This is a genomic window from Cupriavidus sp. FW306-1B-F12B, assembly GCF_058781795.1.
Map to the genome: position 1 here is coordinate 54,147 of NZ_JBYSXC010000007.1, position 228,689 is coordinate 282,835.

190 protein-coding genes, 2 tRNA genes, 3 pseudogenes and 2 riboswitches (2 of these 197 cut by a window edge) are annotated in these 228,689 nt (G+C 66.5%); of the genes and pseudogenes, 81 read left to right on the forward strand and 114 right to left on the reverse strand.

The features are described from left to right. The 3 genes from AC3WLE_RS13910 to AC3WLE_RS13920 form a co-directional block, all read right to left on the reverse strand. A protein-coding gene (locus AC3WLE_RS13910; protein ID WP_010812154.1) for a hypothetical protein crosses the window boundary here: on the reverse strand, positions 1–6 show its start. It extends 408 nt beyond the left edge of the window; the window shows 6 of its 414 coding nt (coding positions 1–6); the start codon lies at positions 4–6; its stop codon lies beyond the left edge, outside the window. A gap of 281 nt (positions 7–287) precedes the next feature. Beyond that, complete coding sequence (gene rnk / locus AC3WLE_RS13915) at positions 288–707, reverse strand: nucleoside diphosphate kinase regulator (protein WP_492320047.1); 420 nt, start codon at positions 705–707, stop codon at positions 288–290. A 537-nt stretch (positions 708–1,244) separates the two neighbouring features. Then, positions 1,245–1,700: a Cd(II)/Pb(II)-responsive transcriptional regulator gene (locus AC3WLE_RS13920; RefSeq protein WP_492357119.1), complete on the reverse strand. Its 456-nt coding sequence runs from the start codon at positions 1,698–1,700 to the stop codon at positions 1,245–1,247. 254 nt (positions 1,701–1,954) lie between these two features. On the opposite strand from AC3WLE_RS13920, the gene AC3WLE_RS13925 reads away from it, so the two are divergent. The 3 genes from AC3WLE_RS13925 (at position 1,955) to AC3WLE_RS13935 (ending at position 4,436) form a co-directional block, all read left to right on the forward strand. Beyond that, positions 1,955–2,269, forward strand: coding sequence for a hypothetical protein (locus AC3WLE_RS13925; protein WP_492320048.1), 315 nt, complete (start codon positions 1,955–1,957; stop codon positions 2,267–2,269). 114 nt (positions 2,270–2,383) lie between these two features. Beyond that, complete coding sequence (htpX, locus tag AC3WLE_RS13930) at positions 2,384–3,262, forward strand: protease HtpX (RefSeq protein WP_492320049.1); 879 nt, start codon at positions 2,384–2,386, stop codon at positions 3,260–3,262. Between the two features lie 88 nt (positions 3,263–3,350). Continuing rightward, on the forward strand, positions 3,351–4,436 hold the full coding sequence (locus tag AC3WLE_RS13935; RefSeq protein ID WP_492320050.1) for a GNAT family N-acetyltransferase: 1,086 nt from the start codon (positions 3,351–3,353) through the stop codon (positions 4,434–4,436). Positions 4,437–4,454: 18 nt separating this feature from the next. Here AC3WLE_RS13935 and arfB read toward each other — a convergent pair whose 3' ends face one another. The 3 genes from arfB to AC3WLE_RS13950 are packed head-to-tail and all read right to left on the reverse strand — an operon-like array spanning position 4,455 to position 5,540. Then, positions 4,455–4,859 (reverse strand): alternative ribosome rescue aminoacyl-tRNA hydrolase ArfB, encoded by a 405-nt coding sequence (gene arfB, locus AC3WLE_RS13940; RefSeq protein WP_492320051.1) that lies wholly within the window; start codon positions 4,857–4,859, stop codon positions 4,455–4,457. A gap of 28 nt (positions 4,860–4,887) precedes the next feature. After that, positions 4,888–5,001 (reverse strand): MipA/OmpV family protein, encoded by a 114-nt coding sequence (locus AC3WLE_RS13945; protein ID WP_492352497.1) that lies wholly within the window; start codon positions 4,999–5,001, stop codon positions 4,888–4,890. Beyond that, positions 5,001–5,540, reverse strand: coding sequence for a MipA/OmpV family protein (locus tag AC3WLE_RS13950; protein WP_492357118.1), 540 nt, complete (start codon positions 5,538–5,540; stop codon positions 5,001–5,003). Before AC3WLE_RS13950 ends, AC3WLE_RS13945 begins: the two co-directional genes overlap by 1 nt. 346 nt (positions 5,541–5,886) lie before the next feature. Here AC3WLE_RS13950 and AC3WLE_RS13955 point away from each other — a divergent pair, with 346 nt between their 5' ends. After that, complete coding sequence (locus AC3WLE_RS13955) at positions 5,887–7,638, forward strand: diguanylate cyclase (protein ID WP_492357117.1); 1,752 nt, start codon at positions 5,887–5,889, stop codon at positions 7,636–7,638. Positions 7,639–7,699: 61 nt separating this feature from the next. On the opposite strand, the gene AC3WLE_RS13960 is transcribed toward AC3WLE_RS13955, so the two are convergent. Beyond that, positions 7,700–7,775 (reverse strand) — tRNA-Arg (locus tag AC3WLE_RS13960). A 461-nt stretch (positions 7,776–8,236) separates the two neighbouring features. Here AC3WLE_RS13960 and AC3WLE_RS13965 point away from each other — a divergent pair. Continuing rightward, positions 8,237–9,124: a c-type cytochrome gene (locus AC3WLE_RS13965; protein ID WP_492357116.1), complete on the forward strand. Its 888-nt coding sequence runs from the start codon at positions 8,237–8,239 to the stop codon at positions 9,122–9,124. Positions 9,125–9,197: 73 nt separating this feature from the next. On the opposite strand, the gene hemN is transcribed toward AC3WLE_RS13965, so the two are convergent. Then, the gene (gene hemN, locus AC3WLE_RS13970; protein WP_492357115.1) at positions 9,198–10,667 is read right to left on the reverse strand and encodes an oxygen-independent coproporphyrinogen III oxidase; all 1,470 of its coding nucleotides are present in this window, start codon (positions 10,665–10,667) and stop codon (positions 9,198–9,200) included. A gap of 189 nt (positions 10,668–10,856) precedes the next feature. Here hemN and AC3WLE_RS13975 point away from each other — a divergent pair, with 189 nt between their 5' ends. Continuing rightward, complete coding sequence (locus tag AC3WLE_RS13975) at positions 10,857–11,993, forward strand: ABC transporter substrate-binding protein (RefSeq protein WP_492320103.1); 1,137 nt, start codon at positions 10,857–10,859, stop codon at positions 11,991–11,993. Here the strand turns inward: AC3WLE_RS13975 and AC3WLE_RS13980 are convergent. Then, positions 11,979–12,149: pseudogene (locus AC3WLE_RS13980) on the reverse strand (ATP-binding protein); the annotation flags it as partial. The gene AC3WLE_RS13975 and the pseudogene AC3WLE_RS13980 sit on opposite strands and share 15 nt — an antisense overlap. Positions 12,150–12,229: 80 nt before the next feature. Next, complete coding sequence (locus AC3WLE_RS13985; RefSeq protein ID WP_492357114.1) at positions 12,230–14,326, reverse strand: UvrD-helicase domain-containing protein; 2,097 nt, start codon at positions 14,324–14,326, stop codon at positions 12,230–12,232. 282 nt (positions 14,327–14,608) lie between these two features. Between AC3WLE_RS13985 and AC3WLE_RS13990 the strand changes: the two genes are divergently transcribed. From AC3WLE_RS13990 to AC3WLE_RS14030, 9 genes are all read left to right on the forward strand, one after another. Further along, positions 14,609–14,836, forward strand: a complete 228-nt coding sequence (locus tag AC3WLE_RS13990) for a YMGG-like glycine zipper-containing protein (RefSeq protein WP_010812167.1) — start codon at positions 14,609–14,611, stop codon at positions 14,834–14,836. 77 nt (positions 14,837–14,913) lie between these two features. Then, a riboswitch (glycine riboswitch) is annotated at positions 14,914–15,001 on the forward strand. Positions 15,002–15,022: 21 nt separating this feature from the next. After that, positions 15,023–15,148, forward strand: a riboswitch (glycine riboswitch). Between the two features lie 98 nt (positions 15,149–15,246). Continuing rightward, positions 15,247–16,374, forward strand: a complete 1,128-nt coding sequence (gene gcvT / locus AC3WLE_RS13995) for a glycine cleavage system aminomethyltransferase GcvT (RefSeq protein WP_492357113.1) — start codon at positions 15,247–15,249, stop codon at positions 16,372–16,374. Positions 16,375–16,463: 89 nt separating this feature from the next. Next, positions 16,464–16,844, forward strand: a complete 381-nt coding sequence (gene gcvH, locus AC3WLE_RS14000) for a glycine cleavage system protein GcvH (protein WP_010812169.1) — start codon at positions 16,464–16,466, stop codon at positions 16,842–16,844. Positions 16,845–16,944: 100 nt separating this feature from the next. Continuing rightward, positions 16,945–19,875 carry an aminomethyl-transferring glycine dehydrogenase gene (gene gcvP / locus AC3WLE_RS14005; protein WP_492320106.1) on the forward strand — a complete coding sequence of 977 codons (2,931 nt, stop codon included), beginning with the start codon at positions 16,945–16,947 and terminating at the stop codon, positions 19,873–19,875. A gap of 144 nt (positions 19,876–20,019) precedes the next feature. After that, positions 20,020–21,396 carry an L-serine ammonia-lyase gene (locus AC3WLE_RS14010; RefSeq protein ID WP_492320107.1) on the forward strand — a complete coding sequence of 459 codons (1,377 nt, stop codon included), beginning with the start codon at positions 20,020–20,022 and terminating at the stop codon, positions 21,394–21,396. Between the two features lie 62 nt (positions 21,397–21,458). Further along, positions 21,459–22,196, forward strand: a complete 738-nt coding sequence (locus tag AC3WLE_RS14015) for an MBL fold metallo-hydrolase (protein ID WP_316151865.1) — start codon at positions 21,459–21,461, stop codon at positions 22,194–22,196. Between the two features lie 27 nt (positions 22,197–22,223). Further along, positions 22,224–22,697, forward strand: coding sequence for an OsmC family protein (locus AC3WLE_RS14020; RefSeq protein ID WP_492357112.1), 474 nt, complete (start codon positions 22,224–22,226; stop codon positions 22,695–22,697). Positions 22,698–22,707: 10 nt separating this feature from the next. Next, positions 22,708–23,571, forward strand: a complete 864-nt coding sequence (locus tag AC3WLE_RS14025; RefSeq protein WP_492320109.1) for an alpha/beta hydrolase — start codon at positions 22,708–22,710, stop codon at positions 23,569–23,571. Between the two features lie 135 nt (positions 23,572–23,706). Further along, positions 23,707–24,210, forward strand: coding sequence for a glycine zipper domain-containing protein (locus AC3WLE_RS14030; RefSeq protein WP_492320110.1), 504 nt, complete (start codon positions 23,707–23,709; stop codon positions 24,208–24,210). Between the two features lie 24 nt (positions 24,211–24,234). Here AC3WLE_RS14030 and AC3WLE_RS14035 read toward each other — a convergent pair whose 3' ends face one another. The 24 genes from AC3WLE_RS14035 to AC3WLE_RS14150 all read right to left on the reverse strand — a co-directional run bounded on the left by AC3WLE_RS14035 (position 24,235) and on the right by AC3WLE_RS14150 (position 54,881). Next, complete coding sequence (locus tag AC3WLE_RS14035; protein WP_492320111.1) at positions 24,235–25,350, reverse strand: YbdK family carboxylate-amine ligase; 1,116 nt, start codon at positions 25,348–25,350, stop codon at positions 24,235–24,237. Then, positions 25,350–26,576: a cation:proton antiporter gene (locus tag AC3WLE_RS14040; RefSeq protein WP_492357111.1), complete on the reverse strand. Its 1,227-nt coding sequence runs from the start codon at positions 26,574–26,576 to the stop codon at positions 25,350–25,352. The genes AC3WLE_RS14035 and AC3WLE_RS14040 overlap by 1 nt, the downstream gene beginning before the upstream one ends. A gap of 166 nt (positions 26,577–26,742) precedes the next feature. Further along, complete coding sequence (locus AC3WLE_RS14045) at positions 26,743–28,707, reverse strand: tetratricopeptide repeat protein (RefSeq protein ID WP_492357110.1); 1,965 nt, start codon at positions 28,705–28,707, stop codon at positions 26,743–26,745. Positions 28,708–28,861: 154 nt separating this feature from the next. After that, positions 28,862–30,013 carry a branched-chain amino acid ABC transporter substrate-binding protein gene (locus AC3WLE_RS14050; RefSeq protein WP_010812179.1) on the reverse strand — a complete coding sequence of 384 codons (1,152 nt, stop codon included), beginning with the start codon at positions 30,011–30,013 and terminating at the stop codon, positions 28,862–28,864. A gap of 155 nt (positions 30,014–30,168) precedes the next feature. Continuing rightward, positions 30,169–34,134 (reverse strand): trifunctional transcriptional regulator/proline dehydrogenase/L-glutamate gamma-semialdehyde dehydrogenase, encoded by a 3,966-nt coding sequence (gene putA, locus AC3WLE_RS14055; RefSeq protein WP_492320113.1) that lies wholly within the window; start codon positions 34,132–34,134, stop codon positions 30,169–30,171. A 194-nt stretch (positions 34,135–34,328) separates the two neighbouring features. Beyond that, positions 34,329–36,650, reverse strand: coding sequence for a primosomal protein N' (locus tag AC3WLE_RS14060; protein WP_492357109.1), 2,322 nt, complete (start codon positions 36,648–36,650; stop codon positions 34,329–34,331). 524 nt (positions 36,651–37,174) lie between these two features. After that, positions 37,175–38,266: a uroporphyrinogen decarboxylase gene (hemE, locus tag AC3WLE_RS14065; protein WP_492320115.1), complete on the reverse strand. Its 1,092-nt coding sequence runs from the start codon at positions 38,264–38,266 to the stop codon at positions 37,175–37,177. 52 nt (positions 38,267–38,318) lie between these two features. After that, positions 38,319–39,269: an alpha/beta hydrolase gene (locus AC3WLE_RS14070; protein ID WP_492352486.1), complete on the reverse strand. Its 951-nt coding sequence runs from the start codon at positions 39,267–39,269 to the stop codon at positions 38,319–38,321. Positions 39,270–39,319: 50 nt separating this feature from the next. Continuing rightward, the gene (locus tag AC3WLE_RS14075; protein WP_492352485.1) at positions 39,320–39,760 is read right to left on the reverse strand and encodes a CoA-binding protein; all 441 of its coding nucleotides are present in this window, start codon (positions 39,758–39,760) and stop codon (positions 39,320–39,322) included. Positions 39,761–40,460: 700 nt separating this feature from the next. Next, a complete protein-coding gene (locus tag AC3WLE_RS14080) occupies positions 40,461–40,877 on the reverse strand; it encodes a F0F1 ATP synthase subunit epsilon (RefSeq protein WP_010811262.1) in 417 nt (138 codons plus the stop codon). Positions 40,878–40,972: 95 nt separating this feature from the next. Further along, positions 40,973–42,376, reverse strand: coding sequence for a F0F1 ATP synthase subunit beta (gene atpD, locus AC3WLE_RS14085; protein WP_010811263.1), 1,404 nt, complete (start codon positions 42,374–42,376; stop codon positions 40,973–40,975). A 33-nt stretch (positions 42,377–42,409) separates the two neighbouring features. Next, positions 42,410–43,285 carry a F0F1 ATP synthase subunit gamma gene (gene atpG / locus AC3WLE_RS14090; RefSeq protein WP_010811264.1) on the reverse strand — a complete coding sequence of 292 codons (876 nt, stop codon included), beginning with the start codon at positions 43,283–43,285 and terminating at the stop codon, positions 42,410–42,412. Positions 43,286–43,359: 74 nt separating this feature from the next. Continuing rightward, positions 43,360–44,901 (reverse strand): F0F1 ATP synthase subunit alpha, encoded by a 1,542-nt coding sequence (gene atpA / locus AC3WLE_RS14095; protein WP_010811265.1) that lies wholly within the window; start codon positions 44,899–44,901, stop codon positions 43,360–43,362. 39 nt (positions 44,902–44,940) lie between these two features. After that, positions 44,941–45,483 carry a F0F1 ATP synthase subunit delta gene (locus AC3WLE_RS14100; RefSeq protein ID WP_010811266.1) on the reverse strand — a complete coding sequence of 181 codons (543 nt, stop codon included), beginning with the start codon at positions 45,481–45,483 and terminating at the stop codon, positions 44,941–44,943. Positions 45,484–45,485: 2 nt separating this feature from the next. Beyond that, entirely contained in the window at positions 45,486–45,956 is a 471-nt protein-coding gene (locus tag AC3WLE_RS14105) for a F0F1 ATP synthase subunit B (protein ID WP_010811267.1), read from the reverse strand. A gap of 99 nt (positions 45,957–46,055) precedes the next feature. Then, positions 46,056–46,322, reverse strand: a complete 267-nt coding sequence (gene atpE, locus AC3WLE_RS14110; protein ID WP_010811268.1) for a F0F1 ATP synthase subunit C — start codon at positions 46,320–46,322, stop codon at positions 46,056–46,058. A gap of 61 nt (positions 46,323–46,383) precedes the next feature. Continuing rightward, entirely contained in the window at positions 46,384–47,250 is an 867-nt protein-coding gene (gene atpB / locus AC3WLE_RS14115; protein ID WP_492320119.1) for a F0F1 ATP synthase subunit A, read from the reverse strand. 231 nt (positions 47,251–47,481) lie between these two features. Next, the gene (locus AC3WLE_RS14120; RefSeq protein WP_492320120.1) at positions 47,482–47,985 is read right to left on the reverse strand and encodes an ATP synthase subunit I; all 504 of its coding nucleotides are present in this window, start codon (positions 47,983–47,985) and stop codon (positions 47,482–47,484) included. A gap of 356 nt (positions 47,986–48,341) precedes the next feature. Then, entirely contained in the window at positions 48,342–49,244 is a 903-nt protein-coding gene (locus tag AC3WLE_RS14125) for a ParB/RepB/Spo0J family partition protein (RefSeq protein WP_492320121.1), read from the reverse strand. 14 nt (positions 49,245–49,258) lie between these two features. Further along, on the reverse strand, positions 49,259–50,032 hold the full coding sequence (locus AC3WLE_RS14130; protein WP_010811272.1) for a ParA family protein: 774 nt from the start codon (positions 50,030–50,032) through the stop codon (positions 49,259–49,261). Positions 50,033–50,116: 84 nt separating this feature from the next. Continuing rightward, on the reverse strand, positions 50,117–50,818 hold the full coding sequence (gene rsmG / locus AC3WLE_RS14135) for a 16S rRNA (guanine(527)-N(7))-methyltransferase RsmG (RefSeq protein WP_492357108.1): 702 nt from the start codon (positions 50,816–50,818) through the stop codon (positions 50,117–50,119). A 21-nt stretch (positions 50,819–50,839) separates the two neighbouring features. Beyond that, positions 50,840–52,798 (reverse strand): tRNA uridine-5-carboxymethylaminomethyl(34) synthesis enzyme MnmG, encoded by a 1,959-nt coding sequence (gene mnmG / locus AC3WLE_RS14140; protein WP_492357107.1) that lies wholly within the window; start codon positions 52,796–52,798, stop codon positions 50,840–50,842. A 211-nt stretch (positions 52,799–53,009) separates the two neighbouring features. Next, positions 53,010–53,882: an N-formylglutamate amidohydrolase gene (locus AC3WLE_RS14145; protein WP_492357106.1), complete on the reverse strand. Its 873-nt coding sequence runs from the start codon at positions 53,880–53,882 to the stop codon at positions 53,010–53,012. 3 nt (positions 53,883–53,885) lie between these two features. Beyond that, positions 53,886–54,881, reverse strand: coding sequence for a tripartite tricarboxylate transporter substrate binding protein BugE (locus tag AC3WLE_RS14150; protein WP_492320125.1), 996 nt, complete (start codon positions 54,879–54,881; stop codon positions 53,886–53,888). 153 nt (positions 54,882–55,034) lie between these two features. Here AC3WLE_RS14150 and AC3WLE_RS14155 point away from each other — a divergent pair, with 153 nt between their 5' ends. Further along, positions 55,035–55,970: a LysR substrate-binding domain-containing protein gene (locus AC3WLE_RS14155; protein ID WP_492320126.1), complete on the forward strand. Its 936-nt coding sequence runs from the start codon at positions 55,035–55,037 to the stop codon at positions 55,968–55,970. Between the two features lie 259 nt (positions 55,971–56,229). Here the strand turns inward: AC3WLE_RS14155 and AC3WLE_RS14160 are convergent, their stop codons facing one another. The 13 genes from AC3WLE_RS14160 to AC3WLE_RS14220 all read right to left on the reverse strand — a co-directional run bounded on the left by AC3WLE_RS14160 (position 56,230) and on the right by AC3WLE_RS14220 (position 72,093). Beyond that, positions 56,230–56,973, reverse strand: a complete 744-nt coding sequence (locus AC3WLE_RS14160; protein WP_492357058.1) for an ABC transporter ATP-binding protein — start codon at positions 56,971–56,973, stop codon at positions 56,230–56,232. Positions 56,974–56,982: 9 nt separating this feature from the next. Continuing rightward, positions 56,983–58,824 carry a branched-chain amino acid ABC transporter ATP-binding protein/permease gene (locus AC3WLE_RS14165; RefSeq protein ID WP_492352482.1) on the reverse strand — a complete coding sequence of 614 codons (1,842 nt, stop codon included), beginning with the start codon at positions 58,822–58,824 and terminating at the stop codon, positions 56,983–56,985. Positions 58,825–58,827: 3 nt separating this feature from the next. Continuing rightward, complete coding sequence (locus tag AC3WLE_RS14170; RefSeq protein ID WP_058698082.1) at positions 58,828–59,880, reverse strand: branched-chain amino acid ABC transporter permease; 1,053 nt, start codon at positions 59,878–59,880, stop codon at positions 58,828–58,830. 559 nt (positions 59,881–60,439) lie between these two features. Then, the gene (locus AC3WLE_RS14175; protein ID WP_010811281.1) at positions 60,440–61,591 is read right to left on the reverse strand and encodes an ABC transporter substrate-binding protein; all 1,152 of its coding nucleotides are present in this window, start codon (positions 61,589–61,591) and stop codon (positions 60,440–60,442) included. 290 nt (positions 61,592–61,881) lie between these two features. After that, a complete protein-coding gene (locus AC3WLE_RS14180) occupies positions 61,882–62,643 on the reverse strand; it encodes a sulfite exporter TauE/SafE family protein (RefSeq protein WP_492320129.1) in 762 nt (253 codons plus the stop codon). 81 nt (positions 62,644–62,724) lie between these two features. Then, on the reverse strand, positions 62,725–63,189 hold the full coding sequence (locus tag AC3WLE_RS14185) for a hypothetical protein (RefSeq protein ID WP_492357059.1): 465 nt from the start codon (positions 63,187–63,189) through the stop codon (positions 62,725–62,727). 403 nt (positions 63,190–63,592) lie between these two features. Continuing rightward, a complete protein-coding gene (locus AC3WLE_RS14190) occupies positions 63,593–64,648 on the reverse strand; it encodes a branched-chain amino acid ABC transporter permease (protein WP_492320131.1) in 1,056 nt (351 codons plus the stop codon). Continuing rightward, the gene (locus AC3WLE_RS14195; RefSeq protein ID WP_414224838.1) at positions 64,648–65,532 is read right to left on the reverse strand and encodes a branched-chain amino acid ABC transporter permease; all 885 of its coding nucleotides are present in this window, start codon (positions 65,530–65,532) and stop codon (positions 64,648–64,650) included. The genes AC3WLE_RS14190 and AC3WLE_RS14195 overlap by 1 nt, the downstream gene beginning before the upstream one ends. 151 nt (positions 65,533–65,683) lie before the next feature. Continuing rightward, complete coding sequence (locus AC3WLE_RS14200; protein WP_492320132.1) at positions 65,684–66,892, reverse strand: ABC transporter substrate-binding protein; 1,209 nt, start codon at positions 66,890–66,892, stop codon at positions 65,684–65,686. 74 nt (positions 66,893–66,966) lie between these two features. Next, on the reverse strand, positions 66,967–67,692 hold the full coding sequence (locus AC3WLE_RS14205) for an ABC transporter ATP-binding protein (protein ID WP_492357060.1): 726 nt from the start codon (positions 67,690–67,692) through the stop codon (positions 66,967–66,969). 16 nt (positions 67,693–67,708) lie between these two features. Further along, on the reverse strand, positions 67,709–68,485 hold the full coding sequence (locus AC3WLE_RS14210) for an ABC transporter ATP-binding protein (RefSeq protein WP_492340169.1): 777 nt from the start codon (positions 68,483–68,485) through the stop codon (positions 67,709–67,711). Positions 68,486–68,838: 353 nt separating this feature from the next. Further along, a complete protein-coding gene (locus AC3WLE_RS14215) occupies positions 68,839–70,521 on the reverse strand; it encodes a GMC family oxidoreductase (RefSeq protein WP_492357072.1) in 1,683 nt (560 codons plus the stop codon). A 12-nt stretch (positions 70,522–70,533) separates the two neighbouring features. Then, complete coding sequence (locus AC3WLE_RS14220) at positions 70,534–72,093, reverse strand: CoA-acylating methylmalonate-semialdehyde dehydrogenase (RefSeq protein ID WP_492340170.1); 1,560 nt, start codon at positions 72,091–72,093, stop codon at positions 70,534–70,536. A gap of 230 nt (positions 72,094–72,323) precedes the next feature. Here AC3WLE_RS14220 and AC3WLE_RS14225 point away from each other — a divergent pair, with 230 nt between their 5' ends. Further along, a complete protein-coding gene (locus AC3WLE_RS14225) occupies positions 72,324–73,211 on the forward strand; it encodes a LysR family transcriptional regulator (protein ID WP_010811291.1) in 888 nt (295 codons plus the stop codon). Here the strand turns inward: AC3WLE_RS14225 and AC3WLE_RS14230 are convergent. The 3 genes from AC3WLE_RS14230 to AC3WLE_RS14240 form a co-directional block, all read right to left on the reverse strand. Further along, complete coding sequence (locus AC3WLE_RS14230) at positions 73,208–74,140, reverse strand: alpha/beta hydrolase (protein WP_492321544.1); 933 nt, start codon at positions 74,138–74,140, stop codon at positions 73,208–73,210. The genes AC3WLE_RS14225 and AC3WLE_RS14230 overlap by 4 nt on opposite strands. Positions 74,141–74,234: 94 nt before the next feature. Further along, the gene (gene cueR, locus AC3WLE_RS14235; RefSeq protein WP_010811293.1) at positions 74,235–74,654 is read right to left on the reverse strand and encodes a Cu(I)-responsive transcriptional regulator; all 420 of its coding nucleotides are present in this window, start codon (positions 74,652–74,654) and stop codon (positions 74,235–74,237) included. Next, entirely contained in the window at positions 74,654–77,143 is a 2,490-nt protein-coding gene (locus tag AC3WLE_RS14240; RefSeq protein ID WP_492357061.1) for a heavy metal translocating P-type ATPase, read from the reverse strand. The genes cueR and AC3WLE_RS14240 overlap by 1 nt, the downstream gene beginning before the upstream one ends. Before the next feature lie 197 nt (positions 77,144–77,340). Between AC3WLE_RS14240 and AC3WLE_RS14245 the strand changes: the two genes are divergently transcribed. Next, the gene (locus AC3WLE_RS14245) at positions 77,341–77,541 is read left to right on the forward strand and encodes a heavy-metal-associated domain-containing protein (protein WP_492321546.1); all 201 of its coding nucleotides are present in this window, start codon (positions 77,341–77,343) and stop codon (positions 77,539–77,541) included. 72 nt (positions 77,542–77,613) lie between these two features. On the opposite strand, the gene AC3WLE_RS14250 is transcribed toward AC3WLE_RS14245, so the two are convergent. Then, a complete protein-coding gene (locus AC3WLE_RS14250; RefSeq protein WP_492321547.1) occupies positions 77,614–78,336 on the reverse strand; it encodes an OmpW/AlkL family protein in 723 nt (240 codons plus the stop codon). A 270-nt stretch (positions 78,337–78,606) separates the two neighbouring features. Beyond that, positions 78,607–80,595 (reverse strand): alkyl/aryl-sulfatase, encoded by a 1,989-nt coding sequence (locus AC3WLE_RS14255; RefSeq protein ID WP_492352668.1) that lies wholly within the window; start codon positions 80,593–80,595, stop codon positions 78,607–78,609. Between the two features lie 175 nt (positions 80,596–80,770). Between AC3WLE_RS14255 and AC3WLE_RS14260 the strand changes: the two genes are divergently transcribed. Beyond that, entirely contained in the window at positions 80,771–81,403 is a 633-nt protein-coding gene (locus AC3WLE_RS14260; RefSeq protein WP_492321549.1) for a TetR/AcrR family transcriptional regulator, read from the forward strand. On the opposite strand, the gene AC3WLE_RS14265 is transcribed toward AC3WLE_RS14260, so the two are convergent. The 5 genes from AC3WLE_RS14265 to AC3WLE_RS14285 all read right to left on the reverse strand — a co-directional run bounded on the left by AC3WLE_RS14265 (position 81,404) and on the right by AC3WLE_RS14285 (position 92,006). Then, positions 81,404–82,357 (reverse strand): delta(1)-pyrroline-2-carboxylate reductase family protein, encoded by a 954-nt coding sequence (locus AC3WLE_RS14265; RefSeq protein WP_492357062.1) that lies wholly within the window; start codon positions 82,355–82,357, stop codon positions 81,404–81,406. Positions 82,358–82,416: 59 nt separating this feature from the next. Then, on the reverse strand, positions 82,417–84,642 hold the full coding sequence (gene pbpC, locus AC3WLE_RS14270) for a penicillin-binding protein 1C (RefSeq protein ID WP_492352666.1): 2,226 nt from the start codon (positions 84,640–84,642) through the stop codon (positions 82,417–82,419). Beyond that, positions 84,639–85,343, reverse strand: a complete 705-nt coding sequence (locus AC3WLE_RS14275) for a lysoplasmalogenase (RefSeq protein ID WP_492321552.1) — start codon at positions 85,341–85,343, stop codon at positions 84,639–84,641. Before AC3WLE_RS14275 ends, pbpC begins: the two co-directional genes overlap by 4 nt. Next, positions 85,340–91,411: an alpha-2-macroglobulin family protein gene (locus AC3WLE_RS14280; protein ID WP_492357063.1), complete on the reverse strand. Its 6,072-nt coding sequence runs from the start codon at positions 91,409–91,411 to the stop codon at positions 85,340–85,342. The genes AC3WLE_RS14275 and AC3WLE_RS14280 overlap by 4 nt, the downstream gene beginning before the upstream one ends. Before the next feature lie 109 nt (positions 91,412–91,520). Continuing rightward, entirely contained in the window at positions 91,521–92,006 is a 486-nt protein-coding gene (locus tag AC3WLE_RS14285; protein WP_010811303.1) for an Lrp/AsnC family transcriptional regulator, read from the reverse strand. Positions 92,007–92,175: 169 nt separating this feature from the next. Between AC3WLE_RS14285 and phhA the strand changes: the two genes are divergently transcribed. From phhA to AC3WLE_RS14305, 4 genes are all read left to right on the forward strand, one after another. Next, complete coding sequence (gene phhA / locus AC3WLE_RS14290) at positions 92,176–93,105, forward strand: phenylalanine 4-monooxygenase (RefSeq protein ID WP_492321554.1); 930 nt, start codon at positions 92,176–92,178, stop codon at positions 93,103–93,105. A gap of 149 nt (positions 93,106–93,254) precedes the next feature. Continuing rightward, positions 93,255–93,554 (forward strand): 4a-hydroxytetrahydrobiopterin dehydratase, encoded by a 300-nt coding sequence (locus AC3WLE_RS14295; RefSeq protein WP_492321555.1) that lies wholly within the window; start codon positions 93,255–93,257, stop codon positions 93,552–93,554. A 158-nt stretch (positions 93,555–93,712) separates the two neighbouring features. Beyond that, positions 93,713–94,417 carry a response regulator transcription factor gene (locus AC3WLE_RS14300; RefSeq protein ID WP_011616251.1) on the forward strand — a complete coding sequence of 235 codons (705 nt, stop codon included), beginning with the start codon at positions 93,713–93,715 and terminating at the stop codon, positions 94,415–94,417. 128 nt (positions 94,418–94,545) lie between these two features. Continuing rightward, a complete protein-coding gene (locus AC3WLE_RS14305) occupies positions 94,546–96,174 on the forward strand; it encodes a sensor histidine kinase N-terminal domain-containing protein (RefSeq protein WP_492357064.1) in 1,629 nt (542 codons plus the stop codon). 43 nt (positions 96,175–96,217) lie between these two features. Here AC3WLE_RS14305 and AC3WLE_RS14310 read toward each other — a convergent pair whose 3' ends face one another. Then, positions 96,218–96,733, reverse strand: coding sequence for an SET domain-containing protein (locus AC3WLE_RS14310; protein WP_492321557.1), 516 nt, complete (start codon positions 96,731–96,733; stop codon positions 96,218–96,220). 1,186 nt (positions 96,734–97,919) lie between these two features. On the opposite strand from AC3WLE_RS14310, the gene AC3WLE_RS14315 reads away from it, so the two are divergent. Then, complete coding sequence (locus AC3WLE_RS14315) at positions 97,920–98,198, forward strand: HU family DNA-binding protein (protein ID WP_010811309.1); 279 nt, start codon at positions 97,920–97,922, stop codon at positions 98,196–98,198. A 239-nt stretch (positions 98,199–98,437) separates the two neighbouring features. Further along, positions 98,438–99,454, forward strand: coding sequence for a DUF2272 domain-containing protein (locus AC3WLE_RS14320; RefSeq protein ID WP_492357065.1), 1,017 nt, complete (start codon positions 98,438–98,440; stop codon positions 99,452–99,454). Positions 99,455–99,528: 74 nt separating this feature from the next. Here AC3WLE_RS14320 and dinB read toward each other — a convergent pair whose 3' ends face one another. The 3 genes from dinB to AC3WLE_RS14335 all read right to left on the reverse strand — a co-directional run bounded on the left by dinB (position 99,529) and on the right by AC3WLE_RS14335 (position 102,846). After that, positions 99,529–100,608 (reverse strand): DNA polymerase IV, encoded by a 1,080-nt coding sequence (gene dinB, locus AC3WLE_RS14325; protein WP_492352662.1) that lies wholly within the window; start codon positions 100,606–100,608, stop codon positions 99,529–99,531. Between the two features lie 53 nt (positions 100,609–100,661). Further along, positions 100,662–101,567, reverse strand: coding sequence for an EamA family transporter RarD (gene rarD / locus AC3WLE_RS14330; RefSeq protein ID WP_492321560.1), 906 nt, complete (start codon positions 101,565–101,567; stop codon positions 100,662–100,664). 142 nt (positions 101,568–101,709) lie between these two features. Beyond that, complete coding sequence (locus AC3WLE_RS14335; RefSeq protein ID WP_492321561.1) at positions 101,710–102,846, reverse strand: TRAP transporter substrate-binding protein; 1,137 nt, start codon at positions 102,844–102,846, stop codon at positions 101,710–101,712. Positions 102,847–103,195: 349 nt separating this feature from the next. Between AC3WLE_RS14335 and AC3WLE_RS14340 the strand changes: the two genes are divergently transcribed. Then, a complete protein-coding gene (locus AC3WLE_RS14340) occupies positions 103,196–105,013 on the forward strand; it encodes a carbohydrate porin (protein ID WP_492352661.1) in 1,818 nt (605 codons plus the stop codon). On the opposite strand, the gene AC3WLE_RS14345 is transcribed toward AC3WLE_RS14340, so the two are convergent. The 11 genes from AC3WLE_RS14345 to def form a co-directional block, all read right to left on the reverse strand. Then, complete coding sequence (locus tag AC3WLE_RS14345) at positions 104,997–105,722, reverse strand: aquaporin (protein WP_492357066.1); 726 nt, start codon at positions 105,720–105,722, stop codon at positions 104,997–104,999. The two genes, AC3WLE_RS14340 and AC3WLE_RS14345, sit on opposite strands and share 17 nt — an antisense overlap. Before the next feature lie 287 nt (positions 105,723–106,009). Next, a complete protein-coding gene (locus AC3WLE_RS14350; protein ID WP_492357067.1) occupies positions 106,010–106,630 on the reverse strand; it encodes a LysE family translocator in 621 nt (206 codons plus the stop codon). A gap of 107 nt (positions 106,631–106,737) precedes the next feature. Next, positions 106,738–107,229, reverse strand: a complete 492-nt coding sequence (locus AC3WLE_RS14355) for a hypothetical protein (protein WP_492321565.1) — start codon at positions 107,227–107,229, stop codon at positions 106,738–106,740. A 293-nt stretch (positions 107,230–107,522) separates the two neighbouring features. Beyond that, positions 107,523–107,598: transfer RNA gene (locus tag AC3WLE_RS14360), tRNA-Phe, on the reverse strand. 60 nt (positions 107,599–107,658) lie between these two features. Continuing rightward, entirely contained in the window at positions 107,659–108,369 is a 711-nt protein-coding gene (locus AC3WLE_RS14365; protein ID WP_492352659.1) for a response regulator, read from the reverse strand. A gap of 52 nt (positions 108,370–108,421) precedes the next feature. Next, complete coding sequence (locus AC3WLE_RS14370; protein WP_492321567.1) at positions 108,422–110,854, reverse strand: sensor histidine kinase; 2,433 nt, start codon at positions 110,852–110,854, stop codon at positions 108,422–108,424. After that, on the reverse strand, positions 110,851–111,744 hold the full coding sequence (locus AC3WLE_RS14375; protein WP_492352657.1) for a DUF4390 domain-containing protein: 894 nt from the start codon (positions 111,742–111,744) through the stop codon (positions 110,851–110,853). The genes AC3WLE_RS14370 and AC3WLE_RS14375 overlap by 4 nt, the downstream gene beginning before the upstream one ends. A gap of 9 nt (positions 111,745–111,753) precedes the next feature. Next, positions 111,754–113,154: a 16S rRNA (cytosine(967)-C(5))-methyltransferase RsmB gene (gene rsmB, locus AC3WLE_RS14380; RefSeq protein ID WP_492321569.1), complete on the reverse strand. Its 1,401-nt coding sequence runs from the start codon at positions 113,152–113,154 to the stop codon at positions 111,754–111,756. Positions 113,155–113,287: 133 nt separating this feature from the next. Further along, a complete protein-coding gene (gene htpX / locus AC3WLE_RS14385) occupies positions 113,288–114,148 on the reverse strand; it encodes a zinc metalloprotease HtpX (protein WP_010811323.1) in 861 nt (286 codons plus the stop codon). Positions 114,149–114,348: 200 nt separating this feature from the next. Then, positions 114,349–115,362, reverse strand: coding sequence for a methionyl-tRNA formyltransferase (gene fmt, locus AC3WLE_RS14390; RefSeq protein WP_492363580.1), 1,014 nt, complete (start codon positions 115,360–115,362; stop codon positions 114,349–114,351). 152 nt (positions 115,363–115,514) lie between these two features. Further along, positions 115,515–116,021: a peptide deformylase gene (def, locus tag AC3WLE_RS14395; RefSeq protein WP_010811325.1), complete on the reverse strand. Its 507-nt coding sequence runs from the start codon at positions 116,019–116,021 to the stop codon at positions 115,515–115,517. Between the two features lie 160 nt (positions 116,022–116,181). Between def and AC3WLE_RS14400 the strand changes: the two genes are divergently transcribed. The 4 genes from AC3WLE_RS14400 to AC3WLE_RS14415 all read left to right on the forward strand — a co-directional run bounded on the left by AC3WLE_RS14400 (position 116,182) and on the right by AC3WLE_RS14415 (position 121,878). Continuing rightward, positions 116,182–117,363: a LysM peptidoglycan-binding domain-containing protein gene (locus AC3WLE_RS14400; protein WP_492357070.1), complete on the forward strand. Its 1,182-nt coding sequence runs from the start codon at positions 116,182–116,184 to the stop codon at positions 117,361–117,363. 7 nt (positions 117,364–117,370) lie between these two features. Beyond that, positions 117,371–118,570 (forward strand): DNA-processing protein DprA, encoded by a 1,200-nt coding sequence (gene dprA / locus AC3WLE_RS14405; protein WP_492321572.1) that lies wholly within the window; start codon positions 117,371–117,373, stop codon positions 118,568–118,570. 68 nt (positions 118,571–118,638) lie between these two features. Continuing rightward, the gene (locus AC3WLE_RS14410; protein ID WP_011616267.1) at positions 118,639–119,043 is read left to right on the forward strand and encodes a thioredoxin family protein; all 405 of its coding nucleotides are present in this window, start codon (positions 118,639–118,641) and stop codon (positions 119,041–119,043) included. A gap of 147 nt (positions 119,044–119,190) precedes the next feature. Further along, the gene (locus tag AC3WLE_RS14415) at positions 119,191–121,878 is read left to right on the forward strand and encodes a DNA topoisomerase III (protein ID WP_492352653.1); all 2,688 of its coding nucleotides are present in this window, start codon (positions 119,191–119,193) and stop codon (positions 121,876–121,878) included. 73 nt (positions 121,879–121,951) lie between these two features. Here AC3WLE_RS14415 and AC3WLE_RS14420 read toward each other — a convergent pair whose 3' ends face one another. Continuing rightward, positions 121,952–122,899, reverse strand: coding sequence for a LysR family transcriptional regulator (locus AC3WLE_RS14420; RefSeq protein ID WP_010811330.1), 948 nt, complete (start codon positions 122,897–122,899; stop codon positions 121,952–121,954). 200 nt (positions 122,900–123,099) lie between these two features. Between AC3WLE_RS14420 and AC3WLE_RS14425 the strand changes: the two genes are divergently transcribed. Continuing rightward, entirely contained in the window at positions 123,100–123,354 is a 255-nt protein-coding gene (locus tag AC3WLE_RS14425; protein ID WP_492321351.1) for a hypothetical protein, read from the forward strand. Positions 123,355–123,648: 294 nt separating this feature from the next. Here the strand turns inward: AC3WLE_RS14425 and AC3WLE_RS14430 are convergent, their stop codons facing one another. The 3 genes from AC3WLE_RS14430 to AC3WLE_RS14440 all read right to left on the reverse strand — a co-directional run bounded on the left by AC3WLE_RS14430 (position 123,649) and on the right by AC3WLE_RS14440 (position 126,609). Further along, positions 123,649–124,104, reverse strand: a complete 456-nt coding sequence (locus tag AC3WLE_RS14430; RefSeq protein WP_340523080.1) for a YMGG-like glycine zipper-containing protein — start codon at positions 124,102–124,104, stop codon at positions 123,649–123,651. A gap of 223 nt (positions 124,105–124,327) precedes the next feature. Then, positions 124,328–124,522 carry a YbdD/YjiX family protein gene (locus AC3WLE_RS14435; RefSeq protein WP_012354346.1) on the reverse strand — a complete coding sequence of 65 codons (195 nt, stop codon included), beginning with the start codon at positions 124,520–124,522 and terminating at the stop codon, positions 124,328–124,330. A gap of 14 nt (positions 124,523–124,536) precedes the next feature. After that, positions 124,537–126,609, reverse strand: coding sequence for a carbon starvation CstA family protein (locus AC3WLE_RS14440; RefSeq protein ID WP_492352652.1), 2,073 nt, complete (start codon positions 126,607–126,609; stop codon positions 124,537–124,539). 404 nt (positions 126,610–127,013) lie between these two features. On the opposite strand from AC3WLE_RS14440, the gene AC3WLE_RS14445 reads away from it, so the two are divergent. Continuing rightward, the gene (locus tag AC3WLE_RS14445) at positions 127,014–128,420 is read left to right on the forward strand and encodes a cache domain-containing protein (RefSeq protein ID WP_492321349.1); all 1,407 of its coding nucleotides are present in this window, start codon (positions 127,014–127,016) and stop codon (positions 128,418–128,420) included. Then, on the forward strand, positions 128,417–129,094 hold the full coding sequence (locus AC3WLE_RS14450; RefSeq protein WP_492321348.1) for a response regulator: 678 nt from the start codon (positions 128,417–128,419) through the stop codon (positions 129,092–129,094). The genes AC3WLE_RS14445 and AC3WLE_RS14450 overlap by 4 nt, the downstream gene beginning before the upstream one ends. 61 nt (positions 129,095–129,155) lie before the next feature. On the opposite strand, the gene AC3WLE_RS14455 is transcribed toward AC3WLE_RS14450, so the two are convergent. Next, the gene (locus tag AC3WLE_RS14455; protein ID WP_492321347.1) at positions 129,156–131,012 is read right to left on the reverse strand and encodes a phosphoenolpyruvate carboxykinase (GTP); all 1,857 of its coding nucleotides are present in this window, start codon (positions 131,010–131,012) and stop codon (positions 129,156–129,158) included. Between the two features lie 461 nt (positions 131,013–131,473). Between AC3WLE_RS14455 and AC3WLE_RS14460 the strand changes: the two genes are divergently transcribed. From AC3WLE_RS14460 to AC3WLE_RS14480, 5 genes are all read left to right on the forward strand, one after another. After that, the gene (locus tag AC3WLE_RS14460) at positions 131,474–132,499 is read left to right on the forward strand and encodes a D-2-hydroxyacid dehydrogenase family protein (protein WP_492321346.1); all 1,026 of its coding nucleotides are present in this window, start codon (positions 131,474–131,476) and stop codon (positions 132,497–132,499) included. A gap of 222 nt (positions 132,500–132,721) precedes the next feature. Beyond that, positions 132,722–133,894: an MFS transporter gene (locus AC3WLE_RS14465; protein WP_492321345.1), complete on the forward strand. Its 1,173-nt coding sequence runs from the start codon at positions 132,722–132,724 to the stop codon at positions 133,892–133,894. Positions 133,895–134,059: 165 nt separating this feature from the next. Further along, positions 134,060–134,698: an MOSC domain-containing protein gene (locus tag AC3WLE_RS14470; RefSeq protein WP_011616272.1), complete on the forward strand. Its 639-nt coding sequence runs from the start codon at positions 134,060–134,062 to the stop codon at positions 134,696–134,698. 260 nt (positions 134,699–134,958) lie between these two features. After that, the gene (locus tag AC3WLE_RS14475) at positions 134,959–136,197 is read left to right on the forward strand and encodes an efflux RND transporter periplasmic adaptor subunit (RefSeq protein WP_492321344.1); all 1,239 of its coding nucleotides are present in this window, start codon (positions 134,959–134,961) and stop codon (positions 136,195–136,197) included. 3 nt (positions 136,198–136,200) lie between these two features. Further along, positions 136,201–139,407 carry an efflux RND transporter permease subunit gene (locus AC3WLE_RS14480; protein WP_492352291.1) on the forward strand — a complete coding sequence of 1,069 codons (3,207 nt, stop codon included), beginning with the start codon at positions 136,201–136,203 and terminating at the stop codon, positions 139,405–139,407. 27 nt (positions 139,408–139,434) lie between these two features. Here the strand turns inward: AC3WLE_RS14480 and AC3WLE_RS14485 are convergent, their stop codons facing one another. Together AC3WLE_RS14485 and AC3WLE_RS14490 are read right to left on the reverse strand one after the other, a co-directional pair. Further along, entirely contained in the window at positions 139,435–139,815 is a 381-nt protein-coding gene (locus tag AC3WLE_RS14485; RefSeq protein WP_492321342.1) for a helix-turn-helix domain-containing protein, read from the reverse strand. Next, positions 139,812–140,069 carry a type II toxin-antitoxin system RelE family toxin gene (locus AC3WLE_RS14490; RefSeq protein WP_492321341.1) on the reverse strand — a complete coding sequence of 86 codons (258 nt, stop codon included), beginning with the start codon at positions 140,067–140,069 and terminating at the stop codon, positions 139,812–139,814. The genes AC3WLE_RS14485 and AC3WLE_RS14490 overlap by 4 nt, the downstream gene beginning before the upstream one ends. 128 nt (positions 140,070–140,197) lie before the next feature. Between AC3WLE_RS14490 and AC3WLE_RS14495 the strand changes: the two genes are divergently transcribed. The 12 genes from AC3WLE_RS14495 (at position 140,198) to AC3WLE_RS14550 (ending at position 151,063) form a co-directional block, all read left to right on the forward strand. After that, a complete protein-coding gene (locus AC3WLE_RS14495; RefSeq protein WP_492356860.1) occupies positions 140,198–140,839 on the forward strand; it encodes a TonB-dependent receptor domain-containing protein in 642 nt (213 codons plus the stop codon). Then, on the forward strand, positions 140,737–141,591 hold the full coding sequence (locus tag AC3WLE_RS14500) for a cobaltochelatase subunit CobN (RefSeq protein WP_492356861.1): 855 nt from the start codon (positions 140,737–140,739) through the stop codon (positions 141,589–141,591). The genes AC3WLE_RS14495 and AC3WLE_RS14500 overlap by 103 nt, the downstream gene beginning before the upstream one ends. Before the next feature lie 44 nt (positions 141,592–141,635). After that, a complete protein-coding gene (locus AC3WLE_RS14505; protein ID WP_492352295.1) occupies positions 141,636–142,145 on the forward strand; it encodes a MotA/TolQ/ExbB proton channel family protein in 510 nt (169 codons plus the stop codon). Then, on the forward strand, positions 142,142–142,489 hold the full coding sequence (locus AC3WLE_RS14510) for a DUF2149 domain-containing protein (protein WP_492356862.1): 348 nt from the start codon (positions 142,142–142,144) through the stop codon (positions 142,487–142,489). The genes AC3WLE_RS14505 and AC3WLE_RS14510 overlap by 4 nt, the downstream gene beginning before the upstream one ends. 16 nt (positions 142,490–142,505) lie before the next feature. After that, positions 142,506–143,342, forward strand: a complete 837-nt coding sequence (locus AC3WLE_RS14515) for a ChaN family lipoprotein (protein ID WP_492356863.1) — start codon at positions 142,506–142,508, stop codon at positions 143,340–143,342. Positions 143,343–143,722: 380 nt separating this feature from the next. Next, a complete protein-coding gene (locus tag AC3WLE_RS14520) occupies positions 143,723–144,691 on the forward strand; it encodes a Bug family tripartite tricarboxylate transporter substrate binding protein (protein ID WP_492321335.1) in 969 nt (322 codons plus the stop codon). A 230-nt stretch (positions 144,692–144,921) separates the two neighbouring features. Beyond that, positions 144,922–145,395, forward strand: a complete 474-nt coding sequence (locus AC3WLE_RS14525) for a tripartite tricarboxylate transporter TctB family protein (RefSeq protein ID WP_492321334.1) — start codon at positions 144,922–144,924, stop codon at positions 145,393–145,395. Between the two features lie 32 nt (positions 145,396–145,427). Next, a complete protein-coding gene (locus AC3WLE_RS14530; protein WP_010811346.1) occupies positions 145,428–146,942 on the forward strand; it encodes a tripartite tricarboxylate transporter permease in 1,515 nt (504 codons plus the stop codon). A gap of 124 nt (positions 146,943–147,066) precedes the next feature. Beyond that, positions 147,067–148,125 (forward strand): AbrB family transcriptional regulator, encoded by a 1,059-nt coding sequence (locus AC3WLE_RS14535; RefSeq protein ID WP_492352297.1) that lies wholly within the window; start codon positions 147,067–147,069, stop codon positions 148,123–148,125. 50 nt (positions 148,126–148,175) lie between these two features. Further along, a complete protein-coding gene (locus AC3WLE_RS14540) occupies positions 148,176–148,598 on the forward strand; it encodes a PaaI family thioesterase (protein ID WP_010811348.1) in 423 nt (140 codons plus the stop codon). Between the two features lie 22 nt (positions 148,599–148,620). Continuing rightward, positions 148,621–149,517, forward strand: coding sequence for a patatin-like phospholipase family protein (locus AC3WLE_RS14545; RefSeq protein WP_492321331.1), 897 nt, complete (start codon positions 148,621–148,623; stop codon positions 149,515–149,517). Between the two features lie 67 nt (positions 149,518–149,584). Next, a complete protein-coding gene (locus AC3WLE_RS14550) occupies positions 149,585–151,063 on the forward strand; it encodes a dihydrolipoyl dehydrogenase family protein (protein WP_492356864.1) in 1,479 nt (492 codons plus the stop codon). 3 nt (positions 151,064–151,066) lie between these two features. Here the strand turns inward: AC3WLE_RS14550 and AC3WLE_RS14555 are convergent, their stop codons facing one another. Both AC3WLE_RS14555 and AC3WLE_RS14560 read right to left on the reverse strand, forming a co-directional pair. Further along, a complete protein-coding gene (locus AC3WLE_RS14555; RefSeq protein WP_492356865.1) occupies positions 151,067–152,521 on the reverse strand; it encodes a sensor histidine kinase in 1,455 nt (484 codons plus the stop codon). A 2-nt stretch (positions 152,522–152,523) separates the two neighbouring features. After that, entirely contained in the window at positions 152,524–153,198 is a 675-nt protein-coding gene (locus AC3WLE_RS14560) for a response regulator (RefSeq protein ID WP_010811352.1), read from the reverse strand. 296 nt (positions 153,199–153,494) lie between these two features. On the opposite strand from AC3WLE_RS14560, the gene AC3WLE_RS14565 reads away from it, so the two are divergent. Beyond that, positions 153,495–154,589, forward strand: coding sequence for an ABC transporter substrate-binding protein (locus tag AC3WLE_RS14565; RefSeq protein WP_492356897.1), 1,095 nt, complete (start codon positions 153,495–153,497; stop codon positions 154,587–154,589). A gap of 9 nt (positions 154,590–154,598) precedes the next feature. Here the strand turns inward: AC3WLE_RS14565 and AC3WLE_RS14570 are convergent, their stop codons facing one another. Further along, on the reverse strand, positions 154,599–155,342 hold the full coding sequence (locus AC3WLE_RS14570; RefSeq protein WP_492321328.1) for a TetR family transcriptional regulator: 744 nt from the start codon (positions 155,340–155,342) through the stop codon (positions 154,599–154,601). Positions 155,343–155,962: 620 nt separating this feature from the next. On the opposite strand from AC3WLE_RS14570, the gene AC3WLE_RS14575 reads away from it, so the two are divergent. The 3 genes from AC3WLE_RS14575 to AC3WLE_RS14585 all read left to right on the forward strand — a co-directional run bounded on the left by AC3WLE_RS14575 (position 155,963) and on the right by AC3WLE_RS14585 (position 161,919). Continuing rightward, the gene (locus AC3WLE_RS14575) at positions 155,963–157,213 is read left to right on the forward strand and encodes an efflux RND transporter periplasmic adaptor subunit (protein WP_492321327.1); all 1,251 of its coding nucleotides are present in this window, start codon (positions 155,963–155,965) and stop codon (positions 157,211–157,213) included. Positions 157,214–157,276: 63 nt separating this feature from the next. Continuing rightward, positions 157,277–160,429 carry an efflux RND transporter permease subunit gene (locus tag AC3WLE_RS14580; protein WP_492321326.1) on the forward strand — a complete coding sequence of 1,051 codons (3,153 nt, stop codon included), beginning with the start codon at positions 157,277–157,279 and terminating at the stop codon, positions 160,427–160,429. A gap of 2 nt (positions 160,430–160,431) precedes the next feature. Then, positions 160,432–161,919 (forward strand): efflux transporter outer membrane subunit, encoded by a 1,488-nt coding sequence (locus AC3WLE_RS14585; protein WP_492352305.1) that lies wholly within the window; start codon positions 160,432–160,434, stop codon positions 161,917–161,919. Between the two features lie 123 nt (positions 161,920–162,042). Here the strand turns inward: AC3WLE_RS14585 and AC3WLE_RS14590 are convergent, their stop codons facing one another. The 7 genes from AC3WLE_RS14590 to AC3WLE_RS14620 form a co-directional block, all read right to left on the reverse strand. Then, a complete protein-coding gene (locus AC3WLE_RS14590; protein ID WP_492321324.1) occupies positions 162,043–162,882 on the reverse strand; it encodes an OmpW/AlkL family protein in 840 nt (279 codons plus the stop codon). A gap of 87 nt (positions 162,883–162,969) precedes the next feature. Beyond that, the gene (locus AC3WLE_RS14595) at positions 162,970–164,250 is read right to left on the reverse strand and encodes a DUF2957 domain-containing protein (RefSeq protein WP_492356866.1); all 1,281 of its coding nucleotides are present in this window, start codon (positions 164,248–164,250) and stop codon (positions 162,970–162,972) included. A gap of 37 nt (positions 164,251–164,287) precedes the next feature. Continuing rightward, positions 164,288–165,640, reverse strand: a complete 1,353-nt coding sequence (locus AC3WLE_RS14600; protein WP_492356867.1) for a DUF2957 domain-containing protein — start codon at positions 165,638–165,640, stop codon at positions 164,288–164,290. 250 nt (positions 165,641–165,890) lie between these two features. Continuing rightward, entirely contained in the window at positions 165,891–166,787 is an 897-nt protein-coding gene (locus AC3WLE_RS14605) for a DUF1571 domain-containing protein (protein WP_492321321.1), read from the reverse strand. A 206-nt stretch (positions 166,788–166,993) separates the two neighbouring features. Beyond that, a complete protein-coding gene (locus tag AC3WLE_RS14610) occupies positions 166,994–167,968 on the reverse strand; it encodes a TetR/AcrR family transcriptional regulator (protein ID WP_492321320.1) in 975 nt (324 codons plus the stop codon). Positions 167,969–168,236: 268 nt separating this feature from the next. Further along, complete coding sequence (locus AC3WLE_RS14615; RefSeq protein ID WP_492356868.1) at positions 168,237–169,832, reverse strand: GMC family oxidoreductase; 1,596 nt, start codon at positions 169,830–169,832, stop codon at positions 168,237–168,239. 8 nt (positions 169,833–169,840) lie between these two features. Then, positions 169,841–170,446 carry a hypothetical protein gene (locus AC3WLE_RS14620; RefSeq protein ID WP_492352310.1) on the reverse strand — a complete coding sequence of 202 codons (606 nt, stop codon included), beginning with the start codon at positions 170,444–170,446 and terminating at the stop codon, positions 169,841–169,843. A gap of 115 nt (positions 170,447–170,561) precedes the next feature. On the opposite strand from AC3WLE_RS14620, the gene AC3WLE_RS14625 reads away from it, so the two are divergent. From AC3WLE_RS14625 to AC3WLE_RS14650, 6 genes are all read left to right on the forward strand, one after another. Continuing rightward, positions 170,562–171,635: an AraC family transcriptional regulator gene (locus tag AC3WLE_RS14625; RefSeq protein ID WP_492356869.1), complete on the forward strand. Its 1,074-nt coding sequence runs from the start codon at positions 170,562–170,564 to the stop codon at positions 171,633–171,635. Positions 171,636–171,892: 257 nt separating this feature from the next. Continuing rightward, entirely contained in the window at positions 171,893–173,467 is a 1,575-nt protein-coding gene (locus AC3WLE_RS14630) for a flavin-containing monooxygenase (protein ID WP_492356870.1), read from the forward strand. A 61-nt stretch (positions 173,468–173,528) separates the two neighbouring features. Beyond that, positions 173,529–174,419 carry an SDR family NAD(P)-dependent oxidoreductase gene (locus AC3WLE_RS14635; RefSeq protein ID WP_492356871.1) on the forward strand — a complete coding sequence of 297 codons (891 nt, stop codon included), beginning with the start codon at positions 173,529–173,531 and terminating at the stop codon, positions 174,417–174,419. Further along, positions 174,416–175,378, forward strand: a complete 963-nt coding sequence (locus tag AC3WLE_RS14640) for an alpha/beta fold hydrolase (RefSeq protein WP_492356872.1) — start codon at positions 174,416–174,418, stop codon at positions 175,376–175,378. The genes AC3WLE_RS14635 and AC3WLE_RS14640 overlap by 4 nt, the downstream gene beginning before the upstream one ends. A 46-nt stretch (positions 175,379–175,424) precedes the next feature. After that, positions 175,425–176,300: a metal-dependent hydrolase gene (locus AC3WLE_RS14645; protein WP_492356873.1), complete on the forward strand. Its 876-nt coding sequence runs from the start codon at positions 175,425–175,427 to the stop codon at positions 176,298–176,300. Continuing rightward, on the forward strand, positions 176,297–176,461 hold the full coding sequence (locus tag AC3WLE_RS14650) for a rubredoxin (protein ID WP_035817912.1): 165 nt from the start codon (positions 176,297–176,299) through the stop codon (positions 176,459–176,461). Before AC3WLE_RS14645 ends, AC3WLE_RS14650 begins: the two co-directional genes overlap by 4 nt. 106 nt (positions 176,462–176,567) lie before the next feature. Here AC3WLE_RS14650 and yidC read toward each other — a convergent pair whose 3' ends face one another. The 4 genes from yidC to rpmH form a co-directional block, all read right to left on the reverse strand. After that, on the reverse strand, positions 176,568–178,235 hold the full coding sequence (gene yidC, locus AC3WLE_RS14655; RefSeq protein ID WP_492356874.1) for a membrane protein insertase YidC: 1,668 nt from the start codon (positions 178,233–178,235) through the stop codon (positions 176,568–176,570). A gap of 21 nt (positions 178,236–178,256) precedes the next feature. Further along, positions 178,257–178,568 carry a membrane protein insertion efficiency factor YidD gene (yidD, locus tag AC3WLE_RS14660; protein ID WP_492356875.1) on the reverse strand — a complete coding sequence of 104 codons (312 nt, stop codon included), beginning with the start codon at positions 178,566–178,568 and terminating at the stop codon, positions 178,257–178,259. Between the two features lie 10 nt (positions 178,569–178,578). After that, a complete protein-coding gene (gene rnpA, locus AC3WLE_RS14665) occupies positions 178,579–179,043 on the reverse strand; it encodes a ribonuclease P protein component (RefSeq protein ID WP_492321353.1) in 465 nt (154 codons plus the stop codon). Between the two features lie 173 nt (positions 179,044–179,216). Continuing rightward, positions 179,217–179,351: a 50S ribosomal protein L34 gene (gene rpmH / locus AC3WLE_RS14670; protein WP_008650850.1), complete on the reverse strand. Its 135-nt coding sequence runs from the start codon at positions 179,349–179,351 to the stop codon at positions 179,217–179,219. Positions 179,352–180,165: 814 nt separating this feature from the next. Between rpmH and dnaA the strand changes: the two genes are divergently transcribed. The 6 genes and pseudogenes from dnaA (at position 180,166) to AC3WLE_RS14700 (ending at position 191,019) form a co-directional block, all read left to right on the forward strand. Beyond that, positions 180,166–181,923: a chromosomal replication initiator protein DnaA gene (dnaA, locus tag AC3WLE_RS14675; protein ID WP_492356876.1), complete on the forward strand. Its 1,758-nt coding sequence runs from the start codon at positions 180,166–180,168 to the stop codon at positions 181,921–181,923. Between the two features lie 368 nt (positions 181,924–182,291). Beyond that, positions 182,292–183,407, forward strand: a complete 1,116-nt coding sequence (gene dnaN, locus AC3WLE_RS14680) for a DNA polymerase III subunit beta (RefSeq protein WP_492356877.1) — start codon at positions 182,292–182,294, stop codon at positions 183,405–183,407. A 217-nt stretch (positions 183,408–183,624) separates the two neighbouring features. Continuing rightward, positions 183,625–186,150: a DNA topoisomerase (ATP-hydrolyzing) subunit B gene (gene gyrB / locus AC3WLE_RS14685; RefSeq protein ID WP_492356878.1), complete on the forward strand. Its 2,526-nt coding sequence runs from the start codon at positions 183,625–183,627 to the stop codon at positions 186,148–186,150. A gap of 409 nt (positions 186,151–186,559) precedes the next feature. Then, positions 186,560–187,311: pseudogene (locus AC3WLE_RS14690) on the forward strand (IS3 family transposase); the annotation flags it as partial. After that, positions 187,309–188,154 carry a GIY-YIG nuclease family protein gene (locus tag AC3WLE_RS14695; RefSeq protein ID WP_492356898.1) on the forward strand — a complete coding sequence of 282 codons (846 nt, stop codon included), beginning with the start codon at positions 187,309–187,311 and terminating at the stop codon, positions 188,152–188,154. The pseudogene AC3WLE_RS14690 and the gene AC3WLE_RS14695, both read left to right, overlap by 3 nt. A 255-nt stretch (positions 188,155–188,409) precedes the next feature. Further along, entirely contained in the window at positions 188,410–191,019 is a 2,610-nt protein-coding gene (locus AC3WLE_RS14700; protein ID WP_492356879.1) for an AAA family ATPase, read from the forward strand. Positions 191,020–191,029: 10 nt separating this feature from the next. On the opposite strand, the gene AC3WLE_RS14705 is transcribed toward AC3WLE_RS14700, so the two are convergent. Genes AC3WLE_RS14705 through AC3WLE_RS14715 form a run of 3 tightly spaced genes read right to left on the reverse strand, consistent with a single transcriptional unit; the run spans position 191,030 to position 195,985 of the window. Beyond that, positions 191,030–192,193: a restriction endonuclease subunit S gene (locus AC3WLE_RS14705; RefSeq protein ID WP_492356880.1), complete on the reverse strand. Its 1,164-nt coding sequence runs from the start codon at positions 192,191–192,193 to the stop codon at positions 191,030–191,032. Then, positions 192,190–193,815, reverse strand: coding sequence for an HsdM family class I SAM-dependent methyltransferase (locus AC3WLE_RS14710; RefSeq protein ID WP_492356881.1), 1,626 nt, complete (start codon positions 193,813–193,815; stop codon positions 192,190–192,192). Before AC3WLE_RS14710 ends, AC3WLE_RS14705 begins: the two co-directional genes overlap by 4 nt. A gap of 19 nt (positions 193,816–193,834) precedes the next feature. Further along, entirely contained in the window at positions 193,835–195,985 is a 2,151-nt protein-coding gene (locus AC3WLE_RS14715; protein ID WP_492356882.1) for a DEAD/DEAH box helicase family protein, read from the reverse strand. Between the two features lie 402 nt (positions 195,986–196,387). On the opposite strand from AC3WLE_RS14715, the gene AC3WLE_RS14720 reads away from it, so the two are divergent. The 4 genes from AC3WLE_RS14720 (at position 196,388) to AC3WLE_RS14735 (ending at position 200,362) form a co-directional block, all read left to right on the forward strand. Then, positions 196,388–197,125, forward strand: coding sequence for an MFS transporter (locus AC3WLE_RS14720; RefSeq protein ID WP_492356883.1), 738 nt, complete (start codon positions 196,388–196,390; stop codon positions 197,123–197,125). Beyond that, complete coding sequence (locus tag AC3WLE_RS14725) at positions 197,125–197,613, forward strand: PIN domain-containing protein (protein WP_492356884.1); 489 nt, start codon at positions 197,125–197,127, stop codon at positions 197,611–197,613. Before AC3WLE_RS14720 ends, AC3WLE_RS14725 begins: the two co-directional genes overlap by 1 nt. Before the next feature lie 192 nt (positions 197,614–197,805). Further along, positions 197,806–199,554 (forward strand): retron Ec67 family RNA-directed DNA polymerase/endonuclease, encoded by a 1,749-nt coding sequence (locus AC3WLE_RS14730; RefSeq protein ID WP_492356885.1) that lies wholly within the window; start codon positions 197,806–197,808, stop codon positions 199,552–199,554. Positions 199,555–200,032: 478 nt separating this feature from the next. After that, positions 200,033–200,362, forward strand: coding sequence for a DUF1484 domain-containing protein (locus AC3WLE_RS14735; RefSeq protein WP_492356886.1), 330 nt, complete (start codon positions 200,033–200,035; stop codon positions 200,360–200,362). A 149-nt stretch (positions 200,363–200,511) separates the two neighbouring features. On the opposite strand, the gene AC3WLE_RS14740 is transcribed toward AC3WLE_RS14735, so the two are convergent. Next, on the reverse strand, positions 200,512–201,414 hold the full coding sequence (locus tag AC3WLE_RS14740) for an aldo/keto reductase family oxidoreductase (RefSeq protein WP_492356887.1): 903 nt from the start codon (positions 201,412–201,414) through the stop codon (positions 200,512–200,514). Between the two features lie 113 nt (positions 201,415–201,527). On the opposite strand from AC3WLE_RS14740, the gene AC3WLE_RS14745 reads away from it, so the two are divergent. Then, the gene (locus tag AC3WLE_RS14745; RefSeq protein WP_492356888.1) at positions 201,528–202,436 is read left to right on the forward strand and encodes a LysR family transcriptional regulator; all 909 of its coding nucleotides are present in this window, start codon (positions 201,528–201,530) and stop codon (positions 202,434–202,436) included. 152 nt (positions 202,437–202,588) lie between these two features. On the opposite strand, the gene AC3WLE_RS14750 is transcribed toward AC3WLE_RS14745, so the two are convergent. Both AC3WLE_RS14750 and AC3WLE_RS14755 read right to left on the reverse strand, forming a co-directional pair. After that, positions 202,589–205,231 (reverse strand): bifunctional diguanylate cyclase/phosphodiesterase, encoded by a 2,643-nt coding sequence (locus AC3WLE_RS14750; RefSeq protein WP_492356889.1) that lies wholly within the window; start codon positions 205,229–205,231, stop codon positions 202,589–202,591. A 314-nt stretch (positions 205,232–205,545) separates the two neighbouring features. After that, on the reverse strand, positions 205,546–206,352 hold the full coding sequence (locus tag AC3WLE_RS14755) for a YdcF family protein (protein WP_492356890.1): 807 nt from the start codon (positions 206,350–206,352) through the stop codon (positions 205,546–205,548). Between the two features lie 200 nt (positions 206,353–206,552). Between AC3WLE_RS14755 and AC3WLE_RS14760 the strand changes: the two genes are divergently transcribed. The 3 genes from AC3WLE_RS14760 to AC3WLE_RS14770 all read left to right on the forward strand — a co-directional run bounded on the left by AC3WLE_RS14760 (position 206,553) and on the right by AC3WLE_RS14770 (position 207,969). Beyond that, a complete protein-coding gene (locus AC3WLE_RS14760) occupies positions 206,553–206,981 on the forward strand; it encodes a hypothetical protein (RefSeq protein WP_492363581.1) in 429 nt (142 codons plus the stop codon). A gap of 76 nt (positions 206,982–207,057) precedes the next feature. Further along, positions 207,058–207,321 carry a hypothetical protein gene (locus tag AC3WLE_RS14765; protein ID WP_492321535.1) on the forward strand — a complete coding sequence of 88 codons (264 nt, stop codon included), beginning with the start codon at positions 207,058–207,060 and terminating at the stop codon, positions 207,319–207,321. A 93-nt stretch (positions 207,322–207,414) separates the two neighbouring features. Next, a complete protein-coding gene (locus tag AC3WLE_RS14770) occupies positions 207,415–207,969 on the forward strand; it encodes a hypothetical protein (RefSeq protein ID WP_492321534.1) in 555 nt (184 codons plus the stop codon). 170 nt (positions 207,970–208,139) lie between these two features. Here the strand turns inward: AC3WLE_RS14770 and AC3WLE_RS14775 are convergent, their stop codons facing one another. Continuing rightward, entirely contained in the window at positions 208,140–209,084 is a 945-nt protein-coding gene (locus AC3WLE_RS14775) for a LysR family transcriptional regulator (RefSeq protein ID WP_492321533.1), read from the reverse strand. Between the two features lie 118 nt (positions 209,085–209,202). Between AC3WLE_RS14775 and AC3WLE_RS14780 the strand changes: the two genes are divergently transcribed. Both AC3WLE_RS14780 and AC3WLE_RS14785 read left to right on the forward strand, forming a co-directional pair. Further along, complete coding sequence (locus tag AC3WLE_RS14780) at positions 209,203–210,594, forward strand: 2-hydroxycarboxylate transporter family protein (RefSeq protein ID WP_492356892.1); 1,392 nt, start codon at positions 209,203–209,205, stop codon at positions 210,592–210,594. Next, a complete protein-coding gene (locus AC3WLE_RS14785) occupies positions 210,584–211,588 on the forward strand; it encodes an alpha/beta hydrolase family protein (protein ID WP_492356893.1) in 1,005 nt (334 codons plus the stop codon). The genes AC3WLE_RS14780 and AC3WLE_RS14785 overlap by 11 nt, the downstream gene beginning before the upstream one ends. Positions 211,589–212,642: 1,054 nt before the next feature. Here AC3WLE_RS14785 and AC3WLE_RS14790 read toward each other — a convergent pair. From AC3WLE_RS14790 to AC3WLE_RS14800, 3 genes are all read right to left on the reverse strand, one after another. Further along, positions 212,643–213,950, reverse strand: coding sequence for an MFS transporter (locus AC3WLE_RS14790; RefSeq protein ID WP_439668448.1), 1,308 nt, complete (start codon positions 213,948–213,950; stop codon positions 212,643–212,645). 123 nt (positions 213,951–214,073) lie between these two features. Further along, positions 214,074–215,006 carry a 3,5-dioxohexanoate:acetyl-CoA acetone transferase gene (kce, locus tag AC3WLE_RS14795; protein WP_492356894.1) on the reverse strand — a complete coding sequence of 311 codons (933 nt, stop codon included), beginning with the start codon at positions 215,004–215,006 and terminating at the stop codon, positions 214,074–214,076. Positions 215,007–215,080: 74 nt separating this feature from the next. Next, complete coding sequence (locus AC3WLE_RS14800; RefSeq protein WP_492356895.1) at positions 215,081–215,863, reverse strand: SDR family oxidoreductase; 783 nt, start codon at positions 215,861–215,863, stop codon at positions 215,081–215,083. A 96-nt stretch (positions 215,864–215,959) separates the two neighbouring features. On the opposite strand from AC3WLE_RS14800, the gene AC3WLE_RS14805 reads away from it, so the two are divergent. Continuing rightward, entirely contained in the window at positions 215,960–216,742 is a 783-nt protein-coding gene (locus tag AC3WLE_RS14805) for a GntR family transcriptional regulator (protein WP_492356896.1), read from the forward strand. A gap of 196 nt (positions 216,743–216,938) precedes the next feature. Here the strand turns inward: AC3WLE_RS14805 and AC3WLE_RS14810 are convergent, their stop codons facing one another. Then, positions 216,939–217,586 (reverse strand): IclR family transcriptional regulator, encoded by a 648-nt coding sequence (locus AC3WLE_RS14810; RefSeq protein WP_035823737.1) that lies wholly within the window; start codon positions 217,584–217,586, stop codon positions 216,939–216,941. Between the two features lie 97 nt (positions 217,587–217,683). On the opposite strand from AC3WLE_RS14810, the gene AC3WLE_RS14815 reads away from it, so the two are divergent. The 4 genes and pseudogenes from AC3WLE_RS14815 to AC3WLE_RS14830 form a co-directional block, all read left to right on the forward strand. Beyond that, positions 217,684–218,661 carry a Bug family tripartite tricarboxylate transporter substrate binding protein gene (locus AC3WLE_RS14815; RefSeq protein ID WP_492321527.1) on the forward strand — a complete coding sequence of 326 codons (978 nt, stop codon included), beginning with the start codon at positions 217,684–217,686 and terminating at the stop codon, positions 218,659–218,661. A gap of 44 nt (positions 218,662–218,705) precedes the next feature. After that, positions 218,706–219,581 carry a TauD/TfdA dioxygenase family protein gene (locus tag AC3WLE_RS14820; protein ID WP_492321526.1) on the forward strand — a complete coding sequence of 292 codons (876 nt, stop codon included), beginning with the start codon at positions 218,706–218,708 and terminating at the stop codon, positions 219,579–219,581. A gap of 60 nt (positions 219,582–219,641) precedes the next feature. Then, on the forward strand, positions 219,642–220,493 hold the full coding sequence (locus AC3WLE_RS14825; protein ID WP_492353255.1) for a TauD/TfdA dioxygenase family protein: 852 nt from the start codon (positions 219,642–219,644) through the stop codon (positions 220,491–220,493). A gap of 126 nt (positions 220,494–220,619) precedes the next feature. Further along, positions 220,620–220,825: pseudogene (locus AC3WLE_RS14830) on the forward strand (transposase); the annotation flags it as partial. On the opposite strand, the gene AC3WLE_RS14835 reads toward AC3WLE_RS14830, so the two are convergent. From AC3WLE_RS14835 to AC3WLE_RS14880, 10 genes are all read right to left on the reverse strand, one after another. Beyond that, on the reverse strand, positions 220,806–221,390 hold the full coding sequence (locus tag AC3WLE_RS14835) for a GNAT family N-acetyltransferase (protein ID WP_492340221.1): 585 nt from the start codon (positions 221,388–221,390) through the stop codon (positions 220,806–220,808). The pseudogene AC3WLE_RS14830 and the gene AC3WLE_RS14835 sit on opposite strands and share 20 nt — an antisense overlap. Positions 221,391–221,433: 43 nt before the next feature. Next, complete coding sequence (locus AC3WLE_RS14840; RefSeq protein WP_010811407.1) at positions 221,434–221,832, reverse strand: DUF350 domain-containing protein; 399 nt, start codon at positions 221,830–221,832, stop codon at positions 221,434–221,436. A 62-nt stretch (positions 221,833–221,894) separates the two neighbouring features. Continuing rightward, positions 221,895–222,620: a hypothetical protein gene (locus tag AC3WLE_RS14845; RefSeq protein WP_492353367.1), complete on the reverse strand. Its 726-nt coding sequence runs from the start codon at positions 222,618–222,620 to the stop codon at positions 221,895–221,897. 6 nt (positions 222,621–222,626) lie between these two features. Continuing rightward, on the reverse strand, positions 222,627–223,802 hold the full coding sequence (locus tag AC3WLE_RS14850; protein WP_492353368.1) for a glutathionylspermidine synthase family protein: 1,176 nt from the start codon (positions 223,800–223,802) through the stop codon (positions 222,627–222,629). Beyond that, the gene (locus tag AC3WLE_RS14855) at positions 223,802–225,196 is read right to left on the reverse strand and encodes a saccharopine dehydrogenase NADP-binding domain-containing protein (protein ID WP_492357383.1); all 1,395 of its coding nucleotides are present in this window, start codon (positions 225,194–225,196) and stop codon (positions 223,802–223,804) included. The genes AC3WLE_RS14850 and AC3WLE_RS14855 overlap by 1 nt, the downstream gene beginning before the upstream one ends. 188 nt (positions 225,197–225,384) lie before the next feature. Beyond that, entirely contained in the window at positions 225,385–226,329 is a 945-nt protein-coding gene (hutG, locus tag AC3WLE_RS14860) for a formimidoylglutamase (RefSeq protein WP_492357384.1), read from the reverse strand. A gap of 2 nt (positions 226,330–226,331) precedes the next feature. After that, on the reverse strand, positions 226,332–227,093 hold the full coding sequence (locus AC3WLE_RS14865; protein WP_492321519.1) for an amino acid ABC transporter ATP-binding protein: 762 nt from the start codon (positions 227,091–227,093) through the stop codon (positions 226,332–226,334). Continuing rightward, the gene (locus AC3WLE_RS14870; RefSeq protein WP_492321518.1) at positions 227,090–227,758 is read right to left on the reverse strand and encodes an amino acid ABC transporter permease; all 669 of its coding nucleotides are present in this window, start codon (positions 227,756–227,758) and stop codon (positions 227,090–227,092) included. The genes AC3WLE_RS14865 and AC3WLE_RS14870 overlap by 4 nt, the downstream gene beginning before the upstream one ends. 18 nt (positions 227,759–227,776) lie before the next feature. Continuing rightward, positions 227,777–228,532 carry a transporter substrate-binding domain-containing protein gene (locus AC3WLE_RS14875; RefSeq protein ID WP_492321517.1) on the reverse strand — a complete coding sequence of 252 codons (756 nt, stop codon included), beginning with the start codon at positions 228,530–228,532 and terminating at the stop codon, positions 227,777–227,779. 80 nt (positions 228,533–228,612) lie between these two features. After that, on the reverse strand, positions 228,613–228,689 hold the 3' end of the coding sequence (locus tag AC3WLE_RS14880; RefSeq protein ID WP_492357385.1) for an IclR family transcriptional regulator. 718 nt of this gene lie beyond the right edge of the window; 77 of the gene's 795 nt are visible here — the last part of the coding sequence; its start codon lies beyond the right edge, outside the window — the gene reads right to left on this strand; its stop codon occupies positions 228,613–228,615.

Below are 228,689 nucleotides of genomic sequence, written 5' to 3' on the forward strand. Positions count from 1 at the left end.
GATCATTTGGGACTCCTTCAACTGATTTCGTCGTTCTTTCTTTTACGGACCGGGATGAGACTCCGGCCGCTCTGCAATCTATGTTGCGATGCGAGCACGGACTGAAGATTAGTCACAGTCCGCGCAAGCAGAAATACCGCTGCGACGAATGGTGCGTTGCGAGTCGTGAAACGTCTGGCTTGCCGATGAATGGTGTCGATGGATTGCCGGGCACACGCGGCGCGGGACGCGCCTGCGTGGCCCCGGCAGCACGCCTCAGGCCGCTGGGATTTGGCTCGGGATGCGGGTCAAAGCGTGTACTGGCCGCTGGCTTCCGGCTGGAACGCGATCCCGGTGACGCTCACCTGCTGCTCGCGGCCGTCGGGCAGCCGGTAGCTGACGGTCTGGCCGGCGCGCGCGCCCAGCAGCGCCTGGCCCACCGGCGACAGCACCGACAGGCGGCCGGCATCGAAGTCGGCCGCGTCGGGGTACACCAGCGTCCAGTTGCGCGGGGCCTGCTCGCCCGGCAGGTTGCAGACCAGGCGCGTGTTCATGGTGACCACGTCGGTCGGGATCTCTTCGGGCGCGACGATGGTGGCGCGCGCCAGCAGGCTGTCGAGCATGTCCTCAAGCTGCGCCGAGCCGGCGCGGCTGGCGATGCGCTCCAGGCGGGTCACGTCGAGTTCGGTCAGGTACAGGGTGGCGGTATTCGTTTTGGTGGCCGTCATGGCGGGTCCTCCGGCAGTCAGGTGGTTGGCGCGGCCCGGCCAGCATGGCAGGCGGCGGCGGTCAGGTCTTGCAGGTTGGCGTGCCGCGCAGCAGCGCGGACATCAACGGATCGGCGAAAGCCTTGCGGCAATTGCCGGCAACAACGGAAACGCTGGCTCGGGCCCGGTTCGGCCCGGGCCCCGCTTATGGGAGACGAATCAGGCTGGGAACCGGGCGGAATCAGGCGGTGCGCTGATCCGGCGGGGAGAGACCGCGCGCATGGCGCGCTGGGGCAGGATGTTGGCCGTGGCGATCGCGCATGCGTGCGCGCGGCCGGTCCGCATCAGGCGGACAGGCGCATCGGGCATCGGCGTCAGGCGATCAGTCATGGTCATGCAGAAGGTTGGATAAGGGGCAGCGGATGGTCCCCTGAACAGGCGAGCCGCGTAAGTCGTTGCTCACTACATCGCTCACTGGCTGCGCTGCCCCGAACCCGTGCACCGCAGTGGTGCGATCACGGGAACAGCCATCGTAGCACAGCGACGCGCCTGCGCGCGTCACCCGTTGGCAGCAGGCGCGGCCTCGTGCGCGCCCGCATGGCATTCGCAGGCCGCGCCGGCGGCGGCCTGCTGCAGGTTCTGCAGGATGCCGCATTCACTGGCGGGCTGGTGGTGGTGGCAGGTCTCGCGCAGCGCGCGCAACTGCCCTTCCAGCGCCTCCAGCGCCACCCGCTGCGCATGGATCTGCGCGATCTGGCGGTCCAGCAGCGTATTGATGTCGTCGCAGTCCTGCGACGGATTGCGCTCGAACTCGCGCAGCCGCCGCACATCCGACAGGCCCATGCCGAGCGAGCGGCAGTGGCGCACGAAATTCAGCTGGACCAAGTGGCCGTCGTCATAGCGGCGATAGCCGTTGGCCTCGCGCCGGGGCGCGTCGAGCAGCCCTTCGCGCTCGTAGTAGCGGATGGTTTCGACGTCGCAGCCGCTGGTACGGGAGAGTTCGCCAATGCGCATGGTTTGTGATCCTGGGCAGCAAATCCCTGTAACCACTACAGGGTTAGCCCTAGTGTAGGACAGTCTGGCAACGCTTGCACCCAGCATGCTGGCGCACGTTTGCGGCAGGTGGGGAGCCCCACAGGCAATCCGTTGCACATGGTGTGCTATGCCTCACGCGGGGCGCCGGCGCCATCCCGCATCCTGTAGAATTCCTTGAACGTTTACTGACATACTGTCCTCGCGTGCGCTCAATCCGGCTCCTCCTGCTGGTCATGATGCTGGCCTTCCTGCCCCTGCCGGGCTGGACGGCTACGGTCGCGCACGACGTGGCGTCCGCCGCCGATACGCCGGCCGAGCCAACCATCGCCGATGCCGGCAGCCCAGATGCCGCCGCGGGCCAGCCATCACCGTCGTCTGAAACCGCCGAGCCGCAGCTGCAGCCCGGTGCCGATCTCGCCGAGCAGCTCCTGCCGGCGGCTCCATTGCGTCTAGCGGCCTCGTCCGGTCGCGCCGGGCCGCCGCGCTATGCCGGCGCCCCGCTGCCCGACCCGGACCTGCCGCTGCAGCCGCGTCCGCCGCGCGCCTGATGCCCCCGGCGCGGCCTTGCCCGCGCTCGCCCGTTCTTGTGTGCCGTGCCCCACGAGCGGCGCGCGCCTGCGGCTCGTCCGCGTTTTTCCGTCGTACTGCTCCACCACATACTCATGAAACGCGTATTACTTTTCCTGGCGACCAACCTCGCCGTCATGCTCGTCCTCAGCTTCACCGCCAGCGTGCTGGGCGTGAATCGCTACCTGACCGCCAACGGCCTGAACCTGGGCACCCTGCTCGCGTTCGCCGCGCTGATGGGCTTCGGCGGCGCCTTTATCTCGCTGCTGATGTCCAAGACCATCGCCAAGTGGTCCACCGGCGCGCAGGTCATTACCCACCCCAGCACCAGCACCGAGCTGTGGCTGGTGCAGACCGTCGAGAAGCTGGCGCAGCGCTCCGGCCTGCCCATGCCTGAAGTGGCCATCTACGACGGCGAACCCAACGCCTTCGCCACCGGCGCGACCAAGAACAGCTCGTTGGTGGCGGTGTCCACCGGCCTGCTGCAGTCGATGTCGCACGACGAAGTCGAAGCGGTGCTGGCGCACGAGGTGGCGCACGTGGCCAATGGCGACATGGTGACGCTGACGCTGATCCAGGGCGTGGTCAACACGTTCGTGATCTTCCTGGCGCGCGTGGTCGGCTACTTCGTCGACTCGATGTTGCGCAAGAGTGACGAGGAGTCGAGCGGGCCGGGCATCGGCTACATGGTCACGGTGGTCGTCTGCGAAATCGTGTTCGGCATCCTGGCCAGCATCATCGTGGCCTGGTTCTCGCGCCACCGCGAATTCCGCGCCGACGCCGGCGCGGCCGGCCTGATGGGTTCGCCCACGCCGATGGTGTCGGCGCTGCGCCGCCTCGGCGGCCTGGACCCGGACGGCCTGCCGCAGAACATGCAGGCGATGGGCATCGCCGGCGGCAAGTCGTGGCTGGCGCTGTTCTCGAGCCATCCGCCCATTGAGCAGCGCATTGCCGCGCTGCAATCCGCGCGCTGAAGCCCGGGGCAAGCAATGCCCCCGGCGCCGCGGCCTGACACTGGCGCGGCGCCGGCTACCTGACAGGGAGTTTTCGATGCGATCGAGCGTGCTGGAACCGACAAGCCCCGTGTGGCGCGACACGCTGGCGCGATGTCGCCATGATTGCTACCACACGCCTGGCTGGCATACTGCCGCCGAGCGCAGCGACCACGGCAGCGCCGCCGCGGTACTGGTGCGTGACGGCGCCCACGAGTTGCTGGTTCCGCTGGTGCGCCGGCCCATTGCCTGCGGCAGCTGGGATGCCACCTCGGCCTATGGCTACGGCGGCCCGGTGTTGAGCACCGATGTCCCGGCCGGCTTTGCCGAGGAGGCACTGGGCGCGGCGCTCGCGCTGCTGCGCGAGTGCGGCTGCGTGTCGTGGTTTATCCGCCTGCACCCACTGCTCAATGCCGACTGGAACAGCCGCCTCGGGCTGGTGGTGGATCAGGGCGAGACGGTATCCGTCGACCTGACCAAGAGTGCCGAGCAGCTATGGCACGAAACGCAGGCGCGCCACAGGCTGGGCATCAACCGCGCCCGGCGCGCGGGCGTGAGCGCACGCCTGGACCGAGATTTCGCCATGCTGCCGCGCTTTATCGCGCTGTACAACGCGACCATGGCGCGCTTGGGCGCGTTGCCCTACTACTTCTTCGACGCGCAGTACTACCGCACCCTGGTGCGCGCGCTGGGCGACGACCTGCTGCTGTTCGTGGCCGAGGAAGACGGCTGCATGATCGGCGCGGCGCTGTTCACCGTGGCCCGGGGGACGGGCATCATGCAATATCACCTGTCCGCCTGGGACTGGGCGTACCGCCACCTCCAGCCGACCAAGACTGTGATCCATGCCGCGCGCGAATGGGGCCGCACCAACGGCCTGCACTACCTGCACCTGGGCGGCGGGCTGGGTTCGGCCAAAGACTCCCTGTATGAGTTCAAGCGCGGCTTTTCGCACGATACGCATGTGTACCGGACCCAGCGCCTGGTGGTGGACCCCGACCGGTACGTGGCGCTGTCCGGCGGCGACAAAGCCACGCTGGATGACCTGGATGGCTTCTTTCCGGCTTACCGGCGCCCGGGCGCGCGCTTCGAGCCGCCGCAGGCGGATGCCGGCGACAACGTGCCGGCGCTCGCGGCATTCAAGACCGGGACCTGAAGCCGGACTGCTGCGGCGCTAGTCGACCACCCGGCCCCGCAGCACCTTGACCTGACTGCGCTGGCTCTTGGATTCCAGCCGGCGCCGGCGCGAGGCCAGCGTCGGCCGCGTGGGCCGGCGCACGCGCGGCGGCGCGGCCACGCTGCGCACCAGTTCGTGCAGCCGCCGCACCGCTTCGTCGCGGTTCTGGTCGAGGCTGCGGAACTGCTGCGCCTTGATCACCACCACGCCGTCGCGCGTGATGCGGTGGTCGTGCAGCGCCAGCAGGCGTTCCTTGTGGTCAGGCGCGAGCGAGGAGGCATGCACGTCATAGCGCAGGTGCACGGCATTGGACACCTTGTTGATGTTCTGGCCGCCCGCACCCTGCGCCCGGATCGCCGTGATCAGGTATTCGTGATGGGGGATGACGAGGTCGTCGGTCATGGTGGGATCATAGCAAGCGCTGGTGGCACTACCGCCACGCATAGCCGATACCGACCCCGTAAGTGACCTGGTTGCGCGTACCGCGCTGGGTCACGATGGGGCTGTCGGCAGCATCGCTGGTCAGGCGCTGGCCGTAGACCATTACCCCCCGTAGAGCAACGCCAGCCAGCCGGTGAACTGTTCCAGGCCCCCGCCCGGGCTATAGACAGGCAGGCCGCTCGCCGCCGAATCCGATGGGGTGACGCCGAAATAGGTGCAGTTGAAACTGCCGCTGACCCACGCCGCGCCCAGTCCGACCCCCGCATAGACCCGCGGGTGCAGCGGCACCCACAGCGAACCCGTTGCAGCGATATGCATGCCGCCGTAGACGATGCCGGCATTGGTCATCACGTTGACGCCGCCGCCCAAGCGCCAGGGGACGCGGCCCTGGTTCAGGTATTCATAGCCGAGGTAGCCGCCGGCCTCGACCGTGGTGTCGATCTCGTGCAGGCGCGAGACCACCGGATCGTCAACGTCGTTGCGGCCCTTGCCGCCGGCAAACTCTGTGGTGGAGCCGATGCCAAGCCCGGCCATATTGGGGAGCGAGCCCGGCAGGCTCAGCGGTGCGGCGGGCACGGAGCTTGGCGCGCCGGCGAGCAACAGTGCCGCCAGCGCGCTGCGCGGCTTTGTCGAAATTGCCATGGTGGTTTCCGGGAGCGCGGCACACGGCCCGCCGCGCGAGATTGCGTGAATCGAGTGAATCTATCAGCACTGGCGCGCCACACAGCGAGGTGCGTGCAGAAAGTTTTCAGCGCGCGATTTAAGCCGCGCCGCTGTGCTGCCCCGGTGACGTAAATTGCATCCGTGACGGTACTTGCCAGGGCTAGATTATTCCGAACTAAGCAATGGGTAGTCGCCCCGCTTTGTCTTTTGTTTCGGGCGGCGCATGATAAGCCCAGCTTCGCTGATTGCCCTCGCTGTGCGGCACTATCCGTGATTTACGATGCGCAGTGTCCGCGTGCCCGCCGAAGCCTATTGGAACTTCACCATGCGCCCCCGCCTTGCCACTCTGCTCGACCGCCTCTGGGAACAAGCCGTGCGCACGCCGCAGCGCTTTGTGGTGCTGTCGTTTGCAGTTGCCTCGATGTTGCTGGTGATGCTCTCCGTCCATGGCCTCGGGCTGCTGCGCGATCACGAGATCCGGTCGCTGCAGCAGGGCCAGCAACTGCAGGTCGCCGGTATCAGTTCGGTGCTGAATGTCGAAGCCGAGCGGCTGATGAGCGTGCGCAGTTTTGCGCAGCACCTGATCCGCCTGCAGACGGGCCCGCACGCGATCGAGCCTGACCCGCCGCTGAAGGCGGCCTATGAGCACCGTAACGACGACGTCTGGGAACTCCCCGCACCGGAAGGCGATGCGGTCTTGCTCGGCGTCAGCCCCGCCCTGCTGGCGGGCCTGGAAGGCTTCTCCCGCCGCGACGGCGACCTGCTGGCGGGCCTGTACGTGGCCCGTGGCCTCAGCCAGCTCATCAGCGCCGAGCCGGTCAACCCGCTGGTGGCGCGCAAGCTGACGTACGTTTCGAACAATGGCTTCTTCGTCGCCTATCCGCCGGTGCCGCCCGCTGACGCCGCCGCCACGCTGCGGCGCGTCGCCGCCACCGGCTATATCCGCGAGCACCTGCCCGAGGCCAATCCCGACCAGGGCATGCGCTGGAACTTCGGCCCCGTGGCCGACGGCAGCGACGATATGTACTTGTCGCTGAGCGTGCCGGTCTACCTGGACCACCAGTTCCGTGGTGTGGCCATCACCGAGATCTCACAGCACAGCATGGACGCGTACCTGACCCGGACCACACCCGAAGGAGTACAGCGCTTTCTGGTCGATATCGACGGCAACCTGGTCGGTGCCAGCACCCGCGACGTCAGGCGCGGCGAGAAGCTGTCCGCCATCCTGCCTGCCTCCTGGCACGAAGCCACGGCGCGGGAAATGTTCCGGCGCGGTTCGGGCACGCTGCGCGCCGCCGACGGCAGCCGCATCATGTTCCAGCGCATCGGCAGCAGCACCCTGGCGCTGGTCGACTACTTCTCGGCCACCGACCTGCTGCTGCGCACGGCGTCGCACCTGAGCGCCGTGCTGGCCGCCAGCGCGCTGGCGCTGGCGTTGCTGATGTGGGTCACCTTGCAGGGCATCGGCAAGCTGTTCTCGCACTACCAGGCGCGCGGCGAGGCGCTGCGCGAGCTGGCCGAGACCGACGCGCTGACCGGCCTGACCAACCGCCGCGAGTTCGAGGCGCGCTTCGGCATCGAGTACGAGCACTGCCTGCGCGACAAGACGCCGATGTCGATGCTGATGATCGATATCGACCGCTTCAAGCGCATCAACGACAACTGGGGCCACGCCAGCGGCGACCGCGTGCTGCGGAAGCTGGCCGACGTGGTGCGCGCGACCGTGCGCGCCATCGACGTGCCGGCACGCGTCGGCGGCGAGGAATTCGCGCTGCTGCTGCCGCGCACATCGCTGGACGAAGCCACGCAAACCGCCGAGCGCCTGCGCAAGATCCTGGGCCAGACCGTGTGCGAGCCGGCCGCCGATGCCACTGCCAAGGGCAATATCCAGTTCACGGTATCGATCGGCGTGTCCGACATGGGAGTGGACGGCACCGACAACCTCGACACCATGCTGCAGGTGGCGGACCGCCGGCTGTACGCGGCCAAGGCGGCCGGCCGCAACCGGGTGGTCAGCGACGATCGCGTGCCGGAGCCTGCGCCGGGAATCGTCCCGGCTCCCGCCGGCACGAACTGACGGCCGGCGCATGCGCTTGCTTCAGGGCCAGCATCATGGCACGACATATCGGGAGGAAATTTGGCGCGCCCGGCTGGGATCGAACCAGCAACCCCTGCCTTCGGAGGGCAGTACTCTATCCATTGAGCTACGGGCGCACAGGACGGTTTTGCAACCGGTTTGTGGGTACAGCGGTTGCGGCGGGCGAGTGCCGCCGCAGGAAAGTCGCATAGGATACCGCGTTTGCCCCGTGCCGTCCATGCGGGCCCGCCAGGGGCTTCAGGGAACGTCTCGCAACCGCCGCTTTTTGGCACTGGCGGGGGGCCTTTGGCGCTATAATCGCCAGCTATTTGCGTCAAATCGTGCCCGCCACACCGCCGATGCAATGAGTCGACCGGGGTCAAGGCCGCGCGGCTTGTTGTCGGCGACAATCAGGCCCGGTCCGGGAGACAGTCCGCAGCGCGCAAATAGCAACAGACCCAAGTCAGGCAAGGGCCGCAGCCAGCACGGGCGGCCCGGATGGGGCCGGACAGCGGTCAGCGAGTGACCAAGACCGGGCCAGAATAAGCAAGCCGAGCGTAAGCGGCCAGAAGGTTTCCTGCAAAACTGAGAGTTCTGTATGAGCGACGTCCACAACGAACACGACGAACACGAGTCTCCCATCAAAACCCCGAAGCAGCTGATCGCAGTTGTGATCGCGGCTTTCCTGGTGCCGATCATCGTGATCATTCTGCTGGTCAACTTTGTCGGACACGGCTCGACTGAAAGCGCCGGCGCCGCCACCACGGCGGAAGCCGTCAACGACCGCATCAAGCCGGTCGCCTCGCTCGAAATCAAGGATCCCAATGCGCCGCGCGTCTTCAAGACGGGCGAGCAGGTCTACAAGGAAATCTGCGCCGCGTGCCACGCCACCGGCGCAGCGGGTGCACCCAAGTACGCCAACGCTGGCGACTGGACCGCGCGCATCGGCCAGGGCTTTGACGGCCTGATGAAGTCGGTGATAAACGGCAAGGGCGCGATGGCCGCGCGCGCCGGCACCACGCCGGACGACTACGCCGACTACGAACTGGCCCGTGCCGTGGTCTACATGGCCGACGCCGGCGGCGCCAAGTTCCCGGAACCGGCTGCCCCGGCTGCCGCCGCGCTGGCGACCGCCGCAGCCCCTGATGCCGCCGCCGGTCCGGCCGCCGCTGCCGCGCCTGCACCGGCCGCTGCAGCGGCCCCGGCAGCCGCTGCCGCCGCACCTGCTGCTGCGCCGGCCGCCTCGGCCGACGTGGGCAAGAAGGTCTACGAGCAGGTCTGCGCCGCCTGCCACGCCGCCGGCGTGGCAGGTGCGCCCAAGTTCGGCGACAAGGCCGCCTGGGCGCCGCGCCTGAAGGAAGGCATGGACGCGGTCCACAACTTTGCGCTCAAGGGCAAGGGCGTGATGCCGCCCAAGGGTGGCTACGCCGGCCCGGACGCGGACGTGATCGCCGCTTCGGACTACATGGCCAACGCCGCCAAGTAAGTCCGCCTGCTGCAAACGAAAAGCCCGCGCATATTGCGCGGGCTTTTTTTCGTCCGTACCGCCTGCGCGGCCGCTACACCACGCGCGAGTACCGCGCCCGCGGCACGAAGCGCACCGGCTGCGCGCCATCGTTGGCGGCAACGGCCTGGGCACCGGTGTCCGCGGGCCGCGCGGCGTCCTCGCGCAGGTAGTGGTCGAACACCATCGCCACGCGCCGCACCAGCAACCGGCCCAGCGGCGTCACGGTGATGCGTTCCGGCGCGCATTGCACCAGCCCGTCAGCGCCCAGTGCAGCAAGGTCGGCCAGTTCCGGCGCAAAGGCCGTGCCGAAGCGGATGCCGTGGCGCGCTTCCAGCGCCGGGATATCGAGCACCCCATTGCACATCAGGTCGCCGATGATCTCGCGCCGCAGGTGGTCGTCGACGCTCATCGCCACGCCGCGCGCCAGCGGCAGGCGGCCGTGGTCGAGCGCGCCGTAGTACTCGTCCAGCGTGCGCGCATTTTGCACGTAGCGCCCCGCGATCGCGCCGATCGCGGAAATGCCGAGCCCGACCTGGTCGTAGCCGGCGTGCGTTGAGTAACCCTGGAAGTTGCGCTGCAGCCGCCCTTCGCGCTGGGCCACGGCGAGGTCGTCGTCGGGCAGCGCGAAATGGTCCATGCCGATATAAACGTAGCCCTCGGCGGTCAGCCGCTCGATGGTGGAGACCAGGATGTCGAGCTTCTCGCCGGCGGGCGGCAAGGCGTTTTCGTCGATGCGGCGTTGCGGCTTGAACACATGCGGCAGGTGCGCGTAGCTATAGACCGAGAGCCGGTCGGGACGCAGCGCCAGCACCTGCTCGATGGTGCGGCCAAAGCGCGCCGCGGTCTGGTGCGGCAGGCCGTAGATCAGGTCCAGGCTGACCGAGCGGAAACCCAGCGTGCGTGCGGCATCCACCACGGCGCGGGTCTCTTCGAACGGCTGGATGCGATGGATGGCCTGCTGGACCTCGGGATCGAAATCCTGCACGCCCAGGCTGACGCGGTTGAAGCCCAGCTCGGCCAGCAGCGCAATGCGGGCGTGGTCGACGCGGCGCGGATCGATCTCGATCGAATGCTCGCCCTCGGCCGCCAGCTCGAAATGCTCATGCAGCAGCGCCATCACGCGGCGCATCTCGCCGGGGTCGAGGAAGGTCGGCGTGCCCCCGCCCCAGTGCGACTGCAGCACCTGGCGGCGCGGCCCGAGCCGGTCTGCCACCAGCGCCATCTCGCGGCCCAGGTAGTTGACGTAGCGGGCGCTGCGGCCATGGTCGCGCGTGATGATCTTGTTGCAGCCGCAGTAGTAGCAGATGTTCTCGCAGAACGGGATATGCAGGTACAGCGACAGCGGCGCCGGCGCGTCGGCGCGGCAGGCGGCGAGTGCGTCGTGGTACAGCGACAGGTCGGGCCCGTTGCGGAAGCGGTCGGCCGTCGGGTACGAGGTATAGCGCGGGCCGTTGCCGTCGATGCGGCCGGCCAGCGCGCGGAAGTCGGACAGTGCGCGGCGGTCGGGCGCAGGGAAAGTCATGGCAGACGGGATCATGGGGGCGCGGGGGTATGGGTGTATGACGGCCCATCGTAGGGCCGCACCGCCGCTGGCGCGTTGACCGCCGTCAAGCGCGGGCATTGGACCTGCGGGCGGCGGGCGTCACATTGGTGTCATGTGTGGCGGATACGCTGCGCGCCACCGCCGGCCCGCGCGTCACCTGCCCCTGCAATGCCAACTCCCGACCAGACATCAACGCATCCGCCGTACCCACCGCTGCGCAGCCACCTGGCAGCACCGGCCCGGCACCGGCGCCGCCTGCTTGCCGCCGCCGGCGCGGCCCTGGCCCTGCCCGCCTGGCCAGCTCTGTCGCAGACGCAGGCGCGCCGCACGGTCGTGGTCGGCCACCTGCTCGACCGCGGCGGCGCGCAAGCCGACCTTGCGCGCGACTACCTGGCCGGGGCCAAGGTCATGTTCGATGCTGTCAACGCCGGCAACGGCCCGGTGCGCATCGCGCACGTGGTCCGTGACGCCGATCCCGACCCGCGCCGCGCGCTGGCGCAGGCGGTGTCGCTGGCCGATACCGAACGCGCCGAGCTGCTGTTCGGCCCGGGCGACCGGCTGTTGCCGGCGCTGGCGGCATCGGCCGAGCTGGGCCGGCGCGGCGTGCAGATCGTGGCGCCGCTGTCGGGGCTTGCGCTGGCGGCCGACAACGTCTGGTTCACCCGTGCCGACTACCAGGCCGAACTGGACGCGGCGGTACGCCAGCTGCGCAGCTACGGCCTGACCAGCATCGCGCTGGCCCTGGCGCCGGACTTCGCCGCCCCGTCGCTGGCCCGGCTGGAGGCGCAGACCGGGACGCGCGCAGTGCCGCTCGACGCCAATCCCGAGGCCGCCGCCCGGCGCATCGCCGCCACTCGCCCGGGCGCGGTGATCGTGGCGGGCGATACCCTTGCCTACGCCGGGCTGGGCCGCGCGCTGGCGGTGCAGGGCTGGTACGGTTTCCTGGTCGGGCTGTCGTCGGTCAGCGCCACCGCCGCGCGCGAGATCCTGGGCGCTGGCTACAACGGCGGCATGGTGCTGACCCAGGTCGCGCCCGGGCCGCAACAGGCAACGCTGCGGGTGGTGAAGGAACACGTGGCGCGCATGAAGCAATACCTGGATGAGCCGCCGTCGCCGGCCACGCTGGCTGGCTATATCGGCGCGGCATGGCTGGCGCGCGCGCTGGCCGGCCTGCGCGGCAGCGGCGCGGCCGAGATGCGGCGGGCACTGCAGGGGCGCGTGGACGTGGGCGATTTCCCGCTCGACTTCACGCACGGGCAGCGCGGCTCGCAGTACGTCACGCTGGCGGCGTCAGCCGCGCGGTAGGGACAGGCGCGCGCGCAGGCCGCCTTCGGGGCGGTTGCTCAGGGTCAGCTCGCCGCCATGGCGCGCGGCAATGTCGACCGCGATCGACAACCCCATGCCGACCCCGCCGGTGGCGCGGCTGCGCGAGGATTCGACGCGGTCGAACGGCGCGAGCAGCACAGCCGCCATACTAGGCATGCCTGCACCCCGCGTCTTGTCAGCCTGGTAGGCCTTTGTATCGGGACTGTAGCGCCCGTTCAGCCCGGGGCTGTCTTGCCGCCGTTTCCCAGCAGTGCCTTGAGCGCGCCGAGCCGGTCCTTGGGGCTCATCGCCGGGGTTTCATCCACCGGCGCAGGCGCCTCCTCCAGCTTCATCTCGCCGATAAAGCGCGAAGGCTGGCACGAGTAGGTCTCTCGCGCGCGCTTGCGCTTCTTGCACCAGCTGACATGCAGGCTGCGCTGGGCGCGGGTGATGCCGACATACATCAATCGCCGCTCTTCCTCGATCTTCTCGTCGCTCATGTCCTCTTCTTCGCGGCAGTGCGGCAGGATGCCCTCCTCCACGCCGACCAGGAACACGTGCGGATACTCCAGCCCCTTGGACGCATGCAGCGTGGACAGCCGCACCGCGTCGGGATCTTCCTCGCGGCCTTCCAGCATGCTCATCAGCGCCACGGTCTGGGTCAGCTCCAGCAGGTTCTTGCCTTCGCTGCCGAGGCCGTCGGCATTGTCGAAGCCGGTGGCTTCCTCGCCCTCGGCGCCTTCGGGCTTGGTGCCCTTGCGCTTGAGCCAGTCGAGGAATTCCAGCGTATTGGTCCAGCGCGACTGCGCCTGCCGTTCGTCGAAGCTGTCGTACAGGTAGGCCTCGTAGTGGATCCCTTCCATCAGGTCGTCCAGCACCACGGTGGCGGGATCCTTGGCCGCGCGGTCGGCCAGCCGTACCATCGATTCGCAGAACACGCGCAGCGGCTCCAGCTGGCGCGGCTGCAGCTTGCCTTCGATGCCGCCCATCATCGCGGCCTCGAACAGCGACACCTTGGCCTGTCCGGCAAAGGTGCCCAGCGCTTCCAGCGTGGTGTTGCCCACGCCGCGGCGCGGCGTGGTGATGGCGCGGATAAAGGCGGGATCGTCGTCGGGGTTGGCAATCAGGCGCAGATAGGCGCAGATGTCCTTGATCTCGGCCTTGTCGAAGAAGCTCTGGCCGCCCGACAGCACATAGGGAATCCGTTCGCGCCGCAGGATCTGCTCAAACAGCCGCGCCTGGTGGTTGCCGCGATACAGGATGGCGTAGTCGCGGAACTGCGCGCGGCGCTCGAACTTGTGCGCGGACAGGCGGAACACCACCGACTCGGCCTCGTGCTCCTCGTCGTTCATCGGGTGGATGGCGATGGGGTCGCCCATGCCGTGCTCGCTCCACAGCTTCTTGTCGAACAGCTTGGGGTTGTTGGCGATGACCGCGTTGGCGGCTTCCAGGATGCGCACCGTGGAGCGGTAGTTCTGCTCCAGCTTGATCACCTTCAGGTCCGGGAAGTCGGTCTGCAACCCGCGCAGGTTGTCCAGCGTGGCGCCGCGCCAGCCATAGATGGCCTGGTCGTCGTCGCCGACCGCGGTGAAGGCCGGCGCGCGCAGGTGCGAGCCGCCTGCCAGCAGCTTCAGCAACTGGTACTGGCAGGCGTTGGTGTCCTGGTATTCGTCGACCAGGAAGTAGCGCAGGCGGTTCTGCCACTTGAGTTGCACCGTTTCATTGCGCGCGAACAGCTCGGCGGGCAGGCGGATCAGGTCGTCGAAATCCACCGCCTGGTAGGCGTGCAGCGTGGCCACGTAGTTGCGGTAGACCAGCGCGGCCTGGTGCTCGTCGGCATTGGCGGCCTGCGCGATCGCTGCCTCCGGATCGACCATGCCGTTCTTCCATAGCGAGATCGTGCCCTGCACGCCGCGGATCAGCTTCTTGTCGGTGGTGCCCAGCTGCTCCTGGATCAGGCCGAAGCAGTCGTCCGAATCCATGATCGAAAACTGCGGCTTCAGGCCCACGTGCTCGGCCTCCATGCGCAGGATCTGCACCCCGAGCGAGTGGAAGGTACAGACCGTCAGCTGTTTGAGCGGAATGCGCTTGCCCTCGCGTGTGGTCTTGCCCTCCATCAGCTTGCCGATGCGCTCCTGCATCTCCTTGGCGGCCTTGTTGGTAAAGGTGACGGCGGCGATATGGCGCGGCTCGAAGCCCTTGTCCTCGATCAGATGCGCGATCTTCTGCGTGATCACCCGGGTCTTGCCGGAGCCCGCCCCGGCCAGCACCAGGCAAGGGCCGTCCAGGTAGCGGACGGCTTCGGATTGGGCGGAGTTCAGGCCATGGGTCATGCGTGGGATGCGGTTGGAGGCAGGGAAATCGGCAGGAACAGCGGCAGGCCAGGCGGGACACGCCAGCACCCAAAAAACGGGCATGGCAGCAAAGCTGCCGATGTTAACACGCTGGCCGCGGCAGGTCAGTCAGCGCAAACCGCGTTGACACGGCCGGTTGTGTCACCGGCGTAACACTTCGTAAAGGCCGGAGCCAATCGCGCAACCAAACGCTCTAACTAGTATGTCCCCTGGCCTGCGCGGCGGGGTTGACATGCTTGAATCATCACATCGGAGCCAATAATGAAAACCCTGCAGACTTTGACCAAGGTGACCCTGATCGGCGTGACCGTCGCGGCCTTTGCCGGTTGCGCGGATATGACCCCGAAGCAGCGTAATACCGCCATTGGCGCGGGCGCGGGCGCCGTGGGCGGCGCCATCCTCACCGACGGTAGCGCGCTGGGTACGCTGGGTGGCGCGGCCGTGGGCGGCGTGATCGGTAACGTTGTCACCGACGACAAGAAGAAGTAAGCCAGACCACCGCAGCGACAGGTACGGCAGGCTCCCCTGGCCGGTTTGACAAAGGCCGGGGCCTCCCGTACATTGCGCGCATCCGACCGGGAGAGCGCGCATCGCCTGCGCCGCCGAAGGGGTATCACCCGAAAACTCTCAGGCACCACGGACCGATCGGATCGGCATGCAATATGCACACAATGCATGCCGAACTCTGGAGAGCGGCACCCGCCATTCGTGGCGAGCGTGCCCACCGAAGGGGCGCACGAGGAAGGGGTCCGGCAGGATCCGCCTTGTAATCTCTCAGGTATCGAGGACAGAGGGGTCATCCGCCGCAGCGGATTGCCACGCCACATTCAGGCGCGGCGAGCGTTGCGGCGGATGGCCCTTTTTTGTTTTCGCCAACCGAGACTGCCCCAGAGGATTCCATGACGCTCCAGGCCACGCCCCTCAACGCCATCCACCGCGCCCTCGGCGCCCGCATGGTTGATTTCGGCGGCTGGGACATGCCGGTCAACTACGGCTCCCAGATCGAAGAACACAATGCCGTGCGCACCGACGCCGGCATGTTCGACGTGTCGCACATGTGCGTGGTCGACCTCGCCGGCGCCAATACCCGCAGCTTCCTGCGCGGCCTGCTGGCCAACAATGTCGACAAGCTGCGGACCCCGGGCAAGGCGCTCTACTCCTGCATGCTGGATGAGAAAGGCGGCGTCATCGACGACCTGATCGTCTACTTCTTTGCCGAGGACCGCTTCCGCCTGGTCGTCAACGCCAGCACCGCGCTGGGCGACATCGAATGGATCCGCGCGCGCAATGCCGCCACCGGCAGCGATGTGACCATCACGCCGCGCCGCGACGATGTTGCGCCTGCAGGCGCGCAGCCTCTGGCCATCGTCGCCGTGCAGGGGCCCAACGCCCGCGCCAGGGTGTGGAGCACCTTCCCCTCGACCCAGCCTTCGGACACGCTCAAGCCCTTCAACGCCGCCGTGGTCCAGGACCCGGCCATCGGCGAGATCATGGTGGCGCGCACCGGCTACACCGGCGAAGACGGCTTCGAACTGGTGGTGCCGGCCGAGAACGTCGCCGCCGTCTGGGAAAAGCTGAACGCCGCCGGCGTGCGCCCCGCAGGCCTGGGCGCGCGCGACACGCTGCGCCTGGAAGCCGGCATGAACCTGTACGGCCAGGATATGGATATCAACACCTCGCCGCTGGATGCGGGCCTGGCCTGGACGGTGGACCTGCAGAGCGAGCGTGACTTCACCGGCAAGGCGGCACTGGCCGCGGCCGGTTCGCGCCAGCAATTCCTCGGCCTGATCCTGCGTGACAAGGGCGGCGTCCTGCGCGCCCACCAGAAAGTGATCACGCCGGCCGGTGACGGTGAAATCACCAGCGGCACCTTCAGCCCGTCGCTGTCCCAGTCCATCGCCTTTGCCCGCCTGCCCAAGGATGTCGCCGTGGGCGATACCGTGCAGGTGGAGATCCGCGACCGCAAACTCAACGCGACTGTGGTTAAACTGCCGTTTGTGCGTAATGGCAAGGCACTCGTGAGCTGAGGCTCACCCAACGGTCGCCCTCGCCTGCCGGCAGCTTCGCCGGGCAGGCATCACCCAACAAGAAACAAATCTGTATCCGGAGAACCTTCATGAATTTCCCCGCTGACCTCAAGTACACCGAGTCGCATGAGTGGGTACGCGTCGAAGCCGACGGCACGCTCACCATCGGCATCACCGACCACGCGCAGGACGCGCTGGGCGACATCGTCTTCCTGGAACTGCCCGAAGTGGGCAAGTCGGTCGGTGCCGGCGATGCGCTGGCAGTGGTGGAATCGGTAAAGGCCGCTTCCGACATCTACGCCCCCGTGGCCGGCGAAGTGATCGCCGTCAACGAGGCCGCCACGGCTGCCCCGGAGAGCGTCAACGCCGACGCCTTCGACGCGTGGCTGTTCAAGCTCAAGCCGGCCAACGGCGACGACGTCAACGGCCTGATGTCGGCCGACGCCTACAAGGCCAGCGTCGGCGCCTGACGCCGGCCGCGCCGGTCCATGGTTGGACCGGCCACTGCAGACTGACGCGCGCCGTCCCGGCTGACCACCGGCCGGCGCGCACCTCACGAGGTTCTTGCCAATGAACGCCCCGCTTCCCATGAACGCCGCCCAAGTGAACCGGCCCACGCTGGCCGAACTGGAGGCGCGCGACGCCTTCGCCGCCCGCCATATCGGCCCCGATACCCCCGAACAGCAGCACATGCTGAAGGTGCTGGGCTATGACAGCCGCGCCGCGCTGATCGACGCCGTCATCCCCGCCGCCATCCGCCGCCGCGACGGCATGCCGATGGGCGAGTTCACCGAGCCGCTGAGCGAGGAAGCCGCGCTGTCAAGGCTGCGCGGGCTGGCTGGCAAGAACAGGGTGCTGAAGAGCTTTATCGGCCAGGGCTACTACAACACCGTCACGCCCGGCGTCATCCTGCGCAATATCTTCGAGAACCCGGCCTGGTACACCGCCTACACGCCCTACCAGCCGGAGATCTCGCAGGGCCGCCTGGAGGCGATGCTGAACTTCCAGCAGATGGTCACCGACCTGACCGGGCTGGATATCGCCAATGCGTCGATGCTGGATGAAGGCACTGCCGCGGCCGAAGCCATGACGCTGCTGCAGCGCGTGAACAAGCACGATTCGAACACCTTCTACGTGGCCGACGACGTGCTGCCGCAGACGCTGGAAGTGGTACGCACGCGCGCGCTGCCGATGGGCATCGAGGTCAAGGTCGGCCCCGCCGCCGATGCCGCCGCGGCCAACGCCTTCGGCGTGCTGCTGCAGTACCCGGGCGTGAACGGCGACGTCAACGACTACCGCGCCATCGCCGACGCCGTGCACGCCGCCGGCGGCCTGGTGGTGGCTGCCGCCGACCTGCTGGCGCTGACGCTGATCGCCGCGCCGGGCGAATGGGGCGCCGATGTGGCCGTGGGCAACTCGCAGCGCTTCGGCGTGCCGCTGGGCTTCGGCGGCCCGCACGCCGGCTATATGGCGGTGAAGGACGCGTTCAAGCGCTCGATGCCGGGCCGGCTGGTGGGCGTGACCATCGATGCGCAGGGCAACAAGGCCTACCGCCTGGCCCTGCAGACGCGCGAGCAGCATATCCGCCGCGAGAAGGCCACCTCGAATATCTGTACCGCGCAGGTGCTGCTGGCCGTGATGGCGTCGATGTATGCGGTCTACCATGGCCCGCAGGGCCTGAAGCGCATCGCGCAGCGCGTGCATCGCCTGACCGCGACGCTGGCCGCCGGCCTGGAAAAGCTCGGCTTCGCGCGCACCAACGCCAGCTTCTTCGATACGCTGACGCTGGAAACCGGCTTCAACACCGATGCCATCCATGCCGCGGCCACCGCGCGCGGCATCAACCTGCGCCATATCAGCGCCACGCGCGTCGGCATCTCGCTGGACGAGACTGCCACCCGTGCCGACGTGGTCGCGCTGTGGGAAGTCTTCACGCAAGGCAAGCCGCTGCCCGCGGAAGTGGACTTCGACAAGCTCGAAGCTGTCGTGCAGGACGCGTTCCCGGCGGAACTGGCACGCACCAGCGAATACCTGACCCACCCGGTGTTCAACACGCACCACGCCGAACACGAGATGCTGCGCTACCTGCGCATGCTGGCCGACAAGGACCTGGCGCTGGACCGCACCATGATCCCGCTGGGCTCGTGCACGATGAAGCTGAACGCCACCAGCGAGATGATCCCGGTGACCTGGCCCGAATTCAGCCAGATCCACCCGTTCGCGCCGCTGGACCAGACCGTGGGCTACCGCGAGATGATCGACCAGCTCGAGGCCATGCTGTGCGCCGCCACCGGCTACGCCGCGGTCAGCCTGCAGCCCAACGCCGGCTCGCAGGGCGAGTACGCGGGCCTGCTGATCATCCATGCCTACCACGCCAGCCGCGGCGAAAGCCATCGCGACATCTGCCTGATCCCGTCGTCCGCACACGGCACCAACCCGGCTTCGGCGCAGATGGCCGGCATGAAGGTGGTGGTGGTGGCCTGCGACGAGGACGGCAACGTCGACCTGCAAGACCTGGCGAAGAAGGCCGAGCAGCACAGCAAGAACCTGGCGGCGATCATGATCACCTACCCGTCCACGCACGGCGTGTTCGAGCAGGGCGTGCAGCAGATCTGCGAGATCGTGCACCAGCACGGCGGCCAGGTGTACGTGGACGGCGCCAACATGAACGCGATGGTCGGCACCGCCGCGCCGGGCCAGTTCGGCGGCGACGTGTCGCACCTGAACCTGCACAAGACCTTCTGCATCCCGCACGGCGGCGGCGGCCCGGGCGTGGGCCCGGTCGCGGTCGGCGCGCACCTGGCTGACTTCCTGCCCAACCAGGACAGCGTCGGCTATCGCCGCGACGACCGCGGCATCGGCGGCGTTTCGGCGGCGCCGTTCGGCTCGGCCAGCATCCTGCCGATCTCGTGGATGTATATCGCGATGATGGGTTCGGCCGGCCTGACCGCCGCCACCGAGAATGCGATCCTGGCCGCCAACTATGTCGCCAAGCGCCTGGCGCCGTACTACCCGGTGCTGTACACCGGCCAGCACGACCTGGTTGCGCACGAGTGCATCCTGGACCTGCGCCCGCTGCAGAAGGACACCGGCATCAGCAATGAAGACGTGGCCAAGCGCCTGATGGACTACGGCTTCCACGCCCCGACCATGAGCTTCCCGGTGCCGGGCACGCTGATGATCGAGCCGACCGAGAGCGAGGCGCTGCACGAGCTGGACCGCTTTATCGACGCGATGATCGCGATCCGCCAGGAAATCGGCCGCGTCGCCGACGGCACCTTCGACCGCGACGACAACCCGCTCAAGCACGCGCCGCACACGGCCGCGGTGGTGACCGCCGACGAGTGGACCCACAAGTACACGCGCGAGGAAGCCGCGTACCCGGTGGCATCGCTGCGCACGCAGAAGTACTGGCCGCCGGTCGGCCGTGCCGACAACGTGTATGGTGACCGCAACCTGTTCTGCGCCTGCGTGCCGGTCAGCGACTACGTGGTGGACTGAGGCGTAGCGCCGCCGCAGCCGCGGCGGCTCGCCAACGAACTATGCTCGAGATGACGGGCATCGCGGTGTCGCGGTGCCCGCCGCAGCCATGCCAACCGACCAAGAAGAGCCTCTTCAGGGCCATCCCATTGCTGGAGACATTCCGTGGCAGTCAGCGTCTTTGATCTGTTCAAGGTGGGCATCGGCCCGTCGAGCTCGCATACCGTAGGCCCGATGCGCGCTGCGCTGATGTTCGCGCAGGGGCTTGAGCGCGACGGCCTGCTGCCGCAGGTGGCGAGCGTGCGTGCCGAGCTCTATGGCTCGCTGGGCGCCACCGGCAAGGGCCACGGCACCGACAAGGGCGTGATCCTCGGCCTGATGGGGGAAGCCCCCGACACCATCGATCCCGATTCGATCGACACGCGCCTGGCCGCGCTGCGCGCGGGCCGCGAGCTGTCGCTGCTGGGCCAGCATGTCGTGCCCTTTGTCGAGAAGGAGCACATCGCCTTCTACCGGCGCGAAGCGATGGCCGAGCATCCCAACGGCATGAAGTTCCATGCCTTCGACGCCAGCGGCGCATCGCTGCGCGAGGCGCGCTACCTGTCGGTCGGCGGCGGCTTCGTCGTGACCGCGGGCGCACCCAATACGCAGGTGCTCAATGCCGCGCAGCAACTTCCGCACCCGTTCCGCAGCGGCAAGGACATGCTGGAGATGGCCACCGCCAGCGGCAAGAGCATTGCGCGGCTGATGATGGAAAACGAGCTGACCTGGCGCAGCGAGGCGGAAGTCACCAGCGGCCTGCTGCATATCTGGGATGTGATGCAGGCGTGCGTGGCGCGCGGCTGCCGCACCGACGGCGAGCTGCCGGGGCCGTTCAGGGTCAAGCGCCGTGCGCCGGAACTGTTCCGCAGCCTGACCGAGCGCGCCGAGCGCACGCTGTCGGACCCGCTCTCGGTGATGGACTGGGTCAACCTGTACGCCATTGCCGTCAATGAAGAGAATGCCGCCGGCGGGCGCGTGGTCACCGCGCCGACCAACGGCGCCGCGGGCATTATCCCGGCGGTGCTGCACTACTACGACCGCTTCGTGCCGGGTGCCAGCAAGCAAGGCGTGGTCGACTTCCTGCTGACCGCGGGCGCGATCGGGCTGCTGTACAAGCTCAATGCGTCGATTTCCGGCGCCGAGGTCGGTTGCCAGGGCGAAGTCGGCGTGGCCTGCTCGATGGCCGCCGGCGCGCTCGCGGCGGTGCAGGGCGGCAGCCCGGCGCAGGTCGAGAACGCGGCCGAGATCGGCATGGAGCACAACCTCGGGCTGACCTGCGACCCGGTTGGCGGACTGGTGCAGATCCCGTGTATCGAGCGCAACGCAATGGCCTCGGTCAAGGCGGTCAACGCGGCGCGCATGGCCTTGCGCGGCGACGGCACGCACTACGTATCGCTCGATTCGGTGATCAAGACCATGCGCGAGACCGGTGCCGACATGAAGACCAAGTACAAGGAGACGGCGCGCGGCGGGCTGGCGGTGAATATCGTGGAATGCTAATGTCCGCGCGCAGCGCGGCGTATCATGGCGGCGTTCCCCGAACGAAAAACAAGAGGGCAGCCATGCAGACCTTCCACCAGCTGTTCGACGAAACCTCGTCCACCTTCACCTACCTGCTGATCGACGCCGCCACCGGGGACGCGCTGCTGATCGACCCGGTCGACCACCAGCTGGAACGCGACCTGGCGCTGCTGAAGTCAACCGGCGCGCGGCTGGCGTGGGTCATCGAGACCCATGCCCATGCCGACCACATCACCTCGGCCGGCCACCTTGCGCTGCAGACCGGCGCGCACACTGCGGCGCCGTCCGGCTGCGATATCAAGCCCGCGCAGAAGCAGCTGATCGACGGCGACACTGTCGCCTTCGGCAAGCAGGTGCTGCGCGCCATCCATACGCCCGGGCACACCGCCGGCAGCATGAGCTACCTGTGGGAAGAACCCACGCCCGACGGCATCGTGCGCCGCGTCTTCACCGGCGATGCCCTGCTGATCGACGGCTGCGGCCGCACCGACTTCCAGTCGGGCGACGCCGGCACGCTCTACGACAGCCTGACCAGGAAGCTGTTTGCGCTGCCCGACGACACGCAGGTCTATCCGGCCCACGACTACAAGGGCCGCACCTCGTCCACCATCGGCCAGGAGCGCGCCCACAACAGCCGCGTCGCCGGCCGCACGCGCGAAGAGTTCATCGAGATGATGCGCAACCTGAACCTGCCGCGCCCGAAGCTGATCGATGTCGCCGTGCCGGCCAACCAGCGCCTGGGCCTGCGCGACGGTGAAAGCGTGCCGCACGGCGCCTGAGGTTTTCCTAACGTTAGGAGTCTTTGCATGTCCACATACACCGCTGAAGTCCTGTGGCAACGCGACGGGCAGGATTTCGCCGGCAACCGCTACAGCCGCAGGCATCTGCTGCGCTTTGACGGCGGCGCAGAAATTCCGGGATCGTCGTCGCCCCATGTGGTGCCGCTGCCGATGTCGGATGCGAGCGCGGTCGATCCCGAGGAGATGTTCATCGCCTCGCTGTCCAGCTGCCACATGCTGTGGTTCCTGTCGCTGGCGGCGAAGCAACGCTTTGTCGTCGACCGCTACCTGGATGCGGCCACTGGTGTGATGGCAAGGAACGCGGACGGGCAGATGGCGATGACCGTGGTGACGCTACGCCCTCAGGTGACGTTTGGCGGCGAGCGCGAGCCCACGCGCGAAGAACTCGATGCCCTGCACCACGCCGCGCATGGCGCCTGCTTTATCGCCAACTCGGTCAGGACCGAGGTGCGCTGCGAACCGGTGTTCGCCGGCGCCTGAGCGCGTTGCCATGCCTGCCATCGTCCCGGCACCGGCGCCAGCGCAGCTGGTGCCGCCGCGGACTGAATCGGTTCGCCGCAGGGTGCTGCGCTGGCTCGGTGCGGGACTGGTCCTGCTTGCCGGAATCAGCATGATGCAGGATCACTTCCTCTACTTCCCCGACAAGGCCTCGGTCGACGACATGGTCTCGCCCGGGTTGCGCGCCTGGCCGGGGCCGCAGGACTTTCGCGGCCTTGTCGCCGAACCGGCCGGACCGGCGCGCGCCACCGCCATGGTCTTTCACGGCAATGCCGGGCACGCCGGGCATCGCGGCTACTACGCCAGCGCGCTGACGAAGCTGGGCATTCGCGTGATCCTGGCCGAGTACCCGGCCTACGGCCCGCGCACCGGCGCACTCGGCGAGCGCAGCTTCGTGGCAGACGCGGAACAATCGATTGCGCTGGCCCGGCGCCAGTTCGGCGGCCCGCTGCTGCTGGTCGGCGAGTCGCTGGGAGCGGGCGTGGCCGCAGCGGCCGCGGCGCGCCAGCGCGAGAGCGTCGCCGGCGTGCTGCTGATCACGCCGTGGGACAAGCTTGCGCATATTGCCTCGCATCACTATCCCTGGCTGCCGGCCGGCTGGGTGCTGCGCGACCGCTACGAAAGTGCGGCCAACCTGGAAGGCTTCGGCCGCCCGGTGATGGTCGCGGTCGCCGAACGCGACACCATCGTGCCGGCACGCTTCGGCCGGGCGCTCTATGCGTCGCTGGGCGAACCGCGGCGGCTCGCGGTGATCGGCGGCGCCGGGCATAACGACTGGGCCGGGCATGTCGATACGGCCTGGTGGCAGGAAGCGGTCGCGTTCCTGCTGTCCCCGCCACCCACTACAAACAAATAACATCGGGCCGTCAAAACGCTGATTTGACTTACCCCTGCGTGCCGCAAATACTGGCCTTCACAGAACGGCTCGCCACTTGCGCACCGGTCGGTGCGTCCAGCGTTGCGTAGCCGACATCCGTGGGGGAACATCATCATGAAGCAATGCCAGCATCGCAAGCTGTACCGTGGCCTCGGCGTACTGGCCGCGGCGATCGCGCTGACCCCGGCGCTGATCCCTGCCCAGGCCATGGCGCAGAACAAGCCCATGGCCTATCCGGCCAAGGGCCAGAGCCAGCAACAGCAGGCCAGCGACGACGGCGCGTGCTACAGCTGGGCCAAGCAGCAGACCGGCGTGGATCCGGCACAGGCCGCCAACGCCCCGCCGCCGGCCCAGGCGCAGAGCGGCCAGCGCGTGCGGGGTGCCGCGGGCGGCGCCGCGGCCGGTGCCGTGGTGGGCGCGATGGCAGGCGATGCCGGCAAGGGTGCGGCGGTCGGCGCTGCAGCGGGTACGGTGGGGGGCGGCGTGGCGCACCGGCAGTCGCGCCGCCAGGCGAACGCGGCCAACCAGCAGGCGGCGGCCAATACCAGCCAGGCGATGGGCTCGTACTACCAGGCCTGGGGCGCCTGCATGCAGGGGCGCGGCTACAGCGTCAAATAAGACAAGGGGCAGCCTGGCGCAGGCTCAGGCAGCCCACCGGTCACACGCCTTGCGCACCGTTTCACGCTGGCTGCGCGCATCGGCATCGACCTGGCGCAGCCACTCGGCGTCGCCGTCGCGGCGCTCGGCCAGCGCGCGGATATTGGCCAGCGCCTCCAGCGAGCCGAGTGCCTCGGCGTGCGGCACCAGCGCGTCGCAGATCGACAGGATGTGGTCGGCGATCGGCATGCGCGTCAGTTCGTTGGGATGCACGTACTCCCCCTCCAGCCCGAAACGGCAGGCCTGGAAGCGGTTGAAGGTGTACACCAGGTAATCGTCTTCCTGCGGCATGAAGGGGCGCGACAGCAGCAGGTAGCGCGCCAGCATCTGGATATAGGCGGCGATATCGCAGGCGCGCTGCACCGTCAGCGGCGTGTCCATCACGCGGACCTCGATGGTGCCGAACTCCGGCTTGGGCCGGATATCCCAGTAGAAGTCCTTCATGCTCTCGATCACGCCGGTATTGCGCATCTTCTCGAAATACGCGGTGAAGGCGTCCCACGTCAGCAGGAACGGCGCCCGCCCGCTCATCGGGAAGGCCGCGACCGAATTCAGCCGCGCCGAGGCAAAGCCGGTATCCACGCCCTGCACATAGGGCGAGGATGCCGCCAGCGCCACAAAGTGCGGCACATAGCGGCCGATGGCATGCAGCAGGAACAGCGATTCGTCGGCGCTGGGGCAGCCGATATGCACGTGCTGGCCGAACACGGTGAACTGCTTGGCCAGGTAGCCGTACAGCTCTGAGATGTACTGGTAGCGCGGCGAATCCGAGATGGTGCGGTCGGCCCACTGCTGGAACGGGTGGGTGCCGCCGCCGGCAATGCCCAGGTTCAGCGAGCGCGAGGCCGCCACCATCAGGTCGCGCATCACGGTCAGCTCTTCCAGCGCCTGCTGGTAGCTGTGGCAGATCCCGGTGCTGATCTCGATCATCGACGGGCTGATCTCCGGCTTGATGTCGCCGGCATGCTCGGCGCCCTTGAGCGCGCGCAGCAGGTCGGGCGCGAACGGGGCCAGGTCATAGTCATGCCGGTTGACCAGCTGCAGCTCCAGCTCCACGCCGAAGGTCAGCGCCTCTGAGTGCTTGAACGTTTCGAGCGACATCAGCGCCCTCCTCCATTGGCCCGGATGTCGACGCGGACTTCGCCTGCGTAGCGCAGCGCCCAGGCCGCGATCACCGGACCGAAAAGTTGTTCGATGGCCAGCGCGCACAGGATGATGGCCGCCAGCGGCTGGCCGGTACCGGGGTAGAGCCGCGCCACGTCATGCATCAGCAGGTAGGCCAGGCCCGACATCGGCGCCAGCGCCAGCCCCAGCGCCATGCACTGGCGCAGGCTCAGGCCCGAGAACGAGCCCAGCGACACCACGCCCGCCAGCTTGGCCACATGGCGCAGCACCACCAGCGCGATGGCGTAGACGCCGCCCACGGCCCAGTCCTGTGCCGTCAGCGGCAGGCCCAGCGAGACCACCATCACGATGATCAGCAGGCTGCCGGCGCTGCCGAAATGCGGCGGCCACACATGCGGCTGGTTGTCCTGGTGCTTGAACACGACACCGGCCAGCATCAGCGTCAGCGGCATCGACAATTTTAGTACCCGGGTCAGCGCCAGCGTGAACAGCACCAGGCCCACCAGCACCAGGAAGCTGTAGTGGTCGTCGGCCGACATGCGGTCATAGATGGCATGACCGAGCTTGCCCACCACCCACGCCAGCAGGCACGAGCCCACCAGCAGGTACAGCGGATGCAGCAGCGCGGCGCCAAGGTTGCCGTATTCCGAATGCAGCCAGCCGGTGGCGACCTGCACGATCGCGGCGGCGTAGATGCTGTTGAGCGCGGCCATCGCCATCAGCCGCTCGGTGACCTGCCCTTCGGCGCGCAGTTCGTTCTTGAGCTGCAGCACGATGGTGGGCGAGGTGCTGACCGCGATGCCGCCTGCCAGGATGGCCACGCCGGGCGAGGCGCCGATCCACTGCAGCACCGCCGCCACCAGCCCCCAGGTCAGCAGGCTTTCAAAGGCGCTGGTCAGCAACAGCCAGCGGTTGGCGCGCAGCCAGGTCAGCGAGAGGCGATGCCCGAGTTCGAACAAGGCCAGTGCCAGCGCCATATCGATCAGGATACGGGTCTGGTTGATCATGTTCTCGTCGACGATGCCCCGCCCCAGCATGCCGGCGCAAAGCCCCGCCGCGGCATACCCGACGATGCGCGGGCAGCGCAGCCAGCGCCGGCTCAGTTCACCGGCCAGGCCGGCGCCGACCAGCGCCAGCCCGACCCAGAACAGGCCGCCGGGCGCGAGCGGGAGGCTTGGAAAAAGTTGGCTCAGTCCATTCATGGCGACATGGTAATGTAAGCACTTCACAATCCATGTCAGTGATTGTCCGACACCGCACAAAACACGCGCACAACTTCTGTCATCTGCACGTAAAAAACGCCATCTCCAGATGGCGTTTTTTACATCCCTTACATGTTCAGACCGTTCGCCGGACCGGAGCGACGTTTCAGACGCCCCAGACTTTCCACATCGGCCGGGTTGCCTTGAGCGCGGCCTCCACCTGTGCGCACAAAGTGCGCGTCGAGCCCTGCGCGGCCCCGCGGGCACGGGCCTTTTCGAAATACCCCAGCGCGGTTTCACGCTGGTCCAAGCCAAGCGCCGACTGCACCGCGCGCAGGTACACCTCTGCATCCCAGTCGTCACGCACGGCGAAGGCGGCGACAAAGTCGGCCAGCGCGGCATCGTGGCGCCGCGCTGCGTGGTGGACCAGCCCGCGCTGCACGCGCGGGCCGGCCTGGTCCAGCGGATCGCCCTCGGTCAGCGCCACGGCCTGTTCGAACAGCGGCAGCGCGCGCTCGGGCTCGCCCGCGTCGCGCCAGACCTGGCCGAAGCGGTTGTACAGCCAGGCGTCCTCGACCAGCAGCGCGCGGCGCTGCTGGGCCTCGATCTCGGCCAGGGCATCGGTGCGGTCGTGCTCGTCCATGCCGGCCACCTGCGCCTGCAGCAGCGCGGCAAAGTGCGCGCGCGCATGCGCCATCGGGTGCGCGGCCTCGCTGCGGGCTTCCACCGGCAGCGCGTCCAGCCGGGCATCCATATGCATCATCGCGGCACGGGCGGCCTCGGTCGGCTCGGCGCCGCCCATGGCCTTCCAGGCCGCGATCATGCGGCTGAAGGCCCAGGTCACGTCGGCCGGGTTGCGCTCCAGCGGGTAGCGGTTGAGCACCTCGCCGGCCAGCTCGGCCACTTTCTGGTGCTGGCCGGCGTCGGCGTGGCAGTCGAGCAGGTCGATCCAGTGATCGATGAACTCGCTGGCGGCCATGCCCTGCTGGTGCAGCGCGATGCGCGCGTCCACGTGCGCGGCGTCGGCCGGCAGGCTGCGCGACAGCAGCCGGCACAGCAGCGAATAGACATGCGGGTCGGCATTGCCGCCGTGCGCCGCGGCATCGCCCTGGCCGGTGGCGAAATACTGGTCGAAGCGCGCCACGCCGGCACGGCCGGCCTGCACCAGCACCGGCCGCAGCGCGGCCTCGGCGGCCGGCACCTCGTCGATGAACTCGCCCAGCGCCATGGCGGCGCGGTAGTAGCCGGCACCGTCGTCGGACTGGTCGGTCAGCGTAAAGCGCAGCCACGGCTCGCGATCGGCCGGCTGGGTGCTGTCGGCGCGCTGCGCCAGCTGGTGGCGCCAGGCCAGTTCGCGTACCTGGCTCTGCGGGTCGGGCACCTGGCGCAGGTAGACCGCCAGGTCGTCCAGTGCCCCCTGGACGTCGCCCACGCCGTGGCGCAGCGGTGCACGCAGGCGGCGCGCCTCGGGGTGGTCAGGGTGCTCGGCCAGCACACGGGCGGCCTGGTCGGCGGCCACGGCGTCACCGGCTGCGGGATCGAGCTCCAGCAGATGCGGGTTGTCCAGGGCCACGCGGCCCAGGCAGACGCGCATCAGGGGCTCCACCGGCACGCCAGCGGCCTCGGCCCGGGCGATGTAGTCCGTCACCAGCGGTGCGATGTCATCTGCGCCCAGGTCGGGATTGCGGACCATCAGGTCATGCCAGTAGCGTGCCGCGGCGGCCATGTCGCCCATGCGCAGGGCGGCCAGGCCGGCGTGGAAATGCGCGGCCCATTCGCCCGTCAGCAGGCCGCTGCGCTGCGCGGCCTCATGCAGCCACGGGCGCGCCTCGGCATCGCGGCCCAGGCTCATCAGCATGGCGCCGTAGCGGTGCGCGATCACCCCGCGCGAGGCCCGGCGGTGCGGCGGCTGCAGCGGCAGCGTGTCAAGCCGCGCCAGCGCCTCGTCCAGCACCGCCAGCGCGGCGTTGGCGTCACCGTTGTCAAAGTGCAGCCGCGCCCGCAGCGTGACGAAATCAACCACCTCGGGGCGGGCCTGCGACAGCTGGTCGGCAATCTGCAGGGCTTCGGTGAAGCGCCCCTGGTTGGCTAGCCCGATGGCGTGGTCGTAGCTGGCTTCCTGCTCGGACACGTACTGCTCCTATGGATTGAAAAAATGTGCGAGTGCGGGATTATGCGCCAATGGGGGAGATACGGAATTGTCTGGGAGGCTTGCCGCCAAGCGCCCAAAAGAAAAAACGCCACCCAAAGGCAGCGTTCTCCCATAGCCAAAACCAGCCAGCAGCTTACTTCCCGCCAACCGTCTCCAGCACCGTCCACTTGCCGCCAACCACCTTATAGACAGTGATACCACCATCCTTCAGGTCGCCGCGCGCGTCATACGCCAGCGTCTTGGTGGTCACGCCCTGCATATTGGTAGCAGCCAGCACCGGCAGGTAGCGCGCCGGGTCGGTCGAGCCGGCCTTGACCATGGCCGACATCATCGCGGTGGCGCCATCGTAGGCGTACGGCGAGTAGGTCTGCACCTTCGAGCCAAAGCGCTTCTCGTACTTCTTCTCATACGTGGAGCCGCCAGGCATCTGGTCCAGCGGCAGGCCGGCCAGCGACACCACGGTGCCTTCGGCGGCCGGGCCGGCGAGCTTCAGGAAGTTGTCGGTCTTGGACATTTCGCCCGACACCAGCGGGGCCTTCATGCCAAGTTCCTTGACCTGCTTGGCCATCGGCGCGGACTGGGTCTCGGCGCCGCCGTAGAAGATGATGTCCGGGTTGCTGCGCTTGATGTTGGTCAGCACGGCCTTGAAGTCCACCGCCTTGTCGTTGGTGAACTCGCGGCGCACGATCTTGCCGCCGGCAGCCTTGGCGGCCTTCTCGAACTCGTCGGCCAGGCCCTGGCCGTAGGCGGTGCGGTCATCGACGATGGCGATGTTCTTCGCGCCCAGCTTCTTCACCACGAAGGCGCCGATCACCGAACCCTGCTGGGTGTCGGAGGTCATCATGCGGAAGGTGGTCTTGAAGCCTTGCTTGGTGTATTCCGGCGCGGTCGCCATGGCGATCTGCGGAATGCCGGCGCGGTTGTAGACCATCGACGCCGGGATGGTGGTGCCCGAGTTGAAGTGGCCAAGCATGCCCTGGATGCCGTTATCCACCAGCTTCTGTGCCACCACCGAGCCAGTCTTCGGATCGGCCTGGTCGTCTTCGGAGACCAGCACGAACTTGACTTCCTTGCCGCCGATCTTGGGCTTGGTGGCGTTCATGTCCTCGATCGCGAGGACGATGCCGTTCTGCATGTCCTTGCCGTACTGCGCCTGGCCGCCGGTCATCGGGCCGGCAAAGCCCAGCTTGATTTCCTGGGCCTGCGCGAACGCGGCGGAGGCGGCGGTCAGGCCAGCCAGGGTCAGGGCAACGGTCATTGCCGTCTTGTGGAATGTCGAGCTCATCAGATCTCCTTGGGTCCCAAATGGTGCCGATGTGGTGCCGTTGCCGGCAGTTATAGCGGTGCAGCCTGGCAGTGCCGCACCTTGCTTCAATACGCAACGGGGCGGGATCGCCGCCACCGCTGCGTGCTTCGACATGACGAGGTCCGAGGGTTGCCTCAGCCGATCGTCATCAAACTGGCATTGCCGCCCGCGGCTGCGGTGTTGACCGAAAGCGAGCGCTCGATCAACAGACGGTCGAGCGCGATATTCGGTTCACCTTGCGCCAGGCCCTGCACGCCGATGATCGGACCGGGGCGCACCGCCACCTGCTCGCACACCGTGCGCAGCTGGTCGGAATCTCCGTGGTGCAGCACCGCATCGATAGCGATGTCCGCCGCGGTCCAGTCGGCCACCATGCGGACGCGCGATTGTACGCCCTTAGGCAGGCGCGCAAACAGCCCCCGGCTGACAGGGTTTTCCGGCCATACGGCGTCTGCGCCGACGGTCAGCACGGCGCCCAGCTGCAGCGCCAGGTCGGCCTCCTGCGTGGCCAGGCACAGCACGTGCTCGCGCGGCAGCAGGGTGTAAGTGTTGCGCTCGCCGGTGGGGCCGGGCAGCGTCACGGTCAGGCCCGAGGGCGAGGCCTCGGCCAGGCGCTCGCAGGCGGCGGCTGCCGCCGGCAGCTCGGCACTGGCCCAGGCCTGGAAGGCCGCTGCGGCCTCGTCGCGCAGCGTGGCCGCCTCGGCGCCGCCGCCTGCTTCCGATGCGCGCACGCTGCGTACCACCGCATCCTGCGGGCAGACCGACAGCAGGCGGTGCAGGTACAGCGGGCCGCCCGCCTTCGGGCCGGTGCCCGACAGGCCTTCGCCGCCAAAGGGCTGCACGCCCACCACGGCGCCAACGATATTGCGGTTGACATACAGGTTGCCCACATGGGCACGGCTGACGATGTGCGAGATGGTCTCGTCGATGCGGGTATGGATGCCCAGCGTCAGGCCATAGCCGGTGGCGTTGATCTGGCTGACCATGGTGTCCAGCGCCGCGCGCGGGAAGCGCACCACGTGCAGCACCGGGCCGAACACCTCGCGCTTGAGTTCCTCGATGCTGTCCAGTTCGATCAGCGTCGGCGGCACGAAGGTGCCGTTGCGGCAGCTGGCGCCCTGCGCGGCGTTGGGGTCGGCCTGGTGGACACGGCGGCCCTTGGCGCGCATGGCATCGACATGGCGCACGATATTGCCGCGCGCTTCGTCGTCGATCACCGGGCCGACGTCGGTCGAGAGCCGGTCCGGGTTGGCCATGTTCAGTTCCTGCATGGCGCCCTTGAGCATTTCCAGCACGCGGTCGGCGACGTCTTCCTGCAGGCACAGCACGCGCAGCGCCGAGCAGCGCTGGCCGGCCGAATCGAAAGCGGAGCTGAGGACATCGCCCACCACCTGTTCAGCCAGCGCCGACGAGTCGACGATCATCGCGTTCTGTCCGCCGGTCTCCGCGATCAGCGGGATCGGGCGGCCGGCGGCGTCGAGGCGGCCGGCGACGTTGCGCTGCAGGATGCGCGCGACTTCGGTCGAGCCGGTGAACATCACACCCTTGACGCGGGCATCGCCGACCAGCGCGGCGCCCACGGTCTCGCCGCGGCCCGGCAGCAGCTGCACCGCGCCGGCCGGAACGCCGGCTTCGCGCAGCAGGCGCACGGCGGCGGCGGCGATCAGCGGGGTCTGCTCGGCGGGCTTGGCCAGCACCGGGTTGCCGGCGGCCAGCGCCGCGGCCACCTGGCCGGTGAAGATCGCCAGCGGGAAGTTCCACGGGCTGATGCAGACCACCGGGCCCAGCGGGCGGTGGGTCTCGTTGTCGAAGCTGCGGCGCACCTCGGCGGCGTAGTAGCGCAGGAAGTCCACGGCTTCGCGCACTTCGGCGATGGCGTTGGAGAAAGTCTTGCCGGCCTCGCGCATGATGATGCCCATCAGCGACTGCATCTGGGCTTCCATCAGGTCGGCGGCGCGCTCCAGCGCGGCCGCGCGCACGTCCGGCGGCGTCGCCTGCCAGATCGGCGCAGCGTTGATGGCGGCCTGCAGCGCGGCGTCGACCTCGGCCTGGCCGGCCTCGGTGACATGGCCCACCACATCGCGGTGGTCGGCCGGGTTCAGCACCGGCGTGGTGATGGCGTCGGCTGCGCGCGGTACCTCGGCGCCGAGCAGCGGCTCGGCCACGAAGCGCTCGCTGGTGCCTGCCAGCAGCGCCGACGACAGCGACGCCAGGCGATGCTCGTTCGCGAGATCGATGCCGGCCGAATTGGGGCGGCTCTTGCCGTACAGCGTGCGCGGCGACGGGATGCGCGGGTGCGGCAGGCCCAGCACGCCTTCTTCGCGGTGCATGGCCTCGACCACGGCGACCGGGTCGGCCACCAGCTCGTCCAGCGAGATGGTGTCGTCGGCGATGCGGTTCACGAATGAGGTATTGGCGCCGTTCTCCAGCAGGCGGCGCACCAGGTAGGCCAGCAGCGTTTCATGCGTGCCGACCGGCGCGTAGATGCGGCACGGGCGGTTGAACTTGCCGTCCGCGGTGGCGCCAACCACCTGGTCGTACAGCGGCTCGCCCATGCCGTGCAGGCACTGGAACTCATACTGGCCGGGATAGTAGCTGTGGCCGGCGATCTGGTAGATGGCCGACAGCGTATGCGCATTGTGCGTGGCGAACTGCGGGTAGATCGCGTCCGGCACCGACAGCAGCTTGCGCGCGCAGGCGATGTACGACACGTCGGTGTAGACCTTGCGCGTGTAGACCGGGTAGCCCTCCAGCCCGTCGACCTGGGCGCGCTTGATCTCGCTGTCCCAGTAGGCGCCCTTGACCAGGCGGATCATCAGGCGGTGGCGGCTGCGGCGGGCCAGGTCGATCAGGTAGTCGATCACGAACGGGCAGCGCTTCTGGTAGCCCTGCACCACGAAGCCGATGCCGTTCCAGCCGGCCAGCTCGGGCTCGAAGCACAGACGCTCCAGCAGGTCCAGCGAGATCTCCAGGCGGTCGGCTTCCTCGGCGTCGATATTGATGCCGATGTCGTACTGGCGTGCCAGCAGCGTCAGCGACTTCAGGCGCTCGTACAGCTCGCCCACCACGCGCTCATGCTGCGCGCGGCTGTAGCGCGGGTGCAGCGCCGACAGCTTGATCGAGATGCCCGGGCCCTCATAGATGCCGCGCCCGCGCGAGGCCTGGCCGATGGCATGGATGGCCTGCTCGTACGAGGCCAGGTAGCGCTGCGCGTCGGCCTCGGTCATGGCGGCCTCGCCCAGCATGTCGTAGGAGTAGCGGAAGCCTTCGGCCTCGTACTTGCGCGCGTTGGCCAGCGCCTCGGAAATGGTCTCGCCGGTGACGAACTGCTCGCCCATCAGGCGCATCGCCATGTCCACGCCTTTGCGGATCAGCGGCTCACCGCCCTTGCCGATGATGCGCGTGAGCGCCTTGGTCAGGCCCGATTCAGTATGGGTGGCGACCAGCTTGCCGGTCAGCAGCAGGCCCCAGGTGGCGGCGTTGACGAACAGCGACGGGCTCTGGCCCAGGTGCGACTGCCAGTTGGCGCCGCTGATCTTGTCGCGGATCAGCGCGTCGCGGGTGGCCTTGTCGGGGATGCGCAGCAGGGCCTCGGCCAGGCACATCAGCGCCACGCCTTCCTGCGACGACAGCGAGAATTCCTGGATCAGGCCCTGCACCAGGCCCTCGCGGCCGCTGCCGACCTTCTGCTCGCGCAGCCGCGTGGCCAGGGTCTTGGCCATCTTGATGGCGGCCTCGCCTTGCTGCTGCGGCAGGCGCGCCTGCTCCAGCAGCACCGGTACGCAATCGGCTTCCGGGCGGCGATAGGCAGAGGTAATGGCAGCACGCAGCACCGATTGCGGCTGGATGCTTTGGGCGAACTCCAGGAATGGCTGCGGCGCATCGCCATGGACCAGCTCGGCTCCGTCGGCGCCATCCGCATCGGCGCTACCGGCGGCGCCGGTCTCGTGCGGCAGGTGGCCGCGCTCGATCTGCTCGAGGTAGGTGAAGATAGCCTGCTTGATCAGCCAGTGCGGCGTGCGGTCGATGGATTGGGCAACGCGCTTGAGGCGGTCGCGCGAGGCGTCGTCGAGCTTGACGCCGAGAGTGGTGGTGGCCATGCGGGCATTTCTCCGAAAGACTGGAGCCGCCGCCGGTGCTACCTCGTCCATGCCGGCAGGCACGGGCGCGCGACCGGCCGCAGCCTGTGAGCTGGCGCGATCTTACTCCCGAAAATCACCAAGGTGCAACCAAGTGCAACCCTATCGAAAACCCTAATGTCAGGGTTGCACCTTTCACTGCCACGCCAGCTGGCTCAGATCCGCAACGGATCGATCTCAAGCTGCCAGCGCACCCCTTTTGCCTCCGTCCCCACATCTGCGAAAGTCTGCACCCACTCAGCCACAAAGCGTTGCAGCACCGGCCGCGAGGTGGCCTCAACCAGCATCTGCGCACGCTCCCGGTTGAAGATGCGCACCATCGACATCGGCACCGGATCGTGCAGTTGCACCTCGGCCGCCAGCTCGCAGGTTTCGGCATGCCGGCGCGCCACTTCCAGGAACCGCAGCGCGCGCTCCAGCTGGCCGTGGTCGGCAGTTACCAGCACCTGGTAGCAGAACGGGGGCAACCCGGCCTGGCGCCGCTCGCGCAACTGGCTGGCCGCGAATCCATCATAGTCGTGGCGCGTCAGCGCCTGCAATGCCGGGGTGTCCGGGTAGCGCGTCTGGATCAGCACCTCGCCGGGCCGGCCGGCCCGCCCTGCCCGGCCGGCGACCTGCATCAGCGAGGCGAACAGGTGCTCGGCGGCGCGGAAGTCGTGGCTGAACATGGCCGCGTCCGGATGGACGATGCCGACCAGGGTCACGCGCTGGAAGTCGTGCCCCTTGGCCACCATCTGCGTGCCCACCAGGATGTCGACTTCACCGGCATGGACCTCGTCGAACATGGCCTGCGCGCTGCCCTTGCGGCGCGTGGAATCTGCGTCGATGCGGGCGATGCGGGCCTGCGGGAAGCGGGTCGCCAATGCCTCTTCGATACGCTGCGTGCCGCGCCCCAGCGGCGCGATGTCGACGTTGCCGCAGTCCGGGCAGTGGTGCGGCACCGGCGCCTCCAGGCCACAGTGGTGGCAGCGCAGGCGCCGCTCGGGGCGGTGCAGCACCAGGTAGGCCGAGCAGCGCGCGCAGCCCGACAGCCAGCCGCAGCTGTCACAGGCAATCACCGGCGCGTAGCCGCGGCGGTTCAGGAACAGCAGGCTCTGCTCGCCGCGCGCCAGGCGCGCGTCGATGGCTTCCAGCAGCGGCACCGACAAGCCTTCGAACAGCGCGCGCTGGCGCTGGCGCTCGTGGTTCAGGTCGACCAGGCGCACCGTCGGCAGGGTCGCTTCGGCCTGGGCGCGCTCGCGCAGCACCAGCTTGCGGTAAGTGCCCTGCCCGGCCCGCCACCAGGTCTCCATCGACGGCGTGGCCGAACCCAGCACCACGGCAATGCCGCGCTGCTTGGCGCGCCACACCGCCAGGTCGCGCGCGGAGTAGCGCAGCCCTTCCTGCTGCTTGTAGGAAGTGTCGTGTTCCTCGTCGACCACGATCAGCGCCAGCGCCGGCAGCGAGGCCATCACCGCCATGCGCGTGCCCAGCACGATGCGGGCCTCGCCGCGGTGCGCGGCCAGCCACTGCAGGCTGCGCTCCTGGTCAGCCAGGCCGCTGTGCAGCACCGCCAGCGGCAGGTGCGGGAAGCGTGCGGCGATGCGGGCCTGCAGTTGCGGGGTCAGGTTGATTTCAGGCACAAGCATCAGCACCTGGGCCTGGGGATCGCGTTCGAGCAGCGCCTGCATCGCATGCAGGTAGACCTCGGTCTTGCCGCTGCCGGTCACCCCGTGCAGCAGGAACGGCGCGAAGCCCTCGGCCTCGGCAATCGCCTGCACCGCGGCGCGCTGCTCGTCGTGCAGCGGCGGCGCGGCCGATGGCGGCTGTGCGGGGTCGGTCGGCAGCAGGGGGCGCGCGGTGCGGCTGGCCTCGACCCAGCCGGCGGCCTGCCATTCGGCCAACCGGGCAGGTGCCGCCGCGCACAGCACGCGGGCGTCGGCCAGCGTCAGCGGCTCGGCCGCGGCGGCGCGCTCGGCCAGCGCCTGCACCAGCGCGCGCACGCTGCGTGCGCGTGGCGGCACGGCAGCCAGCAAGGCCTCTGCATGCCCGGGCAGCAGGCGGTATTCGTCGGTGCGGGCACGCTGGGCCAGGCCTGGCCAGCCCTCGGGCTCGCGCAAGGCCGGCGGCAAGGCCGGCAGCATCACTTCGCCCAGGCGGCGCTGGTAGTAGCGCGCGGCAAAGGCGGCCAACCCGATCCAGTCGGGCTGCAGCGGCGGCAGCCAGTCCAGGCGCTGCGCCACCGGGCGCAGCCGGTCGGCGGGCACATCGGAGCTGTCGGCGTACGCCACCGCCACGCCGACCATGCTGCGGCGGCCGAACGGCACCACCACCAGGTCACCCGGGGCGACCTCTGGCGTGGCGAGATAGTCGAAGCAGTCGTCGGCGGGGGTGTCCAGCGCGACCCTTATGACTGGCTGCGCGGCGGCTGACGGCATCACGGCGCCCATCGCCGTGCTGCCCCCGACCAGTGGAAGCGCGCCGCTAGCTGGCGCCATGCGGCCCTTCCTGGTGCACCGCCTTTGCGCAACCTTTGTGCAACGGGCGCCTGGCGCAATAAGAGTGGAAATCTAGTGTGCGGCGCAACATCAACTTAAAGTAAAACTTCAAATGTGGCCCTAAGTCGATGATAGATGACTGGTTTTCCACTAATTCCACCGCCCCTGTGGATAACTTTGTTGAAAAGTCGCACTGGCTGGCCGGGAAGCCCCGCGAAACAAGGGATCCACCGGCATCGGGCCTTCCTTTGCAATTCTTCCAAATCCTTAAAAATCAAGGGCTTGCAAACATCCCCCGGATAGGTTAGGGAATAACCCTGTCCCGCACTGCGGCAAACCTATCGGTGTGCATAAGTCAAGTACCGCCAGTCAAGTCCGAGCACCTTTTTGGCGAATGCTGGCGAAAAAGTTAACTTGACAGGGTCCGGCGGCGCGGCTCCCGCAGCACTGGGTACGGCGGCGCGCCGGTGCGCTGCAGCGCAGGGCACCGCAGCAGCAGCCAGACCGGCCGCATACTGTCATCGTCACTTCTGCTCGGCGCGCAGCTTGCGGCTGTGGCGATGCACTTCCTCCACCAGCACCGAGACGTTCTCCGGCGGCGTGAACTGCGAGATGCCGTGGCCCAGATTGAACACGTGGCCATCACTGCCCCCGGCGGCGGCATAGCTGTCCAGCACGCCGCGCACCTGCTCGCGGATCGCGGCCTCAGGGGCGAACAGCACGGTCGGGTCGATATTGCCCTGCAGCGCCACGCGCCCGCCGGTGCGACGGCGCGCTTCGGCCAGGTTGACGGTCCAGTCCAGCCCGATCGCGTCGGCGCCGGTGTCAGCCAGCGCCTCGAGCCACAGGCCGCCGCCCTTGGTAAAGACGATCGCGGGCACCTGCTGGCCATCGTGCTCGCGCTTCAGGCCGGCCAGCACCCGGCGCATATAGGCCAGCGAGAATGCCTGGTACATGCCGTCGGCAAGCGCCCCGCCCCAGGTGTCGAAAATCATCACGGCCTGCGCGCCGGCTTCGATCTGGGCATTCAGGTATGCCGTCACCGCCTGGGCGTTGATCTCGAGAATGCGGTGCATCAGGTCCGGGCGGCCGTACATCATCGCCTTGACCGTGCGGAAGTCGTCCGAGCCGCCGCCTTCGACCATGTAGCAGGCCAGCGTCCAGGGGCTGCCGGAGAAGCCGATCAGCGGCACGCGCTGGCGGCCGTCCTGGACCAGTGCGCGGCGGATCTCGCTTACCGCGTCAAAGACATACTGCAGCGACGCCATGTCCGGCACGGCCAGTTTCTGCACGTCGGCTTCGGTGCGCAGCGGATGGGCAAAGCGCGGGCCCTCGCCCTGCGCGAACGACAGGCCCAGGCCCATCGCGTCGGGCACGGTCAGGATGTCGGAAAAGAGAATCGCCGCGTCCAGCGGATAGCGGTCCAGCGGCTGCAGTGTCACTTCCGTGGCGTAGGCCGGGTTCTTGGCCAGCCCGAGGAAGCTGCCGGCGCGGGCGCGTGTGGCGTTGTACTCGGGCAGGTAGCGGCCCGCCTGGCGCATCAGCCACAGCGGCGTGTAGTCGGTCGGCTGGCGGCGCAGCGCGCGCAGGAAGGTATCGTTCTGCAGTGCGGTCATGGTCATCCTCGTAAGACCGCCATTCTAAGGGATGGCTGCGGCTGGATGCCGCTCAGACGTCGTCGATCATCCCGGCGAAGGCCGCTGCGGCACGCCGCATCCATTCGCGCGCGCGTTCGGCATCGGGCTGCAACCGTGCGAAGCCGTGGGTCATGCCACTGGCCTCGATGGTGACCACCGGGGCGTCGTGGCGCACCAGGAAGTCGGCATAGGCCAGGCCGTCGTCGCGCAGCACGTCGTGCGCGGCCACCATCAGCACGGTGGCGGGCGGGCGCACCGGCGGCGCGGCCATCAGGTGCACGCGGGGGTCGGGGTGGGCGGCGCCCTGCGCCAGGGCCTCGGCGCCGATGAACTGGGTCCAGAACCAGGCCATCTCATCACGCGTCAGGCCGGGACCGTCGGCAAAGGCGCGGTAGCTTTCGGTGCTGAGCACTGGTGCCGTCACCGGATAGACCAGCAGCTGCGCATCGACCTGCACCGCGCCGCCGCCGTTGAGCTGCTGCGCTGCCTGCGCCGCCAGGTGGCCGCCGGCGCTGTCGCCCGCCACGGCCAGGAAATCGGTCGCCAGCCCGAGTGCCTGGCGTTGCCCGGCGAACCACTGCACCGCCTCGGCAGCATCGTCGCAGGGAGCCGGGAACGCGTGCTCGGGAGCGAGGCGGTAGTCGACGCTGGCCACCGCGCAGCCCGTGTCGGCCGCGAGCAACGCTGCAACCGTATGGTGCGTCTGCGGCGAGCCAATCACCCAGCCGCCACCGTGGAAGTAGACCACCAGCCGCGGCGCGGTCTCGCCGGCCGGGCGGAACAGCCTGGCGTCCAGCGAGCGGCCGGGGAGTGCAAGCTCCAGGTCCTGCACTGTGATGCCTGGCGGATCCGGCAACAGCGACGCCGCCGCGATCTCGGCAAAACGGGCCCGCTGCGCGGGAATGTCGGCCGGCGCGGGCGCATTGGCGTAGCGCCCCGCCAGGCGGCGGTAATAGGCAAGCAGTTGCGGATCGATGGCCATGATTGGCGGCTGAAGGGAAAGCGAAAAGTAGAAGCGGCGCCTGACGGGAATCAGTCCAGCCCGAGCTGGCGCGTCAGCTCGACCTTGCTGCAGCAATCCTGCACCGCCAGCAGGCCGGCATCAGAAGCACGGCGCACGGCCTGGTCGTTGACGATGCCCAACTGCAGCCAGACCCCCTGCGCGCCAATGGCGATGGCCTCATCGACCACGCCCGGCGTTTCCTCGGCACGGCGGAAGATGTCGACCCACGCGATGGGGCTGCCTGCCGCCGTGGCCGCGTCGGCGGCTTCGCGCAGCGTGGCGTGGCAGGTCTCGCCCAGAATGCGCTCGCCGGCGTGGCGCGGATTGACCGGCACGATCCGGAAGCCGTGGTCCTGCAGGAATTCCGCAACCTCATGGCTTGGACGCTCCGGGCGGTCGGACAGGCCGACCACGGCCACGGTCTTCCTCGCCAGCATGGCTTGTATGGCTTGCTGCATTTCAGGACGCATTGCATCTCCGGGTGGACAAGGGCCCGCGGACATGCAAAAACGCAACGCGAAGGCCACAGGCGTCCTGAATCGTAACCGGAATTGTCACGCAGAGATTGGTGGGGGAACGAACACGGAAATCGTGGCGTTAAAGATAAGACAACGGCATGTTTTATCGGCTAACGTGACGTGAACGCGTGAAAATATGCCGAACACGCCAGATCCTGATGCGTCAAGCTTTCAACTTCTTGCAAAACGATACATTTTGTTACTGCCATGCCGGGGAGTTTCCCCCACAATACATTGACACACCCGGTGTCCGGCGTGTGGCGCCCCGGTAAATAAGGCTGTGCAGACTTAAAGGGGTGTGGTGAAGAAAGCCTTTTTAAAGCGTTTCTGGCAGTAACCCGATTTTCCGATCCAGCAGATCGCCGCTGGACCGGAGCACCAGGCAGACCTTTGCAGCGCGTGGCCTTTGCGGCCTCTGGTCGGATATTGGATATCCGTTGCGCCTTGATTGTCGACCTGGACCGAACCCGTTCCTTCGAATTGACCCCTCGAAGGGATTTTCCCGTCCGCGCGGAGCCTCCCCGGCCCGCGCGCTTTTTTTTGTCCAGGCGGGATAAAAGCATATCGCCACGCCAAAGAAAAAGGCAGCCGCATGGCTGCCTTTTTTCATTGTCGCGCCAGAAAAACAACAGCGCGACAAGCCACTAATTGCTTACTTCTTACGACGCAGGCGGGCGATGGCAGCCAGTTGGGCAGCCGCCACGGCGAGCTCGCTCTGAGCGCGTGCCAGATCCAGATCGCTGCTCTGGTTCTGCATCAGCTCTTCGGCAGCACGCTTGGCTTCCTGCGCCTTGGCTTCGTCCAGGTCGCCACCGCGGATAGCGGTGTCGGCCAGCACCGTGACGTGCTTGGGCTGGACTTCGAGAATGCCGCCGGCAACGAACACGAACTCTTCGCTGCCGTCTTCCTTCTCGATCCGCACCGCACCCGGCTGGATGCGCGTGATCAGCGGCGTGTGGCCCGGCAGAATGCCCAGCTCACCCGACTCGCCCGGCAGCGCAACGAACTTCGCCTGGCCGGAGAAGATCGACGCTTCCGCGCTGACGACGTCTACAAGAATGGTTGCCATATCAGATCCTTTCTCCAATCGCTTCGCTCAGACGGCCGGACGCGCAAGGCGGCCGGCCATCACTCCCACCGCCAGGCGGGAGTGACGAGCAAGGCTTACTGGAGCTTCTTGGCCTTTTCGAAGGCTTCGTCGATCGAGCCGACCATGTAGAACGCCTGCTCGGGCAGGTGATCGCACTCGCCGTCCACCAGCATCTTGAAGCCGCGGATGGTTTCCTTCAGCGGCACGTACTTGCCCGGCGAACCCGTGAACACTTCCGCCACGTGGAACGGCTGCGACAGGAAACGCTGGATCTTACGGGCGCGGTTCACGGCCAGCTTGTCTTCCGGCGACAGTTCGTCCATGCCCAGAATCGCGATGATGTCGCGCAGTTCCTTGTAGCGCTGCAGGGTCTGCTGAACACGGCGGGCCACTTCGTAGTGTTCCGTGCCGACGACCTGCGGGTCCAGCTGGCGCGAGGTCGAATCCAGCGGATCCACTGCCGGGTAGATACCCAGCGCAGCGATGTCACGCGACAGCACCACGGTCGAGTCCAGGTGCAGGAAGGTGGTTGCCGGCGACGGGTCGGTCAAGTCATCCGCAGGCACGTACACGGCCTGGATCGACGTGATCGAGCCGGTCTTGGTCGACGTGATACGTTCCTGCAGCTTGCCCATTTCTTCAGCCAGCGTCGGCTGGTAGCCAACGGCCGAAGGCATACGGCCCAGCAGTGCGGACACTTCGGTACCGGCCAGCGTGTAGCGGTAGATGTTGTCCACGAAGAACAGGATGTCACGGCCTTCGTCACGGAAGCGCTCGGCCATGGTCAGGCCGGTCAGCGCCACGCGCAGACGGTTGCCCGGCGGCTCGTTCATCTGGCCGAACACCATGGCCACCTTGTCGAGCACGTTCGAGTCCTTCATTTCGTGGTAGAAGTCGTTCCCTTCACGGGTACGCTCGCCCACGCCGGCGAACACCGACAGACCGCTGTGCTGCTTGGCGATGTTGTTGATGAGCTCCATCATGTTGACGGTCTTGCCCACGCCGGCGCCACCGAACAGGCCCACCTTGCCGCCCTTTGCGAACGGGCAGACCAGGTCAATCACCTTGATGCCGGTTTCCAGCAGGTCAACCGACGGCGACAGTTCGTCGAACTTCGGGGCCTTCTGGTGAATCGCGCGCAGCTCGTCCGAAGCGATCGGGCCGGCTTCGTCGATGGGGCGACCCAGCACGTCCATGATGCGGCCCAGCGTGCCGTGACCGACCGGCACCGAAATCGGGGCGCCGGTGCTCTTCACTTCCATGCCGCGGCGCAGACCGTCCGACGAGCCCAGGGCGATGGTACGCACCACGCCGTCACCGAGCTGTTGCTGGACTTCGAAGGTCAGGCCCTTTTCGGCGAACGAGGCGTCGCCGGAGTCTTCCAGCACGAGCGCGTCGTACACCTTCGGCATTGCGTCACGGGGGAACTCGATGTCCACCACGGCGCCAATACACTGCACAATATTTCCGATACTCATTTCGTATCTCCGATAGCTTGAATTCGTGACGCCTTAGACCGCAGCTGCGCCGCTGACGATTTCCGACAGTTCCTTGGTAATCGCGGCCTGACGGGTCTTGTTGTAGACCAGTTGCAGTTCGCCGATCACGTTCTTGGCGTTGTCGGACGCAGCCTTCATGGCCACCATGCGCGCCGATTGCTCGGACGCCATGTTCTCGGCCACGGCCTGGTACACCAGCGCCTCGACGTAGCGGACGAGCAGCTCTTCCACTACGGTCTGGGCGTCGGGCTCGTAGATGTAATCCCACGAGTAGGCGCGCTTCTCTTCTTCGGTCTGAACCAGCTTGTCGGCGGCGAGCGGCAGCAGCTGCTCGACCATCGGTTCCTGCTTCATCGTATTGATGAACTTGGTGTACGCCAGGTACACCGCGTCGACCTCACCATTGGTGAAGGCATCGAGCTGGACCTTGATCGCGCCGATCAGCTTTTCCAGATGCGGGGTGTCACCGAGGTGCACCACGTGCGAGATCACCTTGGCACCGACGCGGCCCAGGAACTGCATGCCCTTGGTGCCGATGGCGGTGGCTTGCACGTCCACGCCGCGGCCCTGCAGGGTCTTCAGTTCATTGGTGACGGCACGCAACACGTTCGTGTTCAGGCCGCCGCACAGCCCCTTGTCGGTCGTGACCACGATCATGCCGACGCGCTTGACTTCGCGTTCCTGCATGAACGGGTGCTTGAACTCGGGGTTGGCCGTAGCCAGGTGCGCGGCAATGTTGCGCACCTTCTCGGCGTAGGGACGGGCACTGCGCATCCGCTCCTGCGCCTTGCGCATCTTGGACGCGGCGACCATCTCCATCGCCTTGGTGATCTTGCGCGTGTTCTGCACGCTCTTGATCTTGGTTCGAATCTCTTTCGTTCCGGCCATATCTTCCTCTCCATCCGAACCAGCGCCGCGCCGGCGTGAGCCAGGCGCGGCGGCGGTGTCGTGGAATCACGCGGTTAGAACGCGGCGGACTTCTTGAAATCCTCGACAGCGGCACGCAGGGCGGCTTCATCTTCCTTCGAGAGCTGCTTGGTCTCTTCGATGCGGTTGATGAGATCTGCGTACTTGGTCTTCAGATGGTCGTGCAGGCCCTTCTCGAACGGCAGAATGTCCTTCACTTCCACGTTGTCGAGGAAGCCGTTGTTGGCGGCGAACAGCGACGCGGCCAGCTGCCACACTTGCAGCGGCTGGTATTGCGGCTGCTTGAGCAGTTCGGTCACGCGGCGGCCGCGCTCGAGCTGCTTGCGGGTGGCATCGTCCAGGTCCGAGGCGAACTGCGCGAACGCAGCCAGCTCACGATACTGGGCCAGGTCGGTACGGATACCGCCGGACAGGTTCTTCACCACCTTGGTCTGGGCTGCACCACCGACACGCGACACCGAGATACCGGCATTGATAGCGGGGCGGATACCAGCGTTGAACAGGTCGGTTTCCAGGAAGATCTGGCCGTCCGTGATCGAGATCACGTTGGTCGGCACGAACGCGGACACGTCGCCGGCCTGCGTTTCGATCACCGGCAGCGCGGTCAGCGAACCGGTCTTGCCCTTGACGGCGCCGTTGGTGAACTTCTCGACGTAGTCGGCGTTCACGCGGGCAGCACGCTCCAGCAGGCGCGAGTGCAGGTAGAACACGTCGCCCGGGTAGGCTTCGCGGCCCGGCGGGCGGCGCAGCAGCAGCGACACCTGGCGGTAGGCCCAGGCTTGCTTGGTCAGGTCGTCATAGACGATCAGCGCGTCTTCGCCGCGGTCGCGGAAGTACTCGCCCATGGTGCAGCCGGCGTACGGTGCCAGGTACTGCATGGCGGCCGAGTCCGAAGCGGCGGCGGCCACGACGACGGTGTATTCCATCGCGCCGTGCTCTTCCAGCTTGCGCACCACGTTGGCGATCGTCGAAGCCTTCTGGCCGACTGCCACGTACACGCAGAAGACGCCCTTGCCCTTCTGGTTGATGATGGCGTCGACAGCGACAGCGGTCTTGCCGGTCTGGCGGTCGCCAATGATCAGCTCACGCTGGCCACGGCCGATCGGCACCATCGCGTCGATCGACTTCAGGCCGGTCTGCACCGGCTGGCTCACCGACTGACGCGCGATCACGCCCGGGGCGACCTTCTCGATCACGTCCGTTTCCTTGGCGTTGATCGGGCCCTTGCCGTCGATCGGCTGGCCCAGCGTGTTGACCACGCGGCCCAGCAGTTCCTTGCCCACCGGCACTTCCAGAATGCGGCCGGTGCACTTCACCGTGTCGCCTTCGGAAATATGTTCGTACTCACCCAGCACCACGGCGCCGACCGAGTCGCGCTCGAGGTTCAGCGCGAGGCCGAAGGTGTTGCCGGGAAATTCCAGCATCTCGCCCTGCATCACGCCGGACAGGCCATGCACGCGGCAGATGCCATCGGTCACGGAGATCACCGTGCCGGTATTGCGCACTTCAGCTTCAGCGCCAAGGCCCGAGATGCGGGACTTGATCAGCTCGCTGATTTCTGAGGGGTTCAGTTGCATCACAATGCTCCTAATTCTTCAATCCGTCGGCCGGTGCGGTCAGGCGGTCAGCGTGGCTTGCATGGCAGCCAGGCGCGAACGCACGGAGGTGTCGAGCACTTCGTCGCCGACCTTGACGCTCACGCCGCCGATCAGGGACGGGTCCACCGCCACCTGCGCGTACAGCTTGCGGCCGAACTTGCGTTCGAGTGCAGCGACCAGGTCGTTCAACTGCGAACCTTCCAGCGGGAATGCGCTGGTGATCTCGACATCCGACGACCCTTCGCGGGCGTTCTTGAGCACATGGAACTGCTCGGCGATTTCCGGCATCACCGTCAGGCGGCCGTTATCCACCAGCAGCTTGACGAAGCGGCGAGCCTCGTCATTCAGCGGGGACTTCAGCACCGACAGGAACAGTTCGGCCAGCTTGTCGCCGGGAACGTTCGGATCGCCGGCTACCGCCTTCATGTCGGGATTGGCAGCAACCTGCCCCATCTCCGACACCAGCTCGGACCATGCACCCAGGTTGCCTGCGCTCGATTCACTGGCGACGCGGAACAGCGCCTCAGCGTAGGGACGGGCAATGGTTGCGGTTTCAGCCATGATTAGAGCTCAGCCTTGAGTTGATTGAGCAGGTCGGTGTGGACCTGCGCGTTCACTTCACGCTTGAGGATCTGCTCGGCACCCTTGACGGCCAGCACGGCAACCTGGTCACGCAGTGCTTCGCGTGCGCGGGTAACCTGCTGTTCTGCTTCGGCCTTGGCCTGGGCAATGATGCGTGCGGCTTCTGCCTGGGCGTTTTGCTTGATCTCGTCTGCCGTCAGCTGGGCGCGCTTCTCGGCGTCAGCGACGCGTTGTGCACCCTCGGTGCGGGCTTCGGCCATAGCCTGGTCCACACGCTTGTTGGCGAGTTCGAGCTCGGCCTTGCCCTTCTCGGCAGCGGCGAGGCCATCGGCGATCTTCTTTGCGCGTTCGTCGAGCGCCTTCACCAGCGGCGGCCAAATGAATTTGGCAACAACCCACCACAGGATGAAGAACACGACCATCTGCGCAAAAAACGTTGCGTTCAGATTCATGGTGTGTTCCTTTCGGTAATCAAACTACAGATAAATGCACAAAAGGCGGCCAGGCTGGTGGCCCGCGCCGCCCGTCAGCATCATGCAGACCGAAAAGAATTACTTGATGACAGCCAGCAGCGGGTTGGCGAAGGCGAACAGCATTGCAACGCCCACGCCGATCAGGAATGCCGCGTCGATCAGGCCAGCCAGCAGGAACATCTTGGTTTGCAGCGGGTTCATCAGCTCGGGCTGACGTGCGCAGGCTTCGATGTACTTGCCACCCATCAGGGCGATACCCAGGCAGGCGCCGATAGCGCCCAGGCCGATGATGATGCCGATACCGATGGCGGTCAGACCCTGGATGTTGGCGAGAAATTCTTGCATGACGACTCCTTTAATTTAGAGAGACTTAGAACCAAAAAACCAAAAAACCAAAAACCGAAAATCAGTGGTGATCGTGAGCCTGGCCGATGTACACCAGCGTCAGCATCATGAAGATGAAGGCCTGGAGCAGGACGATCAGGATGTGGAAGATCGCCCATACCGCGCCCGCCAGCACGTGGCCGACAAAGCCCAGTGCGGACAGGTCGGCGCCGAACGTCCAGATCGAACCCAGCAGCGCGATCAGCAGGAACACGAGTTCGCCGGCGTACATGTTGCCGAACAATCGCATGCCGAGCGAAACGGCCTTGGCCAGGAATTCGATCAGGTTCAGGACCAGGTTGAACGGGGCCAGGTACCACTTGGCGCCGAACGGGGCCGAGAACAGTTCGTGCATGAAGCCGCCGGTGCCCTTGATCTTGAAGCTGTAGTAGATCATCAGCACCAGCACCGAGCACGACATGCCCAGCGTGCCGTTCAGGTCGGCCGTGGCCACTGCGCGGTGGTGGGGGATGTGCAGGTGGAAGATGCCGAGGACTTGATTCAGGCCGTTGACCCAGTCCACCGGGATCAGGTCGATCGCGTTCATCATGGTGATCCAGCAGAACACCATCAGCGCCAGCGGCGCGATCCACGAACGGTCGCCGTGGATGATGCCCTTGGCCTGGTCGTCGACCATCTCGACGATCATCTCGACGAAGGCCTGGAAGCGGCCCGGCACGCCGGCGGTGACGCGGCGCGCGGCAGCGTACAGGAACAGCACGGCGATGGCGCCGCACAGCACGGACCAGAACACCGTGTCGTAGTTGAGCACGGAGAAATCGACCACCGACGCTTGCTTGCCGCCGACCGAGTTCAAGTTCTGCAAGTGTTCGGCGATATAGCCGGAGGGTGTCAGCGCGTGTTCGGCGCCTTGGGTAGCATCAGACATGTCGATACGAACGGTATATTGCGAAATCTTCGGGCCGCGCGCCGCCACTGTCTGGCCAACGCCCGGTACGCAACTTGCATTGCCTTCGGCGGATTCGCCGGTCACCGCAATGCAAGCGGGGTCCAACCTTGGCCGTGTCCGGTGTCACCACTGTGAAACCGGCACGGCAAATCTTGATATTCCGTCTTGGTGCCCCACTTCCGGATGAAGCACCGTCTTCGAGCGGCTGGCCTAGCGGATCACCAGAGCCACCACCAAATATGTCTTTAGCGCCAGCAGGAACGTGACCAGCATCGGCACCCAACGCAGATCCCGGTACAGCACCACCACCAGCACCAGCAGAGCTGCCGTGCCAAAGACCTTGATCGCCTCGCCCAGGACCAGTCCGCCGACCGAAGCCCGGTCGCGCGCCAGCCACAGGCGGAACGCGAAGAACCCGCTCGGCACGAAGCACACCATGCCGCCGAACAGCGCCGACCAGCCATACGGGCCGGCCTCGTTCGCGAACAGCGCCCAGCACAGCGCCGACAGCAGGGTGACCATCACCTGCGCCAGGACAACCTTGCCCGGGGTCATGCGCGAAGGGCGCAACGCGCGCTCACCAAACAGCGTCACCGCCTCGGCGTGCGACAGCGGATCGACAGCCTCTTCCTCACGGTCTGCGCCTTCTTTCCAGTCGTCCCAGTCATCTTCCTGACGGGACCCGGCGCCTCGCTGCTGACGGTCTTGAACCACTACTGCTCGCCTTATTCCAGGCCGGAACTTTTCGGCCCGACCAGAATTCAAACCGCACGATTTTAAGGGGAACTACTGATTCGCGTCAATCTGCTTACATTTAGCTTGCAGCGCGTTGCGCACAACGGTTGCCATCACGAAGCCATGATGGCTTCACAAAAATTGCGCAGCAATAATGTTTGACGTAATTGGATTGCGCAGCGAACCCTGCGCATGATGAGGGATTACCGAGTACGCCGTACGTATCCCGGTCCCGGGAACGGACACTGCAGCGTACACGCAACAGTCATCGCCGCAATGGCCGTTAATCGCACCGAATTGCGCACGCGAAGTTACGCGCGCCTTGGCATCCTGCCTCAGGCGACCTTCTGCTTTTCAGTCGATTCGCGCAGCCGCACGAGCACGCCTTCAAGCGCGTCGTTGTCGCTGAAGTGGATGGTGAGCTGGCCCTTGCCGCGCGCGCCCAGCTTGATCTGCACATCGAGGCCCAGCGCATCGGACAGTTCTTCTTCCAGCCGTGCCACGTCGCGCACGTTGTTGGCGCCCTTCTGCTTGAGCGACTTCAGATCGAACGGCTTGAGCGTGGACGCCACCAGCTTTTCGGTCTCGCGCACCGACAGCCGCTTGTTCACGATCTGGTTGGCCAGCGTGATCTGGTTGGCGCCGTCCACCGCCAGCAGCGCGCGCGCGTGGCCCATGTCGAGGTCGCCCGCCATCAGCATGGTCTGCACCGGCGCGGCCAGGTTCAGCAGGCGCAGCAGGTTCGACACCGCGCTGCGCGAACGGCCGACCGACTCGGCCGCCTGCTCATGCGTGAAACTGAACTCGCGGATCAGCCGCATGATGCCCTGCGCTTCTTCCAGCGGATTCAGGTCTTCGCGCTGGATGTTCTCGATCAGCGCCATCGCGGCCGCGGCTTCATCGGCCACGTCCTTCACCAGCACCGGCACCTTGTCCAGGCCCGCGAGCTTGGATGCGCGGAAGCGCCGCTCGCCCGCGATGATTTCATAGCGGTCCGGCTCGGCCACGCGGCGCACCAGGATCGGCTGCATCAGGCCCTGCGCGCGGATGCTGGCGGCCAGTTCCTGCAGCGCGCCTTCATCCATGCGCGTGCGCGGCTGGTACTTGCCCGGCTGCAACTGGTTCAGGCGCAGCACGGTGGGCGCACCCTCCTGCTTCACCGATTCAACGATTTCGGCCGGCCCGCCCAGCAACGCTTCAAGGCCGCGGCCCAGGCCCTTTTTCTTTGCAGTGCTCATGCTTGCCCTCTCCTTCAGCCCAGCTGCCTGACGCGCGCGATCATCTCGGCGCCGAAATCCAGGTACGCCTTGGCGCCCTTCGATGACGGATCGAACGCGACGCCCGGCATGCCATAGGACGGTGCCTCGGCCAGCCGCACATTGCGCGGGATCAGGGTCTTGAAGACCTTCTCACCGAAGTGCGATTCCAGCTGCGCCGACACCTGCTGCTGCAGCGTGACGCGCGGATCGAACATGACGCGCAGCAGGCCGATCACCTGCAGGTCGCGGTTCAGGTTGGCATGCACCTGCTTGATGGTGTTGACCAGGTCCGACAGCCCTTCCAGCGCGAAATACTCGCACTGCATCGGCACGATCACGCCATGCGCGGCGCACAGGCCGTTCAGCGTCAGCAGCGACAGCGACGGCGGGCAGTCGATCAGCACGAAGTCATATTCGTCATTGACCTCTGCGATGGCCTGCCTGAGGCGGCGCTCGCGCTGGTCCAGCTCGACCAGTTCCACTTCCGCGCCGGCCAGTTCGCGGTTGGCGGGCAGCACATCGTACCTGCCGGTCTCGGAACGCTGGCGCGCCTGCTTGATGCTGGCCAGGCCGACCAGCACCTGGTACACGCTGTGCTCCAGCGCCTGCTTGTCGATGCCCGAACCCATCGAGGCATTGCCCTGCGGGTCCAGGTCGACCAGCAGCACGCGCTGGTCCTGCGCGGCCAGGCCGGCGGCGAGGTTCACCGTGGTGGTGGTCTTGCCTACCCCGCCCTTCTGGTTTGCGATCACGAATACCTTGGCCATAAGCTACTGAGGCTCCTGCTTCAATTCATCCGGCCAGCGCGGGGCTGGCAGTTCGCGGCGCTGCACGCAGCGCCGCGGCGTACGTCATGCGTGGGCGCTTGCGCGCCGCGACAGCACCACCAGGTGGCGCTCGGCATCCAGCCCGGGCACGGTGATGCGGGGCACCGCATCGACCTGCCATTGCGCCATCAGCCCGGCAGCTTCCATGCGGTCCAGCTCGGCCTGTGGATAAACCCCCTTCATGGCGATCAGCTTGCCGTGCGGTGCAAGGAGCTGGCCCGACAGGTTCACGAAATCAGTCAGTTCCGCAAACGCGCGCGAGGTGATCACAGCAAAGCCGCTGGCATCGTCGAGCTTCTCCACCGGCCCCCAATGCGCCGCGGCATTGGAAAGCCCGAGTTGCGCACGGCACTGGGTCAGGAAGGCGGTCTTCTTCTGCACGATGTCCACCATCAGCACCGACACGTCGGGACAGGCGATGGCCAGCGGCAGGCCGGGCATGCCGCCGCCCGAGCCCACGTCCAATACCCTGCCCCGCGCCGGCGTGCCTACCTCTGCGGCGCGCGCGGCTTTGGCCAGTGCCGGCACAGCGGCGAGCGAGTCCAGCATGTGATGCGTAAGCATCTCATCGGGGTGGCGGATTGCGGTCAGGTTGTAGACGCCGTTCCACTTGCGCAGCAGCGCCAGGTAGGCAAACAAGGTGTCGATCTGGGCCGGCGCCAGCGCCAGCCCGATCTCGGCCAGACCGGCTTCAAGGCGACGACGCTGCGTGGCGTCGTCGGTCATGGTGTGTCGCGGACCGGGCACTCAGGCAGCCTCTTCAGAGTTGCCGGAAGGCGCGGCCGACTCAGCGCGCGTGCGCCCCAGCCCCTTCTTCTTCAGGTGCACCAGCAGCAGCGAGATCGCGGCCGGCGTCACGCCGGAAATGCGCGAGGCCTGGCCCAGCGTTTCCGGACGATGCTGGTTCAGCTTCTGGCTGACCTCGAAGCCCAGGCCACGCACTTCGGTGTAGTCCAGCCCTTCCGGCAGGCGCGTCGACTCGTTGGCTTCCAGCTTGTCGACCTCCGCCGCCTGGCGGGCGATATAGCCGTGGTACTTGATGCCGATCTCGATCTGCTCGCGGATCTGCTCTGCCAGCATCGGCTCGGCGTCCAACGGCGTTTCCGGGGCATGGCGGCCACCCTGCAGCGCCATCAGTGCTTCATAGCGGACTTCTGGCCGGCGCAGCAGGTCGGCCAGGCTGTATTCGCGCTCGATCGACTTGCCCAGCAGCGGCACGGCGTCTTCGACCGGAAGCATGGCCGGGTTCACCCATGTGCTCTTCAGGCGCTCTGTTTCACGTGAAACAGCGTCGCGCTTGCGGTTGAAGGCATCCCAGCGTGCATCGTCGACCACGCCCAGTTCACGGCCGACCTCGGTCAGGCGCATATCGGCGTTGTCTTCCCGCAGGCTCAGGCGGAATTCCGCGCGGCTGGTGAACATGCGGTACGGCTCGGTCACACCGCGGGTAATCAGGTCGTCGACCAGCACACCGAGGTAGGCCTGGTCTCGGCGCGGCGTCCACGCATCGCGTTCGCGCACATAGCAGCCAGCGTTGATGCCGGCCAGCAGGCCCTGCGCGGCAGCCTCTTCATAGCCGGTGGTGCCGTTGATCTGGCCCGCAAAGAACAGGCCGCAGATGGCCTTGCTCTCCAGCGATGCCTTCAGCCCGCGCGGATCGAAGTAGTCATACTCGATCGCATAGCCGGGGCGCAGGATATGCGCGTTCTCCATGCCGCGGATCGAATGCACCAGCTCCAGCTGCACGTCGAACGGCAGGCTGGTCGAGATCCCGTTGGGGTAGAACTCGTTGGTGGTCAGGCCTTCGGGCTCCAGGAAGATCTGGTGGCTTTCCTTGCTGGCAAAGCGATGGATCTTGTCCTCGATGCTGGGGCAGTAGCGCGGCCCTACCCCTTCGATCACGCCGGTGTACATCGGTGAGCGGTCCAGCCCGCCACGGATGATGTCGTGGGTGCGGCTATTGGTATGGGTGATCCAGCACGGCAGCTGTTGCGGGTGTTGCTCCGGGCGCCCCAGGAAGGAGAACACCGGCACCGGATCCAGGTCGCCAGGCTGCTCTTCCATCACCGAGAAATCGATGGTGCGGCCGTCAATACGCGGCGGCGTGCCGGTCTTCAGGCGGCCTTGCGGCAGCTTCAGGTCCTTCAGGCGCGCCGACAGCGACACCGCTGCCGGGTCGCCGGCGCGGCCGCCGGTGTAGTTATCCAGCCCGACGTGGATCTTGCCGTCCAGGAAGGTGCCGGCAGTCAGCACCACCGCGCGGGCGCGGAAGGCGATGCCCACCTGCGTCATGGCGCCGACGACGCGGTCGCCCTCCACCATCAGGTCGTCTACGGCCTGCTGGAACAGCATCAGGTTCGGCTGGTTCTCCAGTCTTGTACGGATGGCCTTACGGTACAGCACGCGGTCCGCCTGGGCGCGCGTTGCGCGCACCGCCGGGCCCTTGCTGGAGTTGAGGATGCGGAACTGGATGCCGGACTCGTCCGTGGCGGCGGCCATGGCACCACCCATGGCGTCCACTTCCTTGACCAGGTGCCCCTTGCCGATGCCCCCGATGGATGGGTTGCAGCTCATCTGACCCAGCGTCTCGATGTTGTGAGTCAGCAGCAGCGTCTGGCAGCCCATACGGGCCGCGGCGAGTGCAGCTTCAGTGCCGGCATGACCACCGCCGACGACGATGACATCGAATTCTTTTGGGTAAAGCATGGGACACCTCCTCCGGGAGGCTGGCGGGAAAATACGGGAATGCGAAATTATAGCGGCAATCGACTAGCCGCTTTCCGGCGGTAACCATGTTTCACGTGAAACATGGCGTTGGCGATACCCGGCGAGTCGCTCGAAAGCGACGTTATGTTCCACGTGAAACAAAAAGGCCGAGCACATGGCCCGGCCGGATGTTTCACGTGGAACAAGCGTCTCAGAGCTGCGCGCGGATATACCCCGCAACCTGCCCGGTCAGCTTGCCAAGATCGCGCTGCAAGGTGGCGAACCCGGAATTGCGCTCGCGGCTCACCTCGTCCATATACAGCGGCCGCCGGATCTCGATCTGCAGGCTATTGCGCCGCTCGGCCGGCCGGCCGATCTGCGCGATCAGCTGCACGCCCTTGTACGGGTCGTTGCGCGCCACCGTGTAACCCATGCCGCGCAGTTCCCTTGCGACCAGGTCGACCAGCCCCGGCTCGCAGGTGGTGCCGTCCCGGTCGCCGAGCACAAAATCCGCCAGCGGGTGCGGGCTAGCGATCTTGAGCCGCTCGTAGGCGTTATTGGGCATGGAGTGCAGGTTCAGGTGCCAGAGCGCGCCAAAGCGCTGGTGAGCACCCTCCACGGCCTCGGCCAACGCCGCATGGTACGGCCGGTAGTAGCGGTCGATACGGGCCTGCACTTCCGCCACGGACAGGCGGCGGTCATAGATCGGCGTGCTGGCGTCGACCCGGCTCCAGATCAGGCCGTAGCCCAGCTGCGTCTTCGGCCCCGGGGCCAGTGCCGTCGGCCAAGTGCCGTCGAGCTGGGCCGGATCGATGTCGTCGGGCATCCGGTTCGGGTCGATATAGACCCGCGGGAAGGTGGCCGCCAGCAGCGTACCGCCTGCTGCGGGCACGGCCTCCCACAGGGCATCGACGTGCGTGTCCTCCCCCCCGCGCAGACGCGCGGCAGGAATCGCCGCGCCGAAGTCGGCCGGGTACGCGGTGCCGCTGTGCGGCGAGTCACACACCAGCGGTAGCGCCTCCCCTTCCGGCAAGCGCACGATGACCGGCGGCAGTGCGGCGGCCAGGTGATTCGCTTCAGCCATGCGTCAGTCCAGTTGGATGTTGGCGGCCTTGGCGACGCGGGCATAGCGCGCAATGGCCTGCTGGATCTGGGCCTTGAACTGCTCCGGCGTGGTCGGCACCAACGTGCCGCCGGACTCCTCCACCTTGCGCTTGAATTCAGGGTTCTGCATGGCCTTGAGGATGGCCTGGTTCAGCCTTGCCACGATGGCGGGCGGCGTGCCCGCGGGCGCGACGATGCCGAACCAGCCGCCGTCGCCCATCTCCTTGTAGCCCAATTCCGCATAGGTGGGCACGTTTGGCAACTGCGGCGAGCGCGTGGCGCCCAGCACCGCCAGCGCGCGCAGGCGGCCCGACTTCACATGAGGCAGCGCCGAGGCCAGGTTGTCCGAGATCGCATTGACCTGCCCTGCCACCGCATCATTGAGCCCAAGGCCGGCACCCTTGTACGGCACGTGCAGCAACTCGATCTTCGCCAGCATCTGGAAGTTCTCAAGATTTACGTGGCCGAGGGTCCCTGTGCCCGGCGAGGCAACCGAATACTTGCCCGGATTGGCCTTGGCTAAGGCAATGAATTCCTGCATGGTTTTCGCCGGCACGCTCGGATGCACCGTGAATACGCTCGGCATCGACACCACGTTGGTGATCGGGGCAAAGTCCTTGATCGGGTCGTACTTGAGTTTCGGGAATACGGCGGGGTTGGAGCCGTGCGTGCTGACCGTGGCCATGCCGATGGTGTAGCCATCGGGCGCGGCGTTGGCCACCTGCTCCATGCCCAGCGAGCCGCCGGCGCCGCCCTTGTTCTCGACCACGATCGACTGGCCCAGCTCGCGGCCGGCAAACTCTGCCACCAGGCGCGCCGACAGGTCGGTGGAGCCGCCCGCAGCGAACGGCACGATCAGGCGGATCGGGCGCGTCGGGTAATTGGCTTGCGCGAACGCGTTGCCGGCAAAGGCCAGCGTGGCAGCGGCGGCGGTACCGGACAGCAGCAGCTGGCGGCGGGACATCCTGGCTCGGATCATGGGGTTTCTCCTGTTGGTTTTGTGCATGAACCGGACGAGTGTCAGCCGTTTACCGGGCGGGCACAAACGACTATATTGCACGTTTGCATTACCAAAGATCATCCTGCAGCGGTCGCTCCGGCAGCCGTCCCGCCCTTCCTCCCCTCCCCCGCCATGCGGCTGCATTCCCCATCGATGTCCGAGTTGCACGCCTTTGCCACCGCGGCACGGCTGGGCAGCTTTACGCGTGCGGCGGACGAACTGTGCGTGACCCAGGGTGCCATCAGCCGTGCCATCGCGCGGCTGGAAGCGCATTTCGGGCAGCCGCTGCTACAGCGCAATGCCCACCGGCTGGTACTGACCGATGCCGGCCGGAAATTGCTTGAGGCCGTGGCCGAGCCGCTGGCCACGATCGAGCATGCCAGCGCCGCCCTGCGCGCCGGTGACCGCCGGCACCACCTGACGCTGTCCGTCGTGCCCACGCTGGCCAGCGTCTGGCTGGTGCCGCGCCTGCCGGACTTCCATCGCCGCCATCCGGAAATCCGGCTGGACTTCGTCCCGTACCAGCGCGACGAGGATCTCTCCGGCCCCTCCCCCGACGCCGCCATCCTGGCGGGTGAAGCCGGCAAGTGGCCCGGCCTGCAGGCCGACTATGTGGTGGGACGTGAAATGGTGCCGGTCTGCCATCCGGACCGCGCCCGGGCACGGCGCGAGGCCGGCCACTGGCAGTCTCCCGCGGAGCTGCTGGACGAGCCTCTGCTCTACCACACCACCGCGCCGGCGAACTGGCAAAACTGGCTGCAGGCCGCCGGCGTACCCAACGCTGCGCCAAGGTTATCCACAGCATTCGACCAGGTCTCGATCCTGATCCAGGCGGTGCGCGCCGACATTGGCGTCGCCGTGCTGCAGCGCTGCCTGGTGCGCGACGAAATTGCCGCCGGACGCGTAACGGCGCCGTTTGACCTGCCAATTACGCTGCAACGGGGCTATTTCCTGTGTGCGCCGAAGGAACGGCGCGATCATCCGGCGCTGACATGCTTCCGTGATTGGCTGCTGGAGACCGCAGCGAAGGATACAGGCAGCGGCATCGACACTTTATTCACTGGATGACTTACAGAACAAAAATCTTGTATAAATACATTCATCCTGCAGATAAATTCCCTCAAATTATTATCTAGATAGATAATATTTGATAAATTTGATTACCAAAAATCACTCCAATGGATATTGGCGTGCCTACATCAGCGCGCCAGTAGCGACATCAGTCCGAAGCGCCTCTGAATTGGGTTATCCCCAAAGTTATTCACACCACCAATAGAGAAGGGCCTGCTTCCGCAGGCCCTCATTCCTCTGGCGAAAACCGGGCAGATCAAGCCGCCTTTTTTGCCAATCCAAGATAGGTTTCGATCACCTTCGGGTTCGCAGCCAGCTCGTCGGCCGGCCCTTCCATCGCCATATCGCCGGTTTCGATCACATAGCCGTAGTCCGCCACCTGCAACGCGGCGCGCGCGTTCTGCTCGATCAGCAGCGTAGCCACGCCGGTCTGGCGCAGGTTGCTGATGATGTGGAAGATCTCCTTCACGATCAGCGGCGCCAGGCCAAGGCTGGGCTCGTCCAGCATCAGCAACTGCGGCTTGGCCATCAGCGCGCGTCCCACCGCCAGCATCTGGCGCTCGCCCCCGGAGAGCGTGCCGGCGTCCTGGCGTGCGCGCTCGCGCAGGCGCGGGAACAGGTCATAGACCACGTCCATCTGGTCCAGGTAGTTCTTCTCGCCGGCGCGCTCGCGGCGGAAGGCGCCCAGCTGCAGGTTGTCCTCCACCGTCATCGACGCAAACAGCTCGCGCTTCTCCGGCACCAGGCACATGCCGCGCGCAACGCGCCCCTCCACCGGGATGCCGGCCATGTCGTGGCCGAGGTAGCTGACCGAGCCGCTCGACGACCCCGTCACCGGCAGCGCACCCATGATCGCATTGAGCATGGTCGACTTGCCGGCACCGTTGGGCCCGATCACCGTGACGATCTTGCCGGCCTCCACCTTCAGGTTGGCGCCGTGCACCGCTTCCACCTTGCCGTAGCGGACGTGGAGGTCCTTCACTTCGAGAATCAGGCTCATGTCCGGTCCTTACTCCACGCCACCCAGATAGGCTTCCAGCACCGCGGGGTTCTTCTGCACTTCCTCGGGCACGCCCTCGGCAATGCGCGTGCCGAATTCCATCACCACCAGCCGGTCGGTCAGGTTCATCACGAAATCCATGTCGTGCTCGACCAGCAGCACGCTCATGCCCTCACCCTTGAGCTTGCGTAGCAGTTCGGCCAGGGCCTGCTTCTCCTTGTAGCGCAGGCCCGCTGCCGGCTCGTCGAGCAACAGCAGCGCGGGGTCGCAGCAAAGCGCACGCGCGATTTCAAGAATCCGCTGCTGGCCCAGCGCGAGGCTGCCGGCTTCCATGTACATGCAATCGGCCAGGCCCACGCGTTCAAGCTGGCGCTTCGCTTCGAACAGCAGCTTCTCTTCCTCGGCCTTGTTCATGCGCAGGATCGCGGCAGAGACGCCGCCCTGGGCGCGGAAATCACCGCGCAGGTGCGCGCCGATGGCCACGTTCTCCAGCACCGTCATGGTCGGCAGCAGGTGCACGTGCTGGAAGGTGCGGCCGATGCCGCGCTTGACGATCTCGCGCGACGGCAGGCCCGAGATCACTTCACCGCGGTAACGCACCTCCCCGCGCGTGACCGGCAGCACGCCCGTCACCAGGTTGAAGGTGGTGGACTTGCCCGCGCCATTGGGACCGATCAGCCCGATGATCTCGCCCGCGCGCACGTGGAAGCTGACATCGTTCACCGCCACCAGCCCGCCGAACTCCTTGCGCGCAGCGCGCACATCCAGGATCAGGTCGCCGGCCTCGGGCTTCTGGCGCACGGCCAGGGCCTCGGCCTGCGCCGGCGCCAGCACCGGCGGCCCCGAAGGCACCAGACGCCGCAGGAACGGCCAAATGCCATCGCGCGCGTATTGCAGCAGCAATACCAGCAGCACGCCGAAGACGATGATCTCGAAGTTGCCGTTGGCACCGAGCAGCTTGGGCAGCACGCCCTGCAGCACATCCTTCAGGATGGTCAGGATGCCCGCGCCCAGCACCGCGCCCCACACATGGCCCACGCCGCCGACCACGGCCATGAACAGGTACTCGATGCCGTAGTTCAGGCCGAACGGCGTCGGGTTCACCGCGCGCTGCAGGTGCGCGTACAGGAAGCCCGACACGCACGCCAGGACCGCCGCCACCACGAAGATCACCACCTTCATCCACGCGGTGTTCACGCCCATGGCCTCGGCCATCACGCCGCCGCCCTTGAGCGCGCGGATGGCGCGGCCCGGGCGCGAGTTCAGCAGGTTCTGCATCGCCAGCACGGCCAGCAGCACCACCGCCCAGATCAGGTAGAACATCGAGCGGCCCGACTGCAGTTCGATGCCGAAGAACGACAGCACCGGGATTCCGTTCAGGCCGTCATACTTGCCCAGGAACTCCAGGTTGCCGAACAGGAAGAACAGCGACAGGCCCCAGGCAATGGTCGCCAGCGGCAGGTAGTGGCCGGACATGCGCATCGTGATCAGCCCGATCACATAGGCCGATGCCATCGTGATCACCAGCCCCACCATCAGCCCGAACCAGGGCGACAGCCCGAACTGCGTGGTCAGGTAGGCCGTGCTGTACGCGCCCAGCCCCACGAACGCGGCCTGGCCGAACGAGGTCATGCCGCCCACCCCGGTCAGCAGCACCAGCCCGATCGCCACGATGCTGTACAGGCCGATGTAGTTGCCCAGCGTGATCCAGAACTCCGGCGTCGGCAGCGCCGGCAGCAACACCAGCACCACAATGAAAGCCAGCACCAGGACCCGGTTGCGGTTCAGCCGCGCACGGCTGCCTGCCTCGGCACTGGCCACCCGCGCCTGCTTGTCGGTCAGCATGGTCATGGCTTATTCCTCCTCCTCGACATGCTTGCTCGTCAGCGAGCGCCACAGCAGCACCGGAATGATCAGTGTGAAGACGATGACCTCCTTGAACGCGCTGGCCCAGAAGGACGAATAGGATTCAAGCAGGCCCACCAGTAGCGCACCGAGCGCCGCCACGGGGTAGCTCACCAGCCCGCCGACGATGGCGCCGACAAAGCCCTTCAGGCCCACCAGGAAGCCCGACTCGTAGTACACGGTGGTCAGCGGCGCGATCAGGATGCCGCACAGCGCGCCCATCGCCGCGGCCAGCGTGAACGACAGGCGCCCCGCCTGCGTGGTGCCGATGCCGACCAGGCGCGCGCCCAGCCGGTTCACCGCGGTCGCGCGCAGCGCCTTGCCCTGCAGCGTGCGCTCGAAATAGAAGTACAGCGCCCCGATCAGCAGCGCCGACACGCCCACGATCCACAGGCTCTGGCCCGAGATGCTGAGCGCGCCCACGTCGAAGCGCGCATCCGAGAACGCATTGGTGCGCGAGCCCTCCGCGCCGAACATCACCAGGCCCAGCCCCACCAGCGCAAAGTGCACGCCGACCGAGACGATCAGCAGCACCAGCGTGCTGGCCTCGGCCAGTGGCTGGTAGGCCAGCCGGTACAGCATCGGCCCCAGCGGGATGATGATCAGCAGCGTCAGCGCGATCTGCGCCAGCATCGGCAGCGGCTGCGCGCCATACTGCTGCGCCAGCCAGTGCACCGCGAGCGGGAACACCAGGTATTTGCCGGCCAGCACCGCCAGCCGCTGGCCCAGCGTGCGGCGCAACTCGGCGCTGCGCAGCACCGTGACGGTTTCATAGACGAAGGTCAGCGCCCCCATCGCCAGCAGCAGCCAGCTGGTCTGCGGCGCGTGACCGGCCTGCATCGCCGCCAGCGTCAGCGCGCCGTAGGCAACAAACTCCCCTTGCGGGATGAAGATGACCCGGGTCACCGAGAACACCAGCACCAGGGCCAGTGCCAGCAGCGCGTAGATCGCGCCCGAGGTGATGCCGTCCTGGGCCAGGATGGCAGCGATTGATAAGTCCATTGTCTCCCCGTCTTTTGGAAATACCTGCCTGCATCATATGGGGGCCGACAGGGTGCTGTGCGCTTTGGGATTTACGCAATAGTAAACGGATTGCCTAATGTAGAAATACAGGCAAGCCCTAACGAGAGGTCTGTATCGGGGCGTTTCGCATTGTTGCCATGCGGTTGGATGTCGCTCTCTTGGCAGGCGTGGCGCTTCGCGCAGCGCCCAATGACCGTCAGCGCATTTTGGGCCTGCGCAGCAGCCGTAGGCGTCCCCGCGATGCTGTCGGCAGCAGGCGGCCTACGCCCTGCATGGGGATCGTTCAATAGTGGGCTAACGCAGGCACTGGCACACACTCACGTGGCGTAGCAGGGTCGAACGGGCACCCACGCCCAAACGGCAAGCACCACCGCTCGAACCACCAACGTCGTGGAATTGATTGCCAGCCGCACAGACGACGCGTTTTTGGTTACTTTTTGTCGCTCGGACAAAAAGTGACTCGCCGGCTACGCCGGCGAAACAGCAGCGCTTGGCAAGCGCGACACCCAACCGCATGGCGCCACGCCGCCCCCAACCTTCACTTAGTCAGCAACTTCCACTTCCCATCAACAATCTGCACCATCACCCGCGCCCGCTGATCAAAGCCAAGGTGGTCGGTAGCACTCATGTTCATGATCCCATGCGAAACCGGCAGGTTCTTGGTCTGCTCCATCGCATCCCGCAACGCCTTGCGAAATTCCTTGGTACCCGGCTGGCCCTTCTTCAGCGCCTCAGGGATGGCATGCTGCAGGATCAGCCCCGCATCCCAGGCATGACCGCCGAAGGTCGAGACCTGGCCGCCGAAGGCCTTCTCGTAAGAAGTCTTGTAGGACATGGCCGGCTTCTTCACCGGATTGCTGTCCGGCAATTGCTCAGCCACCAGCAGCGGCCCGGCCGGCAGGAACGTGCCTTCGCAATCCTTGCCGCACACGCGCAGGAAGTCGGCATTGGCCACGCCGTGGGTCTGGTAGATCTTGCCCTTGAAACCACGCTCCTTGAGCGTCTTGGCCGGCAGCGCCGCGGGCGTACCCGAGCCTGCGATCAGCACGGCGTCGGCATTGGCGCTCATCATCTTCAGCACCTGGCCGGTGACCGAGGTATCGGTACGGGCAAAGCGCTCGTTGGCGACCACCTTGATCTTGCGCAGCTCCGCCACCTTGGCGAACTCCTGCGCCCAGCTGTCGCCATAGGCATCCGCGAAGCCGATGAATGCCACCGTCTTCACGTTGTTGTTGGTCATGTGCTCGGCAATGGCGGTCGCCATGTGCGAGTCATTCTGCGGCGTCTTGAAGACCCAGGCGCGCTTGGCATCCATCGGCTCGATGATGCGCGCCGAGGCGGCCATGGTGATCATCGGCGTATCGTTCTCGGCCACCACGTCTACCATCGCCAGCGAGTTCGGCGTCACGGTGGAACCCACCACCACGTCGACCTTGTCTTCGCTGATCAGCTTGCGGGTGTTCTTGACCGCGGTGGTGGTGTCGGAGGCATCGTCCAGCACGATGTACTCGATCTTCTTGCCCGCGATTTCCTTGGGCATCAGCGTGAAGGTGTTCTTCTCCGGAATACCCAGCGATGCCGCCGGACCCGTGGCCGACACCGTCACCCCGACCTTGACCTGTGCCTGGGCTGCACCGGCAACCAGGCTCGCCGCAGCGATTGCCAGCAGGCTGGCGCGCTTGAAATCCATCTTGTCTCCTCGGTTCCTGAAACGGAAAGGCATCCGTCCGGCGTCCACCGGCGGAAGCCCGTTTTTGTCGACCCCTCGGGTCTGACGCAGGCACATCGCCGGCACCTGCGCTACAGCCAGGAACGACGCCAGGCCGCTCCCCAGTTTCCCCGTCCGCACCACTCCCCCGGATCGGCGCGCTCCGGCCATTCACCGACCGCGCGGTCGGGAATTCGGATCGAGTCTAGCACAGCGACTTGGCGCGAAAAGGGAGGATTAACCCGCATCGCAAGCGCCGCCCGGCTTCGCCGTCAGCGCAGGAACGCGTCCCAGGCGGTCTTCAGGATCAGCGCGCTCACCACCACGATAAACACCTTGCGCACGAAGGCGCTGCCGTGGCGCAGGGCCAGCTTGCTGCCCACCTGGCTGCCGGCGATGTTGGCCACCGCCATCACCAGGCCCAGCTGCCACCAGATATGGCCCTTGCTGGCCAGCAACAGCAGCGCCGCCAGGTTGGTGGCAAGGTTGACCACCTTGGTCGAGGCCGCCGCGTGCAGGAAGTCATAGCCGAACACCCGCACGAACGCGATCATCAGGAAGCTGCCGGTGCCCGGACCGAACACGCCGTCATAGAAGCCGATGGCGGCGCCGGCCAGCAGCGCCGCGATGCGCTCGCGCGACCCCGACAGCGTCGGCGCGTGTTCCGTACCCAGGTCCTTCTTGGCCACGGTGTAGACCAGCAACACCACCAGCACGAACGGCAGCGCCTTGCGCAGCGGCTCGGCCGGAATCTTGGTCAGCGCCCAGGCACCGGCCATCGAGAAGATAAGGGCCGCCACCACCGCGGGCGCGGTCGCGCCCCAGTAGATGCGCACGCTGCGGCCGTAGCGCAGCGCCGCGTTGGCGGTGCCCGCGATCGAGCCCATCTTGTTGGTACCCAGCAGCGTGGCCGGCGCGACATTGGGATAGGCCGAGAACATCGCCGGGATTTGTACCAGGCCGCCGCCGCCGGCGACCGCGTCGATCAGGCCGGCGAGAAAGGCGGCAACCGCCAGGAATGCGAATTCCGTCATTGCAGGAAGCAGGGAAGCGAAAAGGAAAGGATCGGAGGAGATCGGTGCGGGCGGGCCGGCGCGCTGCCAGGCGGTATCAGTTCAGCCCAGCGCCTTGGCCGCAGGCACCAGGCTGCGGTGCCACATGCCGTTGCCATGCGGGCTGAAGCCCGGCGGCGCGCCGCCTTGCCCTGCCACCAGCCCCGGCGCCAGCAGCGCATGGCGGATACCGTGCGCGCGGCCCCAGTCGGCCAGCATGGCGCAGCAGGCCTCAAGGCAGGCGCGGCGGGCCCCGCCGTCCAGCCCGGGCCGTACCCACCACTCGATGCCGCAGGCAGCCAGCCCGGCAAGCTCCAGGCTCGGGAGCAGCGCCACCGGCAGGCACGCCAGCAGATCGTGCGGTGCCTGCGCGTCGTTCACCAGGAGGCAGATGCCGCGCCCGGACTGGGCCAGCAGCTCGTCCAGCATCAGCCGGCGCGCGCGCGCGGCGGGCACCGGCAGTGGCTGCACCGTAGCCAGCCAGGCTTCCAGCGTCACTGCATCGGCGCCCAGCCCGAGGCGTACCAAGCCCTGCGGCGCAGGTGTGTCGGGAAGATCCGGAACGGCTGGGGAGTGGGGGGAATCAGGTGCGGCAGGCATGGCGGGCAATGAGAGCGCCCGCATTGTCGCATGTGGCGGGTAGCCAGGTGATGCCGGTGCAGCCTGGATGCCCCATGATGGGGCGAAAGCGCCACAGGAGCGATTGGGAGGCCCAAATGAAAAAAGCGTTGCCGAGGATCACCCGGCAACGCCCTTTATTTATAACGCTGCTACCCGACACCGGGTGCGCGCCTGTCGTCTCCTCGCTTCCGCCTCCATTTAACCTGCGAAAACCGTATATGGAATGTAACGAAGCGGTGCATCGAGGACAAGCTAGAAAAAACCCTAGCCCCAGAATCGGGCATGTCGACCCGCGGTCACTCGTGCCGGGTTACTCCCGCTTGCCCGAGTGGCCCCCGAAGCGCGCCAGCAGCTCGCCCATGATGCCACGGCGGAAAGTCAGCACGCAGATCACGAAGATCACGCCGGTCACCATCGTCACCGACTCGCCCAGCGTGCCGAACCAGGAGATGCCGGTGACCGACGCCAGGAAGTTGCCGATGTCGCCGAGCTTGTTCTCCAGCGCGACCACCACGAAGGCACCGACAATCGGGCCCGACAATGTGCCCAGGCCGCCGACCAGCGTCATCAGGATGACCGAGCCCGACATCGACCAGTGCACGTCGGTCAGCGTCCCGAAGCCCAGCACCAGCGCCTTGATCGAGCCGGCCAGCCCCGACAGCGCCGCCGACAGCACGAAGGCGGTCAGCTTGAAGCGGTCGACGTCATAGCCCAGCGAGACCGCGCGCGGCTCGTTCTCCTTGATCGCCTTCAGGATCTGGCCGAACGGCGAATGCACCGTGCGCACAATCAGCGCAAAGGCGGCCACAATGATCGCCAGCGCCACGTAGTACAGCGTCAGGTCGTCCGACAGCGGCAGCACCCCGAACAGCTTGCCGCGCGGGATGCCCTGCAAGCCGTCCTCGCCACCGGTGAACGGCGCCTGCAGGCAGATAAAGAACAGCATCTGCGCCAGCGCCAGCGTGATCATCGAGAAGTAGATGCCCTGCCGGCGGATGGCCAGCGAGCCCACCACGTAGCCGATCAGCGCGCCCGCACCGGTGCCCAGGATCAGGCCGATTTCCGGGGTCACGCCCCAGACCTTCATGGCATGGCCGGCGGCATAGCCAGCGCCGCCGAAGAAGGCCGCATGGCCGAACGACAGCAGCCCGGTATAGCCGATCAGCAGGTTGAAGGCGCACGCAAACAACGCGAAGCACAGCACCTTGAGCACGAACACCGGATACGCGCCGGCCAGCGGCGCGGCCACCAGTGCCAGCAGCAGCAATCCGTACAACAGTTTCTTCTGCACGCCTTGTCCCTTTCCTGCGTTGCCCGCGTTGGCCGCCACCGTGGATGGCGTCGATGATGTGGAGGGTACGCTCATCACTTCTCCTTCCCGAACAGCCCGGCCGGGCGCAGCAACAGCACGATCACCATGATGAAGAACACCACGGTCGACGATGCTTCAGGATAGAACACCTTGGTCAGGCCCTCGATCACGCCCAGCCCCAGGCCGGTCAGGATCGAACCCATGATCGAACCCATGCCGCCGATCACCACCACCGCGAACACGATGATGATCAGGTTCTGCCCCATCAGCGGCGAGATCTGGATCACCGGCGCGGCCAGCACCCCGGCAAACGCGGCCAGCGCCACGCCGAAGCCGTAGGTCAGCGTCACCATCAGCGGCACGTTGACGCCGAAGGCCTCGACCATCTTGGGGTTCTCGGTGCCGGCGCGCAGGTAGGCGCCCAGCTTGGTCTTCTCGATCACGTACCAGGTGGCAAAGCACACCACCAGCGACGCCACCACGACCCACGCGCGGTAGTTGGGCAGGATCATGAAGCCCAGGTCGGTCGCGCCCTGCAGCGCATCCGGCGTCGAGTACGGCAGCCCGGAGACGCCGTAGATCGAGCGGAAGATGCCCTCGATCACCAGCGTGATGCCCAGCGTCAGCAGCAGGCCGTAGATATGGTCAAGCTTGTAGATCCAGCGCAGCATGGTCTTCTCGATCACCACGCCCAGCGCGGCAACGACCAGCGGCGACAGCAGCAGCATGATCCAGTAGTTCAGCCCGGCGTACTCCATGCCCATCCAGGCCAGCACCGCACCGAGCATAAAGAGCGCGCCGTGCGCGAAATTGATGACGTTGAGCAGGCCGAAGATAACCGCCAGGCCCAGGCTCAGCATCGCATAGAAGGCGCCGTTGACCAGCCCCAGCAATAGCTGGGAAAGCATGGCCGGCAAGGGGATTCCGAAGATGTCCATCGCGGAGTGCCGTTGATACCGCCGTTGTATGACGGGGATTGCTGCGGTTGGTGCCAGGTAATGCGAACGCTGCGGCGAACACCGCAGCAAAGAACCGCGTCCGATGCCGGCGGCACGCAGGTGGCGCGCCGCCGGCGGATCTCACATCAGCTTACTTCTTCAGCATTGCGCACTTCGACTCGGCCACCGTGGTGAAGGCCTGGTCGCCCGGGATGGTCGCGACCACCTTCAGGTAGTCCCACGGCTTCTTCGACTCTGCCGCGGTCTTCACCTGCATCAGGTACATGTCGTGGATGCCACGACCGTCCTGGCGGATATAGCCCTTGGTGTAGAAGTCGTTGATCTTCATCTTCTTCAACTCGGCCATGACCTTGTCCGGATCGTCGGTCTTCGCTGCTTCCACCGCCTTCAGGTAGGTGCTGGCCGCCGAGTAGTCCGCCGCCTGCAGGCTGCTCGGCATCTTCTTCATCTTGCCGAAGAAGCGGTTGGCGAACTTGCGGGTGTCGTCGTTCATGTCCCAGTACCAGCTGTCGGTCATCAGCAGGCCTTCGGTGTTCTTCAGCCCGAGGCTGTGCACATCGTTGATGAACATCAGCAGGCCGGCGATCTTCATCGACTTGGTGATGCCGAATTCCTTGGCCGCCTTGATCGAGTTGATGGTGTCGCCGCCGGCGTTGGCCAGGCCCAGGATCTGCGCCTTGGACGACTGCGCCTGCAGCAGGAACGACGAGAAGTCCGATGCCGACAGCGGATGGCGCACCTGGCCCGCCACCGTGCCGCCGTTGGCCTTGACCACGGCCGCGGTGTCGCTTTCCAGAGAATGGCCGAAGGCGTAGTCGGCGGTCAGGAAGAACCACGACTTGCCGCCCTGCTTGACCACCGCGCTGCCGGTACCCTTGGCCAGCGCCACCGTGTCATAGGCGTAGTGCACCGTGTACGGCGAGCACTCTTCGTTGGTCAGGCGCGCGGTGCCGGCGCCGATGTTGATGTAGACGCGCTTCTTCTCCGAGGCCACCTTGTTCATGGCCAGCGCGGTGCCGGAGTTGGTGCCGCCCAGCAGCATGTCCAGGCCCTGCTGGTCCATCCATTCGCGTGCCTTCGAGGCGGCGATGTCGGCCTTGTTCTGGTGGTCGGCGGAGACGATCTCGATCGGCTTGCCCAGCACCTTGCCGCCGCGGTCCTCGACCGCCATCTTGATGGCTTCCAGGCCGCCGGGGCCGTCGATGTCGGCGTACAGGCCCGACATGTCGGTGATATAGCCGATCTTCACAGTGTCGCCGGACACCTGGGCAACGGCGCTGAAGGAAACCGCACCCATGGCAATGGCCGCCATCGCGGCCGCGAGCCGAGTCTTTTTCATGTCTATGTCTCCTGATTTGCGGCGGCGTGCGCGCCACCCGTTCCTGCCAAACATCAACCCATGATCCGTGCGGATCAGACCCCGAGCAGTTCGTGCAGCACCGGCATCTTGGCTTCCAGCTCATTGGCTGCGAAGCGCTCGACGATGCTGCCATGCTCCATCACGTAGAAGCGGTCGGCCAGCGGCGCGGCGAAGCGGAAGTTCTGCTCCACCATCACCACCGTGTACCCCTTCTGCTTGAGCATCAGGATCATGCGCGCGAGCGCCTGCACGATCACCGGTGCCAACCCTTCCGAGATTTCATCGAGCAGCAGCAGGTTGGCGCCGGTGCGCAGGATGCGCCCGACCGCCAGCATCTGCTGCTCGCCGCCGGAAAGACGCGTGCCCTGGCTCTGGCGGCGCTCCTTCAGGTTCGGGAACATCTCGTAGATATCGGATTCGCTCATGCCCTGGCTGGTGTCGGCGCCCTTCAGCACCGGCGGCAGCATCAGGTTCTCTTCGCATGAGAGGCTGGAGAAGATCGCCCGCTCTTCGGGGCAATAGCCAATGCCGTAGTGCGCGATCTTGTGCGTGGGCAGGCTGATGGTCTCGTGGCCATTGACCTTGATCGAGCCCTTGCGCGCGCCGGTCAGTCCCATGATCGCGCGCAGCGTGGTGGTGCGGCCAGCGCCGTTGCGGCCCAGCAGCGTGACCACTTCGCCGCGGTTCACGGTCAAATCCACGCCGTGCAGGATGTGCGATTCGCCGTACCAGGCGTGCAGGCCCTTGATCTCGAGCGCGGGTGTGTTGGATGTCGTCATATGTTCCCCGGCCCTCTCAGTGCGCGCCCTGCAGTTCCGCGTCGACGGTGCCCATGTAGGCCTCCATCACGCGCGGGTCCCTGGACACTTCGGCATACGGGCCTTCGGCCAGGATCGCGCCACGCTGCAGTACGGTGATCTTGTCGGCAATCGACGAGACCACGCTCATGTTGTGCTCCACCATCAGGATGGTGCGGCCCGCCGAGACCTTCTTGATCAGCTGCGTGACGCGGTCCACGTCTTCGTGGCCCATGCCCTGCGTGGGCTCGTCGAGCAGCATCAGCTCGGGCTCCATAGCCAGCGTGGTGGCGATCTCCAGCGCGCGCTTGCGGCCGTACGGCAGGTTCACCGTCAGCGTCTGCGCGAACTCGGTCAGGCCGACCTGCTCTAGCAGCTCCATGGCGCGCTCATTGAGCACGTCCAGCGAGCGCTCGCTGCGCCAGAACTGGTACGCCGTGCCGAGCTGCCGCTGCAGCCCGATGCGCACGTTCTCCATCACCGTCAGGTGCGGGAATACCGCCGAGATCTGGAACGAACGGATCACGCCGCGCCGCGCGATCTGCGCGGGCTTTTCACGGGTGATGTCGATGCCGTTGAAAAGGATGGTGCCGGTGGTCGGCTCCAGGAACTTGGTGAGCAGGTTGAAGCAAGTCGTCTTGCCGGCGCCGTTGGGGCCGATCAACGCATGGATCGACCCGCGGCGCACCTGCAGGTTGACGTCGCTCACCGCCGTGAACCCCTTGAACTCCTTGGTGAGGTTCCGCGTTTCCAGGATGGTTTCCAGCTGGTTCATGTCTCCTGCCCGCCCTCTTGCTGAACTGCCGGGGTGATGCCCGGCACTGACAATGGTCCGAACCGGCCTTGTAGGCCCTTGCTGCCGCTTGTTCCGCCAGGGTGGCCATGGTTGCGGCCCTGCCTGCGGCTTTCTGTTTTGGTGCGGGGCGGCTCCCGCGCAGGTTGCGGCGATGGCTTCGATGTGCTGCCGACGCACCCTGTGAGGCGTCTATTGTGTGCGCCTGTTGCATCGCAAAACATCGGGGTTTGCACTATGAAACATGAACCAAGTGTCAGTTTTTTTGCAAGCGCACATGAGCAGGCTGCGCCACTCGGTCACGGCCCCGCCCGCGATCGAGTGGCGCGCTCATGTCAGGCGCCTGCAGCGGCTGCCGCCGGCGCCGGTTGCACCACGACTTCCGCCGCCGCCAGGCCCTGCCGGCGGTCTTCGCGGATCAGGTCGCTCGCGCGCTCGGCGATCATGATGGTCGGCGAATTGGTGTTGCCCGACGTGATCAGCGGCATCACCGAGGCATCGACCACGCGCAGGCCGTCGATGCCCAGCACGCGCAGGCGATGGTCGACCACGGCCATCGGGTCGTCGGCGCGGCCCATCTTGCAGGTGCCCACCGGATGGAAGATGGTGGTGCCGATATTGCCGGCCGCTTCGGCCAGTTGTTCGTCGGTCTGGAATGCCGCACCCGGCAGCCATTCCTCGGGCTGGAACGGCGCCAGCGCCGGCGATGCCACGATGCGGCGCGTGAGCCGGATGGAGTCGGCCGCGACCTTCCGATCCTCGTCGGTCGCCAGGTAGTTCGGCGCGATCACCGGCGCCTGGCGGAAATCCGCGCTGCCGACATGGACGCTGCCGCGCGAGGTCGGCCGCAGGTTGCAGGCACTCGCGGTAAAGGCATTGAACGCATGCAGCGGGTCGCCGAACTTGTCCAGCGACAAGGGCTGCACGTGGTACTCCACGTTCGGCCGCGCCTGCGCCGGGTCCGAGCGCGCAAAGGCGCCCAGCTGCGACGGCGCCATGCTCATCGGCCCGCTCTGGTTGAAGGCGTACTGCACGCCGATGCAGAACTTTCCCCACAGGCTCGCGGCGCGCGTGTTGAGCGTGCGCACGCCGCTGACCTTCACCACCGAGCGCAGCTGCAGGTGGTCCTGCAGGTTCTCGCCCACGCCGGCGAGCGCATGGCGCACCGGGATACCCAGCGCCTGCAGGCGCTCGGCCTGGCCGATGCCCGACAGCTCCAGCAGCTGCGGCGTATTGACCGCGCCCGCGGCCAGGATCACTTCCTGCGTGGCCGCCACCGTGTGCGGACGGCCGCCGCCGATATAGTTCACGCCGGTGCAGCGGCGCCCGTCGAAGGTCAGCCCGCTCACCTGCGCCCCGGTGACAATGGTCAGGTTGGGACGCTCCGACGCACGCCGCAGGAAGGCCTTGGCCGTGTTCCAGCGGATGCCGCGGCGCTGGTTCACTTCGAAATAGCCCACGCCGAAGTTGTCGCCGCGGTTGAAATCCTCCGTGCGCGGAATCCCCGCCTCTTCGGCGGCATCGGCAAAGCGCTCCAGGATGTCCCAGCGCAGGCGCTGCCCTTCCACGCGCCATTCGCCGCCCGCGCCATGGAATTCGCTCGGGCCGCGGTGATGGTCCTCGCTGCGCTTGAACAGCGGCAGCACATTGTCCCAGCGCCAGCCATCGTCGCCGGTGAGCCGCGCCCACTCGTCATAATCCTCGCGCTGGCCGCGCATATAGATCATGCCGTTGATCGACGAGCAACCGCCCAGCACGCGCCCGCGCGGATAGCCCAGCGAGCGGCCGTTCAGCCCGGCCTCGGCCTCGGTGCGATAGAGCCAGTCGGTGCGCGGGTTGCCGATGCAGTACAGGTAGCCCACCGGGATATGGATCCAGTGGTAGTCGTCCTTGCCGCCGGCCTCCAGCAGCAGCACGCTGACGTCCGCATCCTGTGTCAGGCGGTTCGCCAGGACACAGCCGGCCGAACCGGCCCCCACGATGATGTAGTCGAATGTCTCTGTCGCTGTTCTCGTCATCATCGTTGCCGCTTATTTCGCCACCGGCATGGTGAACTCAGCGCCCTTGGCGATCGAATCCGGCCAGCGCTGCATCACGCTCTTGTAGCGCGTGTAGAAACGCACGCCCTCCTCGCCATAGGCATGGTGGTCACCGAACAGCGAGCGCTTCCAGCCGCCAAACGAGTGCCACGCCATCGGCACCGGGATCGGCACGTTGATGCCGACCATGCCGATCTGAATCTGCCGCGCGAATGCACGCGCGATGCCGCCGTCGCTGGTATAGCACGATACGCCGTTGCCGTACTCATGCGCATTGATCAGCGCCACGGCTTCGGCAAAGTCATGCACGCGCACTACCGACAGCACCGGGCCGAAGATCTCTTCCTTGTAGATCGTCATGTCCGGCTTGACGTGGTCGAACAGCGTGCCGCCGACATAGAAGCCGTTCTCATGGCCGGGTACGGTATGACCGCGGCCATCCGTGACCAGCGTCGCGCCCTCTTCCACGCCCTTGGCGATATAGCCCTCCACCTTCGCCTTGTGCGCAGCGGTTACCAGCGGACCCATTTCGGCGTCGGACTCCATGCCGTTGCGGATCTTCAGCGAGCTGGCGCGTTCGGCAAGCCGCGGCACGAGCTTGTCGGCGACATCGCCGACTGCCACCGCTACCGAGATCGCCATGCAGCGCTCGCCGGCGGAACCGTACGCCGCGCCGATCAGCGCATCGACCGCCTGGTCGAGATCCGCATCGGGCATCACCACAAGATGGTTCTTGGCACCACCCAGCGCCTGCACGCGCTTGCCGTGTTTGGTGCCTTCCGTGTAGATGTACTCGGCAATCGGCGTCGAACCGACGAACGACAGCGCCTGCACATCCGGATGCGCCAGCAGTGCATCGACCGCTTCCTTGTCACCCTGCACCACGTTGAACACACCATCAGGCAAACCAGCCTGGCGCAGCAGATCGGCAATCAGCAGGCTCGGCGACGGATCGCGCTCCGACGGCTTCAGCACGAAGGTATTGCCGCAGGCGATCGCCACCGGGAACATCCACATCGGCACCATCACCGGGAAGTTGAACGGCGTGATGCCGGCCACCACGCCCAGCGGCTGGCGCAGGTTCCAGTTGTCGATGCCGCCGCCGATGTTGTCGGTGAAGTCGGTCTTGAGCAGGTTGGGGATGCCGCAGGCAAACTCCACCACCTCGATGCCGCGCGTGACTTCGCCTTTTGCGTCCGAGAACACCTTGCCGTGCTCGCGCGTGATCAGCGCGGCCAGGTCGTCGTGGTGCTGGTCGAGCAGCTCCTTGAACTTGAACAGGATGCGCGCGCGGCGCAGCGGCGGGGTGTCGGCCCAGGCGGGGAATGCGGCATGGGCGGCGGCAACGGCGTCGGCCACGTCCTGCGCGGTGGCCAGTGCCACGCGCGCGGCGACTTCGCCGGTGGCGGGGTTATAGATATCGGCAAGACGCTGCGATGCGCCGCGTGTCTGCCGGCCTGCGATGCTATGGCCGATGATGGTCTGCACCGCGCTGGCTTCTGCAACTATGTCTTCCACTTCCGCTCCTGAATGCTGGGTCGCTGACGGCATGCGGCTTGCCCGATCTTTGCGTCTGGTGAAGACGCTGGCGCAAACATCCGCCAGTCTCGCACTGGCATCGATGCCGCGCCGCACAAGGCGTGCCGGGCCGTATTGAGCGCAAGCTTGGTGCAGTTGCGCGGCCCCGTCCAATGATTTATCGTCAATCGCAATATAAGCCACGCAAAATATTGCGCCGCACCACGCCTCGCTCCCGCGCCACCTTTCGCCCCGACACTGCCTTGGACCTCCACCACCTGCGCGCCTTCGTTGCCGTCGCGCGCGAGGGCAACCTGACCCGCGCCGCGCAGCGGCTGCACCTGACCCAGCCCGCAGTCAGCCTGCAGTTGAAAGCGCTGCAATCGGCGTGGCGCATCCGGCTGTTCGAGCGCACTGCCGCGGGCCTGACGCTGACCGCCGACGGCGCCGCCCTGCTGCCGCTGGCCGAACGCATCCTCGACGGCGTGGGCGACCTGCAGCACACCGTCAGCGCGATGCATCACACCGTGCGCGGCCGGCTGGCGATCGGCACCATCCTCGATCCGGAATTCACGCGGCTGGGCCCGATGCTGCGCACGCTGGTGGAACGCCATCCGCAGATCGGCACAGAACTGCGCCACGGTATGTCGGGCTGGGTGCTGCAACAGGTACGCAGCGGCGCGCTCGACGTGGGCTTCTACCTGGGCCAGCCGCCTGACGCCGGCTTCCATGCGCTGACGCTGACGCCGTTCTCTTACTACGTGGTGGCGCCCAAGGGCTGGAAAGAGCGCACCGCGCTGCGCTCATGGGCGCAGCTGGCAACGCTGCCGTGGATCTGGACGCCGCCCGAATCGGCGCACAACCGGCTCTTGTCCGCGCGCTTTGCGCAGGCCGGCGTCGACCCGGCCGGCGTGCCCAAGGTGGCGCATGTCGACCAGGAGGCTTCGATGCTGGACCTGGTGCGCTCCGGCGTGGGGCTGTCGCTGGTGCGCGACGCGATCGCGCTGCGCGAATCGCATGCGCACGGGCTGGTGATCGTTGAAGGGGTCTCGGTGCAGACCGAACTGACGCTGGTATGCCTGGCCACGCGCCGCGACGACCCGGTCGTCGCGGCAGTGTTCGGCGTGGCCGAGTCGGTGTTCCGGACTTAGTGTCCCTGCTGCTGCAGGTGACGCTGCAGCCAGCCGGTCAGCGCCGCGAACACTTCGCCGCGCAGCGGCAGCGCTTCATTGAAGATCTCGTGGTAGCCGTGCTCGAACCAGACCTGTTCGCGCAACTCCGGCGGCGCGTGGTCGAAGAAGCTGCGGCTGCCGGCCGGGTCCACCACGCGGTCGGCGCCGCCGACCAGCATCAGCGTGGGGGCCTCCAGCAGCGCGGCATCGGCCTGGGCCTGCGCCATGCCGCGGATAAAGCTCTCCAGTACGCTGGCGGTGATGGTGGTCTGCACCAGCGGGTCTGAGCGGTAGGCGGCCACCACGGCGGGATCGTGCGACAAGAGCCGCGCATCGATCGGATTGGGCACGCGCAGCCGCGGCGCCAGCGCCAGCAGCACGCGGTGCAGCGCCAGCATCGGGCCCGACAGGCGCAGCGCCAGCGCGGGCGAGGACAGCACCAGCGCGCGCACCGGGCGCACGCGCGCGGTGGCAAAGCGCGCCGCGATCATCCCGCCCATGCTGTGGCCGAGCAGGATCGGCAGCTCGTTCCAGCCAGGCACCGCGGCATCATAGATCTCGGCGAGATCGTCGAGGTAGGCATCCTGATGGTCCGCCACCATGCGCGCGCCGCCGCTGGCGCCATGGCCGCGCAGGTCGTGCGCACGCACGCGCAGGCCCAGCCCGCACAGCACATCGGCCACATGCTGGTAGCGTCCGGCATGCTCGGCAAGACCATGCACCAGCAGCACCGAGCCGAGCGGCTCGGCAAAGCGCGCCGGATCGGGCTGCCAGGTGCGCAGCAGCAGCTCGGTGCCGTCGCGCATGCGCTGGCGGCTCTGCACCGGCGCGTGCGTGCCGGCAGGGGTAGCGGCAGGCATGCCGGCAACACCGGCAATAGCAGGATCGTCCGTCATCGGTTGTTCCATTCGCGCAAGTCTCCTCCCGGCACGGAGCGCCAGCAAAGCGCTGGCGCCGGCTGTCGTTATTCTTTGTGGTGCTGCCTTGCACTGTCTGTCCCGCTCAACCGTGGCAGGCAAGCCTGCCCTGAGCTTCCGGCTGCGCCATATCGGCCAGGATCGGGCAATCCGGCCGGTCGTCGCCGCTGCAGTGCTGCGCCAGCTCGCGCAGCGTGTCGCGCATGGCCGCCAGTTCGGCGATGCGCAGCTCAAGGTCGGCCACATGCCGCAGCGTCAGCGCCTTGACGTCGGCGCTGGCGCGGCCGCGGTCATGCCATAGCGACAGCAGGTTGCGGATCTCGTCGAGCGAGAATCCCAGATTACGGGCGCGCCGCACGAAGCGCAAGTTGTGCACCGCGCGTTCGTCATAGCGGCGGTAGCCGCCCTCGGTGCGCGGCGGTGCCGCCACCAGCCCGATCGATTCATAGTGCCGGATCATCTTGGCCGACACGCCCGACGCCTGCGCCGCTTCGCCGATATTCATCACTCACCTCCTTGCGCGGCAGGTGCCGCACCGGCTTGTGGACGCCAGCGGCGCAGCAGCAGCGCATTGCTGACCACGCTGACACTGGAGAACGCCATCGCCGCACCCGCCACCACCGGATTCAGCAACCCGGCCGCGGCCAGCGGAATGCCTACCACGTTGTAGAAAAAAGCCCAGAACAGGTTCTGCCGGATCTTGCGCACGGTGCGGTGCGAGACCGCCAGCGCATCGGCCACCAGCGCCGGGTCGCCGCGCATCAGCGTGATGCCGGCGGCGTGCATGGCCACGTCGGTGCCGGTCGACATGGCAATGCCCACGTGCGCCGCCGCCAGCGCCGGCGCATCGTTGATGCCGTCGCCCACCATCGCCACCACCGCGCCATCGCGCCCCAGCGCCTGCACCCGGGCGGCCTTGTCCTCGGGCAGCACCTCGGCCTGCACGTCGTCCAGCCCCAGTGCCTGCGCGACGCGAGCCGCCGCGCCGGCATTGTCACCGGTCAGCATCACGGTGCGCACGCCGGCCGCACGCAGCCTGGCGATCGCCGCCGGCGCGCCCGGCTTGATGGCATCGCCGAACGCGACCAGCCCGGCCACGCGCGGCGGCGTGGTTTCGACCAGCCACGACACGGTACGGCCATCCGCGCGCAACTGCTCCGCCAGCGTTGCCAGCGAGCCTGCCGCTGCGCCCAGCGCGTCACGCAGGCGCTCGCTGCCCAGTTGCAGCGCCTGGCCGTCCACCACGCCGGCAATGCCGCGGCCCGGCAGGGCCTGCACCTCGGTGGCCTGCGGCGCGGCAATGCCGCGCGCCTGCGCCGCGGCCAGCACGGCGCGGGCCAGCGGATGCTCGCTGCCGGCCTGCAGCGCGGCCAGCCGCGCCAGCAGCGCGCTGCCGTCGGCATCGGCGGGATCGGCCGCATGCAGCGCCACCACTTCCGGCTTGCCGACCGTGAGCGTGCCGGTCTTGTCGAATGCCACCACGCTGACGCGGTGCGCCACCTCCAGTGCCTCGGCGTCCTTGATCAGGATGCCGGCGCGCGCGCCGGCGCCGGTGCCGGCCATGATTGCCGTGGGCGTGGCCAGGCCCAGCGCGCACGGGCAGGCGATCACCAGCACCGCCACCGCGTTGAGCAATGCGGTTTCCCAGTCTCCGGCAAAGAGGCCCCAGCCCAGCACCGTCAGCAGCGCAATGCCCAGCACCACCGGCACGAACACCGCGCTGACCTGGTCGACCATGCGCTGGATCGGCGCCTTGGCCGCCTGTGCGTGCTCGACCATGCGGATGATGCGTGCCAGCACGGTCTCGGCGCCCACCGCCTCGGTGCGCGCAACCAGCAGCCCTTCGAAATTGATGGCGCCGCCGGTGATGCGGTCGCCGGGCTTCTTCGGCACCGGCACGCTTTCACCGGTCAGCATCGATTCGTCTGCGTGGCTGTTGCCATCGATCACCTCGGCGTCCACCGGGATGCGCTCGCCGGGGCGCACCACCACCTCGTCGCCCACGCGCACCGCCGCCAGCGGCACGCTCTGCTCCACACCGCCGCGGCGCACGCGCGCGGTATCGGGACGCAGCGCCGCGAGTGCGCGAATGGCATCGGCGGTCTGGCGCTTGGCGCGGGTCTCCAGCCACTTGCCCAGGCGCACCAGCGTGATCACCACCGCCGCGCTTTCGAAGTACAGGTGCGGCATGGCGTCGGCCGGCGTGCGCCACATCAGCCACAGCGACAGCCCATAGGCCGCCGTCGTGCCCAGCGCCACCAGCAGGTCCATATTGCCCGCGCCGGCACGCACCGCCTTCCAGCCAGCCTTGTAGAAGCGCCAGCCGAACACGAACTGCACCGGCGTGGCCAGCAGCCACTGCAGCCATGCCGGCAGCATCCAGTGCACGCCGAACCATTCCAGCACCATGGGCGCCACCAGCGGCAGCGACAGCGCCGCCGAGATCGCCACCGGCCAGGGGCCGTCCCAGAAGGCAGTGCCCTGCCCGGCCTGCGGCGCCTGCGATGCGGCATCGGCCACCGGCGTCGCGCCATAGCCGGCGCGCGCGACCGCGGCCACCAGCGCAGCGGTATCCGCCGCTCCGCGCAGCAGCGTGACACTGGCGCGCTCGGTCGCCAGGTTGACCTGCGCCTCCATCACGCCCGGCACGCCGCGCAGCGCCTTCTCGACCCGGCCAACGCATGAGGCGCAGGTCATGTCGGCAATATTCAGCTCGATGGTGTCCTGCGGCACCGTGTAGCCGGCATCGGCCACGGCACGGGCGGCGGCCGGCAGCACCGCGCCCGAGTCGGCGCGCAGCGTTGCGGCTTCAGTTGCCAGGTTGACGGCCACGTCGCGCACGCCCGGCACCCGGGCCAGCGCGTTCTCCACGCGGCGCACGCATGAGGCGCAAGTCATGCCGTCTACCGGCAGGCGCCATTCGGGCATTTCGTCGGCCGGCCGGTCAGCCGGCCTGACAGGTTGTGAAGCGAGCACAGCGCTGGAATTTGGCATGGGTTCTGAGTCATCCACAGTGTCGATGTCAGCATCATGGACCTTACCATCATTGGAAGGTCAAGGTCGGATGCACAGGGTGTTACCGTCACATAAGCGCCAATAAATTCCTCTTGCGCTTCCCACCATGGGAACGTTCAAACTACATCTGTCGCGGCACTCGCCGCCCGTCCCATCCCGTTCAGGAGAGTCCCACCATGATCCAGTTCCAGGTCGAAGGCATGTCGTGCAACCACTGCGTGGGCGCCATCACGCGTGCCGTACAGGCGGTTGACCCGGCCGCGCGTGTCAGCGCGGATGTGCCCGCCCAGGCCGTACGCGTCGAGAGCAGCGCCGACACAGAGGCCCTGCGCGATGCCATCGAAGAGGCCGGCTATCCGGTCAGGTCGGTGGCGTAAGCTGGCCACCGCAGCCGGCGCCAATAAGAAAGGGCACCCCCCGGTGCCCTTTCTGCCGTCAGTGTGCCGCGCTCAGAAGCGGTAGCCCACGTTCAGGAAGGTCACAACGGGATCGATCTTGATCTTGGTGTGCGACTGGATCGTCACCGGGCCCGCCTGGGTGGTGAAGGACGCGCGGGTCGACACCGGCACGTACGAGACCGACAGGCCGACAAACCAGTTGTCGTTGATGGCGTAGTTGGCGCCGATGTTGAAGACCGGGTTCCACGACGGCTTGGCGCTGGCGGTCATGCGCGCACCCGGCACGAACTCGCGGTTGACGAAGTTCTGGTTGGTGATGGTCTCATCGGTGAACCAGGTGTAGTTCACGCCGATGCCGACATAGGGACGGAACCTGGTCTTGGCGTCGAAGAAGTGGTACTTGACCAGCAGCGCCGGGCTCCACTGCTTGACCGAACCGAGCTTGCCATACTGGGCATAGTTGCCGGTGCCCTTGACGTCGTGCTTGGGCGGAATGCCCGCGACGATCTCACCGGAGATGTTGTCGGTGAAGTAGTGCGTGAAGCCCAGGCCCAGCGTGTCGGCGGATTCGATTTCCGCGCCGGTGTTCGGCCGGGTCAGGCCCACCGGGCGGCCGTTGATGCTGTCGACAGTCAGCGGATCGGCGGAGCTGTTCGGCATCACGCGGAACCAGCCCAGGCTGACGATATTACTGCCGGCGGACTGCGCGTGTGCGGCTCCGGCCAGCGCCATGACAGCGCCTGCCGCCAGCATCTTCTTATAGGTCGATTTCATAATCCTCTTACTCCTCTTTCGGTTACTGCCGTGTGCATTATCCGGCCAGCCGGTGCACGACTGTTTCACCGATGACACTGATTCGTAGAGGACGCCCCCTAAAGGGAGGGTTAACCACTAAGAAACCAGCATGGGAGCGGCTCTCAGCGCCGTTCACCGAGGCATTCGCACAACGGTTTATGCCGGGCGCAGGAAAAAACCCTCAGGCAAGAGCGGTTTTATGGGGCGGGCACGCAACAGTGGCCGCGCGCCTGCCCCATCCCTGTGCGGTCAGGGTGTCACGATGCTGAAGTTCGGCTCGGCCTTGTCCATCAGCGCCGTCCACGCCACCAGCGCCTGCGGGTCGCCGTCCACGCGCGCGCGGCCCGCCTGGGTCTCGGCCTGCAGCGTGGTCTGGCCGGCCAGCACGCCCATCAGCACGGCGCGCGGCATGGTCAGCGTGGCCTGCGGGGACGCGTGCTGCGCGTCGGGCTTGTAGCGGAACACGCCGTTCTCAACCGTCAGCGCAAAGCGCTTGCCGGTGTCCGGCTGTACCCAGTTCAGCGCCAGCGTCTTGCCCGCGGCGCGGTCGCCGTTCAGGCTGATCGCCAGGTAGTCCAGGAACATGGTGTCGGTCATGGCGCGCAGCACGTCGGGGCTGCCGGCGCGGCGGCCGGCCTGGGGCGGGCCGCTGCGCAATTCGGCGGCACCGGTCAGGTAGGCATTGCGCCAGGTCGAGGATTCGGCCTGGTAGCCAAGCTGCTCCAGCGCGTCGGCTTCCAGCCGGCGGGCTGCTTGGTTGGACGGATCGGCAAAGACCACGTGCTTGACCACCTCGGCCACCCAGCGGTACTCGCCACGCGCGTACGCTGCGCGCGCCTGCTCCAGCACGCGGGGCGCGCCGCCCATGAATTCGACATAGCGCTTGCCCGCCTCTTCCGGCGGCAGCGGGTTCAGGTTGGCAGGATTGGCGTCATACCAGCCCAGGTAGCGCTGGTACACCGCCTTGGCGTTGTGGCTGACGGTGCCGTAGTAGTCGCGCAGATGCCATTCGGCAGCCAGCGGCGGCGGCAGCTTCACGCGCTCTGCGATCTCGGCCGGCACGTAGCCCATGTTGGCCAGCCGCAGCGACTGGTCATGGATGTACTTGTAGCCGTCGCGCTGCTTGCCCAGGTAGGTGACGATGTCCTGGCGGCCCCAGGTAGGCCAGTGGTGCTGGGCGAACAGGACCTCGGTGCGGCCGCCGAAGCGGTCGATGGTCTCGTCCAGCGCGCGCCACCACTGGTTGGCGTCGCGCACCTGGGCGCCGCGGATGGTGTACAGGTTGTGCAGGTTGTGGGTGGCGTCCTCGGCGGCGCACAGTGCCTTCCACTGCGGGAAGTACATCAGCATCTCGGCCGGGGCCTCGGTGCCCGGCGCCATCAGGAATTCGATCTGCACGCCGTCGATGGTGCGCGTGTCGCCGGTCTTGTGGATCAGGTCCGTCGGCGCAATCAGCGTCACCGTGCCGTGCGCCACGCCCTTGCCCAGCCCCGCATCCACCTGCCCGGTGGCCGAGCGCGGCAGGTTGAAGCCATACATGTACTGCGCGCGGCGGCTCATGGCGTTGCCGGCGAAAACGTTCTCGCTGACGGCCTCTTCCATGAAGCCTTCCGGGGCCAGCACCTTGACCCGCCCGGCCTTGACGTCGTCTTCGCTGATGACACCCTTGACCCCGCCGAAGTGGTCGCCATGGCTGTGCGTGTAGATCACCGCGACCACTGGCTTTTTGGGCCGGTGCTTGAAGTACAGGTCGAGGCCGGCGCGCGAGGTTTCCATCGCCGTCAGCGGGTCGATCACGATCAGGCCGGTATCGCCCTCGATGATCGTCATGTTGGCGATATCGAAGCCACGGATCTGGTAGATCCGATCCGTCACCTGGAACAGCCCGTTGTGCATATTCAGCTGGGCCTGGCGCCACAAGCTAGGGTTCACGGTGGCTGGCGCCTGGTCTTGCTTGAGGAAGCCGTACGGGTCCAGCGCCCACACCACGTTGCCCTTGGCGTCACGGATCTCGGCATTGTCCAGCGTGCCGATAAAGCCACGGCGCGCTGCCTCGAAGTCACGCCGGTCCTGGAACGGCAGTTGTTGCAGCACCGCCGCATTGGCACGGGCGGTGGCATCGGTGGCTGGATTGCCCGCGGTGGCCGGGGCAGGTGCGGCGCCGGCGGTGCCGGCAAGGCTGATTGCGGCTGCAGCCAGCGCGGCGGCGGCTGCGGCAATGGCAGTCGGGTACGACATCTTGGTCTCCTGGAAATCCTGGGCCGGATGTCCGTCTCCGGCCTGGCTTCTGTAATTGTGCTGAACGTTCAGTACAATACTGGAGTTTGCTGGCAGATCCCGGCCGCTGTCAAATAGGCATCCGGCCCGAATACTCTTAAATTGCTGCCGGCACCACCTGTCTTCCGCCCCGCCCATGCCACCGACCCGCCCGGCCGCACAAAAGCCTCCAGCCTCCGTCACCAAGAACCGCCGCGGCCTGGAAACGCGCGAACGCGTCATTGCCGTGACGCGCGGACTGATCAGCGCGCACGGCTACGCCGAGGTGACCCTCGACCAGATCTCCGCCGAGGCCGGCGTGGCCAAGAGCAGCCTGCTGTGGCATTTCGGCAGCAAGGAAATGCTGCTGGCGGAAGCCGCAACCAGCCTGTTCCGGGACATTGGCGAGGGGCTGGGCGCAGAGCCGCACCGGGGCAAGACCGCGGCGCGGCGGCTGGAAAACGCCTTCGACCGGGTGGCCGACTATTTCACGGCCAATCCGGAAGCCAAGGGTGTCGTGCTGGCCCTGCTGTTCTCAGGCAGCGTGCCGCCCAGCGTGCGCGAGGAGATCCGCCGCAGCTGGGACGCGCATGTGCAGGACCTGGTCGATGCGCTGTCCGCCCCGGGGCGCCCACTGCCCGCGCCGATGGCGCGCCTGATGGTGGCGACCATCCATGGCTGTTACTGCCACTGGTATGCCAGCGACCGCAGCGAACCGATCGCCGGCTTCCTGGCGCCGGCGCGCGAGCTTTTCAGCGACTGGCTGCGCGCCAGGGACGGCGGCGAGTAATCAGCCGCGGCTGGCCAGCACGCAAGCGGCCAGGTCCCACAGCGCGTAGCCCACGCTCTTGAACACCAGCGGGCTGCCAGCCCGCGCGCGGATGGCATCGGCCTGCAGGATCGCGGTCTCGAACGGCTGCACGTCGGCCCAGTCGATGCCGGCCTGCAGCAGGTCGCCGGCCTCGTCCTCGATCCCGAACAGGGTATCGGCCAGCAGCCGGCCGCTATCCGCGGCCGCATGGCACAGCGCCGGCGGCAGTTCGCACATGTCGGGCCGGAACGCGCCGACCGCGGCAATGAAGTGATCGTCGCGCCAGAGGCCGCTGTCCAGGTCCGGCAGCACCGGGCTGCGGCTGGACGTGACCGTCACCACCATCGATACCCGGGGCAATACCGCCGCGACCGACTCGGCCACCTGCGCTTGCACCCCCAGCGTGCGCGCGTGCGCGGCCAGCGCCTCGGCCTTGTCGCGCGTGCGCGAATGCAGCCACACCTTGCGCACGCCCAGCCCGGCCACGAAGGCCTCCAGGTGCGTCAGCGCCTGCACCCCGGCGCCGACGATCAGCAACTCGCCATCCTTGCGCGCGGCAAAGCACTGCGCCGCCAGCAGCGACACGGCCGCGGTGCGCCGTCCCGTCACCGTGGGGCCGTCGAGCATGGCGATGCGCGCGCCGGTGTGCGCGTCGGCCACCACCACCTCGCCGAGGATATTGGGCAGCCCGCGCTGCGGGTTGCCGGGATGGACGGTGATGTTCTTGGTCATCACCAGGCTGCGGTTGCGCGCGGGCATCACCAGCAGCGTGCCTTCGCCACCTTGCGCATCGCCCACCGGCAGCGCAATGCGCGGCGGCGCCATGGCGGTGCCGTCGCGCAGCTCGGCCAGCATGTCGGCGATGGCTTGCGCCAGTTCGGGATACGGCAGGCGCGCCGCCGTGCTGGCGGCATCGAGGGGGACGAGGGACATGCGCTGGCTCCGGCAAGACGTTGCGAAGCGCCATTATTGCGCACAGAGCGCCTGCGGCCTCAGCGCTTGGCCGCTGGCACCGCCGCGCGCACTGACGCGCCACGCACCTCGATGCCGATGCGGTCCACCACCTTGCCAGACGCATCGAGCAGCTCCACCTGGTGCCGCCCCGGCCACGGCAGCCATGCCACCTCGCCGCCGCGCCCCAGCGGCTTGCCGTCCATGCGCCAGCTGACCGTGCGCGCGGTCTGGCCGGCCACGCCCTCGGCATGGAACCAGACCCGCTGCGCCGCGGGCGGCATGTCGGGGTCCAGCGCAAACACGGTGCCGTCGGCGGGATTGGCGATCACGGGTGCGGTCGGGCGCGCGGCGGGTGCGCTCACGCTGACGCGCCGGATCGCCGTGCCGGCCAGAAAGACTTCATCGCGTGCCGGCTCCAGCCCGTCGTCGAAGCTCAGCGCCACGCGCTGCACGCCGGCGGGCATGGCGGGCGCGTGGCTGGCGCGCGCGCGGTGCAGCGCTTCCATGATGTCGTGCCAGACCGGCGCTGCGCCCGATACGCCCGAAACCTCGTGCATGCTCGCGCCGCTGGCATTGCCGACCCACACGCCCACGGTGTAGTGCTGTGACCAGCCGATGCACCAGTTGTCGCGCATGTCCTTGCTGGTGCCGGTCTTCACCGCGGTCCAGAAGCGCGTGGTGAGCGGGCTGTCCAGGCCGAAGGTGCGCGCGCGCGCATGGCGGTCCGACAGGATGTCGGCGATCACGTAGCTCGCGCCCGGCTGCATCACCGCTGTCATCGGTGCGGCCGCTGCCCCTTCCCGCAGCCGTGGCGGCGCGTAGCGCCCGCCATTGGCCAGTGCCCGGTACGCATTGGTCAGCGCCAGCAGCGACACGTCGGCGCTGCCCAGCGCCAGGCTGAACCCGTAGTAGTCCCCGGCCTCGGCCAACGGCAGCCCCAGCGCCACCAGCCGCTTGTGGAAGCGGTGCGGGGTCACCATCACCAGCGTGCGCACCGCGGGCACGTTCAGCGACGCGGCCAGCGCCGCGCGCAGGCTGACCCAGCCGGCATAGCGGTGGTCGTAGTTCTGCGGCACGTAGAGCCCGCCGCCGACCGGCAGGTTTACGGGCCGGTCGTCCAGCAGCGAGGCCGCGGTCAGCCGCGTCTCTTCCAGCGCCTGCTCGTACAGGAAGGGCTTGAGCGTCGAGCCCGCCTGCCGCAGCGCCGCCGCGTGGTCCACCTGCGCGGCGCCTGACAGCGTGCCCGACGAGCCCACATAGGCCAGCACGTCGCCGCTGGCATTGTCGATCACCACCACCGCGCCGTCCTCGACATTGCGCCCGCCCAGTTCGCGCAGGTGCCGGTCCAGGCTGGTGGCAGCCACGCGCTGCAGGCGGGCATCGAGCGTGGACGCGATGCGCGCAGGCATGGGTACGCCCGCGGCCAGTTGCGAGCGCGCTTCGCCGACCAGGCGCCGTGCCAGGTGCGGTGCCAGCTGCGGCGACGCCGCCGATGGCGTGGCGGCCGCGGCGCGCTGCGCGACCGGCCCGGTGCGCAGCAGCGCCAGTTGCGCAAAGCCTTCCAGGCCTTCGCACTCGCGCGGCAGGCGCATCTCGCGCAGGATGCCGCAGGCGCGGCTTGCCACCTGGGCGGCCTTGGCATTGGGCGCGCGCACCAGCGCCACCGCCAGGGCCGATTCCCTCGCGTTGAGCCCTTCGGGGTACTTGCCGAACAGCACCTGCGACATCGCCGACAGGCCCACCAGCTCGCCGCGGAACGGCACCAGGTTCAGGTAGCCCTCCAGGATCTGGTCCTTGCTCCAGCTGCGCTCCAGCGCCGCCGCACCGGCGGCCTGCCCCAGCTTCTGCGTCAAGCTGCGGCCCTGCCCCGGAGCGCCCGGCCGGCGCAGGTCCTCATCGAGCAGGCCCGCCAGCTGCATGGTCAGCGTCGAGGCGCCGCGCGTGCGTGTGTTCCACAGGTTGGCCCAGGCCGCGGCCGCCACGCCCTGCCAGTCGACCCCGCTGTGGGCATAGAAGCGCCGGTCCTCCGACAGCACGATGGCAGTGCGCAGCGCGGGCGAGGTATCGGCCAGCGCGACCCAGTCGCCGCGGCGCGCGCGGAAGTCGTCGCGCACGCGGCCCACGGTAGCGCCGTGGCGGTCCAGCACCACCACGTCGGCACTGCGCCAGTCGGTACGGACTTGCTCGAAGGACGGCAGGGCCATGGCCGGCGCGGACCAGATCAACGCCGTCACCAGCATCATGCGAATACAGCGCTGCTTCATGCCTGCTCGCGTCCCGCCACGATGCCCGCCACCAGCAGCACCTGTGCCGCGGCGTAGGTCCACCAGATGCCAAGCTGGAAGGATTCGAACGGCACCAGGAAGCGCGCGATGCCGATCATCATGTCCGATGCGGCAAAACACAGCGCCCCCAGCGCCGCCAGCGGCGTGGGCAGGCGCGCCACCAGCGCGCTGCAGGCCATCGCCGCCAGCACGCCCACGTATACCGCCACCGGCACCGTCAGCGGGCCCATATTGGGCCAGAAGCGGCCCAGCATGGTGCCCGCCACGCCCAGCATCGCGCCGCACGCAATCAGCCGGTGCGGGCGCGTGTCGCCCGCCAGCGGCACCAGCACGCGCAGGTAGGCCAGGTGCGCGAGCAGGAAGGCGCCAAGCCCGCCCATGAACGAAAACGTCAGCGTCGGCAGCGCCAGCAGGAGATCGCCCAGGGCCGAGAACATCAGCGCAGTGACCAGCCAGCGGCGCTCAACCAGCGGCCGGTGGAACCACGCGGCGCGTGCCAGCAGCAGCGCCATCGCGGTCTTCCACGCGGGCTGCATGGCGATATGCCCGGTCAGCGGCGCGCCTTCAGGCAGCTCGATCGCCACCTGCACCAGCAGCGCGCCGTAGATGATGCCGGCCAGCGTGCCCGCGATCCACCACTCGCGCACGCGTGCCGGCATCATCATCGACAGCCAGCTCATGGGCGCGCCCCCACCGCCAGCCGCGCATTGGGCGCCACGCCGAACACGTCGGGCGCGTACATCGCTTCCACGCGCGTGGGCGGCAGCGCGAAGTCGCCGGCGTTGTTCAGCCGCACCGTGTATTCGACCGATACCGTGCCCTTGGGCAGGTAGCCGAAGTACTCGCGGTAGGCCTGCGGCGTGCGCTCGGTGTAGGCCGGCCAGGCCGCGCCCTTGCGCTGCTCGCCGCGCGTGGCGATCGCGGAGTCACGGCCCAGGCCGCTGCCGAGGATGGTGGCGCCGGCAGGCACCGGATCGCTGACCACCACCCAGGTCATGTCGGCCTGCGCATCGATCTCCAGCTTGACGCGGTACACATCGCCGCGCGACCACTTGCCCTGCACCGCCTGCTCCTGCGGCGTCACGGTGCGCTTGATGCGGTAGCCCGCGGCCAGCGGCGCGGTCACCGGCACCGCCGCCAGCGCCTGCACCGTGGCCCACGGATGGCCGGCGCCGGCGTGCTCCACCTGCAGCGTGCCGCCGTCGGCGCCGGTCGGCCACGGCAGCTCGACGCTGCCCTCGGCCACGCCGTCGGTGCGCTGCGCGCGCGCCCAGTCGAAACTGCGCGAGGCGTCGGCCGCATTGCTCACGCTCGCCCGCGTGGTGCCCGCCACCGGTGTCTTCTCGAACGCCTGCGAGAAGCGCGTCACCGCCAGCATGCCCCACGCGTTGGCAGTGGTGGTGCCCCAGGCACCATGCACCTGCCGGCCCAGCAGCCCGGTGGCCAGTTGCGGCGCATCTTCCTTCCAGCCCGGCAGTTCCGACGCCAGCGCCAGCAGGCGCGCGGCATTGGTGTCGCCGCCGGCCATCATCCACCACCAGTTGTCGTTGCGCTCGGTGGAGAACGCCAGGCGCGTGCCCTGCACCGTCAGGCGCGAGCGCAGCAGCTGCTGCGCCTCGGCCAGGCGTTGCTCGCGCTGCGGGATGTCCTGCATGCGCGTGAGCAGCAGGGTCCAGTCCAGCAGCGCCGAGGTCGGCCACTGCGCCGGCAGGATCTGGATCGACCCCAGCATGCGCGCCTGCGCATGGCCGGTGCGCGACAGCGCCTCGAGCGCTGCCAGCTTGCGCGCCTCCAGGTACTGCGTGCCGGCCACCGGCGCCCAGCTGTCGCGGCGGATGCGGCCTTCGACGAAGTCGGTCAGCCCGCGCTCCATCTGCGTGCGCTGCGCGTCGGGGATGCGCAGCGCCAGCCCGGCGCGCGCGGCCTCGTCGGTGACCGCCAGCAGGTAGGCGGTCAGCACTTCGCTGCCAAAGTCGCCGTCGGCGTTCAGCGGGAAGTACGAGGCCAGCCCGTTGGCATCGAGGTAGGACGGCAGCTGCGTCATCAGCGCGTCCCACGCGGCGGTGTCGTTCAGGCCGATGGCCTTCGATGCGCGCTGCTCCAGGCAGGTGAACGGGTAGTTGCGGAACCACTCGCGCACGCCCGGCATACCGCCCGCCAGCGACGACTGGAAGTTCACCTGCAGCCCCCCGCGCACCTTGCCCGCAGGATCCGCCAGCGCGCCCGGCGGCGCCTTGAGCGGCACCGACAGCGACGGCGACACCTGCGCCAGCGTGGCCTGCTGCACTGTCACCGGCACCGCCGGCACGATCTGCTGCGACACCTTGATGCGGTCGGCCGCCCCACCCGTGCCCTGCTCGCTCGCCTGCACTTCCCACATCACCGTGCCGCTGCGCGAGTACGCCAGCAGCGCGGGCGCGGTCACGTCCCAGCCAATCTCGCGCGCTTCGCCGGCGGGGATCTGCACGGTCTGCGCCGGCAGGCTGGCCTCATTGCCGAGCAGCGTGCCGCGCGCGCTGGCCTGCACCGTCATCGCGCGCTTGGTGGTATTGCGCAGCGTAAACATGGCGCGGTAGCGGTCGTCCTCGCGCACCAGCAGCGGCAGGCCGGAAATCACCTGCAGGTCCTGCGTGGCGGCGATGGTGGCGCTGCCCGTGCCGAAGCGGCCGACGCCAAGGTCCGCCACCGCGACGATGCGGAAGCTGGTCAGCGAATCGTTGAGCGGCACCTCGATGCTGGCGCGGCCCTCGGCGTCGAGCTGCACGCGCGGGTTCCATACCAGCAGCGTGTCGAACAGCTCGCGCGTGGGGCTCTTGCCGCCGCCGCCGCCCGCCGGCACCGCCTTGCGCCCGTAGTGGCGGCGCCCGATGATCTCCATCTGCGCGGTCGACGTTTCCACGCCGTAGCCGCGCCGCTGCAGCATCGCATCGAGCAGATCCCAGCTGGTGTTGGGCATCAGTTCCAGCAAGGCCTGGTCCACCGCGGCCAGGGCCACTTCGCCGTTGGCGGCGGGCTTGCCGTCGGGCAGCTTCACCTGGATCGCCACGCGCGCCTTGCCGCGCACCGGATAGCTGGCCTTGTCCGGCGTCACGGTAACGTCGAGCCGGTGGCCCGCATTGCCGACGCGGATCTCGGCCAGCCCCAGCCGGAAGGCCGGCTTGGACAAGTCCACCAGCGCGGTCGGCGCGGCATATTCGCGGCCCTCGCTGCGGAACGCGCGCCACCACTCGCCCGGCTGGCGCCAGCCCCAGGTGAAGAACGAATACCAGGGCACCTCATGCAGGCGCCCGCGCAAGGCCAGCACCGACACGTAGACGTTGGGCCCCCACTCCGGCTTCACATGCACGCGCACGGTGGGATCGCTGCCATGCAGCTCCACCACCTGGGTCTGGTAGATGCCCTCGCGCTCCACCGCGACCAGCGCGGTGGCATGGCGGAACGGCATGCGCACCTGGAACACCGCGGTCTCGCCCGGCGCGTAGGACTTCTTCTCCGGCAGCAGGTCGATGCGGTCATGGTTCTCGCCGCCGAACCAGAGCTCGCCCTGGCGCGTGACCCAGACCGTCGAGGCCGCCTGCGCGGTGCGTCCGTCCTTGTCGCGCGCGCTCGCCACCAGTTCGATCTGGCCGGCCTGCTCCAGCGCCACGTCGCAGCGCGCACGGCCTTGCGCATCGGTGCGGGTCTCGCACACGGTGCCGAGGTCGCGCGTCTCGGAGCGGTTGTCATAGCGGTAGAAGCCGCCCACCACGCGCTTGCGCGCCGAGGTGGTGATGCGTGCCCGCGCGTTGATCTTGACCGGCGCATCCGCCACCGGCTTGCCGTTGACGTCCAGCACCACGCCGTGCACGGCCAGCTTCTGCTTGACCGAGACCCAGCCATCGGTGCGGATGCCGGCCACCACCGCCGCCGGCCACACCGGCACGGTCTGGCGCAGCGTCTGGATCTCGCCGTTGGGGTCGGCAAAGCCGGCTTCGAGCAGCAGGTCGCGCGGGGCTTCAATCTTGGGCAGCTTGCGCAGCGTGACGGTGCCGTTGCCGTTCTTGTCGAGCGTCACCGGCAGCTTGTCGGCGACCAGCTTCTGGCTGTCGGCACTGGCATCGCCCTGCCCGTCCTCATCCATCTCCTCGTCGCCGCTGGCGCTTTCGCGCTGCGCGCGCGGCGGGTTGAACGAGAACTCGTCATAGCCGGGGAAGCTGACGTATTTGTCGCGCAGCAGCGCGGACACGCGCACGGGCAGCCCGGCCGCACCGCCGCCGGAGAGGTAGTGGATCTCCACGCCGACCGGCAGTTCGGCAGGCGCCACCACGGCCCCCGCCTTGCCTGCCACCTGCAGCGTGCCGGCCAGTACCGGCAGGCGGAATGCCTCGACCCGGAAACTGCCGCTGGTGTAGCTGCGCGCGCCACCATTGTCCTGCGCGCCTTCGCCCTTCTGCGTTTCCAGCTCGACGCTGTAGACCCCCAGCTTGGCCGCCGCCGGCACCTGGAAGGTGCTCTCCGCGCTGCGCCCGCCGGTCGCGGTCTGGCGCCATTGCAGCGGCAGCTCGTAGGTCTGGCCGCTGCCTTCATGGCGGATCACCACGCGCGTGGGCAACGGGCGGCTGGCCGGCGGCAGGGCAAAACCCTGCGCGGTCTCGGCACGGATCAGGTGCTTCATCGACACGGTCTCGCCGGCGCGCAGCAGCGTGCGGTCGAAGATGGTGTGGGCGCGCACCGTGGGTGCGGTGCTGGTGTCGGTCGGCACATTGAAGCGCCAGCTCTCGATGCCGCGGTTCCAGTCCGACATCACGAAGGCCATGTCGGCCTTGCCGCGTGCCTGCGGGTGGCCGGCGGCGATGCGCGCCGAGACGAAATATCCCGACAGCCCGTTCTGCTCGCAGGCGCTCTCGGGCGCGGCAGCCAGCCTGGCAAAACGCACCACGCCGCTGGCATCGGTACGCCCTTCGCCCAGCAGGCGGCCGCTGCAGTCGCGCACCGCCACGGCGGCATCGGCAACCGGCTTGCCGTCATCCAGCGTGGTGACCCAGGCCAGCCCGCTGCGGCTGCCGTCGTCTTCATTGCCAGCGCTGCGGCCCAGCTTGAAATGCACGCCCAGGTTGGTAACCAGCGCCGCGGTGCGCACGTACATCGGCGCGCGCTTGCCCAGCAGCGACTCGCCCAGCATCGGCGAGGCGATCTCCACCACATGGAAGCCCGGTTCCGGCAGCGGGATGCCCATCACCTCGAACGGCCGCGGCGCATCGCCCGAAGGCTTGGGCACGGCCAGCTTCTGCACGCCGGGGGCGCGATCCAGCAGAGACACCGAGCGCGTCTCGATCGACACCGCATTGCGCGGGTTGTTGACGCGATACGGGGATCGGCCCGCCAGCACGGCGTCGAGCTCGGCCCGGGTATAGCTGGCCTCATGCATGCGGCGCACCAGGCCAAACCATTGCATCACGGCCGTGTCGTCGTCCACGCGCAGCTTCATCACGGTGCCGGCCCTGGCCTGCACGCCGCGCACGGCGAGGTCGGCCTCGACGTTGCGCAGCGTCACCGGCAGCAGCGGCGGGTAGTCGGCCGGCGCCTTGCCGCGCGGCAGCTCGCCGAAGCGTTCCACCACGCCAAACGGCGCCGCGGCAAACTTGGCCAGCGGCGGCATCGATGCGGTGGCCACCTTGAGCGGGAACAGGTCGGCATTGGCCAGCGTGCGGCCGCTGTCGTCCTTCAGGTTGCGCGGCACTTCGATGGTGAACTGGGCCTTCTCCGCGAACGGCGCGGCAAAGGTCAGCGCGCTGACGCTGGCGTCCGGCGCCAGGTCGGGATCGAACTGCGGCGCGCGCGGGCCGGACGGCGTCTTCAGCACCACACTCTCGGCCAGCTTGCGCGGCACCGGCGAGGAGAAGCTGACCGACATCGGCCGCAGCGGCGTGCACGGCGACTGCGCGTGTTCACGCTCGCAGCTGAAGCTGGCGGTGAAGGGTTCGCGCACGGTGTAGTCAAAGCGGCGCTCGTCGCGCGTGGCCACGCCGGACGGCGTGGCAATGCCCGCGCCCAGCACCAGTTGCACCCGCGCCGCGGCCGGCAGCCGCTGCTGGCAGGCAAGCAGGTGCACGGCATCGGGCGCCTGCCTGGCGATGCGTTCCCAGTGGATGGCGTCGAGCACGGCATCACGCTCCTTGCCGGCAAGCAAGCGCACCGGGATGCGCTCGCCCAGCCCCTGCGCCTGGCACCAGGCGTGCTCGCGCACCGAGGCCGCGGTGGCGGCGCCATTGAAGCGCAGCGCAAAGACCTGATCTTCCTCGATCTCGCCGCCCGAAGGCCGGCTGGACACGACCGTCGGGCCCCCGGTCTCGAACCGGTACTCCGGCTTGCCGGCATAGGCGGTGCCGGCCACGCTGCGCAGGCCGGTGCGCATGCGCACGGTGCAGCGCACCCCCGGCGGCAGGTCGCTGGCAAAGTCATAGACCCAGTTCTTCGCATCGATCCAGCGGGCCTGCCCGCCGGTGCCGGCACCGGTGCAGGAAACCGCCGCGGGCGCGGTGGCCTGGACGTCGCCCATCGGCACCATGGCCTCGTCGAAGCGGATCGCCACCTGCCGCACCTGCCCGACCGTGCCTTCAGGGGAGAAGCGCGTCACCTGCGCGGCCTGCGCGCCGCCCGCTGCCAGGATTCCAAGCGTGGCCACCAGGGCCAGGACTGCGCGCCGCGCATGCAATTGCGTTGGCATCCTGCCAAGACCCCGATCGGCTCGGGCGACGATTCCCTTCATCCTGCCATCCTCCGTTCCCGCCACGTTTGCGGCACCTGGCGAGGGTGACACGCACGCCACAGGAGCGCAAGACCGGCACGCAAACCTGCAACGCGCCGCAGGAAAAGATTCAGCGCAGGTGCGACAGCGGCAGCGGCCCGTCGCACTTGATCGCGGTCAGGACGATATTCGAACGCACGCTTTCCACGCCGGGCACGCGCATCAGCCGCTTCATGGTGAATTCGGCCAGCGTGGGCAGGTCGGGCACGACCACGCGGATCAGGTAGTCAGCCTCGCCGGCCACCGAATAGCACTCCTGCACCTCTTCCAGCAGCAGGATCTCTTCGCGGAAGCGTTCGATGATGGTGTCGGCATGGTGGGCCAGCTTGACGCTGATAAAGACCATCACCCCCAGGCCCAGCGCCTGCGATGACAGGTTGACGCGGTAGCCGGTGATGACGCCGTCGGCTTCCAGCCGCGCCAGCCGGCGCCCGACCTGGCTGGGCGACAGGTGCACGCGTTCGGCCAGCTGCTGGTGGGTGGTGCGGCCGTCGGCCTGCAGGACGGCCAGCAGCGCGAGGTCGAAGGGGTCCAGGGAGACGCCGGAGGCAGTCATACACAAATCCCGCACTCTTTATTTGAACGATGCACATTATATGCGCCGCCGCACCAAAACAAGCGGATTTTGCGGCCATTCTGCGCGCCTGGCTGTCTAAACTACGCAGTAAATCCGCATTCATGCTGCCGCCGATGCAGCAAGCACGCATTACAAGGAGACGCGCACCATGTCCATCGCCACGGCCACCGAAGCCCCCGGCGCCTTCCAGGGCACCCTGACCGACAAGCTCAAGGAACAGTTCGACGCCGGCCTGCTGTCCGGCCAGGAACTGCGCCCCGACTTCACCATCGCCCAGCCGGTGCACCGCTACACCAGCACCGACCACGCCATCTGGCGCAAGCTGTACGAACGCCAGGCCGCGATGCTGCAGGGCCGTGTCAGCGATGAATTCCTGCAGGGCCTGGCCACGCTGGGCATGGACAAGGACCGCGTCCCCGATTTCGACCAGCTCAATGAAACCCTGATGCGCGCCACCGGCTGGCAGGTCGTGGCCGTTCCCGGCCTGGTGCCGGACCAGGTGTTCTTCGAACACCTGGCCAACCGCCGCTTCCCGGCCAGCTGGTGGATGCGCAAGCCCGAGCAGCTGGACTACCTGCAGGAGCCGGACTGCTTCCACGACGTGTTCGGCCATGTGCCGCTGCTGATCAACCCGGTCTTCGCCGACTATATGGAGGCCTACGGCAAGGGCGGGCTGAAGGCGAACGGGCTGGGCGCGCTGGACATGCTGTCGCGGCTGTACTGGTACACGGTTGAATTCGGCCTGATCCGCACGCCGCAGGGCCTGCGCATCTACGGCGCGGGCATCCTGTCGAGCCAGGGCGAGTCGATCTACAGCCTGGATTCGGCCAGCCCCAACCGGATCGGCTTCGATGTGCGCCGCATCATGCGCACGCGCTACCGCATCGACACCTTCCAGAAGACCTACTTCGTGATCGACAGCTTCGAACAGCTGTTCGACGCCACCCGGCCGGACTTTGCGCCGCTGTACGAAGAACTGCGCGCGCAGCCGACGCTGGGCGCGGGCGACGTGGCCCCGGGCGACCAGGTGCTCAATGTCGGCACCCGTGAAGGCTGGGCCGACACCGAAGACATCTGATCCGGCCCTCGCCGGCAAACCCGGGGCGCGCTGCCCCGCTTCCCGCTTTGTGAAACAATGCCGGCATGCCCGCCGCCACGGCGCGGGCGGGCCGGCTGTCCGCATTGATTTGCGGCCTTCGTTTTCGTTACGACCAGATCGAGCCCCTTATGACCCCTCTTTCCCCGCAAGCCCGTGTCACGCTGCTGGCAGACCTGCCCGGCTGGACCACCGTCCCGGACCGCGACGCGATCTTCAAGCGCTTCACCTTCCATGACTTCAATGCCGCCTTCGGCTTCATGACGCGCGTGGCGATCCAGGCCGAGAAAGCCGACCACCACCCGGAATGGTTCAACGTCTACAACCGCGTCGACATCACGCTGTCCACGCACGATGCCAACGGCCTGACCCAGCGCGACATCGACCTGGCCCACTTCATCGAGCGCGCCGCCGACGCGGTGACGGACTAAGCGCGGGCGCGGCGGCAGCGCCGGATCGGGCCGCTGTAGGCAATCCGTAAGGAAGCGGAGGCCCGCGGCTAGTACAATCTGCGGCAGGCCCGCACCTCCCGTGTGCGCCAAGAGGCCTTCCCTCCAGCCATGCCCAACTTCCTGCCCGAACTGCCGCCATGCGTATCCTGCTGATCGAGGACGACCGCCAGATTGCCAGCGGCGTCGAAGCCGGCCTGTCCCGCGCTGGCCACCAGATGCGCGTCGTCCACGACGGCGTCTATGCCACCGAACACCTGCTGCGCGAGCAGCACGACCTGGTCATCCTGGACCTGGGCCTGCCCGGCATCGACGGCATGACCCTGCTGGCGCGCTACCGCGCCCGCAACCGCACCACCCCGGTCATCATCCTGACCGCGCGCGACGAGCTGGAAGACAAGCTCTCGGGCCTGAACGCCGGCGCCGACGACTACCTGATCAAACCGTTCGCCCTGCCCGAGCTGGAAGCGCGCGTGCGCGTGCTGCTGCGCCGCAGCCAGCACGGCGAGGCCGCCCCCGAGCGCGACGTGCGCCTGGGGCGCCTGCGGCTGTCGGGCAACGACCGCCGCATGTTTATCGACGCCCGCCCGCTGGAGCTGTCGCCGCGCGAGTTCGCGGTGCTGGAGCTGCTGCTGCAGCGCCAGGGCCGCGTGGTCAGCAAGGCGCAGCTGCAGGACCACCTGGCCACCTTTGCCCACCCCGCCGGCGAAGGCGGCGACACCGTGGGCGACACCGCGATCGAGGTCTATGTGCACCGCGTGCGCAAGAAGCTCGAGGACAGCGATGTCGAGATCGTCACCGTGCGCGGCTTCGGCTACCTGCTGCAGATCCGCGCCGGACAATGAAACCGCTCCGGCCGCCGCGGTTATCCGACACGCGGCCCTGCCTTTCGGCCTAGCCGGCAATGTGGCCTCGCTCCCGCACCTCCTCCCGGGTTTCCTGGCGCACGGCCTCCCGCATCGCAACGCGGAACGTGCCCCCGGCTTCCGCCGCCGCTGACGCCGCCGGCGACACCCCTGCGCCCGCGGCGACGCGCCAGGCCTCCCGCCCCGGCTCCAACATCAGCCTGCGCGCGCACCTGCTGCGCGCACTGGCCACGCCGCTGTTTGCACTGGTGCTGACCAGCGGCTCGCTGTCGTACTGGCTGGCGGCGCACTACACCACGCAGGTGTTCGACCGCGCGCTGTATGGCGTGGCCAACAACATCGCCCAGCAGATCCGCATTGCCGGCCCGCGCCTGGAGCAGGACATCCCGATGATCGCGCAGACGCTGGTCGAGGCCGAGGGCACCGACCGCATCTACTGGCGCATCCACGGTCCCGACGGGCTGATCGGCGGCATGGACACCTGGCTGGGCTACGGCACCGGCCAGACCACGCTGCACGATGCGCGCCTGTTCTACGCCTGGTTCAGCGGCCGCCAGGTGCGCGCGGTGCGGCTGCCGGTGATGCTGCCCAGCGCCGCGGTGGACGAACTCGGCACCAGCGAGGCCGGCAAACCCGCGCGCGGGCCGATCGTGGTGGAGGTGGCGGAGCTGCTGGACCGGCGCGAGACCGCCGCCAACGAGATCCTGTTGTCGGTGTCGGTGCCGCTGATCCTGCTGCTGCTGGTCGGCAGCCTGATCCTGTCGCACGTGCTCAAGGAAGAGCTGGTGCCGCTGCAGATCCTCGCCGACAAGCTCAACCGGCAGACTGCCCGTTCACTCGCCGCGCTCGACGAGACCCAGGTGCCGGCCGAGGTGGCGCCGCTGATCCGCGGCCTCAATGCGCTGCTGGCGCGGCTGCGCGACGCGCTCGACGCGCAACGCAAGTTCATTGCCGATGCCGCGCACCAGCTGCGCACCCCGCTGACCGCGGTCAAGCTGCATGCCGACCGGGCCCAGGAAGCCGATTCACTGGAAGTCGCCCGGCATGCGCTGCGCGAGGTGCAGACCGCCGCCGACCGCGCGGTACGGCTGTCCAACCAGCTGCTGTCGCTGGCGCGCGCCGAGCCGGGGCTGTCGCTGGAGCGTCTCGGGCCGGTGGAACACTTCGACCTGGCCGAGCTGGCCTTCGAGATCGGCGCCGAGTGGGTGCCGCAGGCGCTGGCGCAACGCATCGACCTGGGCTTCGAGATCCTGCCCGGCCCCACCTTCACCGGCAGCGCGCCCGCGGTGGTGCGCGGCAACCGGCTGCTGATGCGCGAGGCCCTGTCCAACCTGATCGACAACGCGGTGAAGTACGTGCCCGCGGGCGGGCGCATCACGGTGCGCGCCGGCGGCGAGGCCATGGGTCACCGCGGCATGGCGGTGGTGATGGTCGAAGACAACGGCCCCGGCATCCCGCCGCAGCGGCGCGAGGAAGTCTTCAAGCGCTTCTTCCGCGGCGACCGCGCCCCCGAGCCGGGCGGCGGGCGGGCGGCCCACAGCGGCGGCGCCGGGCTGGGGCTGGCCATCGTCCATGAGATCGTGACGCTGCACCAGGGCACCATCCGCATCGAGGACGTGCCGCCGGTTCCAGGTGCGGCCGGCGATGCACCGGCCGCGGACGGCGCGCCCGAACGGCGGCCGACCATGCGCTTCGTGATCCGGATCCCCTGCGAACCGCCAGGATCGGTGGCCTGAACCCGCCGCTGCGCTGGCGGCGGCGCGGGTTGGGACGCGCGCCTTACTTGGCCTTCTTCTTCTTTTCCTTCGGTGCCAGCATGGTGCCGCGGCATTGCGGGCTGCCGCAGCGGCACTCGAATTCCTTCCTCAGCTTGGCGGTATAGCGCGCGTCGATGACCAGGCCGTAGTCGTAGAACAACTCCTCCCCCTGGGCAATGTCGCGCAGCGCGTGGATAAACACGCGGCCCTTCTTCTCGCGCGCCTCGCAATTGGGTTCGCAGGCGTGGTTGATCCAGCGCGCGCGGTTGCCGCCGTACTTGGCGTCGATCACGCTGCCGTCGTCCAGGCTGAAGTAGAAAGTGTGGTTGGGATCGCTGGGATCGTGCGGATGGCGCTCCAGCGCCTTCTTCCACGAAATATGCTCGCCCTTGTACTCGATCACGCGTTCGCCTTCGGCGATCTGGCCGATCGCATAGACCCCCTTGCCGTGCACGCCTGACTGGCGCACCTCGATCCGGTCGCTCGCCGTCTTCTTCTTGCCCTCGTCCGCTGCCTTGCGCTTTGCCTTGTCCGCCATTTGCCTTTCCGTGCTCGTCGCCTGTTGTGCCTGAGTGGCCCGCTGTGCCGGCCGTTCCGGCGCGAGCGGGGATGATACCGGTGCAACCGTGACACGTATACGTAACACCCCTTTCCGGCGGCCTCACCGTATACGCCTTGGTTGCAATTGGCACGTATACGGCACCCCGTTTCCGCCTCAGCCGCCGCCCGTTTACGTCCCCGCGTGTGGATAACCCCGCCTCGAACTGTGGACAAGCACGCGGATTGGATGTGGGCTGCCTGGGGCTGGCATGGGGATGCCTCAGGCATAAGTCGGAGGGCTTGCGGCACTGGCCTCCTCCGGATGGCTGAGTCATCCACCTCGACCAACATTGGATACGACCACTTCTCGTTTACGTAAACCGTTGAACCGAAAGACGTTTACGTGGTTTTCCACAGCAGGAGCGGGTGTTTACTTACTACTACTATTTGTATACATGAAAGAAAAAGGTAAACCGAAAGAACGAACCAACGGCGTCGGCAACAGAATGCCCCCAAGGCATCATCCGAATGGCCGGGACCGTAAACGTCGCGATAGCGCGAAACTTTGTGGTTTTGGGTTTGAAGATTGGGCGTATACCTCGGGCGTATACGCCCAATCACACCGACTTGCGCGTATACGCTGCCAGACAGTATCTGGAGCCGGTCCGTAAACCGATCCTGCAAGGCGCCATGCATGCCCCGAATAGCTGCTCTGTTCGCTGTCAGGCCCGGTGATCCGATAACATGCAACATAGTGCAGTCGGTGCCTCCCGAGGCTGCCAGAGCGTCTGCAAGCGCTTCTGGCCGTCGCTGGCTCTCCAGGCCTGTCCAATACGCCTCGGCGTGCGCAGAGGGCCTCTGAGAGCCTCTGGTGAGGGATGGGTGAGGGCACAGGCACCCGGTCCGCGCGCCATCGCGCCTGCGCGGCTTGGGTGCCCTGCCCTGTCAGCTTAGGGCGCTTTCGTCACCTTCCGCCGCTTGCGATGGCTGTACCCAGCTGCGTCGATTTGCCGCGAAGCCCAGCCTGGCGCGGCCTCGCGGAAACTGCCAGGTAACAATCTGTTCCCGGTGCGCCTTGTCCGACACGGTATCATGTGGCCCGCGGCGTCTTTGCCGGAGCGGTGCCAGTCAGGCCGCCCGGCATGCGGACGCCTGTGTTTTATCAACTCGATACGGAGTGAAGCATGACGAAAACCGAACTGATCGACGCTATCGCAGCCGGGGTGGACGGTCTGACCAAGTCCAAGGCGGAACAGGCACTGAACGTGACCCTGTCGGCCATCATGGACGCCGTGGCCAAGGGCGAAACGCTGAGCCTCATCGGCTTTGGCACGTTCAGCAAGGGCGAGCGTGGCGAGCGCATGGCGCGCAACCCGCGTACCGGCGAAGAAATCAAGGTCGAAGCAGCCAAGACCGTGAAGTTCAAGGCTGGCCAGAAGTTCAAGGACGCTGTCAACCAGTGAGCCTGACGGGCTGCACTGCAGGGCCCGAATTGTCAGACCCCGCCATGCCGCCGCCCGGTGCCCGAGGGTGCAGGCGAGCGCCAGGCGGGGGACGTTATCCACAGCAGTAAGCTGATTTTCTGCAGTATCCGCCGCATCGCTGAATCCGCCATCGGGGCGATCGCGCGCGAAGTCTTCCAACAGGCGTCCAGCCGTGGCCGTGACAGGCCGGACCGGGTGCCGTGCCACATGGGGCCTCCATGCTTGCCCGTCCGCCGCGCCGCAGATCTCCACAGCGTTATGCACAGCGCTTTCCACAGCCGGTTCCACAGCTTTCTCCACAGGCTGCAGGCGCCATGCGCGCGGCCTGCGTTGCCGTGGCGCTGGCACTGCTGAGTGCCTGCACCACCGTCAGCGAGCCGGTGCGGCCGCAGGCGAGCGCCCTGCCCGACACCGAAAGGCCGGTGACGCGCCCGGGCGCCACGCCGCGCGAACGCATCGTCGAGATCGCCACGCAGGAATGGGTCCGCTGGGGCGGGCAGGTGGTGCGGCTGGGCCGGGACGACACCTCCTGCGTCACCTACAGCCCGGTGCCCGCACCGGAACTGCCTGCGCCACTGCCAGAGATCCCGGAGGCCCAGCCAGCTTCCCCCGCGGAGGCCGGGGCACCCGCTGCCGCCACCACCGACACCGAATCCAAGACCAACGGCAATCCGCCACCCGCCGCCAGCTGCCTGTCCTTTCCGGACGGCACCGGCATGGAAGCCACGCCCCTGGGCTGCTCGCTGGCGCGCCGCTACTGGGGCATCGTCGGCGAAGCGCCCGGGTGCCGGCAGGTGACGCAGGGGTCCTGGGCCTGGTCGGCGGTGTTTATCTCATGGGTGCTGCGCAAGGCGGGGCTGGACGAGCGCCAGTTCCTGACCGGGCAGTCGCACTCGATGTACGTGGTCGATGCCCGCGACGGCATCCTGCCCAGGCCAGCCTTCCATATCGAGCCCGTGCCCGCCATGCCCAGGCCCGGCGACATCATCTGCGCCGGGCGCGGGCGCGACCGCTATCTCGAGGACATCGCCGAAATCGGCTTCGGGACCACCCCCATGCATTGCGACATCGTGGTCGGCGTGGATCCGGCAACGCGCGTGGTGCGTGCCATCGGCGGCAATGTCCAGCAGTCGGTGTCGATGGAGGAGATCGAGCTGGGCGATTCGGGCCGGCTCGACGGCGTCACCAATTCGCATATGCCGTGGCTGCTGGTGATGCGCAACGACCTGCAGTAGCTAGTTTATTGATGCGATTTATCAGGGTGTCCTGATTTTATCTGCGTTGATTATTCGTAGGAATAATCATGCGGTTAGTCGAACAGTTCCAGTTGCGACGTATCCCGGTCGCTGGTCCCTACCCCCACCCCCAGCAGCCGCACCGGCAAGCCCCGGCGCGCATGGCCCTCGGCCAGCAGGCGCGCGTAGACGGTGCGGTCCGGCGCGTGGCCGCGGCATTCCACCGTGGTCTGGCGGAAGTCAGAGAAGCGCAGCTTCACGGTCAGCTTGTCGATGGTGTCGTGTGCCTGAGCCCGGTCGATGCGGGCTTCGAGCATGGCGATCAGCGGTTCCAGCTCGGCCATGCAGGCCTGCAGGTCGGGCAGGTCGTTGGCATAGGTCTCTTCCACGCTGATCGACTTGCGCTCGCGCTCGGGCGTGACCTCGCGCTCGTCGACGCCGCGGCACAGCTTGTAGAGCCGCGCCCCGAAGACCCCGAACTCGCGGTGCAGCCGGTCCGGCGACCACGGCCGCAGGTCGCCGCAGGTCTCGGCACCCAGGCGCCGCAGCTTGGCCGCGGTGACCTTGCCCACGCCGTGGATGCGCTCCACCGGCAGCGCGGCGACAAAGCCATCGACCGCCGCCGGCTTGACCACGAACAGTCCGTCGGGTTTGTTCCAGTCGCTGGCGATCTTGGCCACGAACTTGCTCGGCCCCACCCCGGCCGACACCGTCACCCCCACTTCATCGCGCACACGCTGGCGGATTTCCTCGGCGATGCGGGTGGCGCTGCCGGCGTGGCGGGTGCAGAGGCTCACGTCCAGGTAGGCCTCGTCCAGCGAGAGCGGTTCGACCAGCGCGGTGTATTCGCGATAGATCGCGAAGATCCGGCGCGAGACCTCGCGGTACTTGTCCATCGCCGGGCGCACGATCAGCAGGTCCGGGCAACGCTTGAGCGCCTGTGCCGACGGCATCGCCGAACGCACGCCGAAGGCGCGCGCTTCGTAGTTGCAGGTGGCAATCACCCCGCGCCGGTCGGGCGAGCCGCCCACGGCCATCGGGCGGCCGCGCAGCGAGGGGTCGTCGCGCATCTCGACCGAGGCGTAGAAGCAGTCGCAGTCGCAATGGATGATCTTGCGCTGGACCGAGGGAGTGGCATCAGGCGGGGCGGACATGGTGGCCAGGCACCGTATTGGTTATCCGTGTGACGAATGAAATGGTTTGATTTTTAGTTGGTTTCATTGATCGATTGGATGATAGTGGGCTTCTGCCGCGCATTCATCCATAGCCCCTCGGCCGCATACAAGGCCAGCGACAGCCAGATCAGCGCGTAGCCGACCTGCTTCTGCGCCGGGAACGGCTCGTTCCACAGCCACACGCCCAGCAGCAGCTGCAGCGTCGGCCCGGTGTACTGCAGCAGGCCCAGCAACGACAGCGGAATGCGCCGCGCGCCGGCCGCAAAGAACAGCAGCGGCACCGCCGTGACCGGCCCGGCCAGCAGCAGCAGCCACTGCGTACCCGGCGCTGCGTGGGTGAAGCTGTCCTGGCCGGTGGCGAACAGCCAGGCCAGTGCCGCCGCGGCCAGCGGGAACAGCAGCAGCGTCTCCAGCGACAGCCCTTCCAGCGCACCCAGCGCGCCAGTCTTGCGCAGCAGGCCATAGCCGCCGAAACTGGCCGCCAGCCCCAGCGCGATCCACGGCAGCTGGCCTGCCGCCACCGTCAGCCAGGCCACCCCGGCGGCGGCTACCGCGATCGACAGCCATTGCACCCTGCGCAGCCGCTCGTGCAGGAACACCACGCCCAGCAGCACGCTGAACAGCGGGTTGATGAAGTAGCCCAGGCTGGCATCGACCACGCGGTTGGCCGACACCGCCCAGATGTAGAGGAACCAGTTGGCGCACAGCAGCGCCGCGCTGGCGCCGAACGACAGCAGCAGGCGCCGGTCCCTGAGCACCCGGCCCAGCCACGCCCACTGGTGCCGCCAGGTCAGGATCAGGCCGAGGAATACCAGCGACCACACCATCCGGTGCAGCAGGATCTCCAGCGGTGCAATGCCGGGCAGCGATTTGATATAGAGCGGGAGCAGCCCCCAGATGACGTAGGCCAGGAGGGCGTAGAGAATGCCGAGTTGCATAGGGATTTCCGGTAGATGCCGGCGATTCTACCGGCGCCGCGCGATCCCCGCCCGACGGGCGCCCGCCTGCCGTGGCCAACAAAAAACCCCATGCTCCCGAGGGAACATGGGGTTTGCGGCAGGCCCCGGGGCAGTGTGCCGCTTACAGCTTGCGCGCGAAGCTGAACTGGGCGAAGCCCTGTTCGGCCACGTTGAACCAGGCGGCCTGGTTGTTGCGGAACACGCGCCAGTCGTCGTAGATCTTCTTGAACGACGGGTTCTTGGCGGTTTCGTCGGCGTAGGATTCCTGGGTCGCCTTGAAGCAGGCCTCCATGATCTCCTTGGAGAACGGGCGCAGCTTGACGCCGTTTTCCAGCAGGCGCGCCAGCGCCTGCGGGTTGACCGTGTCGTACTTGGCCATCATGTTGGTGTGCGCCTCGATGGTGGCGGTTTCCAGCGCGCGCTTGTACAGCGCCGGCAGCTTCTCGTACTCGGTGGCCGAGGCGTAGAACGACAGCTGGGCGCTGCCTTCCCACCAGCCCGGGTAGTAGTAGTACGGCGCCACCTTGTAGAAGCCCAGCTTCTCGTCATCGTACGGGCCCACCCACTCGGCCGCGTCGATGGTGCCCTTTTCCAGCGCCGGGTAGATGTCGCCGCCGGCGATCTGCTGCGGCACCACGCCCAGGCGCGACAGCACCACGCCGGCAAAGCCGGCGATGCGGTACTTCAGGCCCTGCAGGTCGGCCACGGTCTTGATTTCCTTGCGGAACCAGCCGCCCATCTGTGCATTGGTGTTGCCGCCCAGGAAGTTGACGACGTTGTATTCCTTGAAGAACTCGCGCATCAGCTTCATGCCGTTGCCCTGCATCATCCAGGCGTTCTGCTGGCGTGCGGTCAGGCCGAACGGGATGGTGGTGTCAAAGCACAGCGTCGGGTTCTTGCCGAAGTAGTAGTAGCCGGCGGTGTGGCCGATCTGCACGGTGTTGTTCTGCACCGCGTCCAGCACCTGCAGGCCCGGCACGATTTCACCGGCGGCAAACACCTTGATGTTGAACTTGCCGTCGGTCAGTTCCTTGACGCGGGCCGACAGCAGCTCGGCACCGCCGTAGATGGTGTCGAGCGACTTGGGGAAGCTCGAGGCCAGGCGCCATTCCACGGCCGGGTTGCTGCCGACCACGGCCGGCGCTGCCGGGCCGCTGGCGGCGGCAGGTGCTGCCTTCTCTTCACCCTTGCCGCACGCGGCCAGTGCCCCCGTGGCGGCCACGGCCGACGCTTTCAACAGAAAGGAACGACGTTCCATCTCCACTTCTCCTCTTATAGATATTGATTCGGATGCAGGCTCGCGGCTTGCATGATGCCGCGCGCCGGACCGTGACGCACCAGCCGCCGGGGTACAGCGGCTTGCGCAACGCTGTGCCTGTTGCGAACGGGCACGGCGGCGTGCCCTGCATGCCTGGCGCCGGTCGCGGGCCACGGCAAAGGGCTGTCTTACCCGAAAGACAAGCCAGCCGATTATAGCGGTGGCTCTTTCGCCACGGGGTATCGCGCAAGTGCGGGTTTTCGCTAGTCAATCGCGCCATATCCCGGGGTTTTTCGCATTGTGAGACGGCGCACAGTGTGATGGATTTTGTAACCCGGCTTGCGGTCAAATGGGTCGGCTGATAAAAAACAGTCCCGCCTCCGGAGCCCTTGCCTGCTCCGGCCATCGTTGTTGCTTGACTGAATTGCTGTCCGAATTGCCGCCAGTCTCCCGTCGAATTCCCGCCATCCCGCTTTGTCCCGGCCCTGCCGGACGCGGTGGCCTGCCCCTGCGCCGCCTCGGTTTTGCCGTGCTGGCCGCGTGGGGCCTGGTCGCGTGCGCGCAGACCGGGGATGCGACGACCAGCGCGACCACCCCGCCGCCCCGCATCGAACCGCGCCCGGCGGTGCCGCCGGTGGTGACCGCTGGTTCGGCGCAAGCCGCCGGGCCTGCCACGCCGGCCACGGCAAGCACGGAGGATCCGCTGGCGGCGCTGATCGCCGGCGAAGCGGCACCTGCGGCCAGCGTGACCGTGCCAGCGGCACCGGCGCCAGGCACCACGGGCGAGCCGGCTGCCCAGCCCGGCGTGCAGCCTGACGGCAGCGCGCCGGCAACCCTGGCCGGCACCAGCCCCGCTGCCGACCCGAGCTTCGTCGGACCGCCTGAACTGCCACCCCAGCCGCCGCCGCCACTGGTGCTGTTCCCGCCCCGGCTCGGCCAGTTCCAGGCCGAGGCGCCCGCCGAGCCGGCGGACAGCACCACCGGTGGCACACCGCCGGACGCCCCGCCGGTACTGCACTCGCAGCTGCCCGCCGACGACCCCGCCGGGGATTCCGTGTGGCGCCTCGGCTACAGCGGCCGCGCCGCGGCCGAGGAACGCCCGGCCACCATGCGCGCCTGCCCCGGCGGCGCGCTTTCCACCGGTATCGGCAACGGGCTGGCCTGCCGCAGCGCCGGCGAGGTCAAGATCCGCGAATCGGTGCTGGACCTGGATGGCGGCGCGCAGGTGATGCTGATCGCGCAGGCGCGCGGCACCGACGCCACCACGGTCAATGGCCGCCCCGCGGCGATCGATCCCTACGCCCTAGTGCCGCAGTTCTATACCGCCGTCAGCGGCCTGGCGGTGCTGGACGGCGCCACCATGTGGGCCGGCCGGCGCGACAATGCGCCGTTCCTGCTGTCGTCCGGCCTGCTGCCGCCCAATTCCACGGCGATGCGCTTCGGTGTCGACAACGCCAAGGTGATCGGCGATATCGGCCTGAGCTACCAGTACACCGCGCGCGCCGACCAGAACGGCCAGAACCTGCCCAGCTACCACTCGCTGCGCACCGCGCCCATCAATACCAACGAACAGGGTTCGATCCAGCTCGGCTTCACGCGGGTGGAGGCGCAGCCGCTGGTGGAAGACCCCGGCGGTGCATGGTGGGCGTCTGCGTTGCACGAGCAGAAGGGCGTGCTGTTCGGCACCAACCGGCTCGGGGTGCAGTTCGGATCGGGATCGCGCACCGCCATGACCGGCTACACCGGCATGGGACCGGCGCTGTCGCGCACGCGCGTGGCGGAATCGATGGAATGGAAGGGCCGTTCAGGGCTGAGCGGCGCGGTGGAGCAAAGCCTGCAGTTCGACCGGTCGCCGGTCGGCACGCTGCAGTGGACCACCACGCGCTTGCGTCCTGCCTACGTTGCCAGCAACCAGTTCCGCCTGAACTTCGAGGTCTCGCACGACCAGATCTCGTCCGGCTTCGGCGTCAGCGGCCAGCGCACCGCGCTGACCGTGGCGCCCACGCTGACGCTGGGCAAGTCGGCCGGCAATGCCAACCTGCGCGCCTTCTACACCTATAGCCGTGCCAGCGACGTCGACGGCATCGGCTACACCGCGCCGGCCGACGCGTGGGCCTCGCAGGCGAGCGGCTCGATCTTCGGCGTGCAGCTCAATCGGCGCTGGTAGGGGCGCTGGCGGGCGCAGCGCGCCAGTCGGCCTGCGCCGTGGCGGCCGCAGCGGGTTTGCGGCACAGCCAGTGGAACAGCAGCGTGGCTGCCAGCCCGCCGCCGATCTGGGCCAGCACGAAGCCCGGCACGTCCTGCGGCCGGATCCCGGTAAAGGTATCGGTCAGCGCGCAGGCGATGGTCAGCGCCGGGTTGGCAAACGAGGTCGACGACGTGAACCAGTAGCCCGCGGTGATATAGCCTGCCACCACGAACGGCACCAGCTGCGGCCGGCTGCGCAGCGTGCCGATGCCCACGCCGACCAGGCCGAAGGTGGCCACGCACTCGCTCCACCACATCGCCGCGCCGGTGCGGCTCTGCGCCGACCAGGCCAGCGCCGGCTCGCCGAACATCGCATGGGCGGCCAGCACGCCGCAGACGCCGCCCGCCACCTGCACCATCACATAGCGCAGCGCATCGCGCGGCGGCAGCGTGCCCTGCAGCAGCGCCGACAGGCTCACCACCGGGTTGAAATGCCCGCCCGAGACCGGGCCCAGCGACACCAGCAAGGCCACCAGCCCAGCCCCGGTGGCCAGCGAATTGGCCAGCAACGCCAGTGCGGTGTCGCCTGCGGCGAGGCGCTCGGCACGGATGCCGGAGCCCACCACGATCGCCACCAGCAGCGCCGTGCCCAGGCCTTCGGCCACCAGGCGGCGTGCGAGCGTACTCATCGCTGCGCTCCGTTGACGGCGCGCGGCAGCGATAAAGCGGAGCAACGAACGGGATACGAGAGCGGCCGCGAGGTCGCGGCAAAGGCAGTAAGGAAAACGTGCAGCGGCAAGATGGACAACGTCGCCTGAGACGACGCCTCGAACGGTGGCGGTTCAGTAGCAAGCCCGCGCGCACGCGGTGAGCGCGGACGCGACAGTGTTCCGCTCGCGCATGGAGCGCGTCAATGCGTGGCCGCTTTGTTGTGTGCAGACGCGCGGTATCGAATCGCCGCCCTGGCCGCGGGCCGCTACCGGTTGCTGGCCGCCAGCCGCAGGCCGAAGCCGACCAGCGCGATCCCGGCCAGTCGCGTTGCCAGCGTGCGCGCGAACGGCAGCGCCCGCAGCCGGCTGGCCACTGCGTTGCCCGCCAGCACCAGCGCTGCCTGGTAGGCAAGGCTGAGCACCGTGACGTGGGCCATCATCGCCGCCAGCGTGGCCGGCGACGCATCCGGGCGCAGGAACAGCGGGAAGAACGCGACGAAGAACAGCACCACCTTGGGGTTGGTCAGGCTCACCGTGAAGCCCTGGCGCAGGTATACGCGCGCAGACTTGCGCGGCTCGGGCGCGCCGGCGTCCGTGGCAAAGCGCGTACGCAGCAGCTGCACACCCATCCAGCACAGGTACGCGGCACCGAACCATTGCAAGCCGTGGAACAAAAGCGGATTGGCCTGCATCACCGCCGCCAGTCCCGCCACCGCGGCGAGCATGTACACGAGGTCGCCCAGCAGCGTGCCGCAGACCGCTCCCATGCCGGCCGCCACGCCATTGCGCGCGGTGGCGTTGAGAATGGCGATCGTGCCCGGCCCGGGGATCAGCTGGAACACCAGGATGGCGAGCACGAAGCTGGTGTAGTTCTGGATGTCGAACATGGCGGCCTGGCAGTGTTGGATGCGAGCGCGGGATGCTTCGCTGCCGCCATGTTAGTGCAGCCTGGCTTATCGCGACAAAGGGAATGGCTTCACCGCCGCAAGGCGCCTCAGCGCAGCAGGAACGCGATGTCCTCGACGCGGATCTGTGCCACCGGAATGCCCTTGCGGCGCTGGAACAGGATGTGCTGCTGCACGCGGCTGCGCTGCTCGGCAAAGGCCGCGGGATCGATCGGCGCGCCCAGGCGCATGTAGTGCTGCACCAGCAGCTTGTAGGCGCGGTGGCGCACCTGCATGGCCTCAGTCTCTGCGCGCAGCCGCCGGATCTCTGCCGGGCTGCGGTCGATTGCCTGGTGCAGCTCTTCGACCGTGCGCGCATGCAGCTCGCGGTAGACGTCGCGCTCGGCCTCCATCTGGTGCAGCTCGTCGCGCAGCGCGCGGATCTTGTGCTGCAGCTTCAGCGTTTGCGAGACCGCCTGCTGCACCCGCCCCGCCGCTCCCAGCGCGTGGCTGGCCGCGGCCATGGTGCTCTTCCACAACCCGCGCTCGTCGCCCGCAGTCTGCGGCGGCCAGCGGTTGTTTGTCCCGATCAACGTATCCATCAGACCCCCCGGTAAGAAAGTAAGCCCTGGACCGGGTGTCCGCGTTATGGGTGCGGCTTGGCCGGCTCGGTCCGCGCCGCCGGGCGGCAGCGCATCAGGGCATCGTAGAGATACATAGATCGGCTGCCAAGTAGAAGATATTTACTTCTGGGTTGGCTGTTGCGCGTTGCTGGCGTTGAGCCGGGATGTGTACGCCGTTGCGGCGACAGGACGGGGACGTGAGTCCGGATGCGTTTATGACACTGCGCCCCAATGCAAAAAGCCCGGCTGCGGGAGCCGGGCTTTTCTTGTTCTGGTGGCCTGGGACGGAATCGAACCGCCGACACAAGGATTTTCAATCCTCTGCTCTACCGACTGAGCTACCGGGCCAAAGAAGCGAAACTATAACTGGACTTTTTTGGTCAGTCAAGCGTCATGTGCGTCACAGCCTCATTGCTCGGCCGGCTCGGGCTTGTTGCGGCCCAGTTCGACGCCGAGCTGCTTGAGCTTGCGGTACAGGTGGGTGCGCTCCAGCCCGGTCTTCTCGGCCACGCGGGTCATGCTGCCGTGTTCGCGCAGCAGGTGGTATTCGAAGTAGGCGCGCTCGAACAGGTCGCGCGCTTCGCGCAGCGGCATGTCGAAGGAGAACTGCATCTCGGCCTCGGGCACGCGCGCGGGGCTGCCGTTGGCGGCGGCCTCGGCGGTGGCCTCGGGCACGATCTCTGACGAACCGGGTTCGGCAGACGGTGCCGTGGCGGGCGCGGCGGTGGTGGCCGAGCTGCTGCGCGGGCGTTCGATGCCGCGGGCCAGGCCCTGCTCGACCGCGGACAGCAGCTTCTGCAGTGCGATCGGCTTCTCAAGGAAATTGAGCGCGCCGATCTTGGTCGCCTCGACCGCCGTATCGATGGTGGCGTGGCCCGACATCATGATGACGGGCATCGTCAGCTGTCCCTGCGCGGACCATTCCTTGAGCAGGGTCACGCCATCGGTATCGGGCATCCAGATATCGAGCAGCACGAGGTCGGGCGTACCCGCTGCGCGGTATTCGCGCGCTTGCAGCGCGTTCTCCGCGAGTTCAACCACGTGGCCTTCGTCGCTGAGGATCTCCGAGAGCAGCTCCCGGATTCCCATTTCGTCATCGACTACGAGGATCGTTGCCATACTTCCCCTCTTAACCCCACCGCAGCGTTCCGGGACCGGACGCCATTGTTGACTATGTCAGTTTAACGAACAGGATCGAGATCTGTGCACCGACGATCTCCGCACCTTCCATGCGATTGCGCATCTCGATTCGCGCGCCGTGTTCGTCAATGATCTTCTTTACCATCGCGAGCCCCAGGCCCGTGCCCTTGGCTTTCGTGGTCACGTAGGGCTCGAACGCACGGCTCAGGATTCGTGGCGCAAAACCGGGACCATTGTCCGCAATGGTGAGCTTGACGGCCTGCCGGTTTTCGCCGGCAGAATCTTTGTATTCTACAGTCTCGGTGTTCAGAGTGATATGGGGCGCCGCCCTACCGGCCGCGACGTTCTCGGTGGCGGCATCCTGTGCGTTCTGCAGCAGGTTGTGGATGACCTGGCGCAACTGCGTCGGATCGCCCTTGATCTCGGGCAGCGCCGTGCCCAGCGTCGGATGAATCACCGGATGCTCGTGCACTGCGGGATCATCGATGCCATACAGGTGCAGCACTTCCGCCACCAGGCTGTTGAGCTGCAGCGACTGCAGCACCGCGGGCGGTGTGCGCGCGTAGTCGCGGAAGTCATCGACCATGCGCTTCATCGCGGCCACCTGGTTGACGATGGTGGCGGCGCCACGCTTGAGCACATCGGCGTCGGTGCCTTCGAGCTTGGGCGAGAGCTTCATCTGCAGGCGCTCGGCCGAGAGCTGGATCGGCGTCAGCGGGTTCTTGATCTCGTGCGCAAGGCGCCTGGCCACCTCGCCCCAGGCCACCGAGCGTTGAGCGGAAATCACATCGGAGATATCGTCGAAGACGATCACGTAGCCGGGCTCATCGCGCTCGCCGCCGGGCAGGCGTGCGCCGCGCACCAGCAGCGTAAGCGGCTGTTCCTCGCCCTGCGGCAGCTCGATCTGCTTCTGCCAGTGCTCGGCGCCGCCCAGCACCTCGCTGGTGTTCTGGTCCGAGAAGGCCTGGCGCACGATCTCGCCGAACGGCCCCATGCCAGGGATCTGCTCAACCGGCAGGCCCAGCACCGCGCCGAACGGCTGGCGGAAGATGCGCTCCGCGCCCGGATTGGCGGTAATCAGCACGAAGCGGCGGTCGAACACCAGCACGCCGGCGGTCAGGTTCTGCAGCACGCTTTCCAGGTAGGCCTTCGATTGCTCGAGCGCGGTGCGGTTCTCTTCCACCGCCAGCCGCGCCTCGGCCAGCTGGCGCGTCATCTGGTTGAACTGCTGCGTGAGCATGCCGAGCTCGTCGCGGCTTTTCAGTTCGCGCTTGGGCGAGAGGTCGCCCTCGGCCACTTCCTTGGTCCCCTGCAGCAGCATCAGCAGCGGCCGCGCCAATTGCCCGCCCAGCAGCAGCGCCAGCATCACCGCGATGAACACGGCCAGGAACAGCGTCAGCGTCAGCGTGCCGATATACATCTTGCGCAGGCCGGTGCGGCCCAGCGCCTTCTCCTGGTATTCCTGGTATGCGCGCTGGACCTCGTCGGCATTGCGCGCGAGCACCGCCGGCACCGGGTGCAGCACCTGCAGGTAACGCTCTTCGCGCACGGTCTCGCCAACCAGGCCGAAGCCGCTCGACGGCGATTCCTCCGGGCGGCGCTCGACGGACAGGCCGGAACCGGCCCAGCGCGGCGGCTTGGCCAGCGCGCGCGGGGCGCTGCCGCCTGCCGCGTCATCCTGTGCCGTGGTCGGGCTGGCGCCCAGCGGAATGATCACGCGCAGCCGGTACAGGTGGCTGCTGTCGACGCGCTCGGGGCTCGGGCTGCCGTCGCCCGACGGGTCGGTGCCGCCCTCCACCGCCGCGTAGCCGCCGGCCAGCCGTGCCTGTTCGGCCAGCACGCCCGAAGGCAGGTCCGGCACCAGCGACGCGTAGTTGCTGGACGCCGTGGCCAGCACGCGGCCGCTGCCGGTGAAGATGGCGGCTTCCTGGACGCCATACTGCTCGCGCAGCCGGTTCAGCTGCAGCGAGGTGGCCACGCCGGAGGCGCCGGCGAGCTGCTCGGCCATCAGGCGTGCCTTGACCTGCAGGTCGGCGAGCGAGCTGTCGATGGTGGAGCGGCCCAGGTTCAGGCCGGCCTCGAGCGCGGTTTCCACGCGCACGTCGAACCAGGACTCGATGCTGCGCGAGACGAACTGCAGCGATACCAGGTAGATCAGCACGCCGGGCAGCACGCCCACCACGCCGAAGAACACGGCGAGCTTGGTCATCAGCCGCGTGCCGAACTTGCCGCGGCGATAGCGCAGCCACAGCGTCAGCGCCAGCGCACCCACGATCAGCACCAGCAGGGCGCCGATCACCAGGTTCACCTTGAACAGCAGCGTGAAATAGCGATCGAAGAATTCGGTGTTGGCCGATGCGCCGGCCAGCAGGCCCACCAGCACCAGCGCCAGGAAGACGATGATCCCGGCCACGACGCGGTACAGCACGCGCCGGAACCGGCTGTCCCACAGCGAGTTGTTCATGGCTGGCTCGAGGCGGGCTGCAGCAGCAGTGCGGGCGACAGTCCGTACGACACCGTCTGCATGGTCAGGCCGCGTGAGTCAATGGCAGCGGCAGGCGCCGACGCAGGCGCGGGTACGGCGGGCGAGGCCGGCAGCGCCGGCGATGCGGGCCCTGGGGCCGGCGCGGGCGGCGGCGGCGCTGCGGGCGGCGGGGGTGGCGGCGCTGCGTTCAGGTCCGTCGGCACCGTATAGGCGAAGCGCCGCCAGTCGGAGGCCAGGTTCCATTCACGCGTGTTGACGGCGTTGATCTGGAACGGCTTGGGCAGTTGCGACAGGTCCAGCCGCATGCGCACTTCCGCGTGGTAGGTCTCGCCCGGCTTGACCACATTGCGCTCGAACACGCGCCAGCCGCGCACGCGCTGGATGAACTGCAGCGCGCCCTTCAGGCGCGTGAACGGCAGCTGCAGGCCGCCGGTGGAGACACGGTACTGGCGCGTCAGCGGCTGGTACGACAGGCGCACGCTGCGGGTGGTGTTGACCGGCTTGTCGTCGAACCAGTACCAGCGCGAGCGCGAGAGCTGGAAGTCGACCGCGAAATAGAGGGAGATGCCCTTGTGCAACGCGTCTTCCAGCGCGGGCGGCAGGTCGAAGTCGAAGCTGGCGGCGAGCTCGAAGCCGCCGTCCTGGAACTCGATGCGCGCCTCGGTGGCCTCGATGACCTGCGCGCGCGCGACGGGCGGCAGCCACAGTAGCGAGGCGAGCGCCAGCACCAGTGCCAGCCACCACTGCGCCAGCAGGCCACGCCTGCCCGCGCTGCCGGGGCGCAGATGCAGGCACGCCCGGTCCGCGGCAGCGTCCACGTTCGTGTCCACCATGACGCGGAAGTCTGACAGGCGCGGCGTGCTCAGCATCGGATCAGATCAGGCGCGTTTCTGGAAGCGGGCGTAGAAGAAGCCATCATGATCCGACGGCAGGCTGGTGCCGGCAGTGGTGTCCTTTTCGCCATTGGCGCCGGCGGCTTGCGTGGCATGGGTGCCGGGCAGCAGCTGCCCCGGCGCCTGCAATCGTATCGCATCTGCCAGCTGTGCACCAAACCAGCGCGCCTGCTCCTCGCCTTCCGTTGGGAAAATAGAACAGGTGACATAGACCAGGATGCCGCCCGGTTTGAGCAGCGGCCACAGTTGCGAGACGATGCGGCGCTGCTCGGTGATGAGCTTGGCAATATCGGTCTCGCGGCGCAGCCAGCGGATATCGGGATGGCGCCGCACAATGCCCGAAGCCGAGCACGGCACGTCGGCCAGGATGCGGTCAAAGGGCTGGCCGTCCCACCAGTCGGCGGGCCGGCTGGCATCGCCGACCACGATCCGCGCTTGCTTGCCCAGGCGCGCCAGGTTCTCGGCGATGCGGGTGGTGCGCTGCGGGTCGCTTTCCACCGCGGTGACTTCAATATCGGCCAGTTCCAGCAGGTGCCCGGTCTTGCCGCCGGGCGCCGCGCAGGCATCCAGCACGCGCATGCCGTCGGCCACCTCGAGCAGCGGTGCGGCCAGCTGCGCGCCGGCATCCTGCACCGAGACCACGCCTTCGGCAAAGCCCGGCAACTGCGTCACCGGCACCGCGCGCACCAGGCGCACGGCCTGCGGGCCGACCACATGGCCAGCCAGGCCGGCGTTGGCAAGATCGGTCTGGTACTGCTGCACGGACACGCGCGCGGTGTTGACGCGCACCGTCATCGGCGGGCGCACATTGGCGCTGGCGGCCAGGGCCATCCACTGGTCCGGGTAGGCCTCGCGCAGCATGCGCAGCCACCACGGCGGCAGGTTCCAGCGCGCCTGCTCGTCGCGGTTGACCTCGGCCAGCAGCGCCTTGCGTTCGCGCAGGAAACGGCGCAGCACCGCGTTGACCAGGCCGCGCGCATGCGCAGTCTTGGGTTCGGAGGCGGCGGCGCTGACTGCCTGGTCGACCACGGTGAAGGTGCTGTAGCCCGGGCGGCCGGCGTCCGCGCCGTCCTGCTTGTCGCGCGGGCCCGGTGCGTGCTCCAGCAGCAGCGCCAGCGCCACCGCCAGCAGCGAATCGACCTGCGCGCCCGGCGGGCGCGTGACCAGCTTTGTCACCAGTGCGCGTGCCGTGCCGAACTGGCGCATGGTGCGATAGGCGATGTCCTGCAGCGCGCCGCGCGTGGCGGCATCCTGCACGCGGTCCAGCCGCAGCTGCGCGGCGGCGTCCTCGATCGCCTGGGGCAAGGCTGTGCCTTCGCTGACGGCGCGCACCGCGGCGGCGGCGCCAAGCATCTGGAAGGCAAGCGAATCGGGAGGCAGGCGCATATCGGTCAGGCGGCGGATCAGGCGTTGGAATCGGGAAGCAGGCCGGCGCGGGCACAAAAAAAAGCCCGCCGGTCCATGCGGAACAGCGGGCAGTTTACCCTGTGCGGGGGCCCTGCCCCGGATTTCCGGCCGCTCAGGCGGGATAGGTGCCGGTCTGGGCCATCTGCATCAGGCGCGCGATGCGCTCCTCGGTGGCCGGGTGGGTCGAGAACAAATTGGCGATGGCGCCGCCCGAGAGCGGGTTCATGATCATCATCTGCGCCGTGGCCGGGTGTTCTTCGGCCGCCTGGAACGGGATGCCCTGGGCGTAGCGGTGGATCTTGTCCAGTGCGCTGGCCAGTGCCTGCGGGTCGCCGCTGATCTCGGCGCCGCCGCGGTCGGCTTCGAATTCACGTGCGCGCGAGATTGCCATCTGGATCAGCGATGCCGCCAGCGGGGCCAGGATTGCCACGGCAATGCTGGCGATCGGGTTGCTGCGGTTGCCGTTCTCGTCGCGGCCGCCGAAGAACATTGCCATATTGGCCAGCGCCGAGATCGCACCGGCCATGGTGGCGGCGATGGTCGAGGTCAGGATGTCGCGGTGGCGCACGTGCGCCAGTTCATGTGCCATCACGCCGCGCAGTTCGCGCTCGGACAGCACCCGCAGGATGCCGGTGGTGGCCGCCACCGCGGCGTGCTCCGGGTTGCGGCCGGTGGCAAAGGCGTTGGGCGCGTCTTCGTTGATCAGGTACACGCGCGGCATCGGCAGGCCGGCGCGCTGCGCCAGGTCCTGCACCATGCCGTAGAACTGCGGCGCGCTGCCGGCGTCGACTTCCTGCGCGTTGTACATGCGCAGGACCATCTTGTCCGAGAACCAGTAGGAGAAGAAGTTCATGCCCAGCGCAAGCAGCAGCGCCATCATCATGCCGCTGCGCCCGCCGATCATGCCGCCGATGACGATGAACAGCGCCGTGATGGCCGCCATCAGCATGAAGGTCTTGACCCAGTTGAACATTGCGGTGATCTCCGTGTAATCGTGAGGCGCGTCCCGGGGGAAAGCGGGCGCGATGACCGTTAGATAGGGGGCGATACCCGAAAATTCAACGGCTGTTCAACGGCTGTTCAACGGTTTCAGGGGGGAGCCGTGGCCGCTTGCGCCGGCCGGGGCGGTGCCGCCGGCACTTATGCCGCCATGTGCGGCCAAGGCCCGTCCGATCATGCCTGCGCGGCGCCGTTGCCGGGTACCGCGCAGCGCGTGCCCGGCGGCAGCGGCAGGGCCTGCAGGAACTGCTGCGCCGGCTGGCGGCGCCCGCCCGGCTTCTGCAGCTCGGTGACCTGCAGTGCGCTGCCCTCCCCGCAGGCGATGATGATGCCGGCGGCGTCGGCCGCCAGCACCGTGCCGGGCGGATGCGGCAGGCTGCTGGCGGCGGCCAGCGGCACGGCCTGCCAGCACTTGATCACGGTATCGCCGACCTGCACCGTCGCGCCCGGGAAGGGGTTGAACGCGCGCACCTGGTTGGCCAGCGCCGCGGCCGGGCGGCGCAGGTCCAGCGGGGCCTCGTCCTTGGCGATCTTCTCGGCGTAGGTGACGCCTTCGGCCGGCTGCGGCGTGGCGGCCAGCGCGCGGCCGGCGGCCAGCTTCTGCAGCGCTGCCACGGTCATGCGCGCGCCCAGCGCGGCCAGCGTGTCGTGCAGCGTGCCGGTGGTGTCGTCCGGGCCGATCGGCACGGCCTCGCGCGTGAGCATGTCGCCGGTGTCCAGGCCTTCGTCCATCTGCATCAGCGTGATGCCGGTCTCGGCATCGCCCGCCTCGATGGCGCGGTGGATCGGCGCCGCGCCGCGCCAGCGCGGCAGCAGCGAGCCGTGGATATTCAGGCAGCCCAGGCGCGGCAGGGCCAGCACCTCGGCCGGCAGGATCAGGCCGTAGGCGGCCACCACCATCACGTCGGGGGCGGTGCCGGCGAGCGCGTCGATGGCCGCGGCGGCGTCTTCCGGGTACTTGCCCTGGCGGCGCAGCGAGCGCGGCTGCAGCACCGGCCCAAGGCCGCTGGCGGCGGCGAACTGCTTCACCGGGCTGGCCTGCAGCTGCAGGCCGCGGCCGGCGGGGCGGTCAGGCTGCGTCAGCACCGCCACGACGGGAAAACCGGCGGCGTGGATAGCTTCCAGCGCGACGCGCGCGAACTCGGGCGTGCCGGCAAAGGCGACACGCAGGGGTCTGGCTTGGGACATGGCAGGTTCCGTGGCCTGAAACAGGACCGGCCGCTATCGCGGCCGGTTCTTTTGTTCTTCGGAAGTCATAAAGATAACAGACCCCGCGCGGGTGCCGCGCGCTGGCGGCGGGATTCCGGGCGGGCTGTTACATCTTTGTGGAAGGGCGCCGCTTACATGCGGGTGCGCTCGCGCTTCTGCAGCTTGCTCTTGATGCGGTTGAGCTTGAGCGGCGACAGGTATTCGACAAAGACCTTGCCGCGCAGGTGATCGATCTCATGCTGGATGCAGACAGCGAGCAGGTCGTCGGCCTCGAGCTCGAAGCTCTCGCCCTTCTCGTTGAGCGCGCGCACGCGCACCCGGTCGGGGCGCTCGACGCGGTCATAGACCTCGGGCACCGACAGGCAGCCCTCTTCCCAGACCTTGCGGTTGTCGCTGGCCCAGACGATCTCCGGGTTGATAAAGACCTGGAGCTGGTCGCGCGTTTCCGAGACGTCGATCACCACCACCTGCTCATGCACGTTGACCTGCGTGGCGGCCAGCCCGATGCCGGGCGCTTCGTACATGGTTTCAGCCATGTCCTTCACCAGCTGGCGGATGCGGTCGTCCACTGCCGCAACGGGTTTGGCAACGGTGTGCAGACGGGGATCGGGGTAGGTCAGGATATCGAGTTTTGCCATGATGCTCAGGCGCAACGCCGGCCGCTGCCGGCAACCGGGCCGCGTTGCGGCGGCGGGTGTTTACATGCAGAATCGGGGCGCAAGTACAAAAATTCAAGGCGCGCCGAAACAGGCACGCTCTCCCGGGTCAATCCGGCCGAACCACCGGCCGGTCAGGAAAATGCGCGATCTTACCAAAGAACTCCAGGCGGCGTCGGGCCGCAGGCTGCACGCGTTCATCCCTAAGCTTGCCTATGCGTTGTTGAGTGTCGCCGGCTTCACTGCCGCGGCCACGCTTCCGGCCCTGGCCGCGGACCTCACGGTCACGCCGGCACAGCAGGCCGAAGCCCAGCGCACGGCCCAACAGGGCATCCCCGTTTCAGACCTGGCTGCCAATGCGCCGTCGCAGTACACCGTGCGCACGGGGGACACGCTGTGGGGGATCTCGGGCCGCTTCCTGCGCCAGCCATGGCGCTGGCCTGAGCTATGGGGCATGAACCAGCAACAGATCCGCAACCCGCACCTGATCTATCCGGGACAGATCCTGTACCTGATCCAGCGCGACGGCCGCGCCTGGCTGTCGACCACGCCCGCCGGCAGCGGCACGGTGCGCCTGTCGCCGCAGATACGCGGCAACGCCGCCGACGGCGCCGCCATCCTGAGCATCGCGTCCTCCGATATCGAGCCCTTCCTGATCCGCCCGCTGGTGGTCGACCAGGATACGCTGGCCACCTCGGCGCGCATCGTCGCCGTGTCCGAGTCGCGCGTCATCCTTGGCCGCGACGACACCGGCTATGCGCGCGGCATCCCCGCCGACGCGCCGCAAGGCAGCGACTGGCAGGCCTACCGCCCGGTCACCCCGGTGCGCGACCCCGTCTCCAACGCCGTGCTCGGCTACGAGGCCGAATACGAAGGCAACGTGCGCCTGGCGCGCGGTGCGCAGGGCCCGGATGCGGTCTCGACCATGCAGGTCACGCAGGCCAGGCAGGAAATGGGCGTGGGCACGCTGCTGATGCCGCAGCCCGCGCGCGAAGCGGCGCGCTATGTGCCGCACGCGCCCGATACGCAGCTCGACGGCCGCGTGGCCAAGGTCTATGGCGGGGTCGAGTTCGGCGGCGCCAAGCAGGTGGTGGTGCTCAACCTCGGCAGCCAGGCCGGGGTCGAGCCCGGGCATGTGCTCGCGCTGTCGCGCACCGGCGAGACCGTCGCCGACAAGACCGACAGCAACCGCGCCATCCGCCTGCCTGATGAGCGCTACGGCCTGGCCTTTGTCTTTCGCGTGTTCCCGGGGGTGTCGTATGCGCTGGTCACCGACGCCTCCAACGTGATCGCGGTCGGCGACCGGGCGACCTCGCCGCGCTGAGCCGGCCTTGGCGACATCGCAGGCGGCCCCGGCGGCCGCCGCTTCCCTTTGCCATGCCGGCGCTGCCCGGCAGCTCACCATGCGCGATCCCGACGAGCTGAAGGCGTGGCTGCAGCTCGCCTGCGCGCCCGGCGTCGGCCCGGTCACGGTGCGCCTGCTGCTGACCGCATTCGGGTTGCCGCAGCAGATCCTGGCGCAGAGCGTGGCAGCGCTGTCGTCCGTCGTCCCCAAGAAACACGCCCGCGCGGTGCTGGCCAGGCCCGGCACCGGGCTGCCGGCACTGGTCGAACGCACTCTTGCCTGGCTCGGCACGCCCGGCAACCACTTGGTCACGTTTGGCGACGACGCCTACCCTGCCCGCCTGTTCGACCTGCCCGACCCGCCGCCGCTGCTATATATCAAGGGCGATCCCGCGCTGCTGGCGCGTCCTGCGGTGGCCATCGTCGGCGCGCGCGGCGCCACCGAGCAGGGCAAGCGCGATGCGCAGGCGTTTGGGCGGGCGCTGTCCGAGTCGGGGCTGGCGGTGGTCTCGGGGCTGGCGCTGGGCGTCGATGCCGCCGCCCATGCCGGCGGGCTGCAGGGTTGCGGCGGTACCGTCGCTGTTACGGGTACGGGGGCCGACCGGGTCTATCCGGCCGAGAACCTGGCGCTGGCGCACGAAGTGGCCGCGCGCGGCGCCATCGTTACCGAATTCCCGCTCGGCATGCAGGGCCTGCCTGCCAACTTCCCGCGCCGCAACCGCATCATCGCCGCGCTGGCGCGCGGGGTGCTGGTGGTGGAGGCCGCGGCGCGCTCGGGCTCGCTGATCACCGCACGGCTGGCGGCCGACCTGGGGCGCGAGGTATTTGCGGTGCCGGGCTCGATCCACGCGCCGCTGTCAGCAGGCTGCCACCTGCTGATCCGCCAGGGCGCGAAGCTGGTGGAGCGCGTGGAGGATGTGCTGGAAGAGATCAACCTGCTGCCGGCACCTGCCCGCCCCGCTGCCGCGCGCGTTCCCGCGTCCGTACCGGAGCAACCAGATCTTTCTGACTTTGCCGGCCACGCCGACCCCCTGCTGGCCGCTCTCGGCTACGATCCGGTTACGCTGGATGCGCTGTGCGAGCGCAGCGGCCAGCCGCCGGAAGCCGCCGCGGCGCGCCTGCTGGAACTGGAACTGGCCGGGCACGCCGAGCGTCTACCGGGAAACCTGTTCCGGCGGCTTGGGTGAGCTGCAGCGCAATACCGATACAATCGCCGGCAGCCCGCGTGCCGCGGGCGCCTCATGTTTCCGATGCCATGACCGTTTACTTTCCAGAACGTGACGCAGGCGCCATTGCCGGGTGCCTGGCAGCGCGGCCGCAGGGCCGCCTGGTGGCCTGCCTGTGCGCGCAGTGGTGCGGCACGTGCCGGGACTACCTGGCGGCGCTGACCGCGCTGGCCTCGCGCCATCCGGAGGATTGCTTCGTCTGGATCGACATCGAGACGCACGCGGATGCGCTTGGCGATATCGATATTGAGAATTTCCCGACGCTGCTGGTGCAGCCTGCGTCGGGCGGCACGCCCCAGTTCTATGGCACCCTGCTGCCGCACATCGAGGTGCTGGAACGCATGCTGAGCCGCGGTGCGGCGATGCCGGCGAGTGCCGAAGACGTGCCGCAGGTGCTGGACTGGTTGCTTGCCGGGGGGAGCAGCGCCGCCTAGGCGGCGACTGGGTCGGCGGCGGGGCTTGCTTGCACCGCCGTCGAAAGCGCGCTTATTATTGGCGCCTCATAGCCCCCCGGCGTTCTGATTACTTCGTTTGTAGTGCAATTCGCGGGTTGCCGGATGCAGCTCGCAAGGACCCTTCCCATGTCAAAAGCCCTCATCATCGCGGAAAAACCGTCGGTCGCGGCGGATATCGCCCGTGCCCTCGGGGGGTTTACCAAGCACGACGAGTATTTCGAGAGCGACGACTACGTGCTGTCCTCCGCCGTCGGCCACCTGGTCGAGATCGCCGCGCCGGACGAATACGAGGTCAAGCGCGGCAAGTGGAGCTTCGCCAACCTGCCGGTGATCCCGCCGCATTTCGACCTGCGCCCGATCGCCAAGACCGAGTCGCGCCTGAAGGTGCTGAACCGGCTGATCAAGCGCAAGGACGTCACCGCCCTGATCAACGCCTGTGACGCGGGGCGCGAAGGCGAGCTGATCTTCCGGCTGATCGCGCAACAGGCCAAGGCCAAGCAGCCGGTGCGCCGGCTGTGGCTGCAGTCGATGACGCAGCAGGCGATCCGCGATGGCTTCGCCAGCCTGCGCGAAGACGAAGACATGCTGCCGCTGGCCGACGCCGCGCGCTGCCGCTCCGAGGCCGACTGGCTGGTCGGCATCAACGGCACCCGCGCCATGACCGCCTTCAACAGCAAGGGCGGTGGCTTCTTCCTGACCACCGTGGGCCGCGTGCAGACGCCGACGCTGTCGATCGTGGTGGAGCGTGAAGAGAAGATCAAGCACTTCGTGCCGCGCGACTACTGGGAAGTGCGGGCCGAGTTCATCGCCGCCGCCGGCCTGTATGAAGGCCGCTGGTTCGACCCCAGGTTCAAGAAGAGCGAGTTCGATCCCGAGGCGCGCGAATCGCGCCTGTGGAGCGAGGCCGAGGCCAAGAGCATCGTCGCCGCCTGCCGCGACAAGACCGGCACGGTCACCGAGGAATCCAAGCCGTCGACGCAACAGTCGCCGGCGCTGTTCGACCTGACCACGCTGCAGCGCGAGGCCAACTCGCGCTTCGGCTTCTCGGCCAAGAACACGCTGGGCCTGGCGCAGGCCCTGTATGAAAAGCACAAGGTCCTGACCTACCCGCGTACCGATGCGCGCGCGCTGCCCGAGGACTACCTGGACACGGTCAAGCAGACCATGGACATGCTGGCCGACAGCTCGCCCAACTACCTGCCGCACGCCAAGAAGATCCTGGCCCAGGGCTGGGTCAAGCCGAACAAGAAGATCTTCGACAACAGCAAGATCAGCGACCACTTCGCCATCATCCCGACGCTGCAGGCGCCCAAGAACCTGTCCGAGCCGGAGCAGAAGCTGTACGACCTGGTGGTGCGCCGCTTCCTGGCGGTGTTCTTCCCGGCGGCCGAGTTCCAGGTCACCACCCGCATCACGGAAGTCGCCGGCCACCACTTCAAGACCGAAGGCAAGGTGCTGGTCAACCCGGGCTGGCTGGTGATCTACGGCCGCGAGGCGCAGGGCGACAAGGACGCCGCCAACCTGGTGCCGGTGGCCAAGGACGAGAAGGTCAAGACCGACAAGGTCGAGAGCGTCGGCCTGACCACCAAGCCGCCCGCGCGCTACAACGAAGCCACGCTGCTGTCGGCGATGGAAGGCGCCGGCAAGCTGGTGGACGACGACGCGCTGCGCGAGGCCATGGCCGGCAAGGGCCTGGGCACGCCGGCGACGCGCGCGGCCATCATCGAAGGCCTGCTGACGGAAAAATACCTGGTGCGCGAAGGCCGCGAGCTGATCCCGACCGCCAAGGCGTTCCAGCTGATGACGCTGTTGCGCGGCCTGGGCGTGCTGGAACTGACGCAGGCCGAGCTGACCGGCGAATGGGAGCACAAGCTCTCGCAGATCGAACGCGGGCGCATGAAGCGCGACGAGTTCATGCTCGAGATCGCGCAGATGACGCAGCAGATCGTCAAGCGCGCCAAGGAATACGACAGCGACACCATCCCGGGCGACTACGCCACGCTGGACACGCCGTGCCCGCAATGCGGCGGACAGGTCAAGGAGAACTACCGCCGCTTTGCCTGCACCGCGTGCGAGTTCTCGATCAGCAAGATCCCGGGCGGGCGCCAGTTCGAGATCGAAGAGGTCGAAGAACTGCTGCTGAAGAAGGAAATCGGTCCGCTGCAGGGCTTCCGCAGCAAGATGGGCCGTCCGTTCGCCGCCATCCTCAAGCTGGGCAAGGACGACGAAGGCCATTACAAGATGGAATTCGACTTCGGCCAGAACGACGACGACAACGACGGCGAGCCGGTCGACTTCAGCGGCCAGGAGCCGGTGGGCACCTGCCCGAAGTGCGGCGGCTCGGTGTTCGAGCACGGCATGAAGTACGTCTGCGAGAACAGCACGACCAGCCCCAAGAGCTGCGACTTCACCACCGGCAAGATCATCCTGCAGCAGGAAATCAGCCGCGAGCAGATCGGCAAGCTGCTCACCGACGGCAAGACCGATCTGCTGACGGGGTTCAAGTCGTCGCGCACCGGCCGCAACTTCAAGGCCTTCCTGGTCAAGCAGCCGGACGGCAAGATCGGCTTCGAGTTCGAGGCGCGCGAGCCCAAGGCGGGCGCCAAGACGGCGGCGAAGACCACGGCCAAGGCGGCATCGAATGGCACGGCCGAGGCGGCGCCGGCAACCAAGACGGCAGCGAAGACCGCGGCCAAGACGCCAGCCGCCAAGGCTCCGGCCACCAAGGCACCGGCCAAGAAGGCGGCAGCCAAGAAGGCCCCCGCCAAGACCGCCGCGGCCAAGAAGTCGCGCGCGGCGGCCGCCGGCGAGTAAGCGTCAGCGCGTCACGGCAAAACGCCCGGCATCACCGGGCGTTTTGCTTTGGCTGGCTCGGCCGGGCAGCCGCTCAGGTGCGCACGGCTTGCGCGCCGTGGCTGGCGGCTGGCGCCGGCTGCGCTTCCTTGCCCCGTACCTGCCCTTCTTCGAGCAGGAAGTCGATAAAGGCGCGCACCTTGGTCGGCAAGAACTTGCGGCTCGGGTAGACCACGCTGACGTCGCGCCGCGGCAGCTGGTATTGCGGCAGCACATGCACCAGCTTGCCGGATTCGATATTGGGACGCGCCAGGTAGGACGACAGCATGGCCACGCCCATGTCGGCCAGCGCCGCCTGGTGGGCCAGTTCGGCATTGCTGCACAGCAGCCCGGGGCGGATCGGCACGGTCACCTCGCCTTCCGGGCCCAGCAGCGTCCATTCGTGCTCGGCGCTGGGCAGGCGCATGGCAATGCAGCGGTGGTGGCTGAGTTCATGGGCATGGCGGATCGGCGCGTGCGCCGCCACGTAGCCCGGCGACGCGCACAGGATCACCTCGGCCGACAGCAGCGGGCGCGCCACCAGGTGCGAGCCCAGGCCCAGGTCGGACAGCATCACGGCCACGTCGCGGCCTTCTTCGACGATATCGACATTGCGGTCCGACAGGATCACGTCGAACACCACGTCCGGATACAGCTGCTGGAAGCGCGCCAGCAATTCCGGCAGCAGGTGCAGGCCGAACATCACCGGGGTGACCAGCCGCAGCGTGCCTGACAGCGACTGGCTGCGCGCCGTGACCACGCTTTCGGCTTCTTCCACGTCTTCCAGGATCTGCTGGCAGCGCTGCAGGTAGGTTTCGCCGGCGTCGGTCAGCGACAGGCTGCGGGTGGTGCGGTTGAGCAGGCGCGTGCCCAGATGGCTCTCCAGGTCGGCCACGTAGCGCGTCACCACCGCGTTGGACATTTCCAACTGCTGCGCTGCACGCGCGAAGCTTCCCAGTTCCACCACCTTGGAAAACACACGCATCGATTGCAGGCGATCCATGACACAGTCTCCCGGTTCTGCGCTGAATTCTTACGTAATCAGCCTATTTTATTGTTCGAATCAAAACTAATCATTGTGGATCCTGATATTTATTGATATGAGGGAAATGCCTAATATCTAGCCATCGGATGCCGCAATGCAACATAGTCTTTCGTCGAAGTGATGAATCAGGCATCCATGCAATAGAGAAGGCCTGAATCATGAAAACCAACCGCTACGCCCTGATCGCTGTCGCTACCCTCGCCGCCGCCTTGTCGGCCGCACCGGCCTTTGCCAAGAACGGCAAGTTCGATGTGTTCACCGACGGCGCCAAGGTAGCCAAGTTCGATCCGTACACCGACGGCGCCCGCGCCGGCAAGTTCGATACCTTCGCCGAGGGTGCCCGCGCCGGCAAGTTCGACACCTACACCGAAGGCGGCAAGTACGACACCACCACCGATCGCGCGCCGCTGTAAGGCCGCCTGGCCACCCCAGGCCCGTCTCCCCGGCGGTCTCTGGCAGCGCGATCCCCGGGGCAGCTTCCTCCCCTTGTGCGGCCCCGCCTGCTTCAAACCTGGTCTCCACAGGTCCTTGGGGGAGCGCCTAGCAGCCTCTCCGCCTTTATTGGAGAAGAAGCCCGCACCGGTTCCGGTTGCGGGCTTCTTTGTTTCTGCATCCGGCAGGTTTGCAACCACTGGCGAACGATTATGCCAGACGCCGCAAATGAAAAACGGGCCATGACGGCCCGTTTTGCTGACCCCTACGGCTTCTTAGTCGTCGTAGTGGTGGCGATGGTGGTGCTTGTGCTTCTTGCGCTTGTAGCTGCTGTTGTAATAGCGGCGGTCATTGTCGTACGAGTTGCTGCGCGAGACGTTGCCGCCCAGCGCCGCGCCCGCGCCACCGCCCAGGCCGGCGCCGATCAGGCCGCCGGTGCGGCCGCCCATGGCATTGCCAGCCGCGGTGCCGGCACCGCCGCCCAGCGCGCCGCCGATGATGGCACCGGTGCGCTCGCGGCGGTTGGAGGTAACTGCGCCACCGGCGCCGCCGCCCACTGCACCACCGATCACTGCGCCGGTGCTACCGCCCAGCGCGCCGCCCACGGCGGCACCGGCGACCCCGCCGAGTGCGCCGCCCAGGGCGTTGTTCATGTCGCTCGCGACGGCCGGCAGCGCGCAGGCCGCCAGGGCGAGGGCAATGGTCAGGTTGCGAACGGGATGGCGAGTCATATCTTTTTTCCTCGAATTGCCATGATGTGTCGCAAGTGTAGAGAAGGTGCCGCACCCTTGCTGTAACCACCTGTAAAGCCCTGTAACCCGCTACAGAAACGGTATCCGTGCATTACAAAAGCGCGGCAAACACGCAACACTTCATAAAAAGACAGGCGATCAAGTGATCGCCTGTCTGCTTTGTATGCCGCCGGCCCGCAGGACGGCGGCGTTCAGCGTGTGCTCAGCAGCACTTGCCCTGCCCGCCGCCGTAGCGTGCCTCCTGGCGCTCGCGGAAGAACTCCTCGTAGCTCATCGGCGCGCGGTCCGGGTGGGTGCTTTCCATATGGGCCACGTAGGTCTGGTAGTCGGGCAGCCCGACCATCAGCCTGAGCGACTGCCCCAGGTAGCGCCCCATCGTTCCGAGTTGTTCCAGCATGGCGGGCTCCGGTATCAGGACTGGGCCGAGGCGGCGCCCGGCAGCGGCTCGAACGGCGTTTCCTTGTCGGTCGGGCGCTTCGCGGCGCGCGCCTGCAGCGCGGTCTTGAAGCCGTAGAACACGATCGACAGCACCACCAGCATGAACAGCGCGCACAGGCCGGCGTCCAGGTAGTCGTTGAAGACGATGCGGTGCATCTGCTCCATCGACTTGGCCGGGGCCAGCACCTTGCCTTCGGCAATGGCGGCGCTGAACTTGGCGGCGTGGGTCAGGAAGCTGACCTTGGGATCGGCGTGGAACAGCTTCTGCCAGCCGGCGGTCAGCGTGCAGATCAGCAGCCACACGGTCGGCACCAGCGTGACCCAGGCGTACTGGCCGCGCTTCATCTTGACCAGCACGCAGGTGCCCAGCACCAGCGCCACCGCGGCCAGCATCTGGTTGGAGATGCCAAACAGCGGCCACAGCGTGTTGATGCCGCCCAGCGGATCGACCACGCCCTGGTACAGGAAGTAACCCCACGCCGCCACGCACAGCGCGGTGGCGGTCAGGTTGGCGATCAGCGAATCGGTCTTGCGCATCGACGGGATAAAGCTGCCCAGCAGGTCCTGCAGCATGAAGCGGCCGGCGCGGGTGCCCGCGTCGACGGCGGTCAGGATGAACAGCGCCTCGAACAGGATGGCGAAGTGGTACCAGAACGCCATCATGGCCTGGCCGCCCACCACCTGGTGCAGGATATGGGCGATGCCCACGGCCAGCGTCGGCGCGCCGCCGGCGCGCGAGAGGATGGTGTTCTCGCCGACGTCTTTGGCGGTCTGCACCAGCACGTCCGGCGTGATCACGAAGCCCCAGGTCGAGACCGCGTGCGCCACCGCTTCCGGCGTGGTGCCGATCACGGCCGCCGGGCTGTTCATGGCGAAGTACACGCCCGGCTCGATCACCGAGGCGGCCACCAGTGCCATGATCGCGACGAACGATTCGGCCAGCATCGCGCCGTAGCCGATAAAGCGCGCGTGGGTCTCGTTCTCCAGCAGCTTGGGCGTGGTGCCCGACGAGATCAGCGCGTGGAAGCCCGACACCGCGCCGCAGGCGATGGTGATAAAGAGGAATGGGAACAGGTTGCCCGACCACACCGGCCCGCCGCCTTGCGCGAACTGCGTGAAGGCCGGCATCTTCAGGTCCGGGGCGACGATCAGGATGCCGACCGCCAGCGCGATGATGGTGCCGATCTTCAGGAAGGTCGACAGGTAGTCGCGCGGCGCCAGCAGCAGCCACACCGGCAGCACGGCGGCGATAAAGCCGTAGATGATCAGCATCCACGTCAGCGCCTTGCCGTCATAGGTGAACAGCGGCGCCAGCACGGCGCTCTCGTGCACGTACTGGCCGCCGATGATGGCCAGCATCAGCAGCACGAAGCCGATCACCGACACCTCGCCGATGCGGCCCGGGCGGATATAGCGCGTATAGATGCCCATGAACAGCGCGATCGGGATCGTCACCGCCACGGTGAACGTGCCCCACGGCGAGTCGGCCAGCGCCTTCACCACGATCAGCGCCAGCACCGCCAGGATGATGACCATGATCATGAAGCAGCCGAACAGCGCGATCATGCCCGGGATCGTGCCCATCTCGGACTTGACCAGGTCGCCCAGCGAGCGGCCGTCGCGGCGCGTGGAGATGAACAGCACCATGAAGTCCTGCACCGCGCCGGCGAACACCACGCCGGCAAGCAGCCACAGCATGCCCGGCATATAGCCCATCTGCGCGGCCAGCACCGGGCCGACCAGCGGGCCGGCGCCGGCGATGGCGGCGAAGTGGTGGCCGAACAGCACCGCCTTGTTGGTCGGCACGTAGTCCAGGCCGTCGTTATGGCGCCACGCGGGCGTCATCCGTTTGGGATCGAGCTGCATCACCTTGTCGGCGATAAAGCGGCTGTAGTAGCGGTAGGCGATCAGGTAGATGCAGAGCGCGGCAACCACGATCCACAGCGCGCTGACGGCCTCGCCGCGCGCCAGCGCGACAGTGCCGAAGGCAAACGCGCCAAGGACGGCGACAGCCAGCCACACCAGGTGTTCTCCGATGCGATTCATAGTGAAGGGTCTCCTCAGACCGGGATATGGATAGCCTGCGGCGGCGAAAGACTGGTAACAGGCAACTGGCAGGATCGGCAGCGGGGGTGCGCCGAGGGCGGGCAGCGGGGGCAATCCGGCGGTGAGGTGTCTCCTGGGATAGCTGCTGCGCGCCCGGTTGTGTCGTCGTTTCCGGATCTCGTCTTGCAGGCAGGCGACGCACCGTCCGGGTGTGGACGGTGCACCAGCTGCGTCCGCGCATGCGCCCTGCTGGGGCGGCGGCGCGTTCGGCGTGTAGTATTGACACCCGCCAAACCCCGCACAAGCGCGTAACTACGCAGCACTTCTGCGTAGTACTACGCAAATCGACGGTGGCATGCCGCCTGCGCGGCATCGGTGTTTACCCCCGGTCCCCCCGCACCTGTATGAAACTCCGCCAGAAGATCCTGTTGCTAGCCGTGGCGCCACTTGCGGTCGCCATGCTGGGCATCGCACTTGCCGTGCGCTTCCAGGCCACGCAGCTCGCGCAGCATGAACGCGCGCTGGTCGAGGCCGCCTACCTGCAGAGCAAGGAAACCGAGCTGCGCCACTACGTAGAACTGGCGCAGAGCGCGATCGCGCCGCTGGTGCGCTCCGGGCGCACCGACGCCGCCACCCGGCAGGCCGCGATGGAGGCACTTGCGCGGCTGGACTACGGCCCCGACGGCTATTTCTTCCTGTATGACCTGCACGGCCGCAACCTGATGCACCCGCGCCAGCCCGAACTGGTCGGCCAGGACCTGTGGACGCTGCGCGACCCGCAGGGCGCGCTGACCATCCAGCAACTGATCGCCGCGGCCAAGGGCGGTGGCGGCGCGGTGCGTTACCTGTGGAGAAAGCCCTCGTCGCAGCAGCTGGCGCCCAAGCTCGGCTATGTGGTGGCGGTGCCCGAATGGGGCTGGATGGTGGGCACCGGCATCTACCTGGATGACGTGGAAAGCACGCTGCGCCAGCTCGACGCCCGTGCCGAGACCGATATCCGCCAGACCATGGCCTGGATCGGCGTGATTGCCGGCATCAGCATCCTGCTGGTCGCCGCCAGCGGCCTGGCGCTGAACGTCAGCGAGCACCGCGAGGCCGACGCCAAGCTGCGCCAGCTGGCGCAGCGCGTGGTGCAGTCGCAGGAAGAAGAGCGCGCCCGGCTCTCGCGCGAGCTGCACGACGGCATCAGCCAGCTGCTGGTGTCGGTCAAGCTGGTGCTGGAAACCGCTACCAACCGCCTGCGCCTGGCCCCGGCCGAAGGCGCCGCGGTGGCGCCGGTGCTGGGCATGGCGCTGAACCGGCTCGATACCGTGTTCAATGAAGTGCGCCGCGTGGCGCGCAACCTGCGCCCCGCCCTGCTCGACGACCTGGGCCTGCACGCCGCGCTGCAGCACCTGGCGCGCGAGATGCAGGGCGGCAGCGGGCTGGAGATTGCGGTGACCCAGAGCGGCACCCCGCGCGAACTGCCCGACGAGCAGGCCACGGCGCTGTTCCGCATCGCCCAGGAAGCCTTGACCAACGTCGAGCGCCATGCCGGCGCGCGCCGGGTCGCGGTGGCGCTGGCCTTCGATGCCGATGCCACGCGCCTCACCGTGCGCGACGACGGGCATGGCTTCGACGTGGCGCGCATGCAGGAGGACCCGCAGCGCGGCATCGGCCTGCGCAACCTGCGCGAGCGCATCGCCGCGCTGTGCGGGCAGTTCGACATCGTTTCGGGCACGGGCGGCACCCAGCTGGTCGCTTCACTGCCGCTGGCCAGGCCCGCGGCCATTGCGCACGATCCCGTTTCAGCAGGACCCTCGCCGTCATGACCCAGTCTTTTGCCGATTCCACCGAAGTACCCGCCCGCGTGCTGCTGATCGACGACCATGCGCTGGTGCGCGACGGCATGCGCATGCACCTGGCGCTGCAGCCCGGCCTGCGCGTGGTGGGCGAAGCCGACGATGGCGAGGCCGCGCTGGCGTGGCTGGACCGTGCCGGTGCCGCCGAGCTGCCCGACCTGGTTATCACCGATATCGGCATGCGCGGCATGGGCGGCATTGCCTTGGCCGCGGCGCTGCATGACCGCTATCCGGAGCTGGCGGTGCTGATCGTGTCGATGCACGACAACCTGGAGTATGTGCGCCAGGCGGTGCGTGCCGGTGCGCGCGGCTATGTGCTCAAGGACGCGCCCGCCGACGAGCTGATGGCGGCGATCCACTCCGTGCTGGCCGGACGGGTCTTCTACAGCGCCCGCATTGCACGCGGCATGGCCGAGCAGAGCCCCGCCACAGGGCCGCTCGATGCGCTCACGCCACGCGAGCGCGACATCCTGCGCGGGATCGGGCGCGGCCTCGCCAACAAGGAAATCGCGGCGCAGCTGGGGGTGTCGGTGCGCACGGTGGAGACGCACCGGCTGAACCTGAAGCGCAAGCTGGGGATCGAGGGGCGGGCGGGGTTGGTGAAGTACGCAGTGGAGACACTGGGGGATAGCGAGGCGGGATAAAAAACGCCCGTCTCGGCAGAGACGGGCGTCTTTATCGCGAACTGCGCGAACCGTGGCGCGATCAGCCGTCCAGCCGCTTGCCCAGTGCCGCCCGCACTTCGGCCAGCGCCTGCGGCAGCCGATGCCGCAGCTTGGTGAACAGCTCGTCATGCAGCGCCAGCTCCTGCTGCCACGCATCGCGATCGATCGAGGTCACCTGCGTGAACTGCGCCGGCGTGAAGTCCACGCCATTCCAGTTCAGGTCCTGGTAGCGCGGGGTGGTGCCGAACACATGCTCGGCGCCCTGCCCCTTGCCTTCCACGCGGTCGATCATCCACGACAGCACGCGCATGTTCTCGCCGAAGCCCGGCCACACGAAGTTGCCGTCGGCATCCTTGCGGAACCAGTTGACGCAGTAGATCTTCGGCAGCTTGGCGCCCGCGGCTTCCAGCTTCTTGCCGAGTTCGAGCCAGTGGCCGAAGTAGTCGCTCATGTTGTAGCCGCAGAACGGCAGCATGGCGAACGGGTCGCGGCGCACCACGCCCTGCTGGCCGGCGGCCGCGGCGGTGGTTTCCGAACCCATGGTGGCGGCCATGTAGACGCCTTCGGTCCAGTTGCGCGCCTCGGTCACCAGCGGCACGGTGGTCGAGCGGCGGCCGCCGAAGATGAACGCATCAATGGGTACGCCGGCCGGGTTGTCCCAGTTGTCGTCGATCGACGGGCACTGCGATGCCGGCGCGGTGAAGCGGGCGTTCGGGTGTGCAGCCTTGGCGCCGGTGGCCTTGGCGATTTCCGGGGTCCAGTCCTTGCCCTGCCAGTCGACCAGGTGCGCCGGCGCTTCCTTGGTCATGCCTTCCCACCACACGTCGCCGTCGTCGGTCAGCGCCACGTTGGTGAAGATGACGTTTTCCTTCAGCGTCGCCATCGCGTTGTAGTTGGTCTTCTCGCTGGTGCCCGGGGCCACGCCGAAGTAGCCGGCTTCCGGGTTGATCGCGTAGAGGCGGCCGTCCTGGCCCGGCTTGATCCAGGCGATGTCGTCGCCGATGGTGGTGACCTTCCAGCCCTCGAAGCCCTTGGGCGGGATCAGCATGGCGAAGTTGGTCTTGCCGCAGGCCGACGGGAACGCGGCGGCGACGTGGTATTTCTTGCCCTCGGGCGAGGTCACGCCGAGGATCAGCATGTGCTCGGCCAGCCAGCCTTCATCGCGGCCCATGGTCGATGCAATGCGCAGCGCAAAGCACTTCTTGCCCAGCAGCGCGTTGCCGCCGTAGCCGGAACCGAACGACCAGATCTCGCGCGTTTCCGGGAAATGGACGATGTACTTGGTGGGGTTGCACGGCCACGGCACGTCTTTCTCGCCGGCGGCCAGCGGCTTGCCCACGGTGTGCACGCACGGCACGAACTCGCCGTTGGTGCCCAGCACGTCGTACACCGCGCGGCCCATGCGCGTCATGATGCGCATATTGACCGCCACGTACGGCGAATCGGACAGTTCCACGCCGATATGGGCGATCGGCGAGCCCAGCGGGCCCATCGAGAACGGCACCACATACAGCGTGCGGCCGCGCATGCAGCCGTCGAACAGGCCGTTCAGCGTCTGGCGCATCTCGGCGGGTGCGGTCCAGTTGTTGGTGGGGCCGGCGTCTTCCTGCTTTTCAGAGCAGATAAAGGTGCGATCTTCCACCCGCGCCACGTCCGAGGGGTCCGACAGTGCCAGGAAGGAGTTCTTGCGCTTGGCCGGGTTCAGCCGCTTCATGGTGCCGGCGGCGACCATCTGCTCGCACAGGCGGTCGTATTCTTCCTGGGAGCCGTCGCACCAATAGATATTGTCAGGCTTGGTCAGGGCGGCGATTTCCGCGACCCAGGCCACCAGCTTGGGGTGCTTGACCCAGGCCGGCGCATTGACGGGCGCCGTACCTTGCATCGTGGGGTGGTTCATACTGCAAACTCCAGGTTCGTAAAGGGAAGGAAGGGAAGGAATCCTTGCAAAGCCTGGCCAGCGGGCAGATGGGGCCGTCACACGCCCGGAGTGATGGTCGCACTCGGATCGACACATCCCGTTACAACTCCGCGGCGGCCCCGTTTAGGCAAAAGGTCGCGGCGGTCCCTGCGGCTGCGCTACAGTTGCGCTTCGCGCGCGCAGGGGTGGCTGCGCGGGCTGGCCGGACTTTGTCCGGGTGCGATCGCGTGGCGGGAGCAAGGCTCGACCGACAATCCGCAGCGGCACCGGAACGGGCAAGGATACCACTGGCGCACCCCCCTGTTTTTTGCTATGCAACAATCGCCGCCACCGGCCGGCGCGGGTTTTTCGATATTTCTCAACAATACTGTTGGCCGGCGCGCTGCTCGGTGGCCGCGCGCACCAACCGGCACAAGACCGTTACATAACCAGAGTTGCCGATGAAGATTGCCGTACTCGACGATTACCAGGATGCCGTGCGCAAGCTGCCTTGCTTCAGCCTGCTGGAGGGGCACGACGTCAAGGTGTTCAACAACACCGTCAAGGGCGTGGGCCAGCTGGCCGCACGCCTGTCAGACGTCGAAGCCGTGGTTCTGATCCGCGAACGCACCCGCATCACCCGGCAACTGCTGGAAAAACTGCCCAAACTCAAGCTGATCAGCCAGACCGGCAAGGTCGGCGCCGGCCCCGGCAGCCATATCGACCTGGATGCCGCCACCGACCGTGGTGTGGCGGTGCTCGAGGGCGTGGGTTCGCCGGTGGCGCCGGCGGAACTGACCTGGGCGCTGATCATGGCGGCGCAGCGGCGCATTCCCCAATACGTCGCCAGCCTGAAGCATGGCGCCTGGCAGCAATCGGGGCTGAAATCGACGACGATGCCGCCCAATTTCGGCCTGGGCCAGGTGCTGCGCGGCCAGACCCTTGGGATCTGGGGCTATGGCAAGATCGGCCGGCTGCTGGCTGGCTACGGCCGCGCGTTTGGCATGAAGGTGCTGGTGTGGGGCCGCGAGGCGTCGCTGGAAGGCGCCCTTGCCGACGGGCTGGGCGTGGCCGAATCGAAGGAGCAGTTGTTTGCCGACAGCGATGTGCTGTCGATGCACCTGCGCCTCAATGACGACACCCGCGGCATCGTCAAGATGACCGACCTGACCCGGATGAAGCCCACGGCGCTGTTCGTCAACACTAGCCGTGCCGAACTGCTGGAAGAGAACGCGCTGGTCACCGCGCTGAACCGGGGCCGTCCGGGCATGGCGGCGATCGACGTGTTCGAATCCGAGCCGATCCTGCAGGGCCACGCGCTGCTGCGCATGGAAAACTGCATCTGCACGCCGCACCTGGGCTATGTTGAGCGCGACAGCTACGAGCTGTACTTCCGCACCGCGTTCCAGAACATCCTGGACGTGCTGGCCGGCAACCATGACTGCATCGTCAACCCGAAGGCGCTGGCGCCGGTGCTGACGCGCTGAGGGTTTTCTCCGGCCGCCCGGTATTCCCCCTCTCACGCAGGCGGGCGAGGGGAGCCTCGTTCGCACGGTGTTGGCTGCAGCGGGCATCAATCCCCCGCGAACGCGAATTCCACGAAACCGCTACACTCGGGACTTCCCTTACCGCCCGGCCTGCCACGGCCCGCGGCAGCCCAGACAACAACAAGGCGCCCTCCTGCGCCAATCCCTATTCCCAAGGCCGGCATGGACCCCAGGCTAGTGACGCTCTGCGTCGGCAACTTCGTCATTGGCACCGGTGCGATGATCGTTACCGGCATGTTGAACGACATTGCCGGCGATTTCGGGCTGGGCGCGGCCAGTGCCGGGCAGCTGATCTCGGTGTTTGCGCTGGCCACCTGCATCGGCGCCCCGCTGTTTGCCACGCTGGGCTCGCGCATCGACCGCCGGCTACTGCTGGCCGGGTCGCTGCTGGTCTATGGCGTGATGCACCTGGCCGCCGCGTTTGCGCCCAGCTTTGCGGCGCTGATGGCGATCCGCTTCCTGACCGCGATCGGCGCGGCCATCTATACGCCCCAGACCGCCGCCACATTGCCGCTGCTGGTCAACGCGCAGACGCGCGGGCGTGCCATCAGCTTTGTGTTTCTTGGCTGGAGCATTGCCAGCGTGGTGGGCGTGCCGCTGGGTACGTGGATTTCCAGCACGCTGGGCTGGCGCGTCAGCATGGCGCTGGTCGGGGCCCTGGCGCTGCTGGTGTCGGCGGCGGTCTGGCGCGCGCTGCCGCGCGGGCTGACCGTGCCGCCGGCCGGGCGCGAGGCCTGGGGCGCGGTGCTGCGCCACAAGCCGATCATGCTGGTGGTGCTGACCACCATGATCTCGTCGGCGGGCATGTTCACCGTGTTCACCTATATCGCCCCGCTGATGCGCGACGTATACGGCATCAGCGGTGGCGCGCTCAGCCTGATGTTCCTGGCCTACGGCGCCTGCGGCGTGTTCGGCAATGCCATGGCGGCGTCGCGCATGGACCGGGTCACGCCCAGCCGGATCGTGCAGGTCACGCTGCTGACCTCGATCACGGCCATGGTGCTGTGGCCGCTGGCCGGGTTGGGCAGCGTGGCGCTGGTGTTGCTGTTCATGCTGTGGGGCGTGGGCGGGTTTGCCACCAACAGCGCGCAGCAGGCGCGGCTGGTGCTGCTGGCCCCGGAGCGGGCATCGGTGTCGATCTCGCTCAATTCCTCGTCGATCTACCTGGGCCAGGCCGCCGGCGCCATGGCCGGGGCTGCCATCTATACGCTGGCCGGCGCCGATACGCTGCACTGGGGCGCGGCGGCGCTGATGCTGGTGGCGCTGGCGGTATCGCAACGCGCCCGGGCGCTAGGCTGCCAGTGGCAGCGGCCGCAGGCGGCGCAGCAGGTGTGATGCAAGGCTGAAACCCGAGGCGGTTCCCCGCCGCCAGGTTCCTTGTGAGGGACCGCACCAAGCACTTGTCCACAGTGTTATCCGCCCCGTTATCCTCAGGCATATCCGCAGCTTATCCACAACCCTTTCCACAGCCGGAAGGGCAACCACGAAGCGGGGGCGCACGTGAGCGAATCCAGACCTCGGCCGGGCCTTGCGCGCGTGCTGGCGGTAAGCCTGGGCAAGGCCATCCCGCTGGTGGTCGCGGGGGCTGGCACCGAGGCGGTGGTGCTGTCGGGCATTCGCAAGCACCCTGTCAGCACCCTGCTGCACCCGTTGCGGGTACAGGTGCAGCCGCTGGGCCTGGCCGGCGACGAACAGGGCGACCTGACCGTGCACGGCGGCCTGGACAAGGCGGTCTACGCCTATCCCTTCGAGCACTACCCGTGGTGGAACGCGCGCCGCCGCGCGTGCGGGCAGCCTGAGTCAGGCCCGCCGTTGCCGTTTGGCGCCATCGGCGAGAACCTGACCCTGGAGGGGCTGCTTGAATCGCAACTCTGGATCGGCGACCTCGTGCGCGTGGGCACGGCCCTGCTGCGGGTGGAGTCGCCGCGCAAGCCCTGCTACAAGTTCAATGCCGCGCTGGGCTACCGCCACGCGGTGCGCGACATGATCCAGAGCGGCTACTCGGGGGTCTACCTCAGCGTGGTGCTGAAGGGAGAAGTGCGCGCCGGCGATGTCGTGGTTGTGCAGGCCGGGCCACGCGAACTGTCGGTCGACAGCGTCAATCAGTGGCGCCGCGATGGCCGGCGGCAGCTTTTCTGATAATGTTTGTCTAACCATACAAGCGCCCCGCCACACACATCTCCGGCATCCCCTGTGGCCCGGACGGCGTTTGCCGGTGCCGGGCATTACCAGACCCTTGCAACCCTGTAACGGACTGTAATACGCGGCGCTGGCTCCGGCGGGCGAAGCGCGGTACTAGTAGAGTCTTTGCGCGACGCGCACCGGCAACATCTGGGCACAACCAGCCGGGCGATTACGGGGAGTGGCGCGAAGACGCGGTGCAGAGGGTCCACACAAATATGAAATCTGACAGGATCGACCAGCCCAAGGGCTTCGTCGACAGCAACTGGAGGGCGGCCGCCGGAACCGGGCGCGGCCGCGTGTCGCCGTGGGCGGTGGTGGCCGTGGTGCTGGTGATTGCCGGCCTGGGCTGGTTTGCCTGGCGTACCTGGCTTGCGCCCAAGCCGGCGCCCAAGGCGCCGGCAGCCGTGGTGGTGTCCACCGCGCGCGTGCAGCAGGGCGACGTGCCGCTGCAGGTCACGGCCAATGGCAATGTCACCGCGCTGTCCACCGTCGAGGTGCGCCCGCAGGTGTCCAGCACCGTGCGCACGGTCCATATCAAGGAAGGCCAGACCGTCAAGCCGGGCGACCTGCTGTTCTCGCTCGATACCCGCATGGACGAGGCCAACCTGGCCAAGGCGCAGGCCCAGTTGCTGCGCGACCAGGCCGACCTGGCCGATGCCCGGCGCACGCTCGCGCGCAGCCAGGAGCTGCTGCAGCGCAACTTCATCTCCAAGAGCGCGGTCGACACCGCCCAGGCCAAGGTGGATGGCTTTGCCGCCACCGTGCGCGCCGACCAGGCCGCGATCGAAGCCAGCCGCGTGGCGGTCAGCTACGGCGCCATCCGCGCCACCATCAGCGGCCGCACCGGCGTGATCAATGCCTTCCCGGGTTCGCTGGTGCTGCCCAACAGCACCCAGCCGATGGTCATCATCGCCCAGGTGCAGCCGATTGCCGTCACCTTCAGCCTGCCCGAGCGGCAGCTGGGCGCGCTGCGCGAGGCGCTGCACGCCGGCCCGGTGCAGGTCACCGCGCTGCCCAACGACGGCAGCAAGACCCCGGTGACCGGCAGGATCACCTTTGTGGATAACACCGTCGATCCGCAGTACGGCACCATCCGCGTCAAGGCGCAGTTCGACAATGAGGAGCAGCGGCTGTGGCCGGGCACCTATGCCAACGTCAACGCCGTGGTGCAGACCCTGAAGGGCGCGCTGTCGGTGCCGCCGCAGGCGGTGGTGACCGGCCCCGAAGGCCGCTTTGTCTATGTGGTACAGCCCGACAGCAAGGTGGCGCGCGTGCCGGTGCAGGTGGTGACCACCACTGCCGCCGCCGCCGTGGTCGAGGGGGTGCAGCCCGGCGCCCGCGTAGTCGTGGAAGGCATGCAGAACCTGCGCCCCGGCGCGCTGGTGCGCGAGGCCCCGGCCGCCGGCGCCTCGGCCGCCGCCGCCCGCCCGGCCACCGCCACTGCGGGGCACTGAACCATGACGCTGTCTGAACTCTGCATCCGCCGCCCGGTGATGACAGTGCTGCTGTGCCTGGCGGTGGTGGTCGCCGGCATCGTGCTGTACCCGACCATCCCGATCGCGGCGCTGCCCAGCTTCAACTCGCCGGTGATCCAGGTCACCGCCACGCTGCCCGGCGCCAGCCCGGAGACGATGGCGGCGTCGGTGGCCACGCAACTGGAGAAGCAGTTCGCGACCATCCCCGGCGTGACGGTGATCAGCTCGCAGAACACGCTCGGCAACTCCAGCATCACCATCGAATTCAACAACGACCGCGATATCGACGATGCGGCCGTCGACGTGCAGGCGGCGCTGTTCCGCGCCCAGCGCTCGCTGCCGATCGAGATGACGGTGCCGCCGTCGTACCGCAAGGTCAACCCGGCCGATGCGCCGGTGCTGCTGCTGGCGATCAACTCGCCGGCGATGAGCCTGGCTGACCTGAACGCCTTTGGCGACAACCTGATCTCGCCTACGCTGGCCACGCTGCCGGGGGTGGCGCAGGTGCAGATCTTCGGGCAGAAGCGCTTTGCCGTGCGTGTGCGCGCCCACCCCGATGCGCTCGCCGCGCGCGGGCTGACGCTGGACGAGCTGGCCACGGCGCTCAATCGCGCCAACGCCAACACGCCGGTGGGCACGCTCGACAGCGCGCGCCAGACCCTGACCATCCAGGCCAACCGGCAGCTGACCAGTGCCGACGCCTTCCGCAACATCATCGTGGCCAGCCAGCCCAGCGGCGCGCTGGTGCGGCTCTCCGACGTGGCCGAGGTCGAGGATAGCGTCGAGACCATCAAGACCGGCAGCTGGCTCAACAACGAGCGCTCGATCGTGCTGGCGGTGCTGCGCCAGCCCGACGCCAACACCGTGGCGGTGGTCGATGCGATCAACGCCGCCCTGCCCCGCCTGATCCAGCAGATGCCGGGCTCGGTCAATGTGTCGGTGGTCAACGACCGCTCGCGCTCGATCCGCGAATCGATCCACGACGTGCAGTTCACGCTGGCGCTGACCGTTGCGCTGGTGGTGATGGTGATCTTCCTGTTCCTGCGCCGCGCCGCCGCCACGCTGATCCCCACGGTGTCGCTGCCGATCTCGCTGATCGGCACGGTAGCGCTGATGAAGGCGTTCGGCTACAGCCTGGACAACGTCTCGCTGCTGGCGATCACGCTCGCCGTGGGCCTGGTGGTGGACGATGCCATCGTCATGCTCGAGAACATCGTGCGCCATATCGAGGAAGGCGTGGCGCCGCTCAAGGCCGCGCTGGTGGGTTCGCGCGAGATGGGCTTCACCATCCTGTCGATCTCGATCTCGCTGGTGGCGGTGTTTATCCCGATCTTCTTCATGCCCGGCGTGATCGGGCTGTTGTTCCATGAATTCGCGGCGGTGGTGTCGCTGGCGATCCTGGTCTCGGCGCTGGTCTCGCTGACGCTGATCCCGATGTTGTGCGCGCGCTTTTTGTCGGCCGAGAACGTGCCGGTGGATGAGTCGCACCACGCCTATGGCGACCATGCGCCGGGCCATGTGGCGCCGCCCGCCGTGGCGCAGAAGCAGACCCTGGGCATGCGCTCGACGCAGTGGTTCGAGAACCTGTTCGAGTTCACGCTGCACCGCTATGCGCGCGGGCTGGACTGGTGCCTGGCGCACCGCCGCTCGGTGCTTGCGGTCGCGGGCCTGACCTTCGTGCTGACCGCGGTGCTGTTCGTCACCATTCCCAAGGGCTTCTTCCCCGAAGAGGACATCGGCCAGATCCGCGTCAACGCCGAAGGCCCGCAGGACATCTCCTTCGACGCCATGGCGGAACGCCTGCGCGACGCCGCCGAGCGCATGCGCGCCAACCCCGCGGTCAAGAGCATCGTGGTCGCCATCGGCGGCGGCCCGTCGCCGGCCATCAACACCGGGCGCATGTTTGTCGAACTGAAGCCGCGCGGCGAACGCGAGGCCATGCCCAGGGTGATCGAGTCGCTGCGGCGCGATGTTGCCGGAGTGCCGGGCCTGGCGGTGTACTTTGCGCCGGTGCAGAACCTGCAGCTGGGCGGGCGCCAGAGCAAGAGCCGCTACCAGTACACATTGCAGAGCGTGAAGGCCGGCCAGCTGCAGGACTCGTCCGACAAGCTGATGGCGAAGATGCGCGCCGATCCGATCTTCCGCGACGTCACCAGCGATTCGCAGCAGTCCGGGCTGGAGGCGCACCTGTCGATCGACCGCGACAAGGCCAATGCGCTGGGCGTGCAGATGCAGGACGTGCGCACCGCGCTGTACTCGGCCTTCGGCGAGCGGCAGGTGTCGACCATCTATACGCCGATCGACAACTACTACGTGATCCTGCAGGCGGCCGATGTCGACCGCACCGACGAGAGCGCGTTCTCCAAGCTCTATGTGCGCAGCAAGACCGGCCAGATGGTGCCGGTCTCAGCCTTCGCCACCACCGAGCGCCGGGTCGGGCCGATCTCCGTCAACCACCAGGGGCAGCTGCCTTCGGTGACGGTGTCGTTCAACCTGGCGCCGGGCGCGGCGCTGGGCGATGCTTCGGCACGCATCGACCGCTACCGGCAGGAGATCGCCATGCCCAGCTCGATCTTTACCAGCTGGGGCGGCGACGCGGCGGTGTTCCAGTCGTCGCAGGCGACGCAGATCGTGCTGCTGGTGGCAGCCATCGCGGTGATCTACACGCTGCTGGGCGTGCTGTATGAAAGTTATATCCATCCGCTGACGATCCTGGCGGGGTTGCCTTCAGCGGCGGTTGGCGCGTTGCTGACGCTGTTCATCTTCAATGTCGAGCTGTCGCTGATCGCCGTGATCGGCGTGCTGATGCTGATCGGCATCGTCAAGAAGAACGCGATCATGATGATCGACTTCGCGCTGGCGGCGCAGCGCGAACAAGGGATGACACCGGCGAAGGCGATCCGGCAGGCGTGCCTGCTGCGCTTCCGGCCGATCATGATGACGACCTTTGCTGCCGTGATGGGGGCGTTGCCGCTCGCGCTCGGCTTGGGCGCCGGTGCCGAGTTGCGCCAGCCGCTGGGGCTGGCGGTGGTTGGCGGCCTGCTGTTCTCGCAGGTGATCACGCTGTTTATCACGCCGGTGATCTACCTCGCGCTGGACCGGTTCTCGGGGACGGGGCCGTTGCAGATCGATTCGGAGGGGAACAAGCTGCCGGAGAAGGCGCCTGGGGAAGCGGTGAAGCAGCACTGAGGCTTTCTTGCTCCCCGTAACCTCGTCTCAGCCTTCTCCCTGGTCTGCCAGCATCTCCCAGGGTACGTCCAGCGCCTTCGCCAGCTTCCGCAGCGCGTCGTGGCTGCCGGGTCGGGAGCGGTTCTCGATCTGGCTGAGATAGGGCTTGCTCAGGCCGCAGGCCCGGGCAAGCGCGTCCTGTGTCATCCGGCGGTAATTGCGCCAGGCCTTCACTGGGTGATCTCCCGCCAGCTCGGCGTCCAGCACCGCGGCAGGCACCCGGAAGCCATCGTCCTCGGCCTTGGCAGCATCGAACAAGGCGACGTCGTCGGCAGCTTCGATGAGATGCTTCACGCGTTCCCAGACCTCGATTGGCACCACCGCAAACTCGCGACGGCCATCCCGCTCGATGAATTGGATTTCGGTCATTGGTAGGCGCCTCCACGGGAACTGACCGCCAGCACCAGGATTACTAGCCGGCCGTCTTCAATCTGGTACAGCACGCGCCAGTCACCCACCCGCAGCCGGTAGCCATCGCGGCCGGCGAGCTTGGTGGCGTTCGGGTTCGGAGCATAGGGATCCACGGCAAGGGCATCGATCTTTGCGCGGATCCTTGCCGCTACGTTCCTGGGCATTGCCTTCAAGGCCTGCACGGCTTGCTTGGTGAACTCGATGGCGTACATGGGTATGTTAGCGAGGCGCTAACACCGTCGCAAATAAAGTTTGCAACGGGTTGCTGGGCCGGTCTCCAACATTGCACACATGTGGTACTGCCGCCACATCCTTTGATCTAAGGGATCCCTCCGACCTGATGCACGGTCGCAAGGCCGGCGGCGAGCTGGGCCTGAACTGCAACGGCATCGACAGCGGCTTCGGCCAGACCGCCGGCCCGTCCGACCCGGCCTGCCTGCCCGGCCTGCGCGCGACCTACCAGTACCGCAACCAGACCAGCGTGCGCATCTACGGCGCCGAATGGCGCGGCACGTGGCGCTTCCTGCCGCAATGGCGCGTCGACGGCGCGGTGGCCTATGCGCACGGCAACAACGAGCAGACCGGCCAGCCGCTGAACAGCGTGTCGCCGCTGCGCGCGAGCGCGGGCCTGAGCTGGGAGCGCACGCCGGGCCGGGGCGCGGGCATTCGCTGGCGCGGCGCGCGTCCGGTCACGCGCACCGACGATACCTCGTTCACCTACTTCAAGCCGTCGGGCTACGGCGTGGTCGACCTGCAGGCGTGGTGGCGCTTCAACCGCTACGTCAGCGTGGCGCTGTCGGTGAACAACTTGTTCGACAAGAAGTACTGGCTGTGGGGCGATGTGCGCCAGACCGGCGTCGCGGCCACCGAGCCCGGCTGGTGGCGACCGACCGCTACGAGGCCCACGGCGTTGACGACAAGCTTGCCGCACAGCTGCATGCGTACTACGTCAACGGCGGCCGTGCCAACTTCAGCGCGATGATGCGCACGCTGGCCGCGCAGCAGTTCCGCCTGCGCGCCGACGGCGATATCCCGGCACCGGTCGCCTTCCCCAAGGCGGCCTACTACCATCCTAAGCTGGCCAACGTCATCACCACCTCGCCGGAAGAAGCGCTGGCTGCGTCCGGCAGCAGCGGCCCGGTGATCGGCATCGCCATCCACCAGGCCTATGTCTCGGGGCTGGACAGCGCCTTTATCGACGACCTGATCCGCCGCCTGGAAGCCCGCCATGCGCGCGTGCTCACCTTCTACGGCCCGGTGATGGATGCCGACGGCATCCTGCGCATGGCCATGCCCGAAGGCAGGCGCCTGGTCGACGTGCTCATCAACGGCCAGATCATGCTGAACCCGCAGGGGCGCAAGGCCGAGTTCGAAAAGCTCGACGTGCCCGTGATGCAGGTGATGCCCTACCGCAAGGGCGATGCGCAGGCGTGGCAGGACGGCTTCGGCATGCAGGCGCCGGCGGCGCCCCGCGCTGCCAAACCTGCCGCGCCGGCAAGGCCCGCTGCGGCCGAACCCGCACCGGTGCCGCCGCCAGCGCCGAACCGGTCCCAACCCCAGCCCGTGCAGGGCATGCAGCTGGTCGAGCGCCAGCCGCCCGCGGCCGCCATCGTGCCGGTGCTGTCGTGGCTGGCCGGCGCCGTCGCGCTGGCAGCGGCCATCGCCGGCGGCGCCATCAGCGCGCGGCGCCGCCAGGCGGCTGCCGGCGGCAGCTGGATACCGGGACCGCGTTGAACGGTTGGCCAAAGCATCCATTGAATACTTGAAAACGACCCACCATGACCCCTACCCTGCTTGAAACCCTGATGTACGACGTCGGCCAGCTGTTCCTGATCCCGACGCTGGCGCTGATCGCGCTGCTGTTCCTGTATGCCTTCTGGGCGCTGGGCGAGTTCGCCATGCAGGCCTGGCTGCGCGCGCGCCATCCGATTGAAAGCGGGCGCGGCTACGTGCTGGTGACGTGGGCGCGCCGGCACAAGGTGGCCAATGCCGATGCGCTCGACGTTGCCGCGCACCGCCTGCTGGAACGCCCGCGCATCGCCACGCGCGTGGCGCCGATGCTGGGGCTGGTGGCCACCATGATCCCGATGGGTCCGGCGCTCAAGGGCCTGTCCGGCGGCAACCTGGCCAATGTGGGCGAGAATCTCACCATTGCCTTCTCCACGGTGATCCTGGCACTGATCGCGGCCAGCATCACCTTCTGGGTGGTCAATGTGCGCCGCCGCTGGCTGGCCGAGGAGCTGGTGTGGCTGGGCCAGTCGCGGCCGCAATGGGAGCCCGCGGAATGAAGTTCCTGGAAGAGAGCGAAGCCGACGACCCGATCCTGTCGGTGGTCAACCTGATCGACGTGTTCCTGGTGGTGATCGTCGCCCAGCTGGTGGCGATCGCGCAGAATCCGGCCAACCCGTTCACGCATGACGACGTGACCATCATCACCAACCCGGGCAAGCCCAATATGGAGATCGTGTCGCGCCAGGGCGAGAAGGTGGTGCGCTACCAGGCCAGCGGGCAGGTGGGTTCGGGCGACGGCATCAAGGCTGGCGTAGCCTATCGGATGAAGGATGGGTCAATGGTGTATGTGCCGGAGCAGGCGGGGCAGCAGGCCGCCGGCCCCACCACCACAACGAGATGAGGAAAGGATCTTGGTGATGTCATTGCGTTTGCCTGTCGCCAGCATGCTGGCCGCCGCTGTTGCTGTGCTCGCTACCGGCTGTGCGGCCACGCGCCCCGCTCCCGAGGCGGTCAGCGCCGCCTTCGCCGGCAAGTCCTACGTGCTGCTGGGCGAGGTCCACGACAACGCCGCCGCGCAGCAGCAGCGCCTGGCCGCGCTCACGCGCGCCATCGAGCAAGGCTGGCGCCCGGCCATCGCCATGGAGCAGTTCGACCGCGAGCGCCAGCCCGATATCGAGCGCGCCCGCCGCGAGCGCCCGCGCGATGCCGACTACCTGATCGCCCAGGCCGGCGGCGGTGCCTGGCAATGGCCGCTGTACCAGCCGGTGGTGGCGCTGGCGCTGCAGTACGACCTGCCGCTGGTGGCGGCCAACCTGTCGCGCGCCGACGCCGGCAAGATCGTGCGCGGCGGACTGGACAGCCTGTTCCCGGCCGGCGAGCGCCGGCAGCTGGGCCTGTCCGGTGCGCTGCCCGACGACCTCGTGGCCGCGCAGACGGCGGTGCTGGACCTGGGCCACTGCGGCAATTTCCCCAAGGCCATGCTGCCCGGGATGCTGGCGGCGCAGGCCGCGCGCGATGCGGTGATGGCGCAGACGCTGCGCCCCTACGCGCAGCGCGGCGCGGTGCTGATCGCCGGCAACGGCCACGTGCGGCGCGACATCGGCGTGCCGCGCTGGCTGGGGGCGGGCGTGGGGCAGGTGGTCAGCGTGGGGTATGTGGAAAACCCGCCGGCCGACGGCGAGTTCGACATGGCCGTGGTGGTGCCGGCGGTGGCGCGCAAGGACCCGTGCCTGCAGGCGAAGCCGGCGGGGTGAGACCCACAACAACGACCAGGCGCACGGTTTTGGATGCACCCAACCCGCCCGGCGCACCCAAAACCGCGCTCCTCTTACACGCAAGGGGGTAAACCCCGAGCCCTTTCCCGGCCGTTTGACAGCCTTTTGACAGTTTCCGCCGCCTAGAATCCGCCCCATGACCGGTAATTCCGGTCTGACGTTCACCAAAAGTCCAAGAACAGTCCCGGCCACGCCCCGCCGCGCCGGACAGGAGACAAGCACCGGCACTGCGCCTTGCGCGCAGTCCGCCAGGCTGTCTTCCCGTCCCCCGCAACGCAGTGGCAGCCGGAACGCCCGGGTCGGATCGCGGCTGCCAGCAGGCTGGCATGGCGCATCCCCGGTAACACCAGGAGACCGCTATGCGCCGTACCTATTCCCGCCTGGCCCATGCCGTGATGGCATCGGCCGCCGTTGCCGCCACCTTCGCCGCCGCGCCGGCCTTTGCGCTGGACAGCGTCAAGGTCATGATCGGCGCCAACCCCGGCGGCGGCTTTGACCAGACCGGCCGCTCGCTGGGCGCCGCGATGATTGCCGCGGGCCAGGCCAAGACCGCTTCATACGACAACAAGGGCGGCGCCGGCGGCACCATCGCGCTGACGCAGTTCGTCAATACCGACAAGGGCAACCCCAATGCGCTGATGGTGGTGGGCGCGGTGATGGTGGGCGCGATCGAGACCAACAAGCCGCCGGTCACGCTGAAGAACGCCACCCCGATCGCACGCCTGTTCGCCGACACCATGGTCATCACCGTGCCGGCCAGCTCGCCGATCAAGTCGATCAAGGACCTGACTACGCAGCTCAAGGCCAACCCGGGCAGCGTCAGCTGGGGCGGCGGCTCCAAGGGTTCGATCGACCACATCCTGGCCGGCCTGATCGCCAAGGAATCGGGCGTCGATCCCAAGAAGATCAACTACGTGCCGTTCCAGGGCGGCGGCGAAGCCTCGGCCTCGATCATGGGCGGCCACGTGACGGTGGGCATTGCCGGTGTGTCGGAATTCCTGCCCTTCATCAAGAGCGGCAAGATGCGCGCGCTGGCGGTGACCTCCAAGGACCGCACCGCCGATATCCCGACGCTCAAGGAGCAAGGCGTGAACGTCGAGATCTATAACTGGCGCGGCGTGTACGGCGCGCCCGGCATCAGCGCCGAGCAGCGCAAGGCCATGATTGACGCGGTGGTCAAGGCCACCGAGAGCCAGGCCTGGAAGGACACGCTGCAGAAGAATGACTGGACCCCGTTCCTGCTGACCGGCGACGAGTTCGGCAAGTTCGTCGACAGCGAATCGGCCCGCCTGGGCGGCTCGCTGCGTGAACTGGGCGTGGCCAAGTAAGTACTGCCGGCAGCACCCAAACCGGCAGTACCGCATCAACCTGCTTTACCTGTCGTGCCTGCCAACCCCGCCGGTGAACCCGGCGGGGGGAAAACGGCGCAGGGCCCGGTGTCCACCTGCGATACCAGACAAATAACCATATGTCGCCGGGCCCTGCCGCCGCGCGGGCAGCACCTGCCAGCGTCGCGGACGCCAGCACCCATGCTGGCGACAAAGGCCAAGGAGTCTCCATGAAACCCTCGCACCTCGCCATCGGCATTGCCGTGCTGGCGCTCTCGCTGTTTTTCTTCCTCGGGCTGTCCGGCATTTCCGGCGACGAGGGCTACGCCGGCCTGTCGCCGCGCTTCGTGCCCACGCTGGTGGCCGTCGGCCTGGCCGTGTGCGGCGCGCTGCTGACCTGGCAGGGCGTGCGCGGCGGTTTCCGCAACATGCCGGAAGAAGATGCCGAGCTGCCCAACGCGCCGCACAACTTCGGCGGCTTCCTGTGGGTGGCCGCGGGCCTGGTGCTGAACATGGCGCTGATAGGCACGCTTGGCTTCGTGATCGCTTCCACGCTGCTGATGGTGTGCGTGGCGCGTGGCTACGGCAGCCGCCGCATCGTGCGCGACGCGCTGATCGGCCTGTGCATCACGGTGCCGATGTGGGCGCTGTTTGAATTCCTGCTCGGCATCAACCTGCCGCTGCTGCCCATCGCCGGCTTCTGAGCCCGCCCGCCCGTCCAGCAAGGAGTCTTCGAATGGATACCCTGAACCAGCTGATGCACGGCTTTGCCGTGGCCATCACGCCGATCAACCTGATGTGGGCCCTGGTGGGCTGCTTCCTTGGCACCGCCATCGGCGTGCTGCCGGGCATCGGCCCCGCGCTGACGGTGGCGATGCTGCTGCCGCTGACCGCCAAGGTGGAACCGACCGCCGCGCTGATCATGTTCGCCGGCATCTACTACGGCGCGATGTACGGCGGCTCGACCACCTCGATCCTGATGAACACGCCGGGCGAGTCTTCCACCATGGTCACAGCCATGGAAGGCAACCTGATGGCCAAGAACGGGCGCGCCGGCCCGGCGCTGGCCACCGCGGCGATCGGCTCGTTCGTGGCGGGCACCATCGCCACGGTGATGCTGTCGATGTTCGCGCCGGTGGCGGCGGACGTGGCGCTGCAGTTCGGCCCGGGCGAGTACTTCATGATCATGCTGCTGGCCTTCACCACGGTCTCGGCCGTGCTGGGCTCGTCGCTGCTGCGCGGCATGACCGCACTGTTCCTGGGCCTGGGCATCGGCCTGATCGGCATGGATTCGCTGTCGGGCCAGACCCGCTATTCGATGAACGTGCAGGAGCTGTACGACGGCATCGACATCGTGGTGGTGGCGGTGGGCCTGTTCGCGGTGGGCGAGGCGCTGTTCAACGCGTTCTTCCCGCAGCCGGCAGGCACCTTCAACAAGCTCAGCTCGGTCCACATGAACAAGTCGGACTGGAAGCGCTCGATCCCGGCGTGGATCCGCGGCACCTTCATCGGCTTCCCGTTCGGGCTGATCCCCGCCGGCGGCGCCGAGATCCCGACCTTCCTGTCGTATGCCACCGAGAAGAAGCTGTCGGACCACAAGGAAGACTTCGGCAAGGTCGGCGCGATCGAAGGCGTGGCCGGCCCCGAAGCGGCCAACAACGCCGCAGTGACCGCGACGCTGGCCCCGCTGCTGACGCTGGGCATCCCCACCTCCAACACCACCGCGATCCTGCTGGCCGCGTTCCAGAACTACAACCTGCAGCCGGGCCCGATGCTGTTCCAGACCTCGGGCGACCTGGTGTGGGGCCTGCTGGCGTCGCTGTATATCGGCAACGTCATGCTGCTGGTGCTGAACCTGCCGGCGATCGGGCTGTGGGTGCGCATGCTGCGCGTGCCCACGCCGCTGCTGTACGGCGGCATCCTGATCTTCGCCGGGCTGGGCGCCTACGGCATCCGCCAGTCGTGGTTCGACCTGCTGCTGCTGTTCGTGGTCGGCCTGCTGGGCATGGTGATGCGCCGCTTCGACTTCCCCACCGCGCCGGTGATCGTGGGCATGATCCTGGGGCCGATGGCCGAGAAGCAGCTGCGCAATGCGCTGTCGATCGGCCAGGGCGACTGGACCCTGTTCCTGCGCCAGCCGATCTCGGCCACCATCCTGGCGCTGACCGTGGCGGTGGTGGTGATCCCGCGCCTGTTGCGCTGGCACGCGACCCGCACCTCGGCGCACGCGCAGGCCGACAACGCGGCCTGATGCACGCGATCTTGCGGTAAGCTTTGCGAGGCCCGCACGCCAATGGTGTGCGGGCCTCTTGTCTTTCGTCTCTCGTTTTCCAAAACAACAAGGCGCCGGCGCTTCCGTGCCAGGCCGCTGAACCATGCGTCTCTTCTCCAACCCCTGGCTGTCCGCGCTGCCCACGCTGGCGCTCGGGCTGGCCGCCGCCCTGCTCTGCTCCGCGCTGCATACCCCGCTGCCGTGGATGATCGGCCCGCTGCTGGCCGTGGCCGCCGCGCGCATGGCCGGGGCCGACCTGCGGGCGCCGTCGCAGGCCCGCAATGCGGGCCAGTGGGTGATTGGCGCGTCGCTCGGGCTCTACTTCACGCCGGACGTGGTGGCGCGGCTGGTGGAGTACCTGCCCTACATCATTGCCGGCTCGCTGTTCGCGCTGGTGCTGGGCGCGGGCGGTGCCATCCTGCTGCGGCGGACCACCGGCGTGGCCTTCAAGACCGCGTTCTTCTCCACCGCCATCGGCGGCGCCTCGGAGATGGCCAACCTGGCCGAGCGCAACGGCGCGCGCATCGACCAGGTGGCGGCCGCGCATTCGCTGCGGGTGCTGATGGTGGTGGTGACCGTGCCGGCCATCTTCCAGTACGGCGGCATCCACGGGCTCGACCCCTATATCCCCGGCCCGCGCGTGGTCAGCGCGCCGGGGCTGCTGGCGCTGGTCGCGATCACGCTGGGCGTGGCGCTGCTGGTGAAGCGGCTGAACATGCCCAACCCGTTCGTGATCGGCACGCTGCTGGCCGCGGCGGTGCTGACCGCGTCCGGGATCGAGCTGTCGGCCATCCCCACCTGGATGAGCCGTGCCGGCCAGCTGCTGATCGGGGTCTCGCTGGGGGTGCGCTTCTCGCGCGAGTTCCTGCATACCGCGCCGCGCTTCCTGTCGGGCGTGGCGCTGTACACGGTGATCGCACTGGTGGTGTCGGCGCTGTTCGGCTGGGGGCTGGCGGCGCTGTCGGGCGCGCACCCGGCCACGGTGATCCTGGGCACCACGCCGGGCGGCATTGCCGAGATGTGCATCACGGCCAAGGTGCTGGAGGTGGGGGTGCCGCTGGTGACCGCGTTCCACGTGATCCGGATGGCCTTCGTGGTGCTGGCCACCGGCCCCCTGTATCATTGCCTCAAACATCGCGTCGCGCCGGAGGAGACAGAGTAGCGGTCCGTCACAGGACGGCTACGGTGCGGCCAGCCAGAACCAGGAGCGCCATGTCCGAAGCCGCACCGCAATTCAGCCTCACCGATATCGATGCCACGCTGGAGCGCGTGCTGGCGCCATGGGTGCGCCAGCTCGGCCTGCGTGCCGAGGCCGTCGATGCCCAGGGCGTTACGCTGCGCCTGCCATTCAGCGAATCGTTCCGCCATGCGGGCGGCGTGGTCTGCGGCCAGGTGCTGATGTCCGCCGCCGATACCGCCATGATCGTCGCCGTGGCCAGCGCGCTGGGCGCGTTCCGCCCGATGACCACGGTCACGCTCACCACCAACTTCATGCGCCCGGTGATCGACGGCGACGTGCTGGTGCGCGCCAACGTGCTGCGCCTGGGCAAGACCGTGGTGTTCGGCGAGATCGAGCTGACTGGCACCGACGGCAAGCTGGCGGTGCAGGCCACCACCACCTACGCCCTGCTCTGATCCGCTCGCAACGCCAGCGTCCATGACTTCCGGCCACACCCATCCCTTCGACCAGGTCGTCTTTGCCGGCGGCGGCAACCGCTGCTGGTGGCAGGCGGGCTGGTGGGACACGGTCGCGCCGGAACTGGAGCTGCGCCCGCGCGTGATCGCCGCGATCTCGGCCGGTGCGGCGACGGCGTGCATGGTCTATGCGCACGACTCGCACCAGACCATGGACTACTACCGCGAGGTGCTGTCCAACAACCGCCGCAATGCCTACTGGGGCAACCTGCTGCGCAATGAGCGCGTGTTCCCGCACTACGGCATCTACCGCACCGCGCTGCTGACGATCTTCGCCGACGGGCGCCTCTCGCACCTGCAGCAGGCGCCGGAGATCCGCATCGGCGTGGCCCATATCCCGCGCTGGAGCGGCCCGCGCCTGGCGGTGGCAGCGGGGCTGCTGGCGTACAACATCGACAAGCATGTGCTCAAGACGCTGCACCCGCGGCTGGGGCGCAAGCTGGGCTTCCGGCCGGAGTTCGTGCGCGCGCAGGACTGCGATTCGCCCGAGCAGCTGGCCGACCTGCTGCTGCAGTCGGCCTCCACGCCGCCGTTCACGCCGGTGCTGCGCCGCGGCGGCCGCCCGGTGCTGGACGGCGGGCTGGTCGACAACGTGCCCGTGGACGCGCTCGATGCCACCCCGGGCAATGTGCTGGTGCTGGTGACAAGGCTGTATCCGCGCCCGCGCCGTTTCGTGCTTGAGCAAGGCGGCCAGCGCCGCCTGTACCTGCAGCCCTCGCAGCGCGTGCCGATCTCGAGCTGGGACTACACCCGGCCCGATGCCATGACGCACGCCTACGAGCTGGGCCGCCGCGACGGGGAAACTTTCCTGCGCGAGTGGCCGTCGATCCTGAATACCGAACTGCGGCCCGCTGCCTAGTGATTCGTTTGCTGGCGCTGGCCTGATTGTTGTCGATGCGGCCCGCGTGCCGCGACAGGAGGCATGGATGACTAAGCGCCAGACAACCCTCTCCGGAACGCAGGGGGCCAAGGAACCGCGGCGCGCCCGCGAGGTCAGCGCGGCGCCGCCGGTGGAGCAGGTGCCGCGCGTGCGCGACGGCCGCACGCGGCGCAACGACAAGGTGCGCAAGGCAGACCTGGTGGTGATCGGCGGCGGCTCGGGCGGCGTGGCCTGCGCGCGGCGTGCCGCCGCGCACGGCGCACGCGTGATCCTGGTCGAGCGCGATGCCATCGGCGGCACCTGCGTCAACCGCGGCTGCGTGCCCAAGAAGATGCTGTCCTACGGCGCCGGCTGGTCGGCCATCCTGTCGGGCTGCCTGTCGCATACCGGCGGGCGTGAGGACTGGCGCGATGCCATCGTGCGCGTCAATGCCGAGGTTGCGCGGCTGAATGCGGGCTACACCCAGCGCCTGCACGAATCCGGCGTGGAAATCCTGCGCGGCGATGCGCTGGTCACCGGCAAGGACGAAGTGCGCGTCGGCGACGAGACCATTCACGCGCGCCGCATCCTGATTGCCACCGGCGCGCGCCCGCGCGCGCTCGAAGTCCCCGGTGGCGAACTGGCCGCCAGTTCCGACGACGTCTTCACCTGGCAGACCGTGCCGGGTTCGATCGCGGTCATCGGCGGCGGCTACATCGGCGTGGAGCAGGCCTCGATCCTGTCGCGCTACGGCGTCAAGGTAGACCTGATCGTTGCCGGCGACCGGCTGCTGCCCCACTTCGACCACGACATCTCCCGGTCGCTGGCCGAGGCACTGACCGCGCGCGGCGTGCGCCTGCACCTGAACGCCAGGGTGCACCTGCTGAGCCAGGCCAACGGGGCCGTTGAAGTTTGCTACCGTCCCACCGACCGCCCGGGCCAGACCGAGGCTGTGCGCGCGCAGGCCGCGCTGGCGGCGATCGGGCGCATTTCCAACGTGCAGGGCTTCGGGCTCGAGGCGCTTGGCGTGGACTTTGGCGACAAGGGCGGCATCCGCGTGGACCGCCAGTTCCGCAGCAACGTGCGCGGCATCTACGCGCTCGGCGACGCCGTCGACGGCCTGCACCTGACCCCGGTGGCCACCGCGCAGGGCCGCTGGCTGGCCGACCGCCTGTACGGCCGGCGCGGCGAACGCGCCGATTTCGACTTCGTGCCCACCGCGGTGTTCTGCGAGCCCGCCATCGGCGCCGTGGGCCTGACCGAGGCCCAGGCGATCGCAGCCGCCGGCAAGCCCGATCGCATCCGCACCGTGGTCAAGCGCTTTGTCTCGCTGGAAAACCGCTTTGCCGGCACCTCCCACCAGTCGATGTTCAAGCTGGTGCTGAACGCGCGCAGCGGGCGCGTGCTCGGTGCGCACCTGATGGACGACGCCGCGCCCGAGATCGTGCAGACGCTGGCGGTGGCATTGCGGCTGGGCGTGCGCGAATCGCACCTGCAGACCACGGTGCAGCTGCATCCGACGGTGGCGGAGGAGTTATATGGTTAGGGGTTATTCGCCGATGGGCAGCTTCAGCACCGCGCGCACGCCGGTGCCCTGCAAGCCGTCGCCAAGCTCCACCGTGCCGCCAAAGCGCGCCGCCATCTCGCGCGAGATCGCCAGCCCCAGCCCGGAGCCCGGCTCCGCATTGCCGACGCGCCGGTAGAAGCGCGCGAAGACCTTCTCGCGCTCTTCGGCCGGAATGCCTGGCCCATCGTCTTCCACCACCAGGCAGGCGGTCTGGTCGGCGCGCGTGGCCGACAGCGTGATGCGGCTGCCGCGTGGCGAGTACTGGATCGCATTGTGGACCAGGTTGGCCAGCGCCTCGCGCAGCAGCGCGGGGTCGGCGCGCACCGGCAGCTTCAGCCCCGGCACCGGCTCCCAGCCGAAGTCCTGCTGCTTGCCGCGCGCCAGCGGCAGGTAGTCCAGCGCCACCTGCTCGGCCACGGTGACGGCGTCGATGATGTCGATGCCATCGGCTTCCTGGGCGGCTTCGCCGTGGTGCTGGCGTACCCGCGCCAGCGCCAGCAGCTGGTTGGTCAGGCGCGCGGCCTGCTCCAGCTGGGTGACGATGCCGCCCACGGCTTCGCCGGCGGCCTGGCGCGCGGCTTCGGGGTCGGGCGCGCGCAGCTGGCGCTGGGCGTATTCGGCCTGGGTCTTCAGGATGGCCAGCGGCGTGCGCAGCTGGTGCGCGGCGTCGGCGATGAACTGGGCCTGCGACTGCGCCATCGCCGCGGAGCGCGACACGTGCAGGTTGACCGCGTCGACCAGCGGGCGCACCTCGGCGGGCACGCGCTCGAACGTGAGCGGGGCCAGGTCGTCCGGCGAACGCGCTTCCACGTCGTCGCGCACGCGCGCCAGCGGGCGCAGCACGTAGGTGACGCCGCCCACCAGGATGCCGGCGCTCAGCAGGATCAGCAGCAGGTCGCGCGCCAGCGCGCTGCGCCAGACCGTGCCGATCAGCGTGGTGCGCGGCTCGGCGGTCTCGGCCACCTGGATGATCACGCGCATGCGCGCGTCCGGGCGGTATACCGGCCGCGCCATCGCGGCGATGCGCACGGCCTCGCCCAAATATTCGGCGTCGTAGAAGCGCGGCTGGTTGTTGACGAGGGTGCCGGCAGGCAGCGGCAGGTCGTCGTAGCCGGTGACGGTCTCGACCTGGCCGGCGCGCTCGGTCGACACGCGGTAGAACACATGGGTCTGCGCCGCGGTCTCGAACATCTCCATGGCGGCATCGGGCAGGGTCAGCTGGACGTTGTCGCCAGCCATGCCGATGGCACTGTCGATGGCGCGGATCGAGCCATAGAGCGAGCGGTCATAAGCCGTGTTGGCGGCGTCGCGCAGGGTGCCGTAGGTGAGCCAGGTGTCGATCGCCATCATCGCCGCCAGCGCCGGCACCAGCAGCAACAGCAGTTGCCGGCGCAGGCTGCCGCGGCGCCAGGACGGGACGCGATGGCGCCGCGCCATCTTCAGCGCCCGGCCTCGGGCTCCAGCAGGTAGCCGAAGCCGCGCAGGGTGACGATGGTGACGCCGTGCCCGGCCAGCTTCTTGCGCAGCCGGTAGACCAGCACCTCGATCGCGTCGGGGGAGACGTCGGCATCCAGCGAGAACACCTTGTCGAGCAGCTGCGCCTTGGTCAGCGGCTGGCCGCTGCGTGCCAGCAGCGCGCCCAGCAGGGTCGATTCGCGCGGGGTCAGCGCCAGCGGGGCGCCGTCCAGCGTGAAGCTGCGGGTCTCGCCGTCGAACACCAGCGTGCCGCACTGCAAGCGCGGATGCGCGCGCCCGCGGCTGCGGCGGATCAGCGCCAGCAGCCGCGCTTCCAGCTCGGCAATGGCAAAGGGCTTGGGCAGGTAGTCGTCGGCGCCCAGGTTCAGGCCGCGCACGCGTTCGTCCAGCGTGTCCTGCGCGGTCAGGATCAGCACCGGGGTGCGGTCGTCGCGCGCGCGCATGGACTTGAGCACGGCCAGCCCGTCCTTGCCGGGCAGGCGCAGGTCGAGCAGCACCGCGTCGTATTCCTCGGCCTGCAGGCGGGCCTCGGCCTGCAGCCCGTCGGCGACATGCTCGATCACAAAGCCGCCCTGCTCCAGCGCGCGGGCGACCCAGCGTGCCAGTTCGATTTCATCCTCCACCAGCAGGATGCGCATGCCGGTCTCCTCCTCTGCCGGTTTGGTCCATGTTTCAGTCGCGGCGGCGGAAAACGTCCGCACAACAGGGGGCTGCACCGATGGAGCGCGCCCGCCGCGGGCGCCTATAATACCCCCGCCCCGCTGGTCCCGGCGCGTGTTGTCCGTGCGCCCGCTCCCTTCCACAGGCAGTTCTTCCGTTTCCGACCACCGTGCCCACGCGTCCACCCCCGCCGTCCCTGCCGTGCGCTTGCGAGCCGCCTGCCTCGGGGCAGCGCCGCCGCCTGCTGGGCGCATCGCTGCTGGCCGGCGCCACCTTGCCGGCTGCGTGGCCCCTTCATGCCCAGTCTAGGCCCCCGGCGCCACCGCCGAGGTATCCGTCCGGGTATGACGCCACCATCGCCGGCGCCATGCGCGAAGGCATGGTCACGGTCTATGCATCGACCGACCTGAAAGTGGCGCAGCCGCTGATCGCCGCGTTCGAGGCGCGCTACCCGGGCATGCGCGTGCACTACCAGGATCTCAACACGATCGAGCTGAACCAGCGCTTCCTGGCCGAGACCGCGGCGCTGGGCGGCAGCCGGCCCGCGCCCGGTGCGGCCTTCGCCGACGTGCTGTGGAGCACGGCCATGGACCTGCAGATCAAGCTCGTCAACGACGGCCATGCGCAGCGCTACGCCTCGCCCGAGCGCGGCGGCCTGCCCGGCTGGGCGGTGTGGCGCGACGAGGCCTGGGGCACCACCTTCGAGCCCGCGGTGATCGTCTATAACCGCCACCACCTGGCCGGCATGCGCCCGCCGCGCAGCCGCAGCGGGCTGGCGCGGCTGCTGCAGGAGCACGCGCCGCGCTGGCATGGCAAGGTGGTGACGTATGACGTGGAGCGCTCGGGCGTGGGCTACCTGCTGGCGCAGCAGGATGCGCGCATGGGCAGCGAGTTCTGGTACCTGGCGCAGGCGCTGGGGCGCGCCGGGGTGCAGCTGTCGGCGTCCACCGCCGAGATGATCGAGCGCATCGCCAGCGGCGAGCTGGTGATGGGCTACAACCTGCTGGGTTCGTACGCGCTGTCGCTGATGGAGCGTGGCGCGGCCATCGACGTGATCGCCCCGCGCGACTACACCCTGGTGATGTCGCGGGTGGCGTTTATTGCCCGGCGCGCGCCGCGGCCCAATGCGGCGCGGCTGTGGCTGGACTACCTGCTCTCGCGCGAGGGCCAGGCGCTGCTCGCCAAGTCGACCTCGCAGCTCTATACCATCCGCACCGATACCGACAGCGTGCACACCGCGGCGGCATTGTCCGAGCGGCTGGGCTACGCGCTCAAGCCGATCAGCGTCGGCCCGGGCCTGCTGGCCGCGCAGGACGCGATGCGCAAGCGCGCATTCCTGGCGCGCTGGCGCGAGGCCATGCGCGGCTGAGCGCGCGGCTCAGGGGACCAGGTCGCCGGTATCGAGCCCGCCCGGCTGGCCGTTCGGGCAGGCCTGCTGGCACAGCGTGGACAGTTCCCGGTCCAGCGCCGCCATCGGGCGCGGCACGTAGCCGTGGCGCAGCGCCGGTGAGAACTTCAGGGTATCGATGAAGGCGTCGGACATGCGCTCGGCGTTGGCGTCGAGGTCGAAGTCCTGCGGCGAGAACAGCCAGTGCGCCAGCACCCCGCCGATGGCGGCATGGAAGGCGTTGACGGCCAGGTCCAGGTCCAGGTCGGCGGGCAGCTGGCCGCGCTCCAGGGCCAGGCGCAGGTGCTCGCGCATCTTGATCAGGCCTTCCTGGTGCGACTGGCGCTGGCGCTCGAAGATGGCGCCGTTGTCCTGCACCATTTCGCACTTGTGGAAGATGATCTCGAACACCCGGCGCCAGCGCGGGTTGACCACGGTCTGGCGCATCACATAGGCGCAGATGTCGCGGATGCCGCCGAGCGGGTCTTCCTGGCGCGCGAGCCGCTCGGGGTCGCACAGCGCTTCCACGGGCAGGTTGACGCGGTCGCACATGGCGGCGAACACATCGCTCTTGTTCTTGAAGTGCCAGTAGATCGCGCCGCGCGTGACACCCGCCGCCTCGGCGATGTCGGCCAGCGACGGGCGTGCCACGCCGCGGGCGTGGAACACGGCTTCGGCCGCGTCGAGAATCCGGTGGCGCGTTTCAAGCGCCTCTTCCTTGGTACGTCTGACCATTTTTGTCTCTGGTGCCGGCGGCATGACGCGATCGAGCCGTCATGGCCAGCCTTGTTAGTTCTCCCTGGGTGCGGCCCCCGCTGTGGCAGCCGCACGGGCCGGCGCACGCGCCGGCGGGTCGTTGTCGTCACATGCCAATGTGCTTGCAGCTTGCGAGCCGACACGACGGCGCGCATCCTAACCCGAGCCGGCGGTTTGCGCCGTGATTCCGAACGGGTAGGGAGGCAATTCGGACTGGCCGGTTGGGTTTGACCGGGGCCAGGATCCGTATTCCAGCGGCCCCGCTGCGCAGGTTGTGCGCCGAAAGGCCCTTCTGCAACATCGACTTAACATACATGCTTGAATGTATATATAATACGCGCTTGCCCGGCATTCGGCCAGCCGCCTTCTGTGACATACCCAGCACAGCTGGCAATCCCTGCCGCAGGCCAGCCGGTCATGAATCCAGTCGTTACATAAAAGCCACCGTTCGTCGCATTTGACATTGCGACGCCGCGAATTGTGGCTAGCATCACGCTTTTGTCCGCCGCAAACCGTGCGGCGGGCTGTGTCGTTTCCGTTTGTCGGATGACAGGTCGGGACGATGCGGCAGATCTCAAATTGCCATCATGGGGTTATCGATGAGGAAGTCCCAACGTATCCGTTGCGTTGCTGCCTATGCACTAGCGGCGCTGTCTGCCGTGGCGCTTGTTGCCTGTGGCGACAAGAAGGCCGAAGGCGGCGCTCCGCCCCCGCCGGAAGTGGGTGTGGTGACCGTGACGCCGTCGCCGGTCGCCGTCGTCAATGAACTGCCGGGCCGCCTGGAAGGCATACGCACGGCCGAAGTGCGTGCTCGCGTCGAAGGCATCGTGCTGTCGCGCAACTACACCGAGGGCGGCGAAGTGAAGGCCGGCCAGGTGATGTTCCGCATCGACCCGGCACCCTACCAGGCCACGCTGGCTTCGGCACAGGCCGCGCTGCAGCGCGCCGAGGCCAATGCCGTCTCGGCGCGCCTGAAGGCCGACCGCTACAAGCCCCTGGTGGCCGTCAACGCGGTCAGCAAGCAGGAGTACGACGACGCCGTGGCCTCCGCCGGCCAGGCCAACGCCGACGTGGCTTCGGCCAAGGCGGCGGTGCGCACCGCCCAGATCAACCTGGGCTACACCACCGTGACCGCGCCGATCAGCGGCCGCGCCGGCCGTGCGCTGGTGACCGAGGGCGCGCTGGTGGGCAAGGGCGAGGCGACCAAGCTGGCGCTGGTGGAGCAGGTCGACCCGATGTGGGTCACCTTCACCCAGCCGGCTTCGGAAGTCACGCGCCTGCGCCGCGCCATCGAGTCCGGCGTGGTCAAGGGCGTCAACGGCGGCGCCAACGTGCGCCTGTTCGTGGAAGACGGCCGCGAGTACGAGCACACCGGCAAGCTGCTGTTCTCGGACATGACGGTCGACCCGACCACCGGCGCGATCACGCTGCGCGCGCAGTTCCCGAACCCGAAGCGCGAACTGCTCTCGGGCACCTTCGTGCGCGTGAAGATCGAGCAGGGCGTGGACGAGAACGCACTGACCGTGCCGCAGCGGGCGCTGATCCGCGGCGCGCAGGGTGCCAGCGTGATGGTGGTGGGCACGGACGGCAATGTCGCGGCGGTGCCGGTCAAGGCGCCGCAGGCCATTGGCGACCGCTGGGTGGTGACCGAAGGCCTGAAGGGCGGCGAGAAGGTGATCGTCGAGGGCCTGCAGAAGGTCAAGGTCGGTGCGCCGGCCAAGGCGGTGCCGTTCAAGCCGGCCGGGGCCTCGGCACCGGCCGCGGCGACGGCCTCCGCCCCGGCGGCGCCGGCCTCGGCCCCCAAGGCCGAGGGCCCGCAGCAAGCCAAGTCTGACGCCAAGCAAGGCTGAACCCTGCCGTACCACCAATACGGCAAATACGGCTAGACCGCTAGACCAAGAGGGAGCCAGTTTATGGCCAAGTTTTTTATCGACCGGCCGGTGTTCGCGTGGGTGCTCGCGCTGATCATCATGCTGGGCGGCATATTGGCGATCCTGCAGTTGCCGATCGCGCAATATCCGAACATCGCCCCGCCGACGATCTCGGTCACCGCCACCTACCCGGGTGCGTCGGCCAAGACGCTGGAGGATTCCGTCACCTCGGTGATCGAGCAGGAGCTCAACGGCGCCCCTAACCTGCTCTACTACAACTCCACCAGCGAGTCGTCCGGCCTGGCGAGCATCACCATCGCCTTCGCGCCGGGTTCGAACGTCGACCTGAACTCGGTCGAAGTGCAGAACCGCCTCAAGCGCGTGGAAGCGCGCCTGCCGGCTGAAGTGCGCCAGCAGGGCGTGCGCGTGGACAAGGCCGGGAACAACTACATGATGTTCCTGACCGTGTCGTCCAAGTCCGGCACGGCTGACGCGATCCAGCTCGGCAACTATGTCTCGGCGCAGGTGATCGACTCGATCCGCCGCGTGCCGGGCGTGGGCCAGGCCGACCTGTTCGGCACCGAGTACGCCATGCGGATCTGGCTGGACCCGGCCAAGCTGACGGGCTACAACCTGACCCCGACCGACGTCACCGCCGCGGTGGGCGAGCAGAACATCCAGGTCGCCGTGGGCGAGCTGGGCGGCACGCCCTCGCCCAAGGGCACCGAGCTCAACGCCACCGTCACCACCGAAAGCCGCCTGACCACGCCTGAGCAGTTCGGCAACATCCTGCTGCGCACCAACCCGGATGGGTCCTCGGTGCGCATCAAGGACGTGGGCCGGGTGGAGCTGGGCGGCGCCGACTACTCGACCCAGGCCCGCACCAACGGCAAGCCGTCGGCGGCCATCGCCATCAAGCTGGCCCCGACCGGCAACGCGCTGGCCACGGCCACCGCGGTGCGCGCCAAGATGGAAGAACTGTCCAAGAACTTCCCGGCGGACTACCAGTACTCGGTACCTTACGACACCTCGGCCTTCGTCAAGATCTCGATCGAGGAAGTGATCAAGACCCTGCTCGAAGCCGTGGTGCTGGTGTTCCTGGTGATGTACCTGTTCCTGCAGAACTTCCGCGCCACGCTGATCCCGACTCTGGTGGTGCCGATCGCGCTGCTGGGTACGTTCGGCGCGCTGCTGGCGTTCGGCTTCTCGATCAACGTGCTGACCATGTTCGGCATGGTGCTGGCCATCGGTATCCTGGTGGACGATGCCATCGTGGTGGTCGAGAACGTCGAGCGGATCATGAGCGAGGAAGGACTCTCGCCACGTGAAGCCACGCGCAAGGCCATGGGCCAGATCACCGGCGCCATCGTCGGCATCACGCTGGTGCTGACCGCGGTGTTCATCCCGATGGCATTCTTCTCGGGCTCGGTGGGCAACATCTACCGCCAGTTCTCGCTGTCGCTGATCTCGTCGATGGCGTTTTCGGCGCTGCTGGCGCTGACGCTGACCCCGGCGCTGTGCGCGACGCTGCTCAAGCCCGTGGAAGCCGGCCATCACCATGAGAAGACGGGCTTCTTCGGCTGGTTCAACCGCACCTTCGCGCGTTCGGCCACCAGCTACCAGGGCGTGGTCGCGCGCATCCTCAAGCGCTCCGGCCGCTACCTGATCATCTACGCGGTCATCATCGTCGGCGTGGTGGTGCTGTTCAAGCGCCTGCCGTCGTCGTTCCTGCCCGACGAGGACCAGGGCTACATGATCACCGTGGTGCAGCTGCCCAACGGCGCCACCCAGGACCGTACCATCGGCGTGCTCAAGCAGATCGAGGACTACTACCTGCAGAAGGAAAGCAAGGTGGTTGACCAGATGATCACGGTGGCTGGCTTCTCCTTCTTCGGCCGCGGCCAGAACGGCGGTATCGCGTTCGTGCGCCTGAAGGACTGGAAGGAGCGCACCGGCGACGGCGAGACCGCGCAGGCGCTGGTCGGCCGTGCCTTCGGCGCGCTGTCGTTCATCAAGGACGCGATTATCTTCCCGCTCAACCCGCCGGCGATTTCCGAGCTGGGCAACTCCTCGGGCTTTGACTTCCGCCTGCAGGACCGCACCGGCCAGGGCCACGCCAAGCTGATGGAAGCGCGCAACATGATGCTCGGCATGGCCGCGCAGAGCCCGGTGCTGATGGGCGTGCGCCCCGAAGGCCAGGAAGATGCGCCGCAGCTGCAGATCGATATCGACCGCGAGAAGGCCAAGGCGCTCGGCGTCACGGTGGCGAGCATCAACTCGACGCTGTCGATTGCGTTCGGCTCGAACTACGTCAACGACTTCATCTATGAAGGCCGGGTGCGCAAGGTGATCGTGCAGGCAGAAGGCTCCGACCGCCGCCTGCCGGACGACCTGACCAAGCTGCGCGTGCGCAACAGCAACGGCGACATGGTGGCGTTTGCCGCGTTCGCGACCTCCAAGTGGGTGATGGGCTCGCCGCGCCTGGAGCGCTACAACGGCATGCCGGCGGTGAAGCTGGCGGGCCAGGCCGCGCCGGGCCGCAGTACCGGTGAAGCCATGCGCGTGATGGAAGAGAACTTCGCCAAGCTGCCGCCGGGTTTCGGCTTCGAGTGGTCCGGCCAGTCTTATGAAGAACGCCTGGCCGGCTCGCAGGAACCGATCCTGTACACGCTGTCGCTGATCATTGTGTTCCTGTGCCTGGCCGCGCTGTATGAAAGCTGGTCGATCCCGTTCTCGGTGCTGCTGGTGGTGCCGCTGGGCGTGCTCGGCGCGCTGCTCGGCGTGACGCTGCGCGGCATGCCCAACGACGTGTACTTCAAGGTGGGCCTGATCGCTACGATCGGCTTGTCGGCGAAGAACGCCATCCTGATCGTGGAATTCGCCAAAGACCTGCAGGCGCAGGGCAAGGGCCTGATCGAAGCCACGCTGGAAGCAGTGCACCTGCGTTTCCGCCCGATCCTGATGACGTCGATGGCGTTCATCCTGGGCGTGCTGCCGCTGGCGATCGCCACCGGTGCGGGGTCGGCCAGCCAGCGCGCCATCGGTACCGGCGTGATTGGCGGGATGATCACCGCCACGGTGCTGGCGATCTTCCTGGTGCCGGTCTTCTTCGTGGTGGTGCGCAAGCGCTTCAAGGGCAGTGCGCGCCAGCGCATGCTGGACCAGAAGTGGCACGAGCCGAAAGAGGAAATCTGAACATGACCAAGACTCTGACCACACTGCTGCTGGTGGCCGGCGTTCTGACGGGGTGCACGCTCGCGCCCCACTATGACCGCCCTGCCCCGCCGGTGGCAGACAGCTTCCCGGTGGCGCCCGAGGGCTACGCCACCGCCGAGGTGAAGAGCGGCGAGACCCGCCGCGCCGTCGACATCGGCTGGCGCGAGTTCTTCCGCGACCCGCGCATGCAGACGCTGATCGCGACCTCGCTGGAAAACAACCGCGACCTGCGCACCGCCGCGCTGCGCATCGAGGAAGCGCGCGCGCTGTACCAGGTGCAGCGCGCCGACCTGCTGCCCACGGTGAACGCGACCGGCGGCTACACCCGGGCCCGCACCACCGCTGCCCAGTCGGCAACGGTGCTCGGCCAGCCCGGCGTGACCGAGGTCTACCAGGTGGGCCTGGGCATCACGTCGTATGAGCTGGATTTCTTCGGACGCGTGCGCAGCCTGTCCAATGCCGCGCTGGCGCAGTACTTCGCCACCGAAGAGGCACGCCGCTCGGCGCAGATCTCGCTGGTGTCGGAAGTTGCCAAGGCCTACCTGGCCGAGCGCTCCTTCGCCGAGCAGTACGACCTGGCGCGCGACACGCTGAAGGCGCGTGAAAGCACCTACGGCCTGGCCAAGCAGCGTTTCGAGGCGGGCGCCACCTCGGCGCTGGACCTGCGCGACAACGAATCGCTGGTGGCGCAGGCCCGCGTGGCCGCGGCGCAGCTGGCGCGCCAGCGCGCGCAGGCGCAGAACGCGCTTGAAGTGCTGGTGGGCAAGCCCATCGGCAGCATCGAGAACCTTCCGGCGCCGGTGCGCCTGTCGGACGAGCGCATCATCAGCGACATCCCGGCCGGCCTGCCGTCGGAGCTGCTCGAGCAGCGCCCCGATATCCGCCAGGCCGAGCAGTTGCTGCTGTCGGCCAACGCCAATATCGGCGCGGCGCGCGCGGCGTTCTTCCCGCGCATCACGCTGACCGCCAGTGCGGGCACCATCAGCCCGACGTTCTCGGGACTGTTCGATGCTGGCACGCGCGCGTGGTCGTTTGCGCCGCAACTGGTGCTGCCGATCTTCGACTATGGCCGCAACCTGTCGAACCTGGACCTGGCCAATGTGCGCAAGAACATCCAGATCGCCAACTACGAGAAGACCATCCAGACGGCCTTCGCGGAAGTGGCCGATGCACTGGTGGCGCGCGGCACGCTGGAAGACCAGGTCACCGGCCAGGAAGAGGTGCGCAACGCGGAACAGGCACGTTATGAACTGGCGCGCCTGCGCTTCCGTAGCGGCATCGCCAGCTACCTGGACGAGCTCGATGCGCAGCGCCAGCTGTTCACTGCCGAGCAGGCGCTGATCCAGGCGCGGCAGCTGCGGCTGAACAATGCGATCGACTTGTACCGGTCGCTGGGCGGTGGCTTGCAGGAGAGCAGTCCGGTGGCGCAGCAGGGGACGCCTGCTACGTCGGGCACCGTCACGCAGTAAGGTCAGCCTGCAGCGCTTCCCGCGCCGCTGGTTTGCTCCCCTCTCCCGCAAGCGGGAGAGGGAGACCACAATCGGTCAATCAAGAACCAGCGGTACTGCCGCTGGCTTTTCTTCTTTCAGCCGTCAGAACTTGTACGAAGCCGCCAAAAAGAACACCAGCGGATTCGGCTCCAGCTTGGTCTTCGACGTCGACAGCACGGTCCCGTCGGCCGCCTTGATCGTCATCGTCGACGTCGTCTTCAGCGGGATATAAGTCACCGCCGCCGTCAGCCCCCAATGCTCGTCGAAGTTGTAGGTGCCGCCGATATTGAACACCGGCGCCCATGACGACGATGCATCCGCACTCACCGACGTCGGCCCCGGGATGCCCGCCCCCGCCGCCAGGATCGCGCCGAGGTTGTTGTTGACCGAACTCGCAAACGCCGGATTGACCTCGATGTTGGTAAAGAAGTTGTATGACACCCCCACCCCCAGGAACGGGCGGAAACGCGTGCCCGGATCGAGGAAGTGGTATTGCACCATCGCCGCCGGGCTCCACTGGCGTGCCTTGGTGACGATGGGGTTCAGCGACGGATCGCCCAGGCTCTGGCGCCCGAGCGCGCCGGCCGGGCCGGGCGGGATCAGTTCGCCGTGGCCGTAGAGCTTGAACTCCGGCGGGATGCCGCCCACCGCGGTGATCGCGATATGGTCGGAGACGAAGTGGCTGAAGGTCAGCCCCAGCGTATTGGCGTTGGATGACGAGATGCTGCTGCCCGGTGCGGTGAAGCTGGATGGCAGCCCGAGCGGGTAGTTGATCGGCACGTCGAGCAAGGTGGTGGTCAGCGGACCGCTCTGGCCGTGGGTCTGGATATGGAACCAGCCCGCGGATACCACGTTGTCGCCCTTCTTCTGGGCATGGGCAGGCAGGGCGAAGCTGGCCAGCGCGGCCAGCATCAGTGTGAGCGTGAGGCGTATGGTTTTCATCTTGTGTCCCCCGGCATTGGATGTCTCTGTATGGTCGAATCGTGGCGCAGTGGCCCGGGCTGCAATGGCCCGGGCCTGGTAGCGTGCTTACTGCACGAATGCGCCGACGGTGAAGTACGGGCCGCTGTCGCGCTGTTCCAGGAAGCCGAACACGCCGCCGGTGAACATCAGCTTGCCGGTCGGCGGCGAGCCTGCGGGTGCATCGCGCCGCGAAGTGCGGACCACGCCGGGCACCTGCTGCGAGAAGTCCAGCCGGTACGGGATGGCGAGCGACGCATCGTGCGGCCGGAACGGATCCATCATGGTGGCCGCGGCGCCGATCAGTGCCGTCACGCGGTAGTTGAAGTTGCTGTCGACGCCGACGTATTCGCCGTTGACCGTGCCCTCGCTGACCGCTACCGCCGGCGCCATCATGCCGATGCCGATCTCGTCGTCGGCACCAAGCGGGCCGTTGGCGAGCGTGTCATTGGCATAGCCCACGCGGATCATGATTGGCACCAGCTGGCCGCGCAGCTTGCCCACGATCAGGTAGGCCTTGCCCAGCGTGCCGCCCAGCGTGGGCGGCTGGCTCTCGGCCTTGTAGTTGGTCGACAGCAGCGCGCCGCTCGCCTGCGGCACGAAGTTGTTGCCCTTGCGCTCGCACGAGTTGGTGGCGTTGTCGCAGACGGTGAACGAACCATCGGCAGCCAGCGCCATGCGGTAGTCCTGCGCCACCAGCTGGAACTGCTTGGACGGCACCTCGTGGAAGCCCGTGCCGTTGTACTGGCCGGCAATCTTCGACAGGTCGGTCTCGGTCTGCGCGAAGCCGATGAACTGGAAATACGGGAAGGTGGTGTCCGGCACCGCGCCTGCGCCCAGCACGCCGTTGAACTGGATGCGCGCGCCCGGGATGGTGCCGCCCACCACGCCTTCGCCGACAAAGAGCTTGGCCGGACGGGTCGGATCGAGGCTGGCGCCGCTCAGCTCGAACGCGCACTGGTTAAGCTTCTCGGTCGGCAACCCCGTCTCCGCCTTCAGCGTGCCGCGCATCACGTTCTGCCCGTTGGTGGGGTCGCTGCGCGTGGGCTGCACGGTGCCGGTCTGGCGCGGCACCGAGGAATCCACGAAGGTCACCTGCCAGGTCTTTTTGGTGGTGTCGATCTGCACCTTCACCAGCTCGCCGGAGCCGGTGCCGCCGGTGAAGGTGGTGGTGTAGTCGAGCGATGCCGGGCACAGCCGCGTCTGCACCGCGGCCGGCGTGGACGGCGCGTCGTCGCCGCCGCCGCCACCGCAGGCGGCGAGCATGGCGGCGGCGGCCACGGCCAGCGCACGCGCCGGCACCGTGGATGGGCGCGAGGCCCGCGGCAGGATCAGTCGATGGGGTTGCATGGCGTGGTCTCCTCGGTCTTGTGTGTTCTTGGTGGACTCAGGGTGCTGCCAGCACGCCGACGCGGAAGGTCGGGCTGGCGCTGCCGGCGCCGGACAGGTGGCTGAACACCCGGCCGCTGGCAATCAGCGCACCGGTGGTGCCGCTGTTGTCGGTGGTGGCGATCATGCCCGGCGCGTTCTGCGTGAAGTCGAGCTGGAAGGCTCCGGTCTGGTTCATCGTCATCGGGTCCAGCAGCTCCACGCGCGCGCCCTTGACCAGCGAGGCGGTGTAGACAAAGTCGCTGCCCGAGCCGATATAGCCGCCGTCAAGCTGGCCGCTGGCCAGCGCCTTCGCCGGCGCCATCAGTGCCAGGCCCGATTCGTCGTCGACATTGACCGTCAGCGGCAGCAGCGAGATCTGCGCGTAGCCGGTGCGCACCAGCAGCGGCACCAGCGCGCCGTTGAGCTTGCCCACCACCATCAACCCCTTGGCGCGGCTGGCGTTGTTGCTGGTGATGGCCGCACTCTGGAACGACGGGTAACGGCGGCTGCCATCGGCATTGCTGCTTTCGAAGGCGCCATCGGCGCTGCGCAGCTTCCAGCTGTTGCCGGTGCTGAGGCAGCTGCCGGCCGCGGCGGTGCAGCTGCCGTCGGCGTTCAGCGTCTCGGTGGTCTGCGCGGTCGCGGGCGTGAAGTGGCTCGACGAAGTCAGCGAGCCGCCGGACGGCACCTGGTGGTAGCCCAGCAGGTTGTAGCTGCCGGCCACCTTGGTGAAGTCGGTCTCGGTCTGCGCGAATGCCAGCACCGGGTAGAACGGGAACGTGGTGGCCGGGATCGCGCCCAGCCCGAGCACGCCCGGATAGGAGATGGTGGCACCCGGGATGCCGCCGCCGGCAACGCCGTTGCCCAGGAAGATCACCGGCGGCTTCGCGCTGTCGATATTCGCCTGCGAGGTGCCGTCAGACGCCGTTGCTGTCTGCAGCGCAACCGCGCAGCGGTTCTGCTCGGCGGTCGGCAGCGAGGTCAGGTTGGCGAAGGTGCCGGTGAAAGTCACGCCTGCACGCGTCGGGCTGACGCTGCCGGGTTGCTTGGGCACCGGCGACTCGATGATCTCCAGCTGGTAGGTGCGGGCCGCGGTGTCGAAGCGCAGCTTGACCAGTTCGCCCGCGCCGGAGCCGCCGGTGAAGGTGGTGCTGTAGTCCAGTGCCGCCGGGCACAACGACCCCGGCGGGCCGCCGATGGTGACCGGCCCCTGCGCGGGGCACGTGCCCGTGTCAGCGCATTGCGGTGCCTGCGTGCCGGCGCGCGGCGCCTCTTCATCGCCGCCGCCGCCACCGCAGCCGGCCAGCGCCGCGGCAAGGCTCACCCCTGTCAAAACCAAAGTACTGCGTCGAAGCATCGACATGGTCATTGCCTGTCTCCTGATTTTTTCTTGGCGACCCCTGTTTCTGGATCTGGTGTCCGGCTCTGCGGCCGGATCCCTCCCGGGTGCGGCGACTCTCGCCGCTCGCGTGTTTTTGCGTCAATAGAGCGGCCGTTCCAAACAGGCGCGCCTGGCGTGCATGCCGCATGTGGCTGTGGATTGCGGGTGTTGCACGGACTGCGCGGCAAAGCGGCGCGGCCACCGATTCAAACGCACGGTGCGCGCCGCTTTGCCGATATCAGAAGCGATAGTCAGGATTGGCCGGATCGAACGCCGAGGCCTCGAAGGTCTTGCGCACCAGCTTGTCGAACACGATCTTCTCGACCATGTTGCCGTCGGCATCCCAGGCCGTTTCCACGCGGATATAGGGATGCTTCAGGTCCAGCATCAGCTGCACCTTCTTGGCGTAGTACTGCGGCGCGCCGGCCGGCAGGTCCCAGGTCAGCGCCACCATGCGCACGCCCTGCTCCTGCACGATCTCGGCCTTGCTGTATTTCTCGGACAGGCCGGCGGCACGCAGGGACCTGGCATCGCGCTCCAGCATCGACAGCACGAACTGGAAGCCCAGGTCGCGCACGGTGTGGTTGGACTGCGAACGCGCCAGCGTGCCGTCCAGCGCGATCCACATCGAGGTGAAGCCCAGCACGCCGCCCAGGTGGCCGTACATCTCGTCCTTGCGGCGGGTCTCGTCGTAGATGATTTCCTGGCCCGACTGCGCGCCGCCGGGCAGCCACTTGGCATAGAGCTGGCGCGGCTGGTGGCGGTAGCGGATCTGCATCTTGGCGGGCTGGTCCTGCCACTGGTTGTTGAGCCGCTCCTGGCGCGACATCCAGTACTCGTACTCGGGATAGCGGTTCATCTCGGCACGGGCCCATTTCAGCAGCGCATCCGGCTGCAGCGCCTGGAACACGGCCAGCACCTGCTCATCGGACAGCCGCGCGAGTTCGCCGCTGGCGACCTGGCGCGAGAACAGTGCGGCTTGCTGTGCGGATGTTTGGCCGTCATAGCCCGTGCCCGCGGCGGCGGTGGTTGTGGCCGTCTGGGCCATGGCCACGGGGGGCATGGCCAGCGGTGCGGCCAGCAGTCCGATGACGGCACCGGCGACGGCGGCAAGGTAAAGCGGTTGGATCGACATGGCAGCTTCCTCCTCAAGATGTCCGCCAGGAGGCGGAGCGCGGGCAACGCAGGGACGAACGGGGCCACCGCCGCGCCCTTGGAAAATCCGATAAGGCGCACGGGGTCCGCGGGGCCTGTGCGTGGCCTCGCTGGATGGATCGACGGTTCAGGTTTGCGTGAGCGCGGTGGCGCCGGCCCGGCGGTAACCGGGCGCGGCGCGCGCCGCTATGTCCTGGTGCGCATTCGCATCCAGTCATCCAGCGGGTTGCTGGGGAAGCTCACGGTCTGCTCGCGCGCGCGGACCGGCATGCTGGTCACGGCTGCGCGTTTGGTGCCCTCATTGCGCACGGTGCGTGCGCTGATGCGGGCCTTGCCGAGGGCGGCGGCGGTCTGGCTGGCCGCATCGCCCATCGTTGCCGCCATTGCGGCATAACTGGCACCCGGGTCATCGGCAGACTGCGCAGCGGCCAGCCTGCTGGCGCGCTGCTCGGCCTGCTGCTGCTCGCCGAGCTCGAACACCGACTGCAGCGCCGAGAACTCATCCGCGCTGGGTTGCGCCACGTTCAGCACGGCTTCCACCATGGCGGTGAGCTGGGCCAGCACGTGCGCATCGCTCATCTGCCGGCCCTGCGTGAACGCCGGCAGCAGGTTGGTGAGTTCTTCGCCGGCCAGCACGCCGGCCAGCGCCTTGAGCGCAAACTGCAGGCGCCAGCCGAGCTCATGCCGCGGCAGCCCCGGAATGGCGCGCGAGAAGGCGTCGAAGAAGCGCCCGTACACCGGGGCGTAGTGCTCCAGCAGGTATTGCTGGATAAAGGGCGAGGTGTCCGAATACACGCGCCCGAGCAGCCGCAGGAACGACGGCCCGCCCACCGACGGGTCGCGTGCCATCTGCAGCGCGGGCACGAACAGCGCACCCATCACGTGTTCGCAGCGGATGCTGTTGCCGGGCCAGCGCGCTTCGCACGCATCGAGCAGCGCCAGGCGCCGCGCGTTGAGCGGGTCCAGCCGCCGGCTCAGCACGGCGTGCATCATGATGTCTTTGCTGCGGAAGTGGTAGTTCACGGCGGCCAGGTTGACGATGGCGCGCGACGTGACCTGCCTGAGCGAGGTGGCTTCATAGCCGACCTCGGTAAACAGCTTTTCCGTGGCGTCGAGAATCCGGGCCTTGGTGTCTCCTGCCGAGCTTTTGCCGGTCTTCATGGGGGCGTCTCTCTTCGTTGCTGCCGTAAACCCCTTAGCAATTTGCTACGCTGTTCCGCTCCCTGCTCTGACGGCATACGGATGCTTGAAACAGCTGTACGAAGCCTATCCACCGCTTCGAGCGTTTCACAAGAGCTGAATTGGAGTGGACATTCTAATTGCGCCACTGGCGTGGGGAATCGCACAACAATGTCGCCCGCAGCCTGCATCGAGCAGCCATGCCGGATGCCTGCAACGCAGGACATTGCAGGCTTGCGCGGCCAATACCTCATGACGTGAGGCGCCGTGCCAGCGCGTGCGCATTCTGTGCCGTCAGCGCGAACACCGACAATTGGGGATTGGCCCCCACGCTGGTCGGGAACACCGAGCCGTCGAACACCGACAGGTTGGCCAGCTGGTGGTGGTTGCCATGGCTGTCCACCACGCCGCCGCGCGCATCGTCGCTCATGCCGCAGCCGCCCATCAGGTGCGCGGTGAACAGCGCGGTGCGGAATGGCTTGAGCGGCAGTTGCGCGATGGCGTCGCGCGCCTCGGGCCAGCTGCGGTACTCGGCGGCGTCCAGGTGGGCGGGCCGCACCCGCTCCGCGCCGGCGGCAAACTGCGCCTGCGCCATGCTCAGCCACGCGCGCCGCACGCCGTCCCAGGCGTAGTCGCTCATCTCATAGTCCAGCAGCGGGCTGCCGTCGGCCGCCAGCCGCACGCGCCCGCCCGTGCTCTCTGGCACGAAGCCGTCGCGCAGCAGTGCCAGCATGGCGTTGGTATGGGGCAGTTGCGCCATGTCGCGGCGCAGCGCCTCGCCCACGCCGTTGAGCACGCCCGCGCTGATGCCGGGGAACATCGGCGGCACCTCCAGCTTGTAGCCCATCGGCCCGGTGGCGCCATCCTTCCACTGGAAGTGGTCGGAAGCGATCGACTGCGGTGCGCCATAATAGGGATCAATGCGCTCTGGCATTTTCGCGATACTGATATTCACCGGGTGGATAAACGTGCGCAATCCCAGCCGCTCATGCGGGTCCGGCACGCGCGAGCGCAGCAGCAGCGCCGGCGTGTTGATGGCGCCGCCGGCGGCGATGAAGTGTTTGGCGCGCACGACCACGCCGACGCCGATGGGCGTATAGCCGTCCGCGCCCAGCGCCTCGCCGGTGACCGACTGCACGCGCTTGCCGTCATGGTCCAGCGTGCGCACGCGCACGCGGTGCACCAGCGTCGCGCCGCTGGCCAGTGCCGCGGGAATGGTCGACACCAGCATCGACTGCTTGGCATTGACCGGGCACCCCAGCCCGCAATAGCCGGAGTTCCAGCAGCCCTTCACGTTGCGCGGGATCACGTGCCATTCCCAGCCCAGCGTCGAGCAGCCGCGCTTGAGCACGTCGTTGTTGGGATTGGGCGCCATCGCCCATGGCGCGATGCCTAGGCGCTCTTCCACTCTCTTGAACCATGGGGCCATGTCGGCCTCGCTGTGGCCGGTGACGGCGTGGTGCGTGGCCCAGTGCGCCAGCGTCTGCGGCGGCGTGCGGAAGCTCGATGACCAGTTGACCGTGGTGCTGCCGCCGACGGAGCGGCCCTGCAGGATGGCGATGGCGCCGTCGGCCGTGGTGCGGGCCGCGGCCTCTTGATAGAGCTCGCGATAGGCGCGGTTCTCGTCCATGTCGCGGAAGCTGTCCGAGGTGCGCAGCGCGCCCTCTTCCAGCAGCACCACGCGCAGGCCCGCGCGGCTGAGCGCCTCGGCGCTGATGCCGCCGCCCGCGCCGCTGCCGACGATGACGACGTCGGCATCCAGCGTGCGCGTGGTGGTGAAGGTGGCGGCGTCCAGTACCTTCCAGCCGGCGGCGATGCCGGCGTCGTAGAGATTGTCGATGGCCATGTCGGGGATCAGGCGTGCAGCGCCTTGTAGACGGCCGCGTTCGGGCCGGGATAGCCGCTGCCCGCCCACGCGGCCGGCAACACGTAGTAGCCCACGCTGGTGAGCTTGACCAGCACCACCGCGCCGGCATTGAGCGTGGCCAGGCGGCTGGCGCGCCAGCGCGCCAGGAAGGCCTGCACCTGCGTGGGCGTGGCCGCGCTCCAGTCCTGGCGGATGCCGGTCAGCGCCCAGCGCAGCGGCATGCTGGCAAGCAGGCCGAACAGCTTGCGCAGCTCGGCTTGCGCACCCGCGCCCATCGCAGCGCAGGTCGCGTCGATATTGCGCAGCGCGTCCTGCTCCAGGGCCGCGCGCCGCGGCGGCGGCGCTTCGGCCAGCTCGGTGACGATGGCCGGCAGCAGCGCGCGGAACATCGCCACGTCTTGCGGGCGCAGCCAGGTCATGCCGGCCTGCGGCGCGGGATCTGCCGACGAGCAGCCGGCCAGCGACGGCACCAGCGCGGTACAGGCCAGCGCGGCCGAGAAGCCGAGGCCGACTTTCAGGAAGCCGCGCCGCGTCAGCGCGTGCAGCGCCTCGGCATCGGCATCCGCACGGCGGTGTGGATGATTGGGGGCCATATTGTCTCCATGCGTCGGTCTCTTGTATTCAGGCGGGGGCAGGCCCGCATTGACGCTACCCGGAGTTTGGATAAAGATCGGTGCCCGGTCTTGATCCCGCACGACAGGTGATTTGATGCCACGCGCCAACCAGCCCGACGGCGGTGCCAGTGGTGCGCAAGCGGGCACCGCACTGGGCACCGTCTCGCTCGCCTACCTCCGCGCCGTGCTCGACCACGGCGCGCGCCAGGGCATTGCCCCGGCCGACCAGCTGCGCGCCGTCGGCGTGCCGCCCGAGCTGCTGCACGCCACCGGTGCGCAGACCGCCACGCGCATTCCCGGTGCCGCCTACCTGGCGCTGCTCGACTGGCTGGAGCAGGTCACCGGCGATCCCGATGTCGGCCTGCGCGCCGGCGCCGCCTTCGCGCCGCGCCACTATGCCGAGATGGGCTACGTGGTGCTGACCACGCCCACCGTGCGTGACGCCATCCTGCAAGGCATCCGCTATGAGGTGCTGGCCAACGATATCGGCGGCACCCGCCTGATCGAAACGCCGCAGGCCGCCTGCATGACCTGGGAAGCCCGGCATGGCCCGCTGTCGCGCCATGCGCATGAGTTGCACATGGCAACCTGGGTGGTGTTCGCGCGCTGGCTGATCGGTGAGCAGCACGTGGCCACCCAGGTGGAATTCCCGCATCCCGCGCCGGCCGATACCCGCCTGCATGCCGAGGTGTTCGGCTGCCCCGTGGTCTTCAACGCCGCGCGCCATGCCATGCATATCGACCGGGCCTTGCTCGACCTGCCGTCGCTGCAGGCCGACGCGGGCATGCAGGCGCAGATGACGCGCATCGCCGATACCCAGCTGCAGCAGATCGCGCCGGCCGGGGCCGACGCCTTGGCGCAGGCGCGTGCCTATATCAGCGGGCGGCTGCCGCAGGGCGAACTGCCGATTGCCGACGTGGCCACGCACCTGGGCATGCCCGTGCGCACCCTGCAGCGGCGGCTGCAGGCGCAGGGCATCAGTTATTCACAGCTTGTGGATAACGTGCGGCGCGCGCTGGCGGAGCAGTATCTTGCCGATCCCGGCATCAGCCTGGCGCAGTGCGCGATGCGGCTCGGCTATTCCGAGCAGAGTGCCTTCACCCACGCCTTCAAGCGCTGGACCGGTGAAACGCCGCACGGCTGGCGCCGCAAGGGACAGACGGCCTAGCGCCCCGATATTGCGGCCACGCCTTCGTGATCGGCGAAGCCTGAAAAAATCTCCCGGTTTCAAACGCACGACCGAATCCCACGGCGCAAGCGCCTGCGGGGTGGCATCGCCTTGTTTTATGTGCGTGAAACGCCGCTGGAAATCCCCAGAAATTAGAACCATCCTTCAACTCACGGCATTGACCACCTGCCCTGCGCTTCCTACGATGACATCCATCAATGTCACAATAAACACTGTAATAACGGTGAGGAGCGCCCATGAATGCACCCGCGGAGTTGCCGCAGCAGGCATCCCCTGCCCTTGAGCACACAGACATTGCCATCATCGGCAGTGGCTTTGCCGGCCTCGGCATGGCGATACGGCTGCGCGAGCGCGGCGAGCGCAACTTCCTGATCTTCGAGAAGGCCGGCGCAGTCGGCGGCACCTGGCGCGACAACCATTACCCGGGCTGCGCCTGCGATGTGCAGTCGCACCTGTATTCCTTTTCATTCGCGCCGAACCCGGACTGGTCGCGCATGTTCTCGACCCAGCCGGAGATCCGCGCCTACCTGGAAGGCTGCACCGACCGCTTCGGCCTGCGCCCGCACCTGCGGCTGCACCATGAACTGCGCCACGCCGCCTGGGACGAGGCCGCGCAGGTGTGGCGCCTGGAGATGGCCGACGGCAAGGTGGTGCGGGCGCGCGTGCTGGTCTCCGGCATGGGCGGGCTGAGCCGGCCTTCCTACCCCAATATCCCCGGGCTGGACTCGTTCGAGGGCGAGTGCTTCCACTCGCAGCACTGGAACCACGCCTATGCGCTCGCCGGCAAGCGCGTGGCCGTGATCGGCACCGGCGCCAGCGCGATCCAGTTCGTGCCGCAGATCGCGCCCCAGGTGGCGCAGCTGGACCTGTACCAGCGCACTCCGCCGTGGATCATGCCCAAGCCGGACCGCGAGGTCAGCGCGGCGGAGCGCTGGCTGTTCCGCCGCCTGCCGTTCACGCAGACGCTGGTGCGCACCGGCATCTACTGGATGCTGGAATCGCGCGTGCTGGGCTTCGTGCTGCATCCGAAGATCATGAAGGTCGTGGAGCGCGTCGCGCGCCGCCATCTGGCCAGGCAGGTGCGCGACCCTGCCTTGCGCGCGACGCTGACGCCGGACTACACCATCGGCTGCAAGCGCGTGCTGATCTCCAACGACTACTACCCGGCGCTTGCGCGCGACAACGTGGACGTGGTCACCACCGGCATCGCCCGCGTGGAGCGCGACGCGGTGGTGCTGCGCGACGGCACGCGCCGGCCCGTGGACTGCATCATCCTGGGCACCGGCTTCCATGCCACCGATCCGATGCCGCGCGGCGTGATCTCGGGCCTTGACGGCGTGGACCTGGTCGATGCCTGGCGCGACGGCGCGCAGGCCTACCTGGGCACCACCGTGGCGGGCTTCCCCAACCTGTTCTTCGTGGTCGGCCCCAATACCGGCCTGGGCCACAGCTCGATGGTGTTCATGATCGAGTCGCAGGTGGCCTACATCGTCGACGCCCTGCAGCAGATGCGCCGCGAAGGCGTGCAGGCGGTGGACGTGCGCGAGCCGGTGCAGCGCCGCTTCAACGAACGGCTGCAGGCGCGGCTGGGCCATGCGATCTGGTCCGCCGGCGGCTGCGCCAGCTGGTACATCGACCCGCGCAGCGGCCGCAACACCACGCTGTGGCCGGGCTTCACCTGGCAGTTCCGCCGCGCCACGGCGAGCTTTCGCATGACCGACTACGACCTGTACCCGGTGCGGCGCGCGTTGCCGGACGAGACCGCAATGCAGGCCGGGTCGGCCGATATCGCCACGGTCGCCGGTGCCTGACGCACACGCATTCCCCCCGATTCACACCCAAAAGAACGACATCACCGGAAGGAGACCGGACATGAAGGACTTCCGCAACAAGGTTGCCGCAATCACCGGCGCCGGCTCTGGCATCGGCCGCGCGCTGGCGCTGGCGCTGGCACGGCAGGGCTGCCACCTGGCGCTGTCAGACCGCAACGAGGCCGGGCTGGCGCAGACCGTGGTCCAGGCCATGGCCGCCGCACCGCAGGCCCGCATCACGCAGCACACCGTGGATGTGGCCGACCGCGCCGCGGTCTACGCGTGGGCCGCCGCGGCCGCCGAGGCCCACGGCCGCATCAACCTGATCTTCAACAACGCCGGCGTGGCGCTGTCCAGCACCGTCGAGGGCATGAGCTACGACGACCTGGAATGGATCATGGGTATCAACTTCTGGGGCGTGGTGTATGGCACCAAGGCCTTCCTGCCGTACCTGAAGGCCAGCGGCGACGGCCACGTGGTCAATACATCGAGCATCTTCGGCATCTTCGCCCAGCCCGGCATGGGCGCCTACAACGCCAGCAAGTACGCGGTGCGCGGCTTCACCGAATCGCTGCGGCAGGAACTGGACCTGATGGACTGCGGCGTGTCGGCCACCACCGTGCACCCGGGCGGCATCAAGACCAATATCGCCCAGGCCAGCCGTGTGTCATCCAGCGTCAACGGCTTCCTGGTGCGCGACGCCCAGCATGGCAAGGATGAGTTCGAGAAATTCTTCATCACTTCGCCCGACAAGGCCACGCGCGTGATCCTGGAAGGCGTGCGCCGCAACCGCCGGCGCGTGCTGATCGGACCCGACGCCTACGCCGCCGATGCCATGGCGCGGCTGCTGCCCGCTGCCTACCAGTCGCTGGTGGTGCGCGAGACGCGCCGCAAGCGCGATCTGGGCCCCGTTGCCGCACCGGCCTCGGTCGGCCAGGGAGAGCGCCCGTGAACCGGCTTGCGATCGAACAGGATGCTGCGCTGCTGGCGCCACCGGGGGCACTGACGCGCTGGTTCGGGCAGGGCCGCGTAGGGCTGTTCAGCCTGTCGCGCGCCACGCTGGCGCAGCGCCATGCGCTGCCGGCCTCGCGCTGGGTGCGCGTGCTCGATGCGATGGTGCACTACACCGATGAAGGCCCCGCCGACGGCGACACCCTGGTGCTGATCCACGGCTTCGCCGCTTCGCTGCATACGTGGCAGGGGATGGTGCCGATGCTGGCGCAGCGCTATCGCGTGCTGCGGCTCGACATCGCCCCGTTCGGGCTGACCGGGCCGCTGCGCGATGCGCGCGGGCGCATCGAAACCATGGACGTGCACCGCTACCGCGATTTCATCGATGCCTTCCTGGCCGCGGTGAACGTGCGCCGCGCCAGCATCATCGGCAACTCGCTGGGCGGGCTGATCGCGTGGGACCTGGCGGTGCGCCGGCCCGATGCGGTCGACAAGCTGGTGCTGATCGACGCCGCCGGCTTCCCGATGCGGCTGCCGATCTACATCGACCTGTTCCGCCATGCGCCGGTGCGCTGGTCGGCACCGTGGATGCTGCCCGAGTTCATCATCCGCGCCGCCACGCGCGACGTCTATGGCGACGCCTCGCGCGTGCCGGAATCCACCTTCCGCCGCTACGTCGATTTCTTCTACGCCGAAGGCAGCCGCGAGGCCGTCGGCAAGATGGTGCCCAGGCTGGACTTTGCCCAGCTTGACACCCACCTGCTCGGCAGCGTGCGCGCGCCCACGCTGGTGCTGTGGGGCGAGCGCGACCGCTGGATCCCGCCCGCGCACGCGCAGGCCTTCACCGAGCGCATCCCCGGCGCGCAGCTGCGCCGCTACGCGGGGCTTGGCCACGTGCCGATGGAAGAAGACCCGCAACGCGTGGCGGCAGACCTGCTGCCATTCCTCGCCAGCCAATGAATTGCGCCGGCGCAGCGCGCGCCGGCCGTCACCCAAGGAGACCGCCATGATGCCAGTCCGCCGCGACGTGCATCCCCACCTGCCGCCAGAACGCATCAGCGACTGGCACGAACGGGGCCGTCACGTCACCCATTTCATCAACGCGCTGTCGATCTTCTTCCCCGCCGGGGAGCGCTTCTTCATGGACAGCGTGCGCAACTACCGCGACCAGGTGAAAGACCCCGAACTGAGCCGCGCCATCGCCGGCTTTATCGGCCAGGAAGCGATGCACACGCGCGAGCACATCCTCTACAACCGGCTGATGGAAGACGCCGGCCTGCCCGCCGCGGCGCTGGACCGCACGGTGTGGAAGCTGCTGGACCTGCTGCGCAAGATCCTGCCCAAGTCGTGGCAGCTGGCCCATACCATCGCGCTGGAGCACTACACCGCGATGCTGGCCGGCGGCCTGCTGCAGGATCAGCGCCACATGGGCGCGGCCTCCGAGACCGGCTACCGGCAGGTGTGGACCTGGCACGCGCTGGAAGAAACCGAGCACAAGGCGGTGGCCTACGATGTCTGGAACACGGTGATGAAGCCCGGCCCCTACCGCTACTTCCTGCGCACCTTCACCATGCTGACCACCACCGTGACGTTCTGGGCCATGGTGTTCGTGTTCCACATCGCGCTGGTGATGGGCGACAAGGGCTGCCGCAACAAGCTGACCGGGTTTGGCAGCGTGCTGCGCTTTTTGTGGGCCTCGCCCGCGGTGCTGCCCAAGATGATCCCGGAATGGCTCAGCTACTTCCGCCCCGGCTTCCATCCGTGGGACGACGACAACCGCGCCGAGCTGGCGCGCATCGCCCCGCTGGTCGAAGAAATCGAAAACACCGCGCGCGCCGCCGGTGTCTCCACCCGAGCGCCCTCGCTGCGGGGGGCCGCATGACCATCTGGCAGTGCCGTATCTGTGGATTCGTTTATGAAGAAGCGCTCGGCATGCCCGAGCACGGGATCGCGCCCGGCACACCGTGGGGCGCGGTCCCGCTGGAGTGGAGCTGCCCGGACTGCGGCATGGCGAAAGCGGATTTCGACATGGTTGCGCTATAGGCGGGCGGTGATCAACGAGGGGTGATGGCTGTCAGCGCCCCGATCCGCCAAACAAAAAGCCCGGCATCACTGCCGGGCTTTTCACGTGCCGCAACCTGCAACAGCTTCAGCTCTTCGCCACCACTGCCGCCTTGCCCTTGCCGAGCATGCGGTTGATCTGCCATTGCTGCGCAATCGACAGAATGTTGTTCACCACCCAGTACAGCACCAGGCCGGCCGGGAAGAAGAAGAACATCACCGAGAACACCAGCGGCATGATCATCATGACCTTGGCCTGCACCGGGTCCGGCGGGGTCGGGTTCAGCTTGGTCTGCACAAACATCGACACGGCCATCACGATCGGCAGGATGTAGAACGGATCCGGCACCGACAGGTCATGGATCCAGCCCAGCCACGGCGCGCCGCGCATTTCCACCGACGACAGCAGCACCCAGTACAGCGCGATGAACACCGGGATCTGGATCACGATGGGCAGGCAGCCGCCGAGCGGGTTGACCTTCTCGGTCTTGTACAGCCCCATCATCTCCTGGTTCATCTTCTGCGGGTCGTTCTTGTAACGCTCGCGGATCGACGTCATGCGCGGCTGCAGGTCCTTCATCTTGCCCATGGACTTGTAGCTTGCCGCCGACAGCGGGAAGAACACCAGCTTGATCAGCACCGTCAGCGCGATGATCGACCAGCCCCAGTTGCCCAGGAAGCCGTGCAGCTTCTCCAGCAGCCAGAACAGCGGCTTGGCCAGGATGGTCAGCCAGCCATAGTCCTTCACCAGCTCCAGGCCCGGGGCGATCTTCTCGAGCATGTGCTCTTCCTGCGGACCGGCGAACAGGCGTGCATCGGTGGTCACCGTGGCGCCCGGGGCCAGTTCACCCAGCGGCTGCTGCACGCCCACGCGGTACAGGTGCGGGTCGATCTGCTGGACGTAGAAGCTGTGCTCCTTGCCGGTCTGCGGGATCCAGGCCGAGGCAAAGTAGTGCTGCACCATCGCCACCCAGCCATTGTTGGCGGTGGCCGGCACGGTGGCCTTGCCCTTGGCGATGTCTTCGAAGTCGATCTTGTGGTACTTGTCGGCGTCGGTGTAGACGGCAGGGCCGGTGAAGGTGCTGTAGAACTGCGACTGCTCGACCTTGCTGCCGTCGCGCGCCAGTTCCAGGTACAGCGTCGGCGAGACCGGCGCGGCACCCGCGTTGGTCACCGCGAACTTGGTGTCGACCACATAGCTGCCCTTGCGGAACACATAGGTCTTGACCAGCTTCACGCCGTTCTTCTCGGCGGTCAGCGCCACTTCCAGCTGCTCGGCGCCGTCCAGCGTGCGCGGGCCCGGGGCGGCGGTGAACACCGTGGTGTGGTTGGGCAGGTCGCCGCCGATCAGGCCCGAGCGTGCCATGTAGGTGCGCACGTTGTCGCGCTCAAACAGCACCACCGGCTTGCCGTCCTTCTCATGCTCCTTGAGCAGCTCCAGGCGCGACACGATGCCGCCGGCGGTGTCGATCTCGGCGCGCACCGTGTCGGTGGTCACCACGACCTTCTCGCCGGTGGGCTGGGCCGCGGCCTGCGGCGCGGCCGGGGCAGCGGTACCCGCTGCGCCTGGCGCCACGTTGGCCTTGGGCACGTCGCCCTGCGCGGCAGCGCCGCTGGCGGCGGGCGCCGAGGCGGCCTGTTGGGTCGTGCTCGGGAAGAACATCGACGCATGGCCTTGGGAGCGCTGCCAGTTGTCGTAGAGCAGCACGAGGGACATCGAGAAGATGACCCAGAGGATGGTGCGTTTGATATCCATGTCTGGCTGTGGTCGGAGAAATCAGGGTCTGGGCAGACGGATCGCCACAGGCGCATGGCCTGCGGCGGCATGGACGGAACGGCCCGCGTGGGTGTCCGGCCTGGCAGTGTCGTCAGCTTCCGTGCCCGGCACGGGATCATACCCGCCTTGGGCGAAAGGATGGCAGCGGCACAGCCGGCAGGCGGCCATCCAGCTGCCGCGCGCGGCGCCGTAGTGGATGACGGCGTCGCGGGCGTACTCGGAACAGGTCGGCAGGAAGCGGCACTGCGAGCCCAGGTAGGGACTCAGGGCGATCTTGTAGATACGCAGCAGGGCTAGCAGGATTCGCTTCATGGCAGGCGGTTCAGGCCGGAAGGCCTGGTGGCAGGCTTTGCGAGGGGCTCGCCGGTGGCGCCGCGGGTGGCGGTGCCGAGGGCGAGGCAGGCGGTGCGGGTGGCGGCAGCGGCTTGGCCGCTACGTCGAGCAGGCTGGCGATTTCAGCCGCGCATGCCCTTCGGACCGCCGCGCGCGTCGCAAATTCCGCGCGCGGAAACTTGGCTTGCAGGCGCAGCAGCACGTCGCGCCCCGCCAGGTGCTCACGGCGCTGGCGGAACAGCTCGCGCGCCATGCGCTTCACCAGGTTGCGCTCAGCCGCGCGCGGCGCGAACTTCTTGCCGACCACCACGCCAAGCCGTCCTTCCGGACGGTCATTGGCGCGCACATAGAGCACGAAATGCGGGCTGCGCCGCCGGGGCCGCAAAGCAAAAACGGATGAAAACTCATCCGTCTTTGTTAGCCTCGCGGCTTTGGGGAAAGCATGGGCTGACACGCTGGGTGACACTGGCGAGCGCTGGCGAATACTACTGCTGGCGCAAAAGCGGCGCCCTGCGGCAAGCTGCCGGCCGACCTGAAGCCGAGGCGGTGGGCATTGACGGCTGCGCGGCACGGCTGCGGTACGCTGCAGCCGGCGCCGGGCGCGCCGTCAGGCCGGTCGCCCGGGCCTCAGATGGCCAGGCGCTTGCGGCCCTTGGCGCGACGTGCGTTGATGACGGCACGGCCGCCGCGGGTCTTCATGCGCACGCGGAAACCGTGGGTACGCTTGCGGCGGGTAACGGAAGGTTGGTAGGTACGTTTCATGTTGCACTCTCTGGTTGATCTTGGCTCGCCCGACTCCGGCCGGTGCCGGGGTGCCGTGGCCGCCGCGTATGGTTCGCATGGGGCTGCCGCTTGCGAGGAACTGCAGCGGCGTATCCGACGATTCTGGTTCTGTCTTGCTGCCGGCCGTGCTTACGCGTGTGCAGGTAGCTAACCTGTTAGCGCGGACGGCACGAACAGGCCAGACCGGCGATGCGCATACGTGATCCCCTGCCGCATCGCAGAACCCGCCATTTAAACGATTTTCTCCGGCGCTGTCAAGGCGCAAGTCTGTGTGCAAGGGCACAATTGCCACAGCGCCCTGTGGCCCGTGGTGCCCCATTGTCCACAACAGCCGGTGGGTAACTGCATGTGTCCCAAAGGCCACCTCCAGCGCAGTCATCCACAGGCGAAGTCCCTGTTTTGCCTGAGATTTTGCCCGTTTCCACACCCCGCAAAGCCGCATCACAGCAAGGGTTGTGCACACAAATCCACCGCATTTGCACAAGTTGTCCACAGACTTATCCTTTGTGGATAACTCAGCGGCGGGTATACAATCCGGGTCCAAACACAACACGGGCTGCGTGGCGCAGGCGCAACCCGGGCCCCCACCGCGGCAACGCATGACTGAACGCACGCCAGTGCGGCGAGCCTGAAGGCTCGCTGGCGGCTGCATGGCATGCCGCGGAGGCCTAGCCGAAGGGAATTAATTCCCAATACGGCTGGGGCGGCCCGGATAGCGCGGCATATACGCCGCTTGTGGCGTGCCCGGGCTGCTGAAGAAGCGGACCCGGGTGCGATTACCAAACAACAAACAATGCAAGATTTCTGGCAGGCGGCAGCAGCGCAACTAGAGCGCGAGCTGACGCCGCAACAGTTCAAAACGTGGATCAAGCCGCTGGCGCCCGTTGCGTTCGATGAAGAAACGCACGCGCTGCGCATCGCCGCGCCCAACCGTTTCAAGCTGGACTGGGTCAAGAGCCAGTTTTCGGGGCGCATCACCGCACTGGCCTGCGAGTACTGGGAAGCGCAGGTCAGCGTCCAGTTCGTGCTGGATCCCGCCGCGTCGGGCCGTGCCGCTGCCTATATGCAGCCGGCCCAGCCCGGCATGGGCCCGGGCGGCATGGACGGCCACGCAGCACCGGGTACGGGCATGGCCGGCTATCCCGGCGCCCAGCCGATGGGCGGCCAGGCCCCGTTTGCCATGCCCGGCCAGCCCGGCTATGGCGAATACCCCACCGCAGCCGCGTACGGCATGAGCCAGCCGCAGTACGGCAATCCGGCCGGCATGCCGTCCGCCGCCCCGGTCCCGGCCGGCGCGCGCGGCCAGGCTCCGGGCCTGGGCGGCCAGCACCCCGGCCAGCATCACCCGCAGCACGGCGCCGACATGGGCGAGATCGACGTGGTCCACATGGACCCCGCCGAGGCCAGCGCCCGCTCCTACCGCGTGCAGCCGCAGCAACCCCAGCAGCCGCACCCGTCGCATCAGTCCCACCTGCAGGTGGGCGGCGCCACGCCGATGCCCGGCCACCAGCCCAGCGACACGGTGCATGAGCGCTCGCGCCTGAACCCGATCCTGACCTTTGACAACTTCGTCACTGGCAAAGCCAACCAGTTGGCAAGGGCCGCGGCCATCCAGGTGGCCAACAACCCGGGCAAGTCGTACAACCCGCTGTATCTCTATGGTGGCGTGGGCCTGGGCAAGACCCACCTGATCCACGCCATCGGCAACTACATGCTGCTGGAGAACCCGCGCGCGCGCATCCGCTACATCCACGCCGAGCAGTACGTGTCCGACGTGGTCAAGGCGTACCAGCGCAAGGCGTTCGACGAGTTCAAGCGCTACTACCACTCGCTGGACCTGCTGCTGATCGACGATATCCAGTTCTTCTCCGGCAAGAACCGCACGCAGGAAGAGTTCTTCTATGCCTTTGAGGCCCTGATTGCCAACCGGGCGCAGGTGATCATCACCAGTGATACCTACCCGAAGGAAATCAGCGGCATCGACGACCGCCTGATCTCGCGCTTCGACTCCGGCCTGACCGTGGCCATCGAGCCGCCAGAGCTGGAAATGCGCGTGGCCATCCTGATGAAGAAGGCCGCCGCGGAAAGCGTCAACGTGCCCGAAGAGGTTGCCTTCTTCGTCGCCAAGCACCTGCGCTCAAACGTGCGTGAGCTGGAAGGCGCGCTGCGCAAGATCCTGGCCTTCAGCAACTTCCACGGCAAGGACATCACCATCGAGGTGACGCGCGAGGCGCTGAAGGACCTGCTGACCGTGCAGAACCGCCAGATCTCTGTGGAGAACATCCAGAAGACCTGCGCGGATTTCTACAACATCAAGGTCGCTGACATGTACTCGAAAAAGCGGCCTGCCAATATTGCACGGCCGCGCCAGATTGCGATGTACCTGGCCAAGGAGCTGACGCAGAAGAGCCTGCCCGAAATCGGCGAGCTCTTTGGCGGCCGCGACCACACCACCGTGCTGCACGCCGTGCGCAAGATTGCCGACGAACGCAGCAAGGACGCGCAGCTCAACCATGAGCTGCACGTGCTGGAGCAAACGCTCAAGGGTTGATGCATGGCCGGTGCCCGGGATGCCCCGGGAAAGGCGTTTTGAAGGGCCGGCCCCTCGGGGCTGGCATACTGTAGGGTGCGCGCCACGGACATCCCGTGGCGCCTGGGGAATTAACGTCAGCGACGCCGGGGCAAGTGTCCGGAAAATGGCCACTGATAAGGCTTTGCGGTGAGTCGGGACGGGATGGCAAGTACGGTTTGCGCCAGCGTGGCTTTTTGTGCACAGCTGGCCCGCCCGCCGGTCCCGCCCCGCTTCACCGCAGCGGCTTATCCTTGGTACAATGGCACATTAACTCCTTGATTCCTAAGTGAATTCGGAGCTATTTGCGTTCTGCGGTCGCCGATTACAAACGACGAAGGATAAATTCAATGCAATTGGTCAAAACCTCGCGAGACAACCTGCTGCGTCCGCTGCAAATCGTGAGCGGCATCGTGGAGCGCCGCCACACCCTCCCGATCCTGGCCAATCTGCTGATTCGCAAGTCCGGGTCCAACGTTTCCTTCCTCTCGACCGACATCGAGATCCAGATCACCACGCATGCGGAATGCGGCGTCGGCAGCGACAGCGTTGCCACCACCGTTGCCGCGCGCAAGCTGCTGGACATCCTGCGCGCCATGCCTGACGGCGACGTGGCCCTGTCGCTCAACGACAAGCGCATGACCGTGCAATCCGGCAAGAGCCGCTTTGCCCTGCAGACGCTGGCCGCAGAGGAATTCCCCACCGTTGCCGAAGCCAGCGAATTCAACGCCAGCGTCAGCCTGCCGCAGAAGACCTTCAAGCACCTGCTGGCGATGGTCCACTTCGCCATGGCGCAGCAAGACATCCGCTACTACCTGAACGGCATGCTGCTGGTGGTGGAAGGCAAAAAGGTGATGGCAGTCGCCACCGACGGCCACCGCCTGGCGTACTGCGGCGTTGAGCTGGAAACCGAAGCTGCAGGAGTGGGCGCGCGCCAGGAAGTCATCATCCCGCGCAAGACCATCCTGGAACTGCAGCGCCTGCTGGAAGACAACGACGATCCGGTGCAGGTGCAGCTGGCCGCCAACCAGGTCAAGTTCACGTTCGCCAATATCGAACTGATCTCCAAGCTGGTGGAAGGCAAGTTCCCCGACTTCCAGCGCGTGATCCCCAAGGGCTACAAGAACGCCTTCGCGATCGACCGCGTGCAGCTGCAGCAGGCGCTGCAACGCACTGCGATCCTGACCACCGACAAATTCAAGGGCGTGCGCTGCATCCTGGACACGCACATGCTCAAGATCAGCTCCACCAACGCCGACCAGGAAGAGGCGCAGGAAGAGCTGGAACTCGATTACTCGGGCGACGCGCTCGATATCGGCTTCAACGTGACCTACCTGCTCGACGTGCTTGCCAACCTGAAGACCGAGCAGGTGCAGGTCAGCCTTGGCGACTCGAATTCGAGTGCGCTGATTACCGTGCCGGAAGACGACAACTTCAAGTACGTCGTCATGCCGATGCGCATCTGATGATCCGGTAACAGGACTACAGATACAGAGATACCGGAGCAGCAAACGGCACGCTACGACACCCGCCTCATCGCGGGACGTCTCTTCGCAGCGGGGGCAGGATCGAAAACGATCTGCCCCTTTTGCCGTTTTTAGTAACCCGCCATGCGGAAAGCCAGACGCCCTGCCAATGTGCCGGCGCGGCCAGGTTTTCGCATCAGCCGTTGAGTAGAAAGACATGACCGAACAGCAGAAACCGCAACAGGAAAACACCTACGGAGCCTCTTCGATCCAGATCCTGGAAGGCCTGGAGGCGGTACGCAAGCGCCCGGGCATGTATATCGGCGACACCTCCGACGGCACCGGCCTGCACCACCTGGTGTTTGAGGTGCTGGACAACTCCATCGACGAAGCGCTGGCCGGCTACTGCACCGAGATCCAGGTCACCATCCACAGCGACAACTCGATCTCCATCGTCGACAACGGCCGCGGCATCCCGCCCCTGGTCAAGTTCGACGACAAGCACGAACCCAAGCGCAGCGCGGCGGAAATCGCCATGACTGAGCTGCACGCCGGCGGCAAGTTCAACCAGAACAGCTACAAGGTATCCGGCGGCCTGCACGGCGTGGGCGTGTCCTGCGTGAACGCACTGTCCAAGTGGCTGCGCCTGACCGTGCGCCGCGATGGCCAGGTGCACCTGATCGAATTCGCCAAGGGCGACGTGCAGAACCGCATCGTCGAGACCGTGCCCGGCCCTGACGGCCAGCCCGTTGAAGTCTCGCCGATGAAGATCATCGGCGCCACCGACAAGCGCGGCACCGAAGTCCACTTCCTGGCCGACGAAGAGATCTTCACCAACGTCGAGTTCCACTACGAGATCCTCTCCAAGCGCATCCGCGAGCTCTCGTTCCTGAACAACGGCGTGCACATCAAGCTGGTAGACCAGCGCACCGGCAAGGAAGAAGACTTTGCCTTCTCCGGCGGCGTGAAGGGTTTTGTCGAATACATCAACCGCTCCAAGAGCGTGCTGCACCCCAACATCTTCTATGCCAATACCGAAAAAGACGGTATCGCCGTGGAAGTGGCCATGCAGTGGAACGACGGCTACAACGAGCAGGTGCTCTGCTTCACCAACAACATCCCGCAGCGCGATGGCGGCACCCACCTGACCGGCCTGCGCGCCGCGATGACCCGGGTCATCAACAAGTACATCGAAGAAAACGAAGTCGCCAAGAAAGCCAAGGTGGAAACCACCGGCGACGACATGCGCGAAGGCCTGTCGTGCGTGCTCTCCGTCAAGGTGCCCGAGCCCAAGTTCAGCTCGCAGACCAAAGACAAGCTGGTCTCGTCCGAAGTGCGCCTGCCCGTGGAAGAACTCGTCGGCAAGGCCCTGAACGACTTCCTGCTGGAAACCCCGGGCGACGCCAAGATCATCTGCGGCAAGATCGTAGACGCCGCCCGTGCCCGCGAAGCCGCCCGCAAGGCCCGCGAAATGACCCGCCGCAAGGGCTTGATGGACGGCATGGGCCTGCCCGGCAAGCTGGCCGACTGCCAGGAAAAAGACCCCGCCCTGTCAGAACTCTTCCTGGTAGAGGGCGACTCCGCAGGCGGCTCCGCCAAGCAAGGCCGCGACCGTAAGTTCCAGGCCATCCTGCCGCTCAAGGGCAAGATCCTGAACGTAGAGCGCGCCCGCTTCGACAAGATGCTGTCCAGCCAGGAAGTGCTGACGCTGATCACCGCGCTGGGCACCGGCATCGGCAAGGACGACTACAACCTGGAAAAGCTGCGCTACCACCGCATCATCATCATGACCGACGCGGACGTGGACGGCTCACACATCCGCACGCTGCTGCTGACGTTCTTCTACCGGCAGATGCCTGACATCATCGAGCGCGGTTATGTGTATATCGCGCAGCCGCCGCTGTACAAGATCAAGCATGGCAAGGAAGAGCGGTATATCAAGGATGATGTCGAGCTCAATGCTTATCTGTTGAAGCTGGCGATGGAGAAGGCTGTGCTGGTGCGGCCGGATGGGTCGGAGATCAATGGGGATGCGTTGACTGAGTTGGCGCGGCAGTATCAGTTGACTGAGGGGGTGATTTCTCGGCTGTCACGCATTGTTGATACCGATGCCCTGCGGGCGATTGCTGATGGGGTGGCGCTGGATCTGGATAGTGCGGCGGCTGCTGAGGCGTCTGCTGTGGCGTTGAAATCTAAGTTGGCTGAGATGCATGCTAAGACGTTGATTGGGGCTGCGGTCAACGACGACGGTACTGCCGATGTCTATGCTCAGTTCGACGAAAAGACCGACAAGCACCGCCTGATGATTGCGCGGCGTCACCATGGCAACGTGCGGCTGTCGCACCTGGACGCGGACTTTGTCCACGGCGCGGATTACGCGGCGCTGTCCAATGCGGCCAAGACGTTCCAGGGGCTGACGCCCGAGGGGACCAAGGTGCAGCGCGGGGAAGGGGACAAGCTGAGGGATCAGACTGTCAATGACTTCCATGGGGCGATGCAGTGGTTGCTTTCGGAGGCGGAGCGTGGGGTTTCTCGTCAGCGGTATAAGGGGCTGGGGGAGATGAACCCGGAGCAGCTGTTTGAGACTACGCTGGATGTCACCCAACGACGGCTGCTGAAGGTGCAGATTGAGGATGCTATTGCAGCTGACCAGATATTCACCACCCTTATGGGGGATGAGGTGGAGCCGCGTAGGAACTTCATCGAATCTAATGCGTTGGTGGCAAGGAATATTGATGTTTGATCGTGTCGGATGATGCGGGGAAACGGAATTCGTGAGACTAGGGCACCTTTTGTGAGACTGGGGATGCAAAAATAGTGAGACTACCCGGACTCAGCTCGTTTTATTGCGAAACCTCGATCGGTGCCGAGAATTGGAATCTCCAGTAAGTCTTGTGCCGAGTTCGAGCTCCTGATTCGCCACCATCTATTTGAAAAGCCGCGATCCCGCAAGGGTTCGCGGCTTTTTGCTTTGGTATTGCTGCTGAAGGTGTCACACACGGAGGCCTTGTGGCTGGCGATTTCCTGCAGCGGTCGCGACATGGAACGATGTTCATGTTCCGGAGAGGTGGTGGCGGAAATTCGGACAGTCGGCTAAGTGGAATAGCTGGGGTCTGAGCCAGCCATAATGGCGGGCATAAAGGACCCAGAAGATGACGAAACGAAGCAGACGGACCCACTCCGCGACCTTCAAGGCCAAGGTGGCCATGGCCGCGCTCAAGGGCGACAAGACGCTGGCGGAGCTGGCCCTGCAGTACGACGTGTACCCGAGCCAGATCACGGAGTGGAAGCAGCAATTGGCGGAGCATGCCGCGGACGTGTTCGGCGGCAAAACCAAGGCCGCGGCCGAGCCGCCGGTGGACGTGAAGGCGCTACATGCAAAGATCGGCCAATTGACGCTGGAGAATGATTTTTTAGAAGGCGCGCTCAGCAAGGCGGGATTGCTGAGCGGAAAGCGAAGATTGACCGTGAGCACCCGCTGCCGGTGAGTCGCCAGGTCAAGCTGGTAGGCATTGCTCGATCGAGCGCCTACTACCAGCCGCGTCCGGTCAGCGACGTGGATTTGAAGCTGATGCGCTGGATCGACGAACTGCATCTGGAGCATCCCTTCGCAGGCGCACGCATGCTGGCCCGCCTGTTGCGGCGAGAGCGCATCCAGGTCGGCCGTCGGCACGTGGGCACGCTGATGAAGCGAATGGGCATCGAGGCGCTGCATCGCCGGCCGAACACGAGCCGCAAGCACGCGGCGCACAAGATCTGGCCGTATCTACTGCGCGAACGGAAGATCGACCGGGTCAACCAGGTGTGGACGCTGGACACGATCTACATCCCGATGGCGCGCGGCTTTGTGTACCTGACGGCTGTGGTGGACTGGGCCAGCCGCCGGGTGCTGGCCTACCGGGTGGGCGCCCTTTGTGGGTGGCCAGACAGAACTCCGCCCCCAGAAGCCGGACCATCTCCAAGGTCTCGGTGCCGCGCCATAGGAGCCCATATGCCATTGAACTTCTTCCGGCTTAACCATGTTGACGAGGCTGCGCTAGCCGCCATCGTGGCATCGCGCGGGCTTGCTGGAGCAGATCCGACGGGGGCCGCCGAACTGGCCCCGCGCTTGCGGATCGGTGACCACGTCTTGGTGGGCCGCTGGGACGCCGCCCGCGAGTTGGGCTTGGTCCGGCTCATCGGCCGCGTGGCGACCGTCGGCGAAAGCCCTACGGTCGCGTGGGCCCAGGCGGACGTCAAGCTGCGCCCCCAGAGCTTCGGGAAGAAGTTCTGGGCAACCAAGCCGCAGTTTCGCTTCGCCGACACGGTAGTCGATCGCTACATGCTTGCGGTCATTTGCGAGGAGGCGCTCGCGGACGTCAAAGGCGCCCCGCCGATGCCAGTGGACGCCCCCTCCCAGCGTGGGACACGCTCAGCAGCCGCAGGCAGATCAAGCGCGAACCGCCCCGATCGCGACGACCCAGGCCATGTCTACCTGATCAGCTCGCCGCACGGCTACAAGATCGGCAAGTCACGTCGCCTCCCCGATCGCCTTCGGCTCTTCGGCGTGAAGCTGCCCTTCCCCATTGAGTTGGTGGCAGCCGGCTGGTGCGCAGACCACTCTGCTGAGGAGGCCCGGCTACATGCCCTTTACCACGCCAAGCGGCTCGAGGGGGAGTGGTTCGCGCTTGACCCTGTCGACGTCGATGCCTTGCGGAAGCAGCTGAGTGGACGGGAACCGGGAGCAGATGCGGTGTCTGGACATTGACCGGTCGTCCGCACTCCCCTCAAGTTAGTTCCCCTTCGTGTAAGCGAGCGCTCGCATAGCGCGAGCTGCCACTCGCTTATCTCCAGATGAAGCCGAGATCGAACACAACGACATACCACCCATCTTTCGGATTCCCTGCACAGCAATGGCGGAATATGCTTTTCGGCAGCCTCATACCGCTCAACCCGGTGCCTTCCCGCATAAGACCGGCTCGGCGGGGACAAGCTGCGATATCTATTCCAAGGGGAGTCTGCTTTGTCGATACTGCTGGAAATTCAAAAGTGGTCCCAAGGACTGCCAGGCTGGCAACAGCATGCCATCACGCAGCTCTATGCTAAGGGGGACCTTGACGACAACGATTACGAGGATCTGTATGCCTTACTAAAGGCTGAGCATGGAATACCCGATCCCAAGAATCGAGTGGCTGCAAAGCTTGAGGCAGCGCAGGTAGCCGCGCCTCAAGCGTCGAACCGGCGCGTGCAGCTTGCCGGAATCAAGAACTTGTTCAACGTCAATGCATTGGCCGAGAACCAAGACCTCTCCATTAGTCAGACCGGACTTACCATTATCTATGGTCCAAACGGAGCAGGAAAATCTGGTTATTCCCGTGTGTTGAAGAAGGCCTGTCGGGCGCGCGACCAGCGTGAGCCGATCTTGCCCAACGCTAAGGAAGCAGCCGGAAAGAAGAATTCTGCGCAAGCCACGTTTGACCTGCTTATTGATGGTATGCCCCTACAGGTCAAATGGACCAATGGGCAAGAAGCGCCCGAGCAACTGTCGGCGCTCTCCATCTTTGACTCCCATTGCGCGCGCGCATACGTCGACAACCAAGGAGACTTCGCATATTCACCCTATGGACTAGACATTCTCGAAGGCTTGGTTAGCGCCTGCGGAAAATTGCGTGCAATGTGTGGAAAGGACCTCGCAGCCGCTACGCCGAATACCGCCCCGTTCGCGACCCTTAGCAAAGCCTCGACGGCGGTCGGCAAGTTGCTCTCCACGCTGTCACACCGCACCAAAATTGACGAAGTTGAGGCGCTCGCGAATTTGTCGGATGCAGAGAATGAACGGCTGGCCATCCTGGCCAAGACCCTTGCGGAAGCAGATCCGAAGCAAAAGGCACAGAACCTGCGCAACCGTGCGAGCCGAATTGCCGGCTTGGTCCAGCGAGTTAAGGATGCCATTGCGATAATTGACGAGGCAAAGGTAAAAGCCCTCAAAGAACACGTCGACAACGCTCGCGCTACCAAGGCAGCCGCAGAGCTTGCCGCAAATACTTTCAGGGAAACACCTGGCTTGCTGCCTTGCACTGGCGGCGAAGCATGGAAGACTCTCTTTGAGGCTGCTAGGACGTTCGCCGCGGAGTCCCACCCTCATAAGATTTTTCCCCATCTAGGCCCCGAATCTTCCTGCCCACTGTGTCAGAACCCATTAGGTGCTGATGGTGCAGCCAAGCTCCTAGCGTTTGACGCCTTCATTCAACAAGCCGCTGAGAAGGCCGCCAGGGTAGCCAGACAAAACGCTATTGCCGCATATCGTGAAATTGAGGAGGCTACCCTCGATCTGCGCATTGACCAGCCCCTGTTCCAGGAGCTGGAAGAGAGCTTAGCCACTTCAGGAGAAGCCTGTCGTGCGCTGCAAGACGTTCTGATTGCTCGGCGATCGGCCGTGCTCAATGCCACCAAGGCCGATGGAAACTGGCTCGCAGTCCCTGTGCTTCCCAACGACCCCCGTGAGATTCTGGAGGCAATTCGAACACGCCTCGTAACAGAGGCACAGGCGCTTGAGCAATCGGGGGACGCCAAGACCAGACTTCAATTGGCCTCCGAGCATGCCGAATTCGATGCGCGACAGAAACTCGCAGACATGAAGGCAAGCGTAATCGAGGCTATCGGAAAGTTCGCCCTATCCAAGAGACTGCAAGCATGCTCCAACGCGACCGCCACCATGGGCATCTCCCGTAAGGCGACAGAGCTTACCAAGATCATGGCGACGCCAGAGGTCGCTCGTATTCTCAATGAAGAATTACGTGCGCTTGATGTCCACGAGCTTCAGGTGGTTATGAAGAATGCCTCTCCGCAAGGCAAGACACAATTCAAACTGGCCCTTGAGCATCCTGGCGGCGGTTCGCCAGAATCCATCCTCAGTGAAGGCGAACAAAGAGCGATCGCGATTGCCGCCTTTCTCACGGAAGTTGGTCTCGGAGGCGGCAACGGTGGGCTCATCTTTGATGACCCTGTCTCCTCTTTAGATCATCGGCGTCGTTGGCATGTTGCACGGCGCCTGGCGATTGAGGCCACCCGGCGACAGGTAATTGTTTTCACTCACGACATTTACTTCCTATGCATCCTCGAACAGGAAGCCGATAACGCCGGCGCGAGCTACTTGGCACAATGCATTCGCAAGAGTGCTGCAGGGTACGGCGTGCCTACCGACCGACTACCGTTTGACACGCTCAGCACGTCGAAACGCGTAAAGGCCTTGCGGGTAATGCATGAGACAGTCGCGAAAGCACACAAGGCCGGCGAAGAGGAAGAAGCGCGGCGTCTATCGCGGGATGCCTACTATCATCTGCGGCTGGCGTGGGAACGCGGCGTTGAAGAAGTTCTGTTTCAAGGCGTCGTCACCCGTTTCGGGGAGGGAATATCCACCCAAATGCTTCGCTATGTCGCCGTCGAGGATGACGACTACTCCACCGTTCACGCTGGCATGACCAAGAGTTCCAAGTTCGCCCACGACCCGGCCGCAGCAGCTAACCTGCCAACACCGCATCCGGACGAGCTACGGTGTGACATTGAGGCCCTTGAAGAATGGCGTGATTCAATCGAGAAGCGAAAGAAGGTAATCGAGGCGAGACGGTCCTAGTAGCCAAGCGCTACCCAAAATATTGCGCCAAGAGCGCGGAGAAAACAGCCTCCGCGCCCGCGATCGCTTCATGCTGTAGTCGCTGCAAGGCCATTACTTGATCAACCTTCTTGGCAAACGCCTCCTGCACGTTAGCACTCGGCAGCGGAATCTCAAGTTTCCGACACTGCTCCAGACTGATGTTCAACTGACGAACACCAACAGGCAACTTCAGAATTTCGGGTAGCACCAGAGGGCTTCGCAGCGCATGAAGTAAGAAGTGTGGATGCAATCCAGGCCTTGCGCGAAATATGGCAAGAGCCTGATTTACATTCCACTCCGGATACGTATCGGGAACAACTCCAATTCGGCCGAGTGGCGGGCCAACAATGTTCATCAGCACATCGCCCGGCCTCACAATTGACCGAGCCAGTGCCCCCCTATGTAGCTCCTCGGAAATATAGGCGGGCTGCTTGGCAAAATGGATGCTGCCATTGTCTGTAATGTGAAGGACCTTCAGGAACGGAACGCGTCCGACTTGATAATCACTCGACAAATCAGCAGACTTTGGCGTCGTCCCTTTTGTGATGAATTCGCAGACATCCCCACATTTTCTGAACTCGGAACGAGGCAACGATCCAAACATATCCGAGAAAAACGCTGGAATCAGTTCTGCTGCCCTCCTCTGCGCCTCCCGTCGCAGCCGCACAATACCGTCAGCTCTGGACAAAAGATCAACGATCTTGCATTGCACGGCAAGGCTGGGCAACGGCAATGGCAAGTCGAAAATGAAGCCCATATCGGCTCGTGGCATACGAGCACCAGCGGCTTTCTCTGAAATACGAGAAACGACTAGGGGCGAGCGCAAGAAATATGCAAGATAGCGTCTATCTAGGGGCTCGCATGGCACCAATGGGATGATCTCGGTGGAACACTTCCCATTAAAATCCGGCAACCCGACCTTGTTGAGGTATGGCCGTAGCTTTCCATAGAGGACATGCTGTGGACCAAATCGAAAGCTATTCGCTTGCGGCACTTCAGGCGTCTTAGATAGCTCGCCACTCTGAAACAGTCCGGTGTTTGCCTCGATCGACTCTAACCCGATGTATCGCAGTTCCCCACACTCTCCCGGCTTTATCGATTTTCGATCTTGCCGGCAAATGTCACCAAGTCTGACTAGACGTGCTTCTGTCATGCGGACTGCTCCGCCAAACCTGCACGCAATGCCTCAATTTCCTCGGCGATCTCAGACTCAATCGCAGCAAGCTCATCCAAGATTTCGCGTGGATCACGGTGCTCCACCTGAGTCTGGCTCATCGGTCGGTAGCGTGCCGCCGAAAGATTAAACTCATTGGATCGCAAAGCAGCCAAATCAGCGAACCACCATTTGCTTGTCCACTCGACCTCGAATTCGCGCGAATGCCACTCCCCCCACCGCTCCTCGCGCGCGGCAAAGGTCGCCATCAGCGTTGCTAGGTCATCGGCGTCAATCGGCGTATCGTGATTTGCATCCAGCTTGTAGCCATCGTCGTCGGCATGCAGGAACAGCACTCGCTCAGTGCTGCCACCCTTGCGGAAGAACAACACTGAGGTCTTGACGCCGGAATACGGCTGAAACACACCACCGGGCAGCGACAGCACCGCCTCCACCCTGTTGTTCTCGATCAACTGACGGCGCAACTCCTTGTGCGCCCCGGTCGACCCGAACAGCACTCCCTCGGGCACGATCACGCCGCAGCGTCCACCAAACCGCAGGCTGTCCATCATGTATTTGAGGAACAACAGCTCAGTTGCCGTCGAGGTGCCAACCTTCACGTCATCTACAATGCGGTCCTTATCCACCCGCCCTGAGAACGGTGGATTGGCGAGAATCACGTGGTAGCCCTCTGCTGGTTGCCCCAGCTCCGCCTTACGCTCGCTATCCAGCGTGGTGGTCAGGACATTGCGCAGCAGAATCGGCACATTGGGCAGTCCCCGCAGTGTCAGATTCATCGTTGCCAAGCGCACCATTTTCGGGTCTACATCATTGCCGAAAAAAGTCGCGTTTTGCAGCGCTGTGTTCTGTGCCGCCGATAATCGATCCCCCAGCCCGCGCTGCATGCGCTTGCCATCCAATTCCACCTCCTGAATGAGCTTGGGCGACGAGTTGGCGAGCCGGATATGGTTGTAGGCAGCCACCAGAAATCCGGCCGTGCCGGCGGCTGGATCGTAGATGGTCTCGCCCACGCGCGGGTCGATCATTTGCACGATCGCACGGATGATATGGCGTGGCGTGCGGAACTGGCCGAGCTCACCGGCCTGCTTGATCTGCCGCAGCACGTGCTCGAACAGATCCCCTTTGGTATCTGCATCAGCCTGGTCAAGCCGCAGCCCATCCACAAGGCTAACCACCTGAGCCAGCACGGTCGGCTCGTCGATGTTCAAACGCGCGCCCCGCATAAAGTTGTGCGCGGCACCCTCACCCAGTTCATTGACGAAGGCAAACACCTCGTCGCGCACGAAGCGCACCAGAGCTTCGCCCGCCATGCCCTTGGCCCACACGGACCAACGCAGACGCTCGCGCGGGATGGTCTTGTCCTTCTTGTTGAGCGCATTCAAAGGGTTGCGTAGCGTCCATTCCCCATCGAACAGGCTCACGTAGGCCTGTTTCAGCACTTTGGCGCGCTGCTGATTCTCTTTGTCGATGCCTTCTAGAAGGTAGAAGAAGAAAAGAAACGACAACTGCTCCGCATTGCTAACTGGATCGGGGTAGCCTCCGCCGAACAGGTAGTCACGAATCTGGTCGATCGACCGCCGCATGTCGGGGGTCAATGGCATAGAACAAACTCCAAAACGTTCAATGTAGGGGGGCTGCGGGCGGCTGAGTGCCGTCCCCGTCCGCCGTAGGGGCGCTAGTATCGCAGAAGACGGCCGCATTCAAAGTCGTCAGCAGTGCCTCGATCCGATCTTCCGATCCGAAGGTTCGGATCGCCTGCGACACCCCGCCCAACTGCGAGAAGGGGTGAAACGCGAAATGTCCTAGCGTGAACTCATCAAGCGTGTCCGCGTTGGCGCGCAACTGACTACCAATCATCCGCAGCCAGGTTTCCTCACCGGGATCCACCTCTTGGGCAAGCAGCCACGCCTCGAAGCGGGCGCCCAGTTCGGCCTGGCGCTGCTCAGAGGCTTCCGGGAAGACCATATTGCCGTCCTCATCCACCGTGATCCACTCACGCGTGGTCGGATCAATATGATCGTTGATGTCCAACGATAGCAAGCGTCGCGGCTCGTATTTCCTTTTCGCTGCCGGCCGCTCTACCACCACCCCACCCTGTGCGTATTCTTCGCTGTCGCCGTGGTAGTCGCACACGCCAACGAAGTCGAACATGGTGAAGATCGGCTTGTTCTTCGCCTTCCTCGTGCCGCGTCCCCGCATCTGCTGATAAAGAATGGATGAACGTGTGAAGCGTGCGAACAGCAGATTGACCAGTTCGGGACAGTCGAAGCCCGTATCGAGCATATTCACCGATACGAGAATCTGCGGGAACTTCTCTTTCTTGAACCGCTTGATCTTCGTCATGCCGTCCACTGTATCGTCCGCGCCCTGGCCGGAAACTACATAGTCGGCAAAACGCACGTCCGGGGATGGCTTTAAGTGCGCGAACTCGGCATCCAACAGTTGCGCCAGGGCTTCCGCGTGACGCTTGGTCACCGCAAAGGCAATTGTTTTGCCGATCAATGGCTTGCGCAGCACGCCACGATAATCAACGTAGCCCTCGTCCAGCACCCGCCGGAACTCACGCACGATGGCACGATTGCGCTCCGGTATGGTGAACCGTCGCTCCAGGGCCGCAGGATCGATGACCACTGACTTGGCCGTGCCAAACAGCAGCTCAAACTCCGCCCGGGTCGCTTCATCCATTGCCGACCAGTCCAGTTCCTCGCGCTGCACCTCGAAGCCGCCTTCTGCAGCAGTTTTGACGGTCTTCGCCTGGTAGATCTGATATGGGACCAGGTAGCCATCTCGGATGGCATCCTTGAGCTTGTAAATAAAATTAGGCGCCTCGACCTCAAAGAATCGCAGAGTGTCTCGCACGAAGGCGCCATCCTCGGCATCGCCGGTTGCTTCGATTTCGCCGGCTACACAGGGGGTTGCTGTCAAGCCGATCTGTAACCCGTCGAAGTGCTTCAGCACACCACTCCATTTGCCATAGATGCTGCGGTGGCACTCATCGCTAATGATCAGATCGAAGTAGCCGCTTGAGTAGTCCGCATATAGGTTCACCATGCTTTGCAGCGTGGTGATAGTAATGTGCTTCTCGTCCTGGAAGCGTCGCCCGGTGCGCAGCACATAGGCCGGGTAGTCCGGCAGATACTCAGCGAAGGCGTCTTCCGTCTGTTTTGCGAGCGTGATGCGGTCGACCAGGAACAGCACTCGCGTGACGGCATTGGCTTCAAACAACCGCTTGATGAAGGCGGCTGCCGTGCGCGTCTTGCCGGTGCCCGTAGCCATCTCGACCAGCAGCTTGCGCCGCCCCAGGTCGGTCTCGCGGCAAAGAGTGTCAATACACGCTTCCTGGTAGTCGCGCCCCGCAATCTGTCGATCAACCGGCACGGCGCCCAGGTCACGTCTCAGCAAGCGGCTGGCAGTGCGGCGCTCCAGGTCATCCTGCTTGAAGAAAGTCTTCACCGCATGCGGGAAGGCGTCGCGCTGCCAGTCCCAGAATTGGATTTCAATGCCATTCGACAGAAAGACATAGGGCACGCCTAGCTGCTCAGCGTATTGCCTGGCCTGTGCAGCAGCGTCACCTGGGCTCACGGAGAACCTCTTCGCCTCCACTACCGCCAGAGACCGGCCATGCCGGTCGCAGAGGACATAGTCCGCGCGTTTGCCGTCGGCCAGCGGATACTCGAAGCGAACGGCGTTGGGGTCTTGCGTATTCCAGCCTTGCTCGGCAAGTAACGAGTCAATCTTGACCCGCGAGAAGGCTTCGTTGGTTCCGATCATTCACCATTCTCCCGTCAGAAGGCGATGCTCTGTTTTTCATATTGTGGAACCGGGAAGGGTCACTGCCGCGGTGCCGGCGTGTTAGTCTTGGTATCAAGACGTTAATCTTGACTCACACCAAGGTGTCACACACGTCAGCGGCTATTCTGCCAGATGGTGAACCGACCTGAGAAAAAGTCCTTTCAGCTCAGTCGGTTAGAGCGACGGAATCATAATCCGCAGGTCCGGGGTTCGAGTCCCTGATTCGCCACCAATATTTTCAAGGGGTTACGCGCAAGCGTAACCCCTTGTTCGTCTTGACTGTCAACGAACTGTCGACAGCGCTACTACTTACGTAGGGCAGGCTGGTGACGGCACTCCTCTTGGTTCCCTCCCCGGGTATAATTTTCCTGCGCACTCGCCATGGAAAAGCCTGAACTCGTCCAACTTCGCATTGACGCCTTTACGCCCGACACTCTTCCGATGTCGCGGCTGGCGGAGTATTTGACGCAGCTCGCCGACTTGCTTGGTAGTCACGAGCACGTGCACTTTGAGAAGGTTCGCAAAGGCAGCGCAATTCCCCAAGCAAAGATCGACTTCCCCGCGATCCCCAAAGTCCAGAGCCGCTTACGCCTCGCACATTCTGCCGACGCGCCAGACGATATTCGGAAGCCGTTTGACGCCATCAATCGCCTATTGAAAGCCGATAACGCCAAGGCGACCTTACGATCGGGCAATGTTGTCTACATCAAGTTTCTTGGACGCGACATCCCAGATGAAAAGCAATATCGGGTGAAAGAAGCAGGATCTTTGGACGGCGTTGTGATCCGGATCGGTGGAACGGATCGGACAATTCCAGTTTGGTTGCAATCCCTTGACCGTCAGACAATTCTCAAAGGCATTGACGCTACACCGGACACCGCTCGAGCTCTGATCAAGTATTACTTGGGGAAACCAGTTCGGATCCATGGGCAGGGCGTCTGGGAGCGCTCACCCGACGCTCGGTGGAACCTCATGAGCTTTCACATTGCTCACTTTGAGGAGCTTGACGATACGCCGGCAGAGGACGTACTTGCCCGTATCGCAATCCACCCCGAAAACGGGTGGGCGGATTTGGATGACCCCATAGGAGAGCATCAAAAAATTCGAGGAAACAGTTGATGGTCGTTTTCGACGCTGGCATCCTGATCAGCTTTCTCACGCCCAAAGCTACAGAAAGGGCGAAGAAAGACCGCTTGGACTACCTCGTCCGATCACTTCGTGAAACGAGGACCAAGATTCTGATTCCCTCACCGGCCTTGGCGGAAGTGCTAGTGCATGCCCCAAACCTGGCTGATGAATTCGATCGTTCTGCAGGCTTTGAGATTGTGCCCTTTGACCAAAAGGCAGCGATCGAGTGCTCTCTTAGCATTCGGTCAGCGTTAGCGAATGGGAATAAAAAAGGCAGCCAGAAGAATGCCCCGTGGAGCAAGGTTAAGTTTGATCACCAGATCGTGGCAATCGCGCGCAGCCGACTTGCGGTATGCATTTATTCTGACGACAAGGCCCTACTGAAGTTTGCATCCTCCATTGGACTTAAGGCCATGTCCGTGGACGATCTGCCAGACGATCCCGCGAGGGCTCAAGGCACGCTTGAGTTTGCTGACTAGTTTCACTCCTGTGAACCCGTCAATGTGGTAAAGTTGGATTGGACCCTATGGGCAGATTTTTTGCCATGTTTCATGGCATGTGAAATAAATGTCCCGGGATATGCTCCTCGGTATCCTCTATAACGATCCGGCTATACGCTTGCTTCGTTCGCGTAAGAGTGCCCATGGGTCCCCTCTTTTATTCTTCTGAGCATGTCGACGCTCGAAAAGCTACAAGCAGCAAAGTCTCTTAGAGACATCGCCTCCTTACTTCAAGTACAACCGAAGGTGCTTTCCAATCAGCTTTATGTGAAGGCCAAAGGTTCGCTATACACCAAGTTTCACGTTCCTAAGCGCTATGGAGGCCAGCGGGAAATACTTGCGCCTGAGTCTCGATTAAAGCTCTTGCAGTATCGCCTATCACAGATACTGCAGGACTGTCTGTCGGAAATTAGTACTGCGCACGGACATGCTGATGACGGAAAACGCCCTGGAATAGCACATGGCTTCAAGCGCGGGCGCACCATCATGACAAACGGGCGCGCCCATATATCTCGCCGTTTTGTCTTTAACGTTGACCTGCATGACTTCTTTGGCTCAATCAACTTCGGTCGCGTCCGCGGATTTTTCTTAAAAAACAAGAATTTCAATCTACCGCCTGCAGTTGCGACAGTGCTGGCGCAAATTGCTTGCCATGAGAATAAGCTTCCGCAAGGCAGCCCATGTTCGCCTGTAATTTCAAATCTGATTGCACATCACATGGACATTCTCTTGGCGCGGTTAGCTGAGATAGAGGGCATAACATATACGCGTTACGCAGATGACCTAACCTTTAGTACGAACAAGCAAGCCTTTCCTGAGAAAGTTGCTATCCAAGCTGCCAACCATGAATGGCAACCCGGCGAGAAATTGCTCAAGCTAGTTTCAAGGTGTGGGTTTAGCATAAATCCTCAAAAAACTCGCATGCAGTATTTCGACTCGCGGCAAGAAGTTACGGGGCTTACTGTTAATCGCAAGGTGAACGTTCCGGCCGCCTATCGCAATACCGTACGAGCCATGGTCTCCCGACTATTTAAGACCGGAGAATTCGAATTTAAACGAGTTGTAATTGACAAGGATGGCAACTCCGTGGCTATGACGGTATCAGGCCAAAGACGGCAGCTCCACGGAATGCTCGCATACATCGATCAGGTGGATGTCTTCAATAACAAGCTGCGCGAAGAAAATGGATTGCCGCCCTTTGCAACGCCTGGCCGCCTTGCGCTCTTTCGTCGCTTCATTTATTTCGACAAATTCTATGCCCCGGAAGTGCCGTTTATCGTTTGCGAGGGGAAGACCGACAACATCTATCTACGCTGCGCAATTCGTAGCTTGGCAGCCAACTACCCTCAACTCGCTGAATTGCCTCCCGGCAAATCTCCGGAACTGCTGGTAAAATTTTTCAAGCACATAGAGCGCCGCACAAGCTCAATCACAGACCTTGGCGGGGGAGTCCATGGGATTTGCAAGTTAATTAAAAACTATCATGATGACTTGCAAAAGTGGTTTAAGGCACCACCCCCTCAGCATCCGACAATCATTATCATCGATAATGACTCAGGCTCCCACTCGGTTTACGAAGTTATTGCAGGGGTGACAAAAAAGAAGAAGCCTGCAGGCATGGCAGACTTTATTCACGTCACCGGAAATTTATATGTCGTGCCAACGCCCTTTGGTCCGGGCAAAACTCCTACGGACATTGAAGATTTCTTCGACGCTGCGACGCTCAAAACAGTCCTAAATGGAAAAACTTTCAACAAGAGCAACAGCGGCGACGACAAAGTGCATTATGGCAAGGCAGCGTTTGCCACGCACGTCGTCGAAAAAAATGCTAAATCCATTGATTTCAGCAATTTTAAGCAAATCCTCGATCGCGTCGTCAAAGTTATTGAAGACTATAAATTGAAGTTGGCCGCAAAGTAAATCTCGCGGCGCCCGCCGCCTTCCAGGGATATGCTGGTCACGCAATGTGGTAGCAGGGGCGCTTATGAGCTGGCATACAGGGACGGCCTTGCGTCCCAACGTTGGATGTCGGCGCCTCACTCATATAAGTGCGGCAGGCGCAGAAGGATCTGAAAGGCCCATGCTGGGCTTTGCTTACAACGACCCGAATGACGCTTTGAGAGTTCGGTGCATTGCTCCGTGCGAACTGCCGTTGAAAACTGGTGGTGTCGCCATATCAATGGTCGACCGGGTTTGACAGCCTGACCAACACACCGGACGAGCCGCGAAGCGGTATCCTCTCGTCTTTCGCTTACGCACGCCTATACGGGCGGGCCGCGGCGGGGGAGCCCTTCGGGCTCGCCGGTTTGTGTGTACCGGTCTGTCAACCCTGCCTCGTGCTCGCCCACCCGATTGACAGCGGACGGCGGGCCTCCATCTCTTACACACGGAGGTCGCAATGACTAGCACCACCCCGGCTCCCCAAGAGCCCACCCTCGCCCAAAAACAAGTCCAACTAGCCGAAAACCTGGCCAAAGCCGACCGCGCTCAGTTCCGCCGCCAAGCCAAAGCTACCCCGCCCCCACCCAGCAAGGCCGTCACCCTCGAGGACCACATCCTCGAAGTCACTGATGACATCCTTCGCGTCAGCGCGGGCCTTCAGTCCGCCCTGACCTTGCTGGACCTGCAGAGCGACAGCATCCCCGAATGCATCGGCCTACACGCCCTGCTTTCGCCGCTCAGGCAACAGCTCATCGAAAGCGCCGACCGCCTGCAGGCACTTGTCTGACGAAGGGCAGGCCCGCGCAATGCGGGCCTGAAAGCAAAACGGCGCGAGCCAACTGGCCTCGCGCCGTTCTGATTCTGGCACTGTGAAGTGCAACCAACTGAAGCCTCAATACCCCTTAAAGATCCAACCGCTGATCGCTATCAGGGCGCTCACGCAACCGCATGCCCGCGCCTTGCTCCGCCAATCGCATCCAGCTCCGCCAGCACGGCATCCGTCAACACAACCTCCCCCGCCTTCAGGTTCTCCCTCAAATGCCCCACCGACGAAGTCCCCGGAATCAGCAACACATTCGGCGCCCGATGCAGCAACCAGGCCAGCGCCACCTGCATCGCCGTGGCCCCGATCCCTTCCGCCACCTTTGACAATCCCGCCGACTGAATCGGCGTGAACCCGCCAAGCGGAAAGAACGGCACGTACGCAATCCCCTGCTCCGCCAGTTCATCCACCAGCGCATCATCCCCGCGCTGCACCAGGTTGTACTGGTTCTGCACACAGACAATCGGCGCAATCTTCCGCGCCCGCGCCACCTGCGCCGATGTCACGTTGCTCAGCCCGATGTGGCGGACCAGCCCCTGCCTTTGCAGCTCGGCCAGCGCAGTGACTTCCCTTTCGATTGAGCCTTCCGTCGGCGCATGGATATCCCCCATGAGCCGCAGGTTGACGACATCCAGCACCTCCACACCCAGATTGCGCAGGTTGTCATGGACCGCTTGCCGGATGGCCTCCGGCTCAAGCGCCGGCAGCCACGAGGCGTCTTCGCCGCGGCGGGCGCCTACCTTGGTGACGATCACCAGGTCATCCGGGTAAGGATGGAGGGCTTCGCGGATGAGCTGGTTGGTGATGTGCGGGCCGTAGAAATCACTCGTATCGATGTGGTTCACGCCGGACGCGACGGCTTCGCGCAGCACGGCGATGGCTGCGGCGCGATCCTTCGGTGGTCCGAACACGCCGGGCCCGGCGAGCTGCATGGCGCCGTAGCCCATGCGGTTCACGGTGCGGCCGGCAAGCGTGTAGGTGGTGGCGGGACGGTGCGGTTGGGACGTGGGGGACATGGCGCTCTCCTTGATTCGGTTTGGCTGAACAGGTGGCGCCAGTATGTTTGGCGTTGCAGTGTTTGATAATCCGGCCTAGATTGAATGGGCTGTTTCAAAATTTGAACACTGACATGGAATTCAATGATCTGGCCGCGTTCGTGTCGGTGGCCCGCGCCGGGGGTTTTCGGGATGCGGCGCGGATCGGCGGCGTCTCGGCGTCTAGCCTGAGCATCGCCGTGCGCCGCCTGGAGTCGAAGCTGGGCCTGCGCCTGCTTAACCGCACCACGCGCAGCGTCGCCCCGACCGAAGCGGGGCTGCGCCTGCTCGAGCGGCTCACGCCGCTGTTCAGCGAGATGGAGTCCGCGCTGGACGTCCTGAACGCCTTCCGCGACAAGCCGTCCGGCACGCTCAAGCTGAATGTGCCATCGAGCGCCGCGTGGACGGTGTTGCCAGACATCCTGCCGCCGTTCCTGGAGGCCTACCCCGACATCCGCGTAGAGGTTGTGGTCGAGGATGGATTCGTCGACGTGCTGGCCATCGGCTGCGACGCGGGCATCCGCTACGAAGAGCGGCTTGAGCAGGACATGGTCGCCATCCCGATCGGGCCGCGCGTGCAATGCTTCGCGACGGCGGCAACGCCTGGCTATCTCGACCGGCACGGCAGGCCGGGGCACCCGCGCGATTTGCTCGCGCACGTCTGCCTGCGCGCGCAGTTCGCCGGCGGGGCTACGCCGCCGTGGGTGTTCGAGCGTGATGGGGAGGCGTTGCGGTTGGATCCTCCGCACCGGTTGCTGATCCGGCCTGCCGCGTCTATCGACCTGGCGATCAGTACGGCGCTGGCTGGCGTTGGGGTGATCCACATCTTCGAGGGGAAGCTGCGGCCGTATCTCGAAAGCGGGGCGCTGGAGCCGATTCTTGAGCCCTGGTGGCAGAAGTTCTCAGGGCCGTTTCTTTACTACCCGGGCAGAAGGCACTTGCCGGCGCCGTTGCGGGCGTTTGTGGATTTCCTGAAGGCCAGCGCAGAGGCATTGCACCCCTAACGGCTGTTCTCCTTTCTGCGCCAGATCGACCAGAGCGCCGACCGCCTGCAGGCGTTTGTCTGACGAGAGACAGGCCCACGCAACGCGGGCCTGAAAGCAAAACGGCGCGAACTGGCTGGTCTCGCGCCGTTCGCGGTCTGGTGCGGTGGCGTTCAAGTCACGGCGCTCACATAGGCCTCGAACGCGCTGGCCTCCACCGGCGGACAGAAGAGGTGGCCTTGCCCGTAGTCGCAGCCGGCAGCCAGCAGGATGTCGCGCTGCGACTCGGTCTCGACGCCCTCGGCAATCACGCGGATGCGCAGCGCATGCGCCATGCTGATGATGGCGCGGCACAAGGCCACGTCGTCCGGGCCCCGCGTCAGCGAGCGGACGAAGGACTGGTCGATCTTGATGTAGTCAATGTCCAGGCGCCGCAGGTACGACAAGGACGAGTAGCCGGTGCCGAAGTCGTCGAGCGCGATCTCGATGCCGGCCGCCTGGAAGCGGGAGAGCTGGTCCATGACATCGGCGTTCTGCTCCATCAGCGAGCCTTCGGTGATCTCGATGACGAGGCTGCCCACCGGCACGTTCCTGCGCTCGATCATGCTGGACCAGGACTCGGGCCCGCTCGCAGGCGCGCAGAACTCCACTGGTGATTTGTTGACCGAGATCTGGAAGCCCTTGCCCAGCAGCACCTGCCAGCGCGCAAGCTGGTCCAGCGCTTCGGTCAGCACCCAGCGGCCGATGTCGATGATGAGGCCGGTTTCCTCCGCAACGGCAATGAAATCGGCCGGGCGGATCGGCCCGCGCACCGGATGGTCCCAGCGGATCAGGGCCTCGGCCTTGCAGACCTTGCCCGTGTTCAGATCGACAATGGGCTGGTAGTGCAGCGCGAACTGCCCGGACGCCAGCGCCGTGCGCAGGTCCTGCGTGATGCGCAGGCGCTCCCTCTCCGCCTGCAGCAGCGCCTGGGTGAAGACCTTCCAGCGATTGCGGCCCTCCTCCTTGGCGGCAAACATCGCCTGGTCGGCGCACACCAGCAGGGCCTCGGCGTTGTCGGCATCCTTGGGCCAGGTCGCCACGCCGATGCTGGCCGACACCACCACCAGCTCGCCGGCCAGGCGGTAGGGCGCGGCAATCCGCTCCAGGATGGCCTCGGCAATGTCCCCGGCAACGCCGGCATCGCCCACCGCGGGCAGGATCACGGTGAACTCGTCGCCGGCCAGCCGCGCCACGGTATCCGACGCGCGCACCGATGCCGCAATGCGCCGCGCCGCCTCCAGCAGCAACAGGTCGCCCTGGTCGTGGCCGAGGGTATCGTTCACTTCCTTGAAGCGATCCAGGTCGATGAACAGCAGCGCCAGCACATCCTGCGTGCCGCGCGAACGCTCGATCTCCTGCCTCAGCCGGTCGAAGAACAGGCGGCGGTTGGGCAGATCCGTGAGCGCATCGAAATTCGCCTGGTGCCGGATGACTTCCTCCGCCTGGCGTTTCTCGGTTATGTCATGGATCAGCGCAACGCGGCGGCGCTCGCCATAGGCGTGGGCCAGGTAGGTATCCACGGTCAGGTAGGCGGGAAACTCGCTGCCGTCCTTGCGGCGGATCGAGAATTCGCCGCTCCATCTGCCCTTGGCTGCCACGGTGGTCCGCAGGCGCTCGACCAGCCCTGCCGCATTGCCTGCCCCGCTGACGATATAGCCCGGGCGGCCCTTGACCTCCTTGGCGGTATAGCCAGTAGCGGCGGCAAAGGCCGGATTCACGTCGATGATGGTGCCATCGAGCGACGTCACCACCATGGCCTCGCTGCTGGATGAATAGACCAGCGAAGCCAGCTTCATCTCCTCCATATGGCGCCGTCGCTCCCCCATGGAGCGGCGCAGGCTGTAGTACAACAGGCCAAGCAGCAGCGTGGAAGCAATGGCACCGGCCAGGGCAACGCGGCGATAGACCTCGTAGGGCGCCAGCACCAGGCCGACCGACTCGCCCACCACGAAATTGAGCCCGAACTCCGGCAGACGGTAATAGCCGAAGACCCGCTCCACGCCTTCGGAGCCCGACACCGCCCGATAACTACCAGACTGGGGCGACCCGCTGGCGAGGTATGGCCTGTTGCTGACCGCCCTGGCCAGCGTGCCCTCCATGGCCGGCACGCGCGCAATGACCTGGCCGGAAGTCTTGATGACCGACGCCACTTTGCCATCGCGGTTGGTGAACGACTGCGCAAAGCTGGCGAACTGCTCCGGACTGACCGAGACCACGATGACCCCGTCGAAGCTGCCCGCGCGCAGGATTGGGCGCGTGAACTGGATCGACCATTTGCGCGAGACCTTGCCCTTCACCGGGTCGCTGATGAACAGCATGTCGCGCCCGCCCGCGTTCTGATGGACCCGGAAATGCTCGCGCCCGCTCAGGTCGACCTTCTGGCCGGGCACGGGCGGGGCGATGGACGAGTAGATGAGCAGGCCATGCTTGTCGATCACCGACACCTGGAACGACAGGTCCACCACCAGGTTTTCCCGCTCACGCACCATGTCGATGAATCCCGGCTGGCCGACCAGCCAACTGGCCCGCAGGTCGAGGAGGAACTCGGACAGCCGCAGGATGCTGGATTTCGAGTACGCGCCGAACGCCTGGGCCTGCGCCTGGGTACGCTCCGCCGCGTCGTGCAGCAAGCGGTCCCGCTCGCTCACGAGCTGAAACGCCGCGAACGCCCATGTCGCAATCAGCCACGCCGCCGCCGCCAGGTTCAACGGGGAGAAGAGCTGGTGCAGGCGCTGCAGCGCCTTGCCATATCGGGTGGTCGAGCGTTCTGGCATCAAATGGGTATCGCAACGCAGCGAAGAGTCGACATCGATAGCAGGCTAGTCGAGGTCAGCGAACCCGACAAGCTGCACGCACCCTAGTCCCGTGCTCACCGCGCGGAGCCGGGCCGGCGTGTGCCGAAAGCGGCACGTCGTGATCATGCCCCGCTCGACTCGTGGGCACGTGGGCGACTATGTGCCATTCCGGCCCTGATTGACGCCCCCAAAAGGGGGCCAAGGCATTTTCGCCACAGACATTCCGGCGCCGCTGTCGGGGCCAGGGCGCATACGGCGATAGCCTGATGTCGCTGGGGCGGGCTGCGCAGGAGTCAATACTCCCTCAACACCCATCCACTGATCGCGGCGAAGTATTCACGGAGCCAGGCGTTGTACCGAAGGTAGCGCGGCGTTCCAGCCCCGACTCCGGCGACCTCCCCGAATCCTGCCTTCCGGGCAATCCGCACCGCCCGCTGTACATGGAAATCGCTGGTCACCACCACAATGGGATCGGTGGCGGCGACGCCCTGCTCTTCAAGCAAGCGCCGGCTGAACGCCAGGTTCTCCCCCGTGCTGGTACTACGCCCTTCCCGGATGACCCTGTCTGCTGCGACCCCACGGGCGATCAGATACTCAGCCATGATGTCGGCCTCCCGGCACCGCAGCCCGAAATCCTGCCCACCACTGACCGCAACCTTCGCCTGCGGCCATTGCTGAGCCTGTTTCAAGCCCTGATCAAGCCGCGCAACCAACGTTGGCGAAGCGACGCAGTTTGGTGTGCCGGAGCCGAGGATGATGATTGCGTTTGCCGGGAAGCTTCCTGGGATGGCGGCTTCGGTGTTGCGGTGAATCTTGTAGAAGAAAACGGCCACTGTCGCCAGCCAGACTGCGAACGCGATCCATCCTGCTTGCCATAGTTGCTGGCGGCTTCGGCTGGTTGCTCGCCAGTGCGCGACGCGGGGCCATTGCCATGCCAGGAGCAGGAATGATGCGCCGATGCAGCCTGGCAGGACGATGCCGAAGTTGAAGAGGCCCAGGGTCGTCAATGCGATGGCATCGGCAAGAAGGACGGTGCCGGATAGCGCGAGGCCGATGCGGCGCCAGCGCGCGCTTGTGTTCATTTCCTGCATTGCGGTCATTGAGTATTTGGGAGAGTGCCGTGACGCGAAGCGATGCATGTGCTGACCTCGCGCGGCGACCAGCAACATGCGGCGCAAATTGTACCGGCGTCCGCGTGCGGAAGAAGGGCAACTTTAAGGATTGCCTTAGGGACGCGCGCACAAGAGTTCGATACATCTTGGTATTTGCCAGAGCTGTGCGTGGCGCCGGACTGGAGACCATGATGAGGCACTTCATCGCGCTCGGAGTACTGTTGTTCACGACTACGTCGGCCAATGCATGCCGACCGCCCTACCTGGAGTACAGCGCTGTATTCGAGCCCGGCTCAGCCACGCTATCCAGTGCGGAGGTGAAGCGCCTTGCCGATTGGCGCATCAATTCCCGTCGCACTTTTCCAGCCGGGTACACCGTCTACATGTACCTGCGTCAGAACGAAATCCTCGGTATTCCACGCCAGCTTGCCGAAGCGCGGGCGCGTTCAATGACAGGCCTACTTGAACACCTCGGAATCAACAAGAAGGACATCGAGAGGCCAGAAGTACGTTCCACCGCGAGTGGGCATGTCGCTTCTGAAGAGGAGGGAAGATTCTTCAATGAAGCAGGCATCTCAATCAACCCCCGTTGCCCGCACGTCTGCTGTGAGGGCTAAGACTGTGCAAAGGACTCTGACCTCGCGTTCGCGCATCAAGTGGGTGGCGTCCGGCGTGCTTCTGGCGGTAATGGCAATGGTCGCGATTGACGCCTGGCAGGCATGGCATTCACCCGAGCACTATCCGTTTGACGCAGAGGGGCCGGTGGCAAATCTCTGGGCGTACCAGTCGCAGCGACGCTACCTGATTGCAGCAGGGCTTGCGCTCGCCGCTTGTTGCCTCGCGATGATGGGGATCTGGTTGCGCCGCGTGCCGAGACGGCTTCGCTGGCTAAGTGTTGCACCACTTGTCGTCATGGTGGTGATTACGGTCTATGAGCGGCTCATTGAGTTCGAATGAAAACCCAGCTTATGGCATGCAGATGTCTGGCGGAACGATCTTTTGGCGCTATGGCCAAGACCGGCGTATTGTCACTCGCGCCAAGGAATACAAATGATACGAACTACTCTAGTGCCTCTCATCCTCGCGCTTTCGGTTTCCGCTCACGCGGAACAGGTGCCTGAGGCCATCATCGACAGTTGCCTACTATTCGATAGATCGTCTGACACTTCGATCTCGATCAGCCCAATTGAAGGGGATGCGAATCTGATAGACGAGGTTACGGAGTCTGGCTACCAGCTGTTTACCCCTGGAGGTGATGACAGCAACAAGCTTCGGATTGGCTATGCAACCAGCAAGCGCGGAAGCAACGACTACATCTTCGTCGGGCCGCGTCGCGGATTCATCAAGCGAGCGGTTGCTGTGCAAAAGCTTCAGCCCACGAGAGTTGAGGAACCGAGCCTTGCCGCTTATGCAGTGCTACGTGAGCACGGGCGCCGGTATGTGTGTGTGATGGAAAGCAACGGAAACGGCAGCGCCGCTTTCGTGAGGTCAGCCTTCGTGGGCCGAATCCCACCGTCGAAGAACGCTACCTTGAGGCTGTTCTACAAGGTGGCAGACGTGAAGAAGTTCAAGGCATACAGTGAGGGGCCGAAACAGATGCCTTGATGAAACGAGGCATCACTTTCGCGATGCTGCTGTTCATGGCGGCGCCGGCCGTTGCCTGCAGGCCGCCGTACATGGGGTACAGCGCTGCTTTATGGGTGGTTATGGATAGTTATGGATGCAATGGGAGGCTGCATTCGCACTATCCCAGGCCCGCCATTCACGGCGGCGCATCAGGGATTGCCCGCTCCGGCGGTCTTCCAAATGCCGGTATCTATCAAGGTTTTGGCCTCCGCAACCAATTCCGTGATAACGGCGCGGACCGCCGGATCTGCCATGCGTGCGCGCCGCTGTCCCAAGCATACGGCGCGCGTAATAGGTGGGTCGATCATGCAGGCCGCCAGCGTCCCTTGCTGAATCTCCCGTGTCACAGCACTCCTGGCGAGAACGCTGAACATGCGACCGGTTTCCACCAGTCGTATCAGCCGTTGGCCGGCGTCTATTTCAACGCGAACGTCGAGCGACACGTTCGCCCGCGCGGCATAGGCTTCCAGGGTTGACCGAATGGCGTGCAGACGCGACGGCATCACGAGCGGATATCTGTCCAATGTCCTTGCCTGCACCGTGCTTGTGTCTGGTAGCGACCCTGGCCGGCCTACCAGTTGCATGTCCTCGCTGGCGATGGGCTCGCATTGCACTTCCGGCGTCGCGGTCCGGTCAAACACCACCGCCAGATCAAGCTGTCCTTCTGATAGCCAATTCCACAGGTAGCCAGAGAACGTTTCTACCAGGCGCAGGCGAATTTTCGGGTAGCGCATGGAGATGCGTTCGACCAGAGGCAGGGCGAGTACGGCGGCGGATGAGGAAGGCAGACCCAGGGAAACGTCGCCGCCAGGGTCGGCGGTGCACTGCTGCAGCTCCTGGAACGTGGACTCGACGAGATTCACGATCTCGTACGCGCGCCTCAGCAGGCGTTGTCCCGCTTCGGTCGGCGTGACCCCGCGAATGCCTCGCGTCAGCAACACCGTCCCCAGCACATCCTCCAGCCTGCTCACGGTGACGGTCAATGCCGGCTGGGCGATCCCGAGCCTGCGCGCGGCGGCCGTGATGCTGCCCTCTTCGCAAATTGCGATAAAGGCGATCAGGCGAGGGATGTCCAGTTTGCGGGCGTTCTGCATAGGTTGCCATAGTACGAACTTATGCCCTCCAACAAAACAGATATTGGACGGCACTGATGATGCGCCACAGACTACGGACCCAGAAGCCGCTACGTCATGCGGCCGAGTTCATGAACAGATGGAGGAGGACATCGTGCTACCAGATCATCTTTCCCAGTCAGCCGCAGAGATCTCACCGGTCTCTGCGGCCGAGCCGCGCGTGGCACCCACGTCTGCGCTGCGTGCGCAATGGTGGCGCCTGCTGGATCGCCGAATTGGCGTTGTACCGTTGCCGGTATATCTCGCGCTGCTGCCGATCGTGGTGTGGTTCGCCACCATTGGCAAGGTGCCATCGGATCTCACGATGGCGATCGCCGTATTGTCGTTGGGTGGGTTCTTCTTCATGGAACTCGGTCGCCGTGTGCCGATGCTCAGCCTGATGGGCGGCGCCGCGATTCTTGCGTTTGTGGTGCCATCGGCGATGACCCATTACGGCCTGATTCCGCCTTCGCTTGCGCTATCGATCAAGGCGTTCGTCAAGGCATCCAACTTCCTTTACCTCTATGTCGCGGCCATCGTTGTCGGCAGCATTGTGAGCATGGACCGGGAGGTGCTTCTCGGTGGCTTCCTGAAGATCTTTGTGCCGCTGACAGTCAGCTCGGTCGTCGCGGGTGCGGTCGGGACACTGACCGGCATGGCGATGGGGCTGGATGCCTACCGGGCATTCTTTTTTGTCGTCGTTCCCATCATGGCCGGCGGACTTGGCGAAGGTGCGATCCCGCTTTCCATGGGTTACGCGATGATTACCGGACAGCCACAATCGGAGTTGTTTGCGCAGATCATTCCGGTGGTCATGCTCGGCAGCTTTACGGCAGTGTTGCTGTGCGGACTGCTCAATGTACTGGGCAAACGCTTTCCGCATCTCACAGGAGAAGGTGTGCTGCAGCGGGGCCCGCAAACTAAGGCGAGCGAGAAGGCGACGTCCGCAACGGCTCCGGCGTTCGATCCGGTCAGCCTTGCCGGAGCCATGGTGACCATCGTCGTGTTCTATCTGATCGGCGTGTTGGTCCAGGGGGTTCTGGCGTTTCCGGCGCCGATCACCATGCTGTTCCTGATCGTCGCGGCCAAGCTTGGTCGTGCCATCTCGCCCGCGCTGGAGCAAGGCGGAAAGGGCGTGTATCAGTTTTTCTCCGGCATCGTTACCTGGCCGCTGCTTTTTGCCCTGGGCGTCGCGCTGACGCCGTGGCAGGAGTTTGTGAGCGCGTTCACGGTGCCGACCGTCGTCACGGTGTTTGCCACGGTCGCGTCGATGATTGCCAGCGGGTTCTTTGTGGCGCGCTTCGTGGCTATGTATCCCATCGATGTGGCGGTCGTGACCGGTTGCCACAGCGGCCAGGGAGGCGCCGGAGACATCGCCATTCTCACCGCGGCGAACCGGATGCAGCTGATGCCGTTTGCGCAGATTGCGACCCGCATCGGCGGCGCCATTACCGTAACGTTGGCTCTGATTGCGATTCGCCATGTCTACTGATTTCCCGATCGATGCAACAAGGCCCATCGCGCTCAGGGCAGTGCGCGGCTTTCATGTCGGCGGACGGCCAGTCGACGTGGCCGACCTGCCGCATCGGCAGCTTGCCACGGTACCGGGCGTCCAGCCGCGCGTCTCCAACCCGAACGGGCGTTATCAGGTGGGACAGCTCTATGTCCAGCAATTCGCCCTGGCAGCGCCCACGGCCAGGTATCCGCTGCTGATGTGGCATGGCGGCGGCATGACCGGTGCCACCTGGGAATGCACACCGGATGGTCGTCCGGGTTGGCATGACTATTTCATGCGCAAGGGATATGACACCTTTGTGAGCGACGCGGTGGAGCGTGGCAGGGCTTCCTGGGCGCCCGCCTGCCTGGTTTCGGAAATGCCGGAGCACCGAACGCTGGAGCAGGCGTGGGACATCTTTCGCTTTGGTCCGGTGGACGGATATGACGCTGCTAATGGGAAGCGCCAGGCCTTCCAGGGACAGCGGTTTCCGGTACACGCGCTGGACGAGCTGGGCAAGCAGTTCGTGGCGCGATGGACCAGCACAGGCGACATGGCGTTGGAGGCCTATGTGGAACTGATACGACGGGTTGGCCCGTGCACGATCCTCGCGCACAGCGAAGGCGCACGCCTGGCTCAGCATGCCGCGCTGTCGGTGCCTGAACTGGTAAAGGGACTGATCCTCGTTGAACCCGCCGGTGCGCCATCGACAGCAGTGGAGGATGCAAGCCGACTGCGCGGCATTCCTCACTGTGTGTTGTGGGGAGACTATATTCCGCAGAACTCGTTATGGACGATATATCGCCGGCAGGTAGACGAGTGGTTGTCGGCCGTGCAGCAAGCGGGGGCGGGAGTTACTGAATTTGACTTGCCCGCCATGGGTATCCGCGGGAATTCGCATCTGCCGATGATGGACGACAACAACTTGCTTATTGCCGGGCTCGTCCACGAATGGATCGGCGGTGCGGTGGAAGGCGGCATGTCCGGCTGAGTGCGCAAGCGATGCGCGAAGCCCATGCTCGATGTCGCGTGTTCGGACCTGACTCTTAGTGTGCTCTTTGGCCATCAGCCCGTGTCCATCGGAGCTTCAATACTCCTTCAACACCCACCCGCTAATCGCCGCGAAATACTCACGGAGCCAGGCGTTATATCGAAGGTGGAGCGATGGCATGCGTGATGAAGAGGCGGCCACGATCTTGTGCGCCATGCTTGCCAGTGACCGGTTAGAGGTCGAGTCGAGTGCCGTCGAATGCCATCAATGCCCAGGTGATGAGCACCGGCAGCCCACACAGCCAACGTAGCAAAGTGCTGCGCGTCTGCGCAAGCAACGCCCAAATTGCAAGTGAGCACCCGAGCAAGAAGGCGATGCACGATAGCAGATAGTTCGTCTGTGATTGATACGCCCACATTGCCGCAGCGGGTCCTTGGCTGCGGAATGGATACTCTTCAGGGGCTGTCCAGGCGCCCCATATCTCTACCAGCATCAGCACGGCAAAGAGTCCGAGGATGCTGGCTGCGGCAGCTCTAATAGCGAACTTCCGGTTCCATGTCTTTGGCATAGTACAAAAACTCTTTGGCAAAGGAATTCATCGAACCGGTGAGGTCAATGCAACCATGCTGAGCCATGGTAGCTTCTGCCGTGGATCGTGAAGTTGCTTCGGCCAAACACGTTGGTCCCTGCGTGTAGCCGCAAACCGATGCGCCGTGTGCCCCAGGCTGTTGTACAGCCAGGCCATCGGCCGGCCTTGATGTTGATGAGCCGGAGAAGGCAAGCGGCTCGGTTGAAGACACTTGTATCTTCCCAGCGCTGGAAGTCATCCTGACGTGCGGTGTACAGGCCTTCAGGAAGGGGGCCGACGTCCCTGGTGCCCTGATGCTCTTTGGTCTGGTAGCCAGGGCGCCCAGACACTGCTGGCCAACGCATCTGTACTTCGCCGCTCTCAATCCATTGAAGGGATCTGCCATCGAAGAACAGCTTGGCCCTGCGCCAGTGAATTTCGCGCTCGTGACAGGCAGCGGGTCTGCCCAGACCGCTTTACAGCCCGTCAGCGTTCCTGCCCCTGGCGCAGAAACGGAGCCACCGCGCAGGCAACCAGCAACAAGCCCGCCATGATCACCAGACCATTGCGCGTACTGCCAGTCGCCTGTTCGATGATGCCCATCACCGACGGTCCGATGAACCCGCCCACCAGCCCGCAGGTATTGATAAGGGCCAGTCCGCCCGCCAGCGCCACCCCCTTCAGGCGAGACGACGGGAACAGGAAGACGATCGACTGCACCACGAAAAACATCAGCGCGGTCAGCGAGAAGCCGACTAGCGCCATCACCGGGCCTGCGAAGGCGGCAATCAGCAGGCCGCCTGCCATCACGACCAGCCCCAGGCAGAGCAGGCGGCGGCCGCGCCGTGGGGTGTTGGCATGTCGGGGCAGCCATGCGGCCCCGATGGCGGCGGCTATCCAGGGCAGGGAATTGAGCAGCCCGATTTCCACGGGCGTGAGCTTGCCGTAGGTGCCGATGATGCCCGGCAGGAAGAAGATCACCGTGTAGATCGAGATCTGATGGCAGAAGTAGATGAAGATCGCCAGCCAGACCTGCGGATCACGCATGGCGCCCAGGAATGAGTGGCCGCCTTTGCCGGCGCTGGCATCGGCGGCTTCCGCGGCCAGCCGGCTGCGGACTTCCTGCGCCTGGGCTGGCGTCAGCCATGGCGCGCTGTCCGGACCGTCGGGCAGCTTCTTCCAGACCACCGCGGCCAGGAACACCGCGGGCAGGCCTTCCAGCACGAACATCCATTGCCAGCCCTTGAAGCCCCACATGCCATCCATGCCCAGCAGGGCGCCGCCCAGCGGGCCGCTGACGATGTTGGCGATGCAGACGCCGAGCAGGAAGTAGCCCACTGCCCGCGCGCGATCCTCGCGGCCGAACCAGTACGTGAGATAGAGCATCACGCCGGGAAACAGCCCCGCCTCGGCCGCGCCCAGCAGCACGCGCATGATGTAGAAGGAGGTCTCGCCCTGGACAAAGGCCATCGCCGCGGACAGCAGGCCCCACGTCACCATGATGCGTGTGATCCAGAAGCGCGCCCCGACCCGATGCATGATCAGGTTGCTCGGGATTTCCAGCAAGGCATAGCTGAGGAAGAACAGACCCGCGCCCAGGCCGTAGGCCGCGGCCGAGATGTTCAGGTCGACCGCGATATGGGTCTTGGCGAGTGCAATGTTCGTGCGATCGAGAAAGCTGATCACATAGGACAGCACCAGCAAGGGCATGAGCTTGCGGAACAGTAGTGCGGTCAGCGGGCGGTCTGTCGGCGCGGCCAGCGGCGGCGCGCCCGAGGCGGGTACGGTCTGCATGTGCGTAGTCTCCATCGGCGGATATGGCGCCACGCCCTGGGGCCGTGCGTCAGCCGTTCTGCCTGGTTGATGTCTTCAGTGTTCGATGGTTGGGCGGGGCCGGGCCGTGGCGGCCCCGCCGGTTCAGAACGCGGTGCCTGCCGCGCCCTTGAGGGCGAGGATGTCGCGGGCTTCGTCCGGCGTGGCCACGTCGATGTTCAGCGCTTCAAGCACGGTCCGGATGCGCGTGACCTGCTCGGCGCTCGATGCCGCCAGCTGGCCCGGACCGATCCAGAGTGAGTCCTCCAGGCCAACGCGCACGCTGGCGCCCATGGCCGCGCCGATGGTCGCCAGCGGCATCTGGCCGCGGCCGGCGCCCAGGATCGACCAGCGGAACTGATCGCCGAACAGGCGCCGGGCGGTGCGGTGCATGTGCATCAGGTCCTCGGGATCGGGGCCAATGCCGCCCAGGATGCCGAAGACGGATTGGATGAACACCGGGCCACTGACCAGGCCACGGTCAAGGAAGTGCCGCAGGTTATACAGATGGCTGATGTCATAGCACTCGAATTCGAAGCGCGTGCCGTTGGCATTGCCGATGCGCAGGATGTTCTCGATGTCCTGGTAGGTGTTCTTGAAGATCAGGTTGCGGCTGTTCTCCAGGTGTTCGCGCTCCCAGTCGTGCTGGAATTCCTTGAAGCGGTCGAGCATCGGGAACAGGCCGAAGTTCATCGAGCCCATGTTCAGGGAGGCCAGTTCCGGCTTGAAGGTCGTGGCCGGCAACATGCGTTCTTCCACCGTCATGTGTGGGCTGCCGCCGGTGGTGATATTGATCACGGCGTCGGTCTCGGCGCTGATCCTGGCCAGGAACGGGCGGAACAGCTCCGGGTCCTGCGACGGGCGTCCGTCCTTCGGGTCGCGGGCGTGCAGGTGCAGGATGGCGGCCCCTGCGCGCGCCGCGTCGATGGCGGCGGTTGCGATCTCGTCGGCGCTCACCGGCAGGTGGGGCGACATGCTGGGCGTGTGGATGGCGCCGGTCGGGGCGCAGGTGATGATGGCTTTGGCTCGCTTGGCCATGGTGATTCCTTGGTCGGGTGTTGTCTGGCTGCGGGCCGCGGATGTCCGATGGCCCCCGGAATGCGCAGGGCGCGCTAGCTGAGCGCCTGGGTCAGGCCGTCCACGACCATTTCCTGGCCGTGCACATTGGCCGCCTGGTCGCTGCAGAGAAATCGCACCATGTTGGCGATGTCGCGCATCGTCACCATGCGGCCCAGTGCCGCCTGCGACGTGTAGCTGCGCGTGACTTCCTCAAGCGGCTTGCCGAGCGACCCGGCCTTCGCGGCAATGACGGCCCGAATACGCGGGCCGTCGACCGCACCGGGCAGCACCGTGTTCACACGGATGCCATCCGCGCCCAGTTCAAGCGCCAGCGATTTGGTAAAGCCCACCACGGCCCATTTCGACGCGGAATAGGCGGAACGGCCCGGCATGCCGAGATGCCCGGCAGCGGAAGACAGGTTGACGATCGACGGCGAGCGCCCTTGGCGCAGGCGCGGCACCGCGGCGCGGGCGCACAGGAACTGGCCGGTGATGTTGACGGCAAGCGTGCGCTCCCAGTCGGCCAGCGACAGGGCTTCGATACCGCCAGTCGGGCCGGCAACCCCGGCATTGTTGACCAGCACATCCAGGCCGCCAAAGGCGCCATCCACGGCCTGGAACAGCGCCTCGACGTCGCTTTCCTTCGACACATCGGCCCTGACTGCCACCACGCCGGGCAACTCCGCACAGACACGTTCGAGGCTGTCGCCAGCCACGTCGCAAACCGCAACGCGGGCGCCCGCCTCCACCAAGGCCCGCGTGATCTCCAGGCCAATTCCGTCCGCGCCAGCGGTCACCAGCACGCGTTTGCCGGCGAGCGATTCATCCTTCCACATGATTCCAATCCTCCTGGGAACAGGCCGATGCCTGCCTTCCGGACGAAGATTAAAACTGTGATCACAGATCAAATATAGAGAATAACCCTATGTGCTATGCTTCGCGGCATGACCCTGAATGACCTTGTGACGCCCCTTGTCCGCCAGACCCTCAGCCGCGACGTCTACACGCAGCTGCGAGACCTGCTGATCAGCGGCCAGATGATGCCGGGCGAGCAGATTTCCCTGCGCAACATTGCTGCCGCACTGGGCGTCAGCGTCATGCCGGTGCGGGAAGCGGTGCATCGCCTGGTTGCCGAGCAGGCGCTTGAGCTCACGCCAAACCGTGCCCTGCGGGTACCGAGGATGAGCGTCAGCCAGTTCGAGGAAATCACCAAGATCCGGATCGAACTGGAAGGGCTCGCCACCGCGACCGCGGCAGAGCGCATCAGTGATGAGGAACTGATGCAGGTACAGGCACTGCACCGCCGGTTTGCCGACGAGATGTCGAAGCGCAATCCCGACGGCGCGGATGTCATCGCCGCGAACCAGGCCTTTCACTTTGCCGTGTACGCGGCGGCGCGCATGCCGATCCTGTTGCAGATGATCGAGTCGCAGTGGTTGCGCATCGGCCCGATCCTTAACCACGACCTTCGCTCCGGATCGCGCCGCGTGGAAGAGCGCGTCGCGGTCAAGCATCACGACAATCTGATCGAAGCGCTGCGCAGGCATGACAGCGCGGCGGCATGTGCGGCGCTGCGCGGGGATATCGAGAGCGCGGCGGCCTATATTGTCTCGGCGGGGGTGTTGGTCAACACGGAGAGGGCCGAGGATGCGGCGGCCACGCTGGTGCCCGTGAAGCGGGCTGTGAAGGCGGGGCGTGCGGGGGTGAAGGGCTGATCAGCGCGGAAGACTTGAAGAAGGTCAAGGCATTGAATGGGGGCTGAAATCGATGCCGCTAGGAAGCGAGCCATCCCCCCTCGATGCTGCTGTTCGCGGTGGCGTCGGCCGGGAAGCGCCGACCGTGGTAGTACAGAGGTAGCCGTTAGCTGTCATGCATTCAGGCCATCGTGATCGATGCCTGCATTCCCGCCCCTCAAGCCGGCGCCAACCCAATCATCCGGCTAACATTCCCCGCAGCGCGCTGCAGCGCCGGCACCATCTCCTCCCTGATCCGCGCAGGCGTAGCCTCGCCCATTGACGTAGAGATCCCAAGCGACAGCTGCCTGGACCCCACCGCAGGCAGCGGCACGGCAATCGACATCTGATTGCTTTCCGGATATTCCAGCTCGCTCCATTCGCCGACCGGCAGGGCAAGGGCCATCGCCAGCGCGCTGCCTGGCGGCAGCACGCTGCCTACCCGCAAGTTCATGACCACCAGCCGGCGCCGCTCGGCCGGGGCCATTGCGCGTCCGACGATGATGACGCCTTCGGGGTTTATCTCTCCCAGGTTCGCCGTGCCGGAATAGGCGTCGGCCAGCTGCTGCAGGTGCTCCTGCACCGCCTCGGTCACGCCCAGGCTTTCCATCGCGGCAAATCCGATCTCGAACACGCGCGTGGTGAGCCGCCACTGGTTTGCCTCGCGCGCCACGTAGCCCTCTTCCTCCAGCGTCAGCAGGAATCGCAGCACCGTGGGGTGGGGCAAGTCCACCGCGCGTGACAGCTCGGCCAGGGTCGGACGGCCGTTCTGGCGGAACGCTTGCAGGATGGCTAGACACCTGAGGATTGATCTATTACTCTTCATCCGTTCACTACGTGTAATGTACGTTCACTGGATGAACAATATAAACCAAGAAAGCGTGGGCGGCAAGCATTCTCGCTGCTCCACCACAGGAGACAACATGAAGCGCCCCATTCTCAGTGCCGCGCTGGCCTGCGCGGCTGCAATCATGCCCGGGTCTGCCGCCTGGGCCAGCGATGCCTGGCCGAGCAAGCCGATCAAATGGGTTGTCCCTTACCCGCCCGGTGGATCCACCGACATGCTGGCGCGCATCGTCGGCCAGAAGCTGGGGGAACGGCTCGCGCAACCCGTGGTGGTGGAGAACAAGCCAGGCGCCGGCGGCAATGTCGGCACTGACTACGTGACCAAGCAGCCGGCCGATGGCTACACCATCGTGATGGGCAATATCGGCCCCATCGCCATCAATCCCTCGCTCTATCCCGACCTGCCGTACAAGCCGGGCAAGGATCTTGCGCCGGTGACCATGCTGATGGCGGTGCCCAACCTGCTGGTCGTGAATACGGCACTGCCGGTGCAATCCGTGAAGGACCTGATCCAGTACGGCAAGCGCCAGGCTACGCCGCTGACCTATGCAACGCCGGGCGCCGGCACCTCGCTGCACCTGGCGGGCGAGCTGTTTGCCAGCACCGCCGGCGTGCGCATGACCCACGTTCCCTACAAAGGCAGCGCGCCGGGGCTGAACGACACCGTGGCGGGCCATGTTCCGGTGATGTTCGACAACATGCCGTCGGCGCTGCAGCTGGTGAAGTCCGGCAAGCTGCGCGCGCTGGCCATCACCGGGGCCCAGCGTTCGCCGCTGCTGCCTGATGTGCCCACCATGGCGGAAGCCGGCCTGCGCGGCTATGAGATTGCAGGCTGGTTCGGCGTGCTGGTGCCCGCAGCAACGCCCAAGCCCATCGTTGCCCGGCTGGATTCAGAGCTGGAAGCGGTGCTGAAGATGCCCGACGTCCGCAAGAAGATCGATGAGATGGGCGGCGTCATCTCCGGCGCCGGGCCGGAGGCGTTCGGTGTCTTTATCGACGCGGAAACGCAGAAGTGGCGCGCGCTGGTGCGCAGCGCCCACATCACCGTCCAGTAACCCACGCAGTCGCTAACACGCTTTAAGCAAGGAGAACGCAAGCCATGTCGCAATACCGTTTCATCGATGTCCAGCCCATCGCGGGCGCCCTCGGTGCGGAGATCAGTGGGGTAGACCTGTCCCAGCCGGTGCCGGACGAGACGTTCGCAGAGATCCGCTCGGCGCTGCACAACCATCAGGTCATCTTCTTTCGCGACCAGCAGTTGACGCCGGACCAGCACAAGGCGTTCAGCGCCCGCTTCGGCGATTTGCTGGAAGTGCCGTTCGTCCGCGCGCTGGAAGGCCACGCTGAAATCCTGCCGGTGATGAAGGGCAAGGCAGAGCAAACCAAACGCAACTTCGGCGGTGCCTGGCACACGGACATGAGCTATGCAGAAATCCCGCCGCTGGGGTCTGCCTTGTATGCGCGCGTGATTCCGCCCTACGGTGGCGACACCATGTGGGCCAGCATGTATCACGCGTACGACGCGCTTTCCGATGGGCTAAAGCTGGTGATCGACAAGTTGCGCGCGGTGCATAGCCCCGTGCGTTCCTATGGCGCCAGGGGCGCCGTGGTCAACAACGGCGACCCCGCCCACAAGATGGACGTGCGTACCGACGACCGCGCCAACAGCGAGGTCCTCCATCCGGTGGTGCGCGTGCATCCCGCCACGGGCAGGAAGGCGCTGTACGTCAACAGCACCTACACCATGCGCTTCGAGGGCATGACCGAAGAAGAAAGCGCGCCGCTGCTGCAATACCTCTACGCCCACGCCGCCCGCCCCGAATTCACCTGCCGCTTCCGCTGGACCCGCGGCGCGCTGGCCGTGTGGGACAACCGCTGCACGCAGCATCTGGCGATGAACGACTATGACGGCTTTGACCGCGAGCTGCATCGCACAACCATCGCCGGCGACCGCCCGGTCGGCGTGGCAGCCTGAGCGCGCCGCTGTTCGCCTGGTGCGCCCCACTCGCTCCCTTACGCACATCAAGGAGACGCCATGGCAATGCAAGTTTTGCCGCAGGAGGCCCCCTGCGGTGCGCTGGTCAGGGGCCTGGACCTGAAGCAGGCACTGACCGATGCGCAAGTCGCAGAAATTCGCCGGCACTGGCTTGAGCACAAGGTCCTTGCCTTCACCGACCAGGACCTGGCCATCGAGGACATCGAACGCTTCGCGTCAACGATCGGCCCGCTCGGCAGCGATCCCTATTTCACCGCCATCCCTGGCCATCCCCATGTCGCGCAAGTTCGGCGCGATGCCAACGAGCGCACGCCGATCTTTGCCGAGTCCTGGCACTCGGACTGGAGCTTCCTGGCGCAGCCACCGGCGGCTACGGTGCTATACGGCAATGTCATTCCGCCAGTGGGTGGTGACACGCTGTTCGCCGACCAGTACGCCGCCTGGGACGCGCTGCCGGAGGAACTGAAATCACTGGTGGCCGGAAGGCAAGGGGTCCATTCCGCGCGGCGCGGCTATTCGCGGCAGGGCGCGTATGGTGAGAAGGACAAGGGGCGCTCGATGGTTATCCGCTATTCGGATAGTGCGCTGGCAACGCAGCTACATCCCATTGCGCGCAAGCATCCCGAAACCGGGCGCACTGCGTTGTTCGTCAGCATGGGTTATACGATCGGCATCGATGGCATGAGCGATGAGGAGGCGGCGCCGATCCTGCGTGCGCTGTTTGAACACCAGGCCAGGCCGGAGTTTGTGTATCGCCATCGGTGGTCGCAGGGGATGCTTGTCGTTTGGGATAACCGCTGCGTGAACCATGCGGCGACTGGTGGCTATGATGGGTACGATCGCCTGTTGCATCGGATTACTGTGGAGGAGCGCGGCGATCGCGCCGGCTGACGCTCCGGGCGGACGTTGGGGGCCGACGGGATGACGGCGACTGTATGACTTGCCTCAGTCCGGGTGCGGCGAAGCCAGCCGGTATCCCGGCTCCCAGCCGGGCGCCAGGCGCCCGGCGGCTAGGGGCGCCGCGCCGTGGCGGCGGCGCACAAGCCCGTGTATGCGGCCCCCAGTGCGGAGGCTGCGCTGGCCGAGCTGGAGGCCTTCGACCAAGACAAAGGGGTAAGGACTACTCCCCGATCGCCGCGTCCTAACGTCGCGTCTGGGATCAGGTGATCCCGCTCTTTGCCTTTCCGCCGGCGATCCGCAAGATCATTTACACAACAAATGCCACTTGAGCGCTGCGAGCCGCTTCATGCCAATGAGGTCCCAGTGATATTCCACTTCAGTCAGTACCACTGAGCCCCGGGTCGAGACGCGCCGGTCTAGCAGTCGTCCGCCGGCACGTTCGTAGAACTTGCGCGCCCGTGCATTTTCCTCGAGTGACCACAGGCGCATCGAACTGGAACCTCGCCTCAACAAGGCTGACGCGCAGCACGACAGAAGCCTCAGTCCGACACGCTTGTCATGAAACGCCTGCAGTACGTAGAGGGCGTAGACCTCTCCCCGACATTCCTGCTCTGCTTCGCGACATGGTCCGCAATCGGAAAAGCCGACGACTTCAGCCTCACTGGTCGCGACGAAACAGGCTACCGATGGGTCCGCGAGAATGCGATACCTGGCTGGCAGCCGGCTTTCCGCTGTCACATTCGCAAGCATATCTTTGGGAAGCAGCTCGCCATATGCTTGATGCCAGCAAAGCGCATGAACCGCCGAAATCGCAGCCGCATCGGCTTGGGTGGCAAGTCGGATGGTCAGGTCTTCCTGATGCGGGCGATCGGGCATTGGTCTGGTCATGTGGTTGCTAATGGAACCTCGCGATCCTCGGCCCAAGATCACCTCAAGTCAAACAAGCCGCATTAACCACCCCCACCGCCAGCGAAATCACCCCCATCACCGCCCCAACCCCCCGGTTATCACTGGAAATTGCCTCACCAACACCCCCCAAGGCCCGCGCCACCACCAGATAAGCCAACACCTGCACCGCAAACGCCCCAAACGCCCACAACAAAAACATCCCAAACGTAGCGTTGTGCTGAATGCTCGACGACAACGTCAGCGAGAACCCCAGCACCGCACCGCCCAGCGACAACGCCGCAGCAACATTGCCCTCGCGGATCAGCTGGAATTCCCGATGCGGCGTCACCCGCGTATAAACCAGCAGGAACAGCCCCAGCATCGCAAAGCTGGTGACGATATAGATCAGGTAGGCAAGCGCCGGGTGCATGGCATTGACCATAGGTTGGACTCGTTGTCAGTTGTCAGGGATGTAAATACGACATGGCGATCGGCAGGCGGCACTCATCCGCCGCCGGAGCGTCCGGAGCTGCCGAAGCGGCTGGTGAAGCCGCCGCGCGATACCACCGGCGCGCGCGATACCGCCGCGGCGCGCATGGACAGGCCCATGGAGCGTCCGCCGCTGAGCGAGCTGCGGCGTACGGTGGCTTCTTCCACCATCGCGGCGTGCGGGGTGGCGTTGGTGAAGGATTGCGTGCGCGTGCCGGTGCTGTCGTAGACGTTCATCGGGCGCAGCGGGCCGGCGGACATGTCCCGCTGGGTCTGGGTGCCGTTGGGGTGGTAGACGGTGCCGCTGGAGGTGTAGTACGGGCCGTACCAGCGCGCGTAGTACAGGCTGCTGCCGTGGCTGGTGCCGGAGCCGCCGGTGGCGGTGTCGCTGGCGGATGCGTTCAGGCTGGAGCTGTAGATCGTGCTGGGGTCGTCGACCGGCACGCTTTCGCAGTCGTTGGGGGTGTTCCAGTCGGCTTCGCAGTCTTCCAGCGTGGCGTAGCTGGCGCGGCGCACGGTCACGCCGGGATCGTCGTCGGCGTCGTCGCTGCAGGAGCCGAGTGCCGCCACGCCGGCCACCACGGCGCAGGCGCCGATGATCCACAGCGTGGGCGAACTGCGTTTCTGCTCGCCCGCATAGGGCTGCGGCTGCCACGCGGACCTGGGCGATCCCTTTGGCTTGGGCTGGTACGGGCTGCCGTACTTCGACGGCTTGCGACCGTTGTTGTTCTTCTTTGCCATCGGTCCTTACTCGTTCATGAAGTAGTGTGGAACGAAGAAACTGGTGTTCTTGGCGATGGGCCCGGATTCCTCGCGCACGCACAGGCCGCTGGGCACGTCGTCGACAATCCATACGCCCAGCGTGGTGTAGCGGCCGTCAAAGCGCCGCGCCGGGGAATAGGCCTGGTAGATGAAGCCTTCGGCGCCGTATTCGCCGGGGTTGTGGACGTGGCCGCCTTCCGGGGTGGCCAGGGTCACGCTCTCGCCTTCGCGTGACAGGAAGGGCTTTTTGGCGTGCGGCTGACCGGCGAAGTGGCTGGGGTCGAAGCTGGCTTCCAGCAGGTTGGGATGGCCGGGAAAGAGCTCCCACAGGATCGGCAGGATGGCCTTGTTGGACAGCACGGCCTTCCACGGCGGCTCGACCCAGCGCACGGGGCTGTGTGGCAGCTGGTCGCGGTAGTCGGAGGTGGCCATCCATTCCCACGGATAGAGCTTGAAGACGACTTCCATCGGCACGTTGTCGGCGTCATAGAACTTGCCGCGGCCGTCGGTGCCGATGTCTTGCAGGTCGACCAGCTTGACGGACCAGCCGGCCTGCAGCGCGGTGTCCATCAGGTACTCGGTGTTGCAGATGTCTTCCTGGCTGTCGAACATGCACGCAAGGTGCAGCAGGCTGGCGTTGCGGTAGTGCTTGCGCAGCCATTGCCAGCGCGCCACCAGCGCGTCGTGCAGGCTGTTGAACTGGTCGGCCTGGGGCTGCACGGTGTCTTTCCAGTACCACTGCGCGACGGCGGATTCGATCAGCGAGGTCGGGGTGTCGGCGTTGAACTCATACAGCTTGGGCGCGCCGTGCTGGTCCAGCGTCATGTCGAAGCGGCCGAACAGCGTGGGCTCGTCGCGGTCCCAGGAGGTGCGGATCAGTTGCGCGAAGTCCTTGTCGATTGCCAGGCGTGCGAACAGGTCGTGGTCGATCACGTGCTGCACGGCTTCCAGGCAGCGCTGGTTCAGGTCGTACGCGGCGGCATAAAGCGTTTCGATCTCCTGCTTGCTGAAGGCGTAGGCCGCATCTTCGCGCCAGTAGAAGAAGGTGTTGTCATCGACTTCACGCGGGACGTTGAACTCATCCAGCGAATGGAAGTGGAAGCCGACCTTCTCAAGTTCGCGCGGCCAGTTGCGGCGCGGGGTCTGGGGGATGCGTTGCATCAGCAGGCGAGTGTCAGAAGAGAGGGATCGGGCTGGGCCATGGCGTCGTCCAGCAGGAAGTCGGTAAAGGCGAGCGCGCTGGCGCCGGGCCGCGGCAGCCAGTCGGTGAACTGTACGCTGAGCGGTGCCCACCAGTGCGCGGCATCGGCCAGCACGGGGCGGAAGTCGAGCGCATCGGATTCCACCACGCCGCGCGCCGGGTTGGCCAGCATCCACTGCATGGCGGCGATCAGGCTCGATGCTACCTGCAGGCTGGTGGCGGTGTTGTACGGCGCCAGCGAGCGCGCGCGTTGGGTGGAGAGGCGCGACCCGTACCAGACCGCGCCATGGCGGCTGCTCATTAGCAGCACGCCGAGTTCGTCCTCGCCGCACTGGATCTCGTCGCGCAGGATGCGTTCGCCGCGCATGCGCGGGGCGGCGCGGTCGTCGAGCCATTGCATCGAGGTCTGCGTGGCGGATGTCGGGCGGTAGGCGTAGTAGACGGTGGGGCGGTACAGCGGCTGGCCGGCAGGCTGGTCGGTCAGGTATTCGGCGATCGAGATCGATTCGTTGTGCGTGATCAGGTACGCATCGAACGGGCCGTGCACCGGCGACCATGACCGCACGCGCGTGCGGTGCCCTGGCCGATCCAGTGCGATGGCCGCGCCGCTGCCGTAGCCGTGGCGATAGCCATCGGGCGGCAGCGCGGGCTCATGGCTGCCCCAGCCGAGTTCGGCGTCCTGCAGGCATTCGGTGATAAAGCCTTCGGCCGACCAGGTGTTGGCGAACTCGCCGTCGCGCGGATAGCCGGGGGCTTGCTGGCTGTCGTACTCGGCGACCTGGATCACGCGCACGTCCAGTGCCCGCGCTAGGGCAGCCCAGCCGGCGCGGTCGTGGGGCTCGGGCTGATTCAAGCCGATATTGCCGGCCAGTTCCATCAGCGCGGCCTTGACCAGCACCGAGACCAGCCCAGGGTTGGCGCCGTGCGCCACCAGCGCGGTCGGCTGCGTCTCACGGCCGCGGGCGAAGGCCAGCATCTCGTGGCGCAGCGCGTAGTTGCTCAGGTGCGAGGCCTGCGGGTCGGCCTCATAGTCCCACGGCTCGATGCCGGCATCGACATAGAACGTGCCGCGTGCCTGCGCCAGCGCGATCAGGTCGCGGCTGCAGACGGACGGCGCCAGGTTCAGCAGGAAAGTGCCAGGCCGCAGCAGCGGGCCCAGCATCGCTTCAAAGTTGCCGGCCGTGATGGTGGCTTCGATGGCATCCAGCCCGTGGCGGGCGGCCAGTTGCTGGCGCGCGGCGTCGAGCACGCGGTCCACCACGGTAATCGCTGCCCGCGGCCAGGTTCGTTCCAGCAGCGGCAGCACGGCCTGGCCGATGCAGCCAAAGCCGACGATAACGATTTGTTCGATCACGCAGACCCTTCCGCCCGTAACCGGCGATGGGCGGCCTGGGGCGCGGCAAGACGGCCACGCCGGCGCAGGACTGCCCTCGCCTCGCTTTATCAATTCTGATCGGAATCGCTAAATGTAGCGAAGGGCAATACTATAGCCGGGCGCGGCTGGTGCCAACCGCCGCGCGGCTTGGGGGCGTGACCTGCCTGTCAGCCGAACAGGCGCCAGGCCAGCCGCGCCGCCACGCGCGCGCCCTGGTGGTCGCGGTCGTACTGCGGGTTGTACTCGGCCAGGTCGGCCACGCGCAGCTTGCCGCTGCGGCGCGCAAGCATGGCCACTTCCTCCACCACCGGCAAGGGCACGCCATAGGCGGCGGGTGCCGACACGCCCGGCATCACGGCCGCGGGCAGTGCGTCGAGGTCGATGGTCAGGTACACGTGGTCCGTGGCATCGATGCGCGCCGCCAGTTCCGCGAGACGCGATGCCAGGTGGCGCTCCTGCATGTCCACGTCTTCGACGTAGCAGACGCCCAGCGCATCGGCGCGGCTGAACAGCGCCGGCGTGTTGCTGAGGCGGCTGACGCCGAGGCAGACATAGTCGAACGGCTGCCCGCGCTCGGCGCAGGCGTTGGCGATCTGGTCGAACGGCGTGCCGGAGCTGGCGGGCCGGCTGGTGCGCAGGTCGAAGTGGGCGTCGATATTGATGATGAGCACGCGCCCGCCATCGTCCTGCGCATCCAGGTGCGCGCGCAGGCCTTGCCACGTGCCCCAGGCCACTTCATGGCCGCCGCCGAGCACCAGCGGCAGCCCGCCGCGCGCCAGCACGTCGCGCACGGCGCCCGCCAGCGCCAGCTGGGCTGATTCCAGGTCGCCGTCGTCACAGCTGACATTGCCGGCGTCGTATAGCGCGGGCAGCCCGTGCGCCGGCACGTTGGCCAGCGTCTGGCGGATGGCGTCGGGGCCGTGCGCGGCGCCGGGACGGCCCTGGTTGCGCAGCACGCCGGCGTCGCAATTGAAACCGAGCAGCACCGGCGCGCCGTCGAGCGGCGTCACGTCCGCTGCTTCCAGCGCATGCACGATGCGGAACAGGCGCGTGGTGTCGCCACGCTCGCCGTCGTCGACACGGCCCTGCCAGAGGTTCTGGGTCACAGCCATCGTCACGCCCGCGTCAGCACGGCCTGCAGGAAGCCGCGCGTGCGTTCCTGCGTCGGCGCCGAGAAGATGACCGACGGCGGCCCGGCCTCGATGATGCCGCCGCCATCCATGACCACCACCACATCGGCCACTTCGCGGGCGAAGCCCATTTCATGGGTGACCACGACCATGGTCATGCCTTCGGCGGCCAGCACCTTCATCACCTGCAGCACTTCGCCCACCAGCTCGGGGTCCAGCGCGGAGGTCGGCTCGTCGAACAGCATTACGCGCGGCTCCATGGCCAGTGCGCGGGCAATGGCCACGCGCTGCTTCTGGCCGCCGGACAGGCTGGCGGGCATGGCGTGGGCCTTGTGCGCAAGGCCAACCTTCTCAAGCAGGCCCGTCGCCTTGCGCTCGGCTTCCTCGCGCGAGGCGCCGCGCAGCATGCGGGGACCCACCGTGACGTTGTGCAGCACCGACAGGTGCGGGAACAGGTTGAACGACTGGAACACCATGCCCACTTCGGTGCGCAGCTGGTTCAGCTCGTGCTCGCCGATCAGCTGGCCGTCGGTCACCAGGCGCTTGCCGACGATGTCGATGGTGCCGGCCTCGGGTTGTTCCAGGCCGTTGCAGCAGCGCAGGAAGGTGCTCTTGCCCGAGCCGCTGGGGCCGATCACGACCACGACCTGCGACGGCTCCACATCGAAGTCGATGCCGCGCAAGACGGTATGGCCGCCGAACGATTTGCCCAGGTTCCGGATCCGGATGATTGCGGAATCGCTCATTGCACCATGCCTCCCATGCGCAGCCGTTGTTCGGCGCGCCGCAGGATCAGCCCGGCCGCGCTCGTCAGGATCAGATAAACCAGCGCGATCGCCAGATAGACTTCCAGCGACCGGTACGACACGCTGATGATCTTCTGGCCCTCATGCATCAGGTCGGCAATGGTCAGCAGCGACACCAGCGCCGAGTTCTTGATGAGGGCGATGAATTCGTTGCCCAGCGGCGGAATCATGCGCACGATGGCCTGCGGCAGGATCACCGCGCGCATGGCCTGGCCGGACGACATGCCGATCGAGCGCGCGGCTTCCATCTGGCCCTTGTCCACGGACTGGATCGCGCCGCGGACGATCTCCGACACATAGGCGCCGGAATAGATGCCCAGCCCGATCACGCCGCACACAAAGGCCGGCAGCAGGATGTTGAACTGCGGCAGCCCGAAGAACAGCAGGAACAGCTGCACCAGCAGCGGCGTGCCGCGGATGAAGGTCACGTAGGCGGTGCAGATGCCGAAGATGAAGCGGCGCTTCGGGTCCAGCCGGCCGATGCCGACCAGCAGGCCCATGACGCAGCCCAGCACCAGCGCGCAGGCCGTCACCTCCACGGTGATGACGGCGCCGTGGACGATGTCATGCCAGCCGGCAAAGACAGGAGAAAAATCCAATTCCATGATGATGATCCGCGCGGCTTACTTGGCGGCCGTGCCGAACCATTTCTGGGTCAGCTTGGCGTAGGTGCCATCGGCCTTCACCTTGGCGAGTGCCGCATTGAGGGCGCGGGTCAGCTCGGGCGTGTCCTTGCGCACGGCCATGCCGTATTCCTCGGTGGTCAGTTGCTGCTCCACCATGCGCAGGCCGCCGCGGGTCTTGACGTACTGCATCGCGGCCGGCTTGCCGGTCACGGCGGCATCGGCGCGGCCGATCTCGACCAGGTTGAACATTTCCTGGTTCTTCTCGACTTCCACGCGCTGCACCTGCGGATACGTGTCACGCAGGAAGCTGACTGACTTGGTGCCCACCTGCACGCTGACCTTCTTGCCGTTCAGGTCGGTCGGGGCGTGGACGGTGGTGTTGCCGCTCTTGACCAGCGCCACCAGGCCGCCGACGTAGTACGGCTCGGTGAAGTCCACCACCTTGCGGCGCTCGGGGGTGATGTAGATGCCGGACACTGCCATGTCGAAGCGGCGCGAGACCAGCCCCGGGATCAGGCCCTTGAAGTCGATGTCGGTCCATTCGACCCGCTTGCCCATGGTCTTGGCCATGGCCTCCACCAGCTCCACGTCAAAGCCGGTGCGCTTGCCGTTCTCGATAAATTCCATCGGCGGGAAGGTGGCGTCGGTGGCCACGCGCAGCACGGCATTGTCCTGCGCGTGCGCGGCGGTGCCGAGGGTCAGGGCGGTCAGAGTTGCCAGGCCGGCCATCAGGCATTTGCGACGAAGGTTCATGGAAGTCTCCTATTCTCGGGAACGAGGGATCTGCCGTCGCATGGATTTGCCGACGGCGGCGGTAACGAATTGCTTGGTATTCAGTAAGACTGCAGCCGCGCGGAAATCCGCATCGCCGCTGCCACGGTCATGTCGATCAGCGCGGTCTCGCGCCCTT

What these genes read in the sequence shown, in the direction of transcription:
- AC3WLE_RS14435 (WP_012354346.1), bottom strand. Translation starts at nt 124,522, where the DNA reads ATGCTGGAACAACTCGGAACGATGGGGCGCTACCTGGGGCAGTCGCTC.
- AC3WLE_RS14415 (WP_492352653.1), top strand. Translation starts at nt 119,191, where the DNA reads ATGTCAAAAGCCCTCATCATCGCGGAAAAACCGTCGGTCGCGGCGGAT.
- gcvT (WP_492357113.1), top strand. Translation starts at nt 15,247, where the DNA reads ATGACGCTCCAGGCCACGCCCCTCAACGCCATCCACCGCGCCCTCGGC.
- AC3WLE_RS14755 (WP_492356890.1), bottom strand. Translation starts at nt 206,352, where the DNA reads ATGACCGCAATGCAGGAAATGAACACAAGCGCGCGCTGGCGCCGCATC.
- gcvP (WP_492320106.1), top strand. Translation starts at nt 16,945, where the DNA reads ATGAACGCCCCGCTTCCCATGAACGCCGCCCAAGTGAACCGGCCCACG.
- AC3WLE_RS14335 (WP_492321561.1), bottom strand. Translation starts at nt 102,846, where the DNA reads ATGGAACGTCGTTCCTTTCTGTTGAAAGCGTCGGCCGTGGCCGCCACG.
- AC3WLE_RS14555 (WP_492356865.1), bottom strand. Translation starts at nt 152,521, where the DNA reads ATGGCGCGGCGCCATCGCGTCCCGTCCTGGCGCCGCGGCAGCCTGCGC.
- AC3WLE_RS14525 (WP_492321334.1), top strand. Translation starts at nt 144,922, where the DNA reads ATGAAACCCTCGCACCTCGCCATCGGCATTGCCGTGCTGGCGCTCTCG.
- AC3WLE_RS14100 (WP_010811266.1), bottom strand. Translation starts at nt 45,483, where the DNA reads ATGGCTGAAACCGCAACCATTGCCCGTCCCTACGCTGAGGCGCTGTTC.
- AC3WLE_RS14480 (WP_492352291.1), top strand. Translation starts at nt 136,201, where the DNA reads ATGACGCTGTCTGAACTCTGCATCCGCCGCCCGGTGATGACAGTGCTG.
- AC3WLE_RS14630 (WP_492356870.1), top strand. Translation starts at nt 171,893, where the DNA reads ATGAATGCACCCGCGGAGTTGCCGCAGCAGGCATCCCCTGCCCTTGAG.
- AC3WLE_RS14765 (WP_492321535.1), top strand. Translation starts at nt 207,058, where the DNA reads ATGGTCGCGATTGACGCCTGGCAGGCATGGCATTCACCCGAGCACTAT.
- AC3WLE_RS14060 (WP_492357109.1), bottom strand. Translation starts at nt 36,650, where the DNA reads ATGGCGCCAGCTAGCGGCGCGCTTCCACTGGTCGGGGGCAGCACGGCG.
- AC3WLE_RS14105 (WP_010811267.1), bottom strand. Translation starts at nt 45,956, where the DNA reads ATGAATCTGAACGCAACGTTTTTTGCGCAGATGGTCGTGTTCTTCATC.
- AC3WLE_RS14200 (WP_492320132.1), bottom strand. Translation starts at nt 66,892, where the DNA reads ATGAAAAAGACTCGGCTCGCGGCCGCGATGGCGGCCATTGCCATGGGT.
- AC3WLE_RS14515 (WP_492356863.1), top strand. Translation starts at nt 142,506, where the DNA reads ATGTCATTGCGTTTGCCTGTCGCCAGCATGCTGGCCGCCGCTGTTGCT.
- AC3WLE_RS14165 (WP_492352482.1), bottom strand. Translation starts at nt 58,824, where the DNA reads ATGACCATGCTGACCGACAAGCAGGCGCGGGTGGCCAGTGCCGAGGCA.
- AC3WLE_RS14310 (WP_492321557.1), bottom strand. Translation starts at nt 96,733, where the DNA reads ATGGCGGACAAGGCAAAGCGCAAGGCAGCGGACGAGGGCAAGAAGAAG.
- phhA (WP_492321554.1), top strand. Translation starts at nt 92,176, where the DNA reads ATGTCCATCGCCACGGCCACCGAAGCCCCCGGCGCCTTCCAGGGCACC.
- AC3WLE_RS14215 (WP_492357072.1), bottom strand. Translation starts at nt 70,521, where the DNA reads ATGACGAGAACAGCGACAGAGACATTCGACTACATCATCGTGGGGGCC.
- AC3WLE_RS13955 (WP_492357117.1), top strand. Translation starts at nt 5,887, where the DNA reads ATGCGCCCCCGCCTTGCCACTCTGCTCGACCGCCTCTGGGAACAAGCC.
- AC3WLE_RS14375 (WP_492352657.1), bottom strand. Translation starts at nt 111,744, where the DNA reads ATGCTGAGCACGCCGCGCCTGTCAGACTTCCGCGTCATGGTGGACACG.
- pbpC (WP_492352666.1), bottom strand. Translation starts at nt 84,642, where the DNA reads ATGAAGCAGCGCTGTATTCGCATGATGCTGGTGACGGCGTTGATCTGG.
- AC3WLE_RS14725 (WP_492356884.1), top strand. Translation starts at nt 197,125, where the DNA reads ATGGTCGTTTTCGACGCTGGCATCCTGATCAGCTTTCTCACGCCCAAA.
- AC3WLE_RS14820 (WP_492321526.1), top strand. Translation starts at nt 218,706, where the DNA reads ATGTCGCAATACCGTTTCATCGATGTCCAGCCCATCGCGGGCGCCCTC.
- AC3WLE_RS14210 (WP_492340169.1), bottom strand. Translation starts at nt 68,485, where the DNA reads ATGAACCAGCTGGAAACCATCCTGGAAACGCGGAACCTCACCAAGGAG.
- AC3WLE_RS14540 (WP_010811348.1), top strand. Translation starts at nt 148,176, where the DNA reads ATGTCCGAAGCCGCACCGCAATTCAGCCTCACCGATATCGATGCCACG.
- AC3WLE_RS13925 (WP_492320048.1), top strand. Translation starts at nt 1,955, where the DNA reads ATGATGCTGGCCTTCCTGCCCCTGCCGGGCTGGACGGCTACGGTCGCG.
- AC3WLE_RS14560 (WP_010811352.1), bottom strand. Translation starts at nt 153,198, where the DNA reads ATGCGCATCCTGCTGGTGGAGGATGAAATCGAACTGGCACGCTGGGTC.
- AC3WLE_RS14760 (WP_492363581.1), top strand. Translation starts at nt 206,553, where the DNA reads ATGATGAGGCACTTCATCGCGCTCGGAGTACTGTTGTTCACGACTACG.
- AC3WLE_RS14770 (WP_492321534.1), top strand. Translation starts at nt 207,415, where the DNA reads ATGATACGAACTACTCTAGTGCCTCTCATCCTCGCGCTTTCGGTTTCC.
- AC3WLE_RS14430 (WP_340523080.1), bottom strand. Translation starts at nt 124,104, where the DNA reads ATGACTCGCCATCCCGTTCGCAACCTGACCATTGCCCTCGCCCTGGCG.
- AC3WLE_RS14020 (WP_492357112.1), top strand. Translation starts at nt 22,224, where the DNA reads ATGTCCACATACACCGCTGAAGTCCTGTGGCAACGCGACGGGCAGGAT.
- AC3WLE_RS14495 (WP_492356860.1), top strand. Translation starts at nt 140,198, where the DNA reads ATGCACGGTCGCAAGGCCGGCGGCGAGCTGGGCCTGAACTGCAACGGC.
- AC3WLE_RS14595 (WP_492356866.1), bottom strand. Translation starts at nt 164,250, where the DNA reads ATGCAACCCCATCGACTGATCCTGCCGCGGGCCTCGCGCCCATCCACG.
- AC3WLE_RS14240 (WP_492357061.1), bottom strand. Translation starts at nt 77,143, where the DNA reads ATGCCAAATTCCAGCGCTGTGCTCGCTTCACAACCTGTCAGGCCGGCT.
- AC3WLE_RS14125 (WP_492320121.1), bottom strand. Translation starts at nt 49,244, where the DNA reads ATGAGCACTGCAAAGAAAAAGGGCCTGGGCCGCGGCCTTGAAGCGTTG.
- AC3WLE_RS14205 (WP_492357060.1), bottom strand. Translation starts at nt 67,692, where the DNA reads ATGACGACATCCAACACACCCGCGCTCGAGATCAAGGGCCTGCACGCC.
- AC3WLE_RS14585 (WP_492352305.1), top strand. Translation starts at nt 160,432, where the DNA reads ATGACCAAGACTCTGACCACACTGCTGCTGGTGGCCGGCGTTCTGACG.
- AC3WLE_RS14575 (WP_492321327.1), top strand. Translation starts at nt 155,963, where the DNA reads ATGAGGAAGTCCCAACGTATCCGTTGCGTTGCTGCCTATGCACTAGCG.
- mnmG (WP_492357107.1), bottom strand. Translation starts at nt 52,798, where the DNA reads ATGCTTTACCCAAAAGAATTCGATGTCATCGTCGTCGGCGGTGGTCAT.
- AC3WLE_RS14150 (WP_492320125.1), bottom strand. Translation starts at nt 54,881, where the DNA reads ATGATCCGAGCCAGGATGTCCCGCCGCCAGCTGCTGCTGTCCGGTACC.
- AC3WLE_RS14295 (WP_492321555.1), top strand. Translation starts at nt 93,255, where the DNA reads ATGACCCCTCTTTCCCCGCAAGCCCGTGTCACGCTGCTGGCAGACCTG.
- rnk (WP_492320047.1), bottom strand. Translation starts at nt 707, where the DNA reads ATGACGGCCACCAAAACGAATACCGCCACCCTGTACCTGACCGAACTC.
- AC3WLE_RS13965 (WP_492357116.1), top strand. Translation starts at nt 8,237, where the DNA reads ATGAGCGACGTCCACAACGAACACGACGAACACGAGTCTCCCATCAAA.
- AC3WLE_RS14510 (WP_492356862.1), top strand. Translation starts at nt 142,142, where the DNA reads ATGAAGTTCCTGGAAGAGAGCGAAGCCGACGACCCGATCCTGTCGGTG.
- kce (WP_492356894.1), bottom strand. Translation starts at nt 215,006, where the DNA reads ATGGCCAAGCGAGCCAAAGCCATCATCACCTGCGCCCCGACCGGCGCC.
- AC3WLE_RS14080 (WP_010811262.1), bottom strand. Translation starts at nt 40,877, where the DNA reads ATGGCAACCATTCTTGTAGACGTCGTCAGCGCGGAAGCGTCGATCTTC.
- rsmB (WP_492321569.1), bottom strand. Translation starts at nt 113,154, where the DNA reads ATGCGCCTGCCTCCCGATTCGCTTGCCTTCCAGATGCTTGGCGCCGCC.
- AC3WLE_RS14400 (WP_492357070.1), top strand. Translation starts at nt 116,182, where the DNA reads ATGCGCGATCTTACCAAAGAACTCCAGGCGGCGTCGGGCCGCAGGCTG.
- AC3WLE_RS14550 (WP_492356864.1), top strand. Translation starts at nt 149,585, where the DNA reads ATGACTAAGCGCCAGACAACCCTCTCCGGAACGCAGGGGGCCAAGGAA.
- hutG (WP_492357384.1), bottom strand. Translation starts at nt 226,329, where the DNA reads ATGGCTGTGACCCAGAACCTCTGGCAGGGCCGTGTCGACGACGGCGAG.
- AC3WLE_RS14025 (WP_492320109.1), top strand. Translation starts at nt 22,708, where the DNA reads ATGCCTGCCATCGTCCCGGCACCGGCGCCAGCGCAGCTGGTGCCGCCG.
- AC3WLE_RS14485 (WP_492321342.1), bottom strand. Translation starts at nt 139,815, where the DNA reads ATGACCGAAATCCAATTCATCGAGCGGGATGGCCGTCGCGAGTTTGCG.
- AC3WLE_RS14845 (WP_492353367.1), bottom strand. Translation starts at nt 222,620, where the DNA reads ATGGCAAAGAAGAACAACAACGGTCGCAAGCCGTCGAAGTACGGCAGC.
- dinB (WP_492352662.1), bottom strand. Translation starts at nt 100,608, where the DNA reads ATGTCCGCCCCGCCTGATGCCACTCCCTCGGTCCAGCGCAAGATCATC.
- AC3WLE_RS14800 (WP_492356895.1), bottom strand. Translation starts at nt 215,863, where the DNA reads ATGTGGAAGGATGAATCGCTCGCCGGCAAACGCGTGCTGGTGACCGCT.
- atpB (WP_492320119.1), bottom strand. Translation starts at nt 47,250, where the DNA reads ATGTCTGATGCTACCCAAGGCGCCGAACACGCGCTGACACCCTCCGGC.
- AC3WLE_RS14195 (WP_414224838.1), bottom strand. Translation starts at nt 65,532, where the DNA reads ATGGACATCTTCGGAATCCCCTTGCCGGCCATGCTTTCCCAGCTATTG.
- gcvH (WP_010812169.1), top strand. Translation starts at nt 16,464, where the DNA reads ATGAATTTCCCCGCTGACCTCAAGTACACCGAGTCGCATGAGTGGGTA.
- def (WP_010811325.1), bottom strand. Translation starts at nt 116,021, where the DNA reads ATGGCAAAACTCGATATCCTGACCTACCCCGATCCCCGTCTGCACACC.
- AC3WLE_RS14530 (WP_010811346.1), top strand. Translation starts at nt 145,428, where the DNA reads ATGGATACCCTGAACCAGCTGATGCACGGCTTTGCCGTGGCCATCACG.
- AC3WLE_RS14625 (WP_492356869.1), top strand. Translation starts at nt 170,562, where the DNA reads ATGCCACGCGCCAACCAGCCCGACGGCGGTGCCAGTGGTGCGCAAGCG.
- atpG (WP_010811264.1), bottom strand. Translation starts at nt 43,285, where the DNA reads ATGGCCGGAACGAAAGAGATTCGAACCAAGATCAAGAGCGTGCAGAAC.
- AC3WLE_RS14070 (WP_492352486.1), bottom strand. Translation starts at nt 39,269, where the DNA reads ATGGCCATCGATCCGCAACTGCTTGCCTATTACCGCCGCCTGGCGGGG.
- AC3WLE_RS13985 (WP_492357114.1), bottom strand. Translation starts at nt 14,326, where the DNA reads ATGACCCATGGCCTGAACTCCGCCCAATCCGAAGCCGTCCGCTACCTG.
- arfB (WP_492320051.1), bottom strand. Translation starts at nt 4,859, where the DNA reads ATGACCGACGACCTCGTCATCCCCCATCACGAATACCTGATCACGGCG.
- dnaA (WP_492356876.1), top strand. Translation starts at nt 180,166, where the DNA reads ATGCAAGATTTCTGGCAGGCGGCAGCAGCGCAACTAGAGCGCGAGCTG.
- yidC (WP_492356874.1), bottom strand. Translation starts at nt 178,235, where the DNA reads ATGGATATCAAACGCACCATCCTCTGGGTCATCTTCTCGATGTCCCTC.
- AC3WLE_RS14775 (WP_492321533.1), bottom strand. Translation starts at nt 209,084, where the DNA reads ATGCAGAACGCCCGCAAACTGGACATCCCTCGCCTGATCGCCTTTATC.
- AC3WLE_RS13945 (WP_492352497.1), bottom strand. Translation starts at nt 5,001, where the DNA reads ATGGTCTACGGCCAGCGCCTGACCAGCGATGCTGCCGACAGCCCCATC.
- AC3WLE_RS14275 (WP_492321552.1), bottom strand. Translation starts at nt 85,343, where the DNA reads ATGAGCTGGCTGTCGATGATGATGCCGGCACGCGTGCGCGAGTGGTGG.
- atpA (WP_010811265.1), bottom strand. Translation starts at nt 44,901, where the DNA reads ATGCAACTGAACCCCTCAGAAATCAGCGAGCTGATCAAGTCCCGCATC.
- AC3WLE_RS14785 (WP_492356893.1), top strand. Translation starts at nt 210,584, where the DNA reads ATGTCTACTGATTTCCCGATCGATGCAACAAGGCCCATCGCGCTCAGG.
- AC3WLE_RS14535 (WP_492352297.1), top strand. Translation starts at nt 147,067, where the DNA reads ATGCGTCTCTTCTCCAACCCCTGGCTGTCCGCGCTGCCCACGCTGGCG.
- AC3WLE_RS14710 (WP_492356881.1), bottom strand. Translation starts at nt 193,815, where the DNA reads ATGCCATTGACCCCCGACATGCGGCGGTCGATCGACCAGATTCGTGAC.
- AC3WLE_RS14715 (WP_492356882.1), bottom strand. Translation starts at nt 195,985, where the DNA reads ATGATCGGAACCAACGAAGCCTTCTCGCGGGTCAAGATTGACTCGTTA.
- AC3WLE_RS14035 (WP_492320111.1), bottom strand. Translation starts at nt 25,350, where the DNA reads ATGTCGCTCGAAACGTTCAAGCACTCAGAGGCGCTGACCTTCGGCGTG.
- AC3WLE_RS14170 (WP_058698082.1), bottom strand. Translation starts at nt 59,880, where the DNA reads ATGGACTTATCAATCGCTGCCATCCTGGCCCAGGACGGCATCACCTCG.
- AC3WLE_RS14780 (WP_492356892.1), top strand. Translation starts at nt 209,203, where the DNA reads ATGGAGGAGGACATCGTGCTACCAGATCATCTTTCCCAGTCAGCCGCA.
- hemE (WP_492320115.1), bottom strand. Translation starts at nt 38,266, where the DNA reads ATGACCGCACTGCAGAACGATACCTTCCTGCGCGCGCTGCGCCGCCAG.
- AC3WLE_RS14790 (WP_439668448.1), bottom strand. Translation starts at nt 213,950, where the DNA reads ATGCAGACCGTACCCGCCTCGGGCGCGCCGCCGCTGGCCGCGCCGACA.
- AC3WLE_RS14040 (WP_492357111.1), bottom strand. Translation starts at nt 26,576, where the DNA reads ATGAATGGACTGAGCCAACTTTTTCCAAGCCTCCCGCTCGCGCCCGGC.
- AC3WLE_RS14825 (WP_492353255.1), top strand. Translation starts at nt 219,642, where the DNA reads ATGGCAATGCAAGTTTTGCCGCAGGAGGCCCCCTGCGGTGCGCTGGTC.
- gyrB (WP_492356878.1), top strand. Translation starts at nt 183,625, where the DNA reads ATGACCGAACAGCAGAAACCGCAACAGGAAAACACCTACGGAGCCTCT.
- AC3WLE_RS14460 (WP_492321346.1), top strand. Translation starts at nt 131,474, where the DNA reads ATGAAGATTGCCGTACTCGACGATTACCAGGATGCCGTGCGCAAGCTG.
- AC3WLE_RS14230 (WP_492321544.1), bottom strand. Translation starts at nt 74,140, where the DNA reads ATGGAACAACCGATGACGGACGATCCTGCTATTGCCGGTGTTGCCGGC.
- yidD (WP_492356875.1), bottom strand. Translation starts at nt 178,568, where the DNA reads ATGAAGCGAATCCTGCTAGCCCTGCTGCGTATCTACAAGATCGCCCTG.
- AC3WLE_RS14410 (WP_011616267.1), top strand. Translation starts at nt 118,639, where the DNA reads ATGACCGTTTACTTTCCAGAACGTGACGCAGGCGCCATTGCCGGGTGC.
- AC3WLE_RS14605 (WP_492321321.1), bottom strand. Translation starts at nt 166,787, where the DNA reads ATGTCGATCCAACCGCTTTACCTTGCCGCCGTCGCCGGTGCCGTCATC.
- AC3WLE_RS14130 (WP_010811272.1), bottom strand. Translation starts at nt 50,032, where the DNA reads ATGGCCAAGGTATTCGTGATCGCAAACCAGAAGGGCGGGGTAGGCAAG.
- AC3WLE_RS14030 (WP_492320110.1), top strand. Translation starts at nt 23,707, where the DNA reads ATGAAGCAATGCCAGCATCGCAAGCTGTACCGTGGCCTCGGCGTACTG.
- AC3WLE_RS14315 (WP_010811309.1), top strand. Translation starts at nt 97,920, where the DNA reads ATGACGAAAACCGAACTGATCGACGCTATCGCAGCCGGGGTGGACGGT.
- AC3WLE_RS14635 (WP_492356871.1), top strand. Translation starts at nt 173,529, where the DNA reads ATGAAGGACTTCCGCAACAAGGTTGCCGCAATCACCGGCGCCGGCTCT.
- AC3WLE_RS14145 (WP_492357106.1), bottom strand. Translation starts at nt 53,882, where the DNA reads ATGGCTGAAGCGAATCACCTGGCCGCCGCACTGCCGCCGGTCATCGTG.
- rsmG (WP_492357108.1), bottom strand. Translation starts at nt 50,818, where the DNA reads ATGACCGACGACGCCACGCAGCGTCGTCGCCTTGAAGCCGGTCTGGCC.
- AC3WLE_RS14075 (WP_492352485.1), bottom strand. Translation starts at nt 39,760, where the DNA reads ATGCGTCCTGAAATGCAGCAAGCCATACAAGCCATGCTGGCGAGGAAG.
- AC3WLE_RS14300 (WP_011616251.1), top strand. Translation starts at nt 93,713, where the DNA reads ATGCGTATCCTGCTGATCGAGGACGACCGCCAGATTGCCAGCGGCGTC.
- htpX (WP_010811323.1), bottom strand. Translation starts at nt 114,148, where the DNA reads ATGTTCAACTGGGTCAAGACCTTCATGCTGATGGCGGCCATCACGGCG.
- htpX (WP_492320049.1), top strand. Translation starts at nt 2,384, where the DNA reads ATGAAACGCGTATTACTTTTCCTGGCGACCAACCTCGCCGTCATGCTC.
- AC3WLE_RS14520 (WP_492321335.1), top strand. Translation starts at nt 143,723, where the DNA reads ATGCGCCGTACCTATTCCCGCCTGGCCCATGCCGTGATGGCATCGGCC.
- AC3WLE_RS14865 (WP_492321519.1), bottom strand. Translation starts at nt 227,093, where the DNA reads ATGAGCGATTCCGCAATCATCCGGATCCGGAACCTGGGCAAATCGTTC.
- AC3WLE_RS14350 (WP_492357067.1), bottom strand. Translation starts at nt 106,630, where the DNA reads ATGTTCGACATCCAGAACTACACCAGCTTCGTGCTCGCCATCCTGGTG.
- AC3WLE_RS14875 (WP_492321517.1), bottom strand. Translation starts at nt 228,532, where the DNA reads ATGAACCTTCGTCGCAAATGCCTGATGGCCGGCCTGGCAACTCTGACC.
- AC3WLE_RS14505 (WP_492352295.1), top strand. Translation starts at nt 141,636, where the DNA reads ATGACCCCTACCCTGCTTGAAACCCTGATGTACGACGTCGGCCAGCTG.
- AC3WLE_RS14720 (WP_492356883.1), top strand. Translation starts at nt 196,388, where the DNA reads ATGGAAAAGCCTGAACTCGTCCAACTTCGCATTGACGCCTTTACGCCC.
- AC3WLE_RS14370 (WP_492321567.1), bottom strand. Translation starts at nt 110,854, where the DNA reads ATGAACAACTCGCTGTGGGACAGCCGGTTCCGGCGCGTGCTGTACCGC.
- hemN (WP_492357115.1), bottom strand. Translation starts at nt 10,667, where the DNA reads ATGACTTTCCCTGCGCCCGACCGCCGCGCACTGTCCGACTTCCGCGCG.
- AC3WLE_RS14255 (WP_492352668.1), bottom strand. Translation starts at nt 80,595, where the DNA reads ATGTCGTACCCGACTGCCATTGCCGCAGCCGCCGCCGCGCTGGCTGCA.
- AC3WLE_RS13920 (WP_492357119.1), bottom strand. Translation starts at nt 1,700, where the DNA reads ATGCGCATTGGCGAACTCTCCCGTACCAGCGGCTGCGACGTCGAAACC.
- AC3WLE_RS14355 (WP_492321565.1), bottom strand. Translation starts at nt 107,229, where the DNA reads ATGGATACGTTGATCGGGACAAACAACCGCTGGCCGCCGCAGACTGCG.
- atpE (WP_010811268.1), bottom strand. Translation starts at nt 46,322, where the DNA reads ATGCAAGAATTTCTCGCCAACATCCAGGGTCTGACCGCCATCGGTATC.
- AC3WLE_RS14705 (WP_492356880.1), bottom strand. Translation starts at nt 192,193, where the DNA reads ATGACAGAAGCACGTCTAGTCAGACTTGGTGACATTTGCCGGCAAGAT.
- AC3WLE_RS13950 (WP_492357118.1), bottom strand. Translation starts at nt 5,540, where the DNA reads ATGGCAATTTCGACAAAGCCGCGCAGCGCGCTGGCGGCACTGTTGCTC.
- AC3WLE_RS14465 (WP_492321345.1), top strand. Translation starts at nt 132,722, where the DNA reads ATGGACCCCAGGCTAGTGACGCTCTGCGTCGGCAACTTCGTCATTGGC.
- AC3WLE_RS14420 (WP_010811330.1), bottom strand. Translation starts at nt 122,899, where the DNA reads ATGGATCGCCTGCAATCGATGCGTGTGTTTTCCAAGGTGGTGGAACTG.
- AC3WLE_RS14590 (WP_492321324.1), bottom strand. Translation starts at nt 162,882, where the DNA reads ATGAAAACCATACGCCTCACGCTCACACTGATGCTGGCCGCGCTGGCC.
- AC3WLE_RS14445 (WP_492321349.1), top strand. Translation starts at nt 127,014, where the DNA reads ATGAAACTCCGCCAGAAGATCCTGTTGCTAGCCGTGGCGCCACTTGCG.
- AC3WLE_RS14250 (WP_492321547.1), bottom strand. Translation starts at nt 78,336, where the DNA reads ATGAAATCGACCTATAAGAAGATGCTGGCGGCAGGCGCTGTCATGGCG.
- AC3WLE_RS14610 (WP_492321320.1), bottom strand. Translation starts at nt 167,968, where the DNA reads ATGAAGACCGGCAAAAGCTCGGCAGGAGACACCAAGGCCCGGATTCTC.
- AC3WLE_RS14580 (WP_492321326.1), top strand. Translation starts at nt 157,277, where the DNA reads ATGGCCAAGTTTTTTATCGACCGGCCGGTGTTCGCGTGGGTGCTCGCG.
- AC3WLE_RS14730 (WP_492356885.1), top strand. Translation starts at nt 197,806, where the DNA reads ATGTCGACGCTCGAAAAGCTACAAGCAGCAAAGTCTCTTAGAGACATC.
- rpmH (WP_008650850.1), bottom strand. Translation starts at nt 179,351, where the DNA reads ATGAAACGTACCTACCAACCTTCCGTTACCCGCCGCAAGCGTACCCAC.
- AC3WLE_RS14285 (WP_010811303.1), bottom strand. Translation starts at nt 92,006, where the DNA reads ATGACTGCCTCCGGCGTCTCCCTGGACCCCTTCGACCTCGCGCTGCTG.
- AC3WLE_RS14740 (WP_492356887.1), bottom strand. Translation starts at nt 201,414, where the DNA reads ATGTCCCCCACGTCCCAACCGCACCGTCCCGCCACCACCTACACGCTT.
- AC3WLE_RS14615 (WP_492356868.1), bottom strand. Translation starts at nt 169,832, where the DNA reads ATGGCCATCGACAATCTCTACGACGCCGGCATCGCCGCCGGCTGGAAG.
- AC3WLE_RS13975 (WP_492320103.1), top strand. Translation starts at nt 10,857, where the DNA reads ATGCCAACTCCCGACCAGACATCAACGCATCCGCCGTACCCACCGCTG.
- AC3WLE_RS14745 (WP_492356888.1), top strand. Translation starts at nt 201,528, where the DNA reads ATGGAATTCAATGATCTGGCCGCGTTCGTGTCGGTGGCCCGCGCCGGG.
- AC3WLE_RS14810 (WP_035823737.1), bottom strand. Translation starts at nt 217,586, where the DNA reads ATGAAGAGTAATAGATCAATCCTCAGGTGTCTAGCCATCCTGCAAGCG.
- AC3WLE_RS14280 (WP_492357063.1), bottom strand. Translation starts at nt 91,411, where the DNA reads ATGAAGGGAATCGTCGCCCGAGCCGATCGGGGTCTTGGCAGGATGCCA.
- AC3WLE_RS14645 (WP_492356873.1), top strand. Translation starts at nt 175,425, where the DNA reads ATGATGCCAGTCCGCCGCGACGTGCATCCCCACCTGCCGCCAGAACGC.
- AC3WLE_RS14455 (WP_492321347.1), bottom strand. Translation starts at nt 131,012, where the DNA reads ATGAACCACCCCACGATGCAAGGTACGGCGCCCGTCAATGCGCCGGCC.
- AC3WLE_RS14265 (WP_492357062.1), bottom strand. Translation starts at nt 82,357, where the DNA reads ATGTCCCTCGTCCCCCTCGATGCCGCCAGCACGGCGGCGCGCCTGCCG.
- AC3WLE_RS14220 (WP_492340170.1), bottom strand. Translation starts at nt 72,093, where the DNA reads ATGCCGTCAGCGACCCAGCATTCAGGAGCGGAAGTGGAAGACATAGTT.
- dnaN (WP_492356877.1), top strand. Translation starts at nt 182,292, where the DNA reads ATGCAATTGGTCAAAACCTCGCGAGACAACCTGCTGCGTCCGCTGCAA.
- AC3WLE_RS14490 (WP_492321341.1), bottom strand. Translation starts at nt 140,069, where the DNA reads ATGTACGCCATCGAGTTCACCAAGCAAGCCGTGCAGGCCTTGAAGGCA.
- AC3WLE_RS14440 (WP_492352652.1), bottom strand. Translation starts at nt 126,609, where the DNA reads ATGAATCGCATCGGAGAACACCTGGTGTGGCTGGCTGTCGCCGTCCTT.
- AC3WLE_RS14805 (WP_492356896.1), top strand. Translation starts at nt 215,960, where the DNA reads ATGCTTCGCGGCATGACCCTGAATGACCTTGTGACGCCCCTTGTCCGC.
- AC3WLE_RS14190 (WP_492320131.1), bottom strand. Translation starts at nt 64,648, where the DNA reads ATGAGCGTACCCTCCACATCATCGACGCCATCCACGGTGGCGGCCAAC.
- AC3WLE_RS14735 (WP_492356886.1), top strand. Translation starts at nt 200,033, where the DNA reads ATGACTAGCACCACCCCGGCTCCCCAAGAGCCCACCCTCGCCCAAAAA.
- AC3WLE_RS14425 (WP_492321351.1), top strand. Translation starts at nt 123,100, where the DNA reads ATGAAAACCAACCGCTACGCCCTGATCGCTGTCGCTACCCTCGCCGCC.
- AC3WLE_RS14600 (WP_492356867.1), bottom strand. Translation starts at nt 165,640, where the DNA reads ATGACCATGTCGATGCTTCGACGCAGTACTTTGGTTTTGACAGGGGTG.
- AC3WLE_RS14870 (WP_492321518.1), bottom strand. Translation starts at nt 227,758, where the DNA reads ATGGAATTGGATTTTTCTCCTGTCTTTGCCGGCTGGCATGACATCGTC.
- fmt (WP_492363580.1), bottom strand. Translation starts at nt 115,362, where the DNA reads ATGTCCCAAGCCAGACCCCTGCGTGTCGCCTTTGCCGGCACGCCCGAG.
- AC3WLE_RS14155 (WP_492320126.1), top strand. Translation starts at nt 55,035, where the DNA reads ATGCGGCTGCATTCCCCATCGATGTCCGAGTTGCACGCCTTTGCCACC.
- AC3WLE_RS14260 (WP_492321549.1), top strand. Translation starts at nt 80,771, where the DNA reads ATGCCACCGACCCGCCCGGCCGCACAAAAGCCTCCAGCCTCCGTCACC.
- AC3WLE_RS14345 (WP_492357066.1), bottom strand. Translation starts at nt 105,722, where the DNA reads ATGAGTACGCTCGCACGCCGCCTGGTGGCCGAAGGCCTGGGCACGGCG.
- AC3WLE_RS14840 (WP_010811407.1), bottom strand. Translation starts at nt 221,832, where the DNA reads ATGGTCAATGCCATGCACCCGGCGCTTGCCTACCTGATCTATATCGTC.
- AC3WLE_RS14175 (WP_010811281.1), bottom strand. Translation starts at nt 61,591, where the DNA reads ATGGATTTCAAGCGCGCCAGCCTGCTGGCAATCGCTGCGGCGAGCCTG.
- AC3WLE_RS14545 (WP_492321331.1), top strand. Translation starts at nt 148,621, where the DNA reads ATGACTTCCGGCCACACCCATCCCTTCGACCAGGTCGTCTTTGCCGGC.
- AC3WLE_RS14620 (WP_492352310.1), bottom strand. Translation starts at nt 170,446, where the DNA reads ATGGCCCCCAATCATCCACACCGCCGTGCGGATGCCGATGCCGAGGCG.
- AC3WLE_RS14320 (WP_492357065.1), top strand. Translation starts at nt 98,438, where the DNA reads ATGCTTGCCCGTCCGCCGCGCCGCAGATCTCCACAGCGTTATGCACAG.
- AC3WLE_RS14475 (WP_492321344.1), top strand. Translation starts at nt 134,959, where the DNA reads ATGAAATCTGACAGGATCGACCAGCCCAAGGGCTTCGTCGACAGCAAC.
- AC3WLE_RS14650 (WP_035817912.1), top strand. Translation starts at nt 176,297, where the DNA reads ATGACCATCTGGCAGTGCCGTATCTGTGGATTCGTTTATGAAGAAGCG.
- AC3WLE_RS14850 (WP_492353368.1), bottom strand. Translation starts at nt 223,802, where the DNA reads ATGCAACGCATCCCCCAGACCCCGCGCCGCAACTGGCCGCGCGAACTT.
- AC3WLE_RS14180 (WP_492320129.1), bottom strand. Translation starts at nt 62,643, where the DNA reads ATGACGGAATTCGCATTCCTGGCGGTTGCCGCCTTTCTCGCCGGCCTG.
- cueR (WP_010811293.1), bottom strand. Translation starts at nt 74,654, where the DNA reads ATGAATATCGGCGAAGCGGCGCAGGCGTCGGGCGTGTCGGCCAAGATG.
- AC3WLE_RS14050 (WP_010812179.1), bottom strand. Translation starts at nt 30,013, where the DNA reads ATGAGCTCGACATTCCACAAGACGGCAATGACCGTTGCCCTGACCCTG.
- AC3WLE_RS14750 (WP_492356889.1), bottom strand. Translation starts at nt 205,231, where the DNA reads ATGCCAGAACGCTCGACCACCCGATATGGCAAGGCGCTGCAGCGCCTG.
- atpD (WP_010811263.1), bottom strand. Translation starts at nt 42,376, where the DNA reads ATGAGTATCGGAAATATTGTGCAGTGTATTGGCGCCGTGGTGGACATC.
- rarD (WP_492321560.1), bottom strand. Translation starts at nt 101,567, where the DNA reads ATGCAACTCGGCATTCTCTACGCCCTCCTGGCCTACGTCATCTGGGGG.
- AC3WLE_RS14160 (WP_492357058.1), bottom strand. Translation starts at nt 56,973, where the DNA reads ATGAGCCTGATTCTCGAAGTGAAGGACCTCCACGTCCGCTACGGCAAG.
- putA (WP_492320113.1), bottom strand. Translation starts at nt 34,134, where the DNA reads ATGGCCACCACCACTCTCGGCGTCAAGCTCGACGACGCCTCGCGCGAC.
- AC3WLE_RS14815 (WP_492321527.1), top strand. Translation starts at nt 217,684, where the DNA reads ATGAAGCGCCCCATTCTCAGTGCCGCGCTGGCCTGCGCGGCTGCAATC.
- AC3WLE_RS14365 (WP_492352659.1), bottom strand. Translation starts at nt 108,369, where the DNA reads ATGGCAACGATCCTCGTAGTCGATGACGAAATGGGAATCCGGGAGCTG.
- AC3WLE_RS14570 (WP_492321328.1), bottom strand. Translation starts at nt 155,342, where the DNA reads ATGGTCAGACGTACCAAGGAAGAGGCGCTTGAAACGCGCCACCGGATT.
- AC3WLE_RS14835 (WP_492340221.1), bottom strand. Translation starts at nt 221,390, where the DNA reads ATGACCAGACCAATGCCCGATCGCCCGCATCAGGAAGACCTGACCATC.
- AC3WLE_RS14340 (WP_492352661.1), top strand. Translation starts at nt 103,196, where the DNA reads ATGGGTCGGCTGATAAAAAACAGTCCCGCCTCCGGAGCCCTTGCCTGC.
- AC3WLE_RS14245 (WP_492321546.1), top strand. Translation starts at nt 77,341, where the DNA reads ATGATCCAGTTCCAGGTCGAAGGCATGTCGTGCAACCACTGCGTGGGC.
- AC3WLE_RS14450 (WP_492321348.1), top strand. Translation starts at nt 128,417, where the DNA reads ATGACCCAGTCTTTTGCCGATTCCACCGAAGTACCCGCCCGCGTGCTG.
- AC3WLE_RS14015 (WP_316151865.1), top strand. Translation starts at nt 21,459, where the DNA reads ATGCAGACCTTCCACCAGCTGTTCGACGAAACCTCGTCCACCTTCACC.
- AC3WLE_RS13990 (WP_010812167.1), top strand. Translation starts at nt 14,609, where the DNA reads ATGAAAACCCTGCAGACTTTGACCAAGGTGACCCTGATCGGCGTGACC.